Raw genomic sequence first — 230686 nt, forward strand, 5'->3', positions numbered from 1 at the left:
CTCCGTCTCGATGACGCCGCCTTCCCAATAAAATTCGCGCTGATAGCCATTTCCGCCAAATTCGTCAGGGGCAATCCCGGCATTGGGATCTTCCGTGCGCGGCGTGATCCTGATCGCACGGTTGAATGTCAGATGCGGATCGGGAATACCGCCCAATTGCTTGTAGATAAAATACTCCTGGGGCGGTAGCGAGCCCGGTGAGTAGCTCGCGTCCCAAAACGCGGCGGCCGATCCCTTGGTCAGCCACGCCGGCGCGGGAACCTCGGCCAAGGCGCGGCGGCTGGGCGAATGGTCCTGAAAATTCCTGTTCCGTCAGAAGGATCACCGCATATTCGAGATCGAGAACGTCGCGCATGCGGAACAGGCGAGGATGCTCGCTTTGCCGCGCCTCCCAAAAGGGTACCAGGAAAGGGTCGTCCGGTCGCTCTGGGGCGGTTTCATCGAAAAAGGCACGTACTGCGGGGGCGGTGAGCGGCATGCCGTCATTGTGGTCAAAGGCGACGGCAAAGAAGCTCAGGCCGACGATTTCTGGCCCATGCACGCGATAGTCCTCGGGCAGACGGATGGTAAAACCGTGATTGAGCGGATAGCCATTGTTGGGATCGAGCGGCCATTGCGCCGTGCTAATACCAGGCGGCAGGCCGAAGACCCAGCCATCGCCACGCGGTTCGATCTCACCCAGGCTCTGATGCAGCATTTCGATATTGTAAGCGCGCAGGATCTTTTCCTTGGCAAAGGCGGGTGTGATCACAGCGGCGCCTGCAAGGCAGATAAAATTACGACGCGACAGAAGCATGGCAAACGGCCGGCAGAAATTGACGCATAGCAGCCATTGGTAGCAGGTTATCGTCGTGGCAGATTAAACGGACAGTTCGGTCTTCGAGGATGCGCTTTAGTCCAGCATGTTTTCGGGGGGCGAGCCGTCGGTCAGGAAGGCAAACTCATAGGCAATCCCGGCTTCGTCGGTGGCGTCGCAGGTGTACTGCGCGGGGCCGGCCATGGGGTTGCCGGCAAGCGAGCACTGCCCGGTAGCACTGATGTCGAGATTGTCGTTACCGCTGCGATCCCTGCCTTCGGTGACCTGGTCGATCGCCAGGGCAAGGTTGCCGTTCTGTTCGCCGGCAATCCCGCTAAACACGAAGAACCGGCCGTTGGCATCGACGGTCCAGATCGTGAGGTCCATGCGGCTGTCGGTGTAGACGACCTGTATGACTTCGCCGACACAAATGTCCGTAAGGTTCTCCGCATCCGCGACGAAGGTCTGGCATTCGCCGCGCAAAGTGAAGACAGAGTGCGGATCAGCGCCTTGGGCGGCGGGCGAGACGAGCAGGAGACCGGACAGCAGGAGTAAGAGTTTCATTGGCTCATGGTGGTGTGACGATTTTCGTCAGTTTAAACCAAAAAAGGGCGCCGAAGTGGCGGGCGCCTGATTGGCAGGGAATGCGGCAGTGCCCACCCCTTCGCCCCAAAGCTGGCAGAGGGATCGGCCTGAGGGTCTAGGAAGCTTGCAACTGCGACGGTTCCGGATTCGCATAATATGCGGTCTGGAATGGCAGCAGACGCCCCATTTCTGACGTGCGATCGGAACCTAGTGATCCACAGAAGCGGTCATTTCGCCGCTGGCAAGCTCTGCGCCGCTTCGGCCATTTCAAACGCCTTGTTGTCGTTCGAGAGAGGTCTCTGCAGGTCGAAACGTTCATGCAATTGCCTTACCTGCCACTGATAGATCTCCCGCAGACCTGCAGCCGCCTGGATGATGGTCTCCGCCTCAAGCTGGCCGTAGGACGCCCGCAACGCGTCGAGAACCTCCTTGCTACCTCTGGCATCGAATTTTGCGTAGATCGCTGTGGTTGGTGTTCGATCGAATAGCCAATCGTCTGCTTTCATTATGTGGTGTCGAAGCTCATCGAGGAGCGTCTGGGCGTAGATCAGCTCTCCCCGTTTCGCACGTCGGAGTGTTTCATGCAGCGCCGCCAAACCCTTGCTGATGGACTGACTGACATCGTCGGCCGCCACGTCGAATTTCAGCGCTTTCGACTGGGCGAACAAGCTTTTGAGGAAGCCTTTAGGGTCATGAAGGACACGGTTCGGCAGGCCGTACCAAGGTGACGCGCTCATTCGCGCCGCATCGAGATAGAAAATATCCACCTTTCCGAAGGGCTCGAAGTGCGAGACGCAGTGTTGTGCGCCCGGCATCCATTCATTGAAAACAAAGCCCGGCCAACTGCGCGGAATATCCAGACGGCGCCTGACGAAGTCGGAGTGATGTTCACTTTCGACCACCACGCGAAGATCGATGTCCGAGAAAGCATCGCCGCTCCCCGCCGCGAGCGACCCACCGAGAAAAACCCCGAGCACATGCGGTTCGGCAGACAGCATCGCAGCGGCCTGTGTTAGGCGCTCTTCCCTAGCCGAACAAGCGCCAGAAGTTCAGCATTTTCTAGTGCGGGCTCGGACATGCAGACTGCCTAGCTTGCGTGCGTTGACGGCGAGCATTGTATGGAATTCAACGCGTATCGAGAAGTGGAAGTCCCGTTACTGGTCAGTTCATCGCGAAGCGGACTGTCGCCCGCCCACCCCAGTTCGACCGGCAGCAGTCCGAAACCTTTGCAGATCATTAGGGCCGCCGCTAACTCCCAAAAAGCAGCCACGCATTGTGGTTGGCGTTTACATTGCACCGTCCTTGCGATTAGATCGCACCATGAGCACGCAGCGCCACACCGTCGTCAATAATAACGGCCCCTCTGGGGTCGTGGATGTCGTGTGCGCGTTCTAGCGTAGCTCATTGATCACCACTGCCCTGCCGGTTTTCGGAAGGGCTGCAGGATTTGGCTTTTTCGTTCCGGCTTTTGCTCCCGGAGAAAGTCATGTCTGATCCTTTACCTTCAAGCCGCTCTTTCGTTTCCGATTTGCCCCTTCGCATCGGGCAGCGCGTAACACTGTATGGGTTCGCCGAAGCCATTCGCGACCAGAAGCGCATGCGCTTCATCATGCTGCGCGAACCGACCGGCAGGGTTCAGCTCACCCAGAGCAAGGACCACCCGGTGCTCACGGCGACACTGGACGCCTTGACCCCCGAAAGTGCCCTGATCGTGACCGGCACGGTCGTTGCAGCTCCCGCCGTCAAGCTTGGTGGTCTGGAGGTCGTGCTCGAAAGTGTCGACATCTCCGCACTGGCCGATGCCCCTCTGCCGATCACGCGCGACTCAGGTCTCGATAAGTGGATCGACCACCGGCAGGTAAGTCTGCGTTACCCCGAGCAGCAACTGGTCTTTGCCGTGCAAACCACGCTGGAAGAGGCGATGCGCGCATTCTGGAAGCAGCACGGCTTTCGCGAAATCCACTCACCCAAGCTGATGGGGACGGCTAGCGAGTCAGGCTCGGAGGTTTTCGCAGTCAGCTACTTCGATACAACGGCCTTCCTGGCTCAGTCGCCGCAATTCTATAAGCAGATGGCCATCGCTGGCGGCATGGAGAAGGTCTTTGAGATCGGTCCCGTGTTCCGCGCCGAGCCATCATTCACGTCGCGACACGAAACCGAGTTCACCTCCATCGACATGGAAATTGGTTGGATCAAGGACCATCATCAATTGATGGAGTTCGAGGAGCGATGGCTGGCTCATGCTATCGGCGTGGTGGCCGAAGTTCATGGGGCAGAGATCGAGGCGCTTTTTGGCATAAAAGATCACTCCGCCGATGCTGCCCTTCCCGCGGGTCACATTTGCCGAGACCAGCGAAATCCTCGCTCGGCTCGGCCATGTCTCCACCCGTGAAGATGACCTGGATGCGGAAGGCGAGCGTATGCTGTGCGAACACATTGCCACTGAGACGGGCCACGAGTTCGTCTTCATCACCGACTATCCGGCCAGCGGCCGCGCCTTCTACCACATGCGTCACGAGGATCGGCCAAACCTCACCAAAGGCTTCGACTTGCTCTGGCGCGGCCTTGAGATCACTACCGGCGCGCAGCGCGAACATCGCCACGACCGCCTTGTGGCCCAGGCTGAAGAACGCGGGATGCGGCTAGAGTCCCTTTCCGACTATCTTGATTTCTTTCGCTTCGGCTGCCCGCCGCACGGCGGAATGGGAGTGGGATTAGGCCGCATCCTTATGCGCCTGCTCAATGCCGCAAGCATTAGGGAAGTTACCCTGCTCAGCCGCACGCCCAAACGGCTCCGACCCTGACAGCTCGATTAGCAATAGGCGGCGTGCCATCTGGCACGTCGTCTTCATGCCCGGGATACGACCGGTTCGGTGACGACCCCATTGCGGTCATTCAAACGTCTCGCGAAACCACCTGAAAGCCGCCGCAGCTAGATCAAGCTATAGGGTTATCTCTTGGACCGCGTTCGGAAATCTGCTCCCCGCTGCAAACTGACGTGCGAATTCTCTTACCTCCGCGACCGTCTCATCGGTATGCCAAGTGGTCGTAATGTCTTGACCTTCTGCGCCGGAGCCATCGCCAACAATAATCTCGTCTATCACGTCGTGAACTCGCTCGCAGTCCGGCCCCAGTACGCAGATCAGCCGCACGTTACTGCTGATGCAATCCGCAACAAAGTTGGCCAACTTCGGAGAGGTGTGAAGCGGCGCATGAAGTAGGATGATAGGTGAGTAGGTCATGACGCTTAGCCCTCATCCGGAACAATTGCCGGGACAATTCTGAAAAAGCAGACGGACTGCAATCCATCCCACTCCGGCCGCACCCGACCCCATCTCTGCCGTTCGTGGCAGGATGCAAGGACGCTTGAAGCGGACCTTGTATGCCGGTGCGGTCTTGGATCATACCTGTCGCTGATTTCGGGAATTTGCGACAACCTACTCATGGGAGCATTTGGCAGAAATCAAATTGACGCGAGACGAAGCATGCTTTTGAACCGACGCACCTTGCTCGCGATGGGGGTCCTTGGGATGACAGCTCCTCTGGCTGCTCGGGCAGCTATGTCTAAAGTTCTGTATGACGGCAATCTCTTGGCCGACTATTTCCAAATATACCTGGGCGACGAAGCCCATCCTGAATTACCCGACGTCTACACCGATGAGGCGATCGCCCGACGTCTCATGGCCGGGTCGTATGCGGTCATTCTCCACACAGCGCGCAATATGACCGTGCCGATCCGCGTTGAATGGCACGACATACGACCCGCTCTCGATCTCAATGCCTACCAACACATTGTCGAGGCTCATTTCGATTGTCCCTCAGGCCAACTCGTGCTGGCTGGCCTGACGGACTACGACGCCACCGCTCCGCGACTTTCGGTGAAAGCAGGGCCGCTTGGCGTGCGTGCCAGCTTTTCCGGTCTCGACACGCTCAGTGAAGATGGTCTTGAAGGAGATGATCAATACGTAGTTCAGCTCTGGCCCGGAGCTGAACCGGAAGGCGTGCGTGTGTTGAAGGCATGGCCTGGCGAATAAAGGGCCGCTTTCCAGCCAGCCGACCGGAAAGCAGCCTTTCCGTTCCCCCAACTACTCGTGTGTCGAACCCTGATGTCCGCATTGAGGAAGTGCGAACGTTCGTCAAACAGCCGAAATGGGGCGCGTTTCTGCCTGGCAGGTGTCGACTCCCCTACGGATATTCCGACGCCGCTAATGCCAACCCAAGCGCACAACCGGCCAAGCAGCCAAGCAGTAGAGCACCAGACCAGGCGGCGGCTCCGGCAGCTCAGTAAGCTTGAACATCAAACGCTAGTGGCGACCTAAGGGCCGCCTCCGACGTTAGCTGGCGAAGGCCAGGCCTGCCGAGCTGCTACACTGCCCGGCACCGATCTATCCAGTTCGAGTATCGTCGAAGTCAAGGATACTTCGGGCCGGCCACGCCGCCCTCCAAACCCCTCGTCATGTCCATTGATCGAATGGGCTAGCTGCCCACCAATAGTGGGTGAGCTGTGGCACCTGGGCCGTACGGGCCCAGTACCGCTCCTTGTGAGGCAGATCCACTCCGGACGCGGCAAAGCCGGCGCGAGCATCGTCGAGCCATGCCTCGAACTGTCGTTCGTTATTAGCCGCGACAGTGAGTTCTTCGCGGCTCAGTTCGTTGCCGGCGTGGTCCTCTACCATATGGACGACTATCATGGCGCTGTGCCTCCGCTGACGACAAGATCAGCAACCATTGCGCCGCTGGTACAAGACAACAAGGGTCGGACTAGTGCCTTTGTTCCATCAACCTCTTGAATAGAGCCTTGTCAGCAACGCCCCTGGATGCATGTCCCCGCGTCTGGCTAATGTTCAAGACCACCAAGGTGTCGCCCTTCTGAAGGTCGGCCCCTCCGGCTATTGCCTCTCTGAGCCCTGGTGAATTCAATGTTGAGGTTAACAGGTAGAACGACGTGGTTTCGCACCACACCTCACCGACTGCCGCGGTCTCGATCGCTACTACCAGTGCGGCGTGGCGGGCGGCATAGTCGGCACCGTCTTCAAGCACGAAGCTCACCGCAAAAAGTGACATCCGGTACTTAGTCCTTCTGAAAAGGGAAGGATATCAAACCGCAGGTGTCGGCACTACCCCGGCGTCGGGCGGTTACAAGAGAGCGCCTCCCTTGGGCGCCGCTGATCTGAACGTCGTTGGTCCAGGCCTTGGCCTGTTGGCAATGACCAATCCCGGGCATCGTTGAGTCCCTGAAGTGCATTTGTGGCCTGCCCCGTGTTTAGTGTCTGCACTGCGCGGCTGGAACGTATCGTGGAGCGGGGCGTTGCCACGATGGAGTATCAACATTGTCAGATCAACAGCACGACGCGGGCACCGCCAGTGCGAAGATATCGGTCTTCCAAGGGGTTGCCACCTTTGCCCTGATCGCGTCGCTGCTCTACTTAGGCGCTGGGATACTTGTGCCTTTGGTGCTTGCCACACTGCTGGCTTTTGCCCTGACACCCCTCGTCACTTCGCTTAATCGCCGGCTGCACCTGCCCGATCCACTTGCGGTCATTGTCGCTGTGGCGCTCGCGCTCGCGGCACTGGGGTTCTTCGCCTATGTCGCCGGTACCCAGATCGTCAATCTCACGCAGGAACTGCCCGGTTACCAGCAGATCATCTTGACCAAGGTCGCAGGTCTCCAGGCCCAGTTTGGTGAAAACACCCTTTTCGAGCAGATCAATAGCGTCATTTCCAGCGTCGCCGAGCAGACCTCAGGCAATGACGCCGACGCGCCACGTCGGCCCGGCGAGCCTATTCCGGTGACCATTTCCAACCAGATCGGCCCGGTCGGAATCATCGGCTCCGTACTTGGTTCGATCGTCGGGCCGGTGGCGACCGTCGCCATTGTTGTAGTATTCCTGATCTTCCTGCTCTTGGGCCGGGGCGACCTGCAGGAACGCTTTATCCGCTTGGTCAGCGCCGGCCGGTATTCCAAGACGAATATTGCCATTGCTGATGCCAGCCATCGGGTCGGGCGCTACCTGCTGATCCAACTTGGCGTCAACATTACTTACGGCATCATATTCGGCGTTGGTCTGTGGCTGATAGGGGTTCCCAGCGCGGTGCTCTGGGGACTTCTGATCATCCTTTTTCGCTACATTCCCTTTGTCGGCGCATTGATCATTGCAGTGGTGCCGTTCCTTCTGGCCTTTGCCGTTGATCCTGGCTGGAATATGCTGCTGCTATCCGTCGGCCTTTTTCTGCTGCTTGATTTGACTACGGCCAATGTCATCGAACCGCGCCTCTATGGATCAAGCACCGGCGTATCACCCATCGCCATCCTGCTCTCAGCTATGTTCTGGGCTACGCTATGGGGGCCGGTCGGACTGATCCTCGCTACCCCGATGACGGTGTGCCTCGTGGTCATTGGGCGTCACCTACCGCAATTTCAGTTCTTTGAAACCCTCTTGGGCAGCGAGCCTGTCCTCACCTCCGCCGAGCGCCTCTACCAGCGAATGATGAAGGGTGATGCGGAGGGTGCCATCGACATTGCTGAGGACTATGTAGAGGACCATGGTGCCGGCCGTTTCCTGAACGAGGTAATGATGCCGTCGCTTTCGTTGGCCCACAGCGAATTGTCGGACCGGGCCGAAGCCTTGCCCCAGCGCCGCCAGTTGGTGCAGTCCTTCGAGGCCGTGATCAATGAGGTCGCCCCCATCAAATGGCCCGAACAGAGCAAGCTGCTGCTGATCGGCGGTCGCACCGAAATCGATGAGTGCGCCGCAATGCTGGTGGCGCACCGGCTGGCCGAGGAGGAACTGCAATGTCGTGTCCTTCCGCCTCTTGCCATTCGTCAGGAAGCCATCGGCCGCCTCGACACAGATGGGGTAGAGGTTATAGTGCTGGTCTTCATGGGCACCGACATCCGCGCTCAGGCACGATACGTGTCACGTCGCCTGGGCCGCATGGCGCCCGATGTCCGCATTCTGGTCTGCGCGCTCAATGAAGCAAGCGGCGGCGAGACGCACGAGACGCTGCATGTCGATGCCATTTTCCGTACTGTGGAGGACGTGGTAGAGGGCGCGCTGCTTCGTGACATGCGCGAGCAGCAGGTCGATCGCGCCCGGGTGCACAAGAGGATGCCGTTCCTAGGCGCGGGTCGCGGCAACGATGAGCTGGGTCGAGCCATCCAGCAGATCGCCGACGATTTCGACATCCCAGTCGCGGCCATAAACCTGTTGACCGACGAGCGGCACCTCGAAGACGTTGACGCCTATGGCCTCACCAGTATCGTGGCGGAGACCCGCCAGCCGCTGGTTGTGTTGTCCGGTGCACCTCATCCGCTGGTTGGCGAGAATGCCTATCTTCAGACCAACGGCATCGACCTCTATGCAGGCGCCCCACTGATCCTGCCGGATGGAGAATGCGTCGGGGCCCTGGTACTGCTCGATTACGATCCGCGCACCTTCACCGATAAGGACGTGGCGCGTCTGGTTGCCGCAGCCGACGACCTGGTGCTTCGTTTCGGGGGCCAGGAGGCGGCCACAATTCCGTAAGGTCGCTGAATGACCGCCTCGGTCGCATCACCAAGATGGGTGATCGGTATTGAGGAAGCTCTTGGTGATCGGCGCGACCTCTCTGGTCCGCCGGGCCAGGTACAAGCCCGAGGCGGCCGATCCCTACCGTCTGGCATTGCTTGCCCGAAAGCCGGCGCGTGTTGCGAGCGTGGCCATGGCCAACAAAATGGCCCGCGTGCATAATATGCGGTTTGGAACGGCGGCAGTTTCCAACTTCATTGCCGTTCTTCAAGCACTCATGTGCGTGCGAAATTCCAAAAGCTGCCCTGTCGCTCACTCGCCGCTCTGGTAGGCTCCGGGTCTAGTCCACGTCCAATCCGACATCGTACCTGGTGGGATGGTTTTGTTTGGCTCGGCAGGTCATAGAGATTGAGCATACATTATGAGGTGGTTGGGCAACTGGCTCGTCGGCAATAGAGACGTCATCAAGCCCAGGCTCCGTTCGCTCCTCGCTCTGAGTGGGTCGGAACAGAGTTGGCGCCAGAGCGACGACGGCCGCGAAAGCAACGCAGTTACCCATCCATCAGGTAGCTTCTGATCATCCTCACTAAGACGTTGGCGGGATAGGGCTTCTGCAACCACCCAATAGGATAAGCTGGGGCGGCTCGATTCCGAGTTTCGGTATCGTTGGCATGGGCAGACGAAAAGATTGAACGCAGGCGGAGGGTGGTGAAAAGCTCTATGGCTGTATCAACACCATCCTTTCGACCCGCGAGCCTGATATCTGTAATGGCGAGATCTGGGAGTTCGGATGCTGCTAACGATAGTGCCTCCTCGGCGGTAGCAGCGATGCCGACGACCTCAAATCCTGCATCGAGGAGACGATTTTCCAGCTCAAGAGCGATCAGGAATTCATCCTCCACAATGAGTATCCGGAGCGTTCCTGTAGGGCTTGGAACTGGCCTGTTTATGGCGGCAGGTTCTCGATTAATGCGGGCAGGTTTGTCGCCAATTGCAAGCCAGGTCATCAAGTCGCTACTTTCAGTCTGACTGCCGGTCCGCGAATCTAACCGTGCATTCCGCTCCGGCCCCCGGAGCGACCGAAAACGATCCTCGTAGCTGGCGCACAAGCCCAGACACCAGCCCCGTGCCTGACGAACGCCGTCCGGTGTCCGCAAAGTTAAAGCCCGGACCGTCATCCCGCACGCGGAGAACAAAGTCCCCGTCGGTCCGGGCAAGCGAAACCCAAATCTGACAGCTTCCGGCATGGTCGCAGCCGTGCTTTGCCGCGTTGGTCAGGAGTTCATTGATGATTAGGGCCAACGGCATGGTTGCGTCATTCGGCAAGAACTTGGCGGCAACGTCGATGTTAAGTGTGACCTTGTCGGAAAACGCTTGGCTAGCGCTCTTGCATACGGCATCGACGAAATCGCGAGCGTCCACTCCAGACCGGCTATGCTCGGTGTAGAGGGTCTGCTGGGCAGCGGCCATCGCCCCTACGCGCTGAGCAGCATTCCCCAGAACGGCGCGAGCCTCGGTACTCTTGCTTTCCCGTTCAGCCGAACGGATCAACGAATAGAGCATGGCCATGTTGTTTTTGACGCGGTGATTGAGTTCATCGAGCAAAAGCTTCTGGTTCGTTTCCGCCAGCTTCCGGTCGCTGATATCCACCAACATATTCACCGCGCCCACAAGTTCACCACGCTCGTTCCGCATCGGTGTGGGAAAGGGCAGGAACGGGAACATGGTACCGTCGGGTCGCTGCGCCATGGCTTCCACGCCGCGGATCGGCCGATTCTCCTTCAAAGCGATCGCCATCGGGCATTCATCATGGGGAAGGGGCTGCCCGTCGCCCGTAAACAGGCGGAAAGTGACGCACCACTCATCCACACCAATGACGGGCTCTCGACCGGCAAGCTCGGCAGCAGCCTTGTTGTAGTAGGTGATCTTGCCCTGTGCGTCGGTGGTGTAGACAGCTGCCGGAAGCGCCTCGAGGATCTGATGCATTTCCTCGTCTTTGCGGGCCAATTGCCGTCTGACCTCCACGATCTCTGTGACGTCACTCGTAAAGCAACGCGTGTTGAGGAACTGCCCATCGCGAAACTGCGCGCTGGAGGTGATCTCGACATGCTTGATAGAGCCGTCCTTGGCCCGCAGACGCGCCGGAAAGCGGACCAGCTTTTCCCCCGCGGCGAGCCGGTCCAGTATTTCGGCTATCGTCTCGGAATCTGCATGGAACTCGGAAATCTGCCGACCAATGTACTCCTCGGCCGTGTAACCGAGCAGATCTAGCTCTGCTCGATTGGCGCGCAGGATGGACCCATCGCTCCCCACCAAATGCAGGGGAAGAGCACCATTCTCAAAAAAGTCCTCGTAATCTTCTGAAGATATTTCCCGCCTAGGGACTTCGAAACTGTCCCTCATTAGCCCAACATTGCTCATCCGCCGCCCCTGCGTGACATCAACCTACGGTTCGTCAACCAAGCTCAACCCACCTGCCGTTCAATGGTTCCCGGACGCTTGCCTTGGGGACTGCGCCTGTCCGGGTGGCTTAGATGGTTCCTCGCCGGCTGGTGGGCGTTTGGGAGGAGGCCTCACCCGGTAACGAGGTGGATCCTTTGGCGAGCATACTCACGTCCTGAATTGCGTAGATGGCCTATTCGTCGCCGAATAGTGTTCGGCACGGGTGGAACTTCCTTTACTTGTCCCCAAATAAATGAAATAAGTGCCTCACGTTTTCAGCCATCGTTGGCTGCCTGTTCTGCCGGTTTTCGGCCCCTGGCTACCTCCTTATTTTGCGAACGTTTAGAATCCATTGGCGTCTTGCCTTTGGACAATCTGCCCGCTCGCTTCAGCTCCGGGCTACATTACAGGACTATTCAAATGATCAACGGCACCGTCAAGTTCTTCAACACGACCAAGGGTTTTGGTTTCATCTCCCCTGAAGGCGGCGACAAGGACGCTTTCGTCCATATCTCCGCGGTTGAGCGTTCGGGCCTGAACGGCCTCTACGAGAACGACAAGGTCACTTATGAACTTGAGACCGGCCGCGATGGCAAGGTTTCGGCAACCAACCTGACTCTAGTCTAGCATCTTTACCGGGCCTCTTGGCCCGGTTTGCCTCCCACTGGTCGAGGCACCGATCGCGCCCGCGCGGCGAATTCTTCAACTTCCAGTCCGTCATCGGCCGCGCGCCCTATCTCGGGCGCGTGGCTTTTTGGCCACCCAAGGATCGAATATCATGGAAAACTTCAATTTCGGCGCCCGAGCGGAACTCTTTGCTAGCCGTCGCTATGCCAAGACCAACCAGACCCAGTATCGGCGCTTCAGAACGGCCGCCGAGGCCGTACAGTTCGTCATCGAAGAGCTGCCAGTTGCAGCTCGAGCGGGATCCTACCTTGAGGTTAACGAGCAGCGCTTTGAAGGCGGCACCATCCAGGCGCTCTACGATCACGCCGCATATCCCCTAGAGCGTGAACACTGACCACAATCTGACCACCGGGCGGGCCACTGCCTGGTCAAACGACGGTGGCGGCGGCTTTGCTGGGTGACCTGCTCTCGGTCCTCCTGGCGTCCTATGACGACTTGGGCGCCTTCAGCGGGCGCATTCGGGTTTCAGTGCCGCGCATGGTGGTGGGCGAAATGGCAACGACGACACTGGCATTGATCGTCCACGAGCTTGCCACAAACTCGTTGAAATACGGAGCTCTATCCCTGCCGACGGGTTTGGTCGATGTGTCCTGTTCCGCCAGGGACGATGCTGTCACGGTCGTTTGGACCGGCGGCCCACCGGTCGTGCAGTCCACCGCGCCCGCCGGTTATGGCACCCGGCTTGTCGAGCGCAGTATCACCAGCGCCCTGCGCGGTTCAATCCAGTACGATTGGGCTGAGGATGGCCTCGTCGTCACGCTCAAGATTAATCCGGAACGCCTCGCGGTCTGAGGCAGATGCGCCTAGTCGAACAGATGAAGTTCGCCTGCAGCACGGTTCGCCTCATCCATTGACGCGTCGAGCGTGGCCTTGAGGATGCGCAGTTCGGCCTTGAGCCGAGGGCTCAGGTCCAGCACCTGCCATTCGGCGAGCTTCTGCTGCCATTCTGCAACCTCGACGATCAGCTGGCGAGAGCGATCGAGCGTTTCGGGATTGGAGTGAACGGCAGCCCGTTCAGCATTCTCTGCCAGCTCGACCAATTCGACAGTGCTGACAACCCAGGTGGGAAGCGCTGTGCGCACGGTTTCGATTTGCGAGACGATGTCTGCGTCGGCCGGATAGTCATGCATAATGGGTCTTTCCGCGCGGCGTTGCGAAGTGCATACGACGCCGCTCACTCAACTCCGGCATCCAACGAATGGTTGCCAGGGACAACTCAGGTGCCAAACGCACCTGAGAGATTTCCCAAATGACTGGCCCGATTGTCGTTCTCGTTGTCGAGGACGACGCGATCACCCGCATAAACATCGTGGATGCCCTGCACGACGAGGGCTTCAAGGTTCACGAAGCGCCAACCTCTGAAGAGGCTCTGCAAACCTTGGACGCTGAACTAGGGGTGGATTGTCTCCTCACCGATGTAGACTTGGGAGCCGGCCTGGACGGCCTGCGCCTAGCGTCGCAGGCTCGCGGAAATTTCCCATTGGTCGAGATCGTCGTCGTGTCGGGCCAGCTGCGACAGATGCCGACTGACGTGCCCGATGCACGGTTCTTCATCAAGCCCTACGATCCGGCAACCATTGCGGACGCGGTGCGTGCCATGGTCCTTGAAGGCCGTAATCGCAACCGCTGAAGCGGTCCTCGGCGGGGCCATTGTGTTCCAGACTCAGGGATGCCTCGGACGTCTACCAGCCAGATGTCATCAGGGGCAGATACTCCAAGCCGTTGAAGCCCGTGTTGTCGCCGAGCGGCAGTAGAAACTGAGCGACCGGCCGGGCCCGACCTATCGCCGAGGCTCAAGGCCGAACTGTGTATCCTTAAGGGGACCCCGGATACCTCGATGGGATGAAGCCAATGCTGCGGCCGAGCGCCTCTGGTGGTCCGGTGCGGACCACTTGTTTTCGTCTGGCGTGCAACCACTAGGCTCATCCCACGTTGGGCCTACACGTTTAACAATCCAGCAACCCGGTCAGCGCTCCGTTGGCCGGGCTTTTTGTTGTCTACCTACAGGTGACCAATGCGTGCCATTCTCGCTTTCTCCGCCTTCGCCCTTCTTTCCTCTGGTGCCGTAGCCCAAGAGGCTGTGCCAGACGGCACTTGGCGCGACTCCTTTGGAACGACACTGCAGTTCTCGCTCTGTGGAGAGGGCACGCAGTTGTGTGCGACACTGCTCGAAGTTCAGGGTGAATCTCGGACCGAAGGCAACCTGGCCTTTGTGAACAAGCAGATCATGCAGGCGGACCAGACAGCCGCCAACGAATGGAAGGGCACTGTCATGTTCGACGGCAGCGAGGCGGAGAGCACCATTACTCAGGTGGCCGCGGATACGATCGAGATCGAGGGTTGCAGAGTGGTGGTGCTATGCCAGACCCTCTCGTTCAGCCGCATAACTGACGATGCTCCCGCCTCCTGACGACGGCGCTATCGCACGTCAACGGACTACCTTCCACAAACTTCCCCGACCCGTCGGGGAAGTTTTCATGCGTTCTGCCATACAATCACCTTTCCATGGCTTGGAGCCAGAATGACCCAGCATCTAAAAATCGCGTTTACCCTGCTGGCTTTGCTTCAGCCAGTGACGGTTATGGCGCAGAGCATGCCTGCAGCTGGGGAGCTCACTGCTGACGTCATCAATGGAGCGCAGCTGGGCTTGGACGTGGGGCTACAAAGGCGCCTTTTTATCGAGACAACACCAGAAATCGCGGATGGGACCGAAGCCGCGCCCATCCTGCCTAGTGCTTCAGTCGCCCGTTTGCAGATATTGCTGGATCAGCATGGTATCTCACCCGGCGTCATTGATGGCTTCGACGGCGACAATGTCCGCAAGGCCATCATGGCATTTCAGTTCATGTACGGCCTTGCGATCGACGGCAATCTCAATCCAGAAGTGCTGGCGGTGCTTGAGACAGGCGCACAGGTCATCGGGGCCTATCAAGTAACAGCGGACGATGAGGCTGCGGTGGTGCCTGCCATACCTTCGGACTATGCCGAAATGGCAACGCTGACATTTCTCGGCTATGAGAGCGTTCGGGAGATGGTCGCCGAACGTTTCCACATGGATGTGGATTTTCTGGCTGCGCTAAACCCCTCCGCTACGTTTCACGCAGGGGAGACGGTTTTCATCGCGATGACCGGTACCAACCAGGTCGGGCAGGCAGCTCAGATCGTGGCGGACAAGACTTTGCGCCAGGTGCGGGCCTATGACGAGGCTGGACGATTGCTCGCGGCCTATCCGGCAACAATCGGCAGCGAAGACAACCCGTCCCCCACCGGGGTGTACACTGTTGGGCAGGCAACGCCGATGCCTAACTACACCTACAATCCGGCAATCAACTTCCAGCAGGGCGAAAACGCCGAGGTCCTGACGATCCCGCCCGGACCTAATGGACCTGTCGGCTCAATGTGGATTGCGCTTTCCAAGCCTACCTACGGCATTCATGGAACCCCAGAGCCGGCCCTGATTGACAAGACCGGCTCTCATGGCTGTATTCGTCTGACCAATTGGGACGCGGAAGAATTGGCCGCCATGGTGGGACCTGGGGTGACGGTCACATTCCTCTAGCGTCAGAAGATGTCAGGCCGCCTCGATAGCGGCTTCGACGTCGCCGATGGAGTGGCCGGTCAGATCCTTGGCGATCTCACCAAGAAGCTTGGCGGTCAGGGCCTTGTGGTAGTGCTTGCGCATTTCGCCGAGGGCTCGTGGCCATCCAGGTCCCTCTTGTTCAGCATCGCGATGATGCCAGCAGATGTCCGCCTTGGCGAGCACTGGCGTGATCAACGGCCGACCAAGGAAGGAGAGGCCAAAGAGTGCCACCGCCACCCACAGCATCCAGTTCATCCGAAAGCGCACGATGTCGCCATCGGCCTGTCGGATGAGATCGCCGTCACACAAGGTCCAGATGAGATGCGCCGCGCCGAGTGTGCAGACGGAGAGCCTCTCCAATGGCTGCTTTCCGTCATGTTGCGATCAAAAGCAGACTGACCGCTACCCACCCCACAGTTGCCTGTCAGAAGCCGACTTACGTGGCGGTTGCCATCGAAGTAGTTGTTCACGCCAAGTATGGACCGCGCCATCGACTAGGCGTTCATTCCTCCCGCACGTTCCCCTCCGCATCGATGATCACGCCGGCCTCTTCGTAGAGGCTGGGGAGTACGTCCTGTGCTCGGCTGAATGCCATCGCGACGTCTGTCGCGTGCTGCAGCGCCTCCCTTCGGCAACTGACCACGTGAAGTCCCTCCGCTCCATCATCCTGCGGTGCTCGGATTCGGTCTCCCACTGCTTGAAAATGCGTTCCGCCCCATTCTCAGCGACATGGTTGAACCCATCGAGAATGGCAGGCGGCGGCAGGGGACCCGCCCATTGAGTTTCCACGTGGGTAATCTTACCGCTGGGGTGAACGACTTCTTGCTGGTCAGGGGGAGGCCGCTTGGGCGGGGTTGGGCGCCTAGCGGTTGGTTTTCTCATTCTGACGCTCTCTTTCGACCACTATGTACATGTCCCTTCCGATGCGCGCAAAGTCGCCACGCAGGGCGGACTGAGCACTTGGCGCGGGGTGATAGTGGCTGGCTTGAGGCGTCGAAACAGACAGAAGCGAGCCAAGGCCGGCGACGAAAGCTTTCGCTACCCGCTTGCCCCTAACTGCCTGTCGTTTCATTCGCTGGTTCATCGGTACTTTCCGATCATTACGGGCTTCATATAGCCCAACAATGTGACCATACAACACACTATCACGAAAATTCGTTTCCCCGAGTTTTCGGATTTCCGAGGCAAGCAGTCGTTGAAGCGATTAGGCGTCAACCCAAGCCCCCTGTGAATCGCGAGCATAAGCGCGCCGGTGGCAATGCCGCAATCCATGTTCAAAGTGGTCCCGGGAATCCGCTTGCCTCAAGGGCCTCGGTGAAGCGCACGGGCGCGTAATCGAGACCTTGCACCGCTTGCTGGCCGGCACAATGGCACGGCCCCGATCCAACGCCTTCCAAATCTCACCGACTTGGCCCACGAAGCCATTACGTTTTGATAGTGGTTCAACGCGAGGTGGCCTCAGGTTGATATTTTATGCCCTATATTGGGTAGCTTCCGATTTCGCTATACGCATTTTTTCTTCAAAAGCGTCTCGTTCCAACAGTTCGATCGAGAGGTGGCCGATCGCTTGTGGCAGCCAGATTCTGGCCACTCTGCCCACTGGCGCGACATCCTCTCGCCTGATCGGTTCGCCTCATTCATTCTCCGGTTGAACTCCATTGGCGACGAGCTGATCGTAGACCCTCAAGACATCTGGCACCGTGTAACAGATCCGATAGATCGTGCCGCTGCCCCTCTTCGATAAAACGTCTTTAAGCGAGCCCTCAATTGGTTGAACTAAGAAAACGCGTTCATCGCCATTGACATCGTGCAAAATTCGACATGGAAGCCCTGGCGGTTCCAAACCACTTTAGAAGGAAAGAGCTTCGTATTGGGCGACTGCTGCGGCCAGATCAGCCACTACGATATCGACGTGGCTAAATTGCAAATCGTACAAAGTACAGTTCCTCTTGCCCTATGGAGCCACGGCTAAGTCAGCGTCTGGGATCACGCGACTAGTGCTCGGCTATCGCAACCTGTTCTAAGCTTTCCAGACGTTCTTCACACACCGTCCGGACAAGCGCGTGCAGGTGCTCGGTGCACTCCATGAGCCATTTCAGCGCTTCTTCGCTGATCTCATAGTGCTTGGAATAGCGGGCTTTGACGTAGGCTTCATTGAGAACATTGAACCAGGCGTTGTGACGGTGCTGGTCACGCGGCCAGGCCTCAATGAGGCGACGGTCACGATCCTCGGCGAGCATGCGCAGGAATTTGAGGTTATGTGATGGGGGACTGTAATTAGTCAGCACCAACAGCACGGTGGCATAAGCTTGCTCTATTGATTGGTGGAGTTGGAACGCTGATCGTTTTACAAAATTTCGCTCAAGCGCAACCAAAGCCAATTCTAAGAACTCCACAGCCGCTTCAAAACGTTCATCGAAATGTGCCTTTGCGACGTCCGCTTCCTGCTGTGGGGTGAGCACTCCGGGTTCGGCGAGCTCGCGGTCATCCATCTCATAGAGAACAACCCCTTCTTTGCGAATGTCCGTGAAAAAGTACTGCGCATTGCGCAGGGCATTGTTCACTTCGCGACCCGAGTGCACGATCAGGCCCACCGGCGCACCGATCGTCGGCTCCCGGTTTAGCCGGTCCGTCGCCCTATCCCAATACTCAAACCCCGCGAAACGGCTCTCGTTGACGATCACCAGAATATCGAAGTCAGAGCGATAACCCTTCATCGTGTGGGGCTCATCGACCCAGGTGCCCTTGGCGTATGATCCAAACAGGATGATCTTCAGAATGCGGCCACGGCGTTTGGCCTCTGACTTGGCTTCCTTGAGCGCGTCATCGAACTCCTCGTGGATGATCTCGACGATGCGCGCCACATTGCGCTGCTTGCTTTCGGGAAGGTGATCGAGGCTGATCTTCATTAGATGACGCCCCTTTCAGGCTCGCGAACAGTTCGGCTTGTGAACTATGCCCAACCAGGAGTCGACGCACAACTCCACTGGTTGGGTGAGGAGAACGGCGTGAGAGTTGCCTTGCGATGTTCGACTTCGGTGACATAGCGATTTTGCGGATATCGTGGCGTCAATGAACTGACCAGAATTCAGACCCCGCAGCGATTGATGGACAATGGTGGAACTCAGCGCTGTTCCTGCCGAGCAAAACGCACGCCGATCGGCTTTCGATGCCCTATTACGCGCGGTCGATCTTCCGGTTCGGCGCACAGGCACGTATGGCTTGCGCGATCTGCTGCATGAACGCGGGGCTGAATGTCCCCATCGCCTCGGCGCTGGCGAAATCGAACGCAGCGTCAAGCGGGACGCGATTGAACTCCGTCGGGATGAGCCAGCATGGCAGGTCGAGGCCTGCACGGCGGCGCTCCAAGTCTGGGATGAGCACGGCGGGCTGATCCGCTGCCGGCGGCACGATCGTTATCGGAAACAAGAGATAGGCAGCGGTAGACTTCACGACGACGCAGACCGGACGTGCATACCTGCCGGATTCCTCCCCATCATCGGCTTGGCGCGCCCAAAGATAGTTGAACTGCACAACGTCACAGGCATTGAACACCGGCCTAGCTCTGCGGTAGCTGGGCAAGACCGGTCATTAGCTCGTCCATAACGGCCGGAGGGGCATCCTGCAGGGTAAATGCTTGAATCCCACTGCGTTCGGTCAATTTGCGGTAGTGGTCGGCGTTCATCACCACCAGCCGGCCCTTGCCGTGCTTGGTGAGAGTGACAGGCTCGACAAGGGCGGTGTCGAGAATTTCGCCAGAGGCGCGATTGAGATCTGTCAGGGTGTAGAATTTCATCGGGTCCAGCCTTTCTTCCGTATTTGGCGTAAAATAGCTAAATTACGTAATTTGGCAAGCGTGATAATCTTAAGCCCTAGGGCACGGATATATGGTGCCTAGATCATGGATGAACAGAATTGCGTGGATTCGGTCGTTGCCGACCCACCAGCGTAAGAAGTGGAACCGTATGCTACGGAGAGGGAACGTGCCGCGTGTCCTTGGCCCGCATAATACGCGCTCGGGAATGGCTCGTTCAGTGCAAAAAACGGTTTACAGCGTCTCGGTCGGGTCCGGGTTGGTGGTGGTCGAAAGGCTTGTGGCAATGAATTCCCTCACCTTACCGAAATCGCTTGGAAATTCTGATGACACGGTCGTGCAATGTGATCACTGTGAAAGCCGCGACAAAGTAAAATTTTAGGTATTCATAATATTTTAACTCATTAATTGCGCCTTGGCGCGTGGCTGGTAGCTATGGCGGCAACGCGTAACTTGGGTGCTGGGCATGACCGCTGCCAATCTATCCGCCACTGGACTGCAGACAGCTGGTGTTGCTCTTCCTCTTGTGCTCGATGTTGACGACACACTGATCCTCACCGATTTGCTGCACGAGACGGCGGTGGCTTATTTCCGCGCCAATCCGCTGCGTGTGTTCAATCTTGTCCTGTGGACCTTGCAGGGGAAAGCCACGCTCAAGCGCAAGCTGAGCGAGCAGGTGCCCGTCGATGTGGACAGCTTGCCGGTCAATGAGGAACTTGTAGCCTTCGCCCGTGCCGAACATGACAAGGGGCGTTCGGTTGGGCTGGCCACCGCCGCCGACGAATTGCTGGCGCTGCGCCTTGCCCGCCGCTTCGATTTCGTCGATTTCACCATAGGCAGCAACGGCGAGCGCAACCTCAAGGGCGCTACTAAGGCCGCTGCGCTGGTGGAACGCTTCCCGGATGGTTTCGCCTATGCCGGGGACGGGCGCGCCGACCTTGAAGTGTGGGACAAGGCACGATCAATTGTGCTCTCTGGCGCATCGGACGATACCGCCACCAAGGCGCGTGCGCTGGGCAAGCCGGTCGAAGCCGAATTCTTCCGCCCCAGACTGGGCCTGCGCGGCTGGCTCAAAGCGCTGCGCGTGCATCAATGGGCCAAGAATGGCTTGGTCTTCGTGCCCTTGATCTTGTCAGGCATGGCTACCGACCCTGTCGCCGTGGTGTCCGCTTTTTGCGCTTTCGTCTCCATCTCGCTGATGGCCTCGGGCACTTACCTGCTCAACGATCTGTTTGACCTCACCGATGATCGCCTGCACTGGACCAAGCGTAATCGGCCGCTGGCCTCCGGCGCCCTGCGCATCAAGCACGGCGTTCCCGCTTCGGCCGGTCTCATCGCTGGCGGCCTCGCACTGGCAGCACTAATCGGTCCGGGCACACTGGGTCTGCTCGTCGCCTATATGGCCATCACGCTACTCTATTCATTCTACATCAAGCGCCAGCCTATCGTTGACGCCTTTACCCTGGCAGCCCTGTTCACCATGCGCCTGGGGATCGGCATTGCCGCCGTGGGCGCGGTGCCCTCGCCCTGGCTGCTGGTGTTTTCAATGTTCCTCTTCACCTCGCTTTCCTTTGCCAAGCGACAGACCGAAATCCAGAAAAGTGTTGCCAAAGGACGGCTCGCGGTCAATGGCCGCGGCTATCTCGGCACGGATGCCAGCATGGTAGTGGCGATGGGCGTGGCGACGGCCTTGGCGGCCATCACCATCATGGTGCTCTACATCATGAACGACGTTTACGGCGCCGGCTTCTACAATAGCCCGGTCTATCTCTGGGTCTTCCCCGCGGCGCTGTTCATGTGGGTGTCGCGCATCTGGCTGCTCTGTCATCGCGAAGAGCTCAACGACGATCCGGTGGCCTTCGCCATCCGCGACAAGATCAGCGTCGCGCTGGGCGGGTTAATGGGCGCGGCCTTCCTCGCCGGATGGCTGTTATGATGCCCGCGCTACTGCAACGCCTCGCCAGCAATCAGGTCTTCCGTTTTCTGCTGCTTGGCGGCACGGCGGCCGCGATCAACTGGATTGTGCGTTTCCCGCTGTCGGCGGCCATGCCGATGGGAGCAGCCGTTATTCTGGCCTATATGATCGGCATGGGCGCGGGCTTTACGCTCTATCGCAAATATGTCTTCCCGGGCTCCACCCGCCCGCTGATGGAGCAGACCATGACATTCATCGGAGTCAACCTTGTCGGCGCGGTGGTTGTGCTCGGCCTGACCACGCTTTTCCTGCAGATGCCGGCCGCTGCACCCTGGCCAAATGTTGTGCGGGAAGGGCTTGCCCATGGCGCCGCCATCGCCGTTGGCGCGGTGATCAATTTCATCGGCCACAAGCAACTGACTTTCCGCCTGGCGTCCCGCCCAGCGGGATAGACCGGTTCGCCCGTCATTTGACAAGCATGCCATCCCGCCGCAGGAATTTTAAGCCGTGACCGTAAAGCGCATTGCCATAACAACCATTCTGGGCGGCCTGGTGCTGGCCTTTCTCGCAGTACTCGCCCTGGCCATTCTGCGTGAAGTGCCCGGCACCAATTCTTACGCCGTGCTGGCCGAGGGCTGGCTCAATGGCCGGTTCGATGCGGACCATTGCTTTGATACCGATTGCGCCCTTTTCAATGGACTGACTTACATCATCTTCCCACCGCTGCCCGGTGTCATAGCCTTGCCCTTCGTTGCCTTGTTTGGCAGCGAGTTCCGCTTCTTCGTCGTATTAAGCGCACTTACCTTGGCCGGCAGTGGCTGGCTATGGTGGCAGATATTCCGCCGCGAAGCCGCTGGGCCCGATCAGGCCACGCTGCTCGTTTTGCTGACCCTTTTTGCCACGCCGCTCGCCTTTGTGGTGCTGCGCGGCGACGGCGTCTGGTTCTTTGCGCAGAGCTGGGGCTTCCTGTTTTCCAGCGCTGCCCTCTATAGCGCGCTGGTGCGCCGCAATGCCCTTTTGGCCGGTCTTTTCATCGGCATGGCCTTCCTTTGCCGGCAGATGACCATCCTCTACCTGCCGCTGCTCTATGTGTTGCTGCTGGAGGCAAACACGGCCTGGTACAGCATCGATCGTGCGGCCATCAAGCGCGCCCTCTCGCTCGCGGCCTTCCCGATAATCGCGATCCTCATCTACTTCGCGTACAATTATGCCCGCTTCGGCTCGCCGCTCGAAACCGGCTATTCCTACATCTTTCCGGTCGAATGGGATGTCGCCGATAGCGGCGGCTTCTTCCTGCGTCTGCGGGTGCGCGAGCTTGGGATATTCTCGCCGGATTACTTCCTGTTCAATGCCATCTATATGTTCGTTGCCGGTCCGCACGTGGACTTTGCCGGCCGCTACATGACCGAAATGGCGGGCTTTGACGCCAATGGTGCCTCGCTTTTTCTGGTGACGCCGGTCATCCTGTTGGCCTTCCTGGGCAAATGGGATCGCGCCTTTTGGTTCGGCCTGGGCACCTGCGGGCTCGTCATGGGTTTGACGCTGCTGTATCACTCCAATGGTTTTTCGCAGTACAGCGCCCAGCGTTATGCGCTGGACTGGTTGCCCATCCTGCTGATCTTCCTCGGCCGCGCCCTCAAGGCGGAATGGACACCGCCATTCGCGCTGCTGCTGGCCTATTCAATGGGGGTGACCCTCGCCATGCTGGCCATCGGCGGCATCATAGCTGGCTAACTTGACGTCGCGTGCATGCGGCCGCTCTCAGCGGCCAAGGGCGTCGCCAGAAACCGCATAGGCAATCTGTTGATTTGCTGCCTAGATCTGACCCGTTAAAGGCAGAAGTGTTCACTGAAAGAGGCCCTGCGGCGCATTGCCCAATAATACCGAATACGGTCCGGGTAGCTGTAGTGCCGTTGCAGTCGCTGTTCCACGGTGTCACCAGGATAGTAGTGCTGCCAATGTTCGGGTTGCATGAGCGCTTCCATGCCGGCTTTGAGGCCACTTTTCCCGGTCATCTCCCCCGAGATGAGATCGAGCCCGTAGAGCGCCTCGCGCAGCACGAAGGTGAGCCATGGCCCGACCTTTAGGATCGCCCGGACATCTGCCGGCTGCATGTCGCAGCCATTTGTTTCGATGTTCGTTGACGTTCAAACGCCAAGGAGACGACAGTGACACTTTCACCCCACATAACCCTCAATGACGGTAACACCATCCCCCGGCTTGGGCTGGGCGTATGGCGTCTAGCAGATGCCGAAGCACCGAAACTGATCGCTGAGGCCATCGATGCCGGTTACCGTCATATCGATACCGCTCAGGCCTACCAGAACGAAGGGGGCGTGGGGCAGGGCTTGAAGAATACCAAGGTGCGTCGCCGCGACATCTGGGTGACTTCAAAATTGCAGACCAGCCTGCAGGGATACGACAGCACTTTACGGGCGTTCGACCAGACGATGAGCAAGCTGGGATTGGACCAGTTGGACCTGTTCCTGGTTCATTGGCCGGCCCCGGCGCGCGACCAGTACGTAGCGACATGGAAAGCCTTCATCGAGTTGCAGCAGCAAGGTCGCATACGCTCAATTGGCGTGTCGAACTTCCTGCCGGAACATCTTGAGCGAATCATTGGCGAAACCGGCGTCACCCCCGCCGTTAATCAGATTGAGCTCCATCCCAGTTTCCAGCAGGGTGCCAGCCGCGATTGGCACAACCAGCATGGCATCGTGACCGAAAGCTATAGCCCTCTCGGTGGAAAAGGCACGGCATTGTTGGAAAACCCGGTCATCGCCGGCATTGCCAGGCGGCTGGGAAAATCTCCAGCGCAGGTGATTATTCGCTGGCACCTCCAGCTCGATCTTGTGGTCTTGCCAAAATCGAGCAAGCTCGAACGCGCTGTTGAGAACTTCAACGTCTGGGACTTCGATCTGACAGAAAACGATATGTCCGCGATTGCTGGACTTGATCGCCCGGATGGCAAAACCTTGCCTCATCCGAATGAATTGAACGACTGAGCGCCTGCCACGCCATGGGCGGCCGAAGCCGCCCATGAAAGGCTCCATCGGCAGTGTGGCCATTTGACCAGCTCGTCAGGCTAGGCTGCAGCGACTGCAGCATCGCCTGCAGGATTTAACGGCAGACGGGGAACGCGGGCAGTAGCGGGGCAGGGCGGCGGATCATCATCATCGTCATTTCGTCGCCATCGCCTGGTAATCCGTCGCATCGCACTGTGGCTTTGGTATCAGCACCTCTTCCAAACGGAGCGCGGGCGCGCGGCCCTTGTCCGTGATCGAGGCGAGATCTGCCGCATGCTCTGGGAGCAATGGTCGCCTGGCTGGAAATTCGATGAAGCGACCTTCCGTCGGACAGCTGCCTCTTTCGACACTCCCGATTTCGTTAATGTGGTGGTCCACCACTACCGCTGGGCATTCGGTCTGACACAGGGAGATCCCTCGTTGGTCGATCTTGAGCTACGCCTAGCCGCCCGCCCGCCTATCACAGTTCCGGCGGTGACCTTGGACGGAATGCGGAATCCGCTGAAGCCCGGCGGTACGGCGGACCATGCGAAAATGTTCTCCGCATTGCATGAACACCGACAGGTTGCCGCCGGCCACAATCTCCCTCAGGAGTCGCCTTCTGCCTTTTCCGAGGCCGTGCTGAAGGTCCACGAGTGGAGGCGTCCCCACGGGACGCCCAGTGGCAACGTGACGGGCCCTGTGAGTGGGCTACACTGATGGCTGCAAGGTTTTCGACGATGCCATTGCCAGCCGCTCGATAGAGCCTTGCCACAGCCTTCCGTATGGCAGCCGAAATGACACCGAACTCGTAGTAAGCGGCGACCGGTATCTATGGAACCTCGACTGGGGCAGCTTGGACGGATGACCGCAACGCAGGCTCGGGATGATCAGCATCGGTGGACATTGGGAACGAGTCTGCCGTCCACGTTGCGCGGACTGCCTGTAAGTGAAAAGGTCTTGCTTGCGGCGGGCCTGAGGGTTTCTTCCCTTTAAGGGTCGCCGGCGTGTGTTGCCGGCCCCTCGGTAACCATGCCGAAACGGGTAAGTCGGCAGAGTCTTCGGGCTCTGCCGGTCCGTCAATGTCGGCGCTCTGAGCCTAGAACGCGATTAGTCCGGCAATTCCGATGACTGCGATCAGGGCGGCTACAATAGCAAGCTCATCGACAGGCCAATCCGACAAGGGGTAGGCCTCTCCAAAGAGCGATAATTTGCGAACAGGATTGATCCACGAGGCGGCATTGAAGAGCGCGACCTTGCGCCGACGATCGCGGCTGTGCTCAGCCTGTGTTGCTATGTTGGTTTCGAAGTCCAGCATATTGATGATGCTCAGGTTGATACGCGCCCCATGAGGACCGCTATGCCTGGATTCCTACCGGATGATTAAAGTCTTACCGATGTGATCGGAGTACCCACATGCCGGGCACTATCGCGCTGCCAGTGATGCAGAAACGTATCACTCTGCCCGGTCCTCATGAGCAGACCAGTGGACTTTACCAGTTCCGCGAGGCCGGTGCCAGTCATTGGTTCTGGGAGCAGCCTGCCTTCCAAGGAGGTTGTTCAGTTTTTGGATTGAGGTGATGCCACCGATCGGCGTGGGGTCTTTTGAGATTGTAGGTATCGGCCCATGGCTTGATTGCCTGGGCGCGTTCCACCGATGATGTGTATGGTCTGGCATAAGCCCATTCCCGCAGCGATGTCTGGATGAAGCGTTCCGCCTTACCGTTGGTGCGCGGTGTATAGGGCCGGGTTCGGATGTGACGGGCATTGGCTTGCTGCAGCGCCTGGGCGAACAGCTTGGAGCGATGGGCTGAGCCATTGTCGGTCATCACCCGCTCGACTTTGGCGCCCAGTCGCGCGTACCAGGCCAGCGCCCGGTTCAGGAAGCCCGTGGCATCCTCCTGCCCCAGGCTGGGGAGCAGTTCCACATAGGCCAGGCGAGAGGCATCGTCGATGGCCACATGCAGGTATTTGTAACCGAAAACACTGTGCCGTGAACTTTAGATTCAGGTGATTAGACTAGGATGCTAATTCATCGGCACGAAGACCCTCCCAGAAATGCTGATGATGCCTCTGTTAGCATTGCCGATGCCGCCAAGGCCGATGGTTAGCCCAATGTCAGCGCCGCTGGGCATGCCGGCATCAATACTGGCTTCGAGGCGAGCCTGACCATTTTCAAACAGCAGGTTCGAGCCGAATTCGGCGACCCCTTCGAGCCCAAGTCCCAGGTCGACCACAATTTCGCCCGGCGCCACGAAGCGATAGGAGACGGCAGGACCGATGGCAATTTGACCGACGCCCGTCGCAATCGAGGGAATGGCAATGCCCAATGCGTCACGATAGGCGTCACTCGTTTCACTAAAATACCCCAGGCTGGCCCGCGGCGAAAACGTCCAGGGCCCCGATGTCCATTGCCCCTCAATGGCGGCACTTAACAACCAGCGCGTCGCTCCAAAGCTGTCTTCGTAGGTTCCGAGGGGATTGATGCGATTGTTGGAGCGCCCGAAACCGGCCAGCAGGTCGAGATAAAGATGTTCGTGCAAGCGCATAGTCGCATAAGGTCCGGCAATCCAGCCTGACCCCATAGCGGCACCAGCCAGTCCGGCTTCACCTTGCATCATGTGATCGAGTTGGACAAAGCCGCCAATGAGCAGGTCGGGTGTGACGAGATAATCCGCTCCGACGCTGCCCAGCATGAGCCGGCCATCCCTGGCGGCATCTATGCGCATGAATGTCCCTTCCATCCATATGTCGAGCGGATTGGAACTCTGATTGCCGGTTGCACCCTCAATCGCGTTGAGGCTGATGGAAGACCGGAGCGCACTTCCGCCGGCAATCGCTGGCAGGTAATTCATGAGTGTCGAACCGATGTCTCCCCCTGGGACAATACCATTCAGCCGGTCGATGCGACGCTGCGTACGGGGCTGGTTGGCCAGGATCATCGACGCCCGCGTTTCGAGGAAGTCTTTGATGAGCGCGGTCGTTTCTTCACGTGAGCTGACGAAGGTGAAGACGCAGGTCAAGCTCTCGCTTGCGTCGATGACGATGTCCGCGGTGCGCGTGGCAATATCCCCACCGCTGTCATCGTCGTCGCAATCGATGCCTGTCAGCGTTGTGCCGGCACCGCTGAGGTCGTCGGCGGTAATCCGAAAGGCACCGGCGGGCAATTCGATCGACGCGCTGCCACCGATGCCCCCCGTGGTTCCGACGGTAAGCGCATTCAACAGAGGCTCTGACGACGTGAAGCCGAACGTGCCATCCACATTGGAGCGCACGGCGACGATGAGCCTGCCGACGGCACCCACGGTCACGCTAAAGGCCTGGGTTGCAGAAAACGGACCGACGCCAACCGAGCTATCCGTCGCCGTGACCGAAAAATCGAAGACCCCGGACGCGGTCGGCATTCCGGACAATGTTCCGGACGAGGACAGGCTCAATCCTGGTGGAAGACTACCGGAGGAGATAGCGAAGGCGTAGGGCGCTGCGCCGCCGCTGGCAGTCAAAGTCTGGGAGTAAAATGAGCCGGAATTGGCCGATGGGAGGCTGGCGGGGGCGAGTATTATGGTGGGTGTGACGACCGTCAGGGGGAAATACCCTGCTACTCCGTACGGCGCTCCTGGGCCGGTCGTCGAATCTTGGGCAAGGATGGTTACGAAGAACGACCCGGACGCCGTCGGGGTGCCAGAAATTGTTCCGGCGGAAAAGGTCAGGCCGGACGGCAATGCGCCTGCCATGATCGAATAGGCATAGGGCGATGTGCCGCCACCAGCGACTACTGTTTGTGAATAGGGCTGGCCCGCGGTGGCAGGGGGCAGACTGGAGGGTTGCAGGGTGAAACTAGGGCTATAGATGTCGAGGCTAAGGGTCTGCGTGCCCATATGGGGGCCCGTTCCGCCACTCGCATCCGTGGCCGTGACACCAAAGGAAAATGAGCCGGTCTCGGTTGGCGTGCCTGAAAGGAGGCCAGAGGACGACAGCGTCATGCCCGCCGGGAGCGAGCCCGTGACGGCATAGGTATAGGGTGCGGTTCCGCCGCCAGCGACAATCGTCGCGGAGTAAGGTCCTCCGGCCCGCCCATTCGGAAGGCTTGCCGGTGAAAGCGTGATCGTGGGCGGGGCGACGGAGAGGCTATAGGCCTGGGAGCCGGTGATTGGAGCGCCACCGGTGGAATCCTGGGCCGAGATGGTGAAGTTGAACGTGCCGTCCTCTTGGGCCGTTCCCGAAATCGATCCGTCGGTCCCCAGCGAGAGCCCGGCAGGAAGCGCGCCCGAAGCAAGGCTGAATGTATAGGGGGCAGCGCCGCCGGTTGCCGAGATCGTTTCTGCATAGGCTTGCCCGACCGTTGCACTCGGCAGGGTTGGCGAGAGGGTCAAGCTGGGTGGTGCGATCACCAGCGTATAGGGAATTGACGCCGAATAGGGACCGCCGCCCGTCGTGGAATCCGTGACAATTACCGAAAATGTGTGGGATCCTGCCGAAAGAGGCATTCCCGACAGGAGCCCGGCCGGCGTCATGGAGATACCGGACGGCAAGGTGCCAGAGACCGAGAAATTATAGGGCGCGGTACCCCCGAACGCCGAAAGACTCTGCGAGTAGCCTGAGCCGACCGCGCCCGCCGGCAGACTCCCAGGGGAAACGGAAATAGCGGGCGGGCCGATGTTGAGCGTGTAGCTGTGCGAATCCGTGGTACCGGCGAAGTCGGAAGCAAATACGCTGAAGGTGAACATGCCGCTTTCCGTCGGCGTCCCGGATAGCGTCTCGCTGGAAAATGACATGCCGGCGGGCAAGGGACCGGCAAGCGAGATCTGGTAGGGTGGGGTTCCCCCGATCGCATTGAATAACTGAAAGTACGGGGCGCCCACGATGGGATCAGGAATGCTGGCCGGAATCAGGGCCACCTGTGCCAAGCATGGGGCGACCAGGAGGAACACTGTGCAAAGAAGGGCAATGAGGCGGGCCAGAACCGACTGGACCGCGCTTTTCAACAGTGCCAGGCTTAGCAAGGTCTCCACCCGCCGGCCCCGCTCAAAGGGCTTACAGTGTTCGTGGGTTCCCCTGGCCTGCGCAATGGTGCGATCGTCAAATCGTTCTGCCCAACTTCGTCGGTGACGACATTTTCGCGCCACGGTTGATAGTTCTGACCGGACGGCTAAAGTGCGGCCACCCCAAACTTTGCCTGTTTCATCGATGAGGATATTGCCTCCACGCGACGCAACGGCTGGCATGGGAGCGGCGGCGCTCAGGGCCGATGCTCACTTCCACCAAACGGTAGTCGCTTATTGCGAGAAGATGGTCGAACCTGCACCGCCAGGTTGGCCCGTGCGAAAGCTGCTCAACCAGCTGGAGCGGTACTACTCGGCCTATATGCTGATCGGGCAATATTCCGGCTGGCGCAACCACGGCGCTTCCGTGCCGAACCTCTCGCGGCTGCAGGCCATATCCGGGCAGAGCCCGCGCCAGACCGCCAGCTTTTGCGCAATGCTGGAGGCCCGCAATCTTGTCTTCATCGACACTCTGGCGACGGACAGGCGACAGAAAATCCTCAGGCCCGCGGACAGCCTGATCCGGGAGGTCGCGCGGTCATGCGTCGCATTCGTTGAGGCCTACGACGCCATTGCAGGAAGCGCTTTGGCGCCGCCGATTGAGCGAGATGCGAGCCTATTGGGCGAGATGATCCACCTCTCGGCGACGCGCGTGCGCGGAGCTGGAACCGTGATCGCCTTGTATCCGAGGGTACTGGCGCTGTCCGCCTACGACTGCGGCTATCCTATGCTGGTAGCCCTGATCCTGGCGCACTACCGACGCAGATCAGGTAAAGAGATGTTCTCGCTGACCCACAAAGCCCTGGCGGAACGCTACCAAGTTTCAGAGTCGCATGTCGGCAATGTGCTCGGCCGCTTGCGACAGGCCGGTGCCTTGGTGCCAGCGCACGGGTCCGAGGATGCCATTGTCGTAGAAGAGCTGGTTGACGAGTTTGAGCGCTGGTGTGCCGCGGAGATGGCGCACTATGCCGATCTAGCCCGCGCTTGTTTGCTCCGACCAACGCGACCTTGGAAGAAACGGCATCGCATGGGTCAGGGGTGATGCTTTGATCTAGGATCGCTGCAGAAAACCGGAGCGCAGCTGAGCTATTGTGATTTTTCTCAAGGCCCGAATGAGCGGGATGGCGCTACGCGTGCATCAATGGTTCGCATAATATGCGGTCTGCAACCGCGTCAGGTCGGCCCTGGCGATTTGCGTGAGTTGGAAGGAGTTAATATAGGTTCATATATGATTGCTAGTAATATAGGAACCTATATGCAGAGGCAAGATATAAGAACGTATATTGACATTCGCAATATACGAACCTATATCAGGCTAGGCCATGCAAAATCGTATATGCCATGAAAATCAGAACAGCTCGCGACATCGGTATTATGATCAAAGAGGCCCGTACCCGGCGCGGCCTGTCACAGGCCGCCTTGGCCAGGAAGATCAACACTACGCAGACGTGGGTGTCCTGGATCGAGAACGGCAAGTCTAGCGCCGAGATCGGCAACGTACTGCTGGCGCTGACCACGCTCGGTGTAGAAATGGACTTCCAAATTCCGACCGCGCCGAGGTCGGCTGATCATGATGATGGTCACCATCATGACGCCGATGATCGGCATGCCGACGATCAAGACGATGATATTCCCTACAAGCTCTAGGCGACAATGACCATGATGGTGAAGCCGATCGACACTCTCGACGTCTACATCGCCGGTCGGCTGGTCGGGGAACTCCACCACCTGCGGGGTGGCAAGCTTTCGTTCTCCTATCACGAGGCATGGATGGATGGGCGGGTAGCCATCCCGCTCTCGCTGTCAATGCCGACGATCACCAGGACCTACGAGGGCAAGATAATCGAGGCATTTCTCTGGGGTCTGCTGCCGGACAACGAGCAAACACTCGCTAGATGGGCGCAGAGATTCCAGGTTTCCGCCCGAAATCCGTTTGCCCTCCTCAAGCATGTCGGCCGCGACTGCGCTGGCGCCGTCCAGTTCCTTCCGCGTGGCGACCAGGTTTCCCGCGGCGAAAACGTGGAGTTGCTCACCGATACACAAATCGGCGACCGCCTGCGTGATCTGCGGAAGGATGGGGCCGCGACCCGGCGCATTGGCGATCCTGGACAGTTTAGCCTTGCCGGGGCGCAGGCCAAGACGGCGTTCCATTTCGACAAGAGCAGCGGCCAGTGGGGGATCCCCTTAGGCGACACGCCGACAACCCACATCTTAAAGCCGCCTATGCCACACTTGCACGGGCATACCGAGAACGAGCATTTCTGTCTGCAGCTTGCACGCAAGCTCGGCATGGACGCCGCACATAGCCAGGTTATCGACTTTGCAGGCGAAAAGGCGATCGTTCTCGAGCGCTACGACCGCCGCAACATCGACGGCAAGACCATCCGCATCCATCAGGAGGACATGTGCCAAGCCCTGTCGGTGATGCCGACGCTCAAATACGAGAACCAGGGTGGGCCGGGTATTACCACGATCTCCAACAAGGTGCTGCCGGCCTCCCTGGACCCAGTTCGGGACCGTCAGACATTCATGGCCGCGAACGTCTTCAACTGGATCATCGCCGGCGTGGACGCGCATGCAAAGAACTACTCGATGCTGCTCGGTGCGCAGGGCGAGGCCCGCCTTGCTCCGCTCTATGACGTCTCCTCCATTCTGCCGCACCTCGGCGAGGGAGAGATCCAAGCTGAAATGCGCGACCTCAAGCTGGCGATGAAGATCGACAGGGTGTACCCGATCGACGAGGTTATGCCGCGCCACTGGGAGCGCTGTGCAACTTCGGCCAAGGTCGGTGGCGAGTACACGATGCGGACGATTCGCCATCAGCTAGCGGTGATGCCCGATGTAGCCTCGGAGTGTGCTCAGGAGCTCCGTCACGAGGGGATCACTCATGAGATCGTTGGTCGCCTCGTCGACGCGATCGCGATGCGTATCAAGGGCTTGTCCCGGATCTATGGAGAGCAAGCCGCCGCGAAACCTGTAGTGATTCCGGAGAGGAAAGTCGGGCGCGAATAGCGGATCCACAGACCAATGTCGGCGAAAACGCATTCCTCCGCCCAGCATTTGAGGAGACCCGCACACGGCCTATGGGATTTTCGCTCAATTAGCGCGCGAGCCCCGCGCCGGGCAGATAGCCAGGGTACTTAGTTAGTTCGCAGCCACGCGCCGTTCGGCAATGGCTGCATCGATCATGTCTTCGATTTGCTCGAAGACGACCACGATCAGCAAGTCGCGCTCACCGTCGGTGTCACCGGCTAGGGCAGGTACCTTGAGGGTGAATTGGCGGAGCTGGTGGTCGGTGCGCAGAGTAAAGCCACACCGGAACTCGATCTGGCCAGCGTCGCTCCAAAGATCGACCAGAAAGGTCTCAAGGTAGTGGACGTAGCGGCTTGTCAGCTCGTTGCTTAGGCGGTCAACTGTAGCTTTCATGGGCGCTCCTTCTGTGGATTTATCCCCGAAATCCCCCGCAACGCCAACGACCTTATTCTTGTTGGACAGCAGAAGGAGCCGCCATGAGCCGCGAAGTGAAACGCACAGCTGCCCAGTTTTTGAATGGGATGGCTCTTGCCGTACTCGTGGGGGCGGCCATTGGTCCACTGGCGGCGGCGAGCGCAGTCTTCCCAACTGTTGCGGCAGCGATCGCCATATCACTTGGCTTGCACGGTGGCCCTGTTGGTTGCCGCCAAATGACGCTCGGGTCTCAAGGCTCAACTCCGCCTTCTGGCTCGCACTCACATCTCGCTATATCTAGACGGATATCTAGCAAAGTGTTTCGCAGGCACGATTATCGTTGTCGCGGTCTAATCGGCCGCCCCAGGAACAGTTCTTGAGATACCATTGCGCCGCACGGCAGCTCCCAATCTGACTACATGTTCGACGCGGGCTGCATGAGAGGCCCGAGGCGCTTTGGGTTGGTTGAGAAGTGGGAGCAGGCGCAACATAGAGTGGCTGTGGTTTGGTCGCGGCTGTGTATTGCTCGGAAACCCACCCATGAATGGCCGGGCTAAGGCTTACCAGCAGCCATCCGTTACGACGGTCAATAACGTTCACACTGGTACCTCGAGGAAGAGCCGAGATTATCGCGGCCGAGGTGCTGGGCTCGCGGCGCATATTCAATGAAGTGGCCGATACATATCGGATTTCGACCGTTCGCGGTGCGGGCGATGACGGGTTCGGTGGGATAGACGCCGCGGGTTGAGGCTGTGGGGTCCTTGCGGGTACAGAATTCTCTGGTGTTTTCACAATTTGTGAAATGCCTAGGATGAGAAGCCCAATCACGAGCCACCCTCCGAAAGATGATTTCCGTTTAGCCATCTAGCCCCCCAGCCAAACATTGATTGTGTTTGGATAGTTGGCAATGCTTAAGCGTCTCGCTCCGAGCAAACACATGGAAATCCTCACAATGTGCTGGGAGTCAAAGCTCGCCGGGCCTTTCTCTATGCTGTCGTTGGGAACATTTGCCTACGTTGTCGACGCGGATGTCAGCGGATTCGCATAATATCCCGCCTGGAGCTAAGACGGTCTGGCAGGCCGACCAGCGCGGTCGGCCGCGAGGACTGGTTCTGATCAAGAGGGGTCGACACGTTAAGCTTGGTCGCGGCGGACATCTCCACGGTCTACTCGCCGTATGTGTGGCGGTGAAATCAGTTGGCCGCCAGCCGGCGCCTGTGACGAAGGACGAGCAGGGCCAGCGCTGCCAGGGCTGCAAGCGACAATGCCGTTGCGATCCAGAGCGCCACGTCGCTCCCCGGTCCGGCAAGGAGTGCGGCAAAGAGTGGTGGCGCGCAGGCAAAGGACAAGTTCAGCGGTAGCGCGAGCATTGATGATGCGCGCGCGTAAGCCGCGGCAGGAAATAGATCGAGTGGTATTGTCGACCGCGCCACCGCCAATATGCCGCTCGTGAGGCCATAGAGAGCGACGAACGCCGCGGCGGCCAGTTCGCCATTGCCGAACATGAGGATCGCAAAGCTGACCGGCAGGCCTGCCGCCGCCGTGAGGCCTGTCGCCAGACTGTTCCAGTGGTGACTGGCGACAAGATCGATCAAGCGCGCGGAGAGTGCCGCAACGCCGACGAAAGAGGCGATCAGGATTGCCCTTCCGGGTTCCAGGCCGCGACTTTCAAAGAGTGTAATAACGGTGAGCGAAAAACCCCAGGTGACAATGCCATTGGCAGCCGTACTGAAGGCGAGCAGACCGAAGGCGGTCCAGTCGAGTGGACTGTCCGCTCCGTTTCTGGAGGCCTTGGGCGTGCTTTCGGATCGCTTTGCAAGCAACAGCCAGTAGATTGGCGCTGCCACCACCAGCAATGCCGCAGCACCCAACAGGGTCGCCACCCGCCAGCCGAACGCTGCTTGAAGCGCTCCGAGCAGGGGCCAGCATAATGTGGTGCCAAGACCACCGAAAACCATCAGGGCTCCAATCGCTCTGCGGGCGTGCGGGCCGGCGAGTTCGGCAACGGCGACTGGACCGCGGTGGTCAACATGCCCGCTCCAGCGGCACCAACAGCAGCCCAGCCGACGAAATATGCTTCGGGCCATGGTGCCAGGGCGATTATCACCAAACCAATCGCCGCCAGGCCCGCGCTCGCGGTCATGGCCAACTGCATGCCTATGCGTTCGAACACCTGCAGCGCAGGCACCGCGACCAAAGCCATCACGACCAGCATTACGGTCGGTCCCATCATCACAGCGAAGTATGGCAGATCCAAAGCCTCAGCCATGGCGCCGCCCGTGATGGCAGGAAGGTTGAAGGTCATACCCCAGCACACCGCCTGTGCCAGTGCTAAGGCGGCAACAATCAAGGACAGGCGAAATCGAGACTGGCGCATGCTGCGGAACTCCAGACAGGCTGGCTACTGATCACCACCAGATTTCATAATTGTGACAGCACTCAGCGGAAGAGGCGGAAGCCGCCGGCTGGCGTCAGGCCCGGGTCTAGGTCCTACGCACCATCCGCACAGCTGCCCAATGCAACGTCAGGCTAACCGGACCGGCGGCGGGCAACAGTCGAGTCGATCAGTTGTGAGCTGACGATGGCAATCGGAATAGGCCACGCTTGCGAAGCTGCCACCCTCATCAAGCGCCCGCTCGACATCGTAGGTAGCATCGCGGTAGGCGATCCACGCCCGCTGCGATGCTCGAAGCATGTCTTTGAAGTCGGCATCTTGCTTTGGATGTCCCGCTTGCCAAAGCGCGTTGAGTTCTCCGTCTACCCTCTGATTTTCCTGGGCGATGCAGTCAAGAATGCTTGCCGTCACGCCGCCGGACCGCAAGACTAGGGCGCCTCGAAGAGGCTCTCTAACAGTTTTGGGTCGAGCCGGACGAGACTGAGGATCACCCCCGAAGGGGCCTGCGGCGTCCACGTTTTGATATCGGATGCCGCAAAGATGGCGGGACCGGTCACCTCACTGTCGACCAGCCAGTATCGGTAAGGCGGCAGGATAGAGAACTCTCCAGGCTCCTTAACGGGAATGAATTGGCCATTGCTGAATTTGTCCAGTGCCTGCTCGATAATGATCGGATCGCCAAACCCAAGGACAAGGCAGCCCTCCGATGGCGCGCCCAGCGTAGTGCCGCTATTGGCTGCGAACAGCAAGTCCGTCTGTGACTTGGCAAGCGGATCCCCCGACATCCAACGCCGCACCTTCACTGTCTCGATCATCGGTGCTGCCTGGCCAACAATATCGGGATTGGACTCCTCTACCGCATCGACCTCCGCCGCAGCAGCGGCAATGGCCGACTCATCATGTTGAGGCGTCAGACAGGCCTTGTCGAAGGCATCAAGAAGTGCCGACCTTTCCGCTGCATAAGCGGGGCCGATAGGCATGATAGCGATAAGTGCGAGACCGGCAGATTTGAACAGCATGACACCTCCAGCTCTTCGCAAAGTCACCGCGTCCCATGGCGCAATTATGAAAGCAGGCCGGCGTTCATGGGACACTGGCGGGCCTCCTTACGGCGGGTAGGCGGATCAGTATGTCCCCACGGGCATGGTCCAATTCCACATGGGCGACGAATGTTTGACGTCTCTACCGCTCAGACCGCCAAACTTGTCTCTAGTTTGGCCTCGACTGGTCGACACCATTGAACGCGAGGACATGCTTGACCCATATCAGCCTCGGGTCATCGATCGGCGAGCACTGGCAAAATCGTCGCGTCGACCTACCAGCCAATCATCGGCAGGACGAAATCCGAAATCGCGCTGTCGAATTCGAAGTTCAAGGCGTAGAACATCCCCTCCTGGGTGAAGTCGATCTTGCCCGTTCTGGCCACTTCATCCAGCACACCCTGCAACTCGTCTTCATAGAATTTGACGGCCAAAACTTCTCGTAACCGCGCTTCTACCTGCGGTTGCAGCGCGAGCGCCTCCGCGCGCACCTCGGCTGGATTGGCATCGTTTCGCCAGACCGCCGGTTTGCTGTAGAGTTGTTCGATTAGTGCATCGACGCGCGCTTCATAGCCCTCACTGAATTCGAGCTCTTCGATGATCCGTGAGATCGTTTCGGGTGTCTGAGCATGTCCCCGCCCGGCGAAAGCGGACAAGGCGGCGATAACCAGCAGTGTCCGGACTACAGGCAACAAGCGAATGATCTGCAATGCCATGTCCTCAAGAGGTGGAAATTGCGGCAACCTGCAGAAGAACCGTGACGGTACTATGATCGCAACTGTTGAAGACAGCACCTGCGCGGCATCTTACTAAGGCGTAGAATTTTCCTATCCAAACCGCCGGCCGGCTCGCGATGATTGACTGCGGCGCATCGACCGGCTGATCCAGATCGACGTGCAAAAACGTAGTCTGCGGTAATGACCGCGCGACCCCGCCCGCGCTTCTCGATGGTGAAGATTTGCCACTCCTATGTCCCCGCGCCCTTTGAGGTAGCGTTGTGATCGACGTGTTAAGAGCGCGCTAACCATAACGGGGCAGGAGTGTGCATCAGCGAGGAGCACACCATGAGCAAGCACACTTCCCAGAACGACAAAGAACCCAAAATAGACCCCATGTGGTCAGCCGATGAGCATGAGCGGCGCCTTGCCATCATCCGCAGGGCCGCCGCCGGTGCGCGAAAAGCATTGCGCGATCAGGCCTCCCTGGCGGCCTAGCCCAATGAGAGGCTGACGGGCGCGGAGCTCCGTGGGGCGCTTAAATGCTCGTTTACCCTGCGGTGCCATAACAGTTTGGCGCGCTGTGTTTGAGTACGCGCTAATAAAACACAGACGCTCGCTTCGTGCGGCGCGAAGCGAGCGTCTGCGATGCTCGTAAGCACGTTTAGCCTGGGCTCAACCCAGTTCCTTCGACTACGAACTTCGCGTCTCGCACTGCCTAGAGCTTCCCTATGCCGTGACAGTCTGCGCGTATACTCGGCCTCTGCGGCGTCACGATCGGTGCCAAATGGGCCGACGACTGCCGTGAATACACCGCTTTTCCCGGCCAGCGCCTAACTTTCCGGGTAGCGGTGTTGAAGTTGCTGCTGGCGCGTCCCAAGGCCGACCGTTTCGTAAGCCTGTTTGAGCCACTTGACCAAGTCCGCGTCGATGTCTTCGTCCGGCTCGATCGTAAAGCGGTGTGTAAGGATTTTTTTGGTGGTGTGGAAGGCCGATTTGAGGTGCTCGTGTCCAACTTGCTCCAGTAGGTCAATTGAGCATTCGAGATACCTTCCTTTAATGTAGGCCGTTGCGAAATTGCGTTTGGCCCTCCATGCCACCATGCTCGCAGACACCTTCTCCTCCACTACCTCGCCGCCACCAGCACGCAGTGCAGCTTCCCGAAAGCGGAGGAATAGCGGAATTGTCGCCTCGTTCTTCCCTTGCAGATATTTCGCCAGCTCGTCGGATTGTTGGGTCATTTGTAATCCTGCATTGGTTCACAAGAGAAGCGACGAAACAGTAGTGAAACTGCGCGTAAGTTGAACGCCGTAAACTCGTCAGGACGGCTCAGCTTTCCGCTCCTTACCGCGTCGCCAGGGCCAGTGGCCTTCAATCTCCACCTCGAGAGAGACACTAAGGAACGTGCGGATAACAATGATCCCGGCGAGTAGGGCCACCGACTCAAGTGAGGGTTCGATCGCGACGGTATCGATGATGTCCGCCGCGGCCAGCACGACGCCAACCAGGATAACCAGCATCCCGGCGGCCTCAATGCCTGGCGTCTTGAGGTGCAGCAAATCCGAAAAGAACTCTTCCATGACCAATGTCCAAGGTTGCGGTGAGGCTATCGCCTCTCCGCCAGTGAGCGAAAGGTCAGCGAGTAGCGGGGCTCGCTTACAGGAGGAATGCTGTGTTCCCACTCGGAGCGCACCACGCCCGTCAACAGATATGCTGATCGCGGCTCTAGCGTCACGGAAACGCGCGCCCATTTTGCGCCCGCCTTTTTGCGAAGGCGCAGAGTGCAGGAATTACCCAAGGAAACGCCGATAATATCGGCGAAGGTCGCTTTGTCCTTGTGCCATCCGATGCCTGCGCCGGGGCCGTATTCGGTAACCAGGAGCTGCTCGAAAGGAGCCGGGTCGCCACCAAGTGCTACGGCGGCGCGATCTCGCACGTGCTGAAGGAATTGGGGCATTGGATCTACCCGATGCATCGTTTCAGTGCTGAAATCATACTTCCAGCCAAAAGACACCACGCGCCGCTTTCCCTGGAAGCCATGAAACTCAAATTTTTTGAACGGCAGGCCGGCCAGGCGATCGAGCAGCTCGGATTCTTCGGCCAGACCGATGATATCGGTCTGGTATGTGAAGCCGCTTGGCAGGATCGGCTCGCCAAAAAGATCCAGCGTCATCATGCGCCTCCTGGGGGAATGCGTCCTTCAACGCATTGATTGTCCAATCGGTGCCGAGAATGGCAATTCAGTCCTTGCATCAAAATCCAGGACTAGCGCCATAGTAATCACCCTGCCGGCCTTCCACGGATTGATTAGGCGTCGACCAAAAATTGGAGCAATGCCGCGGCTAGTTCTTCGGGCGCCTCTTCGGCCATGTGGTGGCCGCTGTCGATCGAGTGCCCAGTCACCGACGGTGCCCAGGGTCTCCAAATCGCTAACGGGTCTCCGTAAAGTAGTTCCATGTCGTCCCGCTTTGACCACAGGCACAATGTTGGACATTGCACTGTCTTGCCGGCAGCACGGTCTTCCTCGTCGTGGCGCCGGTCAATCCCCAAGCCGGCCCGGTAGTCCTCGACCATGGCGTGCACGGTTGCCGGATCCTGGGTGGCCCGGCGGAAGTCGGCATAGGCCTCGTCTCCCATGAACTCGGGTGACGCGACATACCATGCTGCCGGATCGGCGAGGATTGCTCGCTCAGGCTTTTCTGGCTGGGCGAAGAAAAACCAATGCCACCACAGTTGAGCAAACCGCGCATCACAGCGCTCCAATGCCTCCACGATTGGGACGCCATCGAGTACAGCCAGCTTTTCGATCCGCTCGGGGTGGTCCATCGCGGCTCTAAACGCCACATAACTTCCGCGGTCATGCCCAACGATCGAGAATCGGTCGTGCCCCAGATGTGCCATGAGTTCCACGCAGTCCTGAGCTTTCGCGCGTTTCGACGAACCGGAATGATCGGGCGTATCGCCTGGCTTACTGGATTGGCCAAAGCCCCGAAGATCGGGGCATACCACCGTAAATGATCGAGCCAGGATCTCCGCCACCCTGCCCCAAGTCGTGTGGGTTCGGGGATGGCCATGCAGCAGTAGGACCGCAGGTCCATGTCCGCCGTATCGGACCCGCAGCGTAGCCGCCGACACTTTCAAAGTTTCAAGCTGAAAGCCTTCAAAGATCATCAGTCCCCCGCACTTGGTGCATTGGGCAAGGCGCTATCCTTGTTCTGTCGAAAAGCGAAGTGCCTGCGGATATTGCTGTTGAAGAAGTAACCCTTTGAAAAGGCACTGCGAAAAGCACCATATGTTTCGGGCGGGACATCTTGATAGTCGTAGCGCTTCCCGTTGGTGACGAGCCAGATAGACAAGGTGCGGGTTGTGGCGTCACAGCTACTGTGTCGTATCGAGGTGGACGGCATTGGACGGGCTCCTCCGTCCCAACGCGATAGCGTTCGAAGAGATGCGATACGCTGCTATGTTCCTGGCCTATTGCACCAATCCTTCCCCTAGGGCGTGACTAGCCGCGCGTCGGGGCGCGGCCGCAGCATTCGCATAGTATGCGGTCGGGGATGGCAACTACCGACCCCAGGCTGTGTGAGAACTCGGCGCGTTACGGGGCCGAGTTCTCACACAGCCTCCACCCCGACGCCGAAGCTCGCAACGCGGACTGGTAGCTCTTAGGAGCTCGCGGCGCACCCTTGAACGGCAGGAATGGGACGTGATGCGGTCTAGTTCGTCGGCAGGTGGTCGGCGTTCAGGCGACCCAAATTGGAGCGGTTTTTGGTACGCCACTCGGATGGAGCCAATCCCGTTGACTTGCGGAATTGCGCGGAGAAATGAAACGGGGAACTGTAACCTAGGTAGCCTGCAATGGCCTTGATTGAGCGGTCGGAGTTTCTGAGAAGTTCACAAGCCCGGCGAATGCGCACATCGGTCTGATATTGCTTGAGCGAAACGCCGGTATGCTCGCGAAACAGCCGGCGCAATGTCGAATAGCTCACGCCAAGATTGCGAGCGATCGTGTCAAGAACAGCGGTTTCTCCGCTTTTTTCCATCAAGGCTCGCCTTGCTTGCTCCACGAGGCGGACATGCCCTTGGCCGGCCACGTCCCTCAACTGGCACAACCGGGCCAGCAATTGCAGTCCCAGAGTAGACAGAGTTGGTTGGTGCGCTAACGCGTCCTCTCGCGCCAATCGGTGGATAAGGGTAAAGACCTGGGCATCTTGGTCGTCCGCATGCCAGATGGGTGTTTCGAGCGACAGCACGCCGATGTCGAGCACCTTGTCAAAGGCCGGGCCGCGGCACTCAATCCAACTCTCGACCCAGCCCGTGTCAGGATCGGGGGCGAAACGATGCCAGACGCCGGGAAACATCAGGATGATGTCGCCCGCCTTCACTTCATGCACAAGGCCGGGATCTGGCGCCGATTGCAGCTTGCCGCGCCCCTCGCTGATCAACGCAAACTGGTAGGCCTGCAGTGTCCGGCCCTTCTCCCATTTAAAGTGATGGTCGTCGGGGTGCCGAGCTGGCGGATAGGCCGAACCGGGCGGAATCCGCGTGTATCCGGTTGACAGGGCGGTGCATCCCAAGGCTTCACACAGCGCATTATCCGCCAAATAGGTAAAGTAGTCTGTCTCATTCATGTGATCAATTTTCGTATGGAACAGATCATTTCATGAAAATCGTAGCGAGTTCTCGATGCCCCGGCGAGTGCTAAAGTCCAATCCAAGATCAATTTTTGAATGAGAGCGCCAAAGGCGCCATTGCGGCTTCATCTGTCGCAGTATCGGGGAGAGGACTATGCAATCTGGAGCGGAGCTTCGGCATGCCCATAGGCCGCTCAAGGTGGGCCTGTTTGGCATAGGCCTCGATGCCTATTGGCCGCAGTTTGAAGGCCTCAAAAGCCGCCTCGAATCCTATGTCGAAAAGGTCGCGACCAAGCTGGCGCGGCCTGGCGTCGAGATCGTCAATCTGGGTCTGATCGACGCCGCCCCGCAGGCGGTCGAAGCGGGTCATCGGTTCCGCGAGGCCGATGTGGACGTCATCTTCCTTTATGTCACGACCTATGCGCTGTCATCGACAGTTCTCCCGGTCGTCCGCCGCGCCGGCGTGCCTGTCGTGGTGCTCAATCTGCAGCCCCAGCGGTCCATCGATTATGGCGCCTTCAACGCCATGAAGAACCGGACCCGCATGACCGGTGAGTGGCTGGCCTATTGCGCGGCCTGCCCGGTGCCCGAAATCATCAATGTGTTCAACCGGTCCGGGATTGCCGCCCACCAGGTGACGGGCGTGCTGGAGGGCGATGCTCATGTCGACGGCGAAGTCGAGGACTGGATCGAGGCTGCCCGCGTCGTCCATGTCATGGCGCATAATCGCCTCGGCCTGATGGGCCATTATTATAATGGCATGCTCGACATTTATTCGGACCTGACCGTCCAGTCGGCGGCCTTCGGCACGGTGGTCGATTTTCTCGAAATGGACGAGCTGGCCCAGATCCGGCGCGAACTCCAGGCGGCCGAAATCGACGCCATGCTGGCTCGCATCCACGCCGAATTCTACATAGAGCCCGATTGCGATGCGGCCGAACTGCGCCGCGCGGCGGCCACGGCAGCGGCGCTCCAGAAACTGGTCGTGGCGCATGACCTGGGCTCGATGGCCTATTTCTATGTCTCGGTTCCCGGCCATGAACACGAAGACCTCGTTTCGTCGGTGATCCTAGGCTGTTCGCTGCTGACGGCGAGCGGCGTTCCGGTTGCCGGCGAATATGAAATCAAGAATGCCCAGGCCATGAAAATCATGGATGCCTTCGGCGTTGGGGGATCCTTCACCGAATACTACGCCATCGACTTCGACGACGATGTGGTCCTGATGGGCCACGACGGCCCCGGCCACCCCAGAATAGCCCAGGGTAAGACCAAGGTCCGCCCGCTGGAAGTCTATCATGGCAAAGTGGGCAAGGGCGTGTCGGTGGAAATGTCAGTGCGCCACGGGCCGGTAACGCTGCTGTCGGTCATTGAGCGCGACGGGCGGGTCGAATTGCTGGTCGCCGAGGGCGAGTCGGTGCCCGGCCCGATCCTGGAAATCGGCAATACCAATAGCCGCTATCGCTTCGCCAATGGCGCCCGCGCTTTCACCGAGGCCTGGAATGCCGCCGGTCCTGCGCATCACTGCGCAGTCGGCGTGGGCCACATTGCGGGCCGGATCGAGAAACTGGCGAAACTGCTGAATCTGAAATTCACGCGGGTCGTCTGACCCGTGGCAGAATAAACAGGAGGAGAACGACATGACTATTCTGAGGAGACTACGGCCGCTGGCCGCTGCGGTTGCCATGGTGGGCATCATGCCCGCCATGGCCCAGGACGCAGGCATCACCCCGCCGCCCGAAGTGGCGCAATTCGCGCCTGTCGAAGCGGGCAGCGGCGACGGTCTCACTATCGGCTTCACCCAGCTCGGCCTGGGTGTGCCCTTCACCGAGGCCCTGCAAAAAGGCATGGTCGCGGCCGCCGAAACATCGGGCATCAATCTCGTCACCTGCGATTCCAAATTCGACGCCGCCGCGGCGCTCGACTGTGCCCGCCAGTTCAGGACGCAGAATGTCGACGGCCTTGTAACCTTCCAGGCCGACGCAGCGGCCGCTGCGAATATCTGTGCCGAGGGGCCGCAGGTTCCCGTCATCGCCATCGATATCGAGCAGCAACCCTGCCAGACGGCCTTTGTCGGCGCCGCCAACGTCTATGCCGGTGAAATCGTCGGCTATGCGCTCGGTCAGTATTTCAAGGAGAACTTTGACTGCCAGTATGACGCCTGGTTGTCACTGGAATCCCTGGCCGTTGGCGTGGTCAACGACATGCGCATGGGCGGCATGCGTGACGGCTTCGCCAAGGTCTGTGGCGACGTGCAGAATGCCCGCATCATCGATACCGGTGCCGGCGGTCAGGCCGACACGGCCCAGCGTCAGGTCACCGATACGCTGACTGCGCTGCCCGGCGCCCAGCGCGTCATCGTGGTCGGCATCAACGAAGACGTGATCACCGGGGCTCTGGCCGCCGCACGCTCGCAGAACCGCACCGAAAACCTCTATCTAGGCGTGCAGAACTTCGATCCCGGCAATTGCCAGATATGGACGGCGCCACATTTCATCGCGTCGGCCGCATACTTTCCGGAAAAGTATGCCGAACTGATCATCCCCAACATCATAAAGGCCGTGAAGGGCGAGAGCATTGCCGACCAAATTCTCGTGCCGCACGAGGTGATCACCCCCGAGAACATGAAGCAGTTCTACCCTGAGCTGAGCTGCTGATATGACACAGACGAGCTTTCTCTCCGTCCGCGGAATTAGAAAGTCGTTCGGTCCGGTCAAGGTCCTCCATGGGGTGGACCTTGACCTGCCCGCCGGCACTGTGACCGCCCTTCTGGGCGAGAATGGTGCCGGCAAATCGACCTTCGTGCGCATCCTGGCCGGGGACCATCAGGCCGATGAAGGCACGATCGAGGTCGAGGGCCGGCCCGTAAGTTTTCGTACTGTGGCGCAGTCCCGCAATGCCGGTATCCGTCTGATTGCCCAGGAAATCGCCGACGCGCCGACGCTAACCGTCGCCGAGAATATTTCGCTTGGGGCTCCGCCCAATCGCTTCGGCTTCGTCGATTTCAAGGCGACGCGCTGTCGTGCTCGCAAGGCGCTGGACGCGCTGGGCTCGGACCTGCCGCTCGATGCCAAGGTCGCAGACCTGCGACTGGGCGAACGTCAGATCGTGGAAATTGCGCGGGCCACGGCGGGCGCCTCGCGCTGCCTCATTTTCGATGAGCCCACAGCCGCCCTTTCCGATGCCGAAACCCGCCGGCTCTTTAAGCTGATTGAGCGCATGCGCGGCCAGGGTGTCGCCATCCTCTATATCACTCACCGGCTCGATGAGGTCTTTGCCCTTGCCGATCGCGTGTTGGTGCTGCGCGACGGCCGCGTTTCCATGGACGCCAAAGTCTCCGAAACCGACCAGGCCTCAGTCGTCACGGCGATGGTGGGACGCGCCATCACCACCCATTACGACCGCTACGCCTACCAGGCTTCAGGCCAGGCTGAGCTTGTCAGCGTGCGCGGCCTTAGCGCCGAGGCTTTTGCCGATATCGACCTTGATGTCGCTCCTGGCGAAATCGTCGGCCTCTATGGAAAGGTGGGCTCCGGCGTTCCCGAACTCGCCGGCGCCATCTTCGGCGCCCAGCCGCATTCAGCGGGTGAAATTCGAATTGAAGGACAGCCCGTTCGGTTCCGCCATCCCCGCCAAGCTATTGCACGCGGTATTGGCTACCTGCCGGCCGACCGCGCCAGCGAAGGTCTGCTGCGCTCCCGTACGGTGGCCGAAAACCTCGCCGCGCCAAGTTGGCGACGCCTTGCCCGAGGTGGCTTCATCGGCCGCACAATAGAATCCAGCGTGTTCGGTCGCTGGCACAAAACCTTGAAGGTCCGCTCGCGCCCCGATGGGCTGGAAAAGATACTGACCCTATCGGGCGGCAACCAGCAAAAGGTCCTCCTGGGACGCTGGCTCGAGGCCGGCTCGAGGCTCCTGCTGCTGGTCGAGCCGACGCGCGGCGTCGATGTCGGCTCGAGGCAGGAAATCTACCAGGTGCTACGCGACCTGGCCCGGGAGGGTCATGGCATCCTGATTGCCAGTTCCGACTACGAAGACATCACCGAAGCGGCGACCCGCGCCCTGGTTATGGTACGGGGACGGATCGTGGCGCATATCGACCAGAACGACATTTCAACGGCGCGGCTCACCGAAGCTGCGGGAGGGGGCGCACATGCCTGAACAGGTTCAATCCAGCACTGCCGGCCAGATCGCCGAGGCGCCGCGCTCGCGTATCCGCATGAAAGGTCCCGAGTGGGGCGCGCTGCTCATCTTCCTGCTGGCCGAGATCGTGTTCTTCACAATCAACTCCCCCTATTTTCTGTCCTGGCCAAATATCGTCAACATCATCACCGCGTTGTCTATAACCGGCATCTTGGCCGCGGGTGGCACCATTCTGCTGATCGCCGGCCAGTTCGACCTGTCGGTCGGTAGCGGTACTGCCTTCGTGGCGCTGATGTTCGCCTTGGCGGCCCAAACACTTGGCATTCCGGCTGCGCTGATCGTTGCAATGCTGATCGGTGCCGGCATTGGCGTGCTCAATGGTTTCCTCGTCACGGTGGTCGGCGTCAATGCGCTGATCACCACGCTTGGCACGCTGGCCATTTTCCGTGGCCTGACCCTCTCCATCGGCGGCGCCAGCTCGGTGCGCATCAATGGCTTCGACTGGGCCATTGCCCGTCCGTTCTTCGATATCCCCGTTTCAGCGCTGGTCTTCGTCGTCATTGCCGTTGTCGTCGGCATCGTCCTGGCGCGGACCGTATTCGGCCGCACCATCTATGCCATCGGCGCTAATGAGAATGCCGCCCGCCTGGTAGGCGTTCGCACCAAGGGCACGCTGTTCGCGGGCTTTGTCATCTCAGGCCTCTGCATGGCCGTGACGGGGCTGGTCAGTGCCTCCCAGCTTGGATCGACTTCGGGCACCACCGGCACTGGCCTCGAGCTGGCAGTCGTCACCGCCATCATTCTGGGGGGCACGTCGCTCAAGGGCGGCACGGGCAGCATGTTCGGCACAGTGCTCGGCCTGTTGATCGTTGGTGTGCTCAACAACGGCATGACGCTAATGAATATCAATTCCACCTGGCAACAGGTCGCAGCCGGCACCCTACTGATCCTTGCCGTATCCTTTGATCAGATTCGGCAGCGCTTCATTCGCGCCTGAGACCCCTCATGCCTACAAATCGGACCCATCGCATCCTCGATTCCGTCGACACGCCCATGCGAGACGGCTGTCTGCTGCGTGCCGACATCTGGCTCCCGGCCGGGGAGGGACCCTGGCCCGTCCTGCTGCAGCGCACGCCCTATCGCAAGGAAGACGCCTTCGGCACGCAGCATATTTCGGCCATGGACTTCATGGTGGCGCTACGGCGCGGCTATGCCATTGTGCTGCAGGACACCCGCGGCCGCTATGGGTCGGAGGGCGACTTCGAGCCCTTCGTTCATGAGCTGGATGACGGCATCGACACCATTGCCTGGCTGGCTGTGCAGGATTTTTGCAATGGCGAGGTCGTCATGTTTGGCGCCTCCTACGTCGGGGCAACCCAAGTTCTCGCGGCCGCCGGCAATCCCGAGGCGCTGGTGGCCATCTCGCCGCATTTGACCACGGCCCGTCATGGCGAGACCTGGAGTTATCGGGGTGGCGCCGTCGAGCTCGGCTTCCTGCTCCTCTGGATCATCGAGAGCCTAGGTTGCACCGATCTCGAGCGCCGGTTCGCCGATATGCCAGCAGCCGAAGCCCAACGTGCGCGCCAGCTGCTTGCGGCCTTCCAGCAGGACCCGCAGTCTGCCTTTGCACGCCTGCCCGTATTCGACGACGATCTCGCTGCGCTCGCGCCCTATGCGCGGGAATGGTTCGACTCGGCGCGGGCCACAGCGGCGCCGAACGCTCGCGAACATCTCGACACCCTGGCCCAGACCCGCCAGCCGGCCCTGGTCAGCTGCGGCTGGAATGACCTGTTTGTTGAGGGCTCGCTCGAATTGTTCCAGACGTTGCGCTCCCGCTGGACCGATGCCGCAGAGGTGCCCGACCGGCTGATCATCGGACCATGGTCGCACGGCAATCCCACCGACTGGCAGGGCGATTTCTGGCACGGCTATGCTGCCTCGACCGCCGGTTTGGCAGAGAAGCAGCTCGATTTCTTTGACGCCGTACGGAATAGGAAACTGCCGAAACTGCCAGTCGTCACATACTTCCGTTCGGGCTCCAACACCTGGCATGACGCGCCGGACTGGCCGTTGCCAAATGGCGAAGTCCGCCCGTATTTCCTAACCGCGGACGGGCTGGACACTGTGGTGTCACAGAACGAATGGCATCGGATATTCGTGTCCGATCCCCTCGATCCAGTACCAACTGTCGGCGGTGCCAATTTCCTGCCCGGACTGCTGTCAGGTCGCAATTCGGCGTCAAAAGATCAGACTGAAGTGGAGAGCCGAAGCGATGTGATCACCTTCACATCGGCACCAATCAGAGACGACCTAGAGGTGACCGGACTTGTGGAGACCGTGATTTGGGTGTCCTCAACCGGAGCAAGTGCCGATTGGACCGCCCGACTGTGTGTGGTCGCTCCAACAGGCAAGAGCTTTGGACTCGTAGATGGAATTTTCCGGCAGGCGAGAGCTAGCGAGAGCCCTGCGGAAATCCGGGTGCGGCTCGGCCACGTCAGTCATCTCTTTCCAGCCGGTTCCCGCCTGAGACTCCAGATTGCCTCGTCGAACTTCCCGCGCTTTGATCGCAATCCGCAATCGGGTCGCCCGGCTCATCTTGCAACCTCATCTGAATTTCTCGCCAGTGACCACCGTATCCACGGGGGCCCGTCAATGCAGACGCGGTTGCTGCTGCCAACGGTCATTACGCCCGCTTCTGGTGTAAATGAAGCCTCGCACTGATGTCTGAAATGGGCCGATTGCAGACCGGCAGTTAATAGGAATAGGAAGAACATAGCTGCCGTTCTGGTAGCCGAATAGCAAGGGCGGGTACCGACTCCCATTCAGACGTTCGCTGTCCTGACGCGTCGCCGCATAAGCTGCCGTAGCGTCATTCGAGATCGGTCCGCAGATGCGCGCGGTTAGCATGATCGCTGGAATGCCGCCGCGTTTCATGCCGGCAACGCTTCCCAGAGCCGCGGCTGCCACCATCTTCGTCGCAAATGAAACTATGCCGGTTGAATCAGCAAGGAGCCTTTTTCAGGCAACAGCAAGCGGACTAGGCAAATTAAATTTCAGCTTCTAGCGTAAGGCCAGTTGCTGCGATCCAAGAGACACTTTCATGACCACCTCTGTCCCGCCGGACATCGCTCGCTCGCCTCGCCCCCCAAAAAAGCGGCAGTTTCAGCTCCATCGAAAAGTTGACACCTGTCGGTGCGGTCATCGGATTTTGGCCCAATCTTGGGGACTGACGACTCTAGAAGCTGACGGAAGCGGAAACCTTGAATGTACGGGGTGCACCCGCGGCGAGAAAACCACGGGCCGACGAGGCCCAGTAGTTCTGGTCGAAAACATTCTCTATAGCCGCTTTCAGTTCCACCGGTTTGCCGTGCGGTCCTTCGACCTCATAACGCATGCCGACGTCGAAGCGCGTCCAATCTGATACTTCTTGGGTGTTTGCCTGGTCATAGAACGCGCTACCGCTATAGATCACTCTTCCGGTTAGAGTCAGACCAGGGGTGATCCAGGGCACGTCATACTCGCCATAAAGACTGAGGGCTACCTGAGGCACACCCGTCACTTGGTTGCCATCGTAAAGTCCTGCCTGGGTCCGTGCCAATTGGGCGTCCATGAATGTTACGCCGCCGAGCAGGCGAAGCCCCTCGAAGGGTTCGCCATAGGCCGACAATTCAATGCCGCGATTAACCTGCAAGCCATCAAGGCCAAAGGCTCCGCCCGGAGCCGTGAAGCCGTTCGGTTGCTCGATCTCGAATAGCGAAGCAGTCAGCAGAACCGATCCGGTATCGTACTTGACGCCGATCTCCCGTTGCGTGTTGACGACAGGGGGGAACATTTCACCGCTATTGGTCGCAGCGGCCGGCGCGATCAGGCCCTCGGTCAAACCCTCGACATAGTTTCCATAAACGGAGAAATTGTCGGTGATGGCCACCGAGGCCGCGATGGCGGGGCTGAAACGACCGCCTTCGTAAAGATAGGTGCTTGTTCCAATCGGACCACGATCCGGGCGCGTATTGAAGCTCTCTGAACGCATTTCCTGGTAGCGTCCCCCAAGCGTGAGCTGGAACCGATCGTCAGCAAAAGAAAGAGTGTCGCTGACTGCGACACTGGTGGCCATCAGGTTCGCGAATAGTGGCAAACTGTCCGAACGCGGAAAGCCACTCGTGTCCACCGAACCGTCGGGAAGGTAGACCGGCGCATAAATATTGGTGGGGTATGTTCCGGGAAGGATGATGGAGGCCGGAGCAAAGCCGCCACGATAGTTTTCGTTGAGCGCCCGCGCGAGACGTTGACCTGGTGGCCGACAGGACCGGTGTCGAATTCCGAGCGCAAGCCGATCTCACCTGAAAAACCTTGGATCTGCTGCGGCTGAATGGCAAGTGTGGCCTGTGCGGCGCCACTGGCGTCGATGATGCGGTGGGAAGAGGAGAGGAAGTCTTCCCGGTAACGGCTGACCCCTCCGGCGGCATAGATAGTGGTATTTGGAAGCACGTCGAATTCGACCCGACCGGCCACCATGTTGTAGGTGCTGTCGTGGTATTCGAACGGGCTGGACAGATTGATGCGGCCGCTCGGCGCGCTGGGTATAACAATTCCCGGCGCTGCCGAATTGAATAGCGACGTCGGCGCGTCGATGTTCTGCGTGGAATGATTGAGATCGAGCGATGCGCGAAAGCGTTCGCCGCGATAGTCGAGACCCAATGAGGCAACGCCAACTTCGACCAGATTGTTGTCGTAAGGCGTATTGCCATTGCGGTACGATCCATTCACGCGGACGCCCCACTCGCCTTCGGGACCAAAGCGGCGGCCAAAGTCGAGATGTGACCATAGCTGGGCGTCACTGGTAAATGTCGTGGTGATGCGCGTCAGCGGCTGGGTCGTCGCTCGTTTGGGAATGAGGTTGATCGTTCCACCCACCCGGCCAATACCACCATTTACCAATGCCGTGGGGCCCTTGAGGATTTCAACCTGCTCGATTCCCTCAAGGAAGCTCCGTCGAGGGTTGGCGATATAAAATAGCCCGTCAAAGGCGGTATCGAGATTGGTGACGGAAAAACCGCGGATGAAGAAAGCGTCGCGCTCGCTGAAGGGTGAAGCGTCGTTGCGCACCGATGGGTCGTTTAGCGCCACCTCGCCAATCGATCGCGCCTGCTGATCGCGGATCAACTCGTTGGTATAGCCGGTGACGCTGAAAGGGGTGTTGAGAACGGGACGGTTGCCCAGCACGCCTAGCGTTGTACCCGAGGCGACCTGGCCTCCTGCATAAGGAGCCATCGGCTCGCCAATCGTGCCTGTTGCCGATGTCGGCTCGCTCGCCACGTCAATTACCAACCTCTCAAGCATTGTTATCCCTGACGGCGCAGGGACGCTTGCTTGCGCGGTTTCCTGCGCTACCGCCGAAATTGAGGTCGAAGTGAGCAGTGACAGAGCGGCCAAAGCCAAAAGGCTTCCGCCGCGGAACAAAAACAACATTTGCGATCCCCCAGACCCGTCCATATTCAGAGCAATCACAAACTTGACAATTTGAGTCAAGTCTAGTTTTAAGGCGCTGTTTGACGCAGGCGGCTGGTTGCCCAGCTTAAAAAACGTGATTGGAACTAGCAGATGCGCGTTGGAGCAAGCGCCCGCCTAACTGCCGTTTGGGTAGCAATTCTGTTGGTACCTGTGCGACTGGCGGTCGGCCAAGAAGACCCGGACAATCTCAGCCACCTACTCAAAGTCACGAGGTCGTCGCTCAGGCTGCGCAGGGGAGCGACAAGCTAGGCGAAGCGCTACAGGTCGCTCAAGCGGGCGAGAGTGCTTCTACAGCTACTTTGCCGAATGGTGCATCTTCGATCACAGAGACATTCGGTGATTGGACCGTAAACTGCGCGATACAGAACAACCAGAAAGTCTGCGCGACAAGCCAAGCACAGGGCGACAGTCAGACGGGCCAGCAGGTCTTCGCAATTGAGCTCTATGCGTCGCAGCGGGGTGCCCGCAGCGGCGTCCTGGTCCTACCCTTTGGCTTGGATATCCAGTCGCCGGTCACGCTTAAAATTGATGAGCAAGCGCTGGGATCGGGAGCGAAATTTACAACCTGTGTCCCGGGCGGCTGCATTGTCCCGGTGATTTTTCCGCCTGACGAACTCGAGGCTCTCAAGAGAGGAACTACGTTGACCGTAGCTGCGAGAAGTGCGTCCGCCGCCGCCGAGCCCGCTGAGTTCTCAGTTTCTCTCTCTGGCTTTACCGCGGTCCTTGGCCGCGTAGACCAACTTACTCCTTAATCGCTTGGGCCGGCCTCACATGACGGCATCTCGCTCAAGGAAAAAAAGGCCCCATCGGAAGATGGGGCCTTTGAAGTGGTGGCCCGGCGCAAGGGAGGAGGATATGCGCAGGACCGGGCGGATCCAAGCCGAGGGAGGAGGATTCGACCTAAATCCGATGTCACAAGAAGCGGGTCCGAGGGAGGAGGATACGGAACGGCTTCACCAGCAACAGTTGTAATTTAGGTGTGGACTGGATGGTCAGCAATCCTGACCCGGACATGCGAACCATGCACTTGGCACAGCGCTATTCTGACGCACCGGTGCAAGTGCCTTACGCGTATGTCAATGCCGCAGGGCGGCAACTCGTGCTGACAAGCAGGCCTGGGAGCGCGCGCTGCGGCCGAAGCGATGTCGCCTGGCATGGCAAGACCATGGGCAGGCCGAGAAAGGCCAGGGCCGTAGGCGCTTTGCCCACCGCGTCAGCCCGTATCTTGCCCAGGGCACTACAGATTTTCACCCAGTCCGGCGTTTCCGCGACGGTGCGCGTCATTACCGGTCCCAATGCCTATCTGCTGTCGCTGTTGCGCTCAGGCGATGTCGATCTGGTTATCGGTCGCATGGCCGAGCCGGGCGAGATCGCCGGCCTCTCCTTCGAGCATCTTTACTCCGAAAAGATCGCCTTCGTCGTCGGCCCGGCTCATCCGCTTCTCTCGGTGCCCGATTTCACTTTATCCATGATCGGCCAATATCCGGTACTGATGCCGCCACCCGGCGCGGTCATCCTGCCCACGGTCGAACGGCTGCTGGCAACACATGGCGATTTCGCCATGTCTCATCTGATCGAAACGGTATCCGACAGTTTTGCGCGCAGCTTCCTGCGGCTGACCAAGGCGGTGTGGATCATCTCCGAAGGCGTGGTCGTCGACGACATCGACGAGGGGCATTTTCGTCTGTTGCCAGTCGATACCGGACAACCCTGGGTTCGGTGGGACGGACCTCTACGACCAATACACCCCTCTCATCGCCAGCGCGCTATCTCCTCGATTGCATTCGCGCAGCGGTGAGCGAGGTTTCCGGCACGAACCGCCACGCCTCGTGGCCCTGACCGGCAAGGCCTCTACTCAACGAGCGCCGCCAGCGCACTCCGCTCCTGCGTCAGCTGGGGTGACATTTACTTTAGATTGTGACCGACATATATTATCAACGTTCAGAACGAGGATTTGGCAGTGAGAGTAAGTCGTGCCCAGGCAAAGGCGAACCGCGAGAACGTCGTAAATGTCGCGAGCAAGCTCTTTCGAGAGCATGGCTTCAATGGTATTGGCTTGAGCGATTTGATGAAGGGCGCCGGGCTGACGCAGGGTGGCTTCTACAAGCAGTTCAGCTCCAAGGACGATCTGATCGTAGAAGCTTCGGCCAGCGCGCTCGAAAACAGCAAAAGCAGATGGGTCGACCTTGCCGCCGGCTCTAGCGATCCGCGGCGGGCACTTTTAAGTTTTTATCTTTCGGCCACTCATCTTCAAGAAAGGGCAGAGGGCTGCGTGATTGCTTCCCTCGCGCCTGACGCTGCCAGGCACAGCCCCGAATTACGCCAGACTTTTCAGGCCGGGATCGAACGCCATCTCGAGCTGCTCGACCAACTCGTCAGCGTAGCGCCTGGCGAAGATATGAGAGAGCGCTCGATGATCACCCTGTCGACCATGGTCGGCGCGCTCGTGATTGCGCGGGCGGTTGACGACGAGCAAGTGTCAAACCATTTTCTGAGCGCCGCGCTCGGTGAATTGCTGAAGTCGACTCCGGATGCGGCGGCGTAGCCTTCGCAAGCGGCGCGCGCTGATGGTTCAGGCGGGCAGTCCGAGTTGCTTGCGCAGGCTGCTGTCAAAAATGCGGGCCGGCACAAACCTGCGGAGGAGTCGTACCCTTCTGGTGTTTTTGCTGGTGGCATAGCGCAGTTGCGGAGCAGGGGAGATTGCTGCGGCGAGCACCGTCTCCGCGACAAGCTCCGGAGCGTCGCCCGCGGCGATGTAGGCCTTCCGGTTGTCGCTTGCCCTTTCGCGCGACGCAGCATAGGCCCGCAACGACCGGTCGGGGCCAATGGCGTTCAGGTCTGACGGGGTGTGTGTGAAATAGGGTTCTACCAAGACAACGCGGATGCCAAACGAACGCATCTCATGATCAAGCGATTCCGAATGTCCTTCAACGGCGTGTTTGGTTGCCGAATAAGTGGCGGCGAACGGGCTCGGGATGAAGCCAAGCACCGAGCTGATATTGATGATGCGGCCGCTCTGTTGGGCGCGCATGTAGGGCAACACCGCGTTGGTCGCACGCATGACGCCAAAAACGTTGACGTTAAAGAGAGCTTGCGCCTGCTCGATCGAGGATTCTTCGGCGCCGCCGATCAATGCGGACCCGGCATTGTTGACCAGCAAATCAATCTGCCCTGTCTGTCTCACAACATTCTGGACCATCTGGTCCACAGAGGCCGCGTCGGTGACATCGCAGCCGCAGCGGATTTGAGGGCAGGGCGGTAAAGCGGTGTCCAGTCAGCCCCCATCGCCGATGGCGGCGATCGACGCCGCGATATCGGCGATAGACCGAAACAGCACCAGTGCATCGTCACGCGAGGGCATGAAACCCCTTCGGGTCCAAAAAGCAGCGGCCTCCGGATCGACGGCATTGACCACGAGGGCACGACCCCCGATCAGACCAGCGGCCTCGACGCAACGCGTCAGGGCGTGCTTGACGAGGCCGGTACCGATCCCACGTCCAGCCCACGCAGTGTCCGTCGCTAATTGCCCTAACAGTAGACACGGCACAGGGTCTGGCGGCTGCCCAGTTCGAATGGAGCGCGGCATGGTTGCCGCAACGATGGCGGTCGGTGCGAGACCGTAGAACCCGACGACACGCCCAGCCTCATGCACCACCATCACGGCGGTAAAGCCCTTGGTCTGATTGGAGAGTGCCCGGTTTTGTAGCCAATGGTCGAGGGCCGGCTTGCCGCAGGAGAACTCGGAAACATCATGATGTGACGCAAGCGGCTCAGGCGAAGATAGGGTCACGGATCAGTCCCCGTCGCTCTCGGTCTCCCATGGTGCCGGACGCCGCATGGCCTCGACCATTTCTGGCACAGGCCGGCCCGGCTGGGCCAAGGCGTCCATGAAGGTCCTGAACCCCTCCGCGCTCATACGAATGGGCATAGCTTCCATGATGACATTCTCCGCTTCCCGCACCGCCGCATCGCGTACGAAATCGGTCCTCGAACGACCCCGCAGGCTGGCGGCACGGTCGATCATGGCAATGTCTGCTGACGGCAGCCGCATTGAGAGGGGATGATCCTTGCGTTCGATGATATTGGGCATGGCAATACCTCCATTGTTCATGACGACAATATAGCCGGCCGTATTGCAAAATGCAATACGCTAATGCCTGTGTGGTCTCATGCCATGACCCATCATTCATGATGGGGTCAGCTTTTGCCCCCGGTTCAGCGGGGGCGCTGCCGGCATCCACGGCGGACGGTTGGTCGATTGAGTGTAGGGATGCTTGGGCGATTGGCCACGAACAACCCTATGGCGCCTAACCGACTTAACCACCCAAAAGCGACAGACCGCTGCCGGCCCCAAAGTGGACAGGGAGCGTGCGGTCCGCTGACGGCAGAAAATGGGCCAACAGCTGTCTGTACGCTTTCAGGATCGGAAGGCGAGAAAGCCGCCGTTCACTAGCGAATACGCCGAGGCGGCTCCCGACCCCATTTCCGTCACTTAGGCTTGCAACGCAAAATCCTAAAGCTGCCGTCGTTCAATCCATTTTGTCAGGCAAGGATTGGGCCTTGGTGGCGTGGTGCCGTTTCTAGAGCGCCAGCCCGATGCCCGGAATACGGGCGGGAGCTGGCACGGTTTTCCTCCTAGAGGTCGACGACCGGCTCGAAGCCACCCATGATCGAGCGGGAGGCGTCCCAGATTTTTGGATCGGGGGCGATGCGGGGGTCCTTCATCAGAATATTCCAAGCGTCGTCGCGCACCTTCCGCGATGGCCATTCAATGAAGGAAAAGCCGATGGTTTCGTCGGCCTTGGTGGCGACGGCTCGCTGGAAGTCGGTGGTTTCGCCGGGAGGCACGTCATCGCCCCAGGTATCAACGACGCGCAGGGCACCCTGTTCGATAAGCAGCGGTGCCCGTGCCTGGGCAGCGGCGCGATAAGCCTCTTTTTTGGCGACGGGAACCGGGGAAATCATGCCATCGACATAGCCCGGCTTGGCCTTGGTGCCGGTGTCGCTCAGCACTTCGAAGCCACCATAAATCATGCGCGACGCGTCGAACGGCATTTCGGACATCGCCTGTACGTCGGGATCGTTCATCATGTCCTCACCAGCCTTCTTGCGGGTGGCACGGTCGGGATACTCCACCCATGAAAAGAGCGGCACTTCGCCCTCTTCCAGTTTGGTGGCACGATAGAAATCTGTCTGCTTGCCGTGCGGCACATCTTCGGCCCAGGTTTCGACCAGGCGAGTGGCGCCAAGTTTCTTAAACAGATTGGCCCCTGTGCTGGCATGCGCAATATATTTGTCTTTGTTGGCGGCCGGAACGGCCAATACGAAGCCATCAATATAGGACATAAAAGGTCTCCTATCGGGTTGCGTCTAGCTCAACGACGAATGGGGAGGCGCAGTTTCGACCGGGGGCGGACGATTTCCCACTCCGGAAGGCATCAGTCAGCAGTCGACCCCATTTCGGTTAAGGGTAGCCCGTTCTGCTCTTCCCGGAAGCAGACCCCACTGGTACCGTGCGTAGAAGCTCTGGCCTAAGTCGATGCTCGGCCAGACTGAAGCTGGTCATTTGTGTGCCACCAAGAACGAGAGTGTCCGAAGTTGCAGAGCACACTTTTTTCCACTGCTATGCTCGCTAGCCTGTTATTAGCCACTTCGGCCTTCGCAGCACCTGAGAAATATAACTGTGAAGTCCGGGTCAATAGTGGAAACTTGTCGTCTGCGATGGAAATCGTCGATAGCCTAATTATCGATGAAATCGGAAAATCAATCCGCTTTTTGCAAGATGGAAGTGACGTTGGTATAACCGGCTTTAACGAGGTTATTTCTACATTTCGTTTCACAGGCCTCGCAGTATCTTCTGTGAGTATGGAGGTTCAGCCAATTCAGGTCTTTACCCTTGATAAGGAAAAAGGGATCGCCACCCACAGCTATGTTCTACCGGAGGGCATTGCTGCCACGACGTGGAATTGTCAAATACCTAGTACCCAATAGAGTGAATGGACGTCGCTGCTCTGCGCTTGGTCACTACTATGCCCAAAAGTTGTCGCGTCTGCTTTTCAGCCTTTGTGGCTCAAAAGCCGCCCGTCTCCTTCCCACCCATTGCTGCCCTGCCGACGGGTTTGGTCGATGTGTCCTGTTCCGCCAGGGACGATGCTGTCACGGTCGTTTGGACCGAGCGCGGCGGCCCACCGGTCGTGCAGTCCACCGCGCCCGCCGGTTATGGCACCCGGCTTGTCGAGCGCAGTATCACCAGCGCCCTGCGCGGTTCAATCCAGTGCGATTGGGCTGAGGATGGCCTCGTCGTCACGCTCAAGATTGATCCGGAACGCCTCGCGGTCTGAGGCAGATGCGCCTAGTCGAACAGATGAAGTTCGCCTGCAGCACGGTTCGCCTCATCCATTGACGCGTCGAGCGTGGCCTTGAGGATGCGCAGTTCGGCCTTGAGCCGAGGGCTCAGGTCCAGCACCTGCCATTCGGCGAGCTTCTGCTGCCATTCTGCAACCTCGACGATCAGCTGGCGAGAGCGATCGAGCGTTTCGGGATTGGAGTGAACGGCAGCCCGTTCAGCATTCTCTGCCAGCTCGACCAATTCGACAGTGCTGACAACCCAGGTGGGAAGCGCTGTGCGCACGGTTTCGATTTGCGAGACGATGTCTGCGTCGGCCGGATAGTCATGCATAATGGGTCTTTCCGCGCGGCGTTGCGAAGTGCATACGACGCCGCTCACTCAACTCCGGCATCCAACGAATGGTTGCCAGGGACAATTCAGGTGCCAAACGCACCTGAGAGATTTCCCAAATGACTGGCCCGATTGTCGTTCGACGGCAGCGAGGCGGAGAGCACCATTACTCAGGTGGCCGCGGATACGATCGAGATCGAGGGTTGCAGAGTGGTGGTGCTATGCCAGACCCTCTCGTTCAGCCGCATAACTGACGATGCTCCCGCCTCCTGACGACGGCGCTATCGCACGTCAACGGACTACCTTCCACAAACTTCCCCGACCCGTCGGGGAAGTTTTCATGCGTTCTGCCATACAATCACCTTTCCATGGCTTGGAGCCAGAATGACCCAGCATCTAAAAATCGCGTTTACCCTGCTGGCTTTGCTTCAGCCAGTGACGGTTATGGCGCAGAGCATGCCTGCACCTGGGGAGCTCACTGCTGACGTCATCAATGGAGCGCAGCTGGGCTTGGACGTGGGGCTACAAAGGCGCCTTTTTATCGAGACAACACCAGAAATCGCGGATGGCACCGAAGCCGCGCCCATCCTGCCTAGTGCTTCAGTCGCCCGTTTGCAGATATTGCTGGATCAGCATGGTATCTCACCCGGCGTCATTGATGGCTTCGACGGCGACAATGTCCGCAAGGCCATCATGGCATTTCAGTTCATGTACGGCCTTGCGATCGACGGCAATCTCAATCCAGAAGTGCTGGCGGTGCTTGAGACAGGCGCACAGGTCATCGGGACCTATCAAGTAACAGCGGACGATGAGGCTGCGGTGGTGCCTGCCATACCTTCGGACTATGCCGAAATGGCAACGCTGACATTTCTCGGCTATGAGAGCGTTCGGGAGATGGTCGCCGAACGTTTCCACATGGATGTGGATTTTCTGGCTGCGCTAAACCCCTCCGCTACGTTTCACGCAGGGGAGACGGTTTTCATCGCGATGACCGGTACCAACCAGGTCGGGCAGGCAGCTCAGATCGTGGCGGACAAGACTTTGCGCCAGGTGCGGGCCTATGACGAGCCTGGACGATTGCTCGCGGCCTATCCGGCAACAATCGGCAGCGAAGAGAACCCGTCCCCCACCGGGGTGTACACTGTTGGGCAGGCAACGCCGATGCCTAACTACACCTACAATCCGGCAATCAACTTCCAGCAGGGCGAAAACACCGAGGTCCTGACGATCCCGCCCGGACCGAATGGACCTGTCGGCTCAATGTGGATTGCGCTTTCCAAGCCTACCTACGGCATTCATGGAACCCCAGAGCCGGCCCTGATTGACAAGACCGGCTCTCATGGCTGTATTCGTCTGACCAATTGGGACGCGGAAGAATTGGCCGCCATGGTGGGACCTGGGGTGACGGTCACATTCCTCTAGCGTCAGAAGATGTCAGGCCGCCTCGATAGCGGCTTCGACGTCGCCGATGGAGTGGCCGGTCAGATCCTTGGCGATCTCACCAAGAAGCTTGGCGGTCAGGGTCTTGTGGTAGTGCTTGTGCATTTCGCCGAGGCTTAAGGCACGATGGACGCTTGGCTTCCCGACAAAACCAGTCTGCTACTCCATCGGAAAGCAGACCAGTCTTGCCGAGGACGGTTGAATGGCGGTAAATCGACGATCAAAGTGCGCTGTCGACGTGCTCGCTGATCCATCTGATGATGAGGTCGGCCACCTCAAGGTTGTTCTTGTCCTGCATGAACATGTGGCTGTTGCCGCTCAGGCCCGCGTCGGGGAGCGAGACAAAGGTCATGTCGCCGCCGGCTGCCTTGATCTGCTCCATTTCCGTGAGGCAACTCGCGTCGGGCTGCTGGCCAAAATGATCGCCGACCATGACCAGGATTGGCACCTCGGCCAACATCTTGACGTGTTCATCGGTCAAATTGCCAAAGCAACCCGTCTCGAGCTGGATTATGCCCTTGATGCCGCCCTTGCCCTTTAGGACAGCCTGCGTCGGGAAGCCAGCGGACTGTGAATGGCCGACCAGAATGGCGCCACCAAGTTCGTCGGCCAGCTGAGCGAAATTGTCGACAGTCGGATTTTTGGTCTCCGGCGACAGCAACTCCGCGAGCAGGCTGGGCACCTGGGTTTCAAACATGTCCGGGATCACCTGCTTGTAAAACTCGTCGACGTGATCCAGCGGGAACTGCTGGTCGGGCCAGGCTTCCCCCATGATCAGGCCGAAGCGGAACTGCTTCCATGCCATGTTGGACGTACCCAGATAGACGCGCGGCTGCTCGGAGGGCGCAAGTTCGCCGCTGCGAACCTGGTTGAAGGCGGTGGCGTTAAAGCCTGAGCGGGCGCGGCCCGACTGCTCGGCCAGATAGGTCGGGAAACCCTCTCGGGTGAAATATTCGTACCAGCCCATACGCCCATCCGGCGTGGTCTCCCACTGCTTGGCGGAGAGCAAGCCGCCATGCATGAAAACGATCGGCGTATGGCTTGGCTGGGGCGGCGCCTGGAACTGGACATACATCTGGTCGACCAGCACCTGACCGGCTTCGAACGATTCCCCGAAGATTTCCTTCATGTTGTCCCAGCCAGCGTTTTCGGTATCGACCGAACGGCCGCCTACGAAAAAGCTGCCCTGGTTTTGCAGCACCAGCGGTTCAGCCGCGGGCTTGATGTCGGCCAACGACTGCGCCGAAGCGTTGGCCGAGGCGAAGAAGAGTGTGGCGAAGGCGGCGCTCCGCAGCAAAGCTTGAGTGTTCATGAGTGGTCCTGGTGGGATCGGCAGGTCAGACAACACATGGCTCATGCCGAATTTCGACGGTAGCACATCAAAAGTGATAGGATTTATTCCACAGCAGAATGGCGATAGAGGTCATTGCGGACGCAGCGCCGGCTCGGCGGCGCAGACTTCGGCGACAAAATCGATAAACGCCGAAGTACGCCCCGGCAGGGCGCGGTCGCCGGCCCAGACCGCACTGATCGGGACCGCGTTGCACCGGTAGTCGGTGAGCAACTGGCGCACGGTACCGGATGCCAGTTCGTCCTTGAACAGCCAGCTCGCCGCATAGGCGATGCCCAATCCCACTTTTGTCGCGGCCTTGGCCAGTTCGACATCGTCTGAGCGGATCGATCCCCTGGGTTCGATCGACACTCGCTCTTGTCCGCGCACGAACAGCCATGGGCGCGGCTTGCCGAGATACATTGAGGCGATGCAGGCATGCCGTTCGAGGTCGGCTGGGGTAGTCGGCTCGCCATGCTGTTCAAGATAGTCCGCAGACGCCACGACAATGGCCGTGGCCGTTCCGACCTGCCGGAAGCGCAAGTCGGAATCCTCGAGGTTGCCCATGCGGATGGCGACGTCGACGCGTTCTTCCACCAGATTGGCCAAGTTCTGCGACACGGTAAAGTCAATCGCCAGTTTGGGATACCGGGTCGTGAACGACATCAGTTTGGGCAGCAGATAGGAAGCGGCGAAGCCGGGTGGAGAGGTGACCCGCACCATCCCGGCCGGCGAGCGCTCTTGCTCGCTGACCGCCTCGTCCAGCGACTCCAGTTCGTCGATCAGCCGGATTGCGCCATCGTAGTAATGCTGCCCTGCAGCGGTGATCGCCAGTCCCCGCGTCGTCCGTCGCAGCAACTGCACGCCCAGTCGCTGTTCCAGTTCGGCAATCTGCTTACTCGCCGTCGATTGCGCCATCGCCAGTTGCCGTGCAGCCTTGGAGAAACTTCCCGCTTCGGCAACGCGGAGGAAGAGCTTTATCTTGTCCAACCTGTCCATGCATAACCGCTAGAAGATCGATCCGGGCGAAGCAATACAGATCACATTTCTGGGTGGTGGGGTGTGGTGCGTCCGCTTTAATGTCGTGTCTGCGAAAAGCCGCCAGTCCGCTACCCACCCCAGCCCGGCCACAAACGCTGTTGCGACTGTGGGGCGTCTTTTGGGGAGCAGGGCGAACAATCCGAAGTGACCAGAACGGGCGCGAGACGGTCGCCGGCATAAGATCGGATACCGAACGGCCGCTGCGGGGGCCGGAAGCGGTCTGATAAGCTTCTGGCGTTCTCAGCTCGAATAGCGGACATACAAACCGGTGGAGGTCGATCGCTGGTTGCCGAAGGCAGGCCCTCCGACAATTCGGCTATGGAAGTCGACTCGGCGTGTAGCGGCCTTTTGCGTGTTCTAGCCGGAGAGTCTTTCAACGCTCATTGTGAGCGCCACTACGACACCGTCACCAGACCAATCGGTTGAAATCGTTCCGCCCAACTGGCCGGTCACGCTGCGAGACAGTAGCTTGCTCCCGTATCCGCTTTCTCCTTTGGGGGGTTCTACGGACGGCCCCCCTCGCTCCGTCCAAACGACGTGAACTTCGCTCCCCTCCGAGAATCCCGAAATATCCAGCGTTCCCTCTTGGACCGACAAAGCGCCGTACTTGAGGGAATTTGTCGCCAGTTCATGGACAACCAGCGCCAAGGTCGTGGCCGCTTGTTCGCCGACTCCCATTCGCGGAACCGCAACGCGGATCCGGCCACTGAAGGCGCCGGAATCGTCATAGGGAGCCAGCAGCACGGAGATCAAATCCCCCAACAAAGCAGCTCTGCCCTGGTGCCCTGGCAAGGGACGCACGATGTCGTGTGCCCTTCCGAGCGCCGCTAATCTGGCGGTCAGCTCCTCCGCCATTTCCTGGGCGGTGGTCGTCGATCGAGAGGTGATATTGGTAAGACCGGTCGCAATTGCCAGAAGATTTTTCACGCGATGGCTCATTTCGCCGGCCAGGAGTTCATGGCCCTCTTCGGCCTGCTTGCGTCCGGTCACGTCGAGAAACACGCCCCGCATTAGGCCCTTGTGCAAGCCTTCATCACTGCCGAGGCCGCGAGCCGAGACCCACCGGACCTCCTCCCCTAGCAGAATCCGGAAATCTATTTCGTAGGCGCCCAGTATGGCTCGGGTGGCCCCAAACGCCGCGCGAACGCGATCTCGATCGGCGGGGTGTATCCGAGAAGATAGGTCCTCGAAGACGACTTTGGTCGCCTGCGGAAGGCCCCACAATGTGAAGCCCTGCTCGTCCATAGAAAACGCGTCCGTGGCGACATTCCATGACCACAGTGCCACGCCAGCGGCGTGAAGCGCCCGTTTCAGGCTTTTGACCTCCCATAGGGGATCCGTGTTGTCACTGGATGGCATATTGGTCTCCTGTTCATCCGTTTGAACAGATTGTGGAAGCCTGCGCCAGATTGTCGATCCTAGCGCTTGGTGCGAAATGCCTTGTTGGACAGAACCGGGCTACCGACGGCGGCACATGGCTACCGTCCAGTTTTTGGAGAATAAGCAGGCTAAGAGGCCGCAGCGTCCGCGCCCGCCACTCTTTCAATCGCAGCCTTAAGATCTGCGGACCAGAATGGCTTGCCGAGGCGCTCAAAGCGTCCTTTATATTCCTCGGGCATCTCGGCGTAGCCCGTGGCGACGATAATCTTTATGTGTGGCCACTCCGCAGTAATCGAGGTCGCCAACGCGCCGCCGGTCATCTGCGGCATCGCGTAGTCGGTGATCACTATATCGATCTGCTGGGACCGGAGAATTTTGAGCGCATCCCGCCCGGACATGGCCTCGAAAACCTGATGACCAAGTTCCTCCGTCATCGCAACGGTATTGAGCAGGACAAGCGCATCGTCGTCGACAACGAGGACCCGCTTTGCGGTCATCCCGCTTTCCGCCGTAACGGGCGACGGCATTTCCGTCGCCGTTTCCGCCTCGGCCAGCGGGAGCCATAGCTCCGCCGTCGTTCCCCTGCCCACTTCGCTCGACAACACAAATCTGCCGCCCGATTGCTCGGCAAGCCCATGCACCATTGAAAGCCCCAGGCCGGTGCCTTTGCCGACGCCCTTGGTGGTAAAGAATGGCTCAGTTGCCCGGCTCACCGTTTCTTCGTCCATGCCTTCACCCTGATCGATGAGCGAGAGGACCACGTAGCTTCCGGGTTTGACGGCGTTGTTCGCTGCCCTCCCGATCTTCCTATGGGCCGCGCTGATAACGATTTGTCCGCCAGTCGGCATCGCGTCCCGCGCATTGACGGCGAGATTGAGCAGCGCGGATTCAAGCTGAGCTTTGTCGGTTAGAGCGTGCGGCAATGATAGGGGAAAGCGGGTAGTGATGAACACAGACGGGCCAAGGACCCGCTCCAACAGCTCACGCATGCCTCTGACGGTTTCCAGGACGTCCACCGGCCCCATCTCGAGCTCCTGCCGCCGGGCGAATGCGAGCATGCGCTGGGTTAGGGCCGCTCCCCGTTGCGCGCCCTGGACGGCATTCTCGATAAAGGGAGAGATCTTGGCATCGTATGGGAGGCGCTTGCTGACGATTTCCAGGCTGCCGAGAATGGCCATCAGCAGGTTGTTGAAGTCGTGTGCGATCCCGCCCGTGAGCTGACCGACCGCTTCCATTTTCTGCGCCTGAAACAGCGTTTCCCTGGCAGCGTCGAGCGCCAATTGTGCTTCCCGCCGTTCGGTAATGTCTCGGGTCACCTTGGCAAATCCAATCAGTTCGCCGCCGTCGTAGATGGCGTCAATAACGACATGCGCCCAGAACTGGGTCCCGTCCTTGCGCACCCGCCATCCCTCGCGTTCGACACTGCCCTTCTCCCTGGCGACCTCGAGGTTTCGGTCGGCTTCACCAGCCAAGCGCTCTTCCTCAGTGTAAAAGCGGGAAAAATGCTGTCCGATGATCTCGGATTCCTCGTAGCCCTTGATCCTTTGGGCGCCAGCGTTCCAAACCGCGACACGACCCGTGGGATCCAGCATGTAGATGGCGTAGTCGGTCACGCCCTTTACTAGAAGGCGGAACTGCCGCTCGCTTGCCCGCAGCGCTTCTTCCTGCTTGGCGCGTTCGGTGAGGTCGCGAGTAATCTTGGCGAAGCCCACCAATTGACCGCCGCCGTCCAAAATCCGGTCAATGACCACGTTGGCCCAGAAACGGGAGCCGTCCTTGCGAATCCGCCAGCCTTCGTCCTCGAAGCGCCCTTCGCGCGCCGCAATCGCTAGATTGCGTTGCGGTATCCCGTCACGCTGGTCGTCTTCGGTATAAAATTTGGAGAAGTTCTGCCCGACGATCTCGTCGGCTGCGTACCCCTTGAAACGTTGAGCGCCGGCATTCCAATTGGCCACCGTTCCCTGCGGGTCCAACATATAGATCGCGTAGTCGTTGATGGATTCGACCAGAAGCCGATAGCGGCCGTCAGGACTAACAGAGGCCTCAAATGGGTCGGATCGTTGCATTCTGCCCCCTTGGCCATCCATGAAACACGGCAATTCCGCCGAACGGCTACGGGGCCGTTTGGTTCCGGATGCAGGGCCCTCGCCTCAACTTGATCAACTTGTGTGAAGTCGTGGAACGGCCACCGAACGACATCGTTGGTGCTTCTTCAGATAGAGGAGCTCCCAGATGTTCATGCGAGTAGACAGGCTGATCACCGATTTGCCGCCGCCCAAGAAACAAGATCCGAACGCTGCTGCGGCCCTGCAGGAACTGCTCGGCGGCAAGTATGGCGAGATGTCCACGCTCGGGAACTACATGTTCCAGAGTTTTAACTTTCGTTCAAAGGACAAGTTGAGGCCGTTTTACAGCCTGGTGGCTTCCATCACGGCCGAAGAGCTTGCGCACGTCGAACTTGTTTGCAACGGCGTGGCAATGCTCAACAATGGGCCTGACAAGCCGAAGGGCGATATGGGGACCGGCGGCGACATCTCCAAGACGCCATTCGAGGCGATGACCGACATCCGCCTCGCTTCAGCGTTCCTGTCTAATGGTGGTGGCGCGACGCCGGTGAATGCCAATGGCGTTTCGTGGAACAATGACTTCGTCACTACGACCGGCAATGTCATCTTCGACCTGCTGCACAATTTTCATCTCGAATGCGGTGCTCGCCTGCACAAGCTGCGGGTCTATGAAACACTGAGCGATCCGACAGGTCGCGAGGTCTGCGGCTACCTGCTGGTTCGCGGGTCGGTGCATGCGCATTCCTATGCGCTCGCCATCCAGAAGCTGACCGGGGTTGATATCAAGCAGATGCTGCCCACGCCGAATATCGAGCTGGCCAAGATTCCGGAATGCCAAAAGTACCTCGACGAGGGGTCGCATCGCCGGCTCTACACCTGGAGCCCGGAGGACTATCAGGATATCTCTGGTATCTGGTCCAATGACGAAGTTGCCCTGCCGGGGGACCCGCCAGGCCCGCTCGAAGTGGTCGAGGGCATGCCCGACGGCGGCAAGATGCAGCAGTTGCAGGGCGTCCCTTCCGCCTTCACGCCGGACTATGCGCCCGAGGAATTCTACGAAATCGCCGCCAAGCTCTATAAGGCGTCCCGCTAAGGTAGACAGGGCGGCACGGCCGCCCTGTCTTCGCGCCCGCCTCTCATCTCCGCACCACTTAAGGCGCCCGCATGCCCCTACTCGTCCTATTCCGTTTCGTGTTCATGCTTGTTTCCCTCTGCGTGTTCGGCGTTGCCGCCTACCTGTTGTGGAACTGGTATGACGGCGACCTCATCCGACAAGCGGATGGCGATATCGTCCGTGTCCGGACCGGCTGGTTCCTCTGGGCTGGGGTTGGCTTGTTGGGTCTGTCGTTCTTCGGCCGACCCATAATCACGCCGTTTCTTGCCAAGCCGGACACCGATCCCACCGCTGCGGTGCGTGATGAGGGTCAGTTCGTTGCTGGCGCCAGTGGATCAAAGCTCTATGTCGAACAACTCGGGTCGCCCGCCGCGCCGCCGATTATCCTGGTGCACGGCTGGGCTATGGACAGCACGATTTGGTTTTACGCCAAGCGCGATCTGGCGCGGAGCTTTCGCGTTATCTGCTGGGACCTTCCGGGCATGGGCCAGTCAACGCCCGCTTCTCCCTCCGCCATTGGCCTGACCGAGTTCGCCCAGGACCTTCGAACCGTCATCGGCCTCGCCGGAGAGCGCAAGATTGTCCTTGTTGGTCATAGCATTGGTGGGATGACCATCCAGACGCTGGCGCGAGACGATCCGGCCTTCTTCGACGCGTATGTCGCCGGCACCGTGCTGGTCAACACGACCTATACGAACCCGCTCAAGACCATGATTTTGAGCGGGCTGGCGCAAGCCATTCGCTGGCCGCTGCTGGAGCCGCTGATGCGTCTCGCGATAGCCTTGCAGCCGCTGGTGTGGCTGAGTGCCTGGCAAAGCTATCTCAGCGGCACCGCCCACATGGCTAACCGGCTGGGGTTCGGCAAGTATGTGACGCGGAGTCAGTTAGAACATACAACATTGCTGTCCACGCGAAACTCGCCGGGAAATATCGACCGGGGCAACCTCGCCATGTTTCGATGGGACGCCACTCACGCCATGGCGCGCGTCACCCCACCGCTTTTGGTTCTGTCCGGCGAGATTGACATCGTGACAAAGCCGCAGGCCGGGCGGCAGATTGCGGCGGACCGGGGAGATACCATCCACCTCGCAATCGAAGGCGCCAACCACATGGGGTTTCTGGAGCGATCCGCGGACTACAATCGCGCCATAGCGGACTTCGCCCAGTCTTTACAGCCAACACCCTAGCAAGCCCACGTCCGACACCGTTACCCCCTCCGCTCGGTCTATGAATCTGGCGATACAGGCCTTGAGCGCTTGTGGGCGAGTCAGTCGGTTTCGAATGTCGGGGCAAGGGATAGTGAACCATCGATTCAGTTGAGCGTTAAAACAGCCACATAACCTTGGAGAGGCTCATCATGCCCAACACAAAACAGCACCGCGCCCGTGTTGCCGGTGGTCAGGACCATGAAGTGAAATACGAAGCCGACAAAACCGGCGCATCGACACCCGAGGTCAAAGATGCCGTGAAATCCGCGGGCAATGGCCGCAAGGCCGTCGAGAAGAAGCTGAGTGCAAAATGAGCCGCGAGGGGCTCCCCACCGGTGAGGGCACTGCCGGAAAGAACGATGTCGCCGACCCCCATCCGTCGACCGAAGAGGACTACGACAAGATCCCGCGTCCCGGTGGCACCAACCTCCCGAAGGGATCAGATATTGGGCGCAACTCCTACGCCCATGACGGCAAGGCGCCACCGCGTCCGAAGAACGAGGGTCCCAAGTCCAAATGACTTCCGTGGAGCTGGACGAAGACCTGCTCGACGGAGTGGAGCGGTTCATAGCCGATCGGAACGAGCCGCCGCGGGGGAAGATGACTTACGAGGACGCCGTCAACGTCATCGTCAGGGACTGGCTCATGGGCCAAGGCTATGTGCCGTTGCCGGATGATGACGACTCAATCACCTCGGCCCTGGACGCCGCTAAGGTTCCCTAGGATAGCGCCGATCATTATGGGGGCCGTTCCGCAACAGCGCACCTAGACCGTCTGACTGATATCGGAGGCCACAGGCACGCCGTCATCCGGTAGGCCGTCCCGGCAACGCCTGTGGCAAGACCGAGAGGAGCTACGAGGCGCTGCTGGAGCGGTCGACCTGGATTTAGTCACGCTCAAATTCAGCACTGGATCCTTTCCCGGCGTTTGAGCATCACACTCGATTGAGCCTAGTCGCGATCCGCGACCGGGCAGCATCGGCAGGTTCGTCCGCATTCGCTGACTTACTCACCCACAGACCACGCGCGAATGGTGTTCCGACATACGTGCTAACGTGCTCGCCCGCGTGAACGATAAAGGGGATGTTGGACGCGATCAGGCGCTCGACGACACTCACGCAGGGCGGTCCTTATCCACTATGGCGACATCGGGCCGGCGCATGTTGAGCCAATTGTCCGCGCCCCGACAGCTCATCACCGTGGTCCGCGCCGCCATCGAGCTGATCACTCTGGCTTCCCAGACGCTTGGCCAAGCCCTTTTTCCTCATAAATTGAAGCAACAAACTGCATCGACAGACAATTGCACCTGCTAAACCGTGTGGAGGTCGAGATGCGACAAGCTGAATACCTGGTGGTGCAACGTTCGGAGCAATGGTGGGTAATGCTCGACGGTACCCGCTTCGGGCCATACCTGGGCCGCCAGATTGCCATCGACCGAGCGGTGTCTCTTGCAAAGGTTGACTCTAAGGCCGGCACAACAGCGCGAGTCTCCGTCGATGACGGGGAAGGCATAGAGGTAGTCCATCAATCTACCCCCGAGGATCAACTCTAAGGGCGTTCAAGGAATCGTCCTATCCTCTGCCGACACATTGCATGATCCTCCGACTATCCCTGTCGGCCTGCCGCCTTGGAATAGAGCCGGACCATCGACACGGGTTGACCGGGATGCTGGAAGTAAACCCGGGCGCGGAGGTCGCGCTTTGATCCGCTCCGCACGACTTCAACCCCGAGGGCTTCCAATACGGCGCGTTCGGGGCTGCTGGCTTGCACGACGAGTTCCCGCGGGTCGATCGCAGAAGTCGCAAGGTCGATTATTCGATACTGAATGGGCATAGTGACGGGAACCGATGCGTAAAAGGTCGGGCCCAGCGCCGCGGGGGCCCGATTGAACGGTCAAGATCACCATGCATGAGACAGGGATCGTGACTTAACCCAACGCAGGCCGCTTGGTTTCGTTCCCTTGCCGTTTTCCCCTTCAGACCCTGATCCGATTGGTCGCACAGTCGGCGGCGTTGACGGGATCCACTGTTCGACAACCGTGGTCACCGTATTGTCGTACACGGCGGACTGACGCCTGCCGGGACAAGAAGCATAGAGCCGACGCTGCTTGGCTTTGCCAAACGATGAGACCTTCCAGACCTGCGCCCATCCGTGGTTAGTCTTCATTCGTTCGCCGCAAGAGCTGACAGACCTTCTGCACAACAGAGGAAGCAACTCGATCAACGGAGCGAAGCTCTTGTCGAAGACCCAGTGTCAGTTGGGGACCAGCTAGAGGCAGAAATCGGCGGCAGAACCGCATTGCGGGCCTATGTGCAGGCGATGTTGGAGGAGGCCGCAGTGAAGCTTGCAGAACACATGTGGCGTGTCCCGGCCAGCCGCCCAGGTACTCAACACGGCCGAACATCAGGATGGCTCCACCTGTCTTCCGCTGGCCGAACAGGCCGGCTTCTTTCTGGGAGGCGTGGCTGCGGTTCTCGACGGTAAACCCGAAATAGGAGGCGCTCCTCCCTCGGCTTTGACTGGTTCGGGGGAAATGACACGGCAAGAGATTTGGAGCTTCTGGCGGAGCGTCTCGGCATACAACCGCCCGCAAAGAATGAAACTGCTGCTGACTGCCTGCTCTACGGGCAGACCACTTCCGGCAGCGCGCTTTCCCGAGCTGCAGCCCAATGGTACGAGAAGGGTTTTAGGGACGCGTATTGCTAATCCTCATCTGCTTGCGCGACCGTCGGCCCAGTCTGCTGTGCGGCGAGTGGTACCGTCAGGCAGATTTGCGCAACAAGCAGCAGGATGGACCGTGCAATCTCTCCGAAATCTCATGATCATCGGGTTTCCGGTCATCTTGTCCTGCCAGATTGCATGAGACGGATGCGTCCGAGCATATAAGAATATCGGCTGAGGGGAAGGAGAGCATATCCATGCAGAGAGGAATGGCGGCCGAGGATCGCATACCGCGGGCGCGCCTATGGAAACACGTGGGCGCGCTCCCGACCGCCGGCGTTCTATCGTCTGTTTCACCGGTGGCCGCCCAGCGGAGACGAGCAGCTGCATCGCACGATCCGACGGCGTCATTCACTTCGGCCGCAATCCACTGGATGATCGAAAGTCCGGGCAAGCGGTTATTTGAGCATGCGGTTAGGAATGCCGCCGATTTCTTATGAGAAAATGACGGTCATACGCTCGGCTTCGCACAGGAAATTAATTTCGCGCACTGACCACAAGCCTTCGTGCGCGAGAGGCCAACATTGAACTCCGGCGAAATCCGCCGTCTGGCGACGGCCTTGGGGGTGGCGGCGGACCGATCGGCAGCCGCCACCAACCAGCATTTTGTAGACTACGCGGCCTTCACATTCGCTTCTGCTTTGGCGACTTCGCTCAGGGCCATATCGGTCGCGATCTCTTCCTGTAGCGTTGTCTCGAAAAGCGTTACTGCTTCGGTGAGGCCAAGTTGGTTGGCCCAAGTCTTTAGCGTGCCATAGCGAGCGATCTCATAATGCTCGACCGCCTGCGCAGCAGCAGCCAGGCCGGCATCGAGAGCGACAGTGCCCTTGAACTCCTCCATGATGGACTTGCCTTCCTCGAGGATGCCCAGGATAGCGTCACAGGTCTTGCCCCGCGGCGTCTTGCCAAGGAGGACGAACACCTGTTCGAGCCGCTCGACGTGAACCTCCGTCTCGGCAAGATGCTTTTCGAAGCCCGCCTTGAGGGCAGGAGACTGAGCCGCCTTGGCCATTTTGGGGAGATTTTTTACGATTTGCTTTTCGGCATAAAAGATGTCCTTGAGGGTATCCTCGAATAGGTCATTCAGCGTTTTCTCTTTCGGCGCGGCCATAGCTTTCGTTCCTTTTTGAAGTGATAGACTCGAACGCATCCGCGCGATCCCAGTTCCGTGATCGGTGCGGTCTCAGTAGGCCGATGCGGGCTTATCATCTGCGAAAGGATTGCCCAGCCGAGAAGCTGTAGGTACAGCGCTGGCAGCACCGGACCGGCGACCTTACGGCATCGTTGCCTGCCATTACCTCCGCTCCTGTGATGCTATGTCGTGGTCTACTGTCTGCCAGGCTTAGGATACGGCCAACGGGACGGAATACGGCTTTGAAAGAGCGCATTACCGTACGCATGACTTCTGAGATGATCGCGCAGCAATCCAGTTATGTCAGCCGTCAGGATGTTGCATGGCGTGACCGGTAGATTAAGCCATCGATCACGATCTCCTCGCCCTGCAGCGTCTGCCGTACGGAGGCCCATCGATGCAACGGTAGTAAGTGCCCTTCACGGGGGACTTTGATGTTTGGGCGAGACCAGCGCGGGCGGGATATGGACTCGTGTGCCATTTCGTTGGCCAGTGCGAGAAGCCGGTCTGCCCGTGATCTGCGTTGAGACCCTTCACATGAAGTCACTGCTGAAGGTGCAGCAGATCAACAAGTCTGACCGGCATGACGCGCGCGGCATTGCCCAGATAACGCGTGTCGGCCTGTTCAAGCCGGTGCATGTGACGACACTAGCGAGTCAGGAGAAGCGGATGCTGCTGACCGCGCGACAGCTGATTCAACGCAAGATGCTCGACGTCGATGCCGATCTGCGTGGCACCTTGCGTAACTTCGGCCTGAAGGTTGGCGTCGTCGGACAAGCTGGATTCGAGACGCGCATCCGCGAGCTCGTCGAAGGATTGCCCATCCTTGCCACTCTTGCGAATAATCAAATAAAGCGTATATTTCGTTTAATACGAAGGAGTGGTGCCATGAAGAATTTTTCGACAGTCGATCTGCTGCGCGATCTGAAAACCGTCACCATGGCGGCAGACCGTCAGCCTGTCGCCATCACCCAGCATCGTAAACCCCGCTATGTCCTGATGACCTACGATGACTTTGCCGCAATGAAGCAGGAAGGCGATCCACGCCGGGTCTACGGCGCAGGGGAAACGCCGCCCGACCTGGCCGCGCAGATCGATGTCGCTCTGGACCAGATCATTGCCGATGGCACCGAACCCAATGGCTGATATCCCGCCCAACGGGTCAATCATTCGCTATGCCTATCTTTGGAAATGGCAGCGCGACAATCACGAGACGGAAGGTCGCAAAGAGCGTCCTGTGTGCCTGACATTGTCATTGCCGCACGGCGACCAAACCGCCCCGATCATGCTTGCCATTTCGGGCACTCCGCCGCGCTCTGACCAAACCACACTGGTCATCCCTGAGCTTGAGCGGCGCCGGGCGGGGTTGAGTGCGTGGAAAGACGCCTGGATCACCGTCTCGGAATACAATTTTGATATTGCCGAGAAGTCCTATTATACGATCCCCATCCCGAAGTCCTTGGCACGTTCAGCAAGGGGTTTCTAGCGCAGGTGGCTATCGCGTTTAAGCCATTCACCGCGAGCAAAATTGCCCGCGTCAACCGCATCGACTGACCAGGAAATCGTCGTCGTCGCGCGGCAGGGATCGACCGGCCCGCGCGCCGCTTGAGAGTGGCGACCGGAATCTATTTCAATTCAAGGCGACGGCAAACATTCCGAGGCGGGATGAGGGAAGGCCGCGCAATTCCAGAGAAGACGGTCGGTTCCCGTCTTGGTGCTGTGCACATAATGCACCAAGTGGGAAAGCGACTCTTGGTCGTTCATTTTGAGTTTGCGAGGCGCGGTCGCGTCATCGGTCCAAAGACCTATCGAGCAAAACGAAGCCCGCCACACTCTGTTCGCGCTTGCCCTGTATCACGGTTGCTCGCGACGCCCGCGCAGAGGAGAAACCGTCGCTATTGTCGCGACTAGGGTGGGCTACGCGTCCGAGCGCGCGTTTGGCAACGCGTTCAAGCGTACCCATGGCACGGCGCCGAAGCGGTATTGGTCGAGTACCGATGCCCAAGAACATTATGCAAGCAGTGAACCGGTCAATGGGCGGTGAAGCGACAACGGACTTGCCTTCGGTATTCGGCCTTCGCGTGGGGTAGAATGTCGCGCCTGGGCGGCAGCTGGGCCACGCCCGGCAAGATGAGCACTCTAGCTATTGGTTAGTTCCGACTGGATGTAGAGCCGCAACAGTTCCACCAGAGCTGTGAGGGAGGCCATGTGGGTGCGTTCCCAGCCGTGGGAGGAATCGAGGGAAAAGCAGACGAGGCCGACGCGGACGTCCCAGCCGGCTTCGACGGCGGCGGCGCTGTCGGAGCGGTAATGGCGGAAGGTGTCGCGTTCATATTTGATGTCATTGTGTTGGCAGAGCCCTAACATTTGGCGTGTCATTCGGGCGTCAAAGGGACCCTGGCGGTCACGCATGGCGATGGTGACGGCGTCATCGCGCGATGTCTGGTTGGGAGCGGTGACGGCATTGTCGATGGCGAGCAGTTCTTCGACCTCGGGACCAAAGCCATGGGTGGCACCGATGCCGGTCTCCTCGGCGATGGTGAACATGGCCTGGAAAGGAACAGCAACATTGGTGTGGCCCTCAGCGATGGACTTAAGGACGGCGAGCAAAGTGGCGCAACCGGCTTTGTCATCGAGGTGGCGGGAGACGATGAAACCGTCGATGACTTCGGGCTGAGCATCGATTGCGACCATATCGCCGACATTGAAGCCGGCGGCAATGAGCGCGGTGCGGTGGGGCATAATGGCGTCCACGCGGATTTCGAGATTGTCCCAATCGGCGGGTTGAGTATCGACCTCGGTGTTGAAGCGGTGGCCGGAGGCTTTGAGCGGCAGGATGGTGCCGCGATGTTCGGCATTGTCTGAGAAGATGGTGACGCGAGCCCCCTCGGCGAAACGAGCGGCCCAGGTGCCGGTGTTGCGCAGGGCAAGGCGGCCATTGGGCTTGAGTTCGGTGACCATGGCCCCGAGCGTATCGAGATGGGCGGCAAGGGCGCGGCGAGGTGGGCCGTCGCCTACTTCGACATAAAGGATGCCGCGGCGGGTATATTTGGGATTGTAGCCGAGATCGCGCAGCCAGGTGTCGACCAGCGCCACGGCGCGCTCGGTCATGCCGACGGGGCTCGGCGTTTTAACCAATTGCAGCAACCGGTCGAGGAGATAATCGGTATTGATCATGCGATGCGGCGCTTTCTGGTGCGGGCCGGGGACACTTCTTCGAGGAAACGGTCTTCGAGCTTGGCCTCAAGGCTCAGCATGTGCTTTTCGGCTTCGTCCATATGTTCGGCGAGGATGGCGGCGGCTGCGGCGGCGTCGCGGCTCCGCATGGCGGCGATGAGATCGCGCTGGTGCTGAATGCCGCTGGCGCGCGAGACGGGTTCGGGCCGGACATAGATGTCCTGCGCAACGGTGAGATCCTTGAGGAGGCGCTGGAGGAAGCGGCAGGTGAAGGCGAGAATGGGGTTGTCGGAATACTCGGCGACGATGCCGTGGAAATCGAGTTCCGCCATGCGCTGGTTCCAGCGTTCGTTCTGATCTGCCGGCTCGTGATCATAGATCAGAATGACGGCTTCGAGGCGTTTGAGGCCAGCTTCGTCAATATGGGGGGTGGCGCTCGCCGCTAGTTGGGGTTCGAGGACCTTTCGCATCTCGTAGATATTGGCGATCGTCAGGTTTTTGGCAAAGAGGAAGTTGGAGAGCAGACTCATGGCCCGCCCCTCGGACATGCGCTCGATGAAGGCGCCGCCGCCAGGGCCGGTACGGACCGAAATGAGGCCCTGGACTTCGAGAGATTTCAGCGCTTCGCGGACGGTGCCCTTGCTGGCAGCGAACTGGGCCAACAGATCGCGCTCCTGCGGTAGGCGGTCGCCGGGCCCGAGGCCATGTTCGACGATCATACGCTTGATGGCATCGACGATTTCGTCGGTGCGCTTGCGGCGTGGGGGAACGGCAATTGCCGCTGTTTCGGAGGAGTCGGTGTCGCTCATGCGGCGCGGTCCGTTGCGGAAAGGCGCGGTGCGCTGGCTATGAGCGACCGCGTGTAGTCGTGCTGCGGGTTGGCAAAGAGCTGGGCCGCCGGCCCGACCTCTACCACTTCTCCCAGATACATAACGGCGACACGATCGGAAATCGATTCCACGATGGCCAGATCGTGGCTGATGAAAAGGTAGGAGAGGCCGAGATCGTCGCGCAATTGCTGGAGCAGGAGCAGCACCTGCGCCTGTACCGACACGTCGAGCGCACTCACCGGCTCATCGAGCACGAGAATGCTGGCTTCAGCGGCAAGGGCTCGGGCGATGGCGATGCGCTGGGCCTGTCCGCCGGAGAATTCGTGTGGATAGCGTTCGAGCGTGTCGAGCGGCATCTTCACGGCGTCGATTAGCTCGCGTTTGCGAATGGCGCGCCGCGTGCTGTCATAGGTGCAGAGCAGGCGCAGCGGCACATCGAGAATATCGCCGATGGTCTTGCGCGGGTTGAGCGAGGCGACGGGGTCCTGAAAGACATATTGGATAGTGCGACCAAAGGCGCGTGAGCCGGAGGAAGCGAGCTCGGCCCAGGGTTTGTTGTCGATGAGCATGGTGCCAGATGTGGGGTGTTCGAGGCCGACCAGCATACGGGCGAGTGTCGATTTGCCCGAGCCGCTCTCGCCGACGATACCGAGGGTTTCGCCACGCTTGAGATCGAGCGAAATGCCGCGGACGGCCTGCACCTCGCTGGCCTGACGTCCGAAGAGATTGCGGCCACCGCCGAAGGTTTTGATGAGATCGCGGATTTGGATGGCGTTCTGGCTCATGCGCTTGCCTCCATAAACAGCGGCCGGACCCGGTCGAGGAAACCGTGGCCTTCTCCTAGCTCGGGCACGCAGGCGATGAGGCGCTTGGTATAGTCGTGCTGGGGGTCGCGCAGCACCGCCTGCGTTTCTCCCTGTTCGACGATTTCGCCATTTTTCATAACCGCGACGCGGTCACAGACTTGGGCCACGACGCCGAAATCGTGGGTGATCAGGAGAAGGGCGAGACCGCGCTCGCGGCGCAGGTTTTGCAGAAGGTCGAGAATGCGGGCCTGCACCGTGACATCGAGCGCGGTGGTCGGCTCGTCGGCGATGATGATGTCGGGGTCATTGGCGAGCGCCATGGCGATGCCGATGCGCTGGCGCTGGCCGCCTGAGAGTTCGTGGGGATAGGCGCTGGCGCGGCTTGCTGCATCGCGGATACCCACGGTTTCCATCAGTCCGACGGCGCGCTGGCGGGCCCCGTGCTTGCCGATGGGATTATGGGCGAGGACTGCCTCGGCGATCTGGTGGCCGACCGAGAAGAGCGGATGGAGCGTCGTCAGCGGGTCCTGGAAGACATAGGCGACGCGGGCGCCGCGGAGGGCGATGAGTTCCTGCTCGCGCATCGAGAGCACATCCTTGCCTTGGATATAGACGCCGCCATTGGTGATGACGCCGGGCGGCGAGGCGACCAGGCCCATCAGCGAGAGCGCCGTCACCGACTTGCCCGAGCCGCTTTCGCCGATGAGGCCGAGACACTCGCCTTTGCCGAGATGGAAGCTGATGTCGCGAACGGCGGGGGTTATGGAGGCGCCGGTATCGAAGCCGGTTGAAAGGTTTTCGACGACGAGGGCAGGGGCGTCCGAAAGGGTTGGGGCAGGCTTGGTCTGGCGGCCGATTTTTGTGACCGGCATGGGGCGGCCGAGGGTGCCGGAACGGAGGCGCGGATCGAGCACGTCGCGGATGCCGTCGCCTAGCAAATTGATGCTCATGACCAGGAGGAAGATCATCACGCCGGGAATGATCGAGGCATGCGGGCCGGTGAAGAGCTGGGCGCGGGCCTGGCCGAGCATAGAGCCTAAGTCCGATGTCGGCGGCTGGGCCCCGAGACCGAGGAAGGAGAGGCCGGCGGTTTCAAGGATCATCCAGCCCACGGTGGTCGACATGGTGATGACAATGACAGGCAGGACATTGGGCAGCACTTCGGTGAAGAGGACCGCCGCGTGGCTCTTGCCCGAGAGGCGCGCGGCGTCGACGAATTCGCGATTGCTGATCGAGACGGTGACGCCGCGAATATTGCGGGCAAAGAAGGGGATATTGACGAGCGCGATGGCGTAGAGAGCGTTGAGAAGGCCGGGTCCAAGCGCAGCGACGATGGCAATGGCCAAGAGGATATAGGGGAAGGCCATCAGCATATCGACAAAGCGCATGAGGATGCTGTCGGCGGCGCCGCGAGCATAGCCGGCGACGAGGCCAATGAGGGAGCCGAAGAAAGCCGCGAGGGCAGTGGCGCTGACGCCGACGAGCAACGAAACCTGTGTGCCCCAGATGAGGCGCGAAAGAATATCGCGGCCGAGGTGATCGGTGCCGAGGAGGTGCCCAGCGCTGAGCGGGGGCAGCAGGCGCTTGGGCTGGTCGGTGATATCCGGGTTTGGGATCGGGAGGATCGGCGCGAGGAGCGCCAGGATGACGATGAAGCCGAAAATGAAAAGACCGGCCGCGGCAAGGCGATTGGCCATCAGCAATTGCAGATTGCTGCGGCGCTTGCGGGCGGAGGTTGGGATAGGGACAATGAGATCGGTCATGCTTTGAGCCTTGGATCGAGCATGGCCTGCGCGACATCGGCCAGAAGATTGACGAGCACATAGACGGTAGCGGCAACGAGCACGCCGCCTTGCACCAGAAGCATATCGCGAGTGGAGACGGCCTTGACCAGCATCTGGCCGAGGCCGGGCCACTGGAACACGGTTTCGATATAAACGGCACCACCGAGCACGAAGCCGGCCTGAATGCCGAGCACAGGAATGATGGAGACGAGTGCAGCGCGGAAGGCGTGACGATAGATAACCTTGTTTTCGCTAAGGCCCTTGGCACGCGCGGTGCGGATGAAATCCTGACGCAGGACTTCGAGCATGGCGGCGCGGGTGAGGCGGGCGACAACGCCAGTGGCGACGATGGCGAGGGTGGACGCGGGCAGGATCAGATGGCGCAGGAGGTCGGGTAGGTCGCCGCCGCCATAGACGGCATACATGCCCGAAGCCGGGAGCAGGCGCCATTGCACGGCGAAGAACAGGATGAAGACCAGGCCAAGGAAGAAGGCCGGCATGGAAATGCCGATAAGGACAAAGAAGGTGACGATCCGGTCGGTCCAGCCGAACTGGCGCACTGCCGAGACGATGCCGGCGAGAATGCCGAGGACCGAACATATGACCAGCGACGCCCCGGCAAGGATCAGAGTGGCGCCAAAACGTTCAAGCACTTCATCAAGCACGGGGCGATTGAGAATATAGGAGCGGCCGAAATCGCCCTGGAGAAGGTTGCCGATCCAGATGACATATTGCTCGGGCCAGGAACGATCGAGCCCAAGGGCGCGATTGATGCGCGCGACATTGTCGGGCGTCGCATAGGAGCCGAGAAGGGCCTGGGCGGGGTCGCCGGGGATCAGTTTCATCACCAGGAAGACGATGACGGAGAGGCCGAGGATAACGGGGATCGCGGCCAGGAGGCGTTTGCCGATATAGGCGGTCATGGGGGCCTCCTTTTGGCGGTGCGGGTGGGGAGAACCCCCACCTAGCCTCCCCCTGGTTGGGGGGAGGGATGGATCGCGTATTGTTGTGGGCGATGGTTTGCAGCTGGTGGGGTGCTCCCAACCCTATTGTTTGGTCACGTCTCGCAGGACCAGTGAGAAGTCCGGCTGCAGTTCGAAATCGCCCACGGCGCTCGTGACGACGGCGTTTTGCTTCCAGTTGGCGACGAAGAGCCAGGGAGCGTCTTCGTGGGTGATGGCCTGGACTTGCTTGTAGAGTTCGCCGCGCTCTGCCGGATCGGTGGAGAGACGCGCCTTGTCCAGAAGGTCGTCGACTTCCGGGTTGGAATAATAGGACGAGTTGAAGCCACCTTCCGCCGGGAAAGCCGCCGTGCGAAGGGTCAGGAAGGGCAGGGTGTCGGGGTCGGAGGTCATCCAGGCCATTTCGGCCATGTCGCCCTTGCCTTCCAGGCCGGGATTCACTTCAGAGAGGAAGGTGTTCCACTCATAGGTCTTGATCTCGACATCTAGGCCCACGGCGGCGAGATCGGCCTGGATGGCTGTGCCCATGGGGACGGGATCGAGCATGCCCGAGCCCCCTTCGGTGACGAGGAAGGTGAGCTTGGCGCCTTCAGCGCCGGCTTCGGCAAGGAGCGCCTTGGCTTTTTCCGGATCATAGGGATAAGGCGCGACGTCTTCGTTATAGGCCCAGTTGAAGGCGGGCGGGATGGGGCCGGCGGAGACGTCGGCCGTGCCTTGCAGCACGTCGTTGACGAGGCTTTCCTTGTTGACCGCGTAGTTGACCGCCTGGCGCACGCGCTTATCGGCGAAGGGGCCGTCCTTGGCGTTGAGCATGACATACCAGACATGGGGCCCGACGGCTTCCACCACCTGGTAATTGGCGTCACTGGCGAACTGGGCGACGTTGTCTGGCGGAGTTTCGAGCAGCACGTCGATGCCGCCCGAGAGCATTTCGGCAACGCGGGTATTGGCGTCGGTGATCGGGCGGAAGATGACCGCTTCGAGCGAGGGAGCGCCGTCCCAATAGGCATCGTTGCGCGAGGCGACGACGCTGGTATTGGACTGCCATTCCTCGAACTTGAAGGGGCCGGTGCCGACAGGATGGCGACCGTAATCGGCGCCATATTGCTCGACTGCGGCGGGCGAGACGATGAGGCCGGTGGGGGAGGCCAGATTGCTCATGAAGGGGGCGAAGGCTTCGTTGAGGGTGAATTTGACCGTCAGGTCATCCACCACTTCGACGTCCTTGACCGAGGAAAAGAAGAAGGCGAGCGGGAAGGGGCCGGTCGAGGCGAAGGGGTGGTCTTCCTTCAACATGCGATCGAAGTTGAATTTCACCGCTTCGGCGTTGAACGGGGTGCCGTCGTGAAAGGTGACGCCTTCGCGGAGGTTGAAGACGTATTCGAGCCCATCTTCGGAAATGGTCCAGTCGGTGGCGAGCGCCGGTTCGATCTCGAGCGTGCCGGGGGTGTTGCGCACGAGGCCGTCGTAAATGTTGACGGCGATGCGGAAATCGTTGGCGGCGGTCGAGACATGCGGATCGAGCGATGCTGGTTCGGCGATCTGGCCCACCACCAGAATATTGGGCGGCGTCTGTGCCATGGCCGGAGAGACCAGGGCAAAAGCGGTGGCGGCGAGCAGGACCGGCGCTAGGCCTTTCCAGGTGCGGATCATTGATAACCTCCTTGCGTTCCCTCGCCCTTGCCTTGCGGTGGGGACCGTGTGAGAAGGGCTCGCATAATTTATCATCATAAATTTTCCATCTGTCAATTTATGATGATAAATAACTTGAAGAGGATGTTGCATGACCTTTTCCATCGTCGCTCGCGATCCGCAAACTGGCGCCTTTGGCATTGCCACAGCGACGGCTGGGCCGATGGTGGGGGCTTTGGTGCCACATACACGCAGTGGCCGCGGTGCGGCGGCGACGCAGGCGATGACCAATCCCTATCTTGCGTTCGATGCTCTGGAGCTGCTTGATGGGCGGGATGCCGAAGCGGCTTTGCAGGCGGCGTTGGCTAGGGATGAAGAGGCCGCTTTGCGGCAGATGATTGTCGTTGATCAGGTTGGCAGGACCGCGGCATGGACTGGCCAAAGCTGTATCGCTTTTGCGGGGCATCTTTGCCGCGACGGCGTGGCTGTTGCTGGAAACATGCTGGCGGGTCCAGAGGTGATTGCCGACATGCTTTCAGCATATCTGTTGCTTAAGGGAAAAGTCGATTTCGCGTCGACCCTGCTTGGCGCGCTCAACGCAGGTGCCGAGACTGGGGGCGATATCAGGGGCATCGGTTCAGCGGCGTTGCGGGTCCATGGCGCCGAGTCCTTCGCCGAAGTCGACATAAGGGTGGATTGGTCGGAGGAGCCACTGGTTGACCTCCAAGGGCTGCTTGATCGGGCGTCTGGCGGTCCTTATGCTGAGTTTTTCTCAACGTTGCCGAGGCGTGCTGGGCATTTCTGAGCGCTAGTGGGTAGGAGCTTACGGTTGGGAAGCATCCCTCTCTAGACCATAGTCCTCACTCGATCAGTTGTTCCTGCTAAAGCACAGCCGATATAGTGGGACACTTAGCTGCGGTTACCGTCTCATCCGGTACCCCGTTGCCGAAAAGACCTTGAGGCGCTCTGGGTCGCAGAACACGGCAAGAGAACTGCCCGTGGGGATTTCAGCGTTTTTGCGATGTTCGATAATCAGGTTCTGCCCGTCGGGAAGGGTGGCGTAGAGGTATTGCGTTCCGCCCAGATATTCGCTGAAGTCGACGCCCACGCGGAAATCCACTTGCCCCGCATTGCCCACCTCAATGTGCTCGGGCCGAATGCCGATAGTAACCGGGGTGCCCGGTTCTGCCGGAGTGTACCCCAGTGTCAGGGTTCGTCCGGCCACGTCCACACCGCCGTTTGCAGCGACACCCTCAATAAAGTTCATTTTGGGTGAGCCGATGAAGCCAGCAACGAAGATGTTGTCTGGATTTTCGTAGACCTCCCGTGGCGTGCCCACCTGCTCGATCTTGCCATCGCGTAGCACCACGATCTTGTCAGCCAGGGTCATGGCCTCGGTCTGGTCGTGGGTCACGTAGATCATCGTGTTGCCGAGCTCTTTGTGCAGGCGCGCGATTTCGATGCGCATCGAGACGCGCAGTTCGGCGTCGAGATTGCTGAGAGGTTCGTCGAAGAGGAACACATCGGGCTTGCGCACGATGGCTCGGCCGATGGCGACGCGCTGGCGTTGGCCACCAGAGAGTTGGCCCGGACGCCGTTCGAGTAGCGGTTCGATCTTGAGGATTTTGGCGGCGGCGGCGACACGCGTGTCTACTTCGACCTTGGGGGTATTGGCCATCTTGAGGCCAAAACCAAGATTGTCCCGCACACTCATGTGCGGATAGAGCGCGTAGGACTGAAAGACCATGGCGATGCCGCGCTGGGAAGGATCAAGATCAGTTACATCGCGGCCACCGATGCTGATTTCGCCATCGGTGACCTCTTCGAGCCCGGCGATCATGCGTAGAAGAGTCGATTTGCCGCAGCCCGAGGGGCCAACAAAGACGACGAACTCACCGGCTGCCACATCGAGATCGATGCCATGGATGACGTGGGTAGAGCCATAACTTTTGCGGACTTGCCGTAGCGCCATGCCAGTTGCGTTTGCCATGATTGCTCCTTCAGCTCTGGCGTAGCCAGACCAGCATTTCGCCGGGCTCGCGGTTGTCCCAAAGGTGGTAGGGCACGAGGCGGGCTTGCTCGGTTTCGGTCTCGGGCGCCTTGTCGGAATAAAGCGCGTCGCCCCAGTTTTCGGCGGTTTCGCGCAGCACCGGGATGTCGATGGCGATGGCGCCGCGGAGGTCTGGAATTGTTGCGGTCTGTGCCTCCCCGAGTCCACGCTGTAGGAGGATCGAGTTGAGCCCGGTGCCATTGTCGGTGCCTTCGAGGCAATAGACCAGCGGACCACGCATGACAGCGACGCGCCCGGCATCGTGCCGAACGGAGGGATGGGCGCGGAGGGTTCGTGGCTCGAGCGGCAGGTCGAGGGTGACAGCGTCGCCCTTTTGCCATTCGCGCGCGATGCGGACATAGCCATCGGTTGACGCCGCGGCGACGTCCTGTGCCTGCCCGTTCACTGCCAACTTGGCGCCGTGGGCCCAGGCCGGAATGCGGAGGGATACGGCGAACCAAGCCGCTGCTTCGGGCTCGATGCTGATGTCGATATTGCCCGACCACGGATAATTGGTCTTCTGGGTCAGAGTGAATTTTGCGCCATTGGCAAGTTCAACGCGCGCTTCGCTCTCAGCATAGAGATGCACGGCGATTTCGTCGTCGGCGACGGCGTAGATGTAGGAACCGAGCGAGGTGACGAGGCGGGCGATATTAGGCGGGCAGCAGGGGCAGGGGTGCCAGGTCCAACGGTGGTGCTTGCCCGTCGACTCCAGCGGATTGTCGTAAAAGAAAGTCTTTCCATCGGTCGAAAGGCCTGTGATGGCGCCGTTGTAGAGAGCCTGCTCCATCGTGTCTGCATAGCGCCGGTTGGGGCCGCGACCAAGCATGCGGGAGGCCCAGAAGACGAGGCCGACCGAAGCGCAGGTTTCGGCATAGGCGGTGTCGTTTGGAAGGTCGTAATAGTCGGTGAAGCCTTCGTTGGCTTCCGCTGGCCCAATGCCGCCGGTGATGTACATCTGCTTTTGGGTGAGGTCGGCCCAGAGTGTTTCGAGTGCCGAGGTCAGGCTGTCGTCATTGTACTCGGTGGCGAGATCGGCCATGGCCGAATAGAGATACATGGCGCGCACGGCATGTCCGACGACCTTGGTCTGTTCGCGCACTGGCAGGTGCGACTGGTTGTATTCCAGGGTATTTTTCTGAACGCCCTTAGGATCGCGGTTTTGCGCGATGGCTTCCTCGATGAAGAAGTGCGGCTCTTGTCCTCGCTCGTCCACAAAGAACTTGGCAAGGTCCATGTATTCCTGCTTGCCGGTGACGCGCGCGAGCTTGACGAGCGCCAACTCGACCTCTTCATGGCCGCAATAACCACGAACCTGGCCCGGTCCGCGCCCGAATTTCTTGACGCAGTAATCTGCCATGCGGCTCATGACATCGAGGAACTTGCGCTTGCCGGTAGCTTGGTAATAGGCCACGGCGCCTTCGATCATATGGCCGGCACAGTAGAGCTCGTGGAAATCGCGCAGGTTGGTCCATTTCCATTCGGGCTTGATGCGCTGGAAGAATGAGCTGAGGTAGCCGTCGGGGTCCTGCAGCTTTTCGTACATATCGATGATGGCATCGGCCCGCGCCTCCAGCTCTGGATTGGGCTTGCGATAGAGCGAATAGGCGATGGTCTCGATCGACTTGCCGAGATCGCTGTCCCAGAACATCTGCGGGGTGCCCAGCCAATGGAGAATCGGAATGACGATGCCGGGGCTCGGAACGTCGGGATTGATCTGGTCGAGCATGCCGGCGGCAACACAACGGTCGAGCAGGATGGCGGCGGTGTGGTCGCACACGGCTTCCTGCCAGTCGCCCCAGTAGCCACCGACAGTGACGGAAGGAACGGGCAGCGGGCGAAACTGGCGATTGGGAGCGATAGTCATGTTGACACCTGTATGTGCGATCATTTTACGGCGCCGGCCATGAGGCCGCGCATGTAGTAGCGTTGGAGAAGCAGGAAGATGGCGAGGCAGGGGATGGTCATGACCATCACGCCGGCCTGCACCGCTCCCCAGTTGATGGCACCCAGCCGGCCGGCGCGAACGGCCGTCATCAGCACTGGCAGGGTGTATTTGTCATTGTCCGAAAGCAGGATCAGTGCCGCCAGGAACTCGTTCCAGGCATTGAGGAAAGCAAAGATCGCAACCGTAGCTACGCCCGGCATGACCAGGGGCAACAGCACGCGCACTAGCAACTTGATGTCGCGTGCGCCGTCGATGCGGGCGGCTTCCTCGATCTCGCGGGGCACCGCATCGAAGGCGTTGCGCATCATGAAGACCGAGAAGGGCAGTTGCAGCGTCACGTAGACAAGGATCAGCCCAACGAGCGAATTGTTTAGGCCCAGTCTTGCGAGGATGATGAAGAGCGGGGTCAGGATGGACTGGAACGGGATCATCAACGTGGCGATGATCAGGATGAAGAACACGTTCTTGAACGGGAAGCGGTAGCGCGAGAAGCCGTAGCCGGCGAGCAGCGACACGATCACCGTCAGCACGACCGTGCTGAGCGAGACAAGCAGAGAATTGAAGGTGTGCTGCCAGATGCCTGAACCAAAGGTGTCGAGGGTGGCATAGCTGTCGAAGCTGATACCCGTTGTAGGCCAGGGTGGCAGGGGCGGGGTCTGGGATTCGCTGCCGCTGCGGAGGGACGATAGCCCGGCCCAGAAGAACGGGGCGAGGAAGAAGAACGAGGCGACGAGCCCGAACCCGTGAAAGCCTAACCCGCCCATAAATTTGCGCCGGGCGCGGGCCTGTTTCGTTGCGGCACTCATTTGTCGTCTCCGACGCGGAGCAGCCAGAGCTGGACGACGCTGAGCGCCACCAGAATGCCGAGAAGGACGATGGAAAGCGCCGAGCCATAGCCGAGCTGGAACGACACGAAGGACTGATTGAAGATATAATAGACCACAGAGATCATGCGGTTTTGCGGGCCTCCGCTGGTCATGATGTAGAACTGGTCAAAGGCCAGCACCGAGCCAGTGACAGAGAGGATCAAGGACAGGGCGAGCGTGCGGCGCATCAGCGGCAGCGTGAGAAAGCGGAATCGCTGCCAGCGGCTCGCGCCGTCGATGCGGGCGGCTTCGATGAGGTCGCTGGGGATGGATTGGAGCCCTGTGAGCAGGATGATCATGGTGAAGCCCACGATCTTCCAGACCACCATTGCGATGATGGTGGGGAACGCATTGTTGAAGGTGGCGAGAAGATTGGCGCTGCGGCCGGTGACGCCGAACAGGCGCAGGAGGGGGCTGAAAAGGCCGCTATCCACATTGGCGAGCCAGACCCAGAGTAGGGAAGCCGTCGCCAAGCCAACGACCACCGGCAAGAAGAAAATGGTGCGATAGGCGCTGACGCCGCGCCGTTCATTTTGCACGAAGAGGGCTAGCGGAAAAGCCAGGGCGAAAATGGCAATGGTGGCGATGACGGTATAATAGGCGGTGAAACTCAGCGCCGCCGCAAAGCGCGTGTCGCTGAACATGCGCGAATAATTGCCCAGTCCAATCCAGCTTGGTTGGCCCAGCAATGGCCAGTTGTGAAAGCTCATCCAGACGGTGAACAGCACGGGAATGACGAAGAAGATCGTCACGAGGATTATGGCCGGCGTTATATAGAGCAGCCCCTGCCACTGGCGGTTTTTGCGCGCCCGACGGCGTGGCTTGATGGCTGCCGCAAGTGGAGTGGCGGTGGTCATGGACATGAATGGAATCCGGTTGAAGATGCGGGAGGCCCCGGCTGAATGGCTTCAGCAGAGCCTCCCGCTTTTCCCCATCAGGGCGCGTTGTCGATGATCGACTGCATTTCGGACTGGGCATTGGCGAAGGCGCCATCCACATCGTCGCCATAGATGGCGGCATTGGTGAAGGTTGCCCACGGGCCGTTGGCGCTGTTGATCAAGTCGTTGAACAAGAGCGTGTAGGGTGTCTTCGCCACGGCGATGGCGTCGACGGCAACCTGCAGGCGCGGATCGAGGCCGGCGAGGGTTTCCGCAGCGATATCGGACCGGGTCGGCAGCGAACCGTTCTGTGCCAGGATCTTCTGGCCCTCGGGCGAATAGGCGAACTCGATGAACTCCTGCACGGCAGCAAGGCGCGGTGTGTCCTTGGTGACAACGATATTATCGCCACCGGCAAAGGACGAGGTGCCGCCTTCGATGCCCGGGATCATGGTCACCCCGAAGTCGATATCGGGATAGTCATTGACCAGCGTCCCGATGGCAAAGGCGCCCAAGCTCTGGTGGCCAATCTTGCCATTGGTGAAGCTGAGGAAGTTGACGCCATTGTCGGTCGCCGAACCTTCCGGAACCAAGTCCTTCTCCACCATGGACCGGTACTTATCGATCGCAGCGCGCATCTGTGGCGTATCGAGCGTCGCCGTTTGGCCGTCTGGGGAGAGAATATCTGCGCCGGAAGCCCAGACCAGCGGTGTAAAGGTGAAGATCATGCAGCCGCCGCAAGAGCCGCCAGAAAAATAGAAGCCGTAATTGTCACCGCCGAGCGCACGAATGGCTTCGGCATTGGCCTCGATCTCATCCCAATTAGCGGGCGCCTTTTCTGGATCTAGGCCAGCCTGCTCGTAGAGGCCCTTGTTCCAGGCGAGTACCGAGGTTTCAACCAGCAGGGGCAGGCCATAAATCTTGTCCTCATAAGTCCCTAACGTCACATGCGAGGGCGAGAGGCTCTCGAAATAGTCGAGGCCCTTGGCCCACTCGGTCAGGTCCTGCAACTGTCCGGCCGCGGCGAAGGACGGCGTGTAGATCAGGTCCAGCGAGAGCGCGTCCGGTGCCTGGCCGCCGGCAATGGCGGTGGCATATTTCTGCACCAGTTCGGCAAACGGCACTTCCGTCAGCGCGATCTGGTTTTTGTGGCTGGCATTATAGGCGTCGGCCAGCGAGGTGAATGCGGTGCCGATGCCGGTGCGCACCCACATATTAATGGTTTCCTGTGCCATTGCGTTCGACACTAGGCACAGTGAGGCAAGACTGGTTGCGACCAGTAGTTTGCGGATCATAGTTTCACTCCTCCCAAAGTAGACCAGTACGCCGGTCCTCGCGTTTCAATTGCGGAGAACACCCCCGCAGGATTGTCTGATGACAAGTTGGCACGGCAGCTTGCGTATCCCGGGCTCGACAGTCTCTCCCGCTGCCAAAGCCAGAACCAGGCGGCCCGCTTCCCGGCCGAGTGCCTTCAAATTCATATCGATAGTGGTCAACGGTGGGCGCGTCGCCGCAGCCACAATTTCCCAATTGTCGAAGCCGATGACCGAGACCTCGTCCGGAACCGACACGTCACGCTCGCGCAGGGCGTCGACAACACCGCGGGCAATCTGATCGTTGCCGCAGAATATGGCGTCGGGCTTGTCGCCCCCGACGCTCCAGAGTTGGGAAACGGCTTCGTGGCCCCATTGCTCGGACCAGGTGCCGAAGAGGACCGACCCGCTTCCGCCGACCGAAGTACGATATGCTCCGGCACGCTCTTCCACTGACGCGAAACTTTTGGGACCCGTAACGTGGACGATCCGCCGCCGGCCAAGGGTTTTTAGCCACTCGACGGCCTCGCGAGACCCGCCCGCATCGTCCGAAACCAGGCTTACCGCCTCGGCCGGAGCCTGAGTGAAGGCGTAAACGACTGGCACGTTGAGGTTGGTGAGATCGACCGGTAGTTGGCGATCGATGCGCTTGCCAGAGGCGATGATGCCATCGACTTGTTTGTCGAGCATGGCATCGACGTGGATTTTTGCGAGTGCCGGATCGTCTTCTATAGTGCAAAGGAAAACCGATACGCCCTGATCAACAAGCTCTTCAGAGACGCCTGCCATCAGGGGCAGGGTGAAACGACCATAGGTATCGTTAGTCAGCAGTCCCACGGTGAAGCTGCGGCGTTGAATGAGGCCGCGGGCCATTGCATTCGGCCGGAACCCCAGATTGCTCGCCGCTTCCTTTACGCGCGAACGGGTTTCCTCTGTCATGCGACCGGTATCGTTCAGAGCTTTCGATGCGGTGGCAACACTGACACCCGCCGCTTGCGCAACATCGTAGATCCTAACGCGCTTTGTGGTTGGCCCTGACAACTGCGTTTCCCGTGAGAAAACCATTTCTCACCATGAGAAACCCTTTTCTCTGCGCGATGTCAAGTCCGCCACTTGCACTTGTGCCCAGGACGCGCTGTCCTGCGAGGACGACGTGAATGCTGTCATCAGGCTGCTACCTGTCTTGATGTCGTCAAGGTCACGAGGCAGGTTTATCTTACTCTGAGCTGACCCAAGCTCCCATCTCGCCTGCGGCCATCGACCTCCGGCGCAGGCTTCTTTTTAATCGAGCTGACATGGTGCAAGGGACGCTGAAATGACACATTACTCCGCTGCCCTCGCCGCATTCGTCACGCGGTCTCTCAGCACCATTCGACGAGGCGGACGGTTGCCGATAATTCTTCTCTCGGCTGCTCTCCTGGCTGCGACTGTGATCGCGCCGGTCCCGCTTTCGTCTCAAGAGACCCCTCCGCCCCTGCGGGATTGCCGCGCCTTGCTCAAATTTGCGCGCAACGAGCTGGTCCGCAAACCCGAGACGATCGTCGAGGATATTTCCGGTGGCTGCCGCTTTATCCATCTCGGTCTCCTCGTTGACGACCATGTGGCAGCCGACGTCGACGAAATGACCTTGCTGAGCCCAGACCTCTTGGCCACTTACCCCAAGAACGAAGTGCTCCAATCCGCCGATCTCACCCTAAAGGGCCTCGTATTCCCCGCAGGGCCGAAACTCGACCTGAAGCTGGTTTATACGACCGACCCGGAAGAGCGCACCAGCACCTTGGAACGACTGTCCATCGACGCGGGCGGTCTGGGCCGCGTCACGCTCAGTGCCCGGCTCTCGGAGTTCGACAATACCGATGTCGACTCGCCGCTATCCGAACAGTCCGGGGTCATTGAGGACGTCCTGTTCGCTCTTGAGGACCGGGGGATCGTTGTCGACATCCTGTTGCCGGTCATCAGTGGTGGCCTGTTCATCCTCGAAGACGGCCGCGCGGCCACCGCTGACACCATTCGCAACTTGCCTCAGCACCTGATTTCTAAGGATAGCGCTGCGGCCGTCGTGCGCTTTATCAATGCCCTGCCTAATCCACAGGGCAAATGGACGCTAACCTTCCAGAGTGAAGAAGGCCTGCCGATCTCGGCGCTCGCTGCGCAGAGCTTTCATGAGCTAATGGGCCGCCTTCCCGGCGATGCCCACATCCGGGCCACCGCGGATCTTTAGCGAAATTCCGACATCACGGACCAGAGAACATGAGTATTCCCAGACGCACGCTTCTGGCTCTTGCATTGATCATTGCAACCGCCATCTCGAGCCTGGCGCAGGAAGCGGAGGATGCCTATCGCATACGAGCTTCGATCTACGCCAAGAAGGCGCTGGTAACGGCTGCGACTTGGGTTGGGGTGTTGAATCGGGCAACAACGGTCAAGCAAACGTTCAGCACGCCCTATCAGCGCGATATCGCGCTAAACGAAAACGGTAAGTCGGCCGAAGGCACCTTGGAAGGGGAAGTCACGATGATGGTCCGTCCCTTCCAACACCGCGGCGTGCTCTGCCTCAATGTCGAGATCAACAGTCATACGGTGAGCCAGCTGCACCATTATCGTAGCGATGCTCTGCTAGAAGTCCTGCCTGGGGGAGGCGGGTATGCGGTGAGCGGCGACTACTGCGATTTCGAGCAAACCGAAGACGGCCTCCTCTACAGCCTATCCCACAGTGATAACGAGGATTACGCAGAGATCCTCGTCACTTCCGAAAAGCCGGTGGAAGAAACGGACTAGACCAAGGATCCGGCTTTGCCGAGCAGGGGGGTCGAACGAGCCTAAATACCTGCTAATCAAGCCTGCGGGCTCAATTCCCCGCATACGTCCTTCGGCGCTACGGCAGATGCTCGACGTCTGATCTCTTCCTCTCGCCCATATAACTGTGTTGCGGAGTTCGGTACATCGCCTGCGCTAACAGCGAGCCTGATGCCCTCTTCCAGAAGCAACAGGTCTTGAGGCTAGCAGTTGGCAGGCTCGCCCAACATCATGCTCTGGGCTTTCTAAGCAGCCAAAACGCAGGCCGTACTATCGCATGATCGCAGCGATCATGATGGCCGCAAAAGCGATGAACATCACAGATCCCAAGACCATCGCGATCAGCGCTTGACTTGAGATATAGGTACCGGCCACGCCGCCAATGACGCCGGGCCAAGCGCTCCTACCCTTCTGTTGCACCATGGGGAAGCCGCAATGTGGGCAGGCAAAAGCCTTGTCGGATAGTTTGCCCTGACAATCCGGGCAGCTCATCAATGTCATTGCTGTTTTCCTATTATGAATTCAACCCGGCGGTTCTGCTGACGGCCCTCGGGATTGTCGCTACCATCGGCCTGTTCATTGGGGGCAACTGGAGATGTCTCCCCTTTGCCAGTGGTGGTCATGGGGGAGGGAACGCCGGCATCGGCTAGCCAGGTTTGGGCAGAGTTTGCGCGATCTTCCGACAGGTTCTGATTGTAGTCATCGCTGCCCATAGAATCGGTGTGGCCAACAATAGTGACCGCGGCGTCTGGCATGGCCGAAAGCACGTCGGCTAGTTGCGACAGTACCGGCCGCGCATCCTCGCGGATGTCATATTTGTCGAAGTCGAACAGGACATCGCCGGGAAGGGTGACCACAATATTGTCGCCCTCCTTCTTGGCGCCAAGCGCAGTCAGCGACTGTTCAGTCGCAAGGCGGGTTTCAGAATCCATGTCCACCAGACCGAAAGTAGAGCCTTCCGATGCGGTCGAAGCAGCGCTGTCGATTGGGCGCTCGGTGAAGCTGGAGCGACCGAGGTCGAATTCCACGAACCGGCCGGGCCGGTCCGAAAGAGAGCCGGCACCTATGGTCACCGTGTAGGCCCAAGCCGTAGTCGGCATGGCGAGGATAAGCCCAACAATGATGCCTCTGATCACTGCGCGATCTCCAGCGGGATAGTGACGCCGGGCGCGCTGGTATCATCGCTGGCGTTGCCAGGATTGAACGCCAACGTGAGCTTGGAGGCGTCGGCGGGTATAACACCAGGAAAAACGAGGTCACCTTCCATGCTCTGGCCACTGGAGATTCGCATCCATTTATTGTCGGCGATCTGGCGCATGAAAATGCGCTCCTGCTCGCTCTCGCCCCAGGCGAGATAAGCGTCTTCTTCGTCGTTCAGGTTGATGAAATTTGTCTGACCGCTGTCAAAGCTCGCAAGCAGCCGGACCTTGGTGGCATCCTCGCCAACCGTTACGCTTTTCACCTGCACTGTCAGCCCAAGGGGGATACTAACCTGTCCGCCAGCGATATCGTGGCTGCGCTCTTGAGCGAAGGTGGAGGCGGGAAGAAGCAGAGCCAGCACGACAACCAGAGATTTCAACATTTATGGGTCTCCCAAATGAGAATCTTGTGTTCATGCCGTTCTGGGCAAACTTGTGGCGCACTCAGGCGTCTTTCGAATGGAGTAGGCAATTGGCTCGAGGTGGAGGCACAGGCCCTAGTCAGGGGAATGCGCGCCTACCGATTCCAATTTCTGAGGGATTGTGGTTGCTGCCTTATTGGTGTCGTCCATTTTTGCATCCCTATCGACACTCTGAGGGGGGACGACATTTGAGACGCAGATCGTTTGTTGCCGCATTGGCATCTTTGTCTTTAATCCCGAAAACCGCGGGCGCCGGCATGCCGCACTTCAAGGATGTAATAGCCGCTACGCTTCCGAAAGGGATCGTTCTGCCACCCGCCTTCGCGCAGGCGATCGACTGGCTGGAAGCGGCCGGCTATGTCTTTGAGGACAAATACGTTGCGCTGACGCCGCCTGACAAATCTAGGTCGATAATCCTGCAGTTCGAGCCGGTCAGCCAGGGGCACGTAGCCGCCTGGTTGGGCACCGATGATCCTGCCTTTACCAACCGGCTAGCACCTATCATCCGCACCGGCGGGGACGGGTCATACGCGGCACTGTGGCGCGCTGACGATGGCACTCTGTCAATCGTGCATATGGGATCAGGGTCTGGCTCGATAATGATGCAAACGCTGGTCGAAAATCCCGTCGATATGTTGCGGCTCATGGCGATCGGCTATTCTGAACTTTGCTGGCCCGAGAATTTCAGCATCACGCCAGCCGAGGAGCATGCGGAGCTGGTTGCGGCAATCGGTATTGAAAACGCTCCGGTCTATCGCGCGCCCAACGAATTCCGCCGTTTCGTCGAAAAGACGTTCGCCGTCTCCGTTCCGCAGCGAGCTATCGACATTACTGGCAACGTCATGGAGATGGACGATCCTTTCCAGCGGTGGTTGCAGACAGTGCAGGAAGGGTAAGAGGGTAGACGTCATGGGTCACGCCGCTGGAACTCCATTGGACATGCACCGGCTCAACGGATCGGCTGAATCTCCTAGGACAGACCGGTTGTCCTGCGCATGGGCGGTGCTAGCCTGTGTGTTTCTGGCATTTTCAACGGATGCAGCGACCGCGGCGGAGTCGCAGATCACAGGATTTTTCGCCGGCCAAGGCTGTGCAATCGGCCCAGCCACCCGAGCGTTGGCGACAGCGGAAGGTTTCGACTCAGGCTCGATAGATGCGCTGATCGAAACGGCGCGTGCCGACCCGGACAGCATAGAGACTGGCGGCTGGCTAGTGATGTCATCGACCTTGTGTAAAATCCGTCCGCCTCAGGTCCGAAGCGAGCTCCGCTTGAGCGACCCCGAAATCCGGTCGCGCATCACCGCCATCGACGAATACGAGGATGAGACGGGTTGCTTCCTTCATGCGGACAATCTTTATGAGGAACTGTTGGCCACCCGCGGCTGGCCGCCGGAGAAGGCCAATACCGAATACCTTCGCTTCCTCGCCGAAAATCTCGTCTCAGGCGACTTGGCCTTTTACAGCGACGATCCGCTCAGGACACCGGCCGGTCTACAGCTGACAAGCGGCGCATGCGCAAACGTGCCGGCAATAGGCGAGATAGAGCGCAGCCACGAGAGCTTGATCGCCAATTTCGACGAGCTGATCCGCATCGACATGGGAAATGTCATTTGCGAGAGCGACGATGCTCCAAGCTGGAAGGCCTCTCAGCTCTACAAGGACATCGAGACCTTCGATAGCAGCAATGCCTGGACGTCTGCCGAACTTCGATTCATTGCCATGGGCGCCGGGTGGATCGAAGGCATCACCATGAGTGACAAAGGCATTCCCCGCCCGCCGCTGTGTGTTTTCAAATAAGAGGGACGGGAGGGCACGGCTGCGCCAGGGCGTGGACCAAGTCTGGACCGTGCATAATGGACCAGTTTTGAAAGTCGATCGCCTCTGGCAGATGAGACGTGTCGGTTCCCCGGCGAGCAATTATGCACAGCTGAGCTCATCCCCACTGGAAGTCCCGATGCGCTTTTTTACCCTTGCCTCGCTCGCGTTTGGCCTGCTGTCCGCTGGTAGAACAGGCTGAAAAAACCCGTCCAACAAACTGCGCTGAGCTCCTAAACAGCCTGGATCTGCTGACCCGCGATCCCAAACTGCCGTCGACGACACCGCGACAGGCTGCACCCTCACCGACGTCTATTTCGACAGCTCGTATTCGCGCTTCGTGATTGGCCAGATCACGCTCGACGCTGACAATCGTTTCGGTGCCATTGCCCGCAACACCCGCCCGACCCAGCTCAAGCTGAGCGTCACCGGTATCCGTTCTTCGCCCGAAATCGACGACAGCCCCCCAACAGCTAAGTGGTTATTGGGGTTTGTCGCTACGAGCCGACGAAGAGACGAGCGAACCATATTTCAATGCGTCTCCAACCGTGCCCTTCCTTCGCGCCAATCAGGCTAATCTCGGCTCCCGAAGCGTATCTGCTGAGCTCATCGCGACCGAGACGGACGGGGGTAGGCGCTGCGTAGGGGGCAAGGTAGTGCCTCGCGAGGTCACCCCGCCGGTCAGGGGGCAAGGCCGCATCGATGAGCGACCAGGCCGCGACGTCATCGAATACTGCGTCCCTGTTGGGAAAGATAACCATCTTGTCGGTGTGATGGCCGGGCTGGCCATAGCGGATCACAAAGACTTCCGCGCCTGCCCGCCAGTCAGATAGGTGACGAATACGGTTCTGATCGGCGCGAGGGTGCCGCAGCCTGTAATAGTTGGCCAAGTGGACCTGGGCTTGGACGGCCAAGCCAGAGTCTGGTTGCTCTGCCAGTTCGTGAAGGACCTGGCCCATGCCAGGGACCTCATCCCGGATTTCGGTGGCTGTCATCACTGCAAGATCGGCGCGGTTGGCAAATAGGAGGCGGCGAACGGCCGACGGATCGTCGGCGGCCAGCTCATGGATATGGAAGTCGAGTCCGTTGAAAGGCAGGTCGGCAGGCTCCGGGCCGGTGCGTTGCTCAATTATCCCCAGCATCCATTCGACCGGATCGAAGTCGCGCCCCTCAAAGTCGACTTCCGACAAATCAGCGCCCGACCAGTAAGGGCCTGCAATTCCAGGCCGGCTCAGCTCTTTTGCCGTCAGTTTAGCGATGAAATCGGAATCCAAAAGCTCATCTGGCTTATGGCTTTCGCCTTGACCGGCTCTCCCCATCATGTGAGCTGCGCAGGCCCTTACGTAATCAGATGAATGATCGAGGACGGGTGGCAAGTGCCCTTCCTCACAGGCATCGAGCCCGCCCAGAAGCACAATTGCGCCTTCAATCCGTTCAAGTGGAATGCCAGCCGGAGACCGCCTGGCAAGCTCATGTAGCCAAGGTAACAAAACCTCTGGAAAAGGCGACCGATCACCCCGGTGGCGCAATACCCTCAGGAAGGAGAGCAAAACGTCTGCGTGGCGGCGGCTCGCGTTGTCCACCACGTCAATCAACCAAGTCGTTCGCCTGCGTTCCGCCTCCGCCAGGAATTCTCGCGGTCCTCCTTGGGAGGAGTGCTCAGCCCAGAACGCACCCATGGCAAGGCGTTCGACTGCAGCGTCTCGTACCGCGGCGTCTTCCTGGTGCACGAGTTCTGCGACACGCGGATACCACTCGGACCAGTCTTCAGGTCGAAATTGATGGAGTGGAGCGTTCAGCAGCGCCTGGATTGAGTATTCTTCCATCTTCAGAACCTAGCATCCATGGCGTCGGCATGCCCACGAGGGGACTAACATTATCTCGCCTGAAAGCGATAGAAGGTTTGCAGGCGGCAAATGCGGTGCGTTGAACCTCTATGTTCCAACACAAATTTGCCACGAGCGGCTGAGTTTCAATCCAGAGACAGACTTTTACCTTGAGGATTCGCAATGGGCATTATGAACGCGCTTGGCCATACCTTGATGGACAATGACGCCCTTCATTTCGACAGCGCCGCGGCGCTGTCACGAGAAGAACAAAAGCTTGTCACCTTGAGTGCGCCGCTGTCGGCATTCAACGGCGACTTCGTCAACAGCCTGGCCACTGGCAAGAGCAACGACGCTTTGCGCGAAGGCGTGGCGCAGGTCTGGAACGTGCATGATCGGGCCAGTTTTGAAGAGGTCGCCCACCGGCTGGCAGAAGAGGGGCAACGGTCTGCCTATCAGCCCGTGTGGGAGGCAATTACCGCCACGGACGAAGCGGTTCAGACGACGCATCCGCTGCTTAAGGCTGCCATGGAAGCCTGGTTTCCCGCCTTTTTCCAGATCAAGGCGCGCAACAATTTCGACTATCGCAACCTGGCATCGCAGGCTCGCGCGCTGGGGATAAACCTGCCGCAATTGCTGATTGGTAGTCGGGGATGGCTCGAGGCCATCCGTCTACGGCTTCATGTTCAGCCGGCGCAGATTCCGAATTTGGTGGCGTGGGACGCCGTGCGCCTGGCCAGCCTGTCGCGCTGGGCGGTGCAGCTGGGTTTCATCGATCGTGTGGAATTCGTGGACTTTGCCGGCGCCTTGATGCCGCAGGTTCGCAAGGCCTATACGGCGTGGCCCCAGGTGAGCGCGGCGTATATCGCCGGGGGTCTAATCTGGAACGCGTCGGAGGCACGCGAGGAAAATCTGCTGCGCACCAATGCTCTGCTGCTGAGCGACGTGAACAGTCCTTATCGTACCGTGGCTTTTGGCTGAGCCGAGCCGCAGAGTGGGCCCGCCAACCGCCCCGAGCGGTCTGTTTTCGGCAAAGTGCGGATTGTGGATCGTCTAGATAGCGGCTTCGACCTCTTGGCGCGCCCAAAGATAGTTGAACGGCAGCATCCAAGGTTCGACTGGCGGCCAATCGTTCGGCCATCCTGCACTTAAAGCCGCAGTGACGCCTATCGAAGCCTGGCACCCGTCTCCGCGTCGAACAACAAGGCCTGGTCTAGGTCAAAACCGGTCTCAAGACGCCGGCCGGGACTGAGCTGGAGGCGATCGCGGAATTCAACGATCAGGGGATTCTCCGTGTCCGAACGGGCGTAGGCAAATGAGCTTCCCCCCAGATGCTCGACGAGATCGACGTCGATGGACAGTGTGACCGCCCCGGCGGGATCAAACCGATCAGGACGAATTCCGAGCAGGAATTTGCCGCCAATCTTGGGTGACGAGGCCAGAGCAAGCGGCACCGCAGCATCACCGAAATCCGGCAGTGTCAGCCGGCCATCGCTGTGGGCGACTACCCGGAGGAAATTCATCCGCGGCGAGCCGATGAAGCCGGCGACGAACAGATTATCCGGATCATCATAAAGTTCGAGTGGCGTCCCTACCTGCTCAATCCGCCCGGCGCGCAGCACCACGATCCGGTCGGCCAACGTCATCGCCTCGACCTGGTCATGCGTCACATAGATCATCGTGGCGCCCAACTGCTCATGCAGCCGCGCGATCTCGATCCGCATTTGCACCCGCAATTCGGCGTCGAGATTGCTCAGCGGCTCGTCGAACAGGAAGACTTCAGGGTTGCGCACGATGGCCCGGCCGATCGCCACGCGCTGTCGTTGGCCGCCCGACAGCTGCTTGGGCTTGCGCTCCAGCAAGTCCCCTAGGTGCAGGATCGCCGCAGCCTCGTCGACCTTGCGCTTTACCGCGGCCTTAGGCATGCCGTTCATGCGGAGACCAAAGCCGATGTTCTCCGCCACGCTCATATGCGGATACAGCGCATAGGACTGAAACACCATCGCCACGCGCCGCAGCGATGGATCGAGCTCGGTGACATCTCTGCTCCCGATGCTGAGAGTGCCGCCCGAGGCCGTCTCCAGCCCGGCGATGACGCGCAGCAGCGTCGACTTTCCGCAGCCCGAGGGCCCCACAAATACCACGAATTCGCCATCGGCGATGTCGAGGTCGACGCCGTGCAGGATGGCGGTATGCCCGAAGGATTTCTGAATGCCGCGCAGCGATAGACCAGACATGGATGTCTCCGAAACTAGCCCTTGATGCCCGCACCCGCGAGCCCCTGGACGTAATAGCGCTGCAACGGCAGCAGCAGTGCGATTGGGATGAGAGCAGTGATGACCGACACCGCGAAAAGCTGGTTCCAGATCGTCTGGTACTGCTGCTGGAATGCTGCCATGCCGACCTGGATTACCTTGAACTGCTGGCTGGGCATGGCCAGCAAGGGCCACAGGAATGCTTCCCATTGGAAGATGAACAGCAGCAGCGCAGCGCTGATGCAAGTGGGCATCGACAGCGGCACATAGATGCGGAACAGGATATTGGTCCAGCTCACGCCATCGAGGCGCGCCGCCTCCATATAGTCACGCGGCACTTGGCTGAAGAACTGATAGAACAGGAACACCGCCAGCCCGTTGGCCACGCTGGGCATGATCAGCGCCAGCACATTATCAAGCCAGCCCAGTTGCTGCGTCACCGTATAGAGCGGTAGCGCGATCGCCTCGAACGGCAGCATGAAGCTGATGATGATCAGCGACAGGATCAGCTTCTTCCCCTTGAACTCGAACATGGCAAAGGCAAACCCCGCCGCGCCATTGACGATCAGCCCGCCCACCATCGTGACCAGCGCAATGAACATCGTATTAGCAATGATCATGCCGAAACCGCGCTCGAACACGCCGGTATAGGCCTCGAAGGTCAGCGGCGAGGGGATTAGCGCCTTGGTCGTCATCGGAAAAATATCGGCGAACACCTCGCCATTGGGCCGCAGCGACGACACCACGGCCCACCATAGTGGCAGCACGAAGATGAAGGCGACCAGCGCATAGACCAAGTGCCGCGCACCCAGCCCCGCCCCACGCTTGATCTGCGTCGACGCACTGGCCATCACGCAGCCTCCTTGCGGCCGTTTAGCAGCCTGAACTGCAGCCCGACGATCACCAGCAGGATCAGCACCACCACCACGATGATCGCCATGGCCCGGCCCATGTCGCCGAACACGAAACCGGACTTATAGGCCTCATACATCAGCACATTGGTCGAATCCGCCGGTCCGCCTTGCGTCAGCATGAAAATCGGCGCGAACAGCAGGAAATTGATCGATACATCCGCTACCAGCACGAAAAGCAATGTCGGCTTGAGCAGTGGAATGGTGATGAACAGCAGTCGCTGCCATGGCTTTACGCCATCGATCCGCGCCGCATCGTAGATTTCCGGCGAGATATTTTGCAGCCCGCCAATAATGAAGATCATCCAGTAGGAAATGCCCTTCCACGTCGCGATGGCGATCACCGAATAGAGCGCGAAAGACGCCGAGGTCAGCCACGGCTGGGCGGGTACGCCGGCAATGCCGATGATCCCGTTCACCAGCCCATCCTGGCTCAGCATGATACGCCATATCAGCACCGCCGTCGGCAGCGACACCCCGATGGGAATTAGGAACAGCACGCGATAGAGCGTCACGCCCTTGAAATTCTGCACGTAGAGCAGCGCCAGTCCGAGGGCGAGCGCGATCTGGATCGGGTTGATCAGCAGGTTGAACCACAGCGTGACCCTCAGCGAATTCCAGAATACGGAATCGGTTAGCAGCGAGACATAGTTGTCGAGGCCGACAAAAACCGCCTGGCCGCGCAGCACGTTGAAAAAGCTGTCGTTAACGGCAAGGGCGATGGGATAGAGCCGGAAAACGACAAGACCGATCAGGGCCGGTGCCAGCAGCAGGGCAATCAGCAGCAATGGCGATCGGGATCTGATCATGCCGTTTCCAGTCAGGGCGCCGCAGGGAGAACCGCAGGTGCCGGTTTCAATCAGGGCGCAACGCGCGCCGCTGCCGCCTCGAATTTCTGCACGGCGCTGGCCAGGGCATCGGCCACTGGAACGCCGTTGGCAATGTCGACAAAGGCGGTCCTGAACGCATCCTGCAACTGGCCGTAGGCTGCCGTAATCGGACGCGCCTTGGCGGTATTAAGCGAGTCAAAGACCCCCATCCGGAACACGTTCTGTGGGAAGGCGTCAAACGCCGGGTCCGTGCTGATCGTATCGAGCAAAGGCGTATAGGTCGGCAACTGCTGCAGCGAGTCAAACCAGACCTTGGTCCCTTCTTCCGAGGTGGTGAGGAACTGCGCGAAATCCAGCGCTTCGGCTTGGTTAGTCGAGGCTGCGTTGACGCCGACATACCAGCTCCCCGTCGGGGTCAGCACTTTGCCACCTTCGAAATAGGGGAAGGGCGCCACGCCGTAGTCGACGCCACTCGCCGTCAGCCCCGGCAGGTTCCAGGTGCCGCCCGCCATCATGGCAAGCTGGCCGTTGCCGAACAGTTGCGCGGCTTCGCCATAACCCAGGCTCTTAGGGCTGACATTCCACTCGTTGTAGAGATTGGCCCAGAACGTCGCGCCCTTGATCCATGCCGCGCTGTCGAGATAGCCGGCGGCGGTATAGCCATCCGCGCCGATCACGTCGGTGCCCAGCGATTCACCCAAGGGCTGCAACTGATACAGCTCGCCGAACTGCTCGACCGTAAAGCCATAGGTAGTGATGCGCCCGCCATCGCTGACCGTCAGCTTCTGTGCCGCATCGCCCACCTGTTCCCAGGTCCAGCGCTTCGTCGAGGCCAGTGTGTCGACATCGGCCTGAGTGGCTGTCTCGCCTGCTGTCAGCCCCTCCGGCGGAGTGATGCCGGCCGCCTCGAACAGCTTCTTGTTATAGAACAGCACCTGCGCCGAATTGTTGATCGGCAGTGCGAACTGTGTGCCCTCGTACTTGCCGGCATCCAGCGCGCTGGTCACTAGCGTCGAGGTATCCACGCCCTCGATCGGAGACAGGAAGCCGCGCGACGCATAGGCGGCCAGCAGGGGTGCATCGACATAGACGAGGTCAATGCCGGTATCGGCCGACCGCAGCCGCAACTCTGCCACCTGGAAGAACTGCGCGAAGGGATAGGGCTGCAGGTTGATCGTGATGCCCGGATTGGCCGCCGTATAGGCATCAGCCACCGCCTGCATAGCAACCGTGTCCCCGCCCTCGATGACGATCATGTTGAGCGTCTTGTCCTGGGCGAGCGCCGTGCCGGCCAGCATGCTGGCCATGACCGAAGCGACGATGGCAGTCTTGATGAGTTTCATAATGGCACCCGTGAGCTGAAGGGATTACGACTGGGCAGAAAGACGGCCGGCACCCCAGATCAACGCCTGGGTCATCAGTTGAGCAAAGCCTTCGGCATCGGCCTTCATGGCCACGCCGACATTTTTTTTACGCGCGTCATGCGCGGGATCCTGAGGACGAATGTCGATCAGCGTCTGTCCGTAGCTCTGGTCGTCGCCGACGATCACGTCGCCCGGCAGCTGCTGGATTTCGAACAGGTCCGGCTGGATCAAATAGGCAATGGCGCACGGATCATGCAGCGGCGCGCCTGGCTTGTCCTGTCCGGCAAAGCGGTAATAGGTGCCGCAATAGAAATCCATGATGTCAGGCACGGCATTGTCGCCCGGCTGTGCCGCGCGGACCGCCGCAATATCGCTGCGGCGCAGCAGCGTCTGATGCGTCAGGTTCAGCCCGAACATCACCAGCTTAACGCCCGAACGAAACACCATGCGCGCCGCATGGGCATCGGCCCAGATGTTGAACTCCGCAGCCGGGGTAATGTTGCCCTCGGTGGCCGAGCCGCCCATGAAGACGATCTGCTTGATCGTGCCGGCCAGATCTGGCCGCATCGCCAGCACCAGCGCCAGGTTGGTCATCGGACCAACCACCACGACAGTGATCTCGCCCGGATTGGCGTCCACCAGGTCGATGATTGCCTGCACGGCATGCTTGCTCTCGGCCCTGATCGTCGGCTGCGGCAGGTCCACGCCCGCGCTGTCTAGCCCGGATGGGCCGTGGAATTCGGCCGGAAATTCATAGCGGTTGAGCAACGGAAGTTCCGCCCCGCGATAGACCGGCACGTCGAGCTTGAACGCCTCGACGATGCGCAGCGCATTGTTGGTCGTGTTCTCCACTGAAGCATTGCCGCAGACCGAGGTGATCGCCTCGATGACGATGTCGTCGTGCCATGCTGCCAAAAGGATGGCGGCCATGTCGTCATGGCCGGGGTCGCAGTCGATGATGATGCGGTGGGGCAGGGTGGTCACGCAGTATGCTCACAGTCAGTTTCGGTCCAATAAACTGCGCATCAGCAGAGCGTTAACTCCGGTGTACCGTTGCCCGGGAACGCTGCTAAACCCTACAGCTTACGGGGTGAGCCTAGGATGGACGACAGTTCTGTAACAGCATACAATTCCGCCATTCGGTTGACTTTTACTCAAGGGTCGAATGCTTCATCTGCTCAATGCCGTTCGCGCCTTCGAGGTAGCTGCCCGCCTCGGCAGCGTGAGCAAGGCTGCCGACGAATTGCACGTCACCAGCGGCGCCGTCAGCCGTCATATCAAGAATCTAGAGGACGAATTCGGCATTTCGCTGTTCGAGCGCGGCAACCGCTCCATGCGCCTCACGCCCGAGGCACGGACCTTTGCTGCCACCGTGACAGAAGCCTTTGCTTCCATGACACGGGGTGCCGAGCACTTGCGCGCGGCCGCGAGCCAGTCCACCATCATGATCACAGCCCCCGATACCTTCATGCTGCGCTGGCTCGTGCCACGCCTGCAGAGCCTCGAACAGGCACTGGGTGGCATTTCCGTCCGCCTCACCACCTGGACACGAGAGATCAATCCCGCCGATCGCTCGATCGATATCTATGTCGGCGTTGGCCCCCTGCTCGACATCCCGGGAATGACGGTCAGCGCCGTGGCGCCGGAAACCTTCGGTCCGGTTATCAGTCCCATGCTGGTCAAGGGCCGCGAACTGACGCCCGAACTGGTCTGGAGCCTGCCCCGGCTCGACATCCGCTGGCCGCCGGATATGTGGACCAACTGGGCCCGCGAGGCCGGCTGCACTCTGCCACCGCGCGACACCATATGGTATGACGCACTCTCGTTCAGCGTGCAGGCCGCAGAAGCTGGCCTTGGCGTCGCCATCGGTCCCGGTCCCGCCATTACCGACGCCCTCCAGCACGGCCGGCTAATCGCGCCGTTCGGCATGGTCACCCGCAACGGCTCTTGGTTTCTCGCCTGGCGCAACGACCGCTCCGGCCGCACCATGCACATGGTCCGCCGTTGGTTTCAGCAACAAATGTCGGCAGACGCATCCTAATGGCTGTCACTGCCCCCCTGGCGAGGCGCGATCAAAGCATCCCCCTCACAAGGTCTGGCTGGCGTACTCATGTCGATGAGGAAGATGGCGGGCTCTGGCGCTGTGAGCCCGCCTCTCAGCTCTAGCTACCCACCACGCCGCCATTGCGCCTGGTCAAAACCACTAGTGAGGGGCGGGCCGGCATGGTTTCGCCGAAATCGGGCCAGCTCGTGCCGGCCTCTGCCATCGACTCGGCGTCTTCCATGTCGTCAATGCGCAACTCGCCCGGATGCTGCACCGACATGAAGAGGCTGGTAGCGTCGGGCGTGAAGGTTGGCGAGCAGGCCTCCGAGCCGGTCGGCGGGATATAGAACAGGCGCGGTAAGGCGCGGCCCGGACCTTCGGTATCCATAGCGTAGACAGCGTCGGCCATGCCGTCCGGCGGCGGGCCATCGGTGGTCACCCAGATTCGGCCGGCCGGGTCGACGCCGATATTGTCGGGGTCAGTGAACCAGCCGTTCTGGGTGGTATCGGGGTGGTATAGGCTTTCGTCCTCGGGCTTGCCTGGATTCCCACACAAGGCGAATACGTCCCAAGTGAATATGTTGGCCGCATGGTCGGGCGCTAGGGGGGCGTCGGGCGGGACCAATTCGAGCAGGTGGCCGTGCGGATTGGGACCACGTGGATTGGCGGGATTGACGCTTTCGAAATCGTCCTCTCCGGCGGGCAGCCGGTCCTCATTCTCGGTCATGGCGACATACAGTTTGCCGGTGCCAGTATGAGGTATGAAGCCCTCGGGTGCATCCATCGGGGTAGCGCCGACCAGGTCTGCTGCGGCGCGGGTATTGAGCACGACGTCGGCCTGTGTGGCAAACCCGGCATCGGCGGTAAGCGGGCCCTCGCCGGCGACGAGCGGTATCCATTCCATGGTGCCATCGCTGGCGAACTTGGCGACCGACAAAGTACCATTGTCGAGCAGGTCCTTGTTGGCGGCGCGGTCATCGGGGTTGAACTTATCGCGGGTGACGAAGCGATATAGATATTCGAAGTCGTCATCGTCGCCCATGAACACCACGATGCGCCCATCAGGTGCCACGCTGACCTGGGCACCTTCATGCGTCATGCGGCCCAGAGCTGTGCGTTTGATCGGCTTGGCGGTGGGGTCCATCGGATCGATCTCGACGACCCAGTCGAATTTCATCCATTCATTGGGTTCGTTCTCGAACTTGAAGCGGGGCTCGACGCGCGACACCGAATAGATGTCGTTCTCATCCTCGTCCCAGCCCTGGCGTTCCACCAGTTCCTGATTGCCCAAAGTCCTGTAATCGCCGGCAAACACGTCCATCGAGCCTTCCTCGCCCGATAGCATCGTGCCCCACGGCGTCACGCCGCCATTGCAGTTAGAAATGGTGCCGAACACCACCGTGCCGGTCGGGTCGGCCTTGGTCTTGAGCCGGTCGTCACCGGCAGCAGGGCCGGAAATGAGCATCTCGGTGCCCATATGAATACGGCGGTTGTAGTCGCCGTCCTTGACCACTTCCCATAGAGTGCCATTGCGCTTGATTTCGACGATGCTGACGCCGGTGGCTGCCATCACAGTGCGGATCTGCGCGTCGGTGAGCTTGTCGCGATAATCCTCCATGCTGAGGCCCGGGAACATCAGGAAAGGTGAGGCATATTCGTGGCTCACCAGCAGTAGCCCGCGATCCGAAGCAGAGGAGCCGAGCGGTAAAGGCAGGAAAGCGGTAAAATCATTATTGTAGCCGAACTGGCGTTCGGCTGCCGGGCCGTCGATCGTGGCAAGGTCGAATTCCGGGCTATCCGGAAAGATCGCATCGCCCCAGCGCAGCAGCACCTGCCGGTCATAGCCCTCGGGCCAATGGTCCTGGGCGTCGCGTACCCTGGTGAGTTCGGTGAAGGTCAGCGTCGACGCGCCTTCATTGGCGGTGGCGTTGCGCACGCCGAAGCTCCCGCCCATTGCGGCGACGGCCGAACTGGCGAGGAAACCCTTGAGAACAGTGCGACGGTTAAAGCCCTCGTTGAGCAGCGAGCCGTAGCTCTGGGCAAAGGCACGGCGCGGATTGGGACGCTCGCGCGTCTTCTGACGATCGGTCATGGTGGGGTCTCTTGAGGGCTTGCTTACGCAACCCATTCCACGCCGACACGAAGGTTCAATGACATAAGCTAGCGCAGGCCTCAATCGCCGAGTGGCGATGGAGCGGAGCCACGAGCTGCATTTGCTGGGCTGGACCGGCCGCGATCCGCTCTGCGTGGCTCGGCATGATCGATTTGGCCTGTCGTCCAAATGTCACGTCCGGCTTCTAGATGGGCCGGATGACAACCATTGTGCTCGACACTCTGACCAAGCGGTTCGGCGACAATCTGGCGGTGAACGCGGCCAGCTTTACACTCGAAACGGGGTCTTTTACCGCCCTGCTAGGGCCTTCCGGCTGCGGCAAGACCACGATCCTGCGATTGATTGCAGGGTTTGAGCAGCCGAGCGCCGGCAGTATTCATTTCAACGGCCGCCAGGTTGGCAGCCCTGGCGCCATGGTGCCGCCCGAGCGCCGCAGTCTGGGCATTGTTTTCCAATCCTATGCCCTCTGGCCGCATATGGATGTCGCCAGCAATGTCGCCTATCCGCTGCAGGCGCGTGGCCTGGGGCGGGCGGCTATCGACGAGCGTGTTGGCGCGGCGCTTGAAATGGTTTCCCTGGCCGGCTTCGGACAACGATCCGTCGACGGTCTCTCCGGCGGTCAACGCCAGCGGGTGGCGCTGGCCAGGTGCCTCGTGACCGGCACCGACATCATTCTGCTCGATGAGCCTCTGGCCAATCTCGACGTGCATCTGCGTGCCGAAATGCTGGATGTGTTTGCCCGCTTGCACGAAAAAACCGGCGCGACCATCGTGTTTGTGACGCATGACCAGTCCGAGGCATTGGCGCTGGCGGACCGGGTCATCGTGCTGGACCGCGGCGTGGTACAGCAGTCGGGGCGGCCCGAGCAGCTTTATAACGAGCCCGCCAATGCGATGGTCGCCGGCTTTGTCGGGCGGGGGATGCTCGTGTCGGCGCTGGTGTCGGATGGGCGTGTGACGCTGGCGGATCGGCCGGTTCTCGTTCGTGGTCAGGTGCAGGGCAGCAAGGCGGCTTTGTTGCTGCGGCCGGAAAATCTGACCCTCGCGGATGCCGGCATTCCGGCAGCTGTTGTCGCTGCCCGCTATTCGGGGGCGGGCTATGACACCATTCTGCAATTGGCGAATGGCGAACAGGTGCTGCTCACCGCGCGGGAGCGGCTGGAGCCCGGTCGCCCAGTTCATTTTGCCATCGAGGACGCCTGGATCGTGCCGGGCTGATCAGCGCCAGGGCAGCACACCTGTCGGGAGGCGGCCGGACAGCCGATCGAGCAGTGCCAGCAGCACCATGATCACCACCAGGGTAATGACGGCCACCGCGGCCGCCTGCGGGGAGAGGCCCGATTCCTCAAGACTGAACAGGATCACCCCGATGGTCTCGTTGCGGCTGGACCACAGCAGCGCCGAGACGGTCAGCTCATTGAAGGCGCTCATGAAGACCAGGAGCGCGCCAGCTGCCGCTGCCGGGGCAACGAGTGGCGCGGTGATTGTCAGCAGTCGCCTGATGGCACCGGCGCCAGAGGCCGCCGCCGCTTCGGTCAGATCAGGCGGCAATTGCCCAAGCGCTGCCTCCACCGGCTTGAGGGCGAGAGCCGCGAACCGCATCAAATAAGCGATAAGAATAATCCACGGTGTCGCATAGAGACTGCCCAGCAATGGCAGCGGCCGCAGGAACAGCAGGATGCAGGCGATTGCCAGCACGATTCCCGGCAAGGCATAGGGCAATTCAAGCACGCCATGTGCAAGGCGGGCAAAAGTGCGGGGCAATCGCGCCATGCCCAGCGCCAACGGCACTGCCAGCAGCGCCAGTATGGCGGCGGCCAGCAGTGACAAATAGCTGGAATTAACGAAGGCGCGCATGGTGGAGGCCTGCCGCAACAGGACTTCCGCATAATTGTCGAGCGTGACGGTAGCCGTCGAGAGCGCCACGCCATAGGCGGGCACGAGCGAGGTGGTAATGAGTGCTGCCGCCGGCAGCAACAGCGCGACGGACAGGGCCAGCATGCCGGCCATGGCGGCTGGCCAGCGCCAGCGCCCCAGCGCAAACTGCATGGGCATGCCGCGCGTCAGTGCGAACTGCCTGCGGCGCAATGCCAGTCCTTGCGCGCCGATACCCAGGATGGCGATAGCGCAGATCAGCAGCGACAATCCGGCAACCTGCGGCAGCACGGTAGGCCCGTTACTGGAAAGTTGCTGGTAGATCAGGGTTGCCAGCGTCAGATAATTTTCCGGCATGCCTAATAGCGCCGGAATGCCGAAATTACCGACGCCCGATACAAAGGCCAAAGCCGCCGCGGCGATGACATAGGGGCCGAGTAGCGGCAGCACGATGCCGCGCAGCACGCGCGCCGGCCCCATGCCGGCCGCGCGAGCCGCCTCGACATAGTCGCGGGGTATCGACACCAATCCCGCGCGCAGGGTGATGAAGACAATGGGGGCGTGCTGGATTCCGAACAGCAGAATGATGCCGCCGCGGCCCAGCAGCGGATTGGCCGTGCCCGGCGGTGGCGCGAGGCCAAGCGCACCAAGCAGGGCGCTGGAAGGGCCCAGCAGATGCATGAAGGCCAAGGCCATCACCTGCGGCGCAATCATCAGCGGCAGGATCAGCAGAAAACCCTGCAGCTTGCGCAATGGCATATCGGTGGCCGCGATCAGCAGCGCGAATGGTCCGCCGAGCATCAGCGCCAGGAGAGCGCCGAAGAGCGACGTATCGAGTGTGTTGAAAATGGCGCGCTGCGTGGCGCCGCGAACGAGCCGGTTCAGCAGCAGGCTCGCATCGAACGTGCCGTCGACAAACAGCGCCGTGGCCATCAGGCGCCCGATCGGCAGGATCGCCAGGAACCCGACCGCAAGCAGGACGAGAGCGGCGGGCAACAGGGGGCCCGCCGCTCTCTGGATGCGGCCGTCCGGCAATGACAAGGGAGGAACCGTGCCGGCCAGCCGCATCGATGGCTTGGTCGAAATCACCGTGGCTTACTGGCCGAAGATCTCGCCGAACTGTTCCTTGTTGGCAGTCTCGTTGGCGAGGGCTGCGGCGGCATTGTAGGGCAGCACCTTGATCTCGGCGCGGTCGGGATAGCCGGCTGGCAATGCGATACCATCGCGCGCCGGAACGTAGCCCTGGCTCGAAGCCAGCTGCTGGCCTTCTTCCGAGAGCAGGAAATCGATGAACAGCTTGGCATTGTCCGGATTGTGGGCAGAGGCAAGGATTGCCGCCGGCTCGGTCACGGCCGAAACGCCTTCGGTCGGGAAGACGAAAGCAACGGGCGCCCCCTTGGCGGCTTCGCGGATCGGCAGGTAGTCGACGATCATGCCATAGAGCTTCTCACCGCCCGCGACCGCGGTCAGCACGTCGCCATTGCCCCCGGAAGCCTGCGCGCCATTGGCAGCGAGGGCGGAATAGAAGTCCCAGCCTTCGGCCAGATTGTCGGTGAGGGTCACCGTGTGAATCAGCGCTGCGCCCGAGGTCAGCGGGCTGGGCATGGCGATCTGGCCCTTGGCTTCGGGCTTGGTGAGGTCAAGCCAGCTTGCCGGGACCATAGTAGCGGCGGTGTTATAGACGATGCCGGTGGTGATCAGTTTGGTCGAGAAATAGGCGCCGTCCTCATCGAACAGGCTGGCGTCGAAACCGGTGGTGTCGGCTTCCGGATAATTGAGCAGCAGGCCTTCGGCCTTGAGCCCTTCCATGGTGACTACATCGGCGATCAGCAGCACATCTGCCAGTGGCGCGCCGGCTTCGAGTTCGGCACGGAACTTGGCCATGATCTTAGGCGTGCCATCGCGGACCCATTCCACCGTGATGCCCGGATACTTGGCCATGAAGGCGTCAGCGGTCTGCTGGGCGTCGGTATTGGGCTGGCTGGTATAGAGCACCAGCTTGCCCTCCTGGGCGAAGGCAGGCGTGAGAGCACTTGCCAGCATCAGGCCGGCGGCAAGAAGGATTCGCATGGCAGCTCCGAGGTCAGGTTGCAGCAGGACTGTTCGCAACGATGCGGCGGACTTAACCAGCCTGTTTGACAGTGGCATGACGAAACCCGCCGCTGATTGCCAACCCAAAAGCGGACAAAGCAGTAGAGCACCAGACCAGGCGGCGGCGGATAGCAAGCGCCGTCTCCTCGCACGCTGGGGACGGCGCCTTGCCGCCATCTCCCGGCCAATGCCGATATTGCGTTGTCGAACGGCAATTGCTCAGGTCACTATCTCATGCTTGGCGTGCCGCGTAGTTGGTGCGCAGGAATTCGGCCGCCGTCATCGGCTTGCGACCGAGAAGCTTCTCCAGATCGCCAGTCTTGCCGCCCCATTCTCCTGCGTTGACGCCCTGCACCCACCCAAGCGCAAAGCGGGCAGCCGGCTCGGGCAGACCAGCCGCCATAAGGTGGTCAATGTAGTCCTGGTCGGTGCCGGCAACAAACGACACCGGCTTGCCGCTGATATCTGACAGGATCTGGGCAATATCCGCGAAGGATACGGCAGGATTCCCATAGAGCGCGTACGACTTGTACTCGTGACCGTCTTCGCTCAGCACAACGGCATGCGCCTCTGCCAGGTCTTCACGGCTGGCATATCCCGCCTTGCCCGCGCCAGCCGGCGCGTGAACCCCTGTGTCTAAGGCGTTGCCGCCGATGTTAAATGGGATGCTCTCGATAAACGGCGGATGACCGACCAGCGTGTAAGCGAGGCCGGAAGCCTTTAGCTTTTCCTCAACGAACAGGTCCTGCTCGGTGATATCGGGCAAGGTGAAGGCAGATACTGCCTCGTGGATGATCGGCATATAGACGATGTGCTTAACGCCCGCCTGGCGAGCAGCGCTGATGACATTTTGGTGCTGGGCATTGCGATCGGTGAAGGCCGTGGCGGACACGAGCATGATCTTTTCAATACCTTCGAACGCGCGCACCAGTCTGTCATATTCGAAATAGTCGCCCTGGCGGATCTCAATCCCCGCAGCCGCCAGATCAGCCGCCTTGGCGGGATCGCGGGCCAGGCCGACAAGATCAATGGCGGGCAACCGCTTCAGGAGATGCTGGAGAGTCTTTCGGCCGATATTGCCAGTTGCGCCAGTTACGAGGATCTTGGCCATGATGATATTCCTTTGGACTTTTTGCACGTCGACATCGTCGTCCAATCCAGCTAGTACGAAACCTACGAACAAGCCAGTACCTACCATTTAGTAAGTATAGGGATGCGGAGATCGATTATGACCGAGACAAATTTCCAATGCGGTCTGGAAGCGGTTCTTGCCATCCTTGGCGGTAAGTGGAAGCCCCTTATCGTCTATCATCTGGCCAGCGGGCCCGAACGCACCGGTCAACTCCGTAGGCTCGTTACCAACGTGAGCGAGAAGATGCTGATCCAGCATCTGAAGGAACTGACGGAAGATGGCGTCATTCGTCGTATTGATTTCCAGACGGTGCCGCCGCACGTCGAGTACGAGCTAACTGAGTTTGGCCAGAGCCTGACAAGAGTTCTCGCTCCGATGTGCGAATGGGGCACCCGTCACACGAGGGAGGTCGCCATGATTGTGCAAAACCGCAAACGCACATCAGAGGCGGCATAGTTTCCGGGACCGCGGCGTGACCAGAGTCGGCATTTGAATAAACCAGCCTGGAAGGGGACAGACCGGTAAGCACCCCTGATAGCGGCCGACCACATACTCGGGAATTGACGTCCGCTTTTAGGCGAAGCTGCGGCGATCTAAAAGATCGGATGGGGCGCATTGCTGATCGACTGCTTCCTACCCCATCTTAGACATTAGCCATGGAAATTCGAGCCCCGAAAGCCGTCACGAGTCAGATAACGTCTGCGCGGCCCGAACTCGGGGCTGGCCGTACCGAGCGGGTGACGACAGGCAAAAAGCAGCCAACGGCTTGATTGGGCGGGGAAGCGGCTCGAAGTCAGCGGCGCGTTGCACAAGTCCATGACGAACTGGATCAGGAAACGTGACTACCGACCATTGAATTGAGCATGGAGTGCGCGCATATTGATCACAACGTGCCCAAATATGGATCGGAATGAGTCATGCAGTCCCAGGGTCTCGAAATTGGCGCCACCCGTTTTGGCGAGAGTGGTTCGCCTTTCCTGTCGGCGCATCGACTGTCAGAACAGCTCGGTGTAACGCAATCCGAACTCGCTAAGCTCATCGGTATTGCCCGCAACACCCTCACGGCGAAGTCCGCGACCCGAAAGGTGGACGCGGCCCTGAGCCCGATCGTACGCATTCTGGCTATGGCCGCAGAAATGGCCGGCGGCGAAAACCGGGCGGTGATTTGGTTCAAGCACCAGCCGATCCCCGGTTGGGCGGGCAAGACCGCCTACGATCTTGTCGGGCAAGGCAAGTCTGATCAGGTTCTTGCTTATCTGGAGGCTGTTCGCTCAGGCGTTTATGCCTGAGTTGGTCGACACAAAGCCGTTCATTCTATGGCGGGCCTACGTTCCCCAGTGGTCATATCTGCCGCTGTCGGGTGAGGGGGCCGCCCGCTTCGGCGGCCGCTGGAATCCAGTCGGTATCCCGACCATCTACGCGGCGCAGGAATTGTCGACCGCTTGGGGGGAGTACAATCAGGGGTTCGTTCAACACCCTGCATTGATCGCTCAACTCGAGCTCAAGGGCGCCCGTCTCGTCGATACGAGGGACCCCGAAATTCTCCAAGAATGGGGACTCGAGGAAGGCATCCACCAATCGGAGTGGCGGTCGGATCTTGACAATGGCGCTGTTCCGAGCACGCACGATGCCCACCGGCGATTTGTTGAGGGCGGCCTTGATGGTGTCATCTATCCCTCTTTCATGTCTCCAGGCGGAAGTTGCGTTGCTCTCTGGCGTTGGAATGATGCGGGAGGTCCCATTCTCAACATTATTGATCCCGACGGTCGACTTCCGACGTCGCCAGCATCATGGCGAAAGCCCTGACCAGGGCCTTGATCGTTATGTCGGCGGGGTCCCGGAACGCGGCAAGGTTCCCAATGTCACCCATGACAAGAGCGGCAGCAACCTACGCTATTTTGGCGTAGAAGGCCCGCAAGACGATTATCTGCCGGGATTGGGAGGACAAGGGAATGTCAACTGTCGCGATATTCCTTAAGTTGCCAGATGACCGAAATGGGGCGCTTCGCCGACGCAGTGTTTTGATCGCCGGCGACGGCTCATCGTCAGATTTCGGTGGCTTCCGCCAACGACAATGCGTCATCGACATCAACGCCCAAATACCGAACGGTGGAAACATTCGATAGCTGAAGTCTTTACGGTGAGCATGGTCTCGGTCCCGGTCTCGGTCTCGATGGCCGGGCCTACTGGTTCGTCTGGTCGGTGCAGGCAGGGCATCGGCATATTGGCTCGCGGGTTTTCTCCTGGGCCCAGGCGCCAAGCCAAGCGGCTCCAAAGCTGTCCTCGCCATGACGAGGCCTTGCCGTTGTTGCCAACGGCAAGGCAGCCAAGCGATTGCTATGCGGTCATCGCGCCATCGATGGTCACTGCCGCGCCGTTGATGAACCCGGCGTCCGGTCCGGCGAGGTAGGCCACAAGTGACGCAGGTTCCGAGGTATTTGCCATGCGACCAGCTGGCACCATGCCAATGATGAAGTCCTCCTTGCCCGAGGTCATATCCGTAGTGGTGGGGCCTGGTTGGATGGCGTTGACGGTGATGCCCTTTGGCGCAAACTCATGGGCAAGCGAGCGTGTCATCGCGGTGAGTGCTGACTTGGACAGACCGTAGACGCTGGCACCGGGCACCGAAGCGCTCACAGCGACATTGCTGGATACGTTGATGATGCGCCCACCGGACCGCATGTGCCGCCCTGCTTCCTGCATCGCGAAGAAGGGCGCGCGCACATTGATCGCCATTGTCCGGTCGAAGTCCGCCTGGCTGAAATCCTCGATCAGCGCATGCACTAGAGTGCCAGCATTATTGACCAGAATATCCAGCCCACCCAGCAAATCGACCGCCTGGCGAATGGTGACCTGCAGGCCTGCCGGATCGGCGCTGTCTGCCTGAAGGGCGAAGGCCTTCCCGCCGCTGGCGGTGATGTCGGCAACTAGGCTCTGCGCGGCTTCGGGACTTGCCGAATAGGTAAACGCCACCTGGGCACCTTGCTCGGCCAGTTTGCGGACGATGGCGGCACCAATGCCGCGCGAGCCTCCGGTAACGATGGCGCGTTTGTCTAGGAGGGGGAGAGTTGCCGACATTTTTGTTTCCTTTCGTCAGGCAGAGAAAACTCATATTCTGGACTCAATAGTCCAGAATTAAGCAGGCTTATGGATAAGGCTGGATTTGGACAGCGGCTACATGGCTGAGAGCGCCTTCATGGCAAAGTCGGCGACCCCGGCAAGTTCGTCACGGCTTGCACCAGCCTGCGCCCTAACCGTCAGGCCTTGCAACGTTGCGTAGAGGAAGCTTCCGGCTGCTGTCGCATTCAGTGTCTTGGACAGTTCGCCCCGCGCTTTCGCGGCCTCGACCAGGCCCGCGAGCAAGGTCTCTACATTTGTCGCCGTATTGCGGGCAAGGGCCGTTACTTCCGGCTGGCTATCACCGAAGGCCGTGGTGGCATTGATGCCCATGCAGCCGCGCGCATTTTCCTCGGCGCTGCGCCGGGTGAAGATGGCGAGGAAGCCGTGTATGACCTGGAGCGGGGACGGATTATCGCCCAGATGGTCGAAGAAATTCTTGTTGTCGAGCTTGTGATAGCAACGCAGGCTTTCAAGAAACAGGGACTGCTTGTCGCCGAAGGTATCGTACATCGACTGGCGGCCGATCTTCATGCCCTTGAGCAGATCGTCCGTCGAGGCACGTTCATAACCCTTGCTCCAGAACACCTCCAGTGCTCCGGCCAGGGCTGCGTCGCGATCGAATTCCTTGGTTCTTGCCATGGAGGTCAAATATCCATTCTGGACTTATCAGTCAAGAATGATTGCTGACATAAAGTGCTTCAGCGCCGGCGCTGGCCCAGGGCTCGGACAGAGCCTTGCGGAGATGAGCAAGCTTGCTGGCGTGTGGAGCGTGATTTCGATCTGGCTGACCATTCCGTTCAGTGCGCTGCTTGGCTGGATGTACATGTCACTCGACCAAGTGGGCGAGAGTACATCAAATCCGTTCGAGGGCGGGCAAACGATGTGCCGATCTCCCAGATCTGTCGTGAGATCGAAATCGAATTGCGCGCCGCGATGGGCGAGACGGAACTGCCCGCGCCGCCGCTTCCTCGCAATGGCATTGCCACATAATCGGCGCTTGTGCGCCGGTTACGCCAGCTGTCATCGGCAGGCAGTAAACCACCCCGTTATCGCCATTGCAGGCCTCTCATCCAAGACCGCTTTTAGGGTACCGTCGCCGCTGCCTGAACGGCTGACATGGGGCGTGTTGCAGATGACACATACCAAGTCGCGTTGGCGGTGTCCTACTGGCTCAGGCGCTGGTAGTCTTTTGGTGTCATGCCGGTGGTGCGGCGGAATACCGACACCATCCGCATGGCCGGAATAGGCCGCGAAGCCGTCGTTGGATTCACATAGTATGCGATCTGGAATGACAGCTATCGAACCCAGCGGCCCGAAGGAACGGCAGCTTTCGGGAACCCAGAGGGGCCTTTGACCACCGAAATAGGGCGCACTATTGGGTGTCGATTTCAGACTGACCGCCAGCGCGCTTCGGTTCGCTGGGCTTTTCCTTCCGGGCCAAGCCGCGTTGTCTGTCAACGCATACCTCGGCTTTAACCAACGCTTCGGTTTGTGCGGCTAGGTTCTCAACTGAAAGCAGTGCCAACAAGGGAACCGGCATGAGCACGACACTGTTCATTTCGGTGCTGATACCGACGCTGGCGGTGATGCTGGCTGGGGCCTTCGCTGCGCTATGGTGGTTTCGGCCGAGCAACCTGCATGTTGCATTGCTGGCATTCTGCTACCTTGCGCTTGCAGCTGGCTTCACGTTCCAGGCCACTACTTTGGGCCTGCCGGATGCATTTGCGAGGTTTTTCTCCAATCTGCTGCTTTTCGTGGCGGTGTTTCTGCTGTGCACCGCGCTGCTTATTCGCGGCGGCCGGCCCGTTCCCACCCGGGCTCTTATGGCGTGCTGCGCCGCGGCAATGGTGGCTTTTTGCTGGTTCCTGTGGGTACAGCCCAGTTTTGTTGCGCGCGTGACCATTGTCGCCTGGGGGATTGCGGGCATGTTGGCGTTGGCTGCCATGCGGCTACGCCGTTCAAAGCGGCGCGCAGCCATAGACAATCTGATCCTCCTCGTTATCGGGTTGGGCGCGGTCTATTTTGTAGCGCGACCGTTCCTCGTCATCTGGTTTGAAGCTGGCGGCACCGCCACGCCCGATATGACCTCGTCCTATTGGCTGCTGACCTATCTGACAACATTTGCCTATTCGCTCCTGATCGCGCTGACCCTGCTGACGGCGGTGGCGCTCGACGTCATTCGCGAATTGCAGGCTGAATCACAGACCGATCCGCTCTCCGGCCTCTTGAACCGTCGCGGCTTTGACCTGCATGCGGCGGCGCTGATGCTCGAATGCGAGGCATTGAAGCGACCGCTCGTGTTGGTCCTGGCCGATCTTGATCACTTCAAAAAAGTCAATGACCGCTATGGCCATGATACTGGGGATCGAGTCATCGTGTCATTCGCGCGGCGGCTGACGAGCGTGGGACCCGCCGGACTCATTGCTGGCCGGCGCGGCGGCGAGGAATTTGCCGTGCTCCTGCCCCTGACTAATCTCCAAGCCGGCGTGCTTTACGCCGAGGCCGTGCGGACTGCGGGCCCGGCGGACTGGGCGTCGGGCCTCAAGGTCACCGCCAGTTTCGGCGTCGTCGAACGCCAGGCGGGCGAGACCCTCGAGCACATGATTGGCCGGGCAGACGCAGCGCTGTATCAGGCCAAACGTGATGGTCGCGACCGCGTCCGGAGCGGGGGTAAACCCGTCGGCGGACTGCGCATGTTTGCCGGATAAAGCTGATTATGCCGCCTTGTCCCAGAGCGGGGCCAGCCCGGCACTGACACTTAGAGGCTTGGACAGCGCCAGGAGACAAGATTCCGCGGACAATACCCTCTAGTTCATTAGGTCGAACGCATCGCCCCAGGTGTCGGATACCGAAAAGCCCTGCGGATAGGGGTCTGTCGGATCTACGCCGATCTGGTGGATGCCGTGGATCCATCCCCGACCCGAAATGATCGGCTGCACGGCGGGGCGGCCGGCGACGGTGGTGTCGCCGGCATAGTGGACCTCGAACGTGGAATCTATGATCGAGCGCGCCGTGAAGCGATCGCCCGGCTTGGCGAGGCCGCGCGCCGCCGCAACGGCGAGACGCGCCGAGTTACCGGTGCCGCAGGGCGAGCGGTCGATGCGGCCGGGCGGCATGATGGTGGCGCCCTTGAGTTCGCCTGCCGCGTTGTGGCTGACGAACATGGTGTAGGAAATGCCCTTCATGCCGGCCAGCTCGGGATGTGCGATGTCGAGCTGGGCATTGACGGCGCGGTGCACGGCACTGCCGGCCTCCACCAGCTTGCGGGCCTGGTCCGGGCGGATTTCGAGGCCGAACTGGGCCGGATCGATCAGCGCGTAGAAGATGCCGCCATAAGCAATGTCGACCTTGATCTTGCCAAATCCAGCCACGTCGACGACGGCGTCGAGTGCGTGCGCATAGGACGGGTTCATGGTCAGCGTAACGCGTTCGACCTTGCCGTCCTTGCAGGTGGCGCGGGCCGTGACCAGGCCGGACGCCGTGTCGATGCGCACCAATGTTTCGGGCTCGGTCATCGGCAGCATGCCCGTTTCAAGCACGGTGGTGACGAGGCAGATCGAATTGGACCCCGACATGGCATGCGCCTTGTCGCCCTGCAGGATAATGAAGCCGATATCGGCATCGGGCCGGGTCGGCGGGAAGATGAGGCACGTGCTCATCTGGGCCGAGGCGCGCGGCTCGAACACCAGGAAGCGGCGCAGGCTGTCATCCACCTGATTGAGATGGCGCAGTTTGTCGGCGATGGTTGTACCGGGAACGTCGATGACGCCGCCCGTGACGATGCGGCCCACTTCGCCTTCGGCATGCGCTTCGACTAGCGTGACAGTTTTCGACCACCGCATGGCCGGATCCTTCCCAGTACAGAACGGAAAGCGGGGCGAATAAACGCCCCGCCAGGAGATCAGATCGTGACGTTATAGACCCGCGCGGCCGTCTCGGCGTCAATATAGCCGTTCTTGAAATCGCGGCGCACTGCGGCCTCGCTGCGATCGGCGGGCCGGCCGAAGCCGCCACCCACCCCCGTCACCACATGTACCACGTCGTTCTTGGAGAGCGGCACATTGGTGGCAAAGGCATAGCGTTCCACCTCCATGCCGGGACGCAGCACTTCGACATAGTTCGGCGAGCCGTCATTGCCGCCATTCTGGCCCCAGGGCGGAATGCGCGAGCGGGTATAGCCGACGCTGAGGAAGTTATCGTCGGCCCGCACGCGATAGCGCACCGAAATACCCTTGCCGCCACGCCAGGTGCCGTCGCCGCCCTTGTCGGTGTTGAGGGCCAGCTCGTCCACGGTCAGGCCGTAGCGCGCCTCGGCAACCTCGGCGGGACAGTTGAACGTGTCGCCGTGGAAGCCCGAGAAGATCGCGCTGTTACCGTCGCGACCCTGCTGAGCCCCCCAGCCGCCGAGCTGCGGCTCGACGATGGTATAGTGACGGCCGGTATCGGGATGCTTACCGCCGATAACCGTACCGCAGATCGAGGCGAAGTTGCCGGCCGGCAGCACGCCAGGGAAGTGGTGGGCAAGGCAGCGCAGGATTAGGTCGAAGACGCGGATCTCGACTTCCGAGTAATAGCCGAGCGCGCCAGGCTCGACGACATGGAATACCGAACCCGGCCGGGTCAGCAGTTGCAGCGGACGGAAGAAGCCGCCATTGCCGGGCGCTTGGGTATCGGTAAAGGCCTTGAAGGCGAGCTGGGCGGAAATCTCGATGCCTTCGCGGCTCGAATTGCTCGATCCCTTTTGGTCGGGATTGTCGCGCAGATCGATGATGAAGGCATCATCGGTGATTTCGACGACGATCTTATGGATGTCGCCATTGTCCTGTTCTTCCTCGAACGGATAGACGCCCTTTTTGATGGTGGCGAGGGCCGCGCGGGCGCGGCGCTCCCCCAGATCCATGAAATCGGCGATGGCGGCGGTAAAGGTTTCCGAGCCGTATTTCTCGATCATCTCGAGAATACGCTTTTCCCCGATCCGCACGCCAGCAATGCCGGCCCACAGGTCGCCCCGCAGGAAGTCGGGCAGGCGGGTATTGACATAGAGAATGTCGAACACGGCCTGGTTGGGGACGCCGGCATCGATCAGCTTGACCGCCGGGATACGGATGCCCTCCTGGTAGATTTCGGTGGCTTCCGATGACATCGAGCCGGGAACATTGCCGCCAACATCGTTCCAGTGAGCAATATTGGCAGTCCAGGCGACGATCTTGCCATCGGCAAATACCGGCATGGCCAGAATCATGTCGTTGAGGTGGGTCACGCCGCCCCAATAGGGATCGTTGGAGGCGAACAGGTCGCCGGGCTTGATCGTTTCGACCGGGTGCTTCTCGATCATGCGTTTAACGGCCTTGTCGAGCACGCCGACAAAGGCAGGGATGCCGGCGCCGGAGGCGGCGATCTCGCCCTGGGCGTCGCAGATGCCGGTGCCCAAATCGAGCACTTCATAGATGATGGCGCTCATCGAGGTCTTGCGCTGAGCCGCGAACATCTCGTCGGCGACGGCTTCAAGGCCATTCTGGATGATGTCGAAGGTGACGGGATCGTGGGAGATCGTACTCATCGATCAGCTCCGCAGATGGATTTGGGTGTTGCCGAAATCGTCGATCTCGACCCGGTTACCGGGATGAATGACGATGGTGGTGCCGGGGTCTTCGATGATGGCGGGGCCGGTAAAGCTCATGCCGGGTTCCAACAGTTCGGCATTGTAGATTGTCGCTTCGCAGACGCCCTCGGTGGCGTAATCCACCTCGCGGCTGCCCTTGATGGCGTCTTCGAGCCTGGCGCCGGTGCGCTGCTGGGCCACCATTTCGAGCTTGCCGACCTCGGCCGAGGCGATGACGTGGATGCCCACGATCTCGACGGCGACATCGAGGCGATAGGTGTATTCGCGCTCATAGATGGCGTGGAAATCCTCGATCAGGATCGCCATGCTGGCGCCGTCGAGCAGGTCGGCCCGCAATGGGACCTCGACCGAATGTTCCTGATTGCGGTAGCGCATCTTGACGAGAGGCTGGATCTTGACCGCGTCGGGCGCGACCTCTTCCTTGCCGAACTGTTCAGTGGCGTGGCCGGCGATCTCGCTCACCAGCGCCTGCAGGCCGGAACGGTCGGTGCCGTCCATCAGGCGGGTGACAAAATAGTCGCGGCGCAGGTCGCTCATCATCATGCCCCAGGCCGAGAAGACCGGCGCGCCGCGCGGCACGACAACCTTCTTGACGCCCAGCTCCTGACCGAGCGCCACGCCATGCATGGCGCCGCCGCCGCCGAACACGACGAGCGTGAAGTCGCGCGGGTCGTGCCCGCGGTTGAGCGAGACGAGCTTGAGCGCATTGACCATGTTCGCATTGGCGATGCGCACGATGCCGCGCGCCGCTTCCTGTTGGCTGACGCCCAGCTTGTCTGCCAGGGCGCCCAGGGCTCTGTCTACCGACGCCATGTCGGCGATGACCGAACCACCGCAGAAATAGTCGCGGTTGATCCGACCGAGCACCAGATTGGCATCGGTCGTGGTGGCATTGGTGCCGCCGCGGCCATAGGCGGCCGGGCCGGGCATGGCGCCGGCCGATTGCGGGCCGACATGCAGCTTGCTGAAATCGTCGACCCAGGCGATCGAACCACCGCCATTGCCGATTTCCACCAGGTCCACGACCGGCACCATGATGGGATAGCCGGCGCTTCTGCGGTCGCGCTCGATCCAGTAGTCGGTCTTGATGGTGACCTGGCCGTTCTGGATCAGCGAGCATTTGGCGGTCGTGCCGCCGATATCGAGCGCCAACACATTGGGCTCGCCGATGATGCGTCCCAGCTCCGCCGCTCCCCAGAACCCGGAGGCGGGACCCGATTCCACCATGGTGATCGGAATGGCCTTGGTCGAGGCCAGTGAGTCCACGCCGCAATTGGACTGCATGATGTAGAGGCGACCCTCGTAGCCTTCCTGCTGCAGGCCGGCTTCGAGCCGTTCGAGGTAGCGCTGGGCGGTCGGCTGCACATAGGCAGAAAGCACGGTGGTGCTGGTGCGTTCGTATTCGCGCCATTCGCGCGTGATCTGGTGCGAGGCGACGGTCGCGACCTCGGGCCACAGGCGTGCGATCTCGGCCTGCACTGCCTTTTCATGCGCCGGGTTGGCATAGGCGTGGATCAGACAGATGGCCACGGCCTGGACGCCGTCGGCGCTGAAGGCGTCCAGGATGGCGGGCAGGCCGCTCAGGTCGAGCGGGGCGACTTCTTCGCCGCTGTAGTTCATGCGGCCGGGCACGACCTGGCGCAGGTAGCGCTCGACGAATGGCGTGGGCTTTTCGTAGGAAAGATTGAAGAAATCGGGGCGGTTGCCGCGCGCTATCTCGAGGATGTCGCGGAAACCTTCAGTGGTGATCAGCCCCACCTTGGCGCCCTTGCGTTCGGTTAGTGCATTGATCACTACTGTCGTGCCATGGGCGAAAAAGTCGGCTTCGGCGACGCTGAGCCCGGCCTTCTTGATGACGTTAAGCACGCCTTGTTCGAAATTGGGCGGCGTCGTGTCGGACTTTTCGGTCCGCACGGTCTGGCGGCCCGTAGCCCGGTCCGTCTCGAAATAGACGAGGTCGGTAAACGTACCGCCCACGTCAGTGGCGATCCGGGTGATCGTGTCGCGCTTGGTCATGCAATAATCCGGTTTGCGTCGTTCCCTCCACCCTGGCGGGTGGTTCTGTTAGTCATCATCATATCCAATATCCAAATTGTCGACAAGCAATTTGGCGGCGGATGCACGACCGCTCCGGACGGGGCGAGCCGTTACCTCACAGGCCGGCCTTGGTTGCAGGCGACCGGGTTGGGATTGCCGAGGCGAGGAAGGCGAGCAGCTAGGGCAGCAACACCGACACGTCGGTCCAGCGCACGGGCAGCGGTCCGAGCGGATCCAGCAGCCATTTGGGCACCGCGGTCAGAATGCCGGGGCTGGCGATCGGCGCGATCTCGGACAGGGCGATCAGCGCCGCGTTGCCCGAGGAAGTGGGCAGACCATCGATCTCGGGACCGCATGACCCGCGCCGACGACTGCTATCCTGGCCATCAAATCCGTTCCGTTCCGAGGGAGATGCCCGTGACCGTCGCCCGGGCGATATAGCTCTGGATCTGCTTGACGATCTGAGCCGCATGCTCAGCGGCCAGGGTGTCGGCCCGCTCGGCATCGCGGGTTTCAATGGCTAAGATCATCTGTTCATGCTCATCGACATAGCGGCGGGGCAGGTTGTCGTCGAAGGAGCGGTAGTAGAGCCGCAGGATGCGGCGGCCTTCGTCGAGCAGGCGCCCGAATAGGGCGGTGAAATAGGAATTCCCACCGGCCGTGGCGATGGCCATATGGAAATCGCGGTTGGTCTGGATCATTCCCGGGGCGTCATGTTGCCGGACCGTCTCTGCATAGCTGGCCGCATGCTGGCGGATGTCGTGCATATGCTCGTCGTGCCGGTGCACCGCCGCCGAACGCGTGGTGACGCGATACATCAGCGTCAGCGCCTCAAAATAGACCGGCAATTGCTCGAAATCGATAGTGGCCACCACCGTATTGCGATTGGGCAGGGTCTTGACCAGCCCTTCGGCCACCAGCCGCACCAGGGCTTCGCGGATCGGGGTGCGGGACATGTCGAACCGCTCGGACAGCGTCGCTTCGTCGAGCGGGCTGCCCGGATCGAGGCTGAGATCGAGAATGGCCGTGCGCAACGTGTCATAGACGGTGCGGGCGCCTTGGCCCCGCACCCGGCCCTTTACACTGCCGTTTTCCTCGTCCTTCGCCTTCATACTGTCCCCCGGTATGGCGTGCCTATCTACGCTTTTTACCTGCGCTCAGGGCAACCGCAACCACGATAATGACGCCAGTGGTCAGGTCTTTGAAGAACGGATTGACGTTGAGGATGTTGAAGCCGTTGCCGATCAGGGCCAACAGCAGCACGCCGGCAATGGACCGCCAGACCGCGCCGGCGCCGCCATAGATGCTGGTGCCGCCCAAAATGACGGCGGCGATGGCCTCGAGTTCGAGGCCGACACCGGCCTGGGGCTGGCCCATGGAAATGCGCGATACCGCGATGATGCCGGCTAGGCCCGCGGCAAAGCCGGTCAGGCCAAAGCAGGCAATCCGCACCAATTTGGTCCGCACGCCCGACAGAATCGCGGCTTCTTCATTGCCGCCCACGGCGATGACGCGGCGACCGAACGTGGTGCGGTTGAGCAGGACCATCATGGCCACGGTGAAGACCAGCAAGATGAGCACCGCGACGTTGACCATGCCGACGCGGCCACGGCCCAGCCACGCGAATTCCTCCATGCGCACCGGGATCAGTGCACCGCCGGTGATCAGGACGGCGATGCCGCGATAGACCATGCTCGAGGCCAGGGTGGCGAGGAACGAATGGACGTTGAAGCCGGTGATGATGAGGCCATTGATCACCCCGAGCAGCAGGCCGAGCAGCGGCCCGGCGATCATGCCAAGGGTAGGATCGACATTGACCGCAAGCCAGGCGGCCGAGACGCTTGCCACCCCGAATATGGCGCCAGTCGACAGATCGAAGCCGCCGCTGATGATCACCAGGGTCAGCGCGGCTGCGATCAGGGCCAGCGGCGCACTCTGATTGAGAATGTTGAGCAGGTTGCGCGGCGAGAGAAAAGACGGGCTGAGCAGGGTCAGGCCGATCATCAGCAGCGCGATGATGATGAGAATGCCATATTCGCGCAGGAAGTCGCTGAGCAAGAAGGTGCTGCGGGTCGGCGCAGCCGGGGCGGTGACGTGGGTTTCGGCCATGGGTTTCAACCTTGTTCGGGCAAAAGCACAGCTTGCTCTTGCGCCTTCTGGACGTTGAAGAGACGGAACAGCGCATCTTCGACACTGATAGTGGCACTCTCGACCTCGCCGATGATCCGGCCCTGGCTCATCAGGTAGGCGCGATGCGACAGCTTCAGCACCTCCTCCAGTTCGGAGGAGATCAGCAGTACGGCTGCGCCGGTCTGCGCGAGTTCGACGATGAAATCGTGGATACGGCGGCGGGCGCCGATATCAACGCCCCGGCTGGGCTCGTCGAGGATGACGACGCCCGGCTTCCCATAGGCCCATTTGGATAGCAGCACCTTTTGCTGGTTGCCGCCCGAATAATAGGCCACTTCGCCATCGATCCCGGCGGGGGAGATGCCGAAATGCTCGATCATCGCCTTGGTGCGGCGGCGTTCCTCGCCCATGTCGAGAAAGCCGAAGCGGCTGATCTGGCTGAGATGTGGCAGGCTCATATTAGGTCGTGTGCGCTGCACCAGGTTGAGGCCCTGCTTGCGGCGGTCTTCCGGAATGAAGGCGATGCCGCGCCGCACCGCTTCCTTGGGGGTCAGCCTGGTCAGGTCCTCGCCGTCGAGGGTGATCGTGCCGGTCAGCGCCTTGTCCGCACCGAAGAGGGCGCGGGCCACTTCGCTGCGGCCCGACCCGACAAGGCCCACAAGACCCACGACCTCACCCGGGCGGATGGCGAGGTTGATGTCGCGAATGCCGGCATGGCTGCTGACGCCGCGCATCGCAATGCGCGGGGCAACCGATGCATCGGGCCGGGCCGGCAGTTCGGGATAGGCGACCTCGGCACTCTTGCCGAGCATGGCTTCCACGAGGCTTTGTTTAGTCTCGCCGGCAATATCTCCGGTGCGCACGACGCGGCCGTCGCGCATGATGGTGACGCGGTCGCAGGCGGCTAGCACGTGATCGAGAAAATGGGTGACATAGATGATGGTGCGACCCTGCGCCCGAAGGTCTGCGATGACCCGGTGCAGCCGCTCGGCCTCGTCGGCCGTCAGCGACGAGGTCGGCTCGTCCATGATGATGATGCGGGCATCGCGCGCAATGGCGCGCATGATCTCGACCTTCTGCCGGTCGGCAATGGACAGGTCTTCCGCCTTCCGGCGCGGATCGAGGCCGAAGCGGCACCGTTCTTCCAGCGCTGCAAAGCGCTTGTTGTCCGACCCGCTTAGCAGCCCGGCGACATTTGCTTCCAGGCCGAGAAACACGTTCTCAGCCACGGTCAGCTGCGGCACGAGCTGCAATTCCTGGTGGATCATCGCCACGCCCAGTTGCAGCGCACGGCGCGGCGTCGACTGGTCGAGCGGCGTGCCCGAGATTTCGACCTCGCCGCGATCGGCCGAGTAATAGCCGCCGATGATCTTGCCGACGCTGGACTTGCCCGCGCCATTCTCGCCGATCAGGGCATGCACTTCGCCGGCCCGGAAATCGAGCTTGATGTCATGCAGGATCTTGCTAGAGCCGAAGCTCTTCTCGACACCCCACAGCCGTACCGACGTCGTCCCGTTCGTTACCATGGCAACGGACCTCCGCTAGGGTGGAGGATGGGCAGGACCACGCGGTCCCGCCCGACTCTTGTAAAAGCGCTCAGCCCTGCCACTCGGCGACGAAATCAGGGTTGGCGTCGAGCCATTCCTTGGTGACGATCACGGGCGTTTCGACCAGGTCGTTGGGGTTGATCCAGGTCGGCGCGGTGCCGCCTTCCAGTGTGGTGACCACCGCTTCGAGCGCGGCCCTGCCCATGCTGTGCGGGACTTCGGCCAGCGTGGCCGAGACAGTGCCAGCACGGATCGCATCGACCGTGATCTGGTTGAGTCCGCCGCCGATCATGTAGACAGAGCCCGGCTCGTAGCCGAAGTCGCTGAGTGCGATTTCGGCACCGATCAGGTGCTGGTCGGCATTGGATAGGACGGCGTCGATTTCCGGGTTGGCCTGCAGGATATCCTGCATGGCGGTCAGCGATGCGTCGGGATCGTAGTTGCCCTCGCCGGTTGCTACGATCTGGATGTTTGGATGCTGCGCCAGCACTTCCTTGAAGGTTTCGTTGCGCAGGTTGTCGAACGGATAGATCAGCTGACCGATGATGACTGCAACCCGGCACGGGTCCTTGTCGGCGCAGTATGCGGCAACCGCTTCGGCCTGGGCGCGCGCGCCGTCGGCAGGGTTGGCGGCAACCGTGGTGGTGAGGCCAGGAACCTGCGGCTCCATATTGGTGAGGTCAGGGCCGACCGGGAACAGGGTCGTGGCAACCTTGATACCGGCGGCGGTCGCGTCCTCCAGCGCCGGGGCAATGCCCACGGTGTCGTTGGGCGTGACAATGAAGGCGTCAAAGCGGCCGCCGGCGACCACGTCTTCGACCTGCGAGAACTGCACGGTGGAATCGAATGCGCCGTCAAAGATCTCGACTTCGATACCCTTTTCGGCCGCCGCCTCCTGGATGCCTGCGAAGATGGCCTGATTGTAGCCGTTCTGGCTGGAGGAGGCGAGATAGGCGATACGGAACGGGTCCTGCGCCCAGGCCGGCAGGACGGCCGCGACACCGGCAAACGCAACGCTGGTCAGCAATGCAACACGTAGTTTCATGGTTCTTTCCCTTGTTGGATCGGCGGTTCCCAATTTCCGCCGACACTCTCCTGATTGGGGCCGGCGCGTGCCGACCCGTTGCTTAGGCGACGGCATCAATGACTCGCCTCGCGCATCGATTTTGCTAGGTGCTGGAAGGCGATGGTAGCGTAGGGCAGCAGCGCGGCGGCTGGCGCGAGGCGCTCGGCAGTGTAGTAGTCCGCCTCATGCAGCAGGTTCAGCGTGCCGATGACTTTGCCGTCAACGACGACTGGAATATTGGCGTTGGATCCGTTGCCAAGCGAGCGGATCAGCGGCCAGTCGGAGAAGACTTCGGCGATCTCCTCGATGCGCAGGGTGTGGAAGATCTGGTGCTGGCGCAACACGACCTCGGTGTAGTGGTTGTCCAGAATGGGCTTGAGCCCCCCAAGGGATAGGCGTCGAGATTTTCCGAATAGACGCGCTTGGACTGGCGGGCATCCATGTCATAGACCGACGCGGTCAGCAGCCTCGTGCCAATCGTTTCATGCACCATCCTGCCGACGCCGCCGATCAGGTCAACTGCCGTCACCCCGGGGCGGCGAACGCTCGCCATGAACTGGTCGATAAGGCCTGTACCAATCACGCCATGCACCTCATTTTGACCGGATGCTATCGCGTATCCAATTTGTCGACAAGTAGCTCTGAATCGTTTTCTTTGCAGAATTCTGCCGTGACTGTTTGCTGTGCAACCTGCCCGAGAGCGTGGCAAAAGACCTTGGCCTTTGATCAGCTGTCGACATTGTGCATACTTCTATGATCAGCTCGACGGGATTATGCGTGAGGAACAGATGGACGTAATTTTCGAGGCCTCCGGAGCCTCCGGCACCGCCGGTACGGTGGCTAAGATACTGAACCGCGGGAGCTTGGGCAGCTTCATCAAATCGGCCGCCCGGCCCGAGCGCCTTTCGCGAGTTCTGCGCGCGGAGGGCTTTGCCGCCGACACTGGCGACATTACAATTCTGCTGGCCCCCGAAGGGCATGAAGAAGATAGGCTCGTGCTGGTCGGAGTGTCGGACGACGCATCGGTGTTCGAGGCGCAGGCCGCCGGAGCGCGGCTGGCGGTCAGATGCCTCGACCTATCGGGAGGGTTGGCGCTGAGCTGCCCGGAAGGACTCGACGTCGCCCTATTTGGTGAGTTCGTCTATGGCTTTCTGGTGCGTTCCTATCGCTTCGACATCTATCGCAGCGACCAGCATACGGGTCCCGGCCGTCTCACGCTGTTGGACTGTCCCGAGGCTGTGGTCGATAGTGTCAAGCGCCTCCGGATTGCCGCCGAAGCCACCCACAGCGTCCGCGACCTGGTCAACGAGCCGGGTAACATGCTGCCACCCCTGGAGCTCGCCGCGCGGATTGAAAGACTTTGCGCGCCCCTTGGCATCGCGGTCGAGATCCTCGAGGCCTGGAAACTGGAAGAGCTCGGGGCCAACCTGGTGCTGGCCGTGGGACAGGGCTCGGTCAATCCGCCCTGCATGGTGGTGCTGCGCCTGAAAGGCGAAGGCGCAACGGTCGGTCTTGCCGGCAAGGGCGTGACCTTCGATACGGGCGGCATCCACATCAAACCCGTCGCAGGCATGTGGGAGATGAAGAACGACATGGCCGGAGCGGCGACGATCGCCGCCAGCATGGCCGCAATGGCCCGGCTGGGGATCAGGCGCTCCGTCGTTGCGGCGCTGGGTCTTGCCGAGAACATGACGAGCGGCTCGGCGAGCCGGCCCGGTGACGTGGTGAAGAGCCTCGCCGGCCCCAATGTCGAGATTCGCAACACCGACTGCGAAGGCCGTCTGGTGCTTGCCGATTGCCTGGCCTATCTCCAGCAGCGCTTTGCGCCCAGCCAGCTCATCGACGTCGCTACCCTGACCTATGCGGTGCAGATCGGCCTCGGTCCTCGCTATGCCGGTGTTTATGGCAATGATCGTCCCGCTATGGACCGGTTACTGCGGGCGGCGCAAAGCACGGGCGAGCTGGCCTGGCCCATGCCTGTCGATGCAGGGTTTCACGACGAGCTGAAATCCGATTTCGCCGATTTCGTGAACTGGCCGGGCGTAACCTACGGCAATGCCTCCATTGCCGCGGCCTTCCTTGAGAAATTCGTCTCCAAGGAAACGTCGTGGTTGCATATCGATATCGCCGGTCCGGCCTATGCGCCAAACGGCAGTCCGCTGAGCCCGCCAGGCGGCACCGGCTTCGGTCTGCGCATGCTGGTGGATTATCTTGCCGGGGAGAGCGTTGCATGAGCGGCACCACAATTGCCTTTGCCGACCTGCAGAACCGCATCTGGGCAATCCTTACTGGCGCCGGCATGAGTGACGTCCAGGCCGATGCCGTGGCCCGGGTCATCGCGGCCGGCGAACGGGATGCCTGCAAGTCGCATGGCATTTTTCGCATCGAAGGCGTGTTGCGCACGCTGAGGGCTGGCAAGGTCCGTGGCGACGCCGTGCCGGCGATTGCCGATCTTGAAGACGGCGCCATTGTCCGGATCGACGGACAACATGGCTTTTCCAGCCCAGCCTTCGAGCTGGGTCTGCCCCTGCTGGTCGACCGCGCCAAGGCGTTTGGCCTTGCCGCGATGGTGATAAACGACTGCACGCATTTTTCAGCGCTGTGGCCGGAAGTGGAGGCCGTTGCGGGCCACGGATTGGCGGCCATTGTCATGTGCCCCAGCTATGCCACCGTCGCGCCCTGGGGCGGCAGCGAGCCGCTATTCGGCACCAATCCCTTTGCCTTCGGCTGGCCACGGCAGCAGGTCGAACCCTATGTGTTCGACTTTGCGACATCCGTCGCTGCGCGCGGCGAAATCGAGCTGCATCGCCGCGCCGGAACGCCGCTGCCGCAGGGATGGGCCATCGATGCCCAGGGCGAACCCACCACCTCGCCCGAAGCGGCACTTGCTGGCGCCATGCTGCCGTTCGGCGGGCACAAGGGATCGGCGCTGAGTACGATGATCGAGCTCCTGGCCGGTGTCATGATCGGCGATCTGACCAGTGCCGGCGCGCTCGAGGCGCTGGGGACCACGGCCCTATCGCCGGCCCATGGCGAGCTGGTCATCGCGTTCTCCCCCGAGCGTTTCGCTGCTGGACGCCCTGGGGACCCGTTCGCCCGGGCCGAAACACTGTTCGAAGCCATTGTGGGGCAGGGCGCCCGCCTGCCGTCACAGCGCCGCTTTGCAGCGCGGCGCAAAGCGGAGACCGAGGGCATCGTGCTGACCGAGGCCGAGCTGCAGCATCTCGATCGTTTGGCGGCGCTTGGTCTGGCGGCAGCCGACTGACAGAAAAAGAAAGGCCCTCCGGCAAGGGAGGGCCTTTAGCCGCAGGTCAGGGAGGAAGGCTACGGCTTGGTGGTCTGGCCGGCGCCGGGCAACTGGCTCCAGGCGGCGTACCAGGTGTTGAATTGCTCGAACTGCGCTTTGGCCCAGGCGCGCTGGCTAGGCGACAGCTCGTCGGTGGCATTGAAATGCAGCTTGTAGGCGGCCTCGCCTTTCAGCTCGAGCATGTACTTGTAGTAAAGCACGAGATCAGTGCCCTCATCCCAGCTCGACAGCACATCGAGTGCCTCGCCCAGTTCACGGGCGCGGGTCCGCGCATCGATGTCGCCAGCGGCGGCGGCCTTGGACAGGGCAACCAGATGGAGGATTTCCCGGGGTAGGGCGTTGCCGATGCCGGTGATCGTGCCGGTGGCGCCTGCCTTGACATAGCCGTGATAGACGCCGGTATCGACGCCGGCCATCAGGATGACGGTGTCGTCGCCGCTGGTAATGTGCTCGGCAGCATAGGTCATGGCGGCAGGGCCGCCGAATTCCTTGAAGCCCACCAGATTCTTGTATTTGGCGCGCAGGGAGAAGAACAGGTCGGCCTTGGTCTCGAAGCCATAATGGGGACTATTGTAGATCACGGCCGGCAGATCGGGCGCTGCCGCGAGGACAGCCTCGAAATGGTGCCGCTGTGCCGTCGCCGAATTGCCGCGCGACAGCACGCGCGGAATGACCATCAGACCGGCGGCGCCAACCTGCTGGGCATGACTGGCAAGTGCCACAGCCGACGCCGAATTGATGGCGCCCGTACCAACGATCACCGGCAGGCCGGCCTGGACCAGGCGCGCCACGCCTTCCTGACGCTGGGCGTCAGTCAGCAGCGGCCAATCACCCATCGACCCACAATAGACCACGGCCGACATGCCCGCCGCGATCAACTCCCGGGCTTTGCGAACCAGCGCCTCGAAATCAGGCGTACGGTCGACCTTGCATGGTGTCATCAGGGCCGGGATCACGCCGGTAAAGATCTCAGTGTTCATCGTATCCTTGTCCATGTCAGCGCCGCCAAAGCGGCCGCACGCCTAGCAATTTTTATAAAGTACAGTCTTTGTATGCTGTTTGTCGACAGTGAATCCGTCAGTCCCCTATTTGTTGGTTCTGGCCGAGCATAGGGCTGACTGTGCCGTGCTGTATGTCGGTGACGGAGATAATGAGGGACCTGGACCGAGCGGCGGCCAAAGAGCCATACGGGTCACTGGGGTCCTCCGAGATCGATCGGCTGTGTAGTCGGGCCGTCGACTTTGCAGCGAAAAGGCGATCGTTTTCGAGCGCTACGATCTCCGCAACAAGGTGGGCGCCTGCGCATCTATTAGCATCAAAAACTCGAATTGCACCGCGTGCGAAGGAGCCATTGGCTTGCGCTCGCCTGCTTTACCGTCGCCCCTTTTGTCTTGTGGTGCTTCCACCTGGCATGGGCCGGAACACGTCCCTCTGGCGATAGGGAAAACAGTAAAAGCCTTCAAACTCACTTACCAGGAAGTCGACGAAAGCCCGGATGTGGGGATTGGCGAAGCGGTGGTCGTGGTAAAGGACGGTTACTGAAGTCGGGGCGGTGGTCCAGGCGGGCAATACCTCGATTAGGTCACCGGTTGGAACATGTTCCTGGGCGAAGAACTCTGGGAACAGCCCGATGCCATAGCCTTGCAGGACGCACACTTTGGCCACCCAATTATCGTTGGCACGCAATGGGCCGCGCGGTTCGATCAACTGACTGGCCTGACCATTTTCTAAAGCCCATGGGACAACGCCCGACGGGCCTTCGCCGGAGATCAGGTCGTGCTGTCGCAGGTTGTCGGGATGCGTGGGCGTTCCTCTTTCTGCCAAATAGGTGGGGGCCGCATAGAGGCGGCTGACATAACGTGAGAACCCACGGGCAACCAGATTTGCTGTCCCCAGGATTGCCGGTAAACCTGAACAGATCATGCAATCCAGGTCGGTTTCACGCGACAGCAACCTGCCCAGCGGCATGACATGTAGATCAAGTGACACTTCCGGGTGCGACCTCGCAAACCGGAGCGATAGAGGCGCTAGTAGGTTGGTGGACAGTTCATCGGTTGCTCCCACACTCAGGCGCACGCTTTGTGCCGGCTTTTCGCTCGCCACAGAATCCAACGCGCGCGTGTAGGCGAGGTTTACCTCCTCGGCATGCCTGAGGAACGCCCAACCTGCCTTCGTGGGCGTCAGACCAGCGGCCGAGCGGATCAGCAGTGCGGTGCCGACATCATTTTCTAGACGTCTTAGCCGGTGGCTTAGTGTTGCTTTGGGTAGGTTCTGTTCGCGCGCGGTGCGGGACAGTGAGCCCGATGAAACCACCCAGGCAAAAGCCCGCACATCGTCGATCTGCATGGTCTACCCCGTTCAATAGCTTGAACGAGCATCCACGAATACATAGGCCTGACAAGCCTGTTTTCCTGAGGAATAGTCTTGAAGTCGTCAATCCCAGCCGTACTCGACGGACTTTACCCGTTCAAGGAATCCGCATGCTCAAAATTCTTCGCTCGTGTTCGGTGCTTGCGCTCGCAACTTTCGCCCAGCCGGCATTTGCTGCCAAGTTCATCTATGATCAGGATCTCACAGGCCCCGGCGGCACTGCCGTGCAGCCCATCTTGCTGTTCCTTAATAATCCCGACGTCGAGCTGCTCGGCATTACCGGCGTCGTCGGAGACGACTGGCTGGCAAAAGGGGTGGCCCACACCTTGCGTTTTCTCGAGATCGCCGGGCATCCCGAGATCCCGGTCTATGCCGGCGCCAGTGAACCGCTCGTCAACACGCCCCAGCGCATGGCAATCTGGGAGAACTTGTATGGTCCGATCAGCTGGAAGGGAGCCTGGAACAACTACGAGGACAAACCTGCCGACTTTGATCCAGGTCTGGCGCCCGACCTTGCCGAAGGCAATCCCAAGATTGTCGTCCAAGATTTGTCCGCAGTCCAATTCATGGTCGAACAGGTGCACAAGTACCCTGGCGAAGTGACGATCGTTGCCGCAGGGCCGCTAACCAATATAGCCTTGGCCGTGCGTCAGGATTCCGAGTTTGCAAGCTTGGTCAAAAGCGTTGTGATTTCGAACGGGCCGAAGGCCGATTTCGACGTCGCCAGCGGCGAAGTCAAATCGATAGATGCTTTCAACACCGTTTTCGACCCCGAGGCCGCCCAGATCGTGCTGACGGCCGGCTTTGCCTCTATCGTCGTCACTGGCCTGGTCAACACTACCGTGATGGTGGATGCAGAGCTGGTCGAAGATATGACCCAACCCAACTCCGCGCTCAGCAGCTATCTCACCGAGAACGCCTGGATGGACCTGCCGCTGTGGGATGAAGTCATCGCTGCCGTAGCGATCGACCCCAGCTTGATCGTTCGCAGCGCCACGATAAAGGCTGCGGTCGATACTAATTTTGGTCGATCCTACGGGCAGATGCTCTCCTTCAAGGATGATGTGGAGCCGGGGATAGGCGCTGGCGAAGTCAATGTCGCTCTTGAGTTGGACGCCCCCCGCTTTCGCACTATGTTCGTCGACGCGGTTACCGCGGCGGAATAACCGGCTCAGGCAGGCGCGCTGAAATCGACCGCAGCCGTTGATGGCAAGGTTGCAGCGACGCTGCCAGGGTGATGATATTTTCCCATTCCTGGCACCCGTCGCATCGAACGCCTGGAAGAAAATGTTGGTGCGGCCAGTCTCGTGCTGCCGGCGGATGATCTGACCCGGATCAGCGAGGTTTTGCCCGAGGGTGCATTCGGTGCCCGCTATGCCGGCAACATGGTTCCCGCCTGGATCTGACTAGACGCGGCGGCGCTCAGGCGCCGCCGTTCGACGTTCGGCACGACTGAGAAACTAAGACCAAACTTCATAATCCTGGCCCGCGAAGCCCTTCTCCCAGGCTTCGTCCCAGTTCGCCTCGTCCGCATTCTTTTTGCCGCGATGCGGATTGGTGCTTTTGTCCTTCTCGGAAGCTCCCGCGGTCCACCCCGCCAAGCGAACCTGCTCGACGTGACGTTTGTCATCTTGCACTTGTCTCTCCATTCTGTTTCTCAGTCGTCAAAGGCGACGACCTGCGGTGGCTTTAGGGGTGGCAGGGACCGAGGCCAACCCCTCGCCTGATTGTATGAGCCCACAGGCTGCTTTTGGCTGCAACCTCGAGCGAGATTGGCCGCGTGAAATTGATTTCCGGTCACAAGCCGAAGACGAAAACCTTACGATTCAGTATCGTAGGTTGGCGGTCGGCGCATGTTAGAAGCCTGGCGTCTCATCCGGGATTGTCGGCACCGTCTCGGCTTCGTCCGTGGCCCGGCGAAGCGACACACCTTCGTTGGGATACGCAGCTTCCACTGGTTGGCCAGCCTGATCCACGGTTAGTACACCCACCAACTCGGGGTCTGCGGCGTGGATATAGTTTTCCGCGCGATCCAGTGCGGCGGTCAGGCTGTCACGAATACCTACGGCAGTCATATCCTGGGGGAGTCCTCGCACCGATAGATAGTCCTCGGCCGGCAGTGATAGCGAGCGGCGGCGGATCTCATCGATGATCCTTTGGGGCGAGTAGTTGGGTGGCTTGCCTGATGCGGCAAGTACAAGCGGCCCCAGCGGGCAATACCGCTCGTCGATCGTTATCAGATCGATATAGTCCCGAGCCTTGCTTCGGCTCGACGCCGCTCCGACCTTGTTAATCGCCAGGTCGGCCGTATTCAGCCGCACACCCCATTCTGGGTCACGAACGAGTGGGAAGTATCGATATCGGGTCTCGCTCATCCACTGCAGTATGGTATCGTACCCGTCCCTTGAGACAGTGCACTCAACGACGCCATAGATGATAATGTCGACGGAGACTTTGAACCCGGCGCTCTCCAAGGCCGCAATATCCTCCTTGGCGGTCGCCACGATCTCTTCGTCGGTGTCGTGGAAAATGTCCAGGTCGTCCGACAGCCGGAACCAGTCCTTGTTGAGGACTGCGCCGCCAGCCATGTAACTGGTGTCCGAACGATTGGCGGCGATAACCGCCATCACTTGCTTCTGCAGCGAGGTGAGTGCCATGACTTACGCCATAGCCGCGGAATAAAGCCTGCGCCCTGCAATGAAGGCCTTCGCGTCGCCTCGGTCCATCAATGCCTTGCCCAAAACACGGGCCTTCTCATCCACGTTCTGGAGGCGGGACAGGTCAATATTGTCCAGCACCCTGACGCCATAATCGCGGACGGCCTGGTCAATACTCTCCTGCAGGCGATCGCGGCGAACACGGTAACTGCTTCGCATGGCTGACGCCTGAGCTAGTATTTCCTCGCGTGAGCCAGCAGGAACCAGCACCTCGACGCGAACCAGATCCGCGCCGGCACCACACTTTCGATATCGCTTGATCCGCTCCTGAACGCTCATGGCAACTCCTTATCTGACACAATAGGCGTATCCCGGATACGTTTCAAGCTGGACGCCAGAATCCACGCGTTTTGGTCGTCGTGCTTCCCGACGGAATGGCTGAAACAACCAAACTCAAGATTCTCTGGAGGAATGCTTATCCGGGCGTCTACGAACCCCTTACCCGCCCCCACCAGCCTTGATCCTTCATCTGCCGATATTGAGAAGCCTGTGCCGTCGCTAATGTGAGTTGGGGCGAACTGTTGCCTTCCATTTTCCAAGTGAGGCGAACTGTCGAGTGCTTCGCTGCCAAATTGAGGCAAACTAAATTCTTAGCGCGCTGATTTACAGCGCTGCCATGGAAAAGCGCGACATCCAGCGCTTTCGGCAGTTTCACCCCTGTCTGCACAAGATCTGCGGCTTCCTGCATCTGTGCAAGCGACGCTGCCGGTTCGTCGCGCGGCACGTAAATCTTCGCCGAGCGCTGAAAGTCCAGCGGGCCGATCCGGTCGGACCCCGACTGCAGCATATAGGTCAGCTCATCGATTTCCGCCGGGTCCGCTTGCATGCCCGCCCGGCCCAGCATGCGATTGATGATGACGCGCCGCCCCCACGCGTCAGGGGCGGCATCGCGGATCGCGCTCGGCATCATCATCCCGGCCGGAAGCGGCAGCACGCCCGCGCGCAAGGGCAGTTCCGGCGCTTACAGGGAGATCGCATCGGGCCTATCAAGATAGGAGCGGCCATAATTGAAGACGAACTGGCCGCTGGCGCGCGTGAGGAGCCTGGCAACGATGGGCTCCGTCTGCTCGGGCAGCCTGGTTTGGGATGTCGCTTGCCCTAGAAGTCATCATTCACCTTGCCAGTCGAGGCGCGCACGGCCTGCGGTAGCAACGTATTGACGGACCGGGCTTCGCTGGCCTTCAGGGTCATGCCGCGCGCATCCTGGTCGAACAGGCGCAGTCCCACCACGGACGCGACCTCGAAGGCCGCGCCGATGGACGCGCCAATATCCCCTTTTTCAATGCGGTGGACCAGCCCGCGCGACATGCCCGCCCGCTCGGCCACTTCGCCAGCCGTCATCCGGTGCTCGACGCGCGCGCGCCGGATCAGAAGGCCGAGCAGTTCGGCCGCTTCTTTGGCATAACGGGAGATTGGGCGGTTTGCCGGCTTTGGCATGCGTGCTCCATAAATAGATCACGAGGCTAGCTCGTGTGCCATTTTATCGAGAAGCTATCCAGCCTGACGCTGAAACTCAATAGTTGTTCTATAAATAGAACATAAGGCGCGTTTGAGTTGCTTTAATAGGACAACTGAATGCCCCCCTCAAGGAGGGAGGGGGCGCGTTGACCCGTTTCAGTCGTTCATCGCCGTCCGCAGCTGCCCAAAGCTGCCACTCGAAAAGCTGCCGCTCTTGGATTGCGGCCTGATCGATTATAGACGAAGCGTTCGACTCGATTTATAACCATCCGGACGGAAATATATGGGTAACGTAAGTGGGACGAAAGCGCGTCATTGACCAGCAGGCTATTCTCGATGCTGGCGAGGCGGTGGTTGCTCGACTGGGTGCCGCCAGTTTGACATTGGATGCCGTGGCTGCCGAGGCCGACATTAGCAAAGCCAGTGTCATTTATGACTTCAAGACCAAGCAGAACTTGATCGAGGCGATTGTGGAGCGGGCCTTTCGGCGCGACCGCGAGCATCACGCCGCTGTCGAGGCAGACCTTGCCTCATCGAATAGTCTCGCCATTCGCGGGCGCATAAAGGTCGCGGAAGAGCCGCCGCCAGAACATTTCAAGCCGGTGGCCCTGGGCCTCAGTATGGCTCTGACACTCGACCCTGCCTTGCGTGCGCGCATGCAAAAGAGCCAGGCGGAAACGATCAGTCGGATCATCGAGACCGCCTCGTCCCCACGCGGCGCCCTTCTGGCCTATCTGGCCTTAGAGGGGCTAAAGTTCCTCGAATATCTGGATTTCCACCATTTCGCCTCGAGCGATCGATCGCGGATAATTAGTGAGATCGATTGGCTGGTGACCGCAACCCCGGACGACAAAGCCGGCAGCTAGAACTCCAAAACGGGAAAACGAACATGACTGAACGAGACGACGCGGCCATTGCCGCGGCGACCGCCGTCGGCTGGCCAATCGCTAGGATCTTTATCACTGGTGGCAGTGGCTATGTCGGCCGCAACCTAATCCGTCATTTTGTCGGCAAGGCCATCCCCGTGACCGCACTGGCGCGATCCGCCAAGTCGGAAAGAGTGGTCGCAGAACTCGGCGCGAGGCCCTTTTCAGGTGATCTTATCAGCGCCGATCTGGTGCCTGGCATGGAAGGATGTGACGTACTGATCCACGCGGCCGCCGATACCGATCATGGTCCGGGCACCGAAAGCCAACAGCGCGTCAATGAAGAAGGCACCAAGGCGGTGTTCAAGGCGGCGCGGGCAGGGGGCATCCAGCGGGCGATTTATCTCAGCACGGAATCCGTTCTGGCTGATGGACGCCCCCTCATCAATGTCGATGAACGCCATCCTTTGCCGCGTCGCCCCGCCGGATCGTATTCTCGCAGCAAAGCCGCCGCCGAACGCTACGCCCTGTCCAACAATGGCGGTGGCATGGATGTCATTGTGGTTCGGCCCCGCTTTGTCTGGGGGCGTGATGACACGACTGCCTTACCCCATCTGCTAGGTGCTGTTCAATCGGGGCAGTTCGCCTGGATCAGTGGCGGCGACTATCTGACGACGACCATCCACATCGCCAATCTCTGTCATGGCATTGAACTGGCGATCGCCAGGGGCAAAGGCGGCGAGATCTACTTTCTTGGCGACGAGGGGCCCGTCCGGTTCCGCGATTTTGCAACCGCGCTGATGGCCACGCAAGGCGTCACGGCACCAGAAAAGTCGGTGCCGCGCGCACTGTTACGTTTCATCGCCGGTGTGGGCGATCGGCTGTACGGGCTTTCGGGGGGGAAGATCACCGCTCCGTTGACCTTGCAGTCCTTCGCCACATCGGCCGTTACGATAACGCTCAACATCGGCAAGGCGCGCCGCGAACTCGGCTACGCGCCGATTATGACGCGAGAAGCAGGCCTCGCCGAAATGACCGCCAACCTGCAAAACGCCGCGCAGTGAGGCAATCGAAACGCGCTGGGGCGGATCGCGTCCACCACCCTGGCCTCACGTGCTTCTAACGCCAGTCCGCTTCCGAGGCGAAACAGGCCAGTCCGCACTCGACCCCATTCCAGTCATTGGTCGCGATCACCAGAGCGCCTGAAAGCGGTCATTCGGGCGTGCGCTACCTCAATATGAAAGACTGCGGGTCATAAACGTCGCCTCAAGGCTATCGGCAAACATTGGGGCTATCCACACTGCGCAGTAGCAGCCCTTGAGCTGCTACTGCGCCCAGTCGAATTTCGTGTCCTTGAAGTCGAGCTGGGCATTGCCCGTGCCGAAATGCTGGGATGAAGGTCATGACCGCGGGGAGTCATGCCCGATCTGAAAGGAAGGCCTCGGCGCGCTTCAGCAAGTCCTTGACGGCTTTCTTAGCCGGACGGCGACCCGCGATCTTGCCGGCCAACCTCTGGACGATGGGGCGCTGCCCCATCTCGATGGCAATATCGAGCAGATGTTCCTGATGGGGGTGGATCGTCGTAAAGTCCCGGCCGACCTTCGCCGAGCGCGAAACAGCTTCATCGAACAGGCTTACGAAACGGTCCGCTTCGCCTTTGACATTGAGCAGCAGATGATAGAACGCCCATTCAATCATGTGCTTATCTTGCGGCAGTCCCTGCGCAACCCAATCGAAGGCGATGGCCTGGCGCAGAAGCGGTTCAGCGGTGGCGATCTCTCCCGCACGATTGAACGCGATGCCTGCGCGCACGACGTGGTTCATCGCTTGATTTGGCTTGGATCCGTCTGCGGCATACTCGGCGTCCGCGCGTTCCGCTGCCAGGCAGAACAGCAGCGCGGCCTCATCCTCTCGGTTGAGATCGCTCCTCCGATGCGCACGGGTGGCAGTGTCAAATGCCGAGAACGGCACACCGGGTTTTTCCTTGATGAGCGCTCGCGCGCCGTCTCGGTCGTATGGCGGTAGATTCATCGCTACTTGCTGCCTTGTCGGGAAATTTTAGGAACGACGGTATGCTTATCAAGCAAAGAAACTCTGTGGCGCATTGATGACATCAGGCATGATGGGAAAGGCAGATTTATTCCCTGTTGACGGTGCTCTGAAAGCGCGGACACCGGGGCAAAGCGGGCCGGGATGGCCGCCTCCTTTCGCAAATGATATCCGTGACAGCTGCTCCCGACCCGATTTCCGTCACTTAGGCTTGCAACGCAAAATCCTAAAGATGCCGTCGTTCAATCCATTTTGTCAGGCAAGGATTGGGCCTTGGTGGCGTGGTGCCGTTTCTAGAGCGCCAGCCCGATGCCCGGAATACGGGCGGGAGCTGGCACGGTTTTCCTCCTAGAGGTCGACGACCGGCTCGAAGCCACCCATGATCGAGCGGGAGGCGTCCCAGATTTTTGGATCGGGGGCGATGCGGGGGTCCTTCATCAGAATATTCCAAGCGTCGTCGCGCACCTTCCGCGATGGCCATTCAATGAAGGAAAAGCCGATGGTTTCGTCGGCCTTGGTGGCGACGGCTCGCTGGAAGTCGGTGGTTTCGCCGGGAGGCACGTCATCGCCCCAGGTATCAACGACGCGCAGGGCACCCTGTTCAATAAGCAGTGGTGCCTGTGCCTGGGCGGCGGCGCGATAAGCCTCTTTGTTGGCGACGGGAACCGGGGAAATCATGCCATCGACATAGCCCGGCTTGGCCTTGGTGCCGGTGTCGCTCAGCACTTCGAAGCCACCATAGATCATGCGCGAGGCGTCGAACGGCATTTCGGACATCGCCTGTACGTCGGGATCGTTCATCATGTCCTCACCAGCCTTCTTGCGGGTGGCACGGTCGGGATACTCAACCCAGGAAAAGAGCGGCACTTCGCCCTCTTCCAGTTTGGTGGCGCGATAGAAATCTGTCTGCTTGCCGTGCGGCACATCTTCGGCCCAGGTTTCGACCAGGCGAGTGGCGCCAAGTTTCTTAAACAGATCGGCCCTGTGCTGGCATGCGCAATATATTTGTCTTTGTTGGCGGCCGGAACGGCCAATACGAAGCCATCAATATAGGACATAAAGGGTCTCCTATCGGGTTGCGTCTAGCTCAACGACGAATGGGGAGGCGCAGTTTCGACCGGGGGCGGACGATTTCCCACTCCGGAAGGCATCAGTCAGCAGTCGACCCCATTGCGGACATCTCGACTTCCGACCACCGAGCCTAAAAGCGGTCGTCTCCCCTGGCGGGCTTGCTCAATTGCGCGCTCGCGCCACTATTGGGTAGGTCAAGGACAGCACATTGCTGAGAGGGAATTCAGTGAGTGATCTAATCCGTTTTTCCGGCCCAGTCTGGCGGCTTTTGCCAGCAACTGTCGCTGAAACTCCAGCGGTGCCTGCCTACGCCTCTGAAGGACGATTTCACCATTCAGGACAAGTTGCGGCCTATGCTTCCTTGAGTGCAGAGGGGGCCGCAGTTGCAATTAAGCGATACTTGGCTGACGGGGTGCCACGAGTTCTTGTTCCAATGTGGCTGGACGCCGAACAGGTCGCGGATGAACGAGGAAACCAGGCCGCCTCTGTAATCTGGCAGGACATCCGATCATCCGGCGCGATAGCTCCAACATGGTTAGTATCCGATGAAGCGCGAAAGCGGGGTGCTCTCGCCATGCTATATTCGTCGCGGTCTCAGCCCGACCTTTCACACGTAGTGGTTTTTGACCCAACTCGCCTGACCTACGTGGGCCCGACCTCGGCTTTTGAACCTTAGCACCCGACTTCGGGCGCTATTAGCAGACTGTCCGCTATCCACCCCTTGGAGACCTAACCAGCCACTGTCGGCCCATTCATCTGGCCCATCAGGTGGCTAGTCGTTGAGTATCTTGGCCATGGAGGCACCGATCTGCCCACCGGCATAGGCCCGCCCATAGTTCTGTCGAGCCGTTTCGCCCAGCTTGGCGAGGGGCGGCAGCGCGGAGACGCGCCGGCAGAGCGCGGCGGTCATCGGTGCGGTTTCCTCCAATAGATCGTGGACTTTGCTGAAGCGCTCGGTCATCGTGGTCCAGAGCGTAGCGGTAATCACGTCGGCAATGCCTGGCGCCTGACCGCCAAGGATGTGGCCGGTGCCCTTACCCAGTCCATTTCGCCGGCCAGTATCTTCCCAGATGCTCATCCACTTCGCGAGCCGAGGCACAAACGCCTCCCAGCGCTTTTCGGTCCACATGTGGTCACCGCCATTGAGGGTGACTTCGTCGATGACATCGTTAGCGTCATTGACGATCTTGATCGTCATGGCCCGCAATGCAGGCGTATCCGGCATCAGCTCCAGTGTTTCACCCAGATAGAGGATGATGGCTGGCATTTCGGCCAGGGCCGTGTCGGCCTTGTGGTCGATCAGGACAGGTGGTCCCATGAAGGGCACAGGCATGTCTCCCACCGGGCCCTCCATCAACCGCGAGATCTTGGTGTCACCGCCCTCTGTCCATGTCTTGCCAGCAAAGGCCAGCACAGCGCGCACAAACTGGCCTCGAAAGGGTACTGACCAGTAGAGAAGTTCGTAATCAGCCAAAGTTCATCTCCATCGCTGGTGGAATGAAACGCGCCGAAGCTGGATTGGTCGCGAGGGTGTACCTATCGCAAAAGAACCGGCGAGAAGATGAGGAATGCGGCAACGACCGCGGCGCATGCTTGGTGGCGGGACCTTAAATCCGCCCATGCGAACGGCATATCTGGCGTGTTCGGCAAATAGGCATGAAACAGCCGAAATGGGGCGCAACGCCGACTGAGTTTGCGCTGATTGCCGGCCGGCGGTCACCTGGTTTGGGCAACGCATCGTGATCGTCCGCGTTGGACCCCAGTTTGCCGGCGCGGACTTGAGCCACTCTGACCTAGATGAGAAGCGCGTGCTCGCGGAACAGAACCGCGGCTTGGGGCGACGGCAAATTCGCGCTTCATGGGGGAAGCATCGGTCAATACCAGCCTGCGCCATCTAGGCGATAGCTATGCCATTAAGGACAATGTCGGGCTTGGCGTGGAGTTCTAGCCGCGTGCGTTGGGGAACCAATGCGGGGATAACGAGGTTCAAGACCAGCGCATTGCTTGCGTCGCTCAGGCGGTGCGTGGGCCCTGACCAGAAGGTCGGGGCTTTTTGCCTTAATCCGCCTCAGCCGATGGCGGCGCTGGATCAATCTCGAGCATACCGGCATTGAGTAGTGCGACTATTTCAGCGGCTTCGTTCTCGGCCATGCCATCATAGGGGTGTCCTGCAATCAGAACGACGCAGCCGGTCTTAACCTCACAGACCAGCCAAAGGTCTTCGTCATGGAGCCGCTTTTCGTATCTAGCTGGCATGAACGCCCAATGGCTACCTCGTTTTCGCGACCTAGAGCTTCTTCCACGGAGCGAGATCATGATCAAGGGCAGCGGGATTCTGCCTTGCCGTCCTCTTACCGCTGGGGGGTATTTCGGCCTAAGCCTAACGCGTCGCATGTCTGCTTTCGGTTTAAGCCCATATGCTCGCGCCACGCTCTGAAGTCTTCCTTGGTCATAGGGGCACCCAACGTTCTATCTGGCGCGGTTTCGGCTCGGCGGTTAACCTCGTTAGACGGGCATATGCAACTTATGAAGTGGGCCCAAGGTTTACCCTTCTCACGTCAGGTCGCGTTATCTGGCGAACAAGGAGCGGTGGCATGATGTGTCAATTCCGCTATGTCGAGACCCAGTCGGACATTTCCGTCAATCTTCATCTTTATAGAATGCTGAACGGCCTCCACGCGGAGACGTAAAAGGGCCGGTCAGTCCTCACGTCAGCGGCCGGGGCGATGTCTATCATTTGGATAGCTGCCTGCCAGTGGACGTGGCGTTTGCATCTGCCATCCGGGTCGCAAATACGAACGACACAGAACTCGTGGTTACTGGCGATCGCTCACTGTGGGCGCCCTCTTGGGGCACGCTAACGGCAGATGGAAAAGGCTTTGGCCCAGCGGAAAAATAGCGAAGCCATGAACCTTCATTCCATCATGCATTGAAAATGTTGCCGCGTACTGCTGCTCAAGTTTCCCAGCGATACTGTATTGTTCTTGCATAAGGGCAAGGGCGTTGTCGGCATAACAGTCGCAGAAATCAGGACGAGTGCCGGCACCAATACCAACGATGGCACCAACTTCGTCCGCGTTGCTGGCTCAGCGACGGGAAGCAACGACCCGGCCGGTCAATCCTGATTTCCTCGAAGTCCGCAAGGGTGAGGCCCTTCGCGAATCTGACGCGGGCTACACGCCGTAAAACTCGACCGAAAACTAACCCCGGCCCTAAGGGACGGTAGTGCCGGGGTTAGTTCAGACTGCTGAAGGTGCAGGAAATACCTGCCCGATCATAACGGCCACGCTTCACCGACGTTCCAGTCGCCACGGCCCGTTTTCAAAACGGGAGACCGGGAGAGGGCCGGGAGGCGGCGACGTTCCGGCCTCTCTCCCCAAGAGCTCATCGAGCCCCGCATAACGCTACACCCCCGAGGGATGAAGTCCCGCATCACGAACACATCATCAAAGGAGGCCAACATGGCCAAACCAAACGCGGAATCGACGTTCCGTGCGAAAGCGCCTGGCATCATGCCGCAGTTAATCCCCGATTTCCCCATCACGCCGGACGATGCCGCGGCGATCCTGGGCAATCTCGGCCACGAAAGCGCCGGGCTGACCACACTGCAGGAAATCAAGCCAACAGTGGCAGGTAACAGCCTGGGCACTGATATCCGCGTCATTCGTGAGATTGTGGAGCGCAGCGCCGCGCCGCCAAGGTAGGTGCCAGATGGTGACGATCTGGCAATGCGGAGGGTTGCGCTTTTCGCTCTGAGGCGACCGGCTCAGGGTATGGGTCCAGCACGATCACCACGGCCAGTAGCAACGCATCGTGCAACTTGTTGAATAGACGCATTGGTCTCTCCGGTTCCTGCACCGTAAACGTGGTGCAACGGCCGAAGTTGCTTGTCGCAGCGGCGGAAAACCCTTTTGGCTATCGAGCCTGACAACGTACAAACCTGGCTTGGAAACGCTTTGGGCCACTAATCCGCAACGATTGTCTCACCCTTTCTGCGGGAGCGCCTATCTGTAGATTTGGGCCCTTCGGTAACGGCGGCTAATGCCGCTGGACCGGAGGGCTTGGAGTACATTAAGGGTTAGTTTGCCGCTCTGCAGGTAAGCATCCTGCACACGCACATGGGCGCGGGAGATTCGACCTACTTCAGATATTCATCGGCCTTCACGACCTTGCCGTAAGCAAAGCCGAGGGCCGACATGAAAGCGGCGTGGACCTGATCTGCCGGAACCGTCATGCCGTCGAACTGCGCGTCACGGGTTGCCGCAGCATCCGCGACGACAGTCACGTTGAACCCGTAGTCGGCGGCGGCCCTGGCGGTGGCGTCGATGCACATGTGGCTCATGGCCCCGATGATGACGACATCCTTTGTGCCCGCGGCGTCCAGATTTGCCTTCAGGTCCGTGCCGCGGAACGCGTTCGGGAAGTTCTTCACCACGACCTGCTCGCCTTCTTTGGGCGCCACTGTTGGAATGATCTCGGCTCCGCGTGTCCCGATGACAAAGAACGGCGAGCCCTCGGGGCTCTCGTGCCGGACATGGATGACGGGAATGCCCTTGGCGCGAGCGTCGTCAATTACCCTAACGGCATTCTTCACGGCGGCATCGACACCGACCAGGGGCCAGGAGCCGGACGCGAGGTAATCGTTCTGGAAATCGACGACGATGATAGCTTGCTTACTCATAAGTGGGTCCTTTCGATGCGTATTTATGGACGCTGGCTGAAGACTTCGCTATTGGCGGTACCGACAATTTGCGGGTTGAAAACGACAAATGAGCAACAACATCGAAATTGCGCTTCTCGAGTATTACGGTGCTCAGGAAGCTGCATTGCTAGGGCTGGCAGACTTGTTCGAAATTGCAAATCAGCCTGATCGACCTCAGATCAGGGTAACAAGATGGCGGGCTATCGGCGATGAGCTAGTACCCGGCAGGAATACCGGGGCACCGCTCGTCATGGTCATACCTCCCGGCAAGCAGGGGCCGGTTACTGCCGAGGTGGCTCGACCTATCGCCTCGGCGCTGCGGCAGCTGCATGATAGCGGCACCACCTTGGCGTCCGTATGTGTTGGTGCCTTCATCTTGGGTGAAACAGGGTTGCTGGATGGGCGATCTGCGACGACGCATTGGGGAACAGCCGAGGTTTTTCGATCCCGCTTTCCGAAGGTTGACCTCGACGTCGATCGACTGGTGATCGATGACGGGGACATCATGACTGCTGGAGGCATGATGGCGTGGACGGACCTAGGCTTGAAGCTGGTTGACCGATATCTGGGCACCACGGCCATGATGAATACCGCAGGAACTCTGCTGATCGATCCTCCTGGTCGTGAACAGCGCTACTACAGCTCCTTCGTCCCAACGCTGACCCACGGCGACGCTGCTATCTTGGTGGCGCAGCATTGGCTTCATGCAGAATTTGCAGACAGCATCAGTCTCTCAGATATGGCCAGCAAGTCAGGCTTGGAGGAGAGAACCTTCCTGCGGCGGTTTCGGAAGGCGACGCACATGACTGCAACCGAGTACCTCCAACGATTTCGCGTCAACAAGGCCCGCGAGATGCTTCAGTTCGGAGCTGATGCCGTCGAACCGATTGCGTGGGCGGTTGGCTACAGTGATGCCAGCGCCTTCCGGAAGGTCTTCCTCCAAACCGTAGGCTTGTCGCCGTCGGAGTATCGGAGACGATTTCGCGCCTAACTTATTTTGAGCTCGCGCTTTTGCTGACCGAAACTATCTTAAATCACCAATGGCTAAGGTCTGCTTTGTTTGATCTTTACCCAAAACCGGACGGACCGCATCCCACCCCGTTGCTGCCCTTCGGAGTCGGATTGCAAAACCCAAGAGATGCGCACCACCAGCGCACAATATCTGATCTGGAAAGGGCGCCAGTGTTGCCCCGGGCACGTCCTGGCGCAATGGAAGCTATGACAATTCGTGATATAGCGGCACCATCGGCGCGTGCGCGTCGATCATTGTCGAGACCTTCTCTGCCAGAGGCAGGTTTTTCTTCTCGACCTCCCACGCCTCACGGAATCGTTGCACTGTCTCGGTCGCAGTGTCGATGACGAGCTTCTCCGGCAGGAGCGCTTTGGCCGCCATGTAGCGGAGTTCGTCGGCAGTGAGCTCGGTCATCTTCTTGGTGCGCGAATAGTTGAGGGCAGAGGTGTCCTCGCCTGCGATGTAGGGAATAGTGGAGACGAGGTCATAGGCCGGCGACAAAGCCGCGGTGCGTCCGTCGGGATAGATGAGCGACCAGTTCTTGAGGTGCATGTCGCCGTTGCCGATCAGTGCACTGAAAATCAATCTGCGAATGTACTCGGCGGTGCCGGCGTCGCCGGTTTCCATACCGATAACGCGGCCGATATTCGCGTAGCTCGCCCGCTTGTATTTGTCTTCAGGGAAGACACCGAACACCTGGGCAAAGTCCTCCATGTGCACCGGGCCATCCGCCGTGCGGTCGAAGCGACTGACGGCGAACGCCTGGCCTTTCAGCTCTCCAATGCCTTCCGGCATCCCGGAGATAGCATCTATGTCGATGAGTTCGATGGCAGGCACGTCCATGCCAATCATGGAGGCCAGCCGCATCATCGAGAATTCATTCTCGGGTACGCCCGCGAATTGTTGTGAAGGCAATTTCACAATCCAGGAGCCACCGACGCCCTCGGCCGGGATGGTAAGGCCCCCGCCCTTGTGGTCATTTTCCAGCGCCGAGAATTTGAGCTGAACACCTGCCAGAGAGAAGCGATAGGCGCTGGGCCGCGCGTCGGCGGGCAGTTCCTCGGTGACGCCCGGTGGCAATGGGTGGCCCTCGACCGGGTGGATAGACAAAGCGCCGGGCAGGTCCTGGCCCAGCATCCAGAGCAGGAAAAACTCGCGCTGTGGATTCACTCCGGCGCGCTCGGCTAGATAGCGGCGCAAATGGCCTTCGGGCAGCAGGTTGGAAAAGAACGGAGGCACCACGCGTTGCGTAGGCCGTGAGTTAGTGATCAGGCCGCCAAGATTGTCCTTGTACGACAGGCTCAAAGTCGGGCGATTGGCGTCCTCAACATAGTCCTCGTTGAACGCGAAGATGGTGCGGTCGCCCTGCAGGTGGGTGAGGGTGGCAATGGCCCGCCCGTTCAGCCGGACATTGAGAACCGAGACGTCAGGCATTTTCGTTACCGTCATCAAGCGCATAGGCAGGGCGCGGCTCGCTGGGTACGCCATGGGCGACAGAGTTGCGTAGCCGTTGCAGGGTCTGCGCGATATCATGAACGACCGGATCAGCCTGCGGGCTCGCCTGGTAGCGTTCGAGGCGATCCATCTCGCCGCGCACCAGTTGCATCTCCTGATCGCTTAGGTTCACGCGGCGGAGGAAACGCAGGTACTCCTCGATGCGGTCGAGGTCGGCTGAGCTGCCATAGACTTGCTTGAGCTTCTTCACGAGACGCTCGGCGCGCGCGAAGCGCTTGTCGTTAGGCTGACCAGCATGAACATGCATGTCGGGTGTAGCCTGCGACCGCATAAGGGCTGCCACGCCTGGCACCAGCTTCTTCGGCACGAGAACAAGTTCGAGGTCGAGCGCGCGGGCCATATCGATGAAGCTCGACAGCCCCGGCTCCATCTTACCGCTTTCGATCTGAGAAATGTGGCTCTGTGTCTGGCCGGTCCGCTCGCTGAGCGCGCGCTGGCTTAGTCCGGATGCTTCCCGCACTTCCCGGACTTGGCTCACTAGATGCTCACTCTTGTACCCCATGATGCATTATCCTGTATCTGCGCAGATGTTTGATACAGGAAGCGATATCAAAAGTCACCTCTGATTTTAAAAACTGATATCGGATAGTGATCTAAATGGTTGGTTGATGTGCTATCATATATCGCAGAGCCGGCCAACGGGCGAGATCAGCTACTTCGATGGCCGATGGCTATTGCGGCCGTTCTACCTCCCCTAAAGTGCCGGAAGTTTGTCGCTTGACTGCTGTCGCTGCTAAACGCGCTCTTCCTATCGGGCGTCTTTGGGAGGGCCGTGCGGAAAGCAGCCGTTCCGCTTTCGACCTCGTTTCGGTCATTCGCGATCAACTAGTAGATTCCCCATAGCTGCCGTTCATGGGGGCTCTCGGTCCGGCGGAAAGTTATTCAACGCTGCGAACTGACCGGAGTTCATCGGCACACCGGTCGGCGGCAAATTGGTATTCTCGGTTGCCGGTCCCCTGGATGCAGCATGAGCGCCTGGCAGGAAGTCCCACCCCGGCGCCCCGTGGCGCAGGCCTGCAACTGCGATCAGCCCTTAAGCAGCGCCGCGAACTCGACAAGGTCGCCGACGAAGAATGACGGGTCCTCCCAGGCCGCGAAGTGCCCGGCGTTCTGCATATCGTGGAACTGGACGACGTTCCCCGAGGTCTGGCGATCCGCCCATTCGCGCGGCAGGCGCACGCCACCGGGAATGGGCAGTTCGGTGGCCACCGCAACTGGAATGCCGGTATTCGTGCCCATGATGGTCGGCGGGTGCACCATGTTCTGGTTATAAATCCGGAAGGACGAGGCAGCCGTCTGGGTCAGCCAGTAGATCATAACGTTGGTGAGAAGCGCATCACGGCCGAAGCGCGCATCGGCTTTGTCTCCATGACCCATTCCGGCCATGAAGCTCATGATCCAGGCTGCGAGCCCGACCGGAGAGTCATTCATGGCGAAGGCGATGCTTTGCGGCTTGGTGGCATGCACCAGGTTGAAGGCGCCGTGGGCGAAGAACCATTGCTGGATGGCGCCAGCATAGGCCTGTTCCGGCTGGGTCAGGACGGTGAAATCCGTGGTATGGTCGGGATAGCCTACGTCGGTCACGTGATAGCCGAGCAGCACGTTGGGATGGCGCTGAGCCAGCGACATCGAGATGATGGAGCCGCCATCGCCACCCGCGGCGATGAACTTTCTATACCCGAGCCTCTCGGTCATCAGGCGGGTGAAGAGATCGGCAACCTCGTCCATTGGCAGGGCGGTCTTGCTGGAAAAGCCTGTGCCGGGGATCGACGGGACGACGACATGGAAGGTCTCGGACAACTGTTCGATTACGCGGTGGTAGCGATAGAACGAGTCCGGCCAGCCATGCAGCAGCAGGAGCGGAACCGCATCGGGGTTCTTGGAGGGCTGATGGATGAAATGCAGATCGACCGTGTCGATGTGGACCTTGAAGTTGGCAAAGGCGTTCAAGCTCGCCTCCGCCTGGCGCCAATCATAGTCGTTGAGCCAATAGTCGGTCAGCCGCTTCATGTAGTCGAGATTGGTGCCCATGGACCAACCTGCATCGGCCGGCTCGTCGGGCCAGCGGGTATGGTGGAGGCGGTATTTCAGGTCGGTGAGCTGGGCCTCGGGGATGGCGATTTCGAACGGTGTTGGCGCGGTCATGGCAGCGGTCTCCTGTGCGAAAGGCGTTTTTGTGAAGCCGCTGAGCAAAGCTGAGGCGGCGAGAGCTTTGTTGAATTGACGGCGGGTCAGGGTCATGTCGTTCCTTTCACTTGGCGATGCGCGTGCATGCGGTGCGAGGGCGCGCGGTCTGGCGTTGACGCACAACCACTGTCGCGACGCCTGGTCGATTGGTCAGCTGGTTGATTGGCTCAGATGGATAGCCTGCCGCGCATCACGATGATGCCGGCACCCGAAACTTCAGGCTCGGAAGCAAGGCTGACGCGCAGAATGCTCCGCCGTCCCATCTTAGTGCCCTGCTCGATCTCGATCGCGCCCGAGATCATGCTCTCACTTGCCAGATAGGCAGCAAGCGGCCCGGCGGCAGTGCCGGTGGCGGCGTCTTCCCACAAGCCCACCGAGGGGTTGAAGAATCTTGCATAGGCGCGGCTCGGTGCGGCGCCATCGAGGGCGTAGACATAGCAACCCTCCGCCGAGGCGGCGGCGAGTACCTTCAGCAATCCCCTGGCGGATGGTTCCGCCCGATCGACGGCTGATATGTCGGCAAGGCGGACCAGCAGATGCGCCACGCCGGTATCGGCGACGCGCGCAGCAGGCTCGGATAGCACATCCTCGCAGGACAGGCCCAGGGCCGCAGTAAGCGGTGCCAGGTCGGTCAGCGCCGGTCCCAGCTTCAATGTGGACTGCTTCATGCGCCCAACAATCCGCCCGTCTACCCGGCGAAGCTCGATGGGCAGCACTTCGCCGCCAATCTCCTGCTGGAAGGTTCGCGGGGCCTCGATCGGCCCCAGCTTGCCGTCCTCAGCCAACCACAGCCACGCACCGAGCGCGTTGTGACCGGCCCCGCCCACTTCGACCCCGGCGGCCGTGAAGGAGCGGAGCTTGAGGTCGCCCCGATCGCTCTGCATGACGAAGGTGGTTTCGGCCTGATTGAACTCACCGGCGATCCGGCGCATCTGCGCGTCGGACAGGTTATCGGCACCTTCCACGACGGCCAGAGGATTGCCGCTTAATGCGGTGTCGGCGAACACGTCAATGAGGCCGGCGACCAAGGCTGCACTGCTCGATTGCGGGGACACGGCTTAACTCCTATCCTGCTGATGAGGACGAGTGTGCACCAGAGCGCTTTCGTCACAAAACGCGCATTCCTTGCCCATATGACAAGGGAATCTAATCATTCGGCCTTCAGTTGAATCGCTTCGGATTTTCGAGATGTGCGTCCGCGTCGGCAGCTTTGCCGCCGCAGCGGACCGTTTGGCGCTGACGCCCGCCGCTGTCAGCCTGCGCATTCGCACGCTTGAAGCAGAACTTGGCCAAGACTTGTTCACGCGGGTCAGCCGGCGGGTCGTGCCCACGCCAGCCGCCATGACTCTGGCAAGCCAGGTTCGGCGTGCACTGGATGGCGTCAACGATGCTCTGAACGAATTTCACGCTGCGGTTGCCCCCTTGCGTGTAACGGTGCCAGCGACATTTGCATCCCGTTGGCTGGCGCCTCGATTATCGGGCTATCGCGCGCCCGGGGGTGCTGCCATCGAACTCGACATTTCGTCAGACCTGCGTGATCCCAATGCCTTCGATGTTGCCATCCGGACGGGACGGGGAGGATGGGACCAACTTGACGAATATCCCCTCATGCCGCTCGACGTCACACCAATGGTCGCACCCAGGCTGCTTGTCTCACAGACACTGGCGGCGCCGGAGGACCTCACGAAATTTGACCTCTTGCCCCACCCCGATTGGGGCAAGTGGTTCGCAAGAACCGAGCGGCCCATGCCCAGCGGCCTGCGCTTCGCCGCCGTGGACTACTCGCTCTTTGAGCTCATCGCCAATGCCGCGGTGGCCGGCGAGGGCGTAGGATTGCTGTCGCCGACGCTCTTCCGGCCGCTACTGGACGATGGACTGCTCGTTGCGCCCTTGCCCACAGTACTGAAAGGGCCTGACTGGTATTTTGCCCTGATCCAGGAAGGTGACCAGCGCCCGGCACCTCGCGACTTCTGTGGCTGGCTCCTCGAACAGATGCGGCAGACGCCTGTTCCATGACCGGCCGATCCGAGGGCTTGACGACGGGAACCCTCCTGCTGCCTCTGCAGTTGAAGGGCCATGATTTTCGCTTCCCCCGCCGCCCGCTTATATACGGTGTTCTTCGCTGCCAGCCTAACTCTGGGCAACTGGTATCCCCGCATCGCAGACGTACAGGAACGGCTGGCTCTCGACAGTGTGTCACTAGGCCAGAGTCTTGCCGGTCTGCCATTCGGCATTATGCTCGGCTTCTCGCTCCTTGCCAGAGCGGTGCACCGTTTCGGTTTCCGTCGCACCTTTGCCATCGGTGCGCCGGTGATGGCATTTTCGCTGGTCACGGCCGCACTGGCTCCGTCCGCCCCTGTTCTGTTCTTTTCGCTCATGGCTGCAGGGGCCGCACAAGGCGCTCTCGGCATACCTGGCAATGTCGAAGCCAACCGGATGGAGGCGGCTCTGGGTCGACCGATACTAGTGCGCGGACACGGGTTCTGGAGCCTTGCCACACTTGTTGGCGGCGCCATGGCCGCGGCATTTCGAGGGTGGGGTGTCGAACCGGTCCTGCACTTTGTGGTCGTACTGCCAGTTTCGCTCCTCCTCCTCTGGTTGGGACTAAAGGAGTTTTCGGCATCGCCGGAGCGCGACGACGAGGAAACCGCGTCGGCACCGATCTTAGTCCTGCCAACGCGCGCGATCTTTGGCCTGTTCCTGGCTGGCGGGGTGGTGCTTTATCTTGACAGCGCGGCTTCGGATTGGTCCGGCATTTTGATGCGAGATGCTTTGGGTGCTGGCGCCATTCTCTCTGGCCTTGCGCTTGCGGCGTGGGCGCTGGGACAAACCAGCGGGCGGTTAATTCATCCAACTCTCGCCGCTCGGGTTGCCCAGACTCCTATGGCACTGGCTTTTCTTGGCACAGCAGCGATTGGCGTCGGCGTGATTGCAGTTTCCGCAAGTGTGCCGATTACTATTCTCGGCTTCGTTCTATTGGGTTTCGGCACCAGTTCGATGCTGCCTTTGGCACTCTCTGCCGCTGCACGGCTGGCAGAGCGTGCGCCCGCCGCCAGTGTCGCATCGCTATCGCAACTGGCATTCCTCGTTTCGGTGCTGTCGCCGCCCGTCATCGGTTGGGTGGTTGGAGCCACCGACATACGGATAGCGTTCCTGCTTGGTCTGGCGCTGCTTGCGGTTAGCGCCGCAATTGTGATCACACGCCGGCCATTTGCGTGAGCTCGGTGTCCATAGCGATGCCCCTAACACAGGTCATCTTGGCAGAACTGCATAGGCCGGCAGCAACCAAGCGGCCGCCGTTACGGTCTGCTTCTGAGCCGTGGCTGCTCAAGAGCAGACCGTCGTTTCCCATCCCATAAGTGCGAGCCCGTCTGTCGAACCCATGTCGGTCATTCGAGCCCTTAGCGCACGTGCCAAAGTCGTGCTGCGTCGAGCCAGGTTTCCAAATTTACTGACAATTCGGATCGGTTTGCTCAATGCCGGCAAAGCCAGCACCCCAGTTGCGCATGCTGAGGAGAACCGGCTCAAGCGAACGGCCCAGATCGGTCAGCTCATATTCCACTCGCGGCGGCACTTCCGGATAGACAATGCGATTGATGACCCCATCCCGCTCCAGCTCTCGCAACTGGAGCGTCACCATGCGCGCAGTTGCGTTGGGGACCATGCGACACAGGGCATTGAAGCGCAATTTGCCATTGAGCAGGTGAAACAAGATCACCGGCTTCCACAACCCTCCAATGACCGAGAGCGTCACCTCCACGGCGCATCCGGTGCGTTCGGCACGTCGACGTGGGCGGGTTTGGATTGGGATGCTATCATTCATGATAGTACATGTTCTCTTTGTACGTACTGTTCGTGGACGTATCAAATCCCTAACTTCGATGCGAAACAAGAGGATCGTTCCATGAAAGCTGCCTGGTACTCAAAAAATGGCCCCGCTCGCGAGGTTCTTGAAATCGGCGACTTGCTGGATCCGACCCCTGGTCCCGGCGAAGTTCTGGTTCGCGTTCGTGCCTCGGGCGTCAACCCGTCCGATACCAAGAGTCGCGGTGGTCGCGGCATGGCCTTTCCGCAGATCGTTCCCAATCAGGATGGCGCTGGAGAAATTGTCGGCGTCGGCTCTCCCGAACTCGAGAGCCGTATCGGCGAACGCGTCTGGTTCTACGAATCCACGCTGGGCCGCTGGAACGGCTCGGCCGCCGAATTCACGACCTTACCGGCATACAAGGCAGTGCGCCTGCCGGATGGCGTGAGCTTTGAGGAAGGTGCCTGTTTGGGTATTCCGGCTATGACCGCCTGGCGCTGCGTGTTTGCCGACGGTCCAGTCGATGGCAAGGTTGTTCTGGTTTCGGGCGGCGCCGGGGCCGTCGGTCGGTACGCAATCCAGTTCGCCAAGCTGGGCGGCGCCAGGGTCATTGCCACGGTTGGTAATGCGGAAGCCGCGGCATCAGCATCGGGGGCGGGCGCGGACCTTGTCCTCAATCGTCATGTCGACGACTTGGCAACGGCAATAGCCGGCTTCACAGGCGACGCCAATGGCCGTGGCGTGGACCGCTTTGTTGAAGTCGCGTTCGGCGCCAATCTTGAGCTGATCGTCAAAACGATCTCGCCGAATGGTGTCGTCGCCAGCTATGCCAGCGATGCGGTGCCCGAGCCAAAGCTTCCGTTCTGGCCCCTGGTGATGCTCGACGTCACCATACGCTTTGTGCTGGTTTACGTGATGCCCAAGCAGGCCCATCTGGAAGCGGCCGAGGCCATCAATTCGGCGCTTGAGGCAAAGCAGCTGACGCATCTGATTGGCCGAACGTTGCCGCTTGCCTCCATCGTGGAGGCACATGAAGCCGTAGAGCGCGGAGATCTGGGCAAGACGATTTTGGTCCTACCATAAGCTGGAATTTGGCAGAGCCGAAGGTGGGATGGACGTTCGATCCGATCCGAATTTCGGCTCTGCCACCGTTCATCAAGACAGGTACTGCGGAGCGTTTAATGTCCGCTTTCACGAACTACCATCGAAAAGCGGACAGGCCACATTTCCACCATGCATCAGCGGTCGCGCGGGCAGGGGCGTCGGAAATCCTGGGACGGGAGGTGTCGCGCTGCGGGATCGGGGCACTGCGGGGCAGGGAGATGATCAATGGCCGGGCCGCGTAGGCCTACGCGGGGGCGCAGTGACGCCAGGGCGGAAAAGGACCGCTGTCAGCCACAAGGACCCCCGCAGCGCCGCGGCATAGCCCCTGCGAAGAGACCAATGCGGCCATTGAACAAATCCAGGGCCGGGCCAGAGAACCCGATCGTGTTGTTGCGATCTTTACTCTGGCCGCGCCTGTACCATCGATGATGTCGCGGCGTTGCCTAGACTTATTATGGGGTTGCGAGTTTATTAAGCCTGTTGTGCTTGGATGTTCTAAGTTGAAATAGAGTATTCGACATGCGATTTGGAACCATTGTTGCCGGGGTTTGCGCTACGGTTCTGCTTACGGGCTCGGTCCTTATCGGATCGAGCTTTTTTGTGGGGCGGGCTTTTGAGGCGGCGCGAGACGAGTCTAGCACGCTGATGACCTCAATGCGCCAGCAGATGTTTGCCGACATGATGCACGACACCATGCGTGGCGTGGTCTATCGCTCGCTCTATGCGGCCAATGTCGGCGACAGCGCCATGAGCGCCGCGGCGACAGCCGAAATCGCCGAATACGGTGCCAGCTTTACAGATGCCATCGCGGCGCAGGACGCCCTGCAATTGCCTGCCGACATCAGGGCGTCGCTGGACACCGTCGCGGCACCGCTCGAGGCCTATATCGGCACTGCGAACGCCATTGTCGCCCAAGCCGCGTCTGGTGAAGCGGACGCGGCAAAGGCGGCATTGCCCGATTTTGAGGCCAGCTTCTCGGTGCTCGAAGAGGCCATGGCAGGCGTTTCCGACACGATCGAGGCCGGCAATGTGCGCAACAATGCGCAGTCGGAGGCGGCAACTATGCTGTCGCGTGTGGCCAGCCTTGGTGGTCTGGCGGTCATCATCGCACTGGCGACCGCCATGCTGTTGCTCAGCCGCCGCTTCATCGTCATGCCAATGACGGTCATGACCACAAGCATGCAGGGGCTGGCCGATGGTCAGCTCGAAGTATCGGTGCCGGAGCGCCAACCCGTCAGCGAAATGGCGGCTATGGCTTCGACGCTGAGTGTCTTCCGCGATGCGCTCAGGAGCCGTGCCGAGCTGGCCGCCAATGCCGATGCATCGGCGCGGTTGACAGCACGCCGCGCCGAACAGTCAGCTCAACTCAATCGTAGCCTCGCCAATGTCGTCGGCGCGGCCGCGACGGGGGATTTCTCCCGCCGCGTTGAAACCGGCTTCGATGATGATGAACTGCGTGAGGTCGCCGGAGCAGTCAATGACCTAGTGAGCGTCGTCGACAATGGCCTGACCGAGACTAGTAGTGTCTTGGGGGCCCTGGCGCATGCCGAACTCGACCAGCGCGTAACCGGCGACTATCGGGGCGCCTTTGGGCGGCTCAAGGACGATACCAATGCGGTTGCCGAACGATTGAGCGAGATCGTCATCCAGCTCCGCAGCACCTCGGCGGCCCTCAAGACAGCGACCGGCGAGATACTTGCTGGCGCCAATGATCTCAGCGAACGGACGACGCGGCAGGCGGCGACCATCGAGGAGACTTCCGCGGCGATGGAGCAGCTTGCATCCACCGTAATCGACAGCGCCGGCAGGGCGGAAATCGCCAGTCACATGGCAGCAGGCGTTTCGCGCTCGGGCGAGGAGGGCGGCGCGGTGATGAATGCGGCAAGGACCGCCATGGAGCGCATCACGGAGTCGTCCAGCAAGATTTCCAACATTATCGGACTGATCGACGACATTGCTTTCCAGACCAATCTGCTGGCCCTCAATGCTTCTGTCGAAGCGGCGCGGGCCGGTGACGCCGGCAAGGGCTTTGCGGTGGTGGCCGTGGAAGTGCGCCGGCTGGCCCAATCAGCCGCCAACGCATCAGCCGATATCAAGAGCCTGATCGAGCAGAGCGTCGGCGAGGTGGCCGGTGGCTCCAAGCTGGTTTCCCAAGCCGCCGACAAGTTGGCCGACATGCTCAAAGCCATGATCGAGAACCACCAGGCGCTTGACGCAATCGCCAGGTCCAGTCGCGAACAGGCCTCGGCGATCGAAGAAGTCAATGTGGCGGTGCGCCAGATGGATGAAATGACCCAGCACAATGCCGCGCTGGTCGAGCAAACTAATGCGGCTATCGAGCAAACTGAGGCGCAAGCCAGAGATCTCGACCGGATCGTTGCCGTATTCAAGCTGAACACGGTGGACGGTCTGCGCCGGGCTGCCTAGACACGCCAGGCCAGCGCGGCCGCGACCAGCGCCGCGCTGTGCAGGTCCGTGGTGTCATGGACCGGGAGGTGCTGTGGCGCCATCGATAGCAGGCGATATCGGCGAAACCAGGATCACCGCCCCTGCACCGACCTAAATGCTCAGTTTTACGGCCTCAGTGAGCCATTTTTCTCTTGCTGAGTGAGATTGAAAATCTGGTGCGGCAATAGATTGCGGGAGTTTACCGCAGCGGAGCTGCAGAGAATCTGTGGTGAGATAGGCCGCTCGCCCGACTTGAGCGTTTCGGCGAGCAAACCCACCTCAGATATTCCTGTCGCAGTGACGAATATCGGTCCGCGGATTTCGAGCAGGCGTATTGGCTGGGCGTGGCGCGAGAGTGCCTCGGTAATCGAACTGAGGCAGGGCTCGTGCTGATTATGGCACCGCCTGGCGTGGAAGCAGGATGTCGGTACGCAATTGGTTTTGCGGGACGTGGCGGGGGCGTCGAGAGAAGCCTCAAAGCCACCGGCGCATCGCGCCGCGCCTACAAAGGAGACGAATAGCGGTGGACCCATGGCTGCCATGGAGCTTCAGCTTGACTCTGCTTGCCCTGGCCCACTAAGTCACGACACGCGCCTAGCGTCCAAGGCGTAGACCCCCACAGCATAGGTGCCGAATGGACGAAAAATACGCAAACGCGCGTGAATACCTCTTCATTGCCATACGCTCGCTCGCCGCTTCGGCCGATTCTCTAGAGAGCAGGCTGATTTCAGCGACAGCAAGCATCGTTCAGATTACCATTGATCAGTTCGACGGCGATCCTGAACTGAAACTGCGGTTTGCCAGAATCCTGGACCACCTTGGGGTAGATCAAGATGATCTTGAAACTGTCGCCATCGAAACGGCTACGCACATTACCGAGATAGAGCGCATCAAGATTGCCGAATTGATCTGTGATCTTTTCTATGACCTTTAGGCCGCTGGCGGACTTTGTGGGTGAACAAGTTGCCACGGTGTTCGTATGTCGAGTCACAACTCGCGGAGATCGCAGGGTCAACGCGTGAGACGCTCTATCGACTAGAACGGCTGGGCGCGCCAAAAGCGCAAGTTCGTCTGCGCCAAATGCTGAAGATTACCAGCCGCGCGACCAAAAGGGCGGGTGGTGACAAGCGGGCCATTGCTTGGTTTCGCGCTCAGCCGCTGCCGGCGTTGGCTGGGGGAACGGTAGAGGCTCTGGTCAAGGACGGCAAAGCAGCAACTCTCGACCATACGGCTCTGGGCGGCTTTGCGCGAGGCTTGCTGGAATCGCCATCGCGCTCACGATCCCCGCTGGTTGCTCAGGCCCACTTCGGGAGGGGGTTGTGATCCTCGGGGCTCAAGTTGAAGTGTTCGAGCCACGCGGCAGGTCGCTACGCGACCGGCTGTCTTGGAGCTAAAGGCATGGCCATCCGAGCAGGAACTCGTGCGCTATTTTTTCTGGCGATCGCCCTTTCAAGCGGACTCGGCTTGGGGCGTATAACCATTGTCGGCGCCGATGTCGCCGGGCTTTCGGCTATAGGTGTGGCATTGGTGCTGATGGGAGTGTACGGACGTCTTGCCGCATCCAGCCCCGCTGACAGGCCCAGGCCTGGGGCAATTCCACACTCAAACTGGCCTATTCACCTCGCATCGGTGGCGACCGACCGTTTCGAAGTCTTTTCCGATCGGCCGGAAGGCTATGTTGGTTACACCGACTACACCGCCATGAGTGTGGATGTGAATGACGACCTCGTGGCGCGTGAGCCGCGGGAACAATATGCCCTGCTGGGTTTCGGGAATGGCTTTCTCACAGGAATTCGGAGCAAACTTGTCGATGGTGAAAGCCGCGGTCAGGTCCGGTTCCGTGTCGTCAATGCCTCCAGCAAGGACAAGGAGGCGATTGGTTGGCTGGCCTATCTCCAACAATCAGGTACGGACAATGCGGGGCCGTCCACGGAAAACCTTCATTCGGTCATCCAAGCGTACTCAAACCGGATCGTCTCGAACGGGCCCATCATCGTAAAGTTTTGGGACAACGCGCCCAGAAACCAAAACGAAAGTCCAGACGACGGCGATGTCTCCTCCGAACTGTCAGAGGAATGGACACACATCTATCAAGTAGCGTTCGAGGCAGGGCGACGAACGGCGTCGGTCGCACTTATCGATCCAGTTTGATGGGGTCCGACGCCCCTTCCTCGTATGCCGTGTCAGCGCGGTGATGAAGCGGCCAAGCAGTCAGGCCTAGTGCCGGGCGGCGGCATCCTGGCTCGGAGCCGTACCAAACTGACGGCGATATTCACGGCTGAACTGTGAAGCGCTTTCGTATCCCACCTTGAAACCGACGCCCGTCACGTCGTTGGGATGGCTTGCAAGCAGCAATCTGGCTTCCTGCAATCGGATCTGTTTTTGAAACTGGATCGGGCTCATCGCGGTCACCGCCTGGAAGTTGCGGTAAAAGGCCGAGGCACTCATCCCGACCAAATCCGCGACATCCTCCACTCTGAAGGATCGCGCATAGTGTTCGCGGATCCAGCGCACCGCGCGAGAAATATGGCTGAGATGGCTGTCAGCAAGACCCAGTTGCCGTATCGCGCTGCCCTGTTCTCCGACAATCAACCGCCAGAGGATTTCTCGTTTAATCAGAGGCGCCAGAACCGGGATGTCGCGCGGGCAATCGAGCAGGCGCAATAGGCGCAACACTGCATCCATCATGGCCGTTGGCGCATCGCTGACTAGCATACTGGATGGTGGCGGACCGTAACCGTGCCGCACGCCCTCGGAACCCGCCTGTAGTAGCAGCTCGGCAACCATTATGGGATCAAGTGCAAAGCCAAACCCAAGCGCTGGATGATCAGGACTGGCGTCCAAAAACTGGCCCGTCACCGGCAGGTCGATAGAGGCAACTAGGTACTGACCGGGCCCGTACTCATACACCCTGTCCCCCAGGGCAATGCGCTTGGCGCCCTGCGCAACAAGGGCCATCACCGTGCCAGACATGGTTCGCTCGTGCGCCGATACATCATGTCGCGCGATCATGATTCCCGGAATAAGTGTGCTCATATCGGGGGCCGCGTGACGGTCGATCAGCGCCCGCAATTCCTCCAGGCGTTCGTTCATGGTCGGCTCCAACTGCATCAAATGAACTTACTGCATAAGCACGGCTGCGCTACAGATTTTGCTATTCATAGGAGAATTGTGCAAGGCTTCACATCGGATGCTTGCGAAAACGCTGAGCATCAAGACACTCGGATGGGCGCCGCCCAACCAAGTGTCTTCCGGCAAGGACTGGCGTTAGCTTGCCGCGGCCAGTGCGACGGCGTCCGGACCCGCAGGGAAGCGAAGTTGACCCGAAAGGTCATTGGCCGCCGCCCACACAGCTTCGGCAACGTCCGTCTCTTTTGTAGTCAGAACGGGCTTGGCGAATGCCGCAAAGATTGGCTCGGCGAAGGACTGGTAGGCCGCGGGGATCAAATCCTCGATGCTCAATTCCGTATTCTGCGAGAAGCGCGTTGTCGGCGCGTAACCAGGCTCAACAAGTTTGACACGAACGTTGAACGGCGCCAGTTCGTGTGCAAGCGAGCCGGTAAAGCCTTCAATGGCCATCTTGCTGGCCGTGTAAGCGGCAGCCAGGGGCATCGCCGCCAGTGTCACGCTCGAGGTTACATTGATCACGACGCCTGAATTCTGCTGGCGGAACAGCGGTACGATGGCTTGCGTCATGGCCATGACCCCGAAAGTATTGGTGTCAAATACCTTGCGGATATAGCTCATCGGAGTCGCCTCGAACGCTCCCACCACGCCGATGCCGGCATTGTTGACGAGAACATCAATGGGGCCGCTCGTTTCGAGTGCCGTCGCAATACTGCTTGGATCGGTGACATCCAGCGCCACAATGCGGAGCCGATCGGAACGAGGCAAAATGTCTTCGCGCAGTGTGCGCATAGTGGCGATAACATTCCAGCCCTGGGCGTGAAAGTGGCGGGCAGTTTCGAGGCCATAGCCCGATGAACAGCCAGTGATCATGACGGTCTTCATGGTATTTCCCTTTGTTCGGTGACGGCGATCTGCATGACCGCCTTGGGACCATCTAAGCACCCGCCCAACTTCGAGTGTTATCGTCATACTCCCACTTAGTTGCACGATCCTACCGCAGTTGGGAGATTTGGCTGTTGAAGGATGCCGCCTGGAGCGTAGCTAATCCGGCTTCCGGTCTGCCACCAGGGATGCGAGATCCAGCTGACCGGATGGTTGCCTACGCAATTTCGCGAGCCAATCTGGAGCGAAGAGTAGGCGCTTTGCAGTCGCCGCGACGTTTTTAGAGTAACCAAAGCGCCTGAGGCGCGAGGCTGAGGAGCGACGCCAAACGCACTTGCAGCTGCCCTTTGACGATCTTTCTGGACGCGGCCATGAACGGGCCAGCCGTTCATGAGCGGAGCGTCCACGACGTGGGACCACCTTCGCCTCAATGGCGTTGGAAGACGGCGCCGCTAACGCGGGATCACTGCCGGGCCCGTGGTTTTGCGGATCACCAAACTTGTGTTCAGAACATAGCGCACGTCGCGGATTGCCTGATTCTGAAGGATGTCCATGAGCAGGTTTAATGCCGCCTTGCCCGCTTCCACCGACCGGTTGGACACGGTGGTCAACGAAGGGTAGGTGGCGGCACCGAGCACGTCGTCGCAACCGACTACTGCGAAATTGGCGGGTACGGCGATTCCCTGGTCAGCGAGTTCAGCCAGCATGCCTTGGGCGGTGAGATCGTCGAAGGCGATCGCGGCGGTCGCTCCGGTGGCAAGGACGCTGGCGGTGATTTTGCGACCGGATTCAAAAGCGGCGAATTCGTTGGAAATAACCGTTACTTCAAGCCCTAATTCCCTGGCCGAGCGCCGCACTGCGCCGCGTCGCTGCTTGTTGGACCATGAGCCATGCGGGCCGCCCACATAGACCAGTTTCCGGTGCCCCAGCTCGGCAAGGTGGGCCACCGCTTCAGCAACGCCGGTAGCGCTATCGATGAGGACGCGCGGTATGCCTTCCACGTCACGGTTGATGAGCACCAAAGGCCGGCGCGCTGCATGTTCGATGATCTGTGCGTCGCTCAGGCGCGAGGAAACCAGCACGAAGCCCTCCACCTGACCGGCGAAGCGGCCGATAAGCTTGTCTTCCTGCTGCGGATTTTCATCGGAATTGCCCAGGAACACGCAATAGTCGGAACGGTCGGCCTCCGATTGCGCGGCCCGGATGAGGGGCGGGAAGAATGGATTGGCGACATCGGGCACGATAAGGGCAATGTTGCCGTGTCGGCCCGTGCTGAGCGCGCGGGCCGTGTGATTGGGTACATAGCCCAATTGCTCAGCCGCCGCGAAGATCTTGCGCACGGTTTCCTGGCTTAGCATCTCCGGCCGGGTAAAGGCGCGAGACACGCTGGACTTGGTAACTCCGGCTGCGGCAGCGACCTGATTGATCGTGGGTCTGTTCTGGCGAGGCGTCATCGCAAGGGTCTCTGGCTTACCCTGAACGTCATGGCATGGTCAGGGGCCATAAGGATAGTCATATGCGCTTGACATGCAACCGGTTGCATTAAATAGTTGCCTGAAAGCCGGGTGCCTCATTCCATCAAGGCCCGGCGTGTGGAGGTTTTTTTGACGCTTGATGCTTCAACCCGGGCAAACACCACCCGCAAGGCTGGCCTGATGAGCGTTCAGTCCTTTGCCACCAGAGCGCTGATGGGCGAGGCCGCAGCCCGAGATATTGCCAATGCCCTGCGTGAGGCGCTGGCGCGTCAACAGAATGTGCGCATGGTTTTCGCTGCCGCACCCAGCCAGGCCCAGATGCTGGCCTCATTGTGCGCCGCCGAGGGTATCGACTGGACGCGCGTTGCCGCTTTTCACATGGATGAATATATCGGTCTTGCTCCCGACGCGCCTGAGCGCTTCGCCAAATGGCTTGATAACAATCTGTTCGATCGCGTGCCGTTTGCCCAGGTACATCACATTGTTCCTGAGCCTGACGCCTCGGCCGCGGCGGCGCGATATGCACAATTATTGGCTGCGGCGCCGATCGACTTTGTTTGCCTGGGGATCGGGGTCAACGGGCACATCGCCTTCAACGATCCACCGGTTGCCGACTTTGCCGATCCTCTGGACGTCAAGGTGGTTACCCTTGATGAACAATGCCGCCAGCAACAGGTCGACGACGATTGTTTCGCCAATTTTGATGATGTTCCTGAACAGGCGATTACCCTTACCGTGCCGCGCCTGATACGCGCCGGTCGGCTTTTTTGCGTAGTGCCTGGTCAGTTGAAGCGGGACGCGGTGCGCGCGTCTCTTTATGGTCCGATCAGCACCGAGTGCCCGGCCAGCATCCTGCGCCAGCACCCCGATTGCAGCCTTTACCTTGATGCGGAGTCCGACCCCAATGGCCAATAATTCCGTGATCGATGCCGATGCCTTGTGCGCGGGCTATCTGTCGGACGTCACCGCCTTGATGCGGTCCATTCTGGTTGAGGAGCGCGATGCCCTCGATCGAGCTGCGGCCCGGGTGGCCGACCAGGTGGAGGCCGATCGGCTGGTCTACGTTTATGGCCCGGGTGGGCATTCCAATCTGGCGGCGCAGGAAATCTTTTTCCGTGCGGGCGGGTTGATGCATGTCAGCGCCATTCTGGACGAAGGCACGCTGCTGTCCAACGGCGCGCTGCGTTCCATGGCAGTGGAGCGAATGCCGGGCTACGGCAAGGTCGTCATCGACGATCAGCGCCTCGGCGAGGGTGATCTGCTGCTTCTCACCAATGCTTATGGCATTAACGCAGCGCTGATCGATGCAGCCATAGCCGCGCGCGGGCGTGGAGCGTTCCTGATCGGCTTCAACTCACACGCCCATGCCAATGGGAGCGCGCCAACCCACCCGGCGCGGCACCCGACCCGACAGAACCTGCACGATATCGTTGATATCGCGATCGATACCAAGGTGCCGATCGGCGACGCGCTGGTGACTGTCGATGGCGTCGGCGAGAGCATCGCGGCGGTTTCCACTTTCGCCAACGCTTTTGCGCTCAACTGTCTGGTAATTCGTACCGTAGCCAAGCTGGCGGAGCGGGGCGTCGAACCGCCGATCTGGCGCAGTGGCAACGCGCCGGGCGGCGACGAAGCCAATGGCAGGTTCCTGGCGCGGTTCCGCGATCGCGTGCGCTGGCTGTGAGCAAAGCTGCCCGCATTGTTGGGCGCGATCCGGCAGACGGGCAGGGGATCGCCATAGAATGCAGCGAGGGACGCATCGTCTCCATGGGTCCCACCGCAGTCGATGATGCGACGCCGTTCCTGTCCGCCGGATTCGTCGATCTTCAAGTGAATGGCTATGCCGGGCATGATCTGAACGCTGGCCTACCGAGTTTGCAAACGCTTGAGCAACTGGCGCGTCACCTGCTTGGGGCGGGTGTCACCTGCTTTGCGCCGACGCTTATCACCGCAAGCGAGCAATCCTTGTGCGAAGCCCTGAGTGCCGTTGCTGCGGCCAGGCGTGAAAGCCCCCTTCTGGCCGAGATGATCGCGTTCGTGCATGTCGAAGGACCCTCGCTCGACCCGGCAGATGGTCCGCGCGGTGCGCACCCGCTCGAGCATGTGCGCCCGCCGAGCATCGATGAATTCGCCCGATGGCAGAGCGCCGCCGAGGGCATGGTCGGGCTGGTGACTTTGTCGCCGCATTATGCGGAGGCGCGAGCCTATGTCGAGGCACTGTCCGCCCAGGGCGTGCTGGTGTCGATTGGCCATACCGGCGCCACACCGGAGCAGATCACTGCGGCGGTGGACGCAGGGGCGAGCCTGTCGACCCATCTCGGCAATGGCGCTGCCAGCATGCTGCCACGTCACCCCAACTTTATCTGGACGCAACTATCAGACGATCGACTGACGGCCAGTTTCATTGCTGACGGGCATCATTTACCCGCATCAACGCTCAAGGCCATGCTGCGGGCCAAGACATTGGACAAATCGATACTGGTTTCTGACGCAGCCGCTTTGGGTGGGCAGCCGCCGGGGCGCTATCGAAGCGCCATTGGCGGGGACGTGGACGTGTCTGCGGATGGGCGGCTCAGCGTTGCCGACACGCCTTATCTGGCGGGGGCAGGGCATTTGCTGGACCGCAATATCGCCTACGCCATCAAGGCGGGGGAAATTTCGTTGGCGCAGGCGTTGAATTTGGCGACCTGCAATCCGGGACGTTTCGTGGGCGGCAGGGGTGTGCTCGCTCCGGGTCAGCGCGCCGATATCACGCTGTTTTCCTGGGCGCCGGGCGACGAAAAGTTGACGATTGAAGACGTTTTCTTGGGCGGCGAGAGGGTTTTGGCATGATCCGTGCTGGGGCGGCGAGTGTCGACATAACGCCAGCAGCGGGGCTGCATTTGGCGGGCTTTGCGGCGCGGACGATGCCGGCGACGGGCACGCATGACCCGCTCACGGCGCGGGCAATCGTAGTCGAGGATACAGCGGTCGTGGTCCTCGACGTGATCGGCTTGCACGAGGATATGACGGCCCGGATCCGCCAACGCAGTCCACTGCCGGACGACAGAATCATCGTGGCGGCCACGCATACCCATGGTGCGCCGGTATCCATGAAGGGGCGATTGGGCCGGACCAGCGATCCTGCATTCCTGCAGCACATCGAAGACGGTGCTGTCGAGGCGCTGCGACTGGCCTATGCAAACAGGCGACCCGCGACAATTGCCGCGGGCATGGGCGGAGATTCCGCTGTAGCCTGGAACCGGCGCCACGTTGATGGTCCCTTAGACCGATCCGTACCAATGATCCGCATTCGCGATGCAGACGGGCGCTACATTGCAGTGATGGCGTCCTATGCCTGCCATCCAGTGGTGCTGGCCGCGGACAATCTTCTTATGACAGCGGACTATCCATTCTATGTTCGCCAGGCGCTGGAGACCGCGCATCCCGGGGCAGTTGCGCTGTTTCTCACCGGCTGCGCCGGCGATGCCAATACCGGCCACACGGCCCAGGCATCCTGGACTCTGGCGGCCAACAGCGCCCGCACCTTTGCCACGGCGCAGCGTCTGGGGGAGCGCATCGCCGCAGCGGCACTTGAAGCCGGCGAGCAAGCCGCGACCGACATCGTCCGCGCTGCGCATCGTGAGTTGGAGCTGGCATTGACGCGCCTCGAAGCAGCGCCCCTGCCGGTCCTGGCTGCTCGTTGGCGCCTCGAACAACAAACGGCCGAACCGGTGCGGGCCACTCTGCTCAGGCACTGGATCGAGTGGGCGGAACGCAATCGCGATGTGGTGCCGGGTACCTGGCGCGCCCGGGTCAGCCTGCTCGATTGGGGCGGCATTCCCATCGTGGCCATGCCAGGGGAAATCTTCAGCGAGACGGGTCTGTCGGTGCGTAGCGCCTGTGGGGGGCGGCCGGCATTCGTGCTCGCCTACGCCGAGGGCACGCCCGGCTACATCCCACCGCGCAGCGAGTTTGCGTTCGGCGGCTATGAGGTGGATGAGGCGCATCGTTTCATCGGCATGCCAGGTACTTTTGCCCCCGGTTCAGCCGAGGCGCTGGCGGAAGCCGCGCATTCGCTGCTTCGTGAACGCCACTTGACAGCGCAACCGGTTGCATAACAAACTCTCGTCATCGCCTGTGTAGGGAACGAGCGAAACAAGGGGAACTTTCATGACAAGCGTATCGAAGCTACGCCGCCATTTGCCGGCGAGTGCACTCCGGCTAGCACTGCTCGGGTCAGTGATGGGCATTGCCGCAGTCGCTGCGGCGCCCGCCGTCAGCGCCCAGGAAATCCGCGTCTGGAGTGGCTATCCGGAATTGGCGCCGTTCTATGAGCATGTCGCCGAAGGCATGAAGGCACAACACCCCGATCTCAGCGTCAAGGTGGAAGCCATCGCGCTGCGCGAGCACGAAAAGCGCCTGGCGCTGGGACTGACATCGGGCGAGGCCGCTGAGGTCATCGAGCTCGGCACCTCCACTGCAACGCGCTATCTGGAGAATGGGCTGTTCAACGCCGCTCCCGACGATATTGCGGCTTTCGTGCAGGATCCCGCCAATTTCAACGACTTCTTCCGCGACTCCGCCAGCTATGACGGCACCGTCTATGGACTGCCGCTCTTCCGTGGTCAGAGCGCCCTCTACTACAACACCGAAATGTTCGAGGCGGCCGGTCTGACCGAACCACCGACCGACATGGCTGACTACACGAAATACGCCGAGGCGCTGACCCAACGGGACGCCAATGGTGCCCCCACCGTGTCCGGCTGGAGCCTGCGTCTGTCCGGCGGTGGCCAGGGCATTGCCGAAAAGTTCTGGATCAATATGTTCCAGTACGGCGAGAGCTTGGTCGAGCAGGATGCCGCGGGTAAGTGGAAGGCTGACTTTGCCAACGAGCAAGGCCGCGCGGCGCTCAAGCAATATCTGGAGAATGTTCATACGCTCAAGACCGTAACGATCGAAATGCCGGCCGATGCCGAGGCATTCGAGCGTGAGCAGACCGCGATGTTCATCCGTGAATCCTGGGTCATCGGCGATATCGCTGCCAAGGCACCGGACCTCTCCTATGCCACGGCCACGCTGCCGCGCGGCTCGATCGTGGCGCCTGTATCGCTGTGGATCAGCGGCGAGGGCGCGGAGGCGGAAGCCGCATGGGCCTTTGCGCAGGCCGCCAACGAGCCCGACAACCTGCTGTGGCTTCTGGACAATGTGGGCTGGCTGCCGAACCGTTCCGGCCTGGACTACAGCGCGATCCTCAAGGCCAAGCCGGCTTTGGCGGCGTTCGTCGATTATCCGGACACCTACGAGTTCTTCTCATTGCCCAATATCGGTCCGGTGGAAGAAATCCTCACCCGGACCGCGGCGCGGCTGACCGAGGCATTCGCCAATCCCGCTCTGGCGAGCGATGATGCAGCGATCGACGCCGTGCTGGTCGCCATGCAGGACGAGATCAACGCCCTGCTGCAACGTGAAGGGCTGCTGGCGGAATAAACCAGAGCTCCATGTGCCAACCTGCCTGGGATGGCCTCGGCCTCCCAGGCTCCATCAGCGGAGAATGCAATGCTGCGGCGCAAGAGATGGCTCTTTGCGATCCTCGCCATCCTGCCCACGCTGGCGCTCTTTGCCTGGCTGCGCATGTATCCCATTTTTGAGACCCTGCGGCTGAGCCTGCATAAATGGGACATTCTCTCCAAGAACAAGCCCTTCATCGGCCTGGCCAATTTCCAGGAGCTGATGAGCGACCGCCTGTTTCACGAAGCACTGCTGAACACCACCATCATTGCCTTCGGCGTGCTGATCATCACCATCCCCACCGCGATGGTGCTGGCGGCGATGATCCACTACCGGACGCGTTCGCGGGCATCGGGCTTTTACGAGACGGCTATCTTCCTGCCGCATGTGGTGTCGCTGGTGCCCGCAGCCATGGCCTGGAAATGGATTTTCGACGCCCGGCTTGGGCCGCTGAACGCCGTGCTGACCTTTTTCGGTTTCGAGCCTCAGGCCTGGCTGTTTGATCCGACCCTTTCGGTGATTAGCGTCATCGTGCTGTGTTCGTGGCAGGCGCTCGGTTATGCAGTGTTGATCTATCTCGTGGGCTTCAAGAGCCTGCCGGTATCCCTGTTCGAGGCCGCCAAGCTGGATGGCGCATCAGGTCCACAATCATTCTGGTTCCTGTCCATGCCGATGCTCAAGCCCATCACGCTATACGTGTCGGTGGTGACCCTGGTGTCCGGGTTCAACGTCTATGCCCAGGCCTTCGTGCTGGCCTCGGACGCACAGGGCGCGCCGGGCCGGCAGGTGCGCGTGCTGGTGCTCGACATGCTGGAAAACAGCTTCCGCAATTACCGCGTCGGCTATGCCGCGTCCGAGGCGGTGGTCCTCCTCGTTATCGTGCTGGTGCTGACGCTCATCCAGTTCTCCCTGTTGCGGGAAAGGGGGCGCGCATGAGTGCCAATCCTTCGACCCAAAGCGGCAAGCGCCGCCGCATGCGCAAGCTGCTCGTCGATCGCAGCATCGACCTCATATTGCTGGTGTTCAGCCTGCTGATGCTGCTCCCGTTGGTGTTTCTTGTCTCCAATGGCTTCAAGACGCCCCAAGAAATGCTCGCCTGGCCGCCCACCATTATTCCGGCCAACCCCACGATCGACAATTTCGCGGCCGTCCTGCAGGACACCCCGCTATTGCGCTGGATCTTCAACAGCATCCTGTTCGCGGTGCTGTCGACCCTGGCGATCCTGGCGACCTCCTCTATCGCCGGGTACATCCTCGCCAAGTTCCGTTATCGCTCGCTCAACGTGATCTTCGCCCTGGTGCTGGCGACCGCCATCGTGCCGTTCGAAGTCTACATGATCCCGCTCTATTTCCAGGCCCAAAGCATGGGCATCCTCAACAGCATCTGGGGATTGCTGCTCGGCTATCTGGTCATGAGTTTTGGCATCTTTCTGATCCGGCAGAACGTCATCCATTCCATTCCCGACGAACTGCTGGAAGCCGCGCGCATCGACGGTGCGGGTGAGCTCTGGATATTCTTCCGCATCGTCTTGCCGCTGCTGCGCGGTGCCCTCGGGGCGCTTGGCGTGTTGGCGTTCTTCCAGGCCTGGACCGCCTTTGCCTGGCCGATGATCGTCGCCACCAATCGCGAGGCCTATACGATCGAGGTGGGGCTGGCCCTGTTCCAGACCGGGTTCACCGTCGATCTGGGCCGCCTCAGCGCCGCATCGGCACTGGTGCTCATTCCCTCGATCAGCCTCTTCGTCATCCTGCGCCGCAACTTCGTTCAGGGCGTCGCCAGTACCGGGCTCAAGGAATGAGCGATCCGGCAAGCTTCATCGGCCAGGCAACGCAGACTTATGCCGATACCAATGCGACAAGCCTGCGCTGGCTGCTGGCCCGGCCCTTGCTGGGCCCGGGCTTTCTGAACAGCAAGCAGAACAGCATCACCCTGGCTGACTATGGCCCGGACGATGGTCTGCGCGGCCCTCAGTTCACTTATGGCTGGATTCAGGGCCGGGGCCTCGAAGCACTGGTGACGCATGCCGCGTTCTTCGCGGCGTCTGACCCCCAATTGGCCGCGTCCATCGATGCGGCAGCACGACCGCTCTACGGCATTCTGCAACAGCTCTGGTCAGCGCATGGCCATGCCTATTTCTGTTACGACACCAACCTCGAGCCGGTTGTCGCCGGACCAGATGGCGCCACTGCGCCGCAGGCCCGGCCGGCAGAAATCTACACCTATTCCGATATCTTCGTTCTCAAGGGCCTGATTTCTGCCGCAGCCCGCTATGACAGGCCGAGCCTTGATCACTACCTCGCCCAGCTTCCCGCGCTCATCGACGCCATTGAAGGCGGGCGGTTTCAGATGGACGAGCGGCAGGCGCTCTCGGCCGACACTGCCGGCAACCAGCCCGCCGATTTCGGCCCGCGCATGATCCTGCTCGGCGCTGCCGGCATGCTCAAGCGCATCAGCCGGCCCGACACTGCCCGCTTTGCCGATCGCTTCATCGCCCACGTCCTTGAGCACTATCTCGATCCCGCTTCGGGCCTGTTGCGCAACGTACCTGGATCGGATGCCTGCAATGTTGGGCACGGCATCGAATTTGTCGGCTTTGCCCTCGACCATCTGCCCCCCGATGCCAATCCGGCCCTGATCGAACACCTGCAGGCTATTCTCATCGCCTCGTTTAAGGCCGGCTTCCATGGACCGGGCGTGGCACTCACGGTTTCTGTCGCGACAGGTGAGCCGACCAGTCGCTACTGCCCGTGGTGGTCACTGCCCGAAACCATCCGCAGTGCCGCCTTGTGCCATGAGCGCACCGGCAACGCGCTCGTGCTCGATATCTGGCGCACGGCGCATGCGGCATTTTTCGATACCTATTGGCGCGGCGAGCCGGCAATCGCCTATCAAACGATGACAGGGGAGGGCCCCGTCGACTTCGTTCCGGCCACCCCCGACCTTGACCCCGGCTACCACACCGGCCTCAGCCTTCTGGCGGCCGTGGAAGCAGCCGCTCGCATGGGCGCGAACAGGGCCCCCAAAACCAGCACAGGTGCATAAATGGCTGCCGTAGAAATCACCAACGTAGCCAAGTCCTTTGGCCCCACGGACATCATCCGCAACATCAATGTCGAAGTGCCTGATGGCGCTTTCGTGGTGTTGGTGGGTCCCTCGGGCTGCGGAAAATCGACCCTGCTGCGCATGATTGCGGGGCTCGAAGACATCGACAAGGGCGAAATTTCCATCGGCGGTCGGGTCATCAACGACGTCGAGCCCAAGCACCGTGACATCGCCATGGTGTTCCAGAATTATGCACTCTATCCGCACATGACCATCGCCGAGAATATGGGCTTCTCGCTACGCTTGGCTAAGCAGTCCAAGGCCGAAATCAACCAACGGGTCGGCGAGGCTGCGCGCATTCTGGGCCTCACTGATTATCTCCAGCGCTTCCCCAAGCAATTGTCCGGTGGCCAGCGCCAGCGCGTTGCCATGGGTCGCGCCATCGTGCGCCAGCCACAGGTGTTCCTGTTCGATGAACCCCTATCCAATCTCGATGCCAAGCTGCGGGTGCAGATGCGCGGCGAGCTCAAGGACATGCATGCTCGCTTCAAGACCACGACCATCTATGTGACCCACGACCAGATCGAAGCCATGACCATGGCGGACCTGATCGTGGTCATGCGCGACGGCGTCGTGGAGCAGATCGGCACGCCGCTCGATCTCTACGACTTCCCGGCCAATATGTTCGTGGCCAGCTTCATCGGGTCGCCCGCCATGAATTTCCTCAAGGGCACCGTCCGCCAGCACCAGGGCCAGCAGATCTTCGAAACCGGCAGCGGCTTCCGTCTGCCCGTCCAGGCTGCTGCGGGAGCGCCTGAAGGCCTGACGGCAACACTGGGCATTCGGCCGGAACATCTGACGCTATCAAACCCCGGAGAGGGGATTGGCGGCAGGATCACCACCATCGAACCGACGGGTTCGGAGACCTTTGTCGTGGTGCAATTGGGGGAGGACCGGATTTCGGCTTTGCTCCGCCAGCGGCTGACCGCGAGCGTTGGTGATGAATTGTGGCTGGCGCCACAACCAGATACGACACATTTATTCGACAGCGCCACCACCAGGCGATTGGCCAGCACTGGCACGGTAACCGGCCGTGGCTGAAAAACTCGGCATTGGCATCATTGGCCTGGGCATGGCGTCCCTGCCGCATGCACGCGCGCTATTGGCGCTACGCGATCGGATCGAAGCCCTCCACGCCTTCAGCCCTTCGCGCGAACGTCGCGACGCCTTCGCTGCGGCGCATGGTCTTCCAACAACGGACACGATTGAAGCGATTTTCAACGATCGGCGTGTCGATGCCGTGCTGGTCCTGACCCCGCCCAATACGCATCTCGAAATCGTGCAAATGGCCGCTGCAGCCGGCAAGCATGTGCTGCTGGAAAAACCGATCGAGGTCAGCGTCGATCGAGCCGAGCAATTGGTGGATGTTGCCGATGCGGCGGGAATCATCCTTGGCATGGTGCTTCAAAACCGGTTCAGGCCCGCTGCCCTGAAACTCAAGACCATCATTGAACAGGACCGCCTCGGACAATTGGTCCAGGTGAGTGCCCGTACAAACTACTGGCGTCCTCAGAGCTATTATGACGAGCCCGGGCGCGGCACCTTGGCACGCGACGGCGGTGGCGTCCTGCTAACTCAGGCCATCCATAACCTTGACCTGATGGTCTCGCTCGTCGGCATGCCTGAAACGGTAACAGGCTTTGTTTCCACCAGCCCGGTCCACATCATGGAGGGAGAAGATGTGGCAGCGGCGACAATGCGTTTTCCCAATGGCGCCCTGGGCAGCATCACCGCCACCACCTGCGCCTTTCCTGGGCAGGCAGATGCCATAGAAATCACTGGAGTCGCAGGAAGCGCCACACTGGCGGGAACACACCTCACAGTACGGTCGCATGATGGCTCCAACATCGATTTTGAAGGCGCTGATGCTGGTTCCGGATCGGGGGCCGATCCAATGGAATTTTCCAGCCAGGCTCATCAAGCCCTAATTGAGGATTTTGCGGACGCGGTCGCCCGGTGCCGGAAACCGGTGGCCTGCGGGCGCGATGTCTTGGCGGTTCACAATCTGATCGCCGCGATAATCGAGTCCCACGGCCTTCCGATCCAGCTCAAGCATGGTTTGTCGCCACGATCCTGACTATTGCGTCGCTGGCGCAAAATCGACGGCGATTGAAAAAACCGCGTTAGGTAAGATAGCGCGAGCGCGCCATAGGTTCGGGCGACACGTTTTGTTAGTCGTAACGATTTCCGCCCGTCGCTAGCCAGACCGACAACACACGGGTGTCGGGACAGTAGCTACTCTTCTCGATCAGGTGGATGGCATGGCGGTACCCGCGGATTTCCAATTCTTCACCTCTGGAAAAGTTGCCGGCTCACGGAGATCTTGCCCTTTCGTTTATGCTTTGTTCTATGGTAGGCTGGGCGGCATAATGCGAGGATAATAGTGACCAGTCGTTCCGGCAGTGCCGATCTTCCGCTTCATGGTGGCCGCGTGCCGCGCTGGCTGAGCGAGCGCATGGCCAAACTCGGAGCGTTGATCTGCGAGGCCGTCGTCATCGAATACGGACGCGACGAGTTGTTGCAGCGACTGGCTCATCCCTTCTGGTTCCAGTCGTTTGGTGCCGTGATGGGGATGGACTGGCATTCGTCAGGGATCACCACCAGCGTCATCGGTGCCTTGAAACGCGGGCTGGGACCGCTGGAAAAGGAGCTCGGCCTTCATGTCTGTGGTGGTCGGGGCAAACATTCACGTAACACGCCCAGCGAGTTGATGGCGGTCGGTGACCGGGTAGGTTTCGACGGCGCCGCGCTGGCGACAGCAAGCCGGCTGGTCGCCAAGGTGGATAGCGCCGCGGTCCAGGACGGTTTCGATCTCTACCTGCACGGCTTCATCGTGGCCGACGACGGCAAATGGGTGGTAGTGCAACAGGGTATGAAGGGCGATGCAGGCTATGCCCGCCGATACCACTGGACCTCGCAGGGCCTGGGCAGTTTTGTCGAGCATCCGCACGCTGCCATCGAGGGCAAGGCCCAAGGACAGATCATCAATCTGACCGACAAGCGCGCCGATAGGGCACGGGCGGGCAGCGTTGATTTGCTGGCCTCGCTGGGCCCCGATGCAATCGTCCGCGAGGTCGGTCGCTTGCGGGGTAGTGCGAAACCGGTCGACGATGAGCCGCTGCTGCCGCACCTGGTGATGCCGGAGCACCATGACATAAGGCCACCCGATGTCCTGCTGCGGCGCCTGCACGGAAGCCTCGCCGCGGCGGCCGATCGCGGGCCGACGGATTTCGCCCAACTGCTGCTGGTGCCCGGGGTTGGGGCTCGCACGGTGGAGTCGCTGGCGATGGTCGCCGAGGTCGTTCACGGCGCGCAGCACCGTTTTTCCGATCCTGCCCGTTTCGCCATGGCGCATGGCGGCAAGGACGGGCATCCTTTTCCGGTTCCGCTAACCGTCTATGACCAGACCATCCAAGTACTGAAGAATGCCGTCGGCCGATCGCGCCTCGGCCAGGACGAGCAACTCGCCGCTCTCAAGCGCCTGGACGCGCAGGCCCGGACATTGGAAAGCACGGCTCGTGGTCCGTCGCTCAAATCCTATATTGGCAACGAACGGGCGCGCGCCCGTCAGTTTGGCGGACGCACAGTGTTCGACGACGTTCAACCTGCTAGCCACCCGACCAGAGGGGTATCAGGTCCACCTAACTAACGGTCTCTGAGGTTGCACAAGTTCTGAGGAGCCTCGATAAACCGACCTCCAAAAGTGAGAACCGGCTTGGCGCGGTGGCGACACCTCATTTAGGCGTAAGGCGGCGATTTCTTTGCGATTATCTGCCCCATTTCATAAATCGGTCGCCAACGATGTTCGCTCCTGGCCTACGGGGGGCGGGTCAGTCGACTACGACGGCTGCCGAATTCGCGAAGCAGTGGCACTGGGCGAAGTGGAAGACATAATGGTAACTCGACAGGTCACTTCTTCGCAGCAAACCGCCGCTAAGACTCCCACGCAGTCAGACCAGGGTGGCGATAGAGGGGTTGGTCACGACCTCGGTCAGATCGATCATCTCCGGACTTGCCACCTCGCTTCGCGCTGAAATCTCATCGCGATAGCACGATAGTCAGACCTGCATTGTCCCGGCGAGGTTATCGTATGTCTTTTTCAGCCGCTCTATGCTGAGCTTCTTCGAACTTGGTCACCCAACCAGCGCGCCCGTCTTCCTAACTTTACTTATTGTCGGCGTGCTCCAGCACATCAGCCATAATGGGGCGCCAGTTATCGCCTAAGGCTTTAAAGCGGGCGACGGTTGTGGGCGTCAGGCTTAGCGTGACGGTTTCCCGGTCGGCCTTTCCGGGCCGCCCGTTGTCATTCTTTGTCCAAGGCGAAAGGCCATGTGCCAGGGCGGCGCAGGCCAGAGCGACATACAGTGGGATATTTGCCTTACCATCCTCGTACCGCTGGGGAGTATTTCGCCCAAGGCCCAGCGCGTCACAAGCCTGCCTTCGGTTGAACCCCATATGCTCGCGCCAGGCCTTAAAATCTTCCTTGGTCATGGGAACGACCTGAGTATTCAATTTGCGTTGTCTCCGCTCATGTCGCGATCATAGGGCGTTGTGGATCGAGCATTGATCAGCACGTCGACAGCATAGGCTTTGTTAGGAAACCGTGTCGCGATGGCAGCCAAGGTATCCTGACCTTCATCGAGCTGGCGATACAGACCATCGCTGTCGCCCTCGGCCGTCCCGGCCACCACCTTCGCCCATTGCTTTAGCAGCACGCGATAGTTGGCAATAAACAAGTCCGCCTCGCGCTCTGTCGTCATAGTCGACTTTCTCCTTACGCACCGTTTCAAAGGGCAAGGTTACCCGTTCTCCCGTTTCGCGGGAAGGTTCCGCGCGGAAGGGGAGGTAGGCGAAATCACTGCGTGTCATACGTTGCGGAGGCGATGCCGATGGCTTTGACGGCATTAGCGCACTAGGGAATACGACCTCGCCGGAATTATCTGGCTATCCTTTCGGCCATAAATCGGCCCGGAGGCTTGCCGAGCGCGCCCTTGAACATTGTTATGAACGCGCTGACCGATTCATAACCGAGATCGTCGGAAACATTTTGCACCGTCGCTCCGGCCGACAATCTCTGCAGGGCAATGATGACATACAATTGCTGACGCCAGCGCCCAAAACTCATCGACGTCTTCTTGCTTACGAGCCGGGCAAGCGAACGCTCGCTCATGGCAACACGTTCCGCCCATTGCGCAACAGTGCTGCGATCTCCCGGATCGCCGATCAAAGCATTCGCAATCTGGATCATCGTCGGGTCTTCTGGAATAGGCAGGTGTAGGGCGGCGACTTCCATGCGGCGAAGCTCCTCCAGGACCACGTGCGCAATCATGTGTCGATGTGAATCGGTATCTGCATGGCTGTCTGCAGGAACGGCGGCCATGTGCTTGATCATCTCGATCAGCATGGGCGTCAGCGACAGCGTGCAACACTGCGCGGGCAGGGTGGTGACGGCCGGATCAACGAAGAGCAGGCAAATGCGGCCGTTCGCGCCCACGTGATTGGAGTGCGGGACGTTGCCGGGTATCCAAACGCCGCTCCCTGAAGGAACCATCCAAAGACCACCCTGCGCCCGACACATGACACCGCCCTGAAGCGCGATCACCAGTTGACCCTTGCTGTGCTGGTGCATGGGAAGCTCGGCTTCATGCTCCTTTACATCCACTGAAACCGCAAAGACGGGTTCCAAGGATAGATCGGGATCGAACGATGCGAGACACGCGTGAAGGGAGTCCATGTACGATTGGCCGCTTTTAAATACTAAATGGCCTAATATCTAAATTCAGCAGCCGACAATAGCTCTATTTGAGCAGGATCTCTCATGTCGGTTTTGAGCAAAATGTCATCTCGCGCCCATCCCCTGAATCCTTTTTGGATTATCGCCGGTATCCTCGTCTTCTCCACTACTCTGCGCGGCACCTTCACAGCCGTTGGTCCCTTACTCGACGTGCTAAGGGACACCTTCGGAATGGGTGCGAGCGAGGCAGGCCTTCTCATCACCCTGCCGTTGCTGGTCTTCTGCGTAGTGTCACCGTTCGCCGCGCTGCTGGCCCGCGAATACGGCCTTGAGCGTGCATTGCTCCTTGCACTGCTCGTCATGATCGGCGGGATCCTGGTAAGATCGGCAGGGCCCTCATGGGGATTGTTCCTTGGCACCTGCCTTTTGGGTGCCGGCATAGCGCTGGGCAACACTCTGTTGCCCAGCCTGATCAAGCGAGATTTTCCTGATCAACTCACGAAACTCACCGCGATCTACTCCATTGCTATGGGTATTGCCTCTGCGCTCGGTTCTGCAGCGGTCGTACCGCTGGCCCACAGTTTCAACTGGCAGATTTCGCTAGCTGCCTTTGTCGTCCTACCTGCTGCCAGCGTCTTGCTCTGGCTACCTCAGCTTTACAGACACACGCCTGTGTCGCCCGGCACCGCCACGCCTCCCCATGGCGGCGCGGTATGGCGTTCCCCTCTGGCTTGGCAAGTCACATTATTCTTCGGGGTCAATTCCTTCGTCTACTACGCTATCACCGCCTGGCTTCCCTCTATCCTGGTCGCCCAGGGCTTTTCATCCACCGAGGCAGGTTCACTTCATGGGATCATGCAATTGGCTACGGCTTTCCCAGCACTCGTGATTGTCCCTATTGTGCAGCGAGCAAAAGATCAGCGCGGTCTCGCCATTGGCCTTGCGGCATCAGGTCTAATTGCATTGGTCGGACTGCTCTTGATGCCTACTTTCGCGCTCCTTTGGGTGGTGCTCTTCGGCTTCGGCATCGGCGGCGCGTTCATTCTGGCCCTTGCCTTCATCGGGCTACGCACCCGGACCGCACAGCAAACCGCAAGCCTTTCGGGCATGACCCAGTCGATCGGCTATTTAATGTCAGCCACAGCACCGGTTTTGATCGGAGCATTGCGCGACAAGCTCGGGAGCTGGCAACCTACGCTTGTCGCGTGCATCGCCCTCTGCGCGGTGTTGGCGCTGCTTGCCTTAGGTGCCGGGCGGAGCCTGCAGATTGGCACCCAGTCAGCGTCTAAATCTTGAGTTCGCGACCACGGCTCCTAGGTCGACCCCTTTGAGCGTTGGGCCCACGTTTGTCATTTAGGCGCGATTGTCGGTAAGTCCAAGCAACGCCTAACTCGATGGAGGGCATACCGCATCTGCACCTTCCCGATGAATCCGCTGGTCGGGAAGGTGACCGCCTCGCGCACCAGCCGAAATTGGCGTGCGATAGCAGCGATGCGTTGCAGTTCTACGCGTGGGGTTGTCCGAGCGAGCCTGGCATCAACACAGGCGAGGCCGTGAACGACAACGACATCGCCGCTGCTGCAGTGCCATCAACCGATATCTGCCGCAATGCGCCTTTCCAGACCGAGGAGGGCGCACTCGTCACATCCGCGTCGAATAGTCGTAATTACTCTTGAGCAGCGGCTGGATGGCTTTCTTCGGTTCTAGTCAATGACGAGATTAATGCCCGAAGCGCTTGATTTTGTGCGGAATGGCGCTCCTCGATTAGGAAGGCTCCCAGCTCGTAGGTTTTGCGCTGTCCCCCGGAAGCGGCATTTGGAACGTGGCGCACCGACACGACGTCTTCTCCCGCAAGAAGCAGCCACCGGTCCCCGTTCTCGCTCGTATAAAAGGCTCGTTCGCCATTTTGCATCTGACTTCTTTCAAGGCGACATGCCTCACTACCAACGCTGGAGGGTGACTTTGGAAACATCACTGCAGCAGCATTGGCCATAAAGGCGTCATTTCGGCGAGAATGTTGCACCGGGACGGCCCGACCGGCGCTTAACGCGGGCGTTTTGAGATAATTTGGATCGTTAGCCACTTCCCCGCGTTGCTGTCACCCGTTTAGAGGCGAATTGGACCGATGTATGACCGACCGGATAGCTGTACTAGTCGTCGACGACGAAGTCCTTGTCCGGTTAGACGTGGCTGACCAGCTTCGAGACGTCGGATATGAAGTCCTCGAAGCTTCGAACGCCGATCAGGCGATCGAAATTCTCAATATTACACCTGGCATAAGGCTGCTGTTCACCGACATAGACATGCCCGGATCCATGGACGGCTTAAAGCTTGCTGCAGCAGTTCGAGATCGCTGGCCGCCCGTCAAAATCATTGTCACGTCCGGTCATCGAAACGTGGACATTGCCGAAATACCGGATGGCAGCATGTTCGTCAGCAAGCCCTACGCGCATCTGGCTGTCCTGCGGTCAATGCGCGAGCTGCTCTCCGCCTGATTGAGATTCAGCCTAAGTGCCTCGCTTTTCTCAACCCAAACCAGGAGAACTTACATGATGCTACCCAAAGGCACGACGGTTGCCGTCGCAGACGGCGAAAAGCTGAATCTGTTCCGCAACTCTGGCGACGAGGCCGGACTAAAACTGACACCCGCCAACCATCCCAAGGTCGATGGCGACGGCCAAGCCACCGGTTCGCGGCAGAGCAGCTCGGGCAATCCCGACGCGAGCCAATCTAATGAGGACGGCTTTTCTGCTAGCATCGTGGCGATGCTGAACAAGAGTGTCCTTGAAGGAAACGTTGAGGGTATAGTGATTGTCGCCGCACCACGGGCCCTCGGAGAAATGCGTAAGCACTACCACAAAGCCCTGGCCGCCAAGCTTCTCGGTGAGATCGCCAAGGACCTGACCGGCCACTCCGTCAGCGATGTAGAAGCAGCTATCCAATCGGTCTAGCCATTATCCAACACCAGGGAACGTGACGGTCACCTCCGGCCCAATCAGGGCCGCCAGCTCCGCAGCGTGCAGTTGGCCAGCCGGATGCAACCATGGGAGTCGGTCTTGTCGATCAAGGCCGGCTCTGGTGTGCCATGAATGCCATAGGTAGGCTTGGAAAAGGCAATCCACATGGAGCCGACGGCCCATTTGGACAGGGCGGGATTGTCAATACCTCGGTGTTGTCGCCCTGCTGGAAGTGACTGCCGGGTTGTAGGTTTAGTCGGGCATCGATATTGCCTGCTCAACCATGTAAACCTCCGTGGGGGACAGGTTGTCTTCGCTGGTGATCATTGCCGAATAGGCCGCAAGCAGTCGCCCAGCCACGTCATAAGCCCGCACCTGGCGCAAGTCTTGTCCGCCACAATCTGCGCGGCCTGCCCGAGCTGGTTCGTTCCCGTTATCGCAACGAAAACCATCGGGGCGGACATCGGCGGTGCGGGTGGTCTTTTATTGGGGACTTCTGCGTCACGGGCCCGGGTATGTCGACGCGAGCGGACGACTGCATAGCCTCTGAAGGTTGCGTTGATGGTTTGCACCTTACGCAGGGGATGGCGTGAACGTTCGTAACCTGCTCAAACGGTGGCTAGGAGGCGCATATGCCGCTGTTCGACGAAAGCCATCCACTTTGGGAAGTAAAAAATCTTAAGCGGGCGCTGCATGCCGCTGGGGTAGCGCTATGGTCGTGGACGGTTGAGACCGACGATTTCGCCATGGACGAGCGGGCCTTCGAGCTCTGGGGATTACCGGCAGAAGGCTCGGTGAGGTTTGAGGACCTCTCCTCACGAATCCACCCCGCCGACCGAGATCGGGTTCGGGCGGCATTCACCGCAACCCGCGCCCTCGTTGGCGCCTATGAAATCGATTTTCGTATCCTTCTCGGTGAGGAAATTAGGTGGATATCGGCCCGCGGACTGGGCAACGATGAGGGATTGCACAAGGGGCAAATGTCGGGCGTTTTTCTCGACGTTACCGGCCGCAAGCAGGCAGAGGAAGGTCACGAACTCCTTGCTGGCGAGATGAGCCATCGGGTCAAGAACCTTCTGGCAATTGCGGCAGGTCTCACCAATCTGACCTCGCGCTCGGCGACATCTGTTGCAGAGATGGCCAAGGAACTGACCAATCGGCTAACCGCGCTGGGGAGAGCGCATAATCTTGTTAGGCCTCTTCCGGATGAGCAAGGACGTGCCGCACTGTTGGGCGATCTAATTTCCGTACTCCTGGCGCCTTACGACGATACCGGGGCTTTCAGCGGGCGAATTCGTGTGGCCGTTCCCCGCATGGGAATCGGTGAACAGTCCGCGACAACCCTGGCACTGGTCATCCACGAATTGGCGACCAATTCCCTGAAATATGGAGCTCTTTCCGTCGAGTCAGGCATGCTGGATATTTCCGGGACTGCCACGGACGATGAAGTGTTTCTCGTATGGACTGAGCACAGCGGTCCGATGGTGAAGCCGCAGGCAGAAGCAGGGTATGGAAGCAAGCTACTCAACAGAATTATAACGGGGCAATTGCTCGGTTCCATAGAAACGGAATGGTCCGAGGGCGGCATCATCGTGTCCGTAAAAATGAGCGCCCAACGGTTGGCTGCCTAGGAACGTGTATTGTGCTCCTGAACGCTAGAACGATCCAAAACTGCTGAATGGCGGAAGGCGTCGCAAGCGGAATGTCGGCTTCTGGTGCCCGATCAACCACAGCTGCCGTGCCTTGTATCAGCGATCCGGCCGGAGGCAACTGGGCGCCTCCGAGGCTGACCCATCGCTTCTCGCGGCTCTGATCACATAACGAACGAGCGGTTGGGCCTAGGAGGCGATCCGCTGACAGAATGACTTGAGCTTTAATTGTTGACTATTATATTCATGTTAAGTAGATGTCGGCCGTATAGCCAGCCACCCGCCTGACCCGGTCAAGCCAGCAAAGCGTTATTCCTTTGGGGGCCTAAATGATCGGACATACCACGCGCGCCAGCTCGGCGGGCGACAGCAAAGCTGTGCGCAGACAGTCGTTGCGCGCGCTGCTCGGCAGCACAATCCTTGCTTCAGTGCTCATGTGCGGGGTCTCCGTGACCCTGGCTCAAGACAATATGAGCGGCACTCAGATAACCATGCTGCAGCGGCTAGTGATCACTTCAACGCGCACCTCTCAGCGACTGCTTGATGTACCTGCAACGATCACCGTAATCGGTCAGGATCAGATCAACGAACGGGTCGTCCGCGACATTCAAGATCTGGTGCGCAACGAGCCCGGCGTTTCCGTTGACCGGCAGACCTCGATTACCAATCCCTGGGGCCAGCTCACCGGCTTCACCATCCGCGGCATGAGCGGCAATCGCGTACAGATGCTTGTCGATGGCAGCCGCGTGCAGGAGCGCATCACTGACGGCAGCCGCGATTTCGTCGATCCCTTCAACATGAAGGCCGTTGAAATCATGCGCGGTCCGAACTCGGTGCTGATGGGCGCCGATGCGCTTGGAGGCACGGTAGCGTTCCGGACGCGCGATCCATCCGATCTGCTCGAAGGTTCAGACAAGCCATGGGCTGTCGAGGTGCGGACATCTTTCGACAGCTTCGATAATTCCTGGCGCAAGCAGATCACTGGCGCTTATGATTTTGGTCCCATGCAAGTGCTGGGCAGCTTTGGCCATCTCTCCGCAAATGAAGCCAAGCTGACCAATGCTGATCCTGACGGTGCGCCTTGGGCCGCGTGCCCGCGTCCGACCTACTTTCGTTGCGACCAGCTGTATCCAGCCGATACCAGTGCCTATAACGGCCTGGTGAAGCTTGTGATTGCACCCAATGCCGATCACGAGATCAAGCTGACCGGCGAACTCTTCGATCGCAATACCGTTATCCAGCAGATCTGGGATTCAGGTGCGAGGACGGGCGGCTATGTGAGCAATGCCTATCCGCGCGAGCTCGACATGACCCGCTACCGGCTCGCCGTTGAGCACAATTGGCAGGTCAATGCGCCGTGGCTCGATAGCGTCAAGTGGCAAGTTTCTTACTCGCCGCAGAAGCGCGTCACCAACAGCATCTCTTATCGCACTTATCCGACCCGCACTCAGACGGTTACCCAGTTCCGCGACTACAGCGAGCGCTTCCTTGAGGCCGATCTGCAACTGGTATCCTCGTTCGGTGTCGGTCCGACCAACCATACCCTGACCTATGGCTTCGACGGTGATATCGCCAGGAGTGACTATACTGGCACCAATACGACTTGGAGATCGGATGGCGTGATCACGCCGCCGGCCATCAATCAGGGGTTCTCGTTCCCTAAAGTGGAGACGGTGCGCGCCGACTTCTTCCTACAGGATGAGATCAAAGCCTTCGATGACCGACTGACGATAACACCCGGTCTGCGTCTGGCTAATTACACCATCTCTCCCGATGCCAGCTACGCCAGCCTTCCGGGTTATAAGCCGGGCGAAGTAAACAGCACCGAATTGATCAAGAAACTCTCAGTGCAATATGAGCTGACTGACAATTTCTCAGTCTACGCAGCCTATGGCGAAGGCTTCAAGATGCCGAGCGCCCAGCAATTGTTCCAGTCCAGCCTCGGCATCGGCACTACTGGTCTCGTCAACATCACGCCAAATCCCGAGCTGAAGCCGGAATCGGTCAGCAACTACGAAGCCGGTATTCGTGGCGAGTTTGATAAGGGCTGGTTCAGCGTGACCGGTTTCTATTCCAAATACGATAACTTCATTCGAGGCCTGCAGCCGCGGCCTGGCGCTCCCCTCGACCCCGCCGGCGATCCGACAGTCTACTGGTCCGACAACGTCGAGTTGGTCGACCTCTATGGTATCGAGTTTGGTGGGGAGTATGAGTTCTACGAGAACATCTTTGCCACTGCCAATCTGACTTGGCAGCATGGTTCGCAACGCGTCAGTTCGGGGGCGGCGACGACACCATTCGACGGGACCACCCCACTGACGGCCGTTCTTGGTATTCGCTACGAAATGCCGGAAAACGGTCTGAAGTTTGAACTGCTGACCACGCTCGCCTCCGGCGTCACCGAGCGCGCCGATCCCGCTGCCTTCAAGCCCGATGGCTATGCGCTGCTCGATGGCTACGTCACCTGGAAGCCCACGGAAAATGTGGAGATCAACTTCGGTGTCCAGAACATCTTGGACACTAGATATTTCCCCAACACGCTAACTGGCTACGCAGCCAACCAGACCGACATCGCCGTGCAGGGCCAGAACCCACTGGCAGCCCAGGTTGGCCCCGGCCGTACGTTCAAGATCGGGACCTCGGTCAAGTTCTGATCAGGCGATGCCCAGAGACATTCCAAACAACAGAAGGGCGCCCCGCGCCCTTCATTCTTGAAGGATTTTGTCGTGTTGCGCGCTCTCTCCCAGTTCTGGCGCCTGCTGAAACTTTGCATTTCAGGTCCCCGCGGTAAGATGGGCATTGCCTTCTTTGTCGCGATCGTCGTCCTGGATTTCGTCGGCATTGCCACCTCCATTCGCCTGGTACACTGGAACGGCGACTTCTATGGTGCGCTTGAGGCAATGAATGGGTCCGAAGCTATCAGGCAGGTCGGCGTTTTCTTCCTCATTGTGGCGGCGAACGTCTGTATTCATCTGATCGGGCTTTACCTCCGCAAGATGTTGCAGATGCGCTGGCGCCGTACGCTCACTCAGGGCGCCCTCGATATATGGCTCAACAATCGCGCCTACTGGCATCTCGCCAACAGCGCCGATAGCATGTCCAATCCCCAGAGCCAGCCGGTCGACAATCCCGACCAGCGCATTGCCGACGACTGCAAGTTCTTCATCGAGAAAGTGCTTAGCGAGGCGCTCGATCTTATCGGTCGAGTCGCCGGCTTATTCTCATATATCGTCCTGCTTTGGAGCCTCGCCAGCTTCCCGCTGTCGCTTGCCTTCATCGGCCTGCCGTGGGACGTCCCGAACTATATGGTCTGGGCCGCCTTTCTTTATGTCGCGCTATGCAGTCTGCTTGTTCATTTTCTGGGCTACCCGCTAAAGGGGCTGCTGGTGGAGCAGCAGCGCCGCGAGGCCAATTTTCGCTTCGCCCTGGCCCGCCTGCGCCTCAATTACGATGAAGTGGCCATGTCTGCCGGTGAACGGGCAGAGCGCGGCGTTTTCAACAGCCGCTTCGACGCCATCATCGCCAACTGGCGCAGGCTGATCAACCGCGATCTGATCCTAAGCTGCTTCACCTTTCCCTATTCCAGCACCGTGTTGCGCGTGCCGCTGTTCGTTGCCTTACCCGGGTACCTCGCCGGTCATGTCGCCTTCGGTGGGCTCATGTCGCTCAGCATGGCCTTCTCCAATGTTGTGACAAGCCTTTCATGGTTCGTCTTTTCCTATCGCGATCTATCTGATCTGGTTGCGGCCTCGTCACGCCTCGATGATTTTCTCGAGGCCGCCAAGGCAGCAGGGCGAACCGGTCGGCGCATCGCCCAGCACGACTCCTCCGATGGTGTTCTCGGCCTCAAGGGTCTTGCTTTGGAAACGCCGCAGGGGACCGTCATGCTAAACATCCCCGACTTCGCAATTACCCGCGGCGAAGCCGTGTGGCTGTCTGGTGCTTCGGGCCTTGGCAAGACTACGCTCATCAAGACGCTGGCCGGGCTATGGCCGCATGGCTCGGGGGAAGTCTTTACCCCCAGCGCTTCAATGATCGTCTTGCCGCAACGTCCCTATTTTCCCATCGGCGACATCCACGATGCTTTGGCTTATCCGCGTGACAAGCAGGACTTCGGTGCGGAGGACCTCGATATTGCCTTGGCCAAGGTCGGCCTTGGTGAACTGGCTGATGTGGAATTCGGCCGCTCCGATACCATGGCGGCCCATGGCCTGTCCGGTGGCGAGCAACAGCGTCTCGCGCTGGGCCGTTTGCTGGTCCACAGACCGCAATGGGCGCTGCTCGACGAGCCAACCTCTGGTCTCGATATTGCTGCGGAGACCGAGCTTCTCTGCATACTGCGGCGCGAACTACCCGACACCACTTTCATCATCGTTGCCCACCGGCCGCCACAGGGGCTCGGCTCCTTGCGTCACATCACACTCGACCCTGGCGCTTCGCCTGCGTCGCTTCTCCATCCTGATCTTCAACCTGCCTGACCTGAGACCATGACTGAAAACAATCCACGTGAGCGACTTCCCGTGCCGGCCGCCTCAGTAATTCGGGCACTACCCTCCATGGGCAAGCTAATGGTCACTGCAAAGCGCGCCGGCGCTACGCACGAGCGCATCGGCACGATCGAAGCTGTAACCGTTGACGATGGCTGGCTGGTTTGTTCCGGCGTCGAGCACGACAGTCGTATGGACCCATCTGCCGTTGCGACGATCATCGTTGATCGCACCAGCGTTATGGGCGAGCAGGCCTATCCGCGCATCGACTTCCTCGATGTCGATGCTGAATGCCTGTTCAGCGTCGTCGGATTTAACGGGCTAGAGCCTTTCGACGCCGCTCTAGCACAATTCGGTGCGGGGGAAGCCCTCCCCGAAAAGCCGGTCGAGCCGCGCGGAGAGCGACCGAATGTCGACCCGGAGGAGATCGGAACGCGACCCTTTAATTTGGCGAGGGACACGAAGGCGAATATTATGATCGCTTTTAGCCGTCCAGGCTTTGTACAGAAGTGGACGGGCATGGTGGAGAAGGTCAATCCGGCCATGGGCTTCATCAACATCATGCGCGCCGATTTCCACCTGCATCTCAAGGCCGGTACCGTGTCGGACTGGCGAGCTTCCGGCGACGGCACCAATATGATTCACGAGGCATTGGACCAGGATGGCGTGCCAACTGGTCTAGTCGTGCGCGGTCTGCCTGCCGCTATAACAACATGATCTCGCGTCCCATGCATGTCGTCGGTGGCTGGGTTGAACCAGCCAGCGGCACCGCCGCGAGGCATGGCGACCTGCTGGCGCGTGCCGCGCGCCAGCAGGTCGTGTTGCTCGGTGAGACGCATGATCGTTACGATATCCATCGCTGGCAGATGCATGTCTGCGCGGGCCTTCTAGCCTTTCGGCAAGATATAGCCGTGGGCTTTGAGATGTTCCCGCGGCGGGTGCAACCCGCGCTCGATCGCTGGGTGGCGGGTGAGCTGGACGTGCCAACGTTCCTGGCCGAAAGCGAATGGAACGCAGTCTGGCGCTTCGACCCGGCTCTCTATCTTCCCATCTTCGAATTCTGCCGCCAGTTCAAGCTTCCAATGCTGGCGCTCAACTGTGAACGCCCCCTGGTCACACGGGTGGGCAAGGAGGGCTGGGACGCAATCCCCGAGGCAGAGCGCGACGGACTGACGCCGGCAAAGCCCGCCACTCAGGCTTATCGCGACTACCTGTTCAGTCTCACTGGCGGACCACGCCCTGACCGGGAGGCCAAAAGTAGTGCCGACCCGGCCTTCGACCGTTTCGTGCGCGCACAGCAAACCTGGGACCGCGCATTCGCTTGCAATATTGCGCGCCACCTGGACCAGCCTAACCCGCCACTGGTCGTCGGCATTATCGGACGCGGTCACCTCGAATATCGTTACGGCACGCCGTTCCAGCTTGCGGACCTTGGCATAAAGGACTGCGCCGTTCTGCTTCCCAGCGACGACGACCAGCCCATGGCACCCAGCCTTGCCGACGCCGTTTTCCGTCTCCCGGGACCGCCCGAACGGGCGGTGCGCCCAAATTCTCGTTGAAAGAACCCAGTATGCTCAAAAAGATCGTCCTGCCCTTCGCCTTTATGGGTGCCCTGTGTATCGGCAGCGCGCTGGCCCAGGAGGTTTCCGCACCATCGGGCCTGCCGGGAGGTGCTGCATCGCTCAATGAGGAACACGGCGACTGGACGGTATCCTGCCGGATGGTCAACACCGAGAAACTCTGTGCCCTGTCCCAATCGCTGGCCGATACCGGCAGCGGCGAACGTGTTCTGGCCGTTGAACTAGCTACCCCCGCTCTAGACCAGATCGAAGGCATACTTTTATTGCCTTTCGGTCTGCGCCTCTCGGACGGCATTACGCTTAAGGTCGACGCCAATCCTCTCGGCACCGCCCGTCCTTTCCTGACCTGCATTGCCAGCGGTTGCATTGTACCGTTGGTCTTTTCTGCTAGTCAGATCAGCGCCATGCGTGCCGGCAAGGCCATGACCATATCAGGTGCAAGCGCCGACGTCGGCCAGCCAATCGAACTGACGGTGTCGCTCACCGGCTTCTTGGTCGCTTCCAACCGCTCCGTTGAGCTCAGCAACTAAGTTCTCGAGACTGCGGTAGCATAGCCGAGTGCAGGACAATACAACTTGCTGACAGAGTCCTTGCTATAGTCCTGCCGGGTGGCTGGCAGGAAAATCGGAGAAGGTGAGTAGCAGCGCATCCATCATATCAACTAGCGGACATGCGCTGAGCATGTTGAGCACGCTACGTCCAACCTGAATAGCCGCTGATGCCTTTAAGCAGGGCGATCAATTGTCCTTGCTGCCCGGTGCCGGTCTTGCGAAATATCTGCGCCAGGTGCGTGCGCGCCGTGGCCACGGAAATGCCGCGCCGCGCAGCTATCTCCTTGACAGTGTGTCCAGCAGACAGATCGCCGGCAATGCCGGCTTCCGCCGCAGACAGATCGAATAATCCGCGCAAGACGGTGTCCGACGGCAGGTTACTATCCACAGCGTAGCCGGTGACAGCAACCACGGCGGCGCTGCGATCGAAAATATCGCGGGAAGCCCGATGAAGCGGAATCACATGGATGACGACGGCCCGGTCATTCTCCGCCAGCCGTATGGGGAATGATCGGATCTGGGGCGCTGTGGGGCGTTCCGGCGCGGCAAGGGCCGCCTGAAGCATCCTGTCGATCACGCGATCCCGTGCCGCGAGACGCCCAAATGCGGCAGGACGCAGAACATCCCCCAATCGTTCAAACAGAGCATTAGCTGAGATGACGACGCCCGAATCTCCGATCACGCAAGCCGGAATTTGCAGTGCATTCATGGTAGCGACGCTGGCTTCGGCGCGCTCAAGCTTAAGCCGTGAGGCCATCAGGGCCGCCCGCGCAAGATGGGGGCGAAGGCCGTCGAGCAACGCCAGTTCCTGCGGTCCGAAATCCGGTAGACCACTCTGGCGCTCGAAGGTGAAGAGCGCCATCTCGCCATCGGCCATATCCACCACCGAGCCCACCTGCCAGTCGGCACCGATCTTTTCCATATTGTGGTGATACGGATTATCTCCGTTGCGCTCATGGTCATAGAAAAAATTCGCGCGCTCAAGAAAGCCAGAATACTGCAGTTTACGCAGCCGATGAGCGGGCGGGTTTTCATACCAGAAAGGTGTTTCAGCAAATTCGGTGAGCGTATCCACCACGTTCGGCGTTGCCGCGAATAGCGGCGGTAATTTCTGGTCGATGATCAACATGGCGCCCGAGTTGGCGCCGCTGGCCCGGGCAATATCTTCCAGCACACCCGCCCATAGTTCGGGCACGAACGCAGCCTCGTAAATCCGGTCAAGAACAGTCATCCGATGGTGACCTCACACCAATTTTCCATCGCGATTGCCTCATGGCCAGAGGCAGAAAAATCGCTGTCGACCATCCGTCTCCATTGTTCGGACATCGCGGAAAATCTCCTAAGGGCGGCCCCGAGTTACTGCTTTGTCGGATTATGCCCAAAAGCCGCCGGATCGCAAACGAGGTCAAAAATTGACATTGCGAGTTTAAGGGGGAATCGCAGCTTTCAGCCAATAGATGACGCTCTGCGGCTCAACCAGAGGCCCCGAAAATCTGAGCTTCGAAACACCCTCCGGTCGGCCGCAAAAGGTGTCTGCAAAATCTAAACCACCGGGAGCGGGGGCGGTGAATGGTTTCCACCCGACAAGAGTCGGCCGTCGAGTGTCCACCCAGAACTGCCCGTCCGCAATCAGCCCTGGTCGTTGACGTTAGCAGACCGCGCCCACGCATAGCGACCGAGGCGCTCACTGAGCCGGTCAATATCTTGGCTAAGTAGCAACCTGCGTGCAAGCCATTGGGGCGACGCACTTTCAACGGCCTGTCCTTTAGGAGCGGAAGTCACACGCCAAGAGCGCGCAGTAGCCGGCCCTTTAGTCAGGCGCGTCGAGAACCAGGCCACCGGGGGTAAAGTTGAAAACTTCGAGACGCATCTCGTCTTCATTCGGTTTGCTTGCAAGGATGGTCAGACTAGCCGGCCCAACAGGGATGATCCGTCTGGGTGGCAGGTCCAGGAACGTCTGCAGCAAAGCGCGGATAACACCGCCGTGGCACACGACGAGCAATCGGTTCGCATTCTCGAAAGCGGCCTTGGTCGCCGTAGCAGTGCGCGTTGCGAAGCTTTCCCAGTCTTCTCCCCCTTCTGGCGCAAAAGTGCCGGCGCGCCAGGCACGATAGGCGTCTGGCTCATCGGCAATGATCGTTTCGATCTCACGACCCGTCCATGCGCCCACATCGACTTCACGCAGGCCTGGTTCTTTGACAGCCTCGGGAAAGCCCAACAAGTCAGCGGTCCTGCGCGCGCGACGCAGGTCGGAGGTAATAACCCGGTCGGGGGCCAGTTTTGCGATGGTCGGCGCGAGCGATACGGCCTGCGCCTCGCCCGTTTCGGACAGCCCGATATCGGCCTGTCCTTGCAATCTGCGAGCGGCATTCCATTCGGACTCGCCATGGCGCACCAGCAGCAAGCGTTTCACGACAGTCGCTCCCCATTTTGCGCGAATAGCGCGGCAGGGATCTTCGGCACCGTGAAATGAACCTTGTCTCCGACCTGCCGACGTGGCGCGGCATCGACCACGGCAGTGAGCCGAAGTGCTCCCTGCGTGCCAGTCAGCATAGTGCGTCCGGCCACGGGACTGGCCTCGGCAAAGTCGAAGGCCATGCTAGCCGCCGAGGGCTCGGCGCTGGCGATGAGGTCTTCGGGGCGATACATCGCCAGCGCATCCGCCGGCAGGTCCGCGGCGCGTTCGCGTGGCAGTGACGATACCGGTATCAGATTGGCCGGCGGTGTGCCGACAAAGGTAGCGACAAAGGCAGTGGCAGGGTTGCGCACCAGATCCTCCGGTGAGCCGAACTGTTCGACTTTCCCGCCGTTGAGTACCGCGACATGGGTCGCCATGGTCATGGCCTCAACCTGGTCATGGGTGACGTAGACGGAGGTTGCTCCGGTCGCGCGGTGCACGCGCAACAATTCCGTGCGCATCTCAACGCGCAGTTTGGCGTCAAGATTGGATAAAGGTTCGTCAAACAGCAGAATGGCTGGTCGTGGGGCGATCATCCGAGCGATGGCGACACGCTGCTGCTGGCCGCCCGAGATTTCGTTGGGATAACGGGCAGCCAGCGCCTCAATGCCTAGCATGCCGAGCACGTCGACAACCCGAGCTTTGCGCTCTGCCTTGCTGATGCCGGCGATCTTGAGCGGCCAATCGACATTGCCGGCCACCGTCATATGCGGCCAGAGCGCGTAGGATTGAAACACCAGGCCCGCATTGCGTCTGGTTGGGTCGATCATCCAGCCGCGGTCACCATCGGACACAGTGTCCTCGCCGAATTGGACCTGTCCGCCACTGGGTAGCTCAAGCCCAGCCAGCATACGCAGCATGGTGGATTTGCCGCAGCCGGAGGGCCCGACTAGCACGAGGAAGGAACCTTGCGGCACAGAAAGGGAAATGTGGTCGACGGCCTGAAAGGCGCCGAAGGATTTGGTGAGATTGTCGATACGGATCATGTTGGTATCTTACGATTTGAGCCAGGGCTGCGACTTGGCCTGCAACTGGTTGGCCAGCAGGGTCGCCGCAATCGAGATCACGAGGATCACGACGGTTATGGCATTGGCGAATTGGGTGAACCCTTCCGAGGCGTAGCGATAGGCCAGCACGGAAAGGAGCGGTGTGGTTGGCGTAAACAGCAGGACCACCAGCGATAGGTCGCGCATGATTTTAACGAAGACAATCAATCCACCCGCCGCCAGACCGCGGCTGGCCAACGGGACAGTGATCGCCGATAGGCGCCGAAGGAAACCGGCGCCGGTCATGCGGGCGCTTTCATCGAGGTCGCCCGAGACCTGCTGAATCACGGCACGACCGGTCTGCACCGAGAAGGGCAGGAGGTAAGCCGTGCCTGCAAGAAGCAGGAGCGGGAACGTGCCGTAGAGGGCGGGGAAGGGGCCTATCGGAGCACCGAACAGCGCGATATATGCCGCACCGAAGGCGATGCCAGGTACGAGCAGCGGCAGGAAGCTGATTTGGTTGATGATCCCGGCCAGCGGGCCCTTGCCATCGCGTGCCAGCACAAAAGCGACGATGAGGCCAATGATAGTGGTCGTGATCGCCACAGCTATGCCCAGCCCGATCGTTAATCCCGTTGCGGAGATGATGAACGGATTAGACCAGATGCCGGCCTGACCCTGTGCGATCGAGGGATTGGAGAGACCGCTCCAATAGTGCAGTGTCCAGTTCGAAAACAGGGCGGACGAGGCCGGCGCGAGCGACGAGGCGATGAGAATCACGACCGGCACGACAGTGGTCACGAGACAGATCAGTCCGGCGATTGCCAGCAGCGGCAGGCGCGCGGCGCGCAGCTCGAACCGCTTGGCCCGGCCGCCCTTGCCCGTGATGGTGGCATAGGACCGACGTCCGGAAATGACCTTATTGCCCAGCCACAGGAACAAGGCGGAGACCACGATCAGCAGGATGGCGATCACATAGCCACGCGCGGTCTGGCCAACTTCGATAAGACCGTAAAGGCGCGTCGCCATGGTCTGCATGCGCACTGGCAGGCCAAGCAAAGCCGGGGCGGCGAAATTGGACACCGCGCCGGCGAAGGTCAGGGAGGCGCCGGCTACAACCGCCGGCAGGGCGACGGGCAGCACAATACCGAGCAGGATACGGCCGCGCTTAGCCCCGGCCATTTGTGCGGCTTCGACCAGGTCGGAGTTGATTGTGGCGAGCGCCGCAGCAATGACCGTGAAAGCCAACGAATAATAGTGGGCGATCAGCACGATCAGCGTTGGCACCATGCCCCAGGCCAGCCAGTCCGGAATGGTGAGACCCAGGCCCTCCAGAAACCCAGCCTGGCCACCGACGCGGGAATTACGGATCAGGGAGCCCCAGGCCAGCGAGGTGGCGAAACTGGGGATCATGAAAGGCAAAGTGGACATCAGCCCGATGGTGCGCCGGAACGGCACGTCGGTCATCACCACAAGCCAGGCAAGAAAGCCGCCAATCAGCACACAACCACAGGCGACGCCGACGCCCAGAATGAGCGTATTGCTGAGCGGCAGCCAGAGCAGGTTGCGCGATAGCCGTCCGCTGGTGACATCGCTCCACGCCACAATAGCGTCAGGGCCCAGTGTGTCAGCCAGGATGCGCAATAGCGGCGCCGCGACCAGCACACCTAGAATGGCAAGAACGAAGAGTTTGAGCGCCAGGCGCCCATTGATCTGGAAAGGCCGCGCCATTGAGCGGACCGGAGCGATGGACATGATGGAATGACCCCGTGGGCTCCCGGCCAGGCCGGGAGCCGTTGCAATGGGACTTACTGCAGCGACAGAACCAGATCGCCAACGTCCTGGCGAATCTGAGCTGTTGCCGCCGGATTGATTGACCAAGCGGCGAAGTCCGCCAGCGGCACGGCATCGGGATGGCTGACAATGTCGCTGCGGGTGGCGTAGTCGCCGGCCACGTAGAACGGCTTGAAACCATCGCCGCCGGTTTCACTCGCGTCGCCCATCAAAAAGTCGATGGCAAGTCGGGCGGCGGCCGGGTGGGTCGCGGTCGCGGATACGGCAAGCACCGCCGGGAAGATGATGCCATTGGCCGGCACAACTTCATTAGCCACCTGCAGGGCCCAGCCCTCGTCTTCATTGTCACGGCGGTCCGAATAAGAGGTGAAACCGACCGGGGGATTGTCCTGACCTTTTAGGCCAATGGCCGCATTTACGTCGTCGGTCGAGGAGACGAGGATAAGGTCGTTCTCGAACAGATCAACGATGAATTGCTGGCCGGCATTCTCGACGCCATCGTCGAGCACGATGGGCTGGCCGAACTCCGCTTCATAGGCGCTCGCCATCTCGTCAGCGCGCAACACGATTTCCGTCATCAAGTCGAGATAGTCGCCGCGCTGAAGGGGATCCACCATGATGACGCGGCCGGTCCAGTCGGGCGTGGTGAGTTGCCAGAGGTTGTCGACCGGGGGACCATCAGGATTGGCCTCCTCGTTATACATCAGCACCTTGGTCGACAACCGCTGGGCCAGCAGCGGGTTCTTCTCGCTGTCGTCAAGCAGGGAGACAACGCGCGGTGGGACATATTGGGTCACAAGACCTGGTCCAAGAAGCTCTGTGAACACAACGGGCGCATCGGAAATGTAAACCACGTCGACGCTGGCGATGCCGGCGCTGGCTTCCGCCTTGATACGGGTGATCTGTTCGGTCGAGGACATGTCGTGACTGATCATGTCGATGCCGGGATAGGCGGCTTCGAAAGCGGTTTCCACGGCAGCGATGCGGCTCGTGAAAGCGTAAACTGTCACCGTACCCTCAGCCTGGGCGAGCGGCAGTAGCTCTTCCGGCGTCATCGCGTCGAGCGCGGCCAGGGGCTGGGCGGAAGCGGGAAGGGCGAGCGCCATGAAGGCGGTCGAGAGCAGTAGCGTCTTGTGGTCCATCTATTTCCTCCTCAGGAACGGACGCGTCAGGCGTCCTGTTGGATGCACATGTTGTTGCATTATGTTTGCAACATGCATGTGAACTTGCAAAAATAGGATGTGCGAAATTTCCTCGATCGCACGTCGTTAGTCGAAGGCGTCAATAAGTTGCCCTAGAGCTTCGAGGTGCTGTAGCGAGGACTTAGGGTCTTCCTTAGCCATGCTCAGCACGAGCGCGTTGCAAATGGCCATGGGCACGGTGAGCGTCTGGAACGCCTCCTGCGATCCGGTCCGGGGGGCGAACAATAGGTGATCTGCGGCCGGCACCAGGGATGGGCCAACGCTGCCGGAAATGACAATCGAGGCAGCGCCCATGGCCCGAGCATGGTTCACCAAGGCGGAATAGTGTGTAGGTTGCCGCCGAAAGGCGAATCCAACGATGGCATCGGCCGATGACATGCCCAGTACTTGCTCGGCAAGGTCGCGACCCTCGCCATGCAGCATCACGGTGTCACAGCCCATCCGACGGAGACGACGATCGATCAGCACGGCCAGTGCTTCGGCATTACCGCGCGCAAATATGTAGATGCGCCGCGCTTTGATCAGGGCTCGTGCCGCGGCCATCACCTGTGCATCATCAATATAGCGCTGCAGCCCGGCAAGCGCCTCCATCTCGCGACCGACCAGATCGCTGACCAGTCCGGCGTCGCTCGCCTGCTGCAAGGTGTTGCGGATGCGCGTCGCCGGATCGGTGCGGACGATGAACTCTTCCTGGATCGCGGCGCGGAATCCGGCATAGTTGGGATAGCCCAGTTTCTTGGCTAGCCGCGATGCCGTCGCCTCGTGGACACCGATACGTTGTGCAAGCTCACTTGCAGTACCCAAGGCAATATCGCGCGGGCTGGAAATGACCTGTTTGATCAACAATTGTTCAGCTGGCGTCAGCGCCTCTGCAACTTCCTTGACACGCTCTAATACCGACATTGCTCCTCCATGAAAGGAGGCTAGAGTAATGCAAGTTTACACGCAAGAGAATTTTATATGCAAGTATTCTTGCGTTCGCCTTCTGAAGTGTGATCCCTCACGCCCTGCGCGCTATTTGTGTGCGCGTCGTAAATAGCTGGCACGTCCCCGTCCGGATGGGACCCTACGACTTCCACGATTTCGTATGGTCAAGCGGTAGTTCGAAGGGCAAAGCGACCCTTAATTTGGGTCCTCGCACCGTCCGAATGACATTGGCCATCCGCCCGCCCGAAGGCTGCCTGCGGCCGGTAGTCGAACGCGCAAACCCCATGAAGCGGACTGCCTACTTCGTTCCTACACCGGAACCGGGCCGGTAACTGTCGTCCCATTTCGGCAATCACCCAAAGCAGCGCCAAATGACCTCTGAAGCGGAGTTTTGTCTTCTAGGTGCTATGATCGGACAGTGTGGTCACTGCCTCTTGGTCACCTGCTATGAAGCCAACGCGCTGGTGCAGGCTGGTGGGGGTTGTTTGCAATGTGTCGGCGGCGCTGCCTTGGGCATTTTCGATGATAAAGCCGATCGGATTGCACTCGTAAAGCAGTCGCAGCTTGCCTTGAGGGCGGTCGGATTGGGTGGGGTAGAGGAAGACACCGCCCTGATGAAGGATGCGGTGGATGTCGGCCACCATCGAGCCGACCCAGCGCATGTTGTAGTCGCCGCTGTCGAGCCATTGTTGGATGGTCGCCGCGAGATCGGGTGGCCACCGGGATTGGTTGGAGACATTGGCGCTGATGACCCTGGCACCGGCGGGGATCGACAGACGGTCGTGGGTCAGGAGGAACTCGCCGCTTGCGGGGTCGGCGGTGAATTGCACGACTTGTCCCGGCAGGGCCAAGAGGAGGCAGATCTGTGGGCCATAGACGACGTAGCCGGCAGCAACCTGGCGGTGGCCAGATTGGAGAAAGGCGGTATCGTCGATAGTAGTCGCTGGCGCGGGCAGGATGGAGAAGATGGTTCCGACGGTGACGTTGACGTCTATATTGCTTGATCCGTCGAGCGGGTCGAACGCCACGAGGTAGGCCGCGTCGGGGCGCGCGAATACGATGGCGTTATCTTCTTCTTCGGAGGCGATGGCGGCGATGGCAGGATTTGCGGCGAGATGGCGCTTGCAGATATCGTTGGCGAGGACGTCCAGCCGCTTTTGGGTTTCCCCCTGCACATTGACATTGTCCAGACTACCGAGTGCCCCGGTCAGCGCGCCCCCGCGGATGAGACCGGCGATTTCGGTGCTGGCGTGCGCCAGATCAAGCAGGACCGACGCGAGAGCAGTTTCGGTATGGAGGGCCAGCCAGTGGGCTAGGGTGATGGAATGGGTGGTCACGGCAAATTCTCTATTTGTGTGCGGGAGCCGGTTGTGGCGGACTGGATGGCCGCAAGGGCTGTCGCCAGAGCAATGGCGCCGTCGCGTCCGGATGCAGCAATCGGGGCGCCGTTGCGGGCGGCCTGTTGAAAATTGTCGATGAGGGCGGCGTAAGGATCATGGTGCGCGATCGACAGGATGTGGGGGCCGCTCTGATCGTGCAGTGTCAGGCTGCCCGCGGGCCGGCCTGAAAGGCAGTCCTCGGCAATCAGGCGGCCGGCATCGCCGATCACTTCGAGCCGTGTCTGGCCAAAAGGCGCGTCGAAATCATCGTGGAATTGGGCTGACAGAGTGGGGCCGAAGTCGAGAATGCCCATAATGGCATGCGGCGGCTCGCCATTTGGGCCGGAAAAGGCTGCGGAGACCGATCGCGGGTCGCTTGCGAGCAGGAACCGTAGCAGGTCGATATCGTGGACCGTTTTGTCGAGCACTATGCCTGCGCCGGGGCCGCTAAGACGCCAGCCGCGCAAGTGCCCAGGCAGCCAGCCGGCATTGCTGATGATCACCGCGCGAGGCGTGCCAATCTGGCCCGATACTATGCAGTCGCGGATTTTGCGATGCACCGCATTGTGCCGCAGATGGTGGTTCACCGCCAGAATGCGGCCCGCCGCGCCGGCGGCTGCGATCATGCGACGGGCGTCGGCGAGATCGATGGCAATCGGCTTTTCGCAGAGGACATGGCAGCCGGTGTCTAGTGCTTGCAGGGTTTGGGCGCAATGCTGGGCATTGGTGCTCGAGATATAGACCGCATCGGCATTGGCCACTGCCTTAGCCAGATGCTGGGTGGCCAGCGGCAGGGCGAAATCGGCCGCGAAGGCCTCGGCCCGTTCCAGATTGCCCGACTGCACCGCGACAATGTTGCCGCCTGCCGCCCTGATCGCCGCGACTATGCGCTCGCGGGCAATGGTGGAGGCGCCGATCAGCGCCCAGCGCAAGCCCGTGGTCATGGGGTGATCGTGGAGAACGAAATCTCCATGCGGTGATCATAAATTTGTCCGGGGCGCAGCACTGAGGAGGGGAAGCAGGCCTCGTTTGGCGCGTTGGGAAAGTTCTGCGTTTCAAGCGCGAAGCCGGCATAGCGCTGGTAGAGGGCGCCGTTCTTGCCTTGCGTCGGTGCGTCGGCGAAGTGGTTGGCGGTATAGAGCTGCACGCCGGGCTGGTTGGAGCGCAATTGCATGGCGCGCCCGCTGACGGGATCAAATGCCTCGGCGGACAGATGCATGTTGCCGTCGAAATTGCTGTGACAGAGATTGTGATCATAGCCACCGCTGGGCCAAGCGGCGGCGATGTCGCGTCCTATTGGTTTGGCGGTGGTGAAGTCGAAGGGGGTGTCGGTGACACTGGCAATTTCGCCCGTTGGAATTTTGTCTGGCGTCACGGGCGTATAGGTGTCCGCAACGATGCGGAGCATCTGCTGCTCGACGCTGCCGCTCCCATGGCCTGCAAGGTTCCAATAGCCGTGATAGACGAGGTTGCAGATGGTTGGACGATCACTGGTCGCCTGCATGTGGATTTCGAGGGTTCCGTCAGGCCTCAGCCCGTAGTGGACGCTGGCATCCAGAGCGCCGGGATAGCCCTGATCGCCATCGGGACTGTGCAGGCGGAATTGCACGCTATTGCTTGTCTCGTCGGGATGAGCAGTCCAGAACCTTTTGCCGAAACCGGGCAGGCCGCCATGCAGGTGGTGCTCGCCATTGTTGCGTGGGAGTTGGAAATCCTGCCCGTCCAGCGAGAAACGGCCCTGGGCGAGGCGGTTGGAGTGGCGACCGCAGATGGCGCCGGCATTGCCGGGCTTGGTGACGTAATCGGCCGGATCGTCATAGCCGAGCACGATATCGTCGACCTGCCCATTGCGGTCCGGCCGGGTGAGGCGGGTCAGGATGGCGCCGAAGGTCATCACCTCGATGCTGGTTTGCCCGGCCGAGAGGCGATAGGCCTCGACGGGCTGGCCATCGATGCTGCCCAGGGTGATCTGCTGGATTGTGTTAGCTGACAATGCTGGCTCCTGTTTCGGCGCCGCTGGCCATGGAGCGGAGCTTGGAGAAAAGTTCACGGCCGCTGCCACGCTGGCGGCGGATGGGGGATGGCGCTGGCTCGCGCGCGGCAAATTCGGCGGGATCAACGAGGACGTCGAGCCGGCCACTGGTCGCGTCCAGAACCAGCATGTCGCCATCGCGCAGTTTGCCGATGGCGCCACCATCCTGGGCTTCGGGGGTGACGTGAATGGCGGCTGGCACTTTGCCCGATGCGCCTGACATGCGGCCATCGGTTACCAGGGCAACTTTGAGGCCCCGGTCCTGCAGCACGCCAAGCGCAGGGGTGAGCTTGTGCAGTTCGGGCATGCCGCAGGCCTTGGGGCCCTGATAGGGCAGCACGGCGATGAAATCGCTGGTTAGCTCGCCGGCCTTGAAGGCGTCGAGCAGGGCGGATTGGGTTGCAAAAATGCGGGCAGGGGCCTTGATAAGCTGGTGCTCTTCGGCAACCGCCGAGACTTTGATGACGGCCCGCCCGAGCCCACCTTCGAGCAGCTTTAGCCCGCCTTTTGGGAGGAAGGGCTTGCTGGCGTTACGCAGCACGGTTTCATCGGCGCTGGATGTGCCGGCGTCGCGCCACACCAGTTCGCCGCCATCAAGGAAAGGCTCGCGCGTATAGGCGGACAGGCCCTGGCCCAACATGGTCGTGACGTCATCATGCAGCAGGCCGGAATCGCGCAGGGTGCGGATGAGAAAGCCCATGCCGCCCGCCGCGTGGAAGTGATTGATATCGGCCGCGCCATTGGGGTAGGCGCGAACGAGGAGCGGGATGATTTCGGAAAGATCCGAGAAGTCATCCCAGGTGAGGATGATGCCGGCGGCGCGCGCCATGGCGATCAAATGCATGGTGTGGTTGGTCGAGCCGCCCGTTGCGAGCAATCCGATGATGCCGTTGACGAAGGCAGGGACATCGAGAATACGGGCGATGGGCGTGTGGTCCGGGCCGGGTTCGGCGAGGGCCACGGCGCGGATGGCGGCTGCCTCGGTGAGGGCGTTGCGCAGCGGTGTGTTGGGATTGACGAAGCTGGAGCCGGGCAGGTGCAGGCCCATGATTTCCATCAGCATCTGATTGGAATTAGCTGTGCCGTAAAAGGTGCAGGTGCCGGCCGAATGGTAGGATTTGGCTTCGGCCTCAAGTAATTCGGCACGGTCGGCCTTGCCTTCGGCATAGAGTTGGCGCACGCGCACCTTTTCCTTGTTGGGCAGGCCGGATGGCATGGGCCCGGCGGGCACGAAGACAGCGGGCAGGTGGCCGAAGGTGAGGGCGCCGATGACGAGGCCCGGCACGATCTTGTCGCAGACCCCGAGATAGAGCGCGGCATCGAAGGCGTCGTGGCTGAGGGCAATGGCGGTGGACATGGCAATCACGTCGCGGGAGAACAGCGACAGCTCCATGCCGTCCTGGCCCTGCGTAATGCCGTCGCACATGGCCGGAACGCCGCCAGCCACTTGCGCTACGGCGCCGGCCTGCCGAACGGACTTTTTGATCAGCGCGGGATAGGCCTCGAAGGGTTGGTGGGCCGAGACCATGTCATTGTAGGAGGTGATGATGCCGATATTGCTGGCGCGGGCACCGAGCAGGTCGCGCTTCTCGCCCGGCATGCAGGCGGCAGCGACGTGGGCAATGTTGCCGCAACTGAGCAGATTGCGCCGTGGCCCGGCCTCCAGACTCTCTGCGACCTGATCGAGATAGTCGTCGCGCGTGCCGGCGGACCGCTCCTCGATCCGTCTGGTTACCATGGCGATTTTTGTATGCAGCGCGGTCATCCACAGGCTCCCAGCCCGGAAAACCGGGCCATTTAGCGTCTCGTGAACTTGCTTGTAAATTTTATTGACTACATGTCAAGCCGTGACTATGGTCCCAACAAATAGCGAGCGGGCCGGCAAGGACCCGCTGAGGATTGCACCAAAAACTACAGTGCGAACTTGCTCCGAAGGCTGGGGCGGGGGCGTACAAGGTTGCCCGATTATTGGCCGCGAGGCCGTGGAGACGTGACTATGTCGACCCGCCGTATCGTGACATTGGGAAACGCCTTTCTCGATACGATCGTGTATCTGCCCGTTCTGCCGACCGCCCCAACCAAGATCCGCGCCACCGATGTGCGCCGAACCGGCGGTGGGATTGCCGCGACGGCCGCCTATACCACCGCCGTGCTGGGTGCCCAGACGGCTTATTGGGGCCGCCTTGGCCAGGACGATACAGGTGACCAGATATTGACGCGTCTTAATGCCGTTGGCGTGCAAACCTCTGCGGTTCGGCGCGTGCAGGGTGGCGTCAGCCCCATCGGCACCATTCTGGTGTCGCCGGGCGGCGATCGTATGGCCTTTGGCTTTATCGGCCGAGGCCTGGGTGATGCTGCAGACTGGCTGCCGCTGGACGAGCTTGATGGCGTGCATGGTGTGCTCGCCGATTATAGCTGGTGGGAAGGCGCTTCGGCGGTGTTCGTGGCGGCGCGTGAGCGGGGCATTGTGAGTGTGCTTGACGCCGATATCGGCGATATGGATGCAGTGCGCCGCTTGCTAGATTTGCCCGACCATGTGGTTTTTTCATCGGCCTGTCTCGCCCGGCTGGCCGATACCAGCGATATCGAGGCTGGGCTGCGCCATGCCAGTGACCTGTGCCGGGGCGTGGTGGCTGTAACCGATGGCGAACACGGCTTTTTCTGGCTCGATGGCGATGTTGTGCGCAATGTCCCTGCCTTTCCGGTCACCGCCATTGATACCAATGGCGCAGGCGATATTTTTCACGGCGCCTATACGTTGGGGCTAGCCGAAGGCCTCGATGTGGAAGGGGCCGCACGCTTTGCCGGTGCCACGGCTGCCCTCAAATGCCAACGCGGCAGCGGCTGGGAAAGCATTCCCGATCGTGCCGCCGTCAACGCCCTGCTCAATGGAAGCGCCTCATGAACATTACCCCTGGAAAACTTTGGGGCATACGTCGGCTGGCCGACGATCGGGGCCGCTTCAAGATGCTGGCGATGGACCAGACCGGTCCGATCGTAAACCCGATCAAGGCGGTGCGTGGGCTCGACCATGCGCCCTATGCCGATGTGTCGGCGGTCAAGCGTCTGCTGGGCAAGCATCTCGCGCCCAAGGCATCGGCCGTGCTCATCGATCCGCCGCTGGGCTATGCTGCCGCCGTCGATGACCTGTCGCCGCGCAAGGGGCTGCTGGTTGCCACCGAATGGGCGACCTGGGAAGTGACCGAGACCGGCCGTAAATCGCGCAATATCCCCGGCTGGGATCCGTCGGTCATCCGCCGCATCGGCGGCGATGCCGTCAAGGTGAACCTGTGGTACCGCTCCGATGTCAGTGCTGACGTGAAGGACCACCAACTGGCCTATCTCGACAGCGTCAAGCAGGCCTGCCGCGAGAACGATATTCCGTTCGTGTTGGAATTCCTGGTCTATCCATTCCCTTCAGAAACGCCCGAGGCCTTCGCTGCCCGCCGCGTCGAACTGGTGTTGCAGGCTCTGGGTGATGTGGACGCAATGAACCCCGATGGGGTGGATGTCTACAAGCTCGAGCCGCCCACCGAGGTCATCAACGTCCCCGACCCGCATGGGCCGCAAGCAGCTGCCGTGCAAGCCCGGTTTGACCAAGTGTCCGCCGGTGTCAGTCGTCCCTGGGTTCTGCTCAGCGCTGGCGCCACGCCGCAAGATTTTATTCGTTTGCTGACCTATGCCTTCCGGGCCGGCGCCAACGGCTATCTGGCGGGTCGGGCCATCTGGGCCGCCGCCTTCTCTCGCTTCCCCGACCTTGCCGCCATGGAAACAGCGCTGGCCGGACAGGCGCCCGCACTGATGGACGAACTCAATGCCCTGACCGATGCCCATGCCACGCCGTGGATGGACCATCGCGCCTGGCAGGACGGCATTAAGATGGCGCCATCGGGCGAAAACTTCGCGCCCGCCTATGGCCACTTCGCCCAGACCGGGTCAGTGGTGCCGCAATGAACCATTGGCTCGCAATGAGGCGGTTGGCATGAACCCCCTTGATTTCAGTGGCGTGCTGTCGCGCAGCGACCTTCTGCTTAAAGGCGTGTGGCTCACCGCCCAGATATCGCTGGCTGCCATGGCTTTTGCGCTGGTCATCGGCGTACTGGCCGCGGTGATGACACTGGCCGGTAGCAAGCTGCTGCGCTGGCCCGTCATGGCCTATGTGGAAGTCATCCGCAACACGCCCTTTATCGTGCAGGTCTTCCTGATCTATTTCGGCCTGCCGACTTTGGGCCTGCGTCTAGACCCAATCACGGCGGCCATTTTGGCGATGTCGATCTATGGCGGGGCCTATACCAGCGAGATTATTCGCGCCGGTATCCAGTCGATCAACAAGGGTCAGATCGAAGCGGGCAGGGCGCTCGGCATGTCGCCGCTGACCATCTTTCGCTACGTCGTGCTCAAGCCCGCTTTGTCCTCGGTGTTTCCGTCGCTGGTCGCCCAATTCATCCTGCTGCTGCTGTCCTCGAGCGTGGTCTCTGCCATCTCGGTGCCCGAACTCACCGGCACGGGCAATGACATCCAGGGGCTGACCCTGCGCAACATGGAAATCTACCTCGTGATCGCGGTGATTTATGTCGCTCTGGTTGCCGCGCTCAAGGGCGGGATGACCGTGTTGGAGCGTGTCTTGTTCCCCTTCAAGTTCCTGAGGCGCTGAGCGATGTTTCAACAGTTCAGCTTCAACCACGTCCTGTTCATGCTTACCGGCCTCGGCTGGACTATCGGGCTGGCCGCCATTGCCTTGGTGGGTGGGTCGATCGCGGGCTCGGTGCTCACGCTAATGCGGGTGTCGAGCAATCCGTTCCTGAGCCGCCTGGCCCAGTTCTATATCTTCATCGTGCAGGGCACGCCGCTGCTGGTGACGCTGTTCATCGCCTACTTCGGCGCCACCTATCTGGGCTTTTCGGTTGCCCCGCTGACAGCGATTGCGGTGGCGTTTTCCTTCTATGCCGCAGCCTTTCTCGGCGATATCTGGCGCGGCGCCATCCAGTCGGTTCCGGCCGGGCAACGCGAAGGGGCCCATGCCCTAGGCCTGAGCCGCGCCCATGCCATGCGCTACATCATCGTGCCGCAGGCCATCCGCATCGCGACACCCCCAACGGTCGGGTTTTTCGTCCAGCTCATCAAGAACACCTCGCTGGCGTCGGTCGTGGGCATCGTCGAGCTGACCCGCACCTCGCAGATCGTCAGCAATGCCACGTTCAAGCCGCTCGAGGTCTATCTGACAGCCGCGCTGTTCTACTTCCTCGTCTGCTTTCCCATCACGCTCATCAGCCGCAGTCTTGAAAAACGGCTGAGCGTTTGAACCATCATCACCGGAGGAGAAACCTGATGATCCGACTTGCCCGAAACCTCGCCTTTGCTGCCGCCGCAACGCTGGTCATGTCGACCACCGCAATGGCGCAGGCCGCCAACACGCTCGATGAGATCGTAGCGCGCGGCAAGATCATCGTCGGCATCTCGCTGTCGACCCCGCCCTATGGCATGACCGATGCCGACCTCAAGCCCGCCGGCTTTGACGTTGCCATCGCCAATCTGATCGCCCGTGATCTGGGTGTGGAACTGGAAATCCTTGATCAGGTGTCCCAGTCGCGCATTCCGAACCTCACCAGCAACAAGGTCGATATCATCGTCTCCTCGCTGGGCATCACCGCCGAGCGCGCCAAGACGATCATGTATACCAATGCCATCTATGTCGATGAGCAGATGGTGATCGCGCCGGCCTCGGCCGCCATCACTTCGCTCGACGATCTGGTGGGCAAGCGCGTCGGCGTTACCCGCTCCACCACCAATGATACCATCATCACCGAAAAGGCCGTCGAAGGCACCAATATCCAGCGCTTCGACGATGACGCGGCTACCAATCAGGCCCTGTTTGCTGGCCAGGTCGATGCCATTGTGTCCGGTGTGGCGGCGGCCAACGCCATCAATGCCCAGACCGATCAGTTTCAGCGCAAATTCGCCGTTCGTCAGTCGCCCATGGGCATTGGCGTGCGTCGGGGCGATGCCGACCTGCACCAGTGGCTGAATACCGAAATCATGCTGCTGTGGAACTCGGGCGAAATCCAGGCTGCCCAGCAGCAATGGCTCGGCGTGACCAACCCAGACCTGCCGCGCTTCTAGTCCTCCTCCGGCCCCGCATTGCTCCCCCATGTCACCGATGCGGGGCCAACCTCTCCCGAAAAAGGCTTTATCCATGTCCCGCATCACCCTTCGCCAGCTTCTCGATCATGCCGCAGAGCATCAATATGGCGTGCCCGCCTTCAGCGTCACCAGCATGGAGCAGATGCTGGCCGTCATGGCCGCTGCCGATGCTGTCGATGCGCCAGTCATTCTGCAGGTTGGCACCAAGGCGCGCGCCTATGCGGGCGATGTGATGGTCGAGCATCTGTTTGCCGCCCTCGAAAAGCTCTATCCCCATATTCCGATGGTGGTGCACCAGGATCACGGCAATAGCGAAGAGACCTGCGCCACCGCGCTGCAACACAAATTCAGCTCGGTGATGATGGACGGCTCGCTGCTGGCCGATGCCAAGACCCCGTCGGACTATGACTATAATGTTCGGGTCACCGCGTCAGTTTCGAACATGGCGCACTGGATGGGCGCATCGGTCGAAGGCGAAATCGGCGTCTTGGGTAAGCTCGAAAACCGCAATGACGAACGCCTGCTGACCGATCCCGATCAGGCCGTCGCATTCGTCAAAGCAACCAAGGTCGATGCGCTCGCTATCGCCATGGGCACCTCGCATGGCGCATACAAATTCAGCCGCAAGCCTGATGGCGATGTGTTGGCCATGGATCGGCTGGAGGAAATCCACCGCCGCCTGCCAGACACCCACCTGGTGATGCACGGCTCCTCATCAGTCCCGCAGGAGCTGCAGGACATCATGAACAAGTACGGCGCCGACATCAAACAGACCTGGGGCGTGCCGATCGAGGAAATCCAGCGCGGCATCAAGCATGGCGTGCGCAAGGTCAATATCGACACCGACAACCGCATGGCGCTGATCGGGCAGATCCGCAAGGTCATGCATGAAGACCCCAAGGAATTCGATATCCGCAACATGATGAAGCCCGGCATGGATGCTATCACCAAGCTCTGCAAGCAGCGGCTGGAAGAGTTCGGCACCGCCGGACACGCCGGCAAGATCAAGGTCATCACCATGGCGGATATGGCCAAGCGCTATGCGTCGGGCCAGCTCGACCCCAAGATCCAGTAACGCGCGACGACAGGTTGGAATTTTACAATGAGTGCAAGCGATAGCGTTGTCAGCGCCAAAAAGGTCAGCAAGTTCTTTACCGGCTTTCAGGCCCTCAAGGATATTGATCTGAACGTCGCCAAGGGCGAGACCATCGTGGTCTGCGGCCCCTCGGGGTCAGGCAAGTCGACGCTGATCCGTTGCCTCAATGCGCTGGAACAGCACCAGTCGGGTGAATTGGTAGTGTGCGGGATCGAGCTGACCAGTTCGCGTCAGTCCATCGATGCGGTGCGCCGCCGCACCGGGATGGTGTTTCAGAACTTCAACCTGTTCCCGCATATGACGGTCATCGAAAACTGCATGATCGCCCCGATGAAGGTCAAAGGCATGTCGCGCGACGAAGCACGTGCGACAGCCGAGCGGTTCCTCAAGCGGGTGCATATTCCCGAACAGGCCGACAAATATCCGGCCCAATTGTCCGGTGGCCAGCAGCAGCGCGTGGCGATTGCCCGGGCGCTGTCGATGAGCCCCGATGTGATGCTGTTTGACGAGCCAACCTCGGCACTTGATCCGGAAATGGTGCGCGAAGTGCTCGACACCATGGTGGAGTTGGCCAAAGAGGGTTCGACCATGATCTGCGTCACCCACGAGATGAATTTCGCCCGCCAGGTTGCCGATCGCGTCATCTTCATGGATCGCGGCACCATCGTGGAATCAGGGGCGCCGGAAGCCTTTTTCGCCAATCCCCAAACCGATCGCGCCCGGGAATTTCTCGCACAAATCCTGCATTAATTCGTTGAGCGCTGGGCGCCATCAAGCGCTTGGCTGTTTTCGAGATGGCGCACGTCCAGAACCGCCGCCCGGGCCTGTATGAGGTGATACTTCATGTAGCTCGCGGCGGCGTCGCTATCTTCGGCCGTTATGGCGTCGAGGATGCGGGTATGCTCCTCGATGATGCGCAGCCGGCGGCCCGGTGAACGTTCGCGCGCCAGCTCCAGCCCGATATTCATCGTTTCGGTGACTGGTTGGCGCAGATCGTTGAGCAGGTCACAGAAATAGTCATTGCCGGCCGCTCTAGCGACAGCGTCATGGAACTCGATATCTTGTTCCTGACCGCGCTCGCCTGACGCAATTGCGCTGCGAAGCGCCTCGATGGCAGCATGGGCGCGATCGAGATCGGCGCGAGTCCGCCGCAATGCTGCGAGGCGCGCGGCCTCCACCTCCAGAACGATGCGTGGTTCAAACGAGCGCAGGTAGCTGGAGAGTTCGGACGTGTTAGCCAGCTCGGTCAAGCGGCTTGAGGGCTGAGTCGAGACAAAGGTTCCAATGCCACGTTTGGATTGAATTAATCCATCAGTCGTCAGCCGGAGCAGCGCCTCACGAACAACCGGACGTGACACTGCGAAACTGAGGGAGAGTTCGGCCTCGGAGGGCAGTTTGTCGCCCGAAGCAAACCGGCCGGACGTGATCCCATCAAGAATCTGGCCGTACACCGTGTCTGCCAGACGTTCCTTGCGCGCGGGCTTGAGAGTGAGGTTCTGCATGCTCGGATTCTACCTCGTACACTGCCGCGCGACAATCAAAAGCAGGAGCTTGGTATTCATTAGCCGCCAGTCACTGTCGATCCGTCTGCTGTCGCTTGGGCCGTGCGCAGTCCCTGACCAGAAGGTCTGGGCTTTTTTGACGGAAGAGCGAAAGGGCAAGGCCCAAACCCTGCCTATTTCTCCCGCAACAAACGATGAGCCGCGCTCACCAACTCGCGGGTGCTGGCCACCGCGTCTTTTATCTGGCGCCGCTGCCTCTTGAGAGTCGCGACGGGCCGCGGCCCGAGCAGTTTGTGCCTCCTGTACGGCATCTCTTGCAGCCGCTCCAGTGCGGCCAATTTCGCGTCTAGGTCATCTCCCATAGGGACCAGCCTGCGGTGACTAGGCTTAGGCAACAACAATGCGGAATTGGCCGGGAGGTCTCGTTTCCAAAACATTGGATAAGAGGAGAGGCCTCCGCTGTGGCGGCGGGTTCAGCATCATGAAGTGGGCGAGGATCACCATGACAGCCGCCAGCATTCACATTCGGAACGCGGGCAGGGACTGGATTTACGCCGCCATGCGAGGTAACCGGCGGTGCCGCTGCAGCACTGTGCAGCCGAAGGGAAACAAATGAGCAAACTGCTCCGCCTGGCCGTCATTGTCGTGCTTGTGTTTGTCGTTGTACTTGGTGGCTTTTGGTACCGCTACGTGACCAACACAGAGAGCCCCTACCAAGAAGTCGGAATTGAGCTCAACAGCCGCATGCCGGAACCCATTCGCAAATGGGGGTGTGACAAGCTGCGGTCCAATTTTGCCAGCGCCGTGCCGCCTTACGGATGCTCCACTGGAGACGGTACAAGCTGGATCTAGCGCACCTTCGGGGGCATTAGTCGGTGCATTCTTGGGCGGCACCAGCGCATCATTCTCGTTCTTCAATGAGAGGGAAATCGGGAGGACAAGGATTTTGGGGGCTCGTTGCCCTCCCTAAGTCCTCCAGTTGAGCCAGCGGACCTAAGCGATAAAGACCCCAGGATTCCGGCAACAAAAAGCCCGCTGGTTGGGCGAGGAGATTAAGCGTCGACGAGGCGGTTTGGACGCCTGTATCCCCACCGACGCTCAACGGGAGGGCAAGAGGGCTCTGGCACTCTCCCTAAGCCCTTGGGGAAAGGCCTTTGGGTTCAATAGCGGAAATCGGAAAGACTCACCAGCGGCGGCTGGGGAAACCTCAAAGCTGTGCAGTCTGAGTCAGGTCATGTGGCGGATTGATCCTTCACCTGGGCCAGACGCAATGTTATGTCCCAATCCTCTCTTCAGAAAGGCGTATCGTGAACCGAGTGCTCTCCGTGATTGCCGTTTATGTTGCCCTTGCCAGCGCCAGCTACGCGGTTGGGCCTTCCTACGAGAACAAAGCTCTGGGATTTCGGCTCAGTACATTTCCTCAGAGTGAAAATATCACAATCTGCACCCAGGACGGTGGGGATTGCCTGACCTTCCTTCCCGTAGGTGACGGCAAAACCTATACGGAAGAAACCGGCAAGTGCACGTTGGTCATGGAGCACTTCCGCTATGATTTTGCGGACGGCAAAACCGACGATGAATTCATGCTGACACTGGCCGGTCAGGTGATCCAGGTCGTCGAGGGCGACGATGCCTGCCAGCTCCCGCAAGAGTCTCCGGCGCAAATGCGCAGCCTTACGGGCACATACATTTCCTGAGCCCCTTAGTGCTCTGAAATGCCCACCGGCACCAGAGCGACCGCTCGTTGTTCCGAATCCGTGGGCTGTCCGGCTGTCGTATTTTTGGAACAATCTCCTGTTCCTTATCTCTCGCCCGAGGAGGATTACTTATGTTCGCCAAGCCCATCACCGCGCTCGTATTCGCTTTCGCCCTTGCCACCCCGGCCTTGGCCGAGGATCAGGTTGTCGATGTCCCTAGGGACGATGCGCAGATGAATGCGGCAATGGATAAGGCGCGCGCCGCGTTGCCCGAGTTCTGGGCGCGCTTTGCCGACCCTGCCGCTAATGAGGCGGATTTTTCCCTCAAGCTAGGCATTTCAGACAATGTCGGCACCGAGCATTTCTGGTGCGGCGAGATCGAGGGCGATGCCAAGGCCGCTACCTGCGTCATCGCCAACGAGCCGGTCAATGTCCATACCGTAGCCTATGGCGAGCGCGTCGCAGTTGATCCCGAGATTATTTCGGACTGGCTCTATTATCGCGATGGCAAGATCGTGGGTGGGGAAACCATCCGCGTGCTTCTGCCCCGTCTCGAAAAGAAGGAAGCTGCGGCCATGCGTGCTCTATTGGCCGAACCGTGAGCGCCCTAACGCCACAGGCCGCAAATTGGCCTTTATCTGCCGATGATGTAGGTCGCGGATAGGAGTTGTCGATGTCTTTCCGACTTCAAACAAGCGCAGCGCTCGCAATCGCCACGATCCTTGTAGGATGCTCCAACACTACCCCGCCTGTCGCTCAGCTACCACCGCTAACGGACTGTGGGGCCTCCGAACTTCAGGATCAGGTCGGCCAGCCTGTGAGGGGGGCCTCAGCATCCGACGCCACAGTGGATGGCATTCCCGTAAGGTCGAAAGGGGACGTGCGAGTCATTGCTCCCGGTCAGGCCGTGATCCAAAACTACAGCGAAGATCGTTTGAACCTCGAAACAGATGCTTCCGGTAATTTGGTGCGTGCGAGCTGCGGTTGAACACCTTGGCAGATTGGCCAAATGGCTCGATCGCCATGCGGCAAGATCTGGCACGGACCCCGAAGCGGCTATCCGTTTGTCTTCTAAAATATACATTCCCAATAATAAAGGGATGAGCGGTGCATGTCGCTCAGGGCCTTGCAAATAGTGCCCGTTTCCAACGTGCGGCATGATGAAACCAATGATCTGTTAGAGCGCTCACGTGCCGGTGGCCGTAGTGCAGCTGCCCAATCTTCACGAAGGCGGCCGAGCAGAGAGCATTCCAAGGTACCGCCCGGCGCTGTTAGCTGCTGCGTTGCAACATCGAGAGTCAACCGGACCTCTCATCGTCTAACGATGATTGACCTCAAAACGGATGGGCATTTCGACAGGGCGCGCAGTCGGCCCGGCGGCCATCTGAAAATGATACGTCCACCATTGATATTTGCATTCGCACCGCTGCCCCTGATCCGCTCGGTCAAAGGAGCCATCATTGAACGCTGAGTGGGACGAGAATGCACCGGTTCTGCTCGGTCGGGGCGTGACGCATTAAGATTTCTGAACCTGGCGGTTAATAAACAGCGTAGGTTTCGCTCAGCTCCGGAGGAAAGCACGATGAGCACCAGGACGAGTGAAGGACGCGGACGCCTCTACGACAGCATCTTGGATACGGTGGGCAATACGCCGGTAATCCGCATTAACAATTTGGGCGTCGACAACACCACGATTTACGTCAAGGCCGAGTTCTTCAATCCGGCAGCTTCCGTTAAGGACCGCTTGGCACTCGCCATAATCGAGCAGGCCGAGCAGTCCGGCGCGCTGCAACCCGGCCAGACCGTCATCGAGGCGACCAGCGGCAATACCGGCATCGGTCTTGCCACGGTTTGTGCTCAGAAGGGCTATCCTCTCGTTGTAACAATGGCCGACAGTTTCTCTGTCGAACGACGAAAGCTCATGCGCATGCTGGGCGCCAGGGTGGTGTTGACGCCCCGCGCTCAGAAGGGTTTCGGCATGTACAAGAAAGCTGTCGAGCTTGCGGAAGCCAATGGATGGTTCCTTGCCCACCAGTTCGAGACTTCCGCCAATGCTGACATCCATGAGGCCACGACTGGTCGTGAGATCATCGCCGACTTCATGGAGCAGCGGCTGGATTACTTCGTCACCGGGTATGGCACAGGCGGCACCGTGACTGGCGTTGCAAGAGTCCTACGGCGCGAAAGGCCGGAAACCAGGATCATTCTGTCCGAGCCTGCGAACGCCCAGCTTATCGCCAGCGGTGACGTCCAACAGCGCCTTGAGGATGGCGCCCCGTCGATGAGCCATCCAGCATTCCAGCCTCACCCCATTCAGGGTTGGACACCCGACTTCATTCCATTGGTCCTCCAGGAGGCCATCAACAAATCCTACTACGATGAACTAGTGCCCGTAGCGGGTCCTGATGGCATCAAGTGGGCCCAGGAACTTGCTCGCAAGGAAGGTATTTTCACGGGCATTTCCGGCGGGGCCACGTTTGCTGTTGCTCGGCAGGTCGCGGCGCGGGCGCCCGCGGGATCGGTTATCCTATGTATGCTCCCCGATACCGGCGAGCGCTACATTACTACGCCGCTGTTCGAGGGAATTGGAGAGGACATGAACGAAGAGGAAGTGGCTCTCTCAATGTCAACGTCAGGATACCAGCTCTAGCGAAATCGATAGCCAGTTCTTTCCTTGCTCTTCGGCCAACGCCGGAGGGCAAGCTCTTGCTCAGGCAAACCTGCAGCCATACGGCGACGCACTACGTTAAGTGGGCAATGGAGCATCCGTCATGAGCAGCGATCCGCAATCTTCAAGCCCTGTTTGGCCGTCCATCTGGAGGGGAATTAAATGCAAGTGTCCACGATGTGGCAGAGGTTGGCTCTTTCACCACTACATCGAGCAGGTGGACTATTGTTCGGTCTGCAATGAACCCTTGGCCGCTTACAAGGTCGGGCTCTTTTTGCCGCTCATCGTGATAACCGTCATGGTTCATATCCTGGGCTTCGTGATGTTGGAGATGGAGCTCAGTGGTCGGGGCAGCCCCTTGATCTATCTGTATGTTCTTGTGCCGTTATCCGTTGTCGTGCCCCTCGCGATACTTCCGTCTTCAAAGGGCGGGATCATCGGACTGCTCTGGGCAAAGGGCTGGAGCGATGAGCAGGACCGATGATGCTGCCGATTGCGGTGGCTCATAAACGCGGCGTCGCCAAAGGTGACGTCCTACTCGTCAAGCTCACTACCATGATCGTAGCAATATCCACCGATTCTCAGCGGCGCAGTCTCGAGGGCGGGCCGGATGGAGCTCGGTCACGGGTCAGCGCGTCCGAGCGGTTTAGCTCTACCTAGTGCCATAGGCAGCGCCTGTGATTTGCGTTCCGCTCGCTCGATCATTGTGCGACGTATCGTACCGAAGATCGCCAATCCCCAGATGATGATCGTTGCCGCACCCAGCACACCAGCGATTGGACGGCCGAAGAAGCCAGCGAAATTGCCGCTGGTGATAATCATGGATGTCGTAAAGTTCGTCTCTACCAACGGTCCCAACACGATACCCAAAATGATTGGCGCGATGGCGAACTGCCGCCGCTCAAGGACATAGGCGACAATCCCCAGCACCAACATTATGCCGACCCCAAACATGGTGTTGTTGATGGAGAATGAGCCAACGATACAAAAGAGCAGGATGGCCGCGTTTAGAAGCGCCCTTGGCACTTCGAAGATCCAGCGCGCGGTACGGGCGGCCACGTAGCCAAGCGGCAGCATGAGGATATTGGCGATGACGAAGACCAGCATCACGGCATAGAAGTTTTCCGGATGCACCGTGAGCAATTGCGGGCCGGGATCCAGTCCCTTCATCACCAGCACGCCAACGGCGATGGCCGTCACCGCGTCGCCCGGAATGCCAAAGACCATGGCCGGAATCCACGAGGCGCTTAGGGCCGCGTTATTGGTTGCGCCAGCTTCGACAAGCCCTTCGGGATGGCCCTTGCCAAAGAGTTCGGGGGTCTTGGAGGTCTTTTTGGCCAGGGTATAGGTGACCCAAGCGGCCAGGTCGCCACCCACGCCGGGCAGGGCGCCGATCAGGCTGCCGATGATTGAGCCGCGGATCTGGTTCTTGCGATATTTCCAGAGCACCTTGAGCGTGCCCTTGAATGGGTTGCGGGAATTATCCTGGATGATAGCCGGGGCGCCGGTGCGGCCGGCCCGCATAATCTCGGCCAGCGCGAACATTCCGATCATCGCCGGGATGAAACTGATACCGCCGGCCAACTCGGTCAATCCAAAGGTGAAGCGCTGCGATCCCATCAATGGATCCAGCCCCACCTGGGCAATGAACAGGCCGAGCAGTAGCGACAGTGCGCCTTTGGCCATGCCACCCGAGGAGATGAGTGCGGCGCAAGACAGGCCAAGCACTGCCAGCCAGAAATACTCAAAACTGGAGAAGCCCAGCGCAAACTTGGCCAAGGCCGGCGCAGTGAACATTAGGAAAACGAAGCCGAAAAGGCCACCCAGTACCGAACCGATGACGCCAATGCCGATGGCAAGGCCCGCCTGGCCCTTTTGCGCCATACGGTAACTGTCTTCCACATAGGCGGCCGACGCCGGCGTGCCTGGAATGCGCAGCAGGGTGCCAGGCAAGTCGCCGGCAGTGATCGCCATGGCGGTGCAGGAAATGATGGCGGCAATGGCCGGAATGGGCGCCATATAGAAGGTGACAGGCACCAGCAGAGCTGTCGCCATGGTGGCGGTCAGGCCGGGCAGGGCGCCGACGAAGAGACCGAAAATGGCCGAGCCGGTAATGACAAGCAAGGTCTCGACATTGAAGACCAGCCCGAAGGCTTGCAGAAAGGCGTCCATGACTTACCCCAAAATTCCACGGGGCAAAGGCACCCGGAAGCCATAAGCAAACATGGCATAGATCGCGATTGCGGCCAGCGGACTGAAGACCAGCGCCGAGGGCAGCTTGCCCCCGCTCAACAGCACAATTGCGAAGGTGAAGAGAAGGCCGGTAATGAGGAAACCCAGCAACGGCATCAAGAGAATGCTAGCCAGTACGCATCCCAAAGTGCCCAAAACGAAGGGGCTGAAGAAATTGGGTGGCGCATAGAGCACCGCCTGTTCGCCCGACGACTCTTCGGGCAGCAGCGGCGCATCCTCGTCAGGCGTCAAAAGCCAGCCTTGGACGGTCAGAACCAAGCCAAAAAAGGCCATGGCACCGCCGGTGATAGTGGGAAACAGGCCGGGGCCCACAGGCAAACCAGGCATGGCGTGAATGGATAGCGCTTGGCTCAGAATGAATAGGCCGCCAAGAGTGAAGGCGGCGCCCAGGGCAATGTCGGGATAGTTTCTTGCTTTCAACGGACCCTCCTCCATGAGGTAGTCCCCCGGCCACCGGCCGGGGTTAGGCGATTATTGTGCGGTGATACCGGCGGTCGAGATGGCCGTGGCGAAGGCCTCACCGCGGGTCTTGAGATAATTCTCGAAATCGGCACCACCTTCCCAGACGACACCGTAGTTGCGGCCGTCCATGAAGGTTGCGAACTCTTCGCTGTTCACGATTTCGTCGAGCGCAGTCGAGAGCTTTGCCACGACGTCTTCCGGCATGCCCTTGGGCCCGCCTAGGCCGCGCCAGCCTGCGATCGAGAATTCAAGGCCAAGCGCGTCGGTGATCGGGGGAACATTGGGCTGCTTGGGATTGACCTCATTGCCCAGAAACCCGAGCGCACGGATTTCACCGGCATCAACCAGCGATTGCGCTTCGGGGAACTGGGAGACGGCAACGTCAATGGCGCCGGAGGCCAGCAATTGCAGCGAGGGCGTTGCTCCATCGGTGGGCACCCAGAATGCCTTGTCGGCGGGGGCGCCGAGCAGTTGCACCAAGCTCACCCACGACAAGTGGTTGAGGCCCCCGAAATTGGCGCCGCTGGCTTTGACGGCCGCAGGGTCCGCTTTCACCGCCTCGGCCAAATCCTGCATGCTCTGGTACGGCGAGTCAGCACGCACGAAGATGGCGGATGGATCGGCGTTGAACAGGCCGATCAGGGTGAAATCCTCATAGGTCATGTCGGCCGAACCAACAGCCTTGTACATGGACAATTCGGTAGTGATGATGCCCAGCGTATAGCCGTCCGGATTGGCCGCCTTGATGGCTTCGTGGCCGACGATGCCGCCACCCCCGGTCCGATTGTTGACGGTGATCGGCTGACCCAGCTTTTCCTCAAGCATAGTGGCGATGATGCGCCCGGTGGCGTCGGTGCCGCCGCCAGCGGCCCATGGAATGATCAGTTCGATCGGGCGATCTGGATATTGCGCCATGGCGGAACCGGCCATCATCAGCGTTGCAGCTAATGCCGCTGCGAGCGTTTTGACTGTCTTCATTTAACGTCCTCCCTTGAGGCCGGCTCGTTCGCCGGCGGCTTATGCGATCAAACCGTATCGCAAAATTACATACCACAATGTGGAAGTAGCATGGAGTGCGGCGTGAGACAACCGCTGTAGAGACGGCATTCTGAAAGTGGCTTTACCGTCAGTAGTCCGGTTTATCGGGCGGTTGCATTGACATCTCGCCGGACCTGCACGTAAAACGATATAGGAATTGTATTCCACAATATGGAATTGATGCTCACGTGGGCGCCGTATTGATGAGCAGCGCCTGAAATGCAGACAGACCGATTTTCGGGTCCGCTTTCTCGTAACAGAGCGGCCCATAACTGGAGGAAAGATATGACGAATCCAATCGCCCAGCAGGTGCGCCAGACGCTCACCGGCATCCTGCCCCCGCTGTCGATGCCCTTTGACGAAAATGGCAATCTCGTCAAAGGCGCGCTCAAAGCGCAGGTCGATTTCATGATCGAATCTGGCGTGCGCGCCGTTGTTGTTGGCGGCTCGACCGGTGAGGGGCACACGCTCTCCAACAGCGAATTTGTGGAGGCCATGACAGAAGCCTATGAGGCCACCGCCGGCCGCGTGCCTTTCGTTGCCGGCCTGATCGTGCAATCGACACGCGAGGCCATCGACCGGGTCAAGGCGCTGGGCGATATGGAGATCGCCGCGCTGCAGGTGACCCCGGTCCACTACCTTTTCAAGCCGGGTTTGGAAGCCACGATCGAGCACTTCCGCGCTATCTACGAAGAAACCAAGGTCCCGGTTCTGATCTACAACGTCATTCCCTGGAACTATCTCAGCGTCGACGACATGCTGGCGATCATGGATGCCGTGCCGGGCGTTGTGGGTATGAAGCAGTCTTCGGGTGATCTCAAGTCCGTCTCCGACCTGATCCTGCGCGCCAAACCGGAAAACCTCATTCTGTCGGGCATCGACGCTCTGCTCTATCCAGCTTTCTCGCTGGGCGCCCACGGCGCCATCAGCGCGCTGACCTGTGCTGTGCCCGGCGTGACGGTCAAGCTCTACAATGCCGTAGAGGCCAAGGATTACGAGGCCGCCAAGGATATCCACTTCCGCCTCAACGCGCTGTGGAATGCCATGCGTCATGACAATCTGCCGGCCTGCGTGAAATATGTGCAGCACCGCCAGGGTCTGCCTATGTTCCATCCGCGCGCACCAATGGAGCGGGTCAGCGACGCGCAGAAGAAAAAGATCGACGCTGCGCTTGGCCCGGTTCTCGAATTGGTCACGATACGCGCCCGTTCGGCCGCCTAAGTCTGCATCTACCGGCCGCGGAGCTGAACGCGGCCGGTCCCGCCCCGTAGAACACCCTGGGAGGACGAACTGAAAAAGCTGATCAACGATCCCGCCAACTATGTTGATGAAATGCTGGACGGGCTGTGCCTGGCCCACCCGGGGCTGGTTCGCGTTGGCAGCGATCGCCGCGCTATCGCGCGTAACACCGCCATTCGCCAGGGTAAGGTCGGGATAGTTTCGGGGGGCGGTTCGGGCCATCTGCCCTTGTTCACCGGCTATGTCGGCGAGGGACTGCTCGACGCCTGCGCTATTGGTAATGTGTTTGAAGGGCCAACCATCAATTCCTGCCAGGACGCCATCGCGGCCGCCAACGGCGGTGCAGGCGTACTCTGCCTGTTTGGCAATTATGGTGGCGACAGGATGAATTTCGAAATGGCCAGCGAATTCGCTGCCATGGATAATATCGAAATCCGCACCGTGCTGGGTACCGACGACATTGCCAGCGCCGCGCCACAGGAAGCGCACAAGCGCCGCGGCGTTGCCGGCCTGATCTTTGCCTACAAAACCGCCGGTGCCTTGGCCGAACAGGGCGCTGATCTGGACGCCGTCGCGGCCATCGCGCAGAAGACCGTCGATCGCACTAGGACTATTGGCGTGGCACTGTCGTCCTGCCAGATCCCAGGCGCGGCAGTCCCCAATGTCACCATTGCCGATGATGAGATCGAAATGGGTATGGGCATTCATGGAGAGCCCGGCATCTGGCGCAAGAAAGTCCGTCCAGCGGACGAATTGGTTGACGAAATGATCGCGATGCTGCTGGCGGAGAGACCCCAAGGCGCCAGCCGTGTATCCATCTTGGTCAATAGTCTTGGCTCTACGCCCTTCGAGGAGCTCTTCATTCTCTACCGCCGCGCAGCCCGGCAATTGGATGCGGTGGGTTTGTCTGTGGCGCGGCCCTTGATCGGCCCTTACGTCACCTCGATGGAAATGGGTGGGGCGTCCATCAGCCTCTGTTTCCTCGATGACGAAATCGAAACCTTGCTGGCCGCTCCGGCCGATTGTCCCTTCTGGCGGGTGGATTGAACCATGGCTATGACGCAGGAAACCCTCGCGACGGCTCTTGAACGGGCCAATACCCGCATGGACACGCTCGCCGACGTTCTCAATGCCGCAGATGCCAAATTGGGTGACGGCGATACCGGCACCATGCTGGCACGTCTCATTGCAACATTCGCCGCTGTGGACGTGCGCGCGACACCAGATCTTGGCACCGCTTTCATGGCTTTGGCCAAGGCCGGCGCCGCATCCACGGGATCGAGCCTGGGCACGCTGGTCATCACGGCGATGATGACGGCTGGCAAGGCGAGTGCCAGCCAATCGGCGCTGGGCTGGGACCGCCTGGGCCCGCTGTTGGCAGCCATCCGCGACGCGGCCATGGCGCGCGGCAAGGCCGAACTCGGTGCCAAGACCATTGTCGACGGGCTTGACGCCTTGGCGAAGAGCCTTGCCGGTGAGGAGGACCCCGCCACTATAGCTCAGATCGCGGACAGAACGATGCGGGCCGTGCTCGAAGATTTTCGCCCGCGTCCCTGCACCATGGGTCGTGCCCGAATGTTCGCCGACAGGAGCCGAGGCCTCGATGATCCGGGCATGCTGGCGCTGGCCGAATTGGTCTGGGCGGTGATAGGGCATGAGGACGCGCGTCATGCCGGCACCGCGTTCGCTTGAGGTGAGCGGACAAGTGAATTATGGGATGAACAACCTGTCGCAGGCAGCGCCGGCGGTTCCATTAAAGTTCTGAGGCCCAAGCAATGACCGATCCCGTCGACGCTGCCGCTCCGGCCAAACCCGTTCGCAGCGACGAAAGCCTCAAATCGCTGACCAAGGTGTCGCGTGTTCTCGAGTGCTTCACAACCAGCCGCCGCTCGCTGAGCCTGGCGGAAATCTGCACCAAAACCGGCTATCCGCGCTCCACCACCCATCGCCTTTTGGCCGCGATGCGCGAGGTCGGGTTCATCGAGCAGGACCGTGAACGCGACTTTTATCGTCTCGGATTGCGTCTCTTCGAATTGGGCAATGTCGTGCTGGCAAATCTGGAATTGCATCGCGAGGGCCGCGCCATCGTCGATGCGCTGCACCGGTTGACGGGCAAGCCCGTGCATCTGGCGGTGTTCGACGGCCTGAACGCCGTCGTTATTCAGCGCACCGAGACCGAGCCCATGCTGTCCAACACGATGGTAGAAAATTCGCCGGCCTATTGCACCAGCGTCGGCAAGGCCATCCTGGCCTTTCAGCCGCCGGAAATTGTCCAGCGTGTCATCAATGCTGGCCTGCAGCGTTTCACTGAAACCACCATTACCGATGCGGTCGCGCTTGAGGCCGAGCTCGAGACCGTGCGTCAGCGGGGCTTTGCCATCGACAATGGTGAACACCAGCCGGGCCTGCGTTGCGTCGGCGCACCGATCCGCGACCAGTCCGGCGCAATTTTTGCCGGCATCAGCGTCAGTGCGCCGGCCTGGCAATTGCCCATGACCGAAGTGGATGAACTCAACAAAGTGGTAATTTACCACGCCAACCTCATTTCCCAGAGGTTGGGCTACATACGCTGATTGCAGCATCGCCCCGCTCCTCCTCGAGTGGCTGGATGGTGTAGGCCGACCTTTGGGGCCGGCTTTTTCGTCAGGCGGGACCGGCAACCCCCACCGGCCAAATGTCGCGCAGGTTCTCGCCAGCCAAGATGCGCGTGCGGCAGCGAATTTCGGCCTCGCCATTAGCATCTGCCGCGTCGGCAATGACGCTCACCAGATCGGCCGGAATAACCACTACGCCGGTAACGTCGGCAAAGATCACATCGCCGGGCCGTACTTTGACGCCGTCAATGTCCAGTTCGACCTGGTAATGTGCCGGCTCCATGCGGCCCGACACGCCCACCGGGCTCATGCCCTTGGCAAAGAGCGGGTAGTCGAGCTTGCGTACCTCGGCCAGGTCGCGCACCGTGCCATTGACCACAGTTGCCGCTGCGCCCTTGGTCTTGGCTCCGCTCGACATCAATTCACCCGTGCCCGACCCCTCGGCACAGGAGGAATCCACCAGTAGAATGCCGCCCTTGACCACGGCATCGATAGCCCCATGATAGATATCTTGCGGCTGGCCGATGCGGGTGCTGGGTTCGTACCGCACGGTCGAAACCGGGCCGCAGATCACCTGTCCGGGATGCAGCACACCGAACTGGCTGATGCCCTTGAGATAGCCATAGGGGCCGCGGCCATCGAGCACGTCGTGGATGTCGCCCGAATACCATTTCGACAGGCGCTTGATCGCCGCCCAGTCGGTTTGGTTGTAGTCGTATGCGGCCATTTAGCTGTTCCGTCCCTGCTGTTTTGCGGCGCTGATCGCCTGTTGGAGATAGATGGTGGAATTATCGATGTGCTCGCGCATCAGCGCGCGGCTGGCCTCGACATCGCCCTTAGAAATGGCGGCATGGATCGCCTCATGTTCGGCGACACCTTCGGCCTGGGTCTTGCTGGCTTGCCGGCTGGTCAGCCGGATCACGTCGGTGATGAGGGCATAGAGATTGCCATAGACCGTCGAGAGGATTTCATTGCCCAGCGATTGCACCAGCGCTCGATGGAAATCCGCATCGGATTGAGCGTATTGAGCAAAGTCCTTGGCAGCGGCGAGATCGGTCAATGCCCTGGTGACATCGTCCGACAGCGCGCCTTCACCCGCCGCCAGCCGCCCCACCGCTTCCAGCTCGAACATGCGGCGCACGTCCATTAGTTGCACCAGATAGTCCGCGTCCTTGGCAAAAAGGCTGCGTACGGTTGTGGCAAGCGAGCCGAGGAATTGTCCGACATCATCGCGCACCACCTCGGCACGTTCGCCATGACGGCGGCGCACCAGTCCCTTGGTTTCAAGGATTTGCAGACCCTCGCGCACCGATCGCGTTGAGATGGCGAACTGCCGAGCGATTTCGGCTTCCGAGGGCAGGCGAGCGCCAACCTTGAGTTCACCCGACAGGATCTGCGCCTCAATGGCTGAGACCACCGAGACATAAAGCCGGTCGCGATCGGATGGAGATGGAGTCACCACGCGGTAAAGCCCCCGTCGACTACAACGTTGGAGCCGGTCATGTAGGAGGAGGCGTCAGAGGCGAGGAACTGGATGACCCCGTTATATTCACTCTTCTCCGCTTGGCGGCGCATCGGCACCCGCTCGAGAAAATTATCGACGAACTCCTTATCGAAGCTGCCGGTCTTGACCCCGCCAAACGAGATAAGGTTACAGCGCACGTTCTTTTCCGCCCAATACGTAGCGACGTAGCGCGTTAGGTTCACCAGCCCCGATTTAGACGCGGCATAGGACACAGCCTTGATGAAGGGGACACCGTCTCGCTTTTCGCGATAGGCATAGAGCGCCTGATTGGGCGATACGATGCCGTAGATCGAACCGACATTGATGATGCTGCCACGGCCCGCTTCAGCCATCTTAGTGCCAATAACCTGGCTGCACAGCATCACACCGGTCAGGTTCACATCGATGATGTCGTCCCAGAACTTTTGCGGATAGGTCTCGAAGGGGCCATTCTGTTCGGCGCCGCCATCGGGCTTGGAATCGATGCCGGCATTGTTGACCAGGATATGCGGTACGCCCCAATCGGTGATCAACTTGTTGGTTGCCACCTCCAGGGCTGCTTTGTCTGAAACACTCGCTTCATAGACACGAATGCAATTCTGCAGTCCCGGGAACAATTCATCGAGATTTTCCTGGGTGACAGGCCGACGGCTAAAGATGGCGACCTTGGCGCCAGCCTGGGCAAGTGAGCTGGCAAACTCTCGCCCCAGCTGCCCCAGTCCTCCGGTTACGACAGCGATCTTTCCTTTGACAGTAAACAGGTCAGACAAAGCTACCCAGCCTCCACTTATGACATAAGTCATATGTCATAAGGTAGGCAGCGGCAATTGGCAATTGTTCGATGCTAATTTTTCAAGTCTCGCGACCAAGCGAGAACCTGATTTCTCGAGGTCCACCGGCTACCGAGACTTGTTTTAATGTTCAACATAATCTATGTTCTGTTCAACAAAGGAAATCCTGATGGCTGCGCAAACACAAACGGCTGCAGATCGCGAAGCAAAAGTCGCGTCGACCCGCAATAGGCTCGTACTCGAGCAGGCGAAAGCCGCCGGCCTCCTCGGCACCGCGAAGAATACCCGGCTTTCGGGGCGCGTGCCCTCCGAGCTGATAGAGGCGGCCAAGAAGCGCGCTCATGTCACCTCGGACACGGAGCTGTTGGAACTGGCGCTGTCGCGCCTGGCCCTCGAAGATGACTTTGGCGCCCGCTTGGTCGGACGCAAGGGCAGCATCCCGGCGGACATAGATCTTGGGGTTTGATCTTTCCGAAACCCTCCGATCACTCAAGCCGCAAAAGTACACCGGAACGCTGGAGCGCAGGGCCGACGACGATCTCCCATGGGCTGTTGACGAACCCACGATTGGGGGACCGCTGTTTTTGGATACGAGCGTCTATTTGGATGTCCTGCAGGGGCGATCGCCGGTTGAAGTCGACGCGCTGCTGACCTACCGCCGATGCCACCATTCCGCTGTTTGCCTTTCAGCGCTCACTCATACCTTTGGCCGGCTCGACCCAAGGCATGCCTCTACGAAAGCTGTCCTCGCGACATTAGCGGCTACGGTAGAGGACATTCCGGACCACCGCCTCCATGCCCCCGATTCAGCGATCTGGGGACTGGCCGGTATGTTGGCTGGCTTGCTCTTCCGGCTGAGCAATCTGCCCAAGGGGGAGGGATACGAGCGCCGCTTCGCTAATGACGCGCTGGTGTTCCTGCAGGCGCGTCAGTTAGGGGCCAGCGTGCTGACCGGCAACGTCCGCGATTTTGATTTCCTAAACCAGATTCTGCCGGCGGGACGGATCATCCTCTATCGAGCTCCGCCGAGACGGCGGTCATCATGACCGTCGCGGTCGGCTCTCCTAGACGGCAACCAACGCTGGAGCATAAGCTCAAGTTTCTCGGGTGTGAGCGGGCGCGACAACAGGAAACCCTGCAACTGGTTACAACCCATTTCGCTCAAGAGTTCGCGTTGATCTTCGGTTTCCACCCCTTCCGCGGCCACCACGATCCGCATTGCACGTCCCAGATCAATAATGGAGCGTACGATACTGTCGATCTCTTCGTTTTGACCCAGTTGCGCTGTGAAAGAGCGGTCAATTTTGAGCTTGTCCACCCCGTGATTGCGCAGATAGGTAATTGAGGAATAGCCCGTCCCAAAGTCGTCCAGCGCTACCCTGATGCCTTTAGCACGCAAGAGCATCAACGTGGATTGGACTACGGGCGAGTTCTGAAGCAGTAGACCCTCAGTGACTTCAATTTCCAGCCTCTTAGGCGGGAGCCCCGTTTCAGCAAGAAGATTGAAAACTCTTCTGGCAAAATGCTCGTCACGGAACTGAATAGGTGAGACATTGACGGCGACCCACGGCACCGAGGATGAGGCGGCAAAGCGGCAGGCCTCCCGCATTACCCACATACCCAACTGATCGATCAGCCCGCGTTCTTCCGCTAACTCGATGAACTCTGCCGGAGACATCCTGCCGCGGCTGGGGTGTTGCCAGCGGACTAAAGCCTCTACGCCCGCGATTTCGCCGGCGCGGGTGTCCAGGAGCGGTTGATAAACTAGGTGTAAGCCTTCACCGGTGTTCAAGGCTTCACGCAGGTCCGTTTCAAGCAACCGCTTGTCGCGCACAGCCTCGCCGAGATTGTCCGCAAAAAGCTCGAACTTACCCCGCCCTCCAGCCTTGGCCTCATACAAGGCGATATCGGCATGACGCATCAGGTCTTCGGCTTGCGTCGCCATGTTCGAGGTAACAACGACACCAACACTGGCGCCGACATGAACTTGGCCTCCGTTCAGGTCGAACGCCAACGCCAGGGAATCGACGATTTTTTGACTTAGCGCGAGAGCTTCAGACGTATCGGCTACCGCGAATTGGATAATCGCAAACTCGTCGCCCCCCAGCCGTGCAACCGTATCAATATCATCCACCAGGTCTGTTAGGCGGGATGCTGCTTTGCGGATTAGATCGTCGCCGGCAGGATGTCCCAAGGTGTCATTGACGTGCTTGAAGCGGTCCAGATCAATGAAATGGAGCGCTAGTTTAGAGCCGTTTCTACGCATGTTGGCCAGCGCCTGTTCGAGCCGATCCTCGAATAATGCACGATTGGGTATCTTGGTAAGTGCGTCGTGAAAGGCCAGAAACGAGGCATGCGCTTTGCTGTTCTCGAGTTGAACTGACGTGCGCTGGAGCCGGCGCAGTAATAGGAAGACCGCCAACGCGGCCAGCGTCACGCCAGCTGCAACTGCGGGTCCCGTTTCTCTGATTAGCTGGTAGGCAGGTTCATCCGGGGTCCATGTAAAAAAGCCAACAATGCGCCCGTCCGCTGATAGAACGGGCGAGGCGATACGATCGCCGTCAGACCGGGCGACACGCTCAAAGGCGAGTTCGTTCACCTCAAATTTCTCGCTGATCGCCGCAGTCACCGAGCCATCAATGAAGCGGATCGAAATGTGCAGGTACTCTGTCCCTGAGGTTTGCGGTACTGCGTCGGTACTTGGAACGATGGGCCGCACGCTAACAATCGCGGGAGTACCATCGCCCAGCACCGCGAAATCTTCCTCGCCCATTCCGGTCACAGCTTCAGTTGAATTCGCCAATCCCTTCGAGGCTAAGGCCATTTGCGCCCTCAGGGCGCCAACAAGAGGAGCGATTGCGGCTTGGTCCGTCTCGAACATTGCTGGACTGACCAGTTTGCCATTCGCAACAGCACGAACGAGGCGGTTATCTGAATCAAGAATGTAAACCCGGTTGTGGCCGAAGTACTCGCTCATCCACTCGGCCAAATTCTCAGCGATCCATGCTTCATCGTTGGAGCGCAAATTCGTAACGGCATCGTCCCAGATGGCGGAACTGTCCTGCTCGATTGGCAGACGTTCGGCAATTTCTTCAAGCCCTGTCTGCACCGCCCGTGTTTCCCGGGCCATCGAACGGTCATCTATACGCGACGCTGCCCACCATCCGAAGGAGCCAAGCACGATGACTAACGCGGCAGCGAGGACGAGTGAGAGGGAGGTAATTTGCTTTGATAGCGAGGGCATTCAACGCTCGGCGTGAAACTAGCCAAATTGAACGTAAGCCCTAACCCTTCATAATTCGTGTGCCTGTCGGAGCAAACTCGTACGCAGCCTTAATCGCCTGTCTTCGCACGGTGAGCGCCGCATCGGCTCGGGCGATACCAGGTACCAGGGCCGCTTCGCGGGGATCGTTGTGCCTGCCATTGTCGGGGCGGACTGACTTGAAGCGCTCTTAAGTCATCTGCGACCCCATCGACGGGGAGCAATCGGCGCCGGTCGGTTGGAGCAATTGAAAATGCTGCTCCTAAACCACGGAACAAAATCACCCCAACACTGGTTGATTGGCACCACTCACAAAAATTGGACAGGCAAATGAACTCGATCATCTATCTCGTCGGCCTCGTCGTGATCGTAATGGCAATCCTCTCGTTTATCGGCCTCGCCTGAACGTTTCGAATAAGCAACACGGAGGAAGACACAATGGCACTTGATGCACCGGCGGGGATAACCGTCGTCGAAAACGCAGAAGCCACCAGGGACCAGTCATCTTATGTCGACTGGCCAGCCATCATTGCTGGCATTCTCTTGGCCTCTGCCATCTCCATCGTTCTTATTAGTTTCGGCTCGGCAGTGGGGCTAAATTTTCTGGACTTCAATGCCCGCGAGGGCGCGTCTCCGATTTTCATCGGAATTGCCGCCGCAACCTGGTTTCTTTGGGTGCAAGTTTCGAGCTTCATGGCAGGCGGCTATTTGACCGGCCGCCTGCGCCGCCGTTATTTTGATGCTACCGAGGCAGAAAGTGACCTACGAGACGGCGCGCATGGCTTGCTTGTCTGGGCGGGCGCAGCAGTCCTGGGAGCGGTTATCGCCATTGGCGGAATTGGAGCTGCAGGCAGCGCATTAGGCTCCGCCGCTTCGACAGTAACGGAAGCGGCCTCCAATGCCGCCGAAGGCAGTGTGGATCCTAACGCATACTTCGTCGACACCCTTTTCCGATCGGATCAGCCGGTAGAGGCAAATGTAGCGCGAGACGAAGCAGGTCGCATTTTTGCACAAGCCGCGCTTGGTGATGGCACACTGACTGACGACGACCGCACCTACCTGGCCAATATTGTTGCAGCGAATACAGGCCTGACCCCTGAGGAAGCAACGACACGCGTCGATCAGGTTATCGCGTCAATCGAGGCCGCTCGCCAGGAGGCTCTAGAGGCCGCACGTATCGCAAGAAATACGGGCATTATCGCGGCATTCCTGCTTGCTGCCTCGCTTCTCGTGTCCGCAATCGGGGCCTACTGGGCAGCGCAAAAAGGTGGCAATCACCGCGATGAAGGCACTCTTTTCGTTGAAGTCTTCCGTCGGTTCTAAAAAGGAAAAAACCTATGTTACGAGGAATTGGCCTGTGGCTTTTAGGTGTGCCGATCTGGTTGATCATCATCATCATATTCTTCATCAACTAGCGGCGATCTAAACCAAAATTGAGCTTATAAGGGCCCCTTTCACAAGTGGGCCCTTCTTGCTCCAGTGGCCAGCATAGGCAGCGTAAAATACCCGCGTCGGTCGGGCTTGATGGAATATGACGCTGGCATTGCCACGTTTTTAAAATGTCGCTCGGACTTAGACGTGAACCTCGTCCCCGCCGCGGTCCTTGCCCCGCAGACAGGCGATGCCAAGCGCCGCATAGAAAACAAGTACCAGGCCAATGACTAGCCATCCAGGCAACGGTCCAATAGCGGCGTGCCCAAGCATGGCCGCCAGAGGTCGCGCAGGATCAAGATGCGCCCCTGCCTGCAGGTCAGGAGATGCAATCTTGACAATCCAGGCGCAAAGCAAAATCAAAAACATCCAGATGTAGTTGCGGCGCAGGCGGCGGCGGAGCGCCAGCATCAGGGTAATCCTGAACTTGGGGTGGCGAAGATCCTGCGCCAGCATGACCAGCCAGGGCTCGGGACCACCACCTTGAGTATCAGCTGCAAAAAACTGACCGAAATAGTGGCGTTCAAACTGCCGAATCCGCATGCGGTAAACATCGTAAAAGCGGTACCGCCTTGCTTCAACGAACAACAGCAACAGGATAATGACCATTCCGAACAAAGCGAGCCCATGATGGGCGGACGGGGTCGAGAGCGAAACCGATAGGAGCGCCGCCACAACGGTGATCGACCAATTGCTGGTGAGATCGAGCCGAGCCCGCCAGGCGTTCATCCGCGTCATTTCGGCCCGATAATAGTGTGTCATCACCGTTGCGGCTTCTGACGAGCTGGTCGGCAGTGTCGGTGCCACTATGGAGGCGGGTTCGTCCATTGGTTGCATCTCGTTTCCGGTCGGCACTTGTCGCGCCGGCCCATGAGCTTTGAAGGGAAGCGCGGCTTCTGCCAAAGGTTGCACCACGGATCGACCGGACGACGAAAAATATTCTTTGAGCGGTCTATGCAAAATTAAGTTCTTCCGCGTTGACCGTGGCTTATGGAGCCCCGCCAATGACCACGCCCCAGATTCTCGCCTTCGGCATCATCTTGCTCATGATGGTTGCTTTCATTTGGGGGCGCTGGCGTTATGACCTCGTCGCCGCCGGCGCACTGCTCCTCGCCGTCGCTGTCGGAGTGGTTGCTCCTGGCGCCGCCTTTTCAGGGCTTTCGGACGATATTGTTGTGATCGTGGGTAGTGCGCTGATCGTCAGCGCTGCCGTGGCGCGCTCCGGGATTATGGAGGTGGCCGTCAGGCGGTTTGCGCCCAATGTCAGCACACCTCGAGCCCAATTGATTCTGTTGGTTTTAGTCGTCACCATTCTTTCGGCCTTCATTAAGAACATCGGAGCCTTAGCGATCATGATCCCGATCGCCTTCCAAATGGCTCGCAGCTCGGGCGTTTCGCCCTCGCTGTTTTTAATGCCGATGTCATTCGGGTCGCTGCTAGGCGGGCTTATGACCCAGATTGGAACGTCGCCTAACATCATCGTTTCCCGGGTCCACGAGGAACTCACCGGCACCCCGTTCAGCATGTTCGATTTTACACCGGTCGGCGCCACCTTGGCCCTAGTTGGCGTCGTGTTCCTGTCCATCTGTTACAAGCTGCTACCCGAGCGGACGCGCGAGAGCCTTTCCATGGATCAGGCGATTGAGATCAAGAATTATACAACCGAGGCGCAAGTAGCTCAGGATTCTCCAAGCGTCGGGCAGACGGTGAGTGCCATTCAAGCCCTTAGCGGCGGGCAGGCAATGATAATCGGCATCATTTCGGCCGCCGGCAAGCGACGCACGCCCTTACCAGACGCTATCGTGCAAGGTGGCGATCTGCTCTTGCTGGAAGGGGAACCTGAGGCCCTCGACAAAATGGTCGCGCAGGGCAAATTAGCCTTTTCCGAGCGCCGCGATGCCAAGGTTGCATCCGCAGAAACTGGCGTCGTCGAGGCCGTTATTGGGGAGCATTCGAGCCTGATCGGTCGCAGCGCGCGCGAGTTGACGCTGTTCGACATCACGGGCCTTAACCTCCTGGCGGTTAGCCGGCGCGATAAGCGGTTCACTGAGCGCCTTGGAGAGATCAGGTTTCAGAACGGCGATGTCATCGTTCTTCAGGGAAATCTGCGGGAGTTGCCGGAACTACTGCGCCAATGGGACTGTCTGCCGCTCGTTGAACGTAACCTGAAGCTTGGCAGCGCACGTAACGGATTGGCACCTCTCGTCATCCTGGCATTGGCAATGGGCAGCACCGCACTTGGCCTTGTCTCGGTGCCGCTCGCTTTCTTTGCTGCGGCCTTCTTGATGGTGGTCTCTCGCACCATTCCTCTGCGAGAGATCTACACTCACCTCGACGCTCCCATCCTAATCATGCTGGCAGCACTCATCCCGGTTAGTGACTCCTTGCGAACCACGGGCGCCACCGACCTTATCGCCAACTGGCTGTCGGAAACCGCTAGTGTGCTACCGCCATATGGGGCCTTGGCGCTCATTATGGTTGCCGCAATGGCGGTCACGCCGTTTCTGAACAATGCCGCAACTGTGTTGGTAATGGCGCCGATCGCAGCCACCTTCGCGACAGACCTGGGGTTTCAGCCCCAAGCTTTTCTAATGGCAGTGGCGATAGGGGCGGGGTCGGACTTCCTCACGCCCATCGGACATCAATGCAACACTCTCGTTATGGCCCCCGGCGGCTATCGATTTGGCGACTATTGGCGGCTGGGGCTGCCGTTATCGCTCCTCGTCGTTTTAGTGGCAGTTCCCATGCTGATATTGGTGTGGGGGATATGAGGCCAGTCCGGCGCAACTGGCGCAAGCGAGCGGAACTGGCCCGCAGGAGCCAGCGTTACCGGGCAGACTAGTCCGCTTCCGTCTTGGTTGGAGTCTTGTGTTGCGAACCGAGGTTCGGCTTTCAATGTTTGGTTTGGCCGGGACGTTTGGACCGGGCATGAGAACCGTTTGTCGCCCCACCAGAGCGGCGAAAGCAATTGAGCGCTCCTTCCCCGCCGTTGAGAAGCTTTGCCGATGACCGGTGCCTCCAAGATGCGCACCGGACTCGGTAGAGCATTCGGTGGCGCATTGGTGTTTTCACTGCCCATGCTGATGACTATGGAGATGTGGGATCTGGGCTTCGCCATGGAACGCTGGAAAGCCGTCCTGTTGTTGGCCGCGAGCCTGCCCATGCTGATGTTCTTGTCGCATTACTCCGGCTTCGAGCGAACTTGGGATTGGCGCGAGGATGCCCGTGACGTGGCCATCGCATATGGCGTTGGTCTGCTGACGAGTGCATTCGTGCTGGGTCTGCTCGGCATTGTCGGAGCGGGAATGAGCCTTTCGGAAATCGCCGGCAAAGTCGGATTGCAGTCCATACCTGGAGCGTTGGGAGCCCTATTGGGTCGCAGCCAATTCGGTAAAGACGCCAAAGACAGCCAGCGCGAACAAACCTTCTTCGGGGAGCTGGGTATCATGATGATTGGCGCACTGTTTCTTGCATTGAACGTGGCGCCAACCGAAGAGATGGTGCTCATTTCATATCGGATGACGAGCATTCACACACTCGCACTTATCCCCGCCACGCTGCTCATCATGCATGTTTTCGTTTATGCAACCGAATTCTCAAGTAGCACCGAGCTGACACCCGATACGCCGTGGTGGAGCGCTTTCCTGCGGTTTACGCTGGTAGGATATGCTGTGTCGCTGTTGGTGGCCTTGTACCTCTTATGGACATTCGGGCATCTGGACGGGGTAAGCGCCGGCAATGGGCTGCGGGTAGTCGTGGTTTTAGGCTTCCCGGCAGCCATTGGAGCGGCGGCTGCCAGACTGATACTGTAGAGGTGAGGATGACCAAGAAACCTACGCCGCGTAAATCCACGACTAAGTCGGCCACGGGTGATCGAGTTGAATGGACCCTGGCGAGCGCCGCGGCGCTTACCGTGCTGGGCCTTTTTGGCTATCTGGTCTACGACGCCTTTGCTGCGGGAGACGGCAGACCACGGATCGAGTTGCAGCGCGGCGAGATAAGCGGAAGCGGGCCAGTCTATCTCGAAGTGGAAGTATCCAATTCCGGCAGTGGCACTGCCGCGGACGTAGAAATCGAGGGCGAGGTCAGGACCGCGTCAGGCAAACCGGTCCTCGCGCATGCCACACTCGACTACGCGCCCGCGGAATCAACCAAAAGCATCACGCTCGTCTTTCCGGCTGGCACAAGTGGCGAGGCGGTAGAGTTGCGCGTTGCGGGATTTAGGGATCCTTGATCTCCTCGGCCAACCAAGCGGTAGCCGGAATTCTAGGTGTCAGATTAACGGACGCTTGATGATGCCGTGACAGACATGGAGCTCCTAAAGGACATTTCGATGCTCCGTGTTGTCGTAAAATCCGTGCTGATAACCCTAGCTGTGATTGTCGTGGGCCAGGTGATTTCCTACTCGGGCCGAATGGCGACTGGCCAGCCGTTTACCCCCTATGTCTTTTTCATGAACAGCTTCCTGCCGCTCGTGACGGCGCTGCCTGCCTCCCTGATTATTTTTTGGCAACAGCACCGCATTCAGCAGGCCCATCTCGCGCTAAAAAGGGCGCATGAGGAACTGGCCGTTCGAGCTGCTCATGACGGGCTAACCGGTTTGCTCAACCGAGAGACCTTTCTGGCGAGGTTGGGCGCGCCAGGCGCACTACTGCTAATCGACGCCGACAATTTCAAAGCGATCAATGATACTTTCGGGCACGCCGAAGGTGACACTGCATTGCGCCTTATCGCAGCAGCACTGCGGTCCGGCAGTTCCCCGAGTTGGATTATT

Annotated in this window: 222 protein-coding genes and 7 pseudogenes (2 of these 229 only partly in view); 107 read left to right on the forward strand and 122 right to left on the reverse strand. The window is 60.0% G+C overall.

From position 1 onward, the window contains the following. The 3 genes and pseudogenes from N8A98_RS00280 to N8A98_RS00290 form a co-directional block, all read right to left on the reverse strand. Positions 1-718, reverse strand: a pseudogene (locus N8A98_RS00280) (hypothetical protein); it reaches 192 nt to the left of the window's first position. Between the two features lie 174 nt (positions 719-892). After that, positions 893-1360, reverse strand: coding sequence for a hypothetical protein (locus N8A98_RS00285; protein ID WP_262165585.1), 468 nt, complete (start codon positions 1358-1360; stop codon positions 893-895). Positions 1361-1608: 248 nt separating this feature from the next. Then, on the reverse strand, positions 1609-2379 hold the full coding sequence (locus N8A98_RS00290; RefSeq protein WP_262165587.1) for a nucleotidyltransferase domain-containing protein: 771 nt from the start codon (positions 2377-2379) through the stop codon (positions 1609-1611). 488 nt (positions 2380-2867) lie between these two features. Between N8A98_RS00290 and aspS the strand changes: the two are divergent. Then, a pseudogene (gene aspS, locus N8A98_RS00295) lies at positions 2868-4185 on the forward strand (aspartate--tRNA(Asn) ligase). A 138-nt stretch (positions 4186-4323) separates the two neighbouring features. Here aspS and N8A98_RS23410 read toward each other — a convergent pair. Continuing rightward, entirely contained in the window at positions 4324-4623 is a 300-nt protein-coding gene (locus N8A98_RS23410) for a DUF7684 family protein (protein ID WP_449240162.1), read from the reverse strand. A gap of 318 nt (positions 4624-4941) precedes the next feature. On the opposite strand from N8A98_RS23410, the gene N8A98_RS00300 reads away from it, so the two are divergent. After that, positions 4942-5415 carry a hypothetical protein gene (locus N8A98_RS00300; protein ID WP_262165588.1) on the forward strand — a complete coding sequence of 158 codons (474 nt, stop codon included), beginning with the start codon at positions 4942-4944 and terminating at the stop codon, positions 5413-5415. A 420-nt stretch (positions 5416-5835) separates the two neighbouring features. On the opposite strand, the gene N8A98_RS00305 is transcribed toward N8A98_RS00300, so the two are convergent. Both N8A98_RS00305 and N8A98_RS00310 read right to left on the reverse strand, forming a co-directional pair. Continuing rightward, positions 5836-6072, reverse strand: a complete 237-nt coding sequence (locus N8A98_RS00305; RefSeq protein ID WP_262165589.1) for a hypothetical protein — start codon at positions 6070-6072, stop codon at positions 5836-5838. A gap of 70 nt (positions 6073-6142) precedes the next feature. Then, positions 6143-6445 (reverse strand): hypothetical protein, encoded by a 303-nt coding sequence (locus N8A98_RS00310; RefSeq protein WP_262165590.1) that lies wholly within the window; start codon positions 6443-6445, stop codon positions 6143-6145. A gap of 266 nt (positions 6446-6711) precedes the next feature. On the opposite strand from N8A98_RS00310, the gene N8A98_RS00315 reads away from it, so the two are divergent. Together N8A98_RS00315 and N8A98_RS00320 are read left to right on the forward strand one after the other, a co-directional pair. Beyond that, positions 6712-8907, forward strand: coding sequence for an AI-2E family transporter (locus tag N8A98_RS00315; protein WP_262165592.1), 2196 nt, complete (start codon positions 6712-6714; stop codon positions 8905-8907). An 11-nt stretch (positions 8908-8918) separates the two neighbouring features. Next, positions 8919-9220, forward strand: a pseudogene (locus N8A98_RS00320) (hypothetical protein); the annotation flags it as partial. Between the two features lie 220 nt (positions 9221-9440). Here the strand turns inward: N8A98_RS00320 and N8A98_RS00325 are convergent. Both N8A98_RS00325 and N8A98_RS00330 read right to left on the reverse strand, forming a co-directional pair. Then, the gene (locus N8A98_RS00325) at positions 9441-9896 is read right to left on the reverse strand and encodes a response regulator (RefSeq protein WP_262165594.1); all 456 of its coding nucleotides are present in this window, start codon (positions 9894-9896) and stop codon (positions 9441-9443) included. Positions 9897-9909: 13 nt separating this feature from the next. Continuing rightward, the gene (locus N8A98_RS00330) at positions 9910-11310 is read right to left on the reverse strand and encodes a sensor histidine kinase (protein ID WP_262165596.1); all 1401 of its coding nucleotides are present in this window, start codon (positions 11308-11310) and stop codon (positions 9910-9912) included. A gap of 441 nt (positions 11311-11751) precedes the next feature. Here N8A98_RS00330 and N8A98_RS00335 point away from each other — a divergent pair, with 441 nt between their 5' ends. From N8A98_RS00335 to N8A98_RS00345, 3 genes are all read left to right on the forward strand, one after another. Then, complete coding sequence (locus N8A98_RS00335) at positions 11752-11958, forward strand: cold-shock protein (protein ID WP_262165597.1); 207 nt, start codon at positions 11752-11754, stop codon at positions 11956-11958. Between the two features lie 151 nt (positions 11959-12109). Further along, entirely contained in the window at positions 12110-12352 is a 243-nt protein-coding gene (locus tag N8A98_RS00340) for a hypothetical protein (RefSeq protein WP_262165599.1), read from the forward strand. A 44-nt stretch (positions 12353-12396) separates the two neighbouring features. After that, positions 12397-12810, forward strand: coding sequence for a sensor histidine kinase family protein (locus tag N8A98_RS00345; protein ID WP_262165600.1), 414 nt, complete (start codon positions 12397-12399; stop codon positions 12808-12810). Positions 12811-12821: 11 nt separating this feature from the next. Here the strand turns inward: N8A98_RS00345 and N8A98_RS00350 are convergent, their stop codons facing one another. Continuing rightward, entirely contained in the window at positions 12822-13148 is a 327-nt protein-coding gene (locus tag N8A98_RS00350) for a hypothetical protein (protein WP_262165602.1), read from the reverse strand. A gap of 119 nt (positions 13149-13267) precedes the next feature. Here N8A98_RS00350 and N8A98_RS00355 point away from each other — a divergent pair, with 119 nt between their 5' ends. The 3 genes from N8A98_RS00355 to N8A98_RS00365 all read left to right on the forward strand — a co-directional run bounded on the left by N8A98_RS00355 (position 13268) and on the right by N8A98_RS00365 (position 15577). After that, the gene (locus N8A98_RS00355) at positions 13268-13648 is read left to right on the forward strand and encodes a response regulator (RefSeq protein WP_262165604.1); all 381 of its coding nucleotides are present in this window, start codon (positions 13268-13270) and stop codon (positions 13646-13648) included. Between the two features lie 384 nt (positions 13649-14032). Then, on the forward strand, positions 14033-14428 hold the full coding sequence (locus N8A98_RS00360) for a hypothetical protein (RefSeq protein WP_262165605.1): 396 nt from the start codon (positions 14033-14035) through the stop codon (positions 14426-14428). 111 nt (positions 14429-14539) lie between these two features. After that, positions 14540-15577, forward strand: coding sequence for a L,D-transpeptidase family protein (locus tag N8A98_RS00365; RefSeq protein WP_262165607.1), 1038 nt, complete (start codon positions 14540-14542; stop codon positions 15575-15577). A gap of 12 nt (positions 15578-15589) precedes the next feature. On the opposite strand, the gene N8A98_RS00370 is transcribed toward N8A98_RS00365, so the two are convergent. The 5 genes from N8A98_RS00370 to N8A98_RS00385 form a co-directional block, all read right to left on the reverse strand. Continuing rightward, on the reverse strand, positions 15590-15958 hold the full coding sequence (locus tag N8A98_RS00370; RefSeq protein WP_262165609.1) for a baeRF12 domain-containing protein: 369 nt from the start codon (positions 15956-15958) through the stop codon (positions 15590-15592). A 177-nt stretch (positions 15959-16135) separates the two neighbouring features. Continuing rightward, positions 16136-16480, reverse strand: coding sequence for a DUF2335 domain-containing protein (locus tag N8A98_RS23315; protein ID WP_390888754.1), 345 nt, complete (start codon positions 16478-16480; stop codon positions 16136-16138). Between the two features lie 1112 nt (positions 16481-17592). After that, positions 17593-18507 carry a nucleotidyltransferase and HEPN domain-containing protein gene (locus tag N8A98_RS00375; protein ID WP_262165610.1) on the reverse strand — a complete coding sequence of 305 codons (915 nt, stop codon included), beginning with the start codon at positions 18505-18507 and terminating at the stop codon, positions 17593-17595. A 268-nt stretch (positions 18508-18775) separates the two neighbouring features. Continuing rightward, positions 18776-19153, reverse strand: coding sequence for a hypothetical protein (locus tag N8A98_RS00380; RefSeq protein WP_262165612.1), 378 nt, complete (start codon positions 19151-19153; stop codon positions 18776-18778). 4 nt (positions 19154-19157) lie between these two features. Further along, positions 19158-19394 carry a type II toxin-antitoxin system prevent-host-death family antitoxin gene (locus N8A98_RS00385; RefSeq protein ID WP_262165613.1) on the reverse strand — a complete coding sequence of 79 codons (237 nt, stop codon included), beginning with the start codon at positions 19392-19394 and terminating at the stop codon, positions 19158-19160. Between the two features lie 484 nt (positions 19395-19878). On the opposite strand from N8A98_RS00385, the gene N8A98_RS00390 reads away from it, so the two are divergent. From N8A98_RS00390 to N8A98_RS00400, 3 genes are read left to right on the forward strand one after another with little or no spacing between them, the layout of a single operon-like run. Then, a complete protein-coding gene (locus tag N8A98_RS00390) occupies positions 19879-21348 on the forward strand; it encodes a UbiA family prenyltransferase (RefSeq protein ID WP_262165615.1) in 1470 nt (489 codons plus the stop codon). Beyond that, a complete protein-coding gene (locus N8A98_RS00395; RefSeq protein WP_262165616.1) occupies positions 21345-21779 on the forward strand; it encodes a GtrA family protein in 435 nt (144 codons plus the stop codon). The genes N8A98_RS00390 and N8A98_RS00395 overlap by 4 nt, the downstream gene beginning before the upstream one ends. Before the next feature lie 55 nt (positions 21780-21834). Continuing rightward, entirely contained in the window at positions 21835-23061 is a 1227-nt protein-coding gene (locus tag N8A98_RS00400) for a hypothetical protein (protein WP_262165618.1), read from the forward strand. A gap of 95 nt (positions 23062-23156) precedes the next feature. Here N8A98_RS00400 and N8A98_RS00405 read toward each other — a convergent pair whose 3' ends face one another. Continuing rightward, entirely contained in the window at positions 23157-23441 is a 285-nt protein-coding gene (locus tag N8A98_RS00405) for a class II D-tagatose-bisphosphate aldolase non-catalytic subunit (protein WP_315974444.1), read from the reverse strand. Positions 23442-23495: 54 nt separating this feature from the next. Here N8A98_RS00405 and N8A98_RS00410 point away from each other — a divergent pair, with 54 nt between their 5' ends. After that, the gene (locus tag N8A98_RS00410; RefSeq protein ID WP_262165619.1) at positions 23496-24332 is read left to right on the forward strand and encodes an aldo/keto reductase; all 837 of its coding nucleotides are present in this window, start codon (positions 23496-23498) and stop codon (positions 24330-24332) included. Positions 24333-25431: 1099 nt separating this feature from the next. Here the strand turns inward: N8A98_RS00410 and N8A98_RS00415 are convergent. From N8A98_RS00415 to N8A98_RS00425, 3 genes are all read right to left on the reverse strand, one after another. Next, positions 25432-25650: a hypothetical protein gene (locus tag N8A98_RS00415; protein ID WP_262165621.1), complete on the reverse strand. Its 219-nt coding sequence runs from the start codon at positions 25648-25650 to the stop codon at positions 25432-25434. A gap of 202 nt (positions 25651-25852) precedes the next feature. Further along, complete coding sequence (locus N8A98_RS00420; protein ID WP_262165622.1) at positions 25853-26293, reverse strand: integrase core domain-containing protein; 441 nt, start codon at positions 26291-26293, stop codon at positions 25853-25855. A gap of 66 nt (positions 26294-26359) precedes the next feature. Further along, entirely contained in the window at positions 26360-29344 is a 2985-nt protein-coding gene (locus tag N8A98_RS00425) for a putative Ig domain-containing protein (RefSeq protein WP_262165624.1), read from the reverse strand. A 307-nt stretch (positions 29345-29651) separates the two neighbouring features. Between N8A98_RS00425 and N8A98_RS00430 the strand changes: the two genes are divergently transcribed. The 3 genes from N8A98_RS00430 (at position 29652) to N8A98_RS00440 (ending at position 32386) form a co-directional block, all read left to right on the forward strand. After that, positions 29652-30416 (forward strand): hypothetical protein, encoded by a 765-nt coding sequence (locus N8A98_RS00430; protein WP_262165625.1) that lies wholly within the window; start codon positions 29652-29654, stop codon positions 30414-30416. A gap of 299 nt (positions 30417-30715) precedes the next feature. Continuing rightward, positions 30716-31021 (forward strand): type II toxin-antitoxin system RelB family anti-toxin, encoded by a 306-nt coding sequence (locus N8A98_RS00435; protein ID WP_262165627.1) that lies wholly within the window; start codon positions 30716-30718, stop codon positions 31019-31021. 12 nt (positions 31022-31033) lie between these two features. Next, entirely contained in the window at positions 31034-32386 is a 1353-nt protein-coding gene (locus tag N8A98_RS00440) for a type II toxin-antitoxin system HipA family toxin (protein ID WP_262165628.1), read from the forward strand. 132 nt (positions 32387-32518) lie between these two features. On the opposite strand, the gene N8A98_RS00445 is transcribed toward N8A98_RS00440, so the two are convergent. The 7 genes from N8A98_RS00445 to N8A98_RS00470 all read right to left on the reverse strand — a co-directional run bounded on the left by N8A98_RS00445 (position 32519) and on the right by N8A98_RS00470 (position 36966). Then, positions 32519-32800, reverse strand: coding sequence for a hypothetical protein (locus N8A98_RS00445; RefSeq protein ID WP_262165630.1), 282 nt, complete (start codon positions 32798-32800; stop codon positions 32519-32521). Positions 32801-33130: 330 nt separating this feature from the next. Then, positions 33131-33685, reverse strand: a complete 555-nt coding sequence (locus N8A98_RS23320; RefSeq protein WP_390888755.1) for an SH3 domain-containing protein — start codon at positions 33683-33685, stop codon at positions 33131-33133. A gap of 329 nt (positions 33686-34014) precedes the next feature. Continuing rightward, on the reverse strand, positions 34015-34779 hold the full coding sequence (locus N8A98_RS00450) for an MFS transporter (protein ID WP_262165631.1): 765 nt from the start codon (positions 34777-34779) through the stop codon (positions 34015-34017). Continuing rightward, positions 34779-35198, reverse strand: a complete 420-nt coding sequence (locus N8A98_RS00455) for a hypothetical protein (protein WP_262165633.1) — start codon at positions 35196-35198, stop codon at positions 34779-34781. Before N8A98_RS00455 ends, N8A98_RS00450 begins: the two co-directional genes overlap by 1 nt. Positions 35199-35345: 147 nt before the next feature. Continuing rightward, entirely contained in the window at positions 35346-35642 is a 297-nt protein-coding gene (locus N8A98_RS00460; protein ID WP_262165635.1) for a lysozyme inhibitor LprI family protein, read from the reverse strand. Between the two features lie 2 nt (positions 35643-35644). Continuing rightward, a complete protein-coding gene (locus N8A98_RS00465; RefSeq protein ID WP_262165637.1) occupies positions 35645-36235 on the reverse strand; it encodes a hypothetical protein in 591 nt (196 codons plus the stop codon). A gap of 296 nt (positions 36236-36531) precedes the next feature. Beyond that, on the reverse strand, positions 36532-36966 hold the full coding sequence (locus tag N8A98_RS00470; RefSeq protein ID WP_262165638.1) for a hypothetical protein: 435 nt from the start codon (positions 36964-36966) through the stop codon (positions 36532-36534). Between the two features lie 354 nt (positions 36967-37320). Between N8A98_RS00470 and N8A98_RS00475 the strand changes: the two genes are divergently transcribed. Then, entirely contained in the window at positions 37321-37470 is a 150-nt protein-coding gene (locus N8A98_RS00475; protein WP_262165640.1) for a hypothetical protein, read from the forward strand. Between the two features lie 335 nt (positions 37471-37805). Here N8A98_RS00475 and N8A98_RS00480 read toward each other — a convergent pair whose 3' ends face one another. From N8A98_RS00480 to N8A98_RS00505, 6 genes are all read right to left on the reverse strand, one after another. After that, positions 37806-38213 (reverse strand): DUF5655 domain-containing protein, encoded by a 408-nt coding sequence (locus N8A98_RS00480; RefSeq protein WP_262165642.1) that lies wholly within the window; start codon positions 38211-38213, stop codon positions 37806-37808. Positions 38214-38291: 78 nt separating this feature from the next. Further along, entirely contained in the window at positions 38292-38552 is a 261-nt protein-coding gene (locus N8A98_RS00485; protein ID WP_262165644.1) for a DUF1622 domain-containing protein, read from the reverse strand. A gap of 26 nt (positions 38553-38578) precedes the next feature. After that, on the reverse strand, positions 38579-39145 hold the full coding sequence (locus tag N8A98_RS00490) for an alpha-ketoglutarate-dependent dioxygenase AlkB (protein ID WP_262165898.1): 567 nt from the start codon (positions 39143-39145) through the stop codon (positions 38579-38581). A gap of 134 nt (positions 39146-39279) precedes the next feature. After that, complete coding sequence (locus tag N8A98_RS00495) at positions 39280-40140, reverse strand: alpha/beta fold hydrolase (RefSeq protein WP_262165900.1); 861 nt, start codon at positions 40138-40140, stop codon at positions 39280-39282. Positions 40141-40142: 2 nt separating this feature from the next. After that, positions 40143-40379: a KTSC domain-containing protein gene (locus N8A98_RS00500; RefSeq protein WP_262165646.1), complete on the reverse strand. Its 237-nt coding sequence runs from the start codon at positions 40377-40379 to the stop codon at positions 40143-40145. A gap of 309 nt (positions 40380-40688) precedes the next feature. Continuing rightward, complete coding sequence (locus N8A98_RS00505) at positions 40689-41603, reverse strand: helix-turn-helix domain-containing protein (RefSeq protein WP_262165647.1); 915 nt, start codon at positions 41601-41603, stop codon at positions 40689-40691. Between the two features lie 157 nt (positions 41604-41760). Here N8A98_RS00505 and N8A98_RS00510 point away from each other — a divergent pair, with 157 nt between their 5' ends. The 5 genes from N8A98_RS00510 to N8A98_RS00530 are packed head-to-tail and all read left to right on the forward strand — an operon-like array spanning position 41761 to position 48467. Then, complete coding sequence (locus N8A98_RS00510; RefSeq protein ID WP_262165650.1) at positions 41761-43212, forward strand: arabinose isomerase; 1452 nt, start codon at positions 41761-41763, stop codon at positions 43210-43212. A gap of 31 nt (positions 43213-43243) precedes the next feature. Then, positions 43244-44260, forward strand: coding sequence for a sugar ABC transporter substrate-binding protein (locus tag N8A98_RS00515; protein WP_262165654.1), 1017 nt, complete (start codon positions 43244-43246; stop codon positions 44258-44260). Position 44261: 1 nt separating this feature from the next. Further along, the gene (locus tag N8A98_RS00520; RefSeq protein WP_262165656.1) at positions 44262-45764 is read left to right on the forward strand and encodes a sugar ABC transporter ATP-binding protein; all 1503 of its coding nucleotides are present in this window, start codon (positions 44262-44264) and stop codon (positions 45762-45764) included. After that, on the forward strand, positions 45757-46743 hold the full coding sequence (locus tag N8A98_RS00525) for an ABC transporter permease (RefSeq protein WP_113122203.1): 987 nt from the start codon (positions 45757-45759) through the stop codon (positions 46741-46743). The genes N8A98_RS00520 and N8A98_RS00525 overlap by 8 nt, the downstream gene beginning before the upstream one ends. Positions 46744-46751: 8 nt before the next feature. Beyond that, positions 46752-48467: a CocE/NonD family hydrolase gene (locus N8A98_RS00530; protein ID WP_262165659.1), complete on the forward strand. Its 1716-nt coding sequence runs from the start codon at positions 46752-46754 to the stop codon at positions 48465-48467. Between the two features lie 514 nt (positions 48468-48981). Here N8A98_RS00530 and N8A98_RS00535 read toward each other — a convergent pair. Beyond that, positions 48982-51215: pseudogene (locus N8A98_RS00535) on the reverse strand (TonB-dependent receptor). A 341-nt stretch (positions 51216-51556) separates the two neighbouring features. Here N8A98_RS00535 and N8A98_RS23325 point away from each other — a divergent pair. The 3 genes from N8A98_RS23325 (at position 51557) to N8A98_RS00545 (ending at position 53802) form a co-directional block, all read left to right on the forward strand. Beyond that, positions 51557-52009 carry an invasion associated locus B family protein gene (locus N8A98_RS23325; protein WP_390888756.1) on the forward strand — a complete coding sequence of 151 codons (453 nt, stop codon included), beginning with the start codon at positions 51557-51559 and terminating at the stop codon, positions 52007-52009. A gap of 473 nt (positions 52010-52482) precedes the next feature. Continuing rightward, complete coding sequence (locus tag N8A98_RS00540) at positions 52483-53055, forward strand: LysR substrate-binding domain-containing protein (protein WP_449240163.1); 573 nt, start codon at positions 52483-52485, stop codon at positions 53053-53055. A 162-nt stretch (positions 53056-53217) separates the two neighbouring features. Continuing rightward, positions 53218-53802, forward strand: coding sequence for a TetR/AcrR family transcriptional regulator (locus tag N8A98_RS00545; RefSeq protein ID WP_262165663.1), 585 nt, complete (start codon positions 53218-53220; stop codon positions 53800-53802). A gap of 27 nt (positions 53803-53829) precedes the next feature. On the opposite strand, the gene N8A98_RS00550 is transcribed toward N8A98_RS00545, so the two are convergent. The 4 genes from N8A98_RS00550 to N8A98_RS00565 all read right to left on the reverse strand — a co-directional run bounded on the left by N8A98_RS00550 (position 53830) and on the right by N8A98_RS00565 (position 56603). Beyond that, positions 53830-54531 (reverse strand): oxidoreductase, encoded by a 702-nt coding sequence (locus N8A98_RS00550; RefSeq protein WP_315974453.1) that lies wholly within the window; start codon positions 54529-54531, stop codon positions 53830-53832. Further along, on the reverse strand, positions 54532-55047 hold the full coding sequence (locus tag N8A98_RS00555; RefSeq protein ID WP_262165665.1) for a GNAT family N-acetyltransferase: 516 nt from the start codon (positions 55045-55047) through the stop codon (positions 54532-54534). Positions 55048-55050: 3 nt separating this feature from the next. Next, positions 55051-55347 carry a type II toxin-antitoxin system TacA family antitoxin gene (locus N8A98_RS00560; RefSeq protein ID WP_262165666.1) on the reverse strand — a complete coding sequence of 99 codons (297 nt, stop codon included), beginning with the start codon at positions 55345-55347 and terminating at the stop codon, positions 55051-55053. Between the two features lie 545 nt (positions 55348-55892). Beyond that, positions 55893-56603, reverse strand: a complete 711-nt coding sequence (locus N8A98_RS00565) for a DUF1428 domain-containing protein (protein ID WP_262165667.1) — start codon at positions 56601-56603, stop codon at positions 55893-55895. Between the two features lie 375 nt (positions 56604-56978). Between N8A98_RS00565 and N8A98_RS00570 the strand changes: the two genes are divergently transcribed. Next, the gene (locus N8A98_RS00570) at positions 56979-57248 is read left to right on the forward strand and encodes a hypothetical protein (protein WP_262165668.1); all 270 of its coding nucleotides are present in this window, start codon (positions 56979-56981) and stop codon (positions 57246-57248) included. Between the two features lie 38 nt (positions 57249-57286). Then, entirely contained in the window at positions 57287-57598 is a 312-nt protein-coding gene (locus N8A98_RS00575; RefSeq protein ID WP_262165669.1) for a sensor histidine kinase family protein, read from the forward strand. An 11-nt stretch (positions 57599-57609) separates the two neighbouring features. Here the strand turns inward: N8A98_RS00575 and N8A98_RS00580 are convergent, their stop codons facing one another. Beyond that, the gene (locus N8A98_RS00580; RefSeq protein WP_262165602.1) at positions 57610-57936 is read right to left on the reverse strand and encodes a hypothetical protein; all 327 of its coding nucleotides are present in this window, start codon (positions 57934-57936) and stop codon (positions 57610-57612) included. 384 nt (positions 57937-58320) lie between these two features. Between N8A98_RS00580 and N8A98_RS00585 the strand changes: the two genes are divergently transcribed. After that, positions 58321-59358 (forward strand): L,D-transpeptidase family protein, encoded by a 1038-nt coding sequence (locus N8A98_RS00585; protein WP_262165671.1) that lies wholly within the window; start codon positions 58321-58323, stop codon positions 59356-59358. A gap of 12 nt (positions 59359-59370) precedes the next feature. On the opposite strand, the gene N8A98_RS00590 is transcribed toward N8A98_RS00585, so the two are convergent. The 5 genes from N8A98_RS00590 to N8A98_RS00610 all read right to left on the reverse strand — a co-directional run bounded on the left by N8A98_RS00590 (position 59371) and on the right by N8A98_RS00610 (position 65193). Continuing rightward, positions 59371-59481 carry a baeRF12 domain-containing protein gene (locus tag N8A98_RS00590; RefSeq protein ID WP_315974446.1) on the reverse strand — a complete coding sequence of 37 codons (111 nt, stop codon included), beginning with the start codon at positions 59479-59481 and terminating at the stop codon, positions 59371-59373. 115 nt (positions 59482-59596) lie between these two features. Beyond that, on the reverse strand, positions 59597-60688 hold the full coding sequence (locus N8A98_RS00595) for an alpha/beta hydrolase family protein (protein WP_262165672.1): 1092 nt from the start codon (positions 60686-60688) through the stop codon (positions 59597-59599). 111 nt (positions 60689-60799) lie between these two features. Then, positions 60800-61705, reverse strand: coding sequence for a LysR family transcriptional regulator (locus tag N8A98_RS00600; protein WP_262165674.1), 906 nt, complete (start codon positions 61703-61705; stop codon positions 60800-60802). 399 nt (positions 61706-62104) lie between these two features. Beyond that, on the reverse strand, positions 62105-63106 hold the full coding sequence (locus N8A98_RS00605; protein ID WP_262165675.1) for a sensor histidine kinase: 1002 nt from the start codon (positions 63104-63106) through the stop codon (positions 62105-62107). A gap of 149 nt (positions 63107-63255) precedes the next feature. Next, on the reverse strand, positions 63256-65193 hold the full coding sequence (locus tag N8A98_RS00610) for a hybrid sensor histidine kinase/response regulator (RefSeq protein ID WP_262165677.1): 1938 nt from the start codon (positions 65191-65193) through the stop codon (positions 63256-63258). A gap of 166 nt (positions 65194-65359) precedes the next feature. Between N8A98_RS00610 and N8A98_RS00615 the strand changes: the two genes are divergently transcribed. The 5 genes from N8A98_RS00615 (at position 65360) to N8A98_RS00635 (ending at position 68238) form a co-directional block, all read left to right on the forward strand. Beyond that, entirely contained in the window at positions 65360-66286 is a 927-nt protein-coding gene (locus N8A98_RS00615) for a manganese catalase family protein (RefSeq protein ID WP_262165679.1), read from the forward strand. Positions 66287-66357: 71 nt separating this feature from the next. Beyond that, positions 66358-67494 (forward strand): alpha/beta fold hydrolase, encoded by a 1137-nt coding sequence (locus N8A98_RS00620; RefSeq protein ID WP_262165680.1) that lies wholly within the window; start codon positions 66358-66360, stop codon positions 67492-67494. Positions 67495-67664: 170 nt separating this feature from the next. Continuing rightward, entirely contained in the window at positions 67665-67829 is a 165-nt protein-coding gene (locus tag N8A98_RS00625) for a DUF3606 domain-containing protein (RefSeq protein WP_262165682.1), read from the forward strand. Continuing rightward, positions 67826-68035 carry a hypothetical protein gene (locus N8A98_RS00630; RefSeq protein WP_262165683.1) on the forward strand — a complete coding sequence of 70 codons (210 nt, stop codon included), beginning with the start codon at positions 67826-67828 and terminating at the stop codon, positions 68033-68035. Before N8A98_RS00625 ends, N8A98_RS00630 begins: the two co-directional genes overlap by 4 nt. Beyond that, positions 68032-68238: a hypothetical protein gene (locus N8A98_RS00635; protein WP_262165684.1), complete on the forward strand. Its 207-nt coding sequence runs from the start codon at positions 68032-68034 to the stop codon at positions 68236-68238. The genes N8A98_RS00630 and N8A98_RS00635 overlap by 4 nt, the downstream gene beginning before the upstream one ends. 2610 nt (positions 68239-70848) lie before the next feature. On the opposite strand, the gene N8A98_RS00640 is transcribed toward N8A98_RS00635, so the two are convergent. Next, entirely contained in the window at positions 70849-71346 is a 498-nt protein-coding gene (locus tag N8A98_RS00640; RefSeq protein ID WP_262165903.1) for a YciE/YciF ferroxidase family protein, read from the reverse strand. Between the two features lie 519 nt (positions 71347-71865). On the opposite strand from N8A98_RS00640, the pseudogene N8A98_RS00645 reads away from it, so the two are divergent. Both N8A98_RS00645 and N8A98_RS00650 read left to right on the forward strand, forming a co-directional pair. After that, a pseudogene (locus N8A98_RS00645) lies at positions 71866-72204 on the forward strand (IS110 family transposase); the annotation flags it as partial. Positions 72205-72505: 301 nt separating this feature from the next. Beyond that, a complete protein-coding gene (locus tag N8A98_RS00650; protein ID WP_262165686.1) occupies positions 72506-72853 on the forward strand; it encodes a hypothetical protein in 348 nt (115 codons plus the stop codon). 653 nt (positions 72854-73506) lie between these two features. Here N8A98_RS00650 and N8A98_RS00655 read toward each other — a convergent pair. From N8A98_RS00655 to N8A98_RS00680, 6 genes are all read right to left on the reverse strand, one after another. Beyond that, positions 73507-74544, reverse strand: a complete 1038-nt coding sequence (locus tag N8A98_RS00655; protein ID WP_262165687.1) for an osmoprotectant NAGGN system M42 family peptidase — start codon at positions 74542-74544, stop codon at positions 73507-73509. Next, complete coding sequence (locus N8A98_RS00660) at positions 74541-75353, reverse strand: FadR/GntR family transcriptional regulator (protein ID WP_262165689.1); 813 nt, start codon at positions 75351-75353, stop codon at positions 74541-74543. The genes N8A98_RS00655 and N8A98_RS00660 overlap by 4 nt, the downstream gene beginning before the upstream one ends. Further along, positions 75350-76159, reverse strand: coding sequence for an ATP-binding cassette domain-containing protein (locus N8A98_RS00665; protein ID WP_262165690.1), 810 nt, complete (start codon positions 76157-76159; stop codon positions 75350-75352). Before N8A98_RS00665 ends, N8A98_RS00660 begins: the two co-directional genes overlap by 4 nt. Then, positions 76156-77943 carry a dipeptide/oligopeptide/nickel ABC transporter permease/ATP-binding protein gene (locus N8A98_RS00670; protein ID WP_262165691.1) on the reverse strand — a complete coding sequence of 596 codons (1788 nt, stop codon included), beginning with the start codon at positions 77941-77943 and terminating at the stop codon, positions 76156-76158. Before N8A98_RS00670 ends, N8A98_RS00665 begins: the two co-directional genes overlap by 4 nt. After that, on the reverse strand, positions 77940-78887 hold the full coding sequence (locus N8A98_RS00675; protein WP_262165693.1) for an ABC transporter permease: 948 nt from the start codon (positions 78885-78887) through the stop codon (positions 77940-77942). The genes N8A98_RS00670 and N8A98_RS00675 overlap by 4 nt, the downstream gene beginning before the upstream one ends. A gap of 123 nt (positions 78888-79010) precedes the next feature. Then, on the reverse strand, positions 79011-80579 hold the full coding sequence (locus N8A98_RS00680) for an ABC transporter substrate-binding protein (protein ID WP_262165694.1): 1569 nt from the start codon (positions 80577-80579) through the stop codon (positions 79011-79013). Positions 80580-80709: 130 nt separating this feature from the next. Here N8A98_RS00680 and N8A98_RS00685 point away from each other — a divergent pair, with 130 nt between their 5' ends. After that, complete coding sequence (locus tag N8A98_RS00685) at positions 80710-81363, forward strand: DUF1028 domain-containing protein (protein ID WP_262165695.1); 654 nt, start codon at positions 80710-80712, stop codon at positions 81361-81363. A gap of 114 nt (positions 81364-81477) precedes the next feature. Here the strand turns inward: N8A98_RS00685 and N8A98_RS00690 are convergent, their stop codons facing one another. From N8A98_RS00690 to N8A98_RS00715, 6 genes are all read right to left on the reverse strand, one after another. Continuing rightward, positions 81478-82548, reverse strand: a complete 1071-nt coding sequence (locus tag N8A98_RS00690; RefSeq protein WP_315974447.1) for an ABC transporter ATP-binding protein — start codon at positions 82546-82548, stop codon at positions 81478-81480. Positions 82549-82558: 10 nt separating this feature from the next. Then, positions 82559-84475 (reverse strand): glycoside hydrolase family 127 protein, encoded by a 1917-nt coding sequence (locus N8A98_RS00695; RefSeq protein WP_262165697.1) that lies wholly within the window; start codon positions 84473-84475, stop codon positions 82559-82561. Between the two features lie 20 nt (positions 84476-84495). Then, the gene (locus tag N8A98_RS00700) at positions 84496-85362 is read right to left on the reverse strand and encodes a carbohydrate ABC transporter permease (protein ID WP_262165699.1); all 867 of its coding nucleotides are present in this window, start codon (positions 85360-85362) and stop codon (positions 84496-84498) included. Further along, positions 85359-86279 (reverse strand): carbohydrate ABC transporter permease, encoded by a 921-nt coding sequence (locus N8A98_RS00705; RefSeq protein WP_262165906.1) that lies wholly within the window; start codon positions 86277-86279, stop codon positions 85359-85361. Before N8A98_RS00705 ends, N8A98_RS00700 begins: the two co-directional genes overlap by 4 nt. A gap of 77 nt (positions 86280-86356) precedes the next feature. Beyond that, positions 86357-87595, reverse strand: coding sequence for an ABC transporter substrate-binding protein (locus N8A98_RS00710; RefSeq protein WP_113122251.1), 1239 nt, complete (start codon positions 87593-87595; stop codon positions 86357-86359). Positions 87596-87640: 45 nt separating this feature from the next. Next, complete coding sequence (locus tag N8A98_RS00715; RefSeq protein WP_262165701.1) at positions 87641-88678, reverse strand: LacI family DNA-binding transcriptional regulator; 1038 nt, start codon at positions 88676-88678, stop codon at positions 87641-87643. 427 nt (positions 88679-89105) lie between these two features. Between N8A98_RS00715 and N8A98_RS00720 the strand changes: the two genes are divergently transcribed. Further along, positions 89106-89834, forward strand: coding sequence for a hypothetical protein (locus tag N8A98_RS00720; RefSeq protein ID WP_262165703.1), 729 nt, complete (start codon positions 89106-89108; stop codon positions 89832-89834). A 29-nt stretch (positions 89835-89863) separates the two neighbouring features. Next, on the forward strand, positions 89864-90391 hold the full coding sequence (locus tag N8A98_RS00725) for a hypothetical protein (RefSeq protein WP_262165704.1): 528 nt from the start codon (positions 89864-89866) through the stop codon (positions 90389-90391). Between the two features lie 288 nt (positions 90392-90679). On the opposite strand, the gene N8A98_RS00730 is transcribed toward N8A98_RS00725, so the two are convergent. The 3 genes from N8A98_RS00730 to N8A98_RS00740 all read right to left on the reverse strand — a co-directional run bounded on the left by N8A98_RS00730 (position 90680) and on the right by N8A98_RS00740 (position 91991). Continuing rightward, positions 90680-90910: a hypothetical protein gene (locus tag N8A98_RS00730; RefSeq protein WP_113122255.1), complete on the reverse strand. Its 231-nt coding sequence runs from the start codon at positions 90908-90910 to the stop codon at positions 90680-90682. Continuing rightward, the gene (locus N8A98_RS00735; protein ID WP_262165706.1) at positions 90907-91437 is read right to left on the reverse strand and encodes an OmpA family protein; all 531 of its coding nucleotides are present in this window, start codon (positions 91435-91437) and stop codon (positions 90907-90909) included. Before N8A98_RS00735 ends, N8A98_RS00730 begins: the two co-directional genes overlap by 4 nt. 104 nt (positions 91438-91541) lie before the next feature. Beyond that, positions 91542-91991 carry a hypothetical protein gene (locus N8A98_RS00740; protein ID WP_113122257.1) on the reverse strand — a complete coding sequence of 150 codons (450 nt, stop codon included), beginning with the start codon at positions 91989-91991 and terminating at the stop codon, positions 91542-91544. 296 nt (positions 91992-92287) lie between these two features. Between N8A98_RS00740 and N8A98_RS00745 the strand changes: the two genes are divergently transcribed. Together N8A98_RS00745 and N8A98_RS00750 are read left to right on the forward strand one after the other, a co-directional pair. After that, a complete protein-coding gene (locus N8A98_RS00745) occupies positions 92288-92926 on the forward strand; it encodes a hypothetical protein (RefSeq protein ID WP_162740275.1) in 639 nt (212 codons plus the stop codon). 118 nt (positions 92927-93044) lie between these two features. After that, a complete protein-coding gene (locus N8A98_RS00750; RefSeq protein ID WP_162740276.1) occupies positions 93045-93827 on the forward strand; it encodes a hypothetical protein in 783 nt (260 codons plus the stop codon). A gap of 515 nt (positions 93828-94342) precedes the next feature. Here N8A98_RS00750 and N8A98_RS00755 read toward each other — a convergent pair. Beyond that, positions 94343-95671 carry a hypothetical protein gene (locus N8A98_RS00755; RefSeq protein WP_262165709.1) on the reverse strand — a complete coding sequence of 443 codons (1329 nt, stop codon included), beginning with the start codon at positions 95669-95671 and terminating at the stop codon, positions 94343-94345. A 183-nt stretch (positions 95672-95854) separates the two neighbouring features. Here N8A98_RS00755 and N8A98_RS00760 point away from each other — a divergent pair, with 183 nt between their 5' ends. Next, the gene (locus N8A98_RS00760) at positions 95855-96652 is read left to right on the forward strand and encodes a DUF1266 domain-containing protein (protein WP_262165711.1); all 798 of its coding nucleotides are present in this window, start codon (positions 95855-95857) and stop codon (positions 96650-96652) included. A gap of 185 nt (positions 96653-96837) precedes the next feature. Here the strand turns inward: N8A98_RS00760 and N8A98_RS00765 are convergent, their stop codons facing one another. From N8A98_RS00765 to N8A98_RS00785, 5 genes are read right to left on the reverse strand one after another with little or no spacing between them, the layout of a single operon-like run. Next, positions 96838-97908 (reverse strand): ABC transporter ATP-binding protein, encoded by a 1071-nt coding sequence (locus N8A98_RS00765; RefSeq protein ID WP_262165712.1) that lies wholly within the window; start codon positions 97906-97908, stop codon positions 96838-96840. A gap of 14 nt (positions 97909-97922) precedes the next feature. Further along, positions 97923-98777, reverse strand: a complete 855-nt coding sequence (locus N8A98_RS00770) for a carbohydrate ABC transporter permease (RefSeq protein ID WP_262165713.1) — start codon at positions 98775-98777, stop codon at positions 97923-97925. Then, positions 98777-99646: a carbohydrate ABC transporter permease gene (locus N8A98_RS00775; RefSeq protein WP_262165714.1), complete on the reverse strand. Its 870-nt coding sequence runs from the start codon at positions 99644-99646 to the stop codon at positions 98777-98779. The genes N8A98_RS00770 and N8A98_RS00775 overlap by 1 nt, the downstream gene beginning before the upstream one ends. Before the next feature lie 50 nt (positions 99647-99696). Continuing rightward, entirely contained in the window at positions 99697-101010 is a 1314-nt protein-coding gene (locus N8A98_RS00780) for an ABC transporter substrate-binding protein (RefSeq protein ID WP_262165715.1), read from the reverse strand. 24 nt (positions 101011-101034) lie between these two features. Continuing rightward, complete coding sequence (locus N8A98_RS00785; RefSeq protein WP_262165716.1) at positions 101035-102015, reverse strand: nucleoside hydrolase; 981 nt, start codon at positions 102013-102015, stop codon at positions 101035-101037. A 181-nt stretch (positions 102016-102196) separates the two neighbouring features. On the opposite strand from N8A98_RS00785, the gene N8A98_RS00790 reads away from it, so the two are divergent. Beyond that, on the forward strand, positions 102197-103072 hold the full coding sequence (locus N8A98_RS00790) for a LysR family transcriptional regulator (RefSeq protein ID WP_262165717.1): 876 nt from the start codon (positions 102197-102199) through the stop codon (positions 103070-103072). Positions 103073-103193: 121 nt separating this feature from the next. Here the strand turns inward: N8A98_RS00790 and N8A98_RS00795 are convergent, their stop codons facing one another. Further along, positions 103194-105167 (reverse strand): PhoX family protein, encoded by a 1974-nt coding sequence (locus N8A98_RS00795; protein WP_262165718.1) that lies wholly within the window; start codon positions 105165-105167, stop codon positions 103194-103196. A gap of 218 nt (positions 105168-105385) precedes the next feature. Between N8A98_RS00795 and N8A98_RS00800 the strand changes: the two genes are divergently transcribed. Continuing rightward, positions 105386-106405, forward strand: coding sequence for an ABC transporter ATP-binding protein (locus N8A98_RS00800; RefSeq protein WP_262165720.1), 1020 nt, complete (start codon positions 105386-105388; stop codon positions 106403-106405). On the opposite strand, the gene N8A98_RS00805 is transcribed toward N8A98_RS00800, so the two are convergent. The 3 genes from N8A98_RS00805 to N8A98_RS00815 all read right to left on the reverse strand — a co-directional run bounded on the left by N8A98_RS00805 (position 106406) and on the right by N8A98_RS00815 (position 110264). After that, complete coding sequence (locus tag N8A98_RS00805) at positions 106406-108058, reverse strand: ABC transporter permease (RefSeq protein WP_315974449.1); 1653 nt, start codon at positions 108056-108058, stop codon at positions 106406-106408. Positions 108059-108157: 99 nt separating this feature from the next. After that, complete coding sequence (locus tag N8A98_RS00810; protein ID WP_262165721.1) at positions 108158-109132, reverse strand: ABC transporter substrate-binding protein; 975 nt, start codon at positions 109130-109132, stop codon at positions 108158-108160. A gap of 253 nt (positions 109133-109385) precedes the next feature. Then, complete coding sequence (locus N8A98_RS00815; protein ID WP_262165722.1) at positions 109386-110264, reverse strand: NAD(P)H-binding protein; 879 nt, start codon at positions 110262-110264, stop codon at positions 109386-109388. A 117-nt stretch (positions 110265-110381) separates the two neighbouring features. Here N8A98_RS00815 and N8A98_RS00820 point away from each other — a divergent pair, with 117 nt between their 5' ends. From N8A98_RS00820 to N8A98_RS00830, 3 genes are all read left to right on the forward strand, one after another. Further along, complete coding sequence (locus tag N8A98_RS00820) at positions 110382-110741, forward strand: winged helix-turn-helix transcriptional regulator (protein ID WP_262165724.1); 360 nt, start codon at positions 110382-110384, stop codon at positions 110739-110741. Between the two features lie 461 nt (positions 110742-111202). Then, complete coding sequence (locus N8A98_RS00825) at positions 111203-111574, forward strand: antitoxin Xre-like helix-turn-helix domain-containing protein (RefSeq protein WP_262165725.1); 372 nt, start codon at positions 111203-111205, stop codon at positions 111572-111574. Beyond that, complete coding sequence (locus tag N8A98_RS00830) at positions 111567-112091, forward strand: RES family NAD+ phosphorylase (protein ID WP_262165727.1); 525 nt, start codon at positions 111567-111569, stop codon at positions 112089-112091. Before N8A98_RS00825 ends, N8A98_RS00830 begins: the two co-directional genes overlap by 8 nt. Before the next feature lie 531 nt (positions 112092-112622). Here the strand turns inward: N8A98_RS00830 and N8A98_RS00835 are convergent. Beyond that, a complete protein-coding gene (locus N8A98_RS00835; protein WP_262165729.1) occupies positions 112623-113363 on the reverse strand; it encodes an SDR family NAD(P)-dependent oxidoreductase in 741 nt (246 codons plus the stop codon). 96 nt (positions 113364-113459) lie between these two features. Next, entirely contained in the window at positions 113460-114044 is a 585-nt protein-coding gene (locus tag N8A98_RS00840; protein ID WP_262165730.1) for a TetR/AcrR family transcriptional regulator, read from the reverse strand. Positions 114045-114943: 899 nt separating this feature from the next. On the opposite strand from N8A98_RS00840, the gene N8A98_RS00850 reads away from it, so the two are divergent. Then, positions 114944-116113, forward strand: a complete 1170-nt coding sequence (locus tag N8A98_RS00850) for a GGDEF domain-containing protein (protein ID WP_262165731.1) — start codon at positions 114944-114946, stop codon at positions 116111-116113. A gap of 99 nt (positions 116114-116212) precedes the next feature. Here the strand turns inward: N8A98_RS00850 and N8A98_RS00855 are convergent, their stop codons facing one another. From N8A98_RS00855 to N8A98_RS00890, 8 genes are all read right to left on the reverse strand, one after another. Further along, positions 116213-117247, reverse strand: a complete 1035-nt coding sequence (locus tag N8A98_RS00855; protein WP_262165732.1) for a proline racemase family protein — start codon at positions 117245-117247, stop codon at positions 116213-116215. 59 nt (positions 117248-117306) lie between these two features. After that, positions 117307-118965 carry a hydantoinase B/oxoprolinase family protein gene (locus tag N8A98_RS00860; RefSeq protein ID WP_262165734.1) on the reverse strand — a complete coding sequence of 553 codons (1659 nt, stop codon included), beginning with the start codon at positions 118963-118965 and terminating at the stop codon, positions 117307-117309. 3 nt (positions 118966-118968) lie between these two features. Beyond that, complete coding sequence (locus N8A98_RS00865) at positions 118969-121044, reverse strand: hydantoinase/oxoprolinase family protein (RefSeq protein WP_262165736.1); 2076 nt, start codon at positions 121042-121044, stop codon at positions 118969-118971. 407 nt (positions 121045-121451) lie between these two features. Next, on the reverse strand, positions 121452-122177 hold the full coding sequence (locus N8A98_RS00870) for a GntR family transcriptional regulator (protein WP_262165738.1): 726 nt from the start codon (positions 122175-122177) through the stop codon (positions 121452-121454). Positions 122178-122199: 22 nt separating this feature from the next. Then, positions 122200-123174: an ABC transporter permease gene (locus N8A98_RS00875; RefSeq protein WP_262165739.1), complete on the reverse strand. Its 975-nt coding sequence runs from the start codon at positions 123172-123174 to the stop codon at positions 122200-122202. A gap of 5 nt (positions 123175-123179) precedes the next feature. Further along, positions 123180-124721: a sugar ABC transporter ATP-binding protein gene (locus tag N8A98_RS00880; protein ID WP_262165741.1), complete on the reverse strand. Its 1542-nt coding sequence runs from the start codon at positions 124719-124721 to the stop codon at positions 123180-123182. A gap of 70 nt (positions 124722-124791) precedes the next feature. After that, a complete protein-coding gene (locus N8A98_RS00885) occupies positions 124792-125787 on the reverse strand; it encodes a sugar ABC transporter substrate-binding protein (RefSeq protein ID WP_262165743.1) in 996 nt (331 codons plus the stop codon). Between the two features lie 95 nt (positions 125788-125882). Further along, the gene (locus N8A98_RS00890; protein WP_262165744.1) at positions 125883-126149 is read right to left on the reverse strand and encodes a hypothetical protein; all 267 of its coding nucleotides are present in this window, start codon (positions 126147-126149) and stop codon (positions 125883-125885) included. 432 nt (positions 126150-126581) lie between these two features. Here N8A98_RS00890 and N8A98_RS00895 point away from each other — a divergent pair, with 432 nt between their 5' ends. Then, positions 126582-128042: a leucyl aminopeptidase family protein gene (locus N8A98_RS00895; RefSeq protein ID WP_262165746.1), complete on the forward strand. Its 1461-nt coding sequence runs from the start codon at positions 126582-126584 to the stop codon at positions 128040-128042. Beyond that, positions 128039-129073, forward strand: coding sequence for an Ldh family oxidoreductase (locus N8A98_RS00900; RefSeq protein ID WP_262165747.1), 1035 nt, complete (start codon positions 128039-128041; stop codon positions 129071-129073). Before N8A98_RS00895 ends, N8A98_RS00900 begins: the two co-directional genes overlap by 4 nt. A gap of 59 nt (positions 129074-129132) precedes the next feature. Here the strand turns inward: N8A98_RS00900 and N8A98_RS00905 are convergent, their stop codons facing one another. After that, the gene (locus tag N8A98_RS00905) at positions 129133-130095 is read right to left on the reverse strand and encodes a dihydrodipicolinate synthase family protein (RefSeq protein ID WP_262165749.1); all 963 of its coding nucleotides are present in this window, start codon (positions 130093-130095) and stop codon (positions 129133-129135) included. A gap of 391 nt (positions 130096-130486) precedes the next feature. Continuing rightward, the gene (locus tag N8A98_RS00910) at positions 130487-131461 is read right to left on the reverse strand and encodes a LysR family transcriptional regulator (RefSeq protein WP_262165751.1); all 975 of its coding nucleotides are present in this window, start codon (positions 131459-131461) and stop codon (positions 130487-130489) included. Positions 131462-131595: 134 nt separating this feature from the next. Here N8A98_RS00910 and N8A98_RS00915 point away from each other — a divergent pair, with 134 nt between their 5' ends. Continuing rightward, a complete protein-coding gene (locus N8A98_RS00915) occupies positions 131596-132651 on the forward strand; it encodes a nucleoside hydrolase (protein WP_262165752.1) in 1056 nt (351 codons plus the stop codon). 294 nt (positions 132652-132945) lie between these two features. On the opposite strand, the gene N8A98_RS00920 is transcribed toward N8A98_RS00915, so the two are convergent. From N8A98_RS00920 to N8A98_RS00940, 5 genes are all read right to left on the reverse strand, one after another. After that, complete coding sequence (locus N8A98_RS00920) at positions 132946-133122, reverse strand: hypothetical protein (protein WP_162740279.1); 177 nt, start codon at positions 133120-133122, stop codon at positions 132946-132948. A 219-nt stretch (positions 133123-133341) separates the two neighbouring features. Further along, a complete protein-coding gene (locus N8A98_RS00925; RefSeq protein WP_113122278.1) occupies positions 133342-134142 on the reverse strand; it encodes a nucleotidyl transferase AbiEii/AbiGii toxin family protein in 801 nt (266 codons plus the stop codon). A gap of 3 nt (positions 134143-134145) precedes the next feature. Further along, positions 134146-134481, reverse strand: coding sequence for a hypothetical protein (locus N8A98_RS00930; RefSeq protein ID WP_113122279.1), 336 nt, complete (start codon positions 134479-134481; stop codon positions 134146-134148). A 148-nt stretch (positions 134482-134629) separates the two neighbouring features. Further along, positions 134630-135148: a PDDEXK family nuclease gene (locus N8A98_RS00935; RefSeq protein WP_262165756.1), complete on the reverse strand. Its 519-nt coding sequence runs from the start codon at positions 135146-135148 to the stop codon at positions 134630-134632. A gap of 152 nt (positions 135149-135300) precedes the next feature. Continuing rightward, positions 135301-135639: a helix-turn-helix transcriptional regulator gene (locus N8A98_RS00940; RefSeq protein WP_262165758.1), complete on the reverse strand. Its 339-nt coding sequence runs from the start codon at positions 135637-135639 to the stop codon at positions 135301-135303. A gap of 317 nt (positions 135640-135956) precedes the next feature. On the opposite strand from N8A98_RS00940, the gene N8A98_RS00945 reads away from it, so the two are divergent. Both N8A98_RS00945 and N8A98_RS00950 read left to right on the forward strand, forming a co-directional pair. Further along, positions 135957-136526 carry a TetR family transcriptional regulator gene (locus tag N8A98_RS00945; protein ID WP_113122282.1) on the forward strand — a complete coding sequence of 190 codons (570 nt, stop codon included), beginning with the start codon at positions 135957-135959 and terminating at the stop codon, positions 136524-136526. Positions 136527-136549: 23 nt separating this feature from the next. Next, on the forward strand, positions 136550-137590 hold the full coding sequence (locus tag N8A98_RS00950; RefSeq protein WP_262165761.1) for an NAD-dependent epimerase/dehydratase family protein: 1041 nt from the start codon (positions 136550-136552) through the stop codon (positions 137588-137590). A gap of 352 nt (positions 137591-137942) precedes the next feature. Here N8A98_RS00950 and N8A98_RS00955 read toward each other — a convergent pair whose 3' ends face one another. The 3 genes and pseudogenes from N8A98_RS00955 to N8A98_RS00965 all read right to left on the reverse strand — a co-directional run. Further along, positions 137943-138557: a hypothetical protein gene (locus tag N8A98_RS00955; protein WP_262165763.1), complete on the reverse strand. Its 615-nt coding sequence runs from the start codon at positions 138555-138557 to the stop codon at positions 137943-137945. Positions 138558-138923: 366 nt separating this feature from the next. Continuing rightward, positions 138924-139253 carry a DUF1428 domain-containing protein gene (locus tag N8A98_RS00960; protein WP_262165909.1) on the reverse strand — a complete coding sequence of 110 codons (330 nt, stop codon included), beginning with the start codon at positions 139251-139253 and terminating at the stop codon, positions 138924-138926. 21 nt (positions 139254-139274) lie between these two features. Further along, a pseudogene (locus N8A98_RS00965) lies at positions 139275-139633 on the reverse strand (DUF1428 domain-containing protein); the annotation flags it as partial. A gap of 239 nt (positions 139634-139872) precedes the next feature. On the opposite strand from N8A98_RS00965, the gene N8A98_RS23330 reads away from it, so the two are divergent. Continuing rightward, complete coding sequence (locus N8A98_RS23330) at positions 139873-140322, forward strand: RES family NAD+ phosphorylase (RefSeq protein WP_390888757.1); 450 nt, start codon at positions 139873-139875, stop codon at positions 140320-140322. A gap of 96 nt (positions 140323-140418) precedes the next feature. Here N8A98_RS23330 and N8A98_RS00970 read toward each other — a convergent pair whose 3' ends face one another. Then, positions 140419-141120, reverse strand: a complete 702-nt coding sequence (locus N8A98_RS00970) for a glutathione transferase, Atu5508 family (protein ID WP_262165765.1) — start codon at positions 141118-141120, stop codon at positions 140419-140421. A 1987-nt stretch (positions 141121-143107) separates the two neighbouring features. Between N8A98_RS00970 and N8A98_RS00975 the strand changes: the two genes are divergently transcribed. Next, entirely contained in the window at positions 143108-143350 is a 243-nt protein-coding gene (locus tag N8A98_RS00975) for a hypothetical protein (protein ID WP_262165767.1), read from the forward strand. 434 nt (positions 143351-143784) lie between these two features. On the opposite strand, the gene N8A98_RS00980 is transcribed toward N8A98_RS00975, so the two are convergent. Further along, positions 143785-144327, reverse strand: coding sequence for a cysteine hydrolase family protein (locus N8A98_RS00980; RefSeq protein ID WP_113121598.1), 543 nt, complete (start codon positions 144325-144327; stop codon positions 143785-143787). Between the two features lie 88 nt (positions 144328-144415). On the opposite strand from N8A98_RS00980, the gene N8A98_RS00985 reads away from it, so the two are divergent. Next, the gene (locus N8A98_RS00985) at positions 144416-145339 is read left to right on the forward strand and encodes a GlxA family transcriptional regulator (protein WP_262165769.1); all 924 of its coding nucleotides are present in this window, start codon (positions 144416-144418) and stop codon (positions 145337-145339) included. 225 nt (positions 145340-145564) lie between these two features. On the opposite strand, the gene N8A98_RS00990 is transcribed toward N8A98_RS00985, so the two are convergent. The 4 genes from N8A98_RS00990 to N8A98_RS01005 form a co-directional block, all read right to left on the reverse strand. Next, a complete protein-coding gene (locus N8A98_RS00990) occupies positions 145565-146794 on the reverse strand; it encodes a type II toxin-antitoxin system HipA family toxin (protein ID WP_262165771.1) in 1230 nt (409 codons plus the stop codon). After that, complete coding sequence (locus N8A98_RS00995) at positions 146787-147377, reverse strand: type II toxin-antitoxin system RelB family anti-toxin (RefSeq protein WP_262165774.1); 591 nt, start codon at positions 147375-147377, stop codon at positions 146787-146789. Before N8A98_RS00995 ends, N8A98_RS00990 begins: the two co-directional genes overlap by 8 nt. Before the next feature lie 524 nt (positions 147378-147901). Then, positions 147902-149020 (reverse strand): epoxide hydrolase family protein, encoded by a 1119-nt coding sequence (locus tag N8A98_RS01000; protein ID WP_262165776.1) that lies wholly within the window; start codon positions 149018-149020, stop codon positions 147902-147904. Positions 149021-149229: 209 nt separating this feature from the next. After that, positions 149230-150117: a PhzF family protein gene (locus N8A98_RS01005; RefSeq protein ID WP_262165778.1), complete on the reverse strand. Its 888-nt coding sequence runs from the start codon at positions 150115-150117 to the stop codon at positions 149230-149232. Between the two features lie 97 nt (positions 150118-150214). Here N8A98_RS01005 and N8A98_RS01010 point away from each other — a divergent pair, with 97 nt between their 5' ends. Together N8A98_RS01010 and N8A98_RS01015 are read left to right on the forward strand one after the other, a co-directional pair. Next, entirely contained in the window at positions 150215-151078 is an 864-nt protein-coding gene (locus N8A98_RS01010; protein ID WP_262165910.1) for a LysR family transcriptional regulator, read from the forward strand. Between the two features lie 60 nt (positions 151079-151138). Beyond that, complete coding sequence (locus tag N8A98_RS01015; protein WP_262165780.1) at positions 151139-152281, forward strand: MFS transporter; 1143 nt, start codon at positions 151139-151141, stop codon at positions 152279-152281. Positions 152282-152510: 229 nt separating this feature from the next. Here the strand turns inward: N8A98_RS01015 and N8A98_RS01020 are convergent, their stop codons facing one another. Then, positions 152511-152885, reverse strand: a complete 375-nt coding sequence (locus N8A98_RS01020; protein ID WP_262165912.1) for a winged helix-turn-helix transcriptional regulator — start codon at positions 152883-152885, stop codon at positions 152511-152513. 81 nt (positions 152886-152966) lie between these two features. Here N8A98_RS01020 and N8A98_RS23335 point away from each other — a divergent pair, with 81 nt between their 5' ends. The 5 genes and pseudogenes from N8A98_RS23335 to N8A98_RS01045 all read left to right on the forward strand — a co-directional run bounded on the left by N8A98_RS23335 (position 152967) and on the right by N8A98_RS01045 (position 158570). Next, on the forward strand, positions 152967-153950 hold the full coding sequence (locus N8A98_RS23335) for an NADPH:quinone reductase (RefSeq protein ID WP_390888758.1): 984 nt from the start codon (positions 152967-152969) through the stop codon (positions 153948-153950). A 675-nt stretch (positions 153951-154625) separates the two neighbouring features. Continuing rightward, positions 154626-156398 (forward strand): methyl-accepting chemotaxis protein, encoded by a 1773-nt coding sequence (locus tag N8A98_RS01030; RefSeq protein WP_262165782.1) that lies wholly within the window; start codon positions 154626-154628, stop codon positions 156396-156398. 655 nt (positions 156399-157053) lie between these two features. Beyond that, a complete protein-coding gene (locus N8A98_RS01035; protein WP_113121591.1) occupies positions 157054-157353 on the forward strand; it encodes a hypothetical protein in 300 nt (99 codons plus the stop codon). Positions 157354-157403: 50 nt separating this feature from the next. Then, a pseudogene (locus N8A98_RS01040) lies at positions 157404-157667 on the forward strand (XRE family transcriptional regulator); the annotation flags it as partial. A 150-nt stretch (positions 157668-157817) separates the two neighbouring features. Further along, positions 157818-158570, forward strand: coding sequence for a hypothetical protein (locus tag N8A98_RS01045; RefSeq protein WP_262165786.1), 753 nt, complete (start codon positions 157818-157820; stop codon positions 158568-158570). 66 nt (positions 158571-158636) lie between these two features. On the opposite strand, the gene N8A98_RS01050 is transcribed toward N8A98_RS01045, so the two are convergent. The 3 genes from N8A98_RS01050 to N8A98_RS01060 form a co-directional block, all read right to left on the reverse strand. Beyond that, positions 158637-159512, reverse strand: coding sequence for an AraC family transcriptional regulator (locus tag N8A98_RS01050; protein ID WP_262165788.1), 876 nt, complete (start codon positions 159510-159512; stop codon positions 158637-158639). A 174-nt stretch (positions 159513-159686) separates the two neighbouring features. Next, positions 159687-160430 carry an SDR family oxidoreductase gene (locus N8A98_RS01055; RefSeq protein ID WP_262165915.1) on the reverse strand — a complete coding sequence of 248 codons (744 nt, stop codon included), beginning with the start codon at positions 160428-160430 and terminating at the stop codon, positions 159687-159689. Between the two features lie 452 nt (positions 160431-160882). Beyond that, on the reverse strand, positions 160883-161884 hold the full coding sequence (locus N8A98_RS01060; protein WP_262165789.1) for a LacI family DNA-binding transcriptional regulator: 1002 nt from the start codon (positions 161882-161884) through the stop codon (positions 160883-160885). A gap of 234 nt (positions 161885-162118) precedes the next feature. On the opposite strand from N8A98_RS01060, the gene N8A98_RS01065 reads away from it, so the two are divergent. From N8A98_RS01065 to N8A98_RS01115, 11 genes are all read left to right on the forward strand, one after another. Beyond that, a complete protein-coding gene (locus tag N8A98_RS01065) occupies positions 162119-162820 on the forward strand; it encodes a glucosamine-6-phosphate deaminase (protein WP_262165917.1) in 702 nt (233 codons plus the stop codon). Then, the gene (locus N8A98_RS01070; RefSeq protein ID WP_262165791.1) at positions 162810-163589 is read left to right on the forward strand and encodes a sugar isomerase domain-containing protein; all 780 of its coding nucleotides are present in this window, start codon (positions 162810-162812) and stop codon (positions 163587-163589) included. The genes N8A98_RS01065 and N8A98_RS01070 overlap by 11 nt, the downstream gene beginning before the upstream one ends. Beyond that, on the forward strand, positions 163586-164737 hold the full coding sequence (locus N8A98_RS01075) for an N-acetylglucosamine-6-phosphate deacetylase (protein ID WP_262165793.1): 1152 nt from the start codon (positions 163586-163588) through the stop codon (positions 164735-164737). Before N8A98_RS01070 ends, N8A98_RS01075 begins: the two co-directional genes overlap by 4 nt. Beyond that, positions 164734-166005 (forward strand): neutral/alkaline non-lysosomal ceramidase N-terminal domain-containing protein, encoded by a 1272-nt coding sequence (locus N8A98_RS01080; RefSeq protein WP_262165795.1) that lies wholly within the window; start codon positions 164734-164736, stop codon positions 166003-166005. The genes N8A98_RS01075 and N8A98_RS01080 overlap by 4 nt, the downstream gene beginning before the upstream one ends. Positions 166006-166057: 52 nt before the next feature. Then, positions 166058-167374, forward strand: coding sequence for an ABC transporter substrate-binding protein (locus N8A98_RS01085; protein WP_262165797.1), 1317 nt, complete (start codon positions 166058-166060; stop codon positions 167372-167374). A 69-nt stretch (positions 167375-167443) separates the two neighbouring features. Beyond that, positions 167444-168331, forward strand: a complete 888-nt coding sequence (locus N8A98_RS01090) for a carbohydrate ABC transporter permease (protein WP_240229474.1) — start codon at positions 167444-167446, stop codon at positions 168329-168331. Next, positions 168328-169194 (forward strand): carbohydrate ABC transporter permease, encoded by an 867-nt coding sequence (locus N8A98_RS01095; RefSeq protein ID WP_262165802.1) that lies wholly within the window; start codon positions 168328-168330, stop codon positions 169192-169194. Before N8A98_RS01090 ends, N8A98_RS01095 begins: the two co-directional genes overlap by 4 nt. Then, positions 169191-170438, forward strand: coding sequence for an AGE family epimerase/isomerase (locus N8A98_RS01100; RefSeq protein WP_262165804.1), 1248 nt, complete (start codon positions 169191-169193; stop codon positions 170436-170438). The genes N8A98_RS01095 and N8A98_RS01100 overlap by 4 nt, the downstream gene beginning before the upstream one ends. Then, entirely contained in the window at positions 170439-171539 is a 1101-nt protein-coding gene (locus N8A98_RS01105; RefSeq protein WP_262165825.1) for an ABC transporter ATP-binding protein, read from the forward strand. Further along, positions 171532-172575, forward strand: a complete 1044-nt coding sequence (locus N8A98_RS01110; RefSeq protein WP_262165827.1) for a Gfo/Idh/MocA family protein — start codon at positions 171532-171534, stop codon at positions 172573-172575. Before N8A98_RS01105 ends, N8A98_RS01110 begins: the two co-directional genes overlap by 8 nt. A gap of 306 nt (positions 172576-172881) precedes the next feature. Beyond that, the gene (locus N8A98_RS01115; protein ID WP_262165828.1) at positions 172882-174147 is read left to right on the forward strand and encodes a DUF763 domain-containing protein; all 1266 of its coding nucleotides are present in this window, start codon (positions 172882-172884) and stop codon (positions 174145-174147) included. Positions 174148-174662: 515 nt separating this feature from the next. On the opposite strand, the gene N8A98_RS01120 is transcribed toward N8A98_RS01115, so the two are convergent. The 3 genes from N8A98_RS01120 to N8A98_RS01130 all read right to left on the reverse strand — a co-directional run bounded on the left by N8A98_RS01120 (position 174663) and on the right by N8A98_RS01130 (position 176127). Further along, complete coding sequence (locus tag N8A98_RS01120; RefSeq protein ID WP_262165830.1) at positions 174663-174989, reverse strand: helix-turn-helix domain-containing protein; 327 nt, start codon at positions 174987-174989, stop codon at positions 174663-174665. Between the two features lie 17 nt (positions 174990-175006). Beyond that, positions 175007-175258: a hypothetical protein gene (locus N8A98_RS01125; RefSeq protein WP_262165831.1), complete on the reverse strand. Its 252-nt coding sequence runs from the start codon at positions 175256-175258 to the stop codon at positions 175007-175009. Between the two features lie 176 nt (positions 175259-175434). Beyond that, positions 175435-176127 carry an AraC family transcriptional regulator gene (locus tag N8A98_RS01130; RefSeq protein ID WP_262165833.1) on the reverse strand — a complete coding sequence of 231 codons (693 nt, stop codon included), beginning with the start codon at positions 176125-176127 and terminating at the stop codon, positions 175435-175437. 189 nt (positions 176128-176316) lie between these two features. On the opposite strand from N8A98_RS01130, the gene N8A98_RS01135 reads away from it, so the two are divergent. Continuing rightward, positions 176317-177528 carry an MFS transporter gene (locus N8A98_RS01135; RefSeq protein WP_262165835.1) on the forward strand — a complete coding sequence of 404 codons (1212 nt, stop codon included), beginning with the start codon at positions 176317-176319 and terminating at the stop codon, positions 177526-177528. Between the two features lie 370 nt (positions 177529-177898). On the opposite strand, the gene N8A98_RS01140 is transcribed toward N8A98_RS01135, so the two are convergent. Next, entirely contained in the window at positions 177899-178225 is a 327-nt protein-coding gene (locus N8A98_RS01140; RefSeq protein ID WP_262165836.1) for a hypothetical protein, read from the reverse strand. 136 nt (positions 178226-178361) lie between these two features. Here N8A98_RS01140 and N8A98_RS01145 point away from each other — a divergent pair, with 136 nt between their 5' ends. Together N8A98_RS01145 and N8A98_RS01150 are read left to right on the forward strand one after the other, a co-directional pair. Continuing rightward, positions 178362-178727, forward strand: a complete 366-nt coding sequence (locus N8A98_RS01145) for a response regulator (RefSeq protein WP_262165838.1) — start codon at positions 178362-178364, stop codon at positions 178725-178727. Between the two features lie 54 nt (positions 178728-178781). Next, positions 178782-179183, forward strand: a complete 402-nt coding sequence (locus N8A98_RS01150) for a host attachment family protein (RefSeq protein ID WP_262165839.1) — start codon at positions 178782-178784, stop codon at positions 179181-179183. A gap of 44 nt (positions 179184-179227) precedes the next feature. On the opposite strand, the gene N8A98_RS01155 is transcribed toward N8A98_RS01150, so the two are convergent. Continuing rightward, entirely contained in the window at positions 179228-179470 is a 243-nt protein-coding gene (locus N8A98_RS01155) for a L,D-transpeptidase (RefSeq protein WP_262165841.1), read from the reverse strand. A gap of 351 nt (positions 179471-179821) precedes the next feature. On the opposite strand from N8A98_RS01155, the gene N8A98_RS01160 reads away from it, so the two are divergent. The 6 genes from N8A98_RS01160 (at position 179822) to N8A98_RS01185 (ending at position 187435) form a co-directional block, all read left to right on the forward strand. Beyond that, positions 179822-180820 (forward strand): sensor histidine kinase, encoded by a 999-nt coding sequence (locus N8A98_RS01160; protein WP_262165842.1) that lies wholly within the window; start codon positions 179822-179824, stop codon positions 180818-180820. A 347-nt stretch (positions 180821-181167) separates the two neighbouring features. Continuing rightward, on the forward strand, positions 181168-183492 hold the full coding sequence (locus tag N8A98_RS01165) for a TonB-dependent hemoglobin/transferrin/lactoferrin family receptor (RefSeq protein ID WP_262165844.1): 2325 nt from the start codon (positions 181168-181170) through the stop codon (positions 183490-183492). Between the two features lie 72 nt (positions 183493-183564). Next, positions 183565-185316, forward strand: coding sequence for an ABC transporter ATP-binding protein/permease (locus N8A98_RS01170; protein ID WP_262165845.1), 1752 nt, complete (start codon positions 183565-183567; stop codon positions 185314-185316). Positions 185317-185325: 9 nt separating this feature from the next. After that, positions 185326-186042 (forward strand): ChuX/HutX family heme-like substrate-binding protein, encoded by a 717-nt coding sequence (locus N8A98_RS01175; RefSeq protein WP_262165847.1) that lies wholly within the window; start codon positions 185326-185328, stop codon positions 186040-186042. 11 nt (positions 186043-186053) lie between these two features. Next, positions 186054-186884, forward strand: coding sequence for a ChaN family lipoprotein (locus tag N8A98_RS01180; protein ID WP_262165849.1), 831 nt, complete (start codon positions 186054-186056; stop codon positions 186882-186884). An 11-nt stretch (positions 186885-186895) separates the two neighbouring features. Beyond that, complete coding sequence (locus N8A98_RS01185; protein WP_113121580.1) at positions 186896-187435, forward strand: invasion associated locus B family protein; 540 nt, start codon at positions 186896-186898, stop codon at positions 187433-187435. A 163-nt stretch (positions 187436-187598) separates the two neighbouring features. Here N8A98_RS01185 and N8A98_RS01190 read toward each other — a convergent pair whose 3' ends face one another. The 10 genes from N8A98_RS01190 to edd all read right to left on the reverse strand — a co-directional run bounded on the left by N8A98_RS01190 (position 187599) and on the right by edd (position 199999). Next, complete coding sequence (locus tag N8A98_RS01190) at positions 187599-188687, reverse strand: helix-turn-helix transcriptional regulator (protein ID WP_262165850.1); 1089 nt, start codon at positions 188685-188687, stop codon at positions 187599-187601. Positions 188688-189266: 579 nt separating this feature from the next. Continuing rightward, entirely contained in the window at positions 189267-189869 is a 603-nt protein-coding gene (locus tag N8A98_RS01195) for a histidine phosphatase family protein (RefSeq protein ID WP_113121578.1), read from the reverse strand. Continuing rightward, the gene (locus N8A98_RS01200; RefSeq protein ID WP_262165852.1) at positions 189866-190900 is read right to left on the reverse strand and encodes an ABC transporter ATP-binding protein; all 1035 of its coding nucleotides are present in this window, start codon (positions 190898-190900) and stop codon (positions 189866-189868) included. The genes N8A98_RS01195 and N8A98_RS01200 overlap by 4 nt, the downstream gene beginning before the upstream one ends. A gap of 9 nt (positions 190901-190909) precedes the next feature. Beyond that, a complete protein-coding gene (locus tag N8A98_RS01205) occupies positions 190910-192655 on the reverse strand; it encodes an ABC transporter permease (protein WP_262165854.1) in 1746 nt (581 codons plus the stop codon). A gap of 53 nt (positions 192656-192708) precedes the next feature. After that, positions 192709-193836, reverse strand: a complete 1128-nt coding sequence (locus N8A98_RS01210) for an ABC transporter substrate-binding protein (RefSeq protein ID WP_262165856.1) — start codon at positions 193834-193836, stop codon at positions 192709-192711. A gap of 126 nt (positions 193837-193962) precedes the next feature. Then, positions 193963-194799 carry a MurR/RpiR family transcriptional regulator gene (locus N8A98_RS01215; protein ID WP_113121574.1) on the reverse strand — a complete coding sequence of 279 codons (837 nt, stop codon included), beginning with the start codon at positions 194797-194799 and terminating at the stop codon, positions 193963-193965. Between the two features lie 422 nt (positions 194800-195221). Continuing rightward, positions 195222-196160, reverse strand: a complete 939-nt coding sequence (locus N8A98_RS01220) for a class 1 fructose-bisphosphatase (protein ID WP_262165858.1) — start codon at positions 196158-196160, stop codon at positions 195222-195224. Then, positions 196157-197146 (reverse strand): Gfo/Idh/MocA family protein, encoded by a 990-nt coding sequence (locus N8A98_RS01225; RefSeq protein ID WP_262165860.1) that lies wholly within the window; start codon positions 197144-197146, stop codon positions 196157-196159. The genes N8A98_RS01220 and N8A98_RS01225 overlap by 4 nt, the downstream gene beginning before the upstream one ends. Next, positions 197143-198195 (reverse strand): aldose epimerase family protein, encoded by a 1053-nt coding sequence (locus N8A98_RS01230; protein ID WP_262165861.1) that lies wholly within the window; start codon positions 198193-198195, stop codon positions 197143-197145. The genes N8A98_RS01225 and N8A98_RS01230 overlap by 4 nt, the downstream gene beginning before the upstream one ends. Then, a complete protein-coding gene (gene edd, locus N8A98_RS01235; protein WP_262165863.1) occupies positions 198185-199999 on the reverse strand; it encodes a phosphogluconate dehydratase in 1815 nt (604 codons plus the stop codon). The genes N8A98_RS01230 and edd overlap by 11 nt, the downstream gene beginning before the upstream one ends. Positions 200000-200230: 231 nt before the next feature. Here edd and N8A98_RS01240 point away from each other — a divergent pair, with 231 nt between their 5' ends. The 7 genes from N8A98_RS01240 to N8A98_RS01270 all read left to right on the forward strand — a co-directional run bounded on the left by N8A98_RS01240 (position 200231) and on the right by N8A98_RS01270 (position 206221). Beyond that, positions 200231-201139 (forward strand): PfkB family carbohydrate kinase, encoded by a 909-nt coding sequence (locus tag N8A98_RS01240; RefSeq protein WP_262165865.1) that lies wholly within the window; start codon positions 200231-200233, stop codon positions 201137-201139. Further along, positions 201136-202188: a tagatose 1,6-diphosphate aldolase gene (locus N8A98_RS01245; protein WP_262165867.1), complete on the forward strand. Its 1053-nt coding sequence runs from the start codon at positions 201136-201138 to the stop codon at positions 202186-202188. The genes N8A98_RS01240 and N8A98_RS01245 overlap by 4 nt, the downstream gene beginning before the upstream one ends. A 28-nt stretch (positions 202189-202216) precedes the next feature. After that, a complete protein-coding gene (locus tag N8A98_RS01250; protein WP_262165869.1) occupies positions 202217-202888 on the forward strand; it encodes an amino acid ABC transporter permease in 672 nt (223 codons plus the stop codon). 3 nt (positions 202889-202891) lie between these two features. Next, entirely contained in the window at positions 202892-203536 is a 645-nt protein-coding gene (locus tag N8A98_RS01255) for an amino acid ABC transporter permease (protein WP_262165870.1), read from the forward strand. 26 nt (positions 203537-203562) lie between these two features. Next, on the forward strand, positions 203563-204354 hold the full coding sequence (locus tag N8A98_RS01260) for a transporter substrate-binding domain-containing protein (protein WP_262165872.1): 792 nt from the start codon (positions 203563-203565) through the stop codon (positions 204352-204354). A 73-nt stretch (positions 204355-204427) separates the two neighbouring features. Next, the gene (fba, locus tag N8A98_RS01265; RefSeq protein ID WP_262165874.1) at positions 204428-205450 is read left to right on the forward strand and encodes a class II fructose-bisphosphate aldolase; all 1023 of its coding nucleotides are present in this window, start codon (positions 204428-204430) and stop codon (positions 205448-205450) included. 27 nt (positions 205451-205477) lie between these two features. Continuing rightward, positions 205478-206221, forward strand: coding sequence for an amino acid ABC transporter ATP-binding protein (locus tag N8A98_RS01270; protein ID WP_262165876.1), 744 nt, complete (start codon positions 205478-205480; stop codon positions 206219-206221). Here the strand turns inward: N8A98_RS01270 and N8A98_RS01275 are convergent. Next, positions 206218-206973 carry a FadR/GntR family transcriptional regulator gene (locus tag N8A98_RS01275; protein WP_262165877.1) on the reverse strand — a complete coding sequence of 252 codons (756 nt, stop codon included), beginning with the start codon at positions 206971-206973 and terminating at the stop codon, positions 206218-206220. The two genes, N8A98_RS01270 and N8A98_RS01275, sit on opposite strands and share 4 nt — an antisense overlap. A gap of 612 nt (positions 206974-207585) precedes the next feature. On the opposite strand from N8A98_RS01275, the gene N8A98_RS01280 reads away from it, so the two are divergent. The 6 genes from N8A98_RS01280 to N8A98_RS01305 all read left to right on the forward strand — a co-directional run bounded on the left by N8A98_RS01280 (position 207586) and on the right by N8A98_RS01305 (position 211822). Then, positions 207586-207825 carry a hypothetical protein gene (locus N8A98_RS01280; protein ID WP_262165879.1) on the forward strand — a complete coding sequence of 80 codons (240 nt, stop codon included), beginning with the start codon at positions 207586-207588 and terminating at the stop codon, positions 207823-207825. Positions 207826-208280: 455 nt separating this feature from the next. Beyond that, positions 208281-208670, forward strand: a complete 390-nt coding sequence (locus N8A98_RS01285) for a hypothetical protein (RefSeq protein ID WP_262165881.1) — start codon at positions 208281-208283, stop codon at positions 208668-208670. Positions 208671-208801: 131 nt separating this feature from the next. Continuing rightward, positions 208802-209272 carry a YegJ family protein gene (locus tag N8A98_RS01290; protein WP_262165882.1) on the forward strand — a complete coding sequence of 157 codons (471 nt, stop codon included), beginning with the start codon at positions 208802-208804 and terminating at the stop codon, positions 209270-209272. 71 nt (positions 209273-209343) lie between these two features. After that, complete coding sequence (locus N8A98_RS01295; RefSeq protein ID WP_262165884.1) at positions 209344-209658, forward strand: I78 family peptidase inhibitor; 315 nt, start codon at positions 209344-209346, stop codon at positions 209656-209658. A 594-nt stretch (positions 209659-210252) separates the two neighbouring features. Further along, positions 210253-211320: a PLP-dependent cysteine synthase family protein gene (locus N8A98_RS01300; protein ID WP_262165146.1), complete on the forward strand. Its 1068-nt coding sequence runs from the start codon at positions 210253-210255 to the stop codon at positions 211318-211320. A 121-nt stretch (positions 211321-211441) separates the two neighbouring features. Then, entirely contained in the window at positions 211442-211822 is a 381-nt protein-coding gene (locus N8A98_RS01305; RefSeq protein WP_262165148.1) for a DUF983 domain-containing protein, read from the forward strand. A 137-nt stretch (positions 211823-211959) separates the two neighbouring features. On the opposite strand, the gene N8A98_RS01310 is transcribed toward N8A98_RS01305, so the two are convergent. From N8A98_RS01310 to N8A98_RS01320, 3 genes are read right to left on the reverse strand one after another with little or no spacing between them, the layout of a single operon-like run. Continuing rightward, the gene (locus tag N8A98_RS01310) at positions 211960-213510 is read right to left on the reverse strand and encodes a tripartite tricarboxylate transporter permease (protein WP_262165149.1); all 1551 of its coding nucleotides are present in this window, start codon (positions 213508-213510) and stop codon (positions 211960-211962) included. Positions 213511-213513: 3 nt separating this feature from the next. Then, on the reverse strand, positions 213514-214026 hold the full coding sequence (locus N8A98_RS01315; RefSeq protein WP_262165151.1) for a tripartite tricarboxylate transporter TctB family protein: 513 nt from the start codon (positions 214024-214026) through the stop codon (positions 213514-213516). A gap of 36 nt (positions 214027-214062) precedes the next feature. Further along, positions 214063-215031: a tripartite tricarboxylate transporter substrate binding protein gene (locus N8A98_RS01320; protein ID WP_262165153.1), complete on the reverse strand. Its 969-nt coding sequence runs from the start codon at positions 215029-215031 to the stop codon at positions 214063-214065. Positions 215032-215376: 345 nt separating this feature from the next. Between N8A98_RS01320 and N8A98_RS01325 the strand changes: the two genes are divergently transcribed. The 4 genes from N8A98_RS01325 to N8A98_RS01340 all read left to right on the forward strand — a co-directional run bounded on the left by N8A98_RS01325 (position 215377) and on the right by N8A98_RS01340 (position 218903). Then, on the forward strand, positions 215377-216312 hold the full coding sequence (locus N8A98_RS01325; RefSeq protein WP_262165154.1) for a dihydrodipicolinate synthase family protein: 936 nt from the start codon (positions 215377-215379) through the stop codon (positions 216310-216312). A gap of 69 nt (positions 216313-216381) precedes the next feature. Then, positions 216382-217377 carry a dihydroxyacetone kinase subunit DhaK gene (locus tag N8A98_RS01330; protein ID WP_262165918.1) on the forward strand — a complete coding sequence of 332 codons (996 nt, stop codon included), beginning with the start codon at positions 216382-216384 and terminating at the stop codon, positions 217375-217377. A 3-nt stretch (positions 217378-217380) separates the two neighbouring features. Further along, entirely contained in the window at positions 217381-218022 is a 642-nt protein-coding gene (locus N8A98_RS01335) for a DAK2 domain-containing protein (protein WP_262165156.1), read from the forward strand. Between the two features lie 83 nt (positions 218023-218105). Beyond that, complete coding sequence (locus N8A98_RS01340) at positions 218106-218903, forward strand: IclR family transcriptional regulator (protein WP_262165158.1); 798 nt, start codon at positions 218106-218108, stop codon at positions 218901-218903. Positions 218904-218973: 70 nt separating this feature from the next. Here N8A98_RS01340 and N8A98_RS01345 read toward each other — a convergent pair whose 3' ends face one another. From N8A98_RS01345 to N8A98_RS01355, 3 genes are read right to left on the reverse strand one after another with little or no spacing between them, the layout of a single operon-like run. Continuing rightward, positions 218974-219651, reverse strand: coding sequence for an RraA family protein (locus tag N8A98_RS01345; RefSeq protein ID WP_262165159.1), 678 nt, complete (start codon positions 219649-219651; stop codon positions 218974-218976). Then, positions 219652-220386, reverse strand: coding sequence for a FadR/GntR family transcriptional regulator (locus N8A98_RS01350; protein WP_113121547.1), 735 nt, complete (start codon positions 220384-220386; stop codon positions 219652-219654). It lies immediately after the preceding gene. Continuing rightward, complete coding sequence (locus tag N8A98_RS01355) at positions 220380-221198, reverse strand: SDR family oxidoreductase (RefSeq protein ID WP_262165163.1); 819 nt, start codon at positions 221196-221198, stop codon at positions 220380-220382. The genes N8A98_RS01350 and N8A98_RS01355 overlap by 7 nt, the downstream gene beginning before the upstream one ends. 190 nt (positions 221199-221388) lie before the next feature. On the opposite strand from N8A98_RS01355, the gene N8A98_RS01360 reads away from it, so the two are divergent. Both N8A98_RS01360 and N8A98_RS01365 read left to right on the forward strand, forming a co-directional pair. Continuing rightward, a complete protein-coding gene (locus N8A98_RS01360) occupies positions 221389-221685 on the forward strand; it encodes a hypothetical protein (protein ID WP_262165165.1) in 297 nt (98 codons plus the stop codon). Next, entirely contained in the window at positions 221675-222265 is a 591-nt protein-coding gene (locus N8A98_RS01365; RefSeq protein ID WP_262165166.1) for a type II toxin-antitoxin system VapC family toxin, read from the forward strand. Before N8A98_RS01360 ends, N8A98_RS01365 begins: the two co-directional genes overlap by 11 nt. Here N8A98_RS01365 and N8A98_RS01370 read toward each other — a convergent pair. Next, a complete protein-coding gene (locus tag N8A98_RS01370) occupies positions 222232-224463 on the reverse strand; it encodes a putative bifunctional diguanylate cyclase/phosphodiesterase (RefSeq protein WP_262165168.1) in 2232 nt (743 codons plus the stop codon). The two genes, N8A98_RS01365 and N8A98_RS01370, sit on opposite strands and share 34 nt — an antisense overlap. 456 nt (positions 224464-224919) lie before the next feature. On the opposite strand from N8A98_RS01370, the gene N8A98_RS01375 reads away from it, so the two are divergent. Further along, positions 224920-225804 (forward strand): 6TM ABC transporter family protein, encoded by an 885-nt coding sequence (locus tag N8A98_RS01375; protein ID WP_113121535.1) that lies wholly within the window; start codon positions 224920-224922, stop codon positions 225802-225804. 249 nt (positions 225805-226053) lie between these two features. Here N8A98_RS01375 and N8A98_RS01380 read toward each other — a convergent pair whose 3' ends face one another. Next, positions 226054-226740, reverse strand: coding sequence for a DUF2270 domain-containing protein (locus N8A98_RS01380; RefSeq protein ID WP_262165171.1), 687 nt, complete (start codon positions 226738-226740; stop codon positions 226054-226056). Positions 226741-226916: 176 nt separating this feature from the next. On the opposite strand from N8A98_RS01380, the gene N8A98_RS01385 reads away from it, so the two are divergent. From N8A98_RS01385 to N8A98_RS01400, 4 genes are all read left to right on the forward strand, one after another. Then, on the forward strand, positions 226917-228683 hold the full coding sequence (locus tag N8A98_RS01385) for an SLC13 family permease (RefSeq protein ID WP_262165173.1): 1767 nt from the start codon (positions 226917-226919) through the stop codon (positions 228681-228683). A gap of 234 nt (positions 228684-228917) precedes the next feature. After that, complete coding sequence (locus N8A98_RS01390; protein WP_262165175.1) at positions 228918-229724, forward strand: TIGR02587 family membrane protein; 807 nt, start codon at positions 228918-228920, stop codon at positions 229722-229724. A gap of 8 nt (positions 229725-229732) precedes the next feature. After that, positions 229733-230146, forward strand: a complete 414-nt coding sequence (locus N8A98_RS01395; protein ID WP_262165177.1) for a hypothetical protein — start codon at positions 229733-229735, stop codon at positions 230144-230146. Between the two features lie 99 nt (positions 230147-230245). Continuing rightward, on the forward strand, positions 230246-230686 hold the 5' portion of the coding sequence (locus N8A98_RS01400; RefSeq protein ID WP_262165179.1) for a GGDEF domain-containing protein. Its footprint extends 300 nt past the window's final position; only the first 441 of its 741 coding nucleotides appear in the window; the start codon lies at positions 230246-230248; its stop codon lies beyond the right edge, outside the window.

It is taken from the genome of Devosia neptuniae, assembly GCF_025452235.1.
GTDB lineage: Bacteria > Pseudomonadota > Alphaproteobacteria > Rhizobiales > Devosiaceae > Devosia.

Coding starts and splice junctions, on each gene's coding strand:
- N8A98_RS00800 (WP_262165720.1), top strand. CDS start 105,386: ATGACAACCATTGTGCTCGACACTCTGACCAAGCGGTTCGGCGACAAT.
- N8A98_RS01260 (WP_262165872.1), top strand. CDS start 203,563: ATGATCCGACTTGCCCGAAACCTCGCCTTTGCTGCCGCCGCAACGCTG.
- N8A98_RS00475 (WP_262165640.1), top strand. CDS start 37,321: ATGAGCAAGCACACTTCCCAGAACGACAAAGAACCCAAAATAGACCCC.
- N8A98_RS00435 (WP_262165627.1), top strand. CDS start 30,716: ATGAAAATCAGAACAGCTCGCGACATCGGTATTATGATCAAAGAGGCC.
- N8A98_RS01085 (WP_262165797.1), top strand. CDS start 166,058: ATGACAAGCGTATCGAAGCTACGCCGCCATTTGCCGGCGAGTGCACTC.
- N8A98_RS01140 (WP_262165836.1), bottom strand. CDS start 178,225: ATGGCCAATGCTGCTGCAGTGATGTTTCCAAAGTCACCCTCCAGCGTT.
- N8A98_RS00500 (WP_262165646.1), bottom strand. CDS start 40,379: ATGCCGTCCACCTCGATACGACACAGTAGCTGTGACGCCACAACCCGC.
- N8A98_RS01275 (WP_262165877.1), bottom strand. CDS start 206,973: ATGCAGAACCTCACTCTCAAGCCCGCGCGCAAGGAACGTCTGGCAGAC.
- N8A98_RS00290 (WP_262165587.1), bottom strand. CDS start 2,379: ATGCTGTCTGCCGAACCGCATGTGCTCGGGGTTTTTCTCGGTGGGTCG.
- N8A98_RS00440 (WP_262165628.1), top strand. CDS start 31,034: ATGATGGTGAAGCCGATCGACACTCTCGACGTCTACATCGCCGGTCGG.
- fba (WP_262165874.1), top strand. CDS start 204,428: ATGTCCCGCATCACCCTTCGCCAGCTTCTCGATCATGCCGCAGAGCAT.
- N8A98_RS23315 (WP_390888754.1), bottom strand. CDS start 16,480: ATGAGAAAACCAACCGCTAGGCGCCCAACCCCGCCCAAGCGGCCTCCC.
- N8A98_RS01020 (WP_262165912.1), bottom strand. CDS start 152,885: ATGAATGATAGCATCCCAATCCAAACCCGCCCACGTCGACGTGCCGAA.
- N8A98_RS00505 (WP_262165647.1), bottom strand. CDS start 41,603: ATGAATGAGACAGACTACTTTACCTATTTGGCGGATAATGCGCTGTGT.
- N8A98_RS01385 (WP_262165173.1), top strand. CDS start 226,917: ATGACCACGCCCCAGATTCTCGCCTTCGGCATCATCTTGCTCATGATG.
- N8A98_RS00885 (WP_262165743.1), bottom strand. CDS start 125,787: ATGAAACTACGTGTTGCATTGCTGACCAGCGTTGCGTTTGCCGGTGTC.
- N8A98_RS00950 (WP_262165761.1), top strand. CDS start 136,550: ATGACTGAACGAGACGACGCGGCCATTGCCGCGGCGACCGCCGTCGGC.
- N8A98_RS00610 (WP_262165677.1), bottom strand. CDS start 65,193: ATGCAACGATCCGACCCATTTGAGGCCTCTGTTAGTCCTGACGGCCGC.
- N8A98_RS00870 (WP_262165738.1), bottom strand. CDS start 122,177: ATGAAGGCGAAGGACGAGGAAAACGGCAGTGTAAAGGGCCGGGTGCGG.
- N8A98_RS00815 (WP_262165722.1), bottom strand. CDS start 110,264: ATGGCCAAGATCCTCGTAACTGGCGCAACTGGCAATATCGGCCGAAAG.
- N8A98_RS00730 (WP_113122255.1), bottom strand. CDS start 90,910: ATGACATTGATGAGCTGCCCGGATTGTCAGGGCAAACTATCCGACAAG.
- N8A98_RS01165 (WP_262165844.1), top strand. CDS start 181,168: ATGATCGGACATACCACGCGCGCCAGCTCGGCGGGCGACAGCAAAGCT.
- N8A98_RS00715 (WP_262165701.1), bottom strand. CDS start 88,678: ATGGTTTTCTCACGGGAAACGCAGTTGTCAGGGCCAACCACAAAGCGC.
- N8A98_RS01125 (WP_262165831.1), bottom strand. CDS start 175,258: ATGACGACAGAGCGCGAGGCGGACTTGTTTATTGCCAACTATCGCGTG.
- N8A98_RS00740 (WP_113122257.1), bottom strand. CDS start 91,991: ATGTTGAAATCTCTGGTTGTCGTGCTGGCTCTGCTTCTTCCCGCCTCC.
- N8A98_RS00455 (WP_262165633.1), bottom strand. CDS start 35,198: ATGCGCCAGTCTCGATTTCGCCTGTCCTTGATTGTTGCCGCCTTAGCA.
- N8A98_RS00765 (WP_262165712.1), bottom strand. CDS start 97,908: ATGTCTGGTCTATCGCTGCGCGGCATTCAGAAATCCTTCGGGCATACC.
- N8A98_RS01050 (WP_262165788.1), bottom strand. CDS start 159,512: ATGAACGAACGCCTGGAGGAATTGCGGGCGCTGATCGACCGTCACGCG.
- N8A98_RS00810 (WP_262165721.1), bottom strand. CDS start 109,132: ATGCGAATCCTTCTTGCCGCCGGCCTGATGCTGGCAAGTGCTCTCACG.
- N8A98_RS01375 (WP_113121535.1), top strand. CDS start 224,920: ATGGCACTTGATGCACCGGCGGGGATAACCGTCGTCGAAAACGCAGAA.
- N8A98_RS00585 (WP_262165671.1), top strand. CDS start 58,321: ATGACCCAGCATCTAAAAATCGCGTTTACCCTGCTGGCTTTGCTTCAG.
- N8A98_RS01150 (WP_262165839.1), top strand. CDS start 178,782: ATGATGCTACCCAAAGGCACGACGGTTGCCGTCGCAGACGGCGAAAAG.
- N8A98_RS01060 (WP_262165789.1), bottom strand. CDS start 161,884: ATGACGCCTCGCCAGAACAGACCCACGATCAATCAGGTCGCTGCCGCA.
- N8A98_RS01305 (WP_262165148.1), top strand. CDS start 211,442: ATGAGCAGCGATCCGCAATCTTCAAGCCCTGTTTGGCCGTCCATCTGG.
- N8A98_RS01095 (WP_262165802.1), top strand. CDS start 168,328: ATGAGTGCCAATCCTTCGACCCAAAGCGGCAAGCGCCGCCGCATGCGC.
- N8A98_RS01015 (WP_262165780.1), top strand. CDS start 151,139: ATGATTTTCGCTTCCCCCGCCGCCCGCTTATATACGGTGTTCTTCGCT.
- N8A98_RS01045 (WP_262165786.1), top strand. CDS start 157,818: ATGGCCATCCGAGCAGGAACTCGTGCGCTATTTTTTCTGGCGATCGCC.
- N8A98_RS00415 (WP_262165621.1), bottom strand. CDS start 25,650: ATGCTGGACTTCGAAACCAACATAGCAACACAGGCTGAGCACAGCCGC.
- N8A98_RS00605 (WP_262165675.1), bottom strand. CDS start 63,106: ATGCCATCCAGTGACAACACGGATCCCCTATGGGAGGTCAAAAGCCTG.
- N8A98_RS00830 (WP_262165727.1), top strand. CDS start 111,567: ATGCCTGAGTTGGTCGACACAAAGCCGTTCATTCTATGGCGGGCCTAC.
- N8A98_RS01215 (WP_113121574.1), bottom strand. CDS start 194,799: ATGTCGGTATTAGAGCGTGTCAAGGAAGTTGCAGAGGCGCTGACGCCA.
- N8A98_RS00865 (WP_262165736.1), bottom strand. CDS start 121,044: ATGACCAAGCGCGACACGATCACCCGGATCGCCACTGACGTGGGCGGT.
- N8A98_RS00580 (WP_262165602.1), bottom strand. CDS start 57,936: ATGCATGACTATCCGGCCGACGCAGACATCGTCTCGCAAATCGAAACC.
- N8A98_RS00990 (WP_262165771.1), bottom strand. CDS start 146,794: ATGCCTGACGTCTCGGTTCTCAATGTCCGGCTGAACGGGCGGGCCATT.
- N8A98_RS01315 (WP_262165151.1), bottom strand. CDS start 214,026: ATGGAGGAGGGTCCGTTGAAAGCAAGAAACTATCCCGACATTGCCCTG.
- N8A98_RS01100 (WP_262165804.1), top strand. CDS start 169,191: ATGAGCGATCCGGCAAGCTTCATCGGCCAGGCAACGCAGACTTATGCC.
- N8A98_RS00620 (WP_262165680.1), top strand. CDS start 66,358: ATGCCCCTACTCGTCCTATTCCGTTTCGTGTTCATGCTTGTTTCCCTC.
- N8A98_RS00840 (WP_262165730.1), bottom strand. CDS start 114,044: ATGGCAAGAACCAAGGAATTCGATCGCGACGCAGCCCTGGCCGGAGCA.
- N8A98_RS00335 (WP_262165597.1), top strand. CDS start 11,752: ATGATCAACGGCACCGTCAAGTTCTTCAACACGACCAAGGGTTTTGGT.
- N8A98_RS00700 (WP_262165699.1), bottom strand. CDS start 85,362: ATGAGTGCCGCAACGAAACAGGCCCGCGCCCGGCGCAAATTTATGGGC.
- N8A98_RS01390 (WP_262165175.1), top strand. CDS start 228,918: ATGACCGGTGCCTCCAAGATGCGCACCGGACTCGGTAGAGCATTCGGT.
- N8A98_RS00390 (WP_262165615.1), top strand. CDS start 19,879: ATGACCGCTGCCAATCTATCCGCCACTGGACTGCAGACAGCTGGTGTT.
- N8A98_RS00975 (WP_262165767.1), top strand. CDS start 143,108: ATGGCCAAACCAAACGCGGAATCGACGTTCCGTGCGAAAGCGCCTGGC.
- N8A98_RS00860 (WP_262165734.1), bottom strand. CDS start 118,965: ATGAGTACGATCTCCCACGATCCCGTCACCTTCGACATCATCCAGAAT.
- N8A98_RS00875 (WP_262165739.1), bottom strand. CDS start 123,174: ATGGCCGAAACCCACGTCACCGCCCCGGCTGCGCCGACCCGCAGCACC.
- N8A98_RS00960 (WP_262165909.1), bottom strand. CDS start 139,253: ATGATTTCCCCGGTTCCCGTCGCCAACAAAGAGGCTTATCGCGCCGCC.
- N8A98_RS01250 (WP_262165869.1), top strand. CDS start 202,217: ATGAACCCCCTTGATTTCAGTGGCGTGCTGTCGCGCAGCGACCTTCTG.
- N8A98_RS00305 (WP_262165589.1), bottom strand. CDS start 6,072: ATGATAGTCGTCCATATGGTAGAGGACCACGCCGGCAACGAACTGAGC.
- N8A98_RS01190 (WP_262165850.1), bottom strand. CDS start 188,687: ATGACTGTTCTTGACCGGATTTACGAGGCTGCGTTCGTGCCCGAACTA.
- N8A98_RS01380 (WP_262165171.1), bottom strand. CDS start 226,740: ATGGACGAACCCGCCTCCATAGTGGCACCGACACTGCCGACCAGCTCG.
- N8A98_RS00365 (WP_262165607.1), top strand. CDS start 14,540: ATGACCCAGCATCTAAAAATCGCGTTTACCCTGCTGGCTTTGCTTCAG.
- N8A98_RS01070 (WP_262165791.1), top strand. CDS start 162,810: ATGGCCAATAATTCCGTGATCGATGCCGATGCCTTGTGCGCGGGCTAT.
- N8A98_RS00770 (WP_262165713.1), bottom strand. CDS start 98,777: ATGGCCAGTGCGTCGACGCAGATCAAGCGTGGGGCGGGGCTGGGTGCG.
- N8A98_RS01185 (WP_113121580.1), top strand. CDS start 186,896: ATGCTCAAAAAGATCGTCCTGCCCTTCGCCTTTATGGGTGCCCTGTGT.
- N8A98_RS23335 (WP_390888758.1), top strand. CDS start 152,967: ATGAAAGCTGCCTGGTACTCAAAAAATGGCCCCGCTCGCGAGGTTCTT.
- N8A98_RS01030 (WP_262165782.1), top strand. CDS start 154,626: ATGCGCCAGCAGATGTTTGCCGACATGATGCACGACACCATGCGTGGC.
- N8A98_RS00725 (WP_262165704.1), top strand. CDS start 89,864: ATGAGTATTCCCAGACGCACGCTTCTGGCTCTTGCATTGATCATTGCA.
- N8A98_RS00745 (WP_162740275.1), top strand. CDS start 92,288: ATGCCGCACTTCAAGGATGTAATAGCCGCTACGCTTCCGAAAGGGATC.
- N8A98_RS00635 (WP_262165684.1), top strand. CDS start 68,032: ATGACTTCCGTGGAGCTGGACGAAGACCTGCTCGACGGAGTGGAGCGG.
- N8A98_RS00300 (WP_262165588.1), top strand. CDS start 4,942: ATGTCTAAAGTTCTGTATGACGGCAATCTCTTGGCCGACTATTTCCAA.
- N8A98_RS01135 (WP_262165835.1), top strand. CDS start 176,317: ATGTCGGTTTTGAGCAAAATGTCATCTCGCGCCCATCCCCTGAATCCT.
- N8A98_RS01035 (WP_113121591.1), top strand. CDS start 157,054: ATGGACGAAAAATACGCAAACGCGCGTGAATACCTCTTCATTGCCATA.
- N8A98_RS00825 (WP_262165725.1), top strand. CDS start 111,203: ATGCAGTCCCAGGGTCTCGAAATTGGCGCCACCCGTTTTGGCGAGAGT.
- N8A98_RS00510 (WP_262165650.1), top strand. CDS start 41,761: ATGCAATCTGGAGCGGAGCTTCGGCATGCCCATAGGCCGCTCAAGGTG.
- N8A98_RS01325 (WP_262165154.1), top strand. CDS start 215,377: ATGACGAATCCAATCGCCCAGCAGGTGCGCCAGACGCTCACCGGCATC.
- N8A98_RS00375 (WP_262165610.1), bottom strand. CDS start 18,507: ATGAAGATCAGCCTCGATCACCTTCCCGAAAGCAAGCAGCGCAATGTG.
- N8A98_RS01160 (WP_262165842.1), top strand. CDS start 179,822: ATGCCGCTGTTCGACGAAAGCCATCCACTTTGGGAAGTAAAAAATCTT.
- N8A98_RS00565 (WP_262165667.1), bottom strand. CDS start 56,603: ATGTCCTATATTGATGGCTTCGTATTGGCCGTTCCGGCCGCCAACAAA.
- N8A98_RS00940 (WP_262165758.1), bottom strand. CDS start 135,639: ATGCCAAAGCCGGCAAACCGCCCAATCTCCCGTTATGCCAAAGAAGCG.
- N8A98_RS01290 (WP_262165882.1), top strand. CDS start 208,802: ATGTTCGCCAAGCCCATCACCGCGCTCGTATTCGCTTTCGCCCTTGCC.
- N8A98_RS00665 (WP_262165690.1), bottom strand. CDS start 76,159: ATGAGCCAGAACGCCATCCAAATCCGCGATCTCATCAAAACCTTCGGC.
- N8A98_RS01200 (WP_262165852.1), bottom strand. CDS start 190,900: ATGATCCGTATCGACAATCTCACCAAATCCTTCGGCGCCTTTCAGGCC.
- N8A98_RS00690 (WP_315974447.1), bottom strand. CDS start 82,548: ATGGCAAACGCAACTGGCATGGCGCTACGGCAAGTCCGCAAAAGTTAT.
- N8A98_RS00710 (WP_113122251.1), bottom strand. CDS start 87,595: ATGATCCGCAAACTACTGGTCGCAACCAGTCTTGCCTCACTGTGCCTA.
- N8A98_RS00685 (WP_262165695.1), top strand. CDS start 80,710: ATGACCTTTTCCATCGTCGCTCGCGATCCGCAAACTGGCGCCTTTGGC.
- N8A98_RS00445 (WP_262165630.1), bottom strand. CDS start 32,800: ATGAAAGCTACAGTTGACCGCCTAAGCAACGAGCTGACAAGCCGCTAC.
- N8A98_RS00695 (WP_262165697.1), bottom strand. CDS start 84,475: ATGACTATCGCTCCCAATCGCCAGTTTCGCCCGCTGCCCGTTCCTTCC.
- N8A98_RS01090 (WP_240229474.1), top strand. CDS start 167,444: ATGCTGCGGCGCAAGAGATGGCTCTTTGCGATCCTCGCCATCCTGCCC.
- N8A98_RS01255 (WP_262165870.1), top strand. CDS start 202,892: ATGTTTCAACAGTTCAGCTTCAACCACGTCCTGTTCATGCTTACCGGC.
- N8A98_RS01280 (WP_262165879.1), top strand. CDS start 207,586: ATGAGCAAACTGCTCCGCCTGGCCGTCATTGTCGTGCTTGTGTTTGTC.
- N8A98_RS00405 (WP_315974444.1), bottom strand. CDS start 23,441: ATGCAGCCGGCAGATGTCCGGGCGATCCTAAAGGTCGGGCCATGGCTC.
- N8A98_RS00930 (WP_113122279.1), bottom strand. CDS start 134,481: ATGAGCGTTCAGGAGCGGATCAAGCGATATCGAAAGTGTGGTGCCGGC.
- N8A98_RS01055 (WP_262165915.1), bottom strand. CDS start 160,430: ATGAAGACCGTCATGATCACTGGCTGTTCATCGGGCTATGGCCTCGAA.
- N8A98_RS01340 (WP_262165158.1), top strand. CDS start 218,106: ATGACCGATCCCGTCGACGCTGCCGCTCCGGCCAAACCCGTTCGCAGC.
- N8A98_RS00880 (WP_262165741.1), bottom strand. CDS start 124,721: ATGGTAACGAACGGGACGACGTCGGTACGGCTGTGGGGTGTCGAGAAG.
- N8A98_RS00630 (WP_262165683.1), top strand. CDS start 67,826: ATGAGCCGCGAGGGGCTCCCCACCGGTGAGGGCACTGCCGGAAAGAAC.
- N8A98_RS00915 (WP_262165752.1), top strand. CDS start 131,596: ATGCTCAAAATTCTTCGCTCGTGTTCGGTGCTTGCGCTCGCAACTTTC.
- N8A98_RS00325 (WP_262165594.1), bottom strand. CDS start 9,896: ATGACCTGGCTTGCAATTGGCGACAAACCTGCCCGCATTAATCGAGAA.
- N8A98_RS01310 (WP_262165149.1), bottom strand. CDS start 213,510: ATGGACGCCTTTCTGCAAGCCTTCGGGCTGGTCTTCAATGTCGAGACC.
- N8A98_RS00350 (WP_262165602.1), bottom strand. CDS start 13,148: ATGCATGACTATCCGGCCGACGCAGACATCGTCTCGCAAATCGAAACC.
- N8A98_RS00835 (WP_262165729.1), bottom strand. CDS start 113,363: ATGTCGGCAACTCTCCCCCTCCTAGACAAACGCGCCATCGTTACCGGA.
- N8A98_RS00670 (WP_262165691.1), bottom strand. CDS start 77,943: ATGACCGATCTCATTGTCCCTATCCCAACCTCCGCCCGCAAGCGCCGC.
- N8A98_RS01180 (WP_262165849.1), top strand. CDS start 186,054: ATGCATGTCGTCGGTGGCTGGGTTGAACCAGCCAGCGGCACCGCCGCG.
- N8A98_RS00660 (WP_262165689.1), bottom strand. CDS start 75,353: ATGAGCGACACCGACTCCTCCGAAACAGCGGCAATTGCCGTTCCCCCA.
- N8A98_RS00465 (WP_262165637.1), bottom strand. CDS start 36,235: ATGCTGTTCAAATCTGCCGGTCTCGCACTTATCGCTATCATGCCTATC.
- N8A98_RS00575 (WP_262165669.1), top strand. CDS start 57,287: ATGCCCAAAAGTTGTCGCGTCTGCTTTTCAGCCTTTGTGGCTCAAAAG.
- N8A98_RS00820 (WP_262165724.1), top strand. CDS start 110,382: ATGACCGAGACAAATTTCCAATGCGGTCTGGAAGCGGTTCTTGCCATC.
- N8A98_RS00525 (WP_113122203.1), top strand. CDS start 45,757: ATGCCTGAACAGGTTCAATCCAGCACTGCCGGCCAGATCGCCGAGGCG.
- N8A98_RS00850 (WP_262165731.1), top strand. CDS start 114,944: ATGAGCACGACACTGTTCATTTCGGTGCTGATACCGACGCTGGCGGTG.
- N8A98_RS01395 (WP_262165177.1), top strand. CDS start 229,733: ATGACCAAGAAACCTACGCCGCGTAAATCCACGACTAAGTCGGCCACG.
- N8A98_RS01175 (WP_262165847.1), top strand. CDS start 185,326: ATGACTGAAAACAATCCACGTGAGCGACTTCCCGTGCCGGCCGCCTCA.
- N8A98_RS00340 (WP_262165599.1), top strand. CDS start 12,110: ATGGAAAACTTCAATTTCGGCGCCCGAGCGGAACTCTTTGCTAGCCGT.
- N8A98_RS01000 (WP_262165776.1), bottom strand. CDS start 149,020: ATGACCGCGCCAACACCGTTCGAAATCGCCATCCCCGAGGCCCAGCTC.
- N8A98_RS01130 (WP_262165833.1), bottom strand. CDS start 176,127: ATGCACCAGCACAGCAAGGGTCAACTGGTGATCGCGCTTCAGGGCGGT.
- N8A98_RS00395 (WP_262165616.1), top strand. CDS start 21,345: ATGATGCCCGCGCTACTGCAACGCCTCGCCAGCAATCAGGTCTTCCGT.
- N8A98_RS01370 (WP_262165168.1), bottom strand. CDS start 224,463: ATGCCCTCGCTATCAAAGCAAATTACCTCCCTCTCACTCGTCCTCGCT.
- N8A98_RS00680 (WP_262165694.1), bottom strand. CDS start 80,579: ATGATCCGCACCTGGAAAGGCCTAGCGCCGGTCCTGCTCGCCGCCACC.
- N8A98_RS00855 (WP_262165732.1), bottom strand. CDS start 117,247: ATGCGGTGGTCGAAAACTGTCACGCTAGTCGAAGCGCATGCCGAAGGC.
- N8A98_RS01080 (WP_262165795.1), top strand. CDS start 164,734: ATGATCCGTGCTGGGGCGGCGAGTGTCGACATAACGCCAGCAGCGGGG.
- N8A98_RS01105 (WP_262165825.1), top strand. CDS start 170,439: ATGGCTGCCGTAGAAATCACCAACGTAGCCAAGTCCTTTGGCCCCACG.
- N8A98_RS00640 (WP_262165903.1), bottom strand. CDS start 71,346: ATGGCCGCGCCGAAAGAGAAAACGCTGAATGACCTATTCGAGGATACC.
- N8A98_RS01245 (WP_262165867.1), top strand. CDS start 201,136: ATGAACATTACCCCTGGAAAACTTTGGGGCATACGTCGGCTGGCCGAC.
- N8A98_RS00480 (WP_262165642.1), bottom strand. CDS start 38,213: ATGACCCAACAATCCGACGAGCTGGCGAAATATCTGCAAGGGAAGAAC.
- N8A98_RS01240 (WP_262165865.1), top strand. CDS start 200,231: ATGTCGACCCGCCGTATCGTGACATTGGGAAACGCCTTTCTCGATACG.
- N8A98_RS00995 (WP_262165774.1), bottom strand. CDS start 147,377: ATGGGGTACAAGAGTGAGCATCTAGTGAGCCAAGTCCGGGAAGTGCGG.
- N8A98_RS00570 (WP_262165668.1), top strand. CDS start 56,979: ATGGAAATCGTCGATAGCCTAATTATCGATGAAATCGGAAAATCAATC.
- N8A98_RS00980 (WP_113121598.1), bottom strand. CDS start 144,327: ATGAGTAAGCAAGCTATCATCGTCGTCGATTTCCAGAACGATTACCTC.
- N8A98_RS00755 (WP_262165709.1), bottom strand. CDS start 95,671: ATGGAAGAATACTCAATCCAGGCGCTGCTGAACGCTCCACTCCATCAA.
- N8A98_RS00775 (WP_262165714.1), bottom strand. CDS start 99,646: ATGATCAGATCCCGATCGCCATTGCTGCTGATTGCCCTGCTGCTGGCA.
- N8A98_RS00385 (WP_262165613.1), bottom strand. CDS start 19,394: ATGAAATTCTACACCCTGACAGATCTCAATCGCGCCTCTGGCGAAATT.
- N8A98_RS00560 (WP_262165666.1), bottom strand. CDS start 55,347: ATGCCCAATATCATCGAACGCAAGGATCATCCCCTCTCAATGCGGCTG.
- N8A98_RS00355 (WP_262165604.1), top strand. CDS start 13,268: ATGACTGGCCCGATTGTCGTTCTCGTTGTCGAGGACGACGCGATCACC.
- N8A98_RS00615 (WP_262165679.1), top strand. CDS start 65,360: ATGTTCATGCGAGTAGACAGGCTGATCACCGATTTGCCGCCGCCCAAG.
- N8A98_RS00625 (WP_262165682.1), top strand. CDS start 67,665: ATGCCCAACACAAAACAGCACCGCGCCCGTGTTGCCGGTGGTCAGGAC.
- N8A98_RS00450 (WP_262165631.1), bottom strand. CDS start 34,779: ATGGTTTTCGGTGGTCTTGGCACCACATTATGCTGGCCCCTGCTCGGA.
- N8A98_RS01225 (WP_262165860.1), bottom strand. CDS start 197,146: ATGACCACGGGCTTGCGCTGGGCGCTGATCGGCGCCTCCACCATTGCC.
- edd (WP_262165863.1), bottom strand. CDS start 199,999: ATGACCGCGCTGCATACAAAAATCGCCATGGTAACCAGACGGATCGAG.
- N8A98_RS01345 (WP_262165159.1), bottom strand. CDS start 219,651: ATGGCCGCATACGACTACAACCAAACCGACTGGGCGGCGATCAAGCGC.
- N8A98_RS00985 (WP_262165769.1), top strand. CDS start 144,416: ATGAGCAACAACATCGAAATTGCGCTTCTCGAGTATTACGGTGCTCAG.
- N8A98_RS00655 (WP_262165687.1), bottom strand. CDS start 74,544: ATGATCAATACCGATTATCTCCTCGACCGGTTGCTGCAATTGGTTAAA.
- N8A98_RS00910 (WP_262165751.1), bottom strand. CDS start 131,461: ATGCAGATCGACGATGTGCGGGCTTTTGCCTGGGTGGTTTCATCGGGC.
- N8A98_RS00905 (WP_262165749.1), bottom strand. CDS start 130,095: ATGAACACTGAGATCTTTACCGGCGTGATCCCGGCCCTGATGACACCA.
- N8A98_RS01145 (WP_262165838.1), top strand. CDS start 178,362: ATGACCGACCGGATAGCTGTACTAGTCGTCGACGACGAAGTCCTTGTC.
- N8A98_RS00360 (WP_262165605.1), top strand. CDS start 14,033: ATGCGTGCCATTCTCGCTTTCTCCGCCTTCGCCCTTCTTTCCTCTGGT.
- N8A98_RS00530 (WP_262165659.1), top strand. CDS start 46,752: ATGCCTACAAATCGGACCCATCGCATCCTCGATTCCGTCGACACGCCC.
- N8A98_RS01270 (WP_262165876.1), top strand. CDS start 205,478: ATGAGTGCAAGCGATAGCGTTGTCAGCGCCAAAAAGGTCAGCAAGTTC.
- N8A98_RS00515 (WP_262165654.1), top strand. CDS start 43,244: ATGACTATTCTGAGGAGACTACGGCCGCTGGCCGCTGCGGTTGCCATG.
- N8A98_RS00285 (WP_262165585.1), bottom strand. CDS start 1,360: ATGAAACTCTTACTCCTGCTGTCCGGTCTCCTGCTCGTCTCGCCCGCC.
- N8A98_RS00675 (WP_262165693.1), bottom strand. CDS start 78,887: ATGACCGCCTATATCGGCAAACGCCTCCTGGCCGCGATCCCCGTTATC.
- N8A98_RS00595 (WP_262165672.1), bottom strand. CDS start 60,688: ATGAACACTCAAGCTTTGCTGCGGAGCGCCGCCTTCGCCACACTCTTC.
- N8A98_RS01360 (WP_262165165.1), top strand. CDS start 221,389: ATGGCTGCGCAAACACAAACGGCTGCAGATCGCGAAGCAAAAGTCGCG.
- N8A98_RS00955 (WP_262165763.1), bottom strand. CDS start 138,557: ATGAATCTACCGCCATACGACCGAGACGGCGCGCGAGCGCTCATCAAG.
- N8A98_RS00895 (WP_262165746.1), top strand. CDS start 126,582: ATGCGTGAGGAACAGATGGACGTAATTTTCGAGGCCTCCGGAGCCTCC.
- N8A98_RS00925 (WP_113122278.1), bottom strand. CDS start 134,142: ATGGCACTCACCTCGCTGCAGAAGCAAGTGATGGCGGTTATCGCCGCC.
- N8A98_RS01205 (WP_262165854.1), bottom strand. CDS start 192,655: ATGTCCATCGCTCCGGTCCGCTCAATGGCGCGGCCTTTCCAGATCAAT.
- N8A98_RS00330 (WP_262165596.1), bottom strand. CDS start 11,310: ATGAGCAATGTTGGGCTAATGAGGGACAGTTTCGAAGTCCCTAGGCGG.
- N8A98_RS00795 (WP_262165718.1), bottom strand. CDS start 105,167: ATGACCGATCGTCAGAAGACGCGCGAGCGTCCCAATCCGCGCCGTGCC.
- N8A98_RS00520 (WP_262165656.1), top strand. CDS start 44,262: ATGACACAGACGAGCTTTCTCTCCGTCCGCGGAATTAGAAAGTCGTTC.
- N8A98_RS01120 (WP_262165830.1), bottom strand. CDS start 174,989: ATGACCAAGGAAGATTTTAAGGCCTGGCGCGAGCATATGGGGTTCAAC.
- N8A98_RS23320 (WP_390888755.1), bottom strand. CDS start 33,685: ATGGCTAAACGGAAATCATCTTTCGGAGGGTGGCTCGTGATTGGGCTT.
- N8A98_RS01335 (WP_262165156.1), top strand. CDS start 217,381: ATGGCTATGACGCAGGAAACCCTCGCGACGGCTCTTGAACGGGCCAAT.
- N8A98_RS00310 (WP_262165590.1), bottom strand. CDS start 6,445: ATGTCACTTTTTGCGGTGAGCTTCGTGCTTGAAGACGGTGCCGACTAT.
- N8A98_RS00650 (WP_262165686.1), top strand. CDS start 72,506: ATGGCTGATATCCCGCCCAACGGGTCAATCATTCGCTATGCCTATCTT.
- N8A98_RS00705 (WP_262165906.1), bottom strand. CDS start 86,279: ATGACCACCGCCACTCCACTTGCGGCAGCCATCAAGCCACGCCGTCGG.
- N8A98_RS00760 (WP_262165711.1), top strand. CDS start 95,855: ATGGGCATTATGAACGCGCTTGGCCATACCTTGATGGACAATGACGCC.
- N8A98_RS01300 (WP_262165146.1), top strand. CDS start 210,253: ATGAGCACCAGGACGAGTGAAGGACGCGGACGCCTCTACGACAGCATC.
- N8A98_RS00600 (WP_262165674.1), bottom strand. CDS start 61,705: ATGGACAGGTTGGACAAGATAAAGCTCTTCCTCCGCGTTGCCGAAGCG.
- N8A98_RS00790 (WP_262165717.1), top strand. CDS start 102,197: ATGCTTCATCTGCTCAATGCCGTTCGCGCCTTCGAGGTAGCTGCCCGC.
- N8A98_RS00900 (WP_262165747.1), top strand. CDS start 128,039: ATGAGCGGCACCACAATTGCCTTTGCCGACCTGCAGAACCGCATCTGG.
- N8A98_RS00485 (WP_262165644.1), bottom strand. CDS start 38,552: ATGGAAGAGTTCTTTTCGGATTTGCTGCACCTCAAGACGCCAGGCATT.
- N8A98_RS01065 (WP_262165917.1), top strand. CDS start 162,119: ATGGGCGAGGCCGCAGCCCGAGATATTGCCAATGCCCTGCGTGAGGCG.
- N8A98_RS01320 (WP_262165153.1), bottom strand. CDS start 215,031: ATGAAGACAGTCAAAACGCTCGCAGCGGCATTAGCTGCAACGCTGATG.
- N8A98_RS00490 (WP_262165898.1), bottom strand. CDS start 39,145: ATGACGCTGGATCTTTTTGGCGAGCCGATCCTGCCAAGCGGCTTCACA.
- N8A98_RS00590 (WP_315974446.1), bottom strand. CDS start 59,481: ATGCACAAGCACTACCACAAGACCCTGACCGCCAAGCTTCTTGGTGAG.
- N8A98_RS01295 (WP_262165884.1), top strand. CDS start 209,344: ATGTCTTTCCGACTTCAAACAAGCGCAGCGCTCGCAATCGCCACGATC.
- N8A98_RS00780 (WP_262165715.1), bottom strand. CDS start 101,010: ATGAAACTCATCAAGACTGCCATCGTCGCTTCGGTCATGGCCAGCATG.
- N8A98_RS01210 (WP_262165856.1), bottom strand. CDS start 193,836: ATGGACCACAAGACGCTACTGCTCTCGACCGCCTTCATGGCGCTCGCC.
- N8A98_RS23410 (WP_449240162.1), bottom strand. CDS start 4,623: ATGACCTACTCACCTATCATCCTACTTCATGCGCCGCTTCACACCTCT.